132 protein-coding genes, 13 tRNA genes, 1 rRNA gene, 1 other RNA gene, 1 pseudogene and 2 riboswitches (1 of these 150 only partly in view) are annotated in these 162,664 nt (G+C 54.9%); of the genes and pseudogenes, 112 read left to right on the top strand and 36 right to left on the bottom strand.

The annotated features are described in order from the left end of the window. Positions 1–117 (top strand): 5S ribosomal RNA (gene rrf, locus JJB07_RS12730). Positions 118–155: 38 nt separating this feature from the next. Here the strand turns inward: rrf and JJB07_RS12725 are convergent. Genes JJB07_RS12725 through JJB07_RS12715 form a run of 3 tightly spaced genes read right to left on the bottom strand, consistent with a single transcriptional unit; the run spans position 156 to position 3,490 of the window. Then, positions 156–1,439, bottom strand: coding sequence for an ABC transporter permease (locus JJB07_RS12725; protein ID WP_201635549.1), 1,284 nt, complete (start codon positions 1,437–1,439; stop codon positions 156–158). Beyond that, positions 1,436–2,173, bottom strand: coding sequence for an ATP-binding cassette domain-containing protein (locus tag JJB07_RS12720; RefSeq protein ID WP_201635547.1), 738 nt, complete (start codon positions 2,171–2,173; stop codon positions 1,436–1,438). Before JJB07_RS12720 ends, JJB07_RS12725 begins: the two co-directional genes overlap by 4 nt. 33 nt (positions 2,174–2,206) lie before the next feature. Continuing rightward, a complete protein-coding gene (locus tag JJB07_RS12715; RefSeq protein WP_201635545.1) occupies positions 2,207–3,490 on the bottom strand; it encodes an acetyl-CoA hydrolase/transferase family protein in 1,284 nt (427 codons plus the stop codon). A gap of 289 nt (positions 3,491–3,779) precedes the next feature. On the opposite strand from JJB07_RS12715, the gene JJB07_RS12710 reads away from it, so the two are divergent. From JJB07_RS12710 to JJB07_RS12650, 13 genes are all read left to right on the top strand, one after another. Further along, positions 3,780–3,863 (top strand) — tRNA-Tyr (locus JJB07_RS12710). Positions 3,864–3,872: 9 nt separating this feature from the next. After that, positions 3,873–3,948: transfer RNA gene (locus JJB07_RS12705), tRNA-His, on the top strand. Positions 3,949–3,985: 37 nt separating this feature from the next. Next, positions 3,986–4,060: transfer RNA gene (locus JJB07_RS12700), tRNA-Gln, on the top strand. Positions 4,061–4,065: 5 nt separating this feature from the next. Next, positions 4,066–4,141 (top strand) — tRNA-Lys (locus JJB07_RS12695). A 14-nt stretch (positions 4,142–4,155) separates the two neighbouring features. Beyond that, positions 4,156–4,232 (top strand) — tRNA-Arg (locus tag JJB07_RS12690). A gap of 9 nt (positions 4,233–4,241) precedes the next feature. Further along, a tRNA-Ala gene (locus tag JJB07_RS12685) sits at positions 4,242–4,317 on the top strand. 3 nt (positions 4,318–4,320) lie between these two features. Then, positions 4,321–4,396 (top strand) — tRNA-Thr (locus tag JJB07_RS12680). A gap of 8 nt (positions 4,397–4,404) precedes the next feature. Next, positions 4,405–4,481, top strand: a tRNA-Glu gene (locus JJB07_RS12675). Between the two features lie 4 nt (positions 4,482–4,485). Then, positions 4,486–4,561 (top strand) — tRNA-Val (locus tag JJB07_RS12670). A 9-nt stretch (positions 4,562–4,570) separates the two neighbouring features. After that, a tRNA-Asp gene (locus JJB07_RS12665) sits at positions 4,571–4,647 on the top strand. A 24-nt stretch (positions 4,648–4,671) separates the two neighbouring features. Next, positions 4,672–4,745, top strand: a tRNA-Gly gene (locus JJB07_RS12660). 7 nt (positions 4,746–4,752) lie between these two features. Beyond that, a tRNA-Ile gene (locus tag JJB07_RS12655) sits at positions 4,753–4,829 on the top strand. Positions 4,830–4,933: 104 nt separating this feature from the next. Then, positions 4,934–5,749 carry a hypothetical protein gene (locus JJB07_RS12650; RefSeq protein ID WP_201635543.1) on the top strand — a complete coding sequence of 272 codons (816 nt, stop codon included), beginning with the start codon at positions 4,934–4,936 and terminating at the stop codon, positions 5,747–5,749. 132 nt (positions 5,750–5,881) lie between these two features. On the opposite strand, the gene JJB07_RS12645 is transcribed toward JJB07_RS12650, so the two are convergent. Next, on the bottom strand, positions 5,882–8,071 hold the full coding sequence (locus JJB07_RS12645; protein WP_201635541.1) for a beta strand repeat-containing protein: 2,190 nt from the start codon (positions 8,069–8,071) through the stop codon (positions 5,882–5,884). A 204-nt stretch (positions 8,072–8,275) separates the two neighbouring features. After that, positions 8,276–8,398, top strand: a riboswitch (SAM riboswitch). A gap of 86 nt (positions 8,399–8,484) precedes the next feature. Between JJB07_RS12645 and JJB07_RS12640 the strand changes: the two genes are divergently transcribed. The 7 genes from JJB07_RS12640 to JJB07_RS12610 all read left to right on the top strand — a co-directional run bounded on the left by JJB07_RS12640 (position 8,485) and on the right by JJB07_RS12610 (position 16,333). After that, positions 8,485–9,516 (top strand): methionine ABC transporter ATP-binding protein, encoded by a 1,032-nt coding sequence (locus JJB07_RS12640; RefSeq protein WP_347338346.1) that lies wholly within the window; start codon positions 8,485–8,487, stop codon positions 9,514–9,516. Continuing rightward, positions 9,516–10,187: a methionine ABC transporter permease gene (locus JJB07_RS12635; RefSeq protein WP_201635537.1), complete on the top strand. Its 672-nt coding sequence runs from the start codon at positions 9,516–9,518 to the stop codon at positions 10,185–10,187. The genes JJB07_RS12640 and JJB07_RS12635 overlap by 1 nt, the downstream gene beginning before the upstream one ends. 34 nt (positions 10,188–10,221) lie before the next feature. Next, positions 10,222–11,055, top strand: a complete 834-nt coding sequence (locus JJB07_RS12630) for a MetQ/NlpA family ABC transporter substrate-binding protein (RefSeq protein WP_201635535.1) — start codon at positions 10,222–10,224, stop codon at positions 11,053–11,055. A 128-nt stretch (positions 11,056–11,183) separates the two neighbouring features. Then, positions 11,184–12,056, top strand: a complete 873-nt coding sequence (locus JJB07_RS12625) for a DUF4097 family beta strand repeat-containing protein (RefSeq protein WP_201635533.1) — start codon at positions 11,184–11,186, stop codon at positions 12,054–12,056. Positions 12,057–12,126: 70 nt separating this feature from the next. After that, entirely contained in the window at positions 12,127–14,799 is a 2,673-nt protein-coding gene (locus JJB07_RS12620; RefSeq protein ID WP_201635531.1) for a DUF4855 domain-containing protein, read from the top strand. A gap of 92 nt (positions 14,800–14,891) precedes the next feature. Continuing rightward, positions 14,892–15,680, top strand: coding sequence for an SDR family oxidoreductase (locus JJB07_RS12615; RefSeq protein ID WP_201635529.1), 789 nt, complete (start codon positions 14,892–14,894; stop codon positions 15,678–15,680). Beyond that, positions 15,680–16,333, top strand: coding sequence for a VTT domain-containing protein (locus tag JJB07_RS12610; RefSeq protein ID WP_201635527.1), 654 nt, complete (start codon positions 15,680–15,682; stop codon positions 16,331–16,333). Before JJB07_RS12615 ends, JJB07_RS12610 begins: the two co-directional genes overlap by 1 nt. On the opposite strand, the gene JJB07_RS12605 is transcribed toward JJB07_RS12610, so the two are convergent. Further along, positions 16,326–17,588, bottom strand: coding sequence for an MDR family MFS transporter (locus JJB07_RS12605; RefSeq protein ID WP_201635525.1), 1,263 nt, complete (start codon positions 17,586–17,588; stop codon positions 16,326–16,328). The two genes, JJB07_RS12610 and JJB07_RS12605, sit on opposite strands and share 8 nt — an antisense overlap. Positions 17,589–17,751: 163 nt before the next feature. Between JJB07_RS12605 and JJB07_RS12600 the strand changes: the two genes are divergently transcribed. Beyond that, positions 17,752–18,768: a LysM peptidoglycan-binding domain-containing protein gene (locus JJB07_RS12600; RefSeq protein ID WP_201635523.1), complete on the top strand. Its 1,017-nt coding sequence runs from the start codon at positions 17,752–17,754 to the stop codon at positions 18,766–18,768. Between the two features lie 78 nt (positions 18,769–18,846). Further along, entirely contained in the window at positions 18,847–19,776 is a 930-nt protein-coding gene (locus JJB07_RS12595) for a phosphotransferase (RefSeq protein WP_201635521.1), read from the top strand. Positions 19,777–20,053: 277 nt separating this feature from the next. Here the strand turns inward: JJB07_RS12595 and JJB07_RS12590 are convergent, their stop codons facing one another. Continuing rightward, positions 20,054–20,230, bottom strand: coding sequence for a hypothetical protein (locus JJB07_RS12590; RefSeq protein WP_201635519.1), 177 nt, complete (start codon positions 20,228–20,230; stop codon positions 20,054–20,056). A gap of 104 nt (positions 20,231–20,334) precedes the next feature. On the opposite strand from JJB07_RS12590, the gene JJB07_RS12585 reads away from it, so the two are divergent. The 7 genes from JJB07_RS12585 (at position 20,335) to JJB07_RS12555 (ending at position 28,283) form a co-directional block, all read left to right on the top strand. Beyond that, positions 20,335–21,372, top strand: coding sequence for a CobW family GTP-binding protein (locus JJB07_RS12585; protein WP_201635517.1), 1,038 nt, complete (start codon positions 20,335–20,337; stop codon positions 21,370–21,372). A gap of 148 nt (positions 21,373–21,520) precedes the next feature. Continuing rightward, positions 21,521–22,024, top strand: a complete 504-nt coding sequence (gene ruvC / locus JJB07_RS12580; protein WP_201635515.1) for a crossover junction endodeoxyribonuclease RuvC — start codon at positions 21,521–21,523, stop codon at positions 22,022–22,024. After that, positions 22,021–22,638 (top strand): Holliday junction branch migration protein RuvA, encoded by a 618-nt coding sequence (gene ruvA / locus JJB07_RS12575; protein ID WP_201635513.1) that lies wholly within the window; start codon positions 22,021–22,023, stop codon positions 22,636–22,638. Before ruvC ends, ruvA begins: the two co-directional genes overlap by 4 nt. Before the next feature lie 14 nt (positions 22,639–22,652). Continuing rightward, the gene (gene ruvB / locus JJB07_RS12570; protein ID WP_201635511.1) at positions 22,653–23,651 is read left to right on the top strand and encodes a Holliday junction branch migration DNA helicase RuvB; all 999 of its coding nucleotides are present in this window, start codon (positions 22,653–22,655) and stop codon (positions 23,649–23,651) included. Positions 23,652–23,737: 86 nt separating this feature from the next. Beyond that, complete coding sequence (gene sigI, locus JJB07_RS12565; RefSeq protein ID WP_201635509.1) at positions 23,738–24,481, top strand: RNA polymerase sigma factor SigI; 744 nt, start codon at positions 23,738–23,740, stop codon at positions 24,479–24,481. Between the two features lie 32 nt (positions 24,482–24,513). Beyond that, the gene (locus JJB07_RS12560; protein ID WP_201635507.1) at positions 24,514–25,842 is read left to right on the top strand and encodes an anti-sigma factor domain-containing protein; all 1,329 of its coding nucleotides are present in this window, start codon (positions 24,514–24,516) and stop codon (positions 25,840–25,842) included. A gap of 134 nt (positions 25,843–25,976) precedes the next feature. Then, on the top strand, positions 25,977–28,283 hold the full coding sequence (locus tag JJB07_RS12555; RefSeq protein WP_236588025.1) for an extracellular catalytic domain type 1 short-chain-length polyhydroxyalkanoate depolymerase: 2,307 nt from the start codon (positions 25,977–25,979) through the stop codon (positions 28,281–28,283). A gap of 51 nt (positions 28,284–28,334) precedes the next feature. Here JJB07_RS12555 and JJB07_RS12550 read toward each other — a convergent pair whose 3' ends face one another. Continuing rightward, positions 28,335–29,420, bottom strand: coding sequence for an HD-GYP domain-containing protein (locus tag JJB07_RS12550; RefSeq protein ID WP_201635505.1), 1,086 nt, complete (start codon positions 29,418–29,420; stop codon positions 28,335–28,337). Between the two features lie 218 nt (positions 29,421–29,638). On the opposite strand from JJB07_RS12550, the gene JJB07_RS12545 reads away from it, so the two are divergent. From JJB07_RS12545 to yajC, 4 genes are read left to right on the top strand one after another with little or no spacing between them, the layout of a single operon-like run. Next, positions 29,639–31,747 carry a SpoIID/LytB domain-containing protein gene (locus JJB07_RS12545; RefSeq protein WP_201635503.1) on the top strand — a complete coding sequence of 703 codons (2,109 nt, stop codon included), beginning with the start codon at positions 29,639–29,641 and terminating at the stop codon, positions 31,745–31,747. A 30-nt stretch (positions 31,748–31,777) separates the two neighbouring features. Continuing rightward, a complete protein-coding gene (gene queA, locus JJB07_RS12540) occupies positions 31,778–32,800 on the top strand; it encodes a tRNA preQ1(34) S-adenosylmethionine ribosyltransferase-isomerase QueA (protein WP_201635501.1) in 1,023 nt (340 codons plus the stop codon). 18 nt (positions 32,801–32,818) lie between these two features. Next, positions 32,819–33,937 (top strand): tRNA guanosine(34) transglycosylase Tgt, encoded by a 1,119-nt coding sequence (tgt, locus tag JJB07_RS12535; protein ID WP_201635499.1) that lies wholly within the window; start codon positions 32,819–32,821, stop codon positions 33,935–33,937. 30 nt (positions 33,938–33,967) lie between these two features. Next, the gene (gene yajC / locus JJB07_RS12530; protein ID WP_201635497.1) at positions 33,968–34,228 is read left to right on the top strand and encodes a preprotein translocase subunit YajC; all 261 of its coding nucleotides are present in this window, start codon (positions 33,968–33,970) and stop codon (positions 34,226–34,228) included. Positions 34,229–34,296: 68 nt separating this feature from the next. Here the strand turns inward: yajC and JJB07_RS12525 are convergent, their stop codons facing one another. Next, positions 34,297–34,695, bottom strand: a complete 399-nt coding sequence (locus tag JJB07_RS12525) for a TIGR04086 family membrane protein (protein WP_201635495.1) — start codon at positions 34,693–34,695, stop codon at positions 34,297–34,299. A gap of 311 nt (positions 34,696–35,006) precedes the next feature. Between JJB07_RS12525 and JJB07_RS12520 the strand changes: the two genes are divergently transcribed. Continuing rightward, positions 35,007–37,205 carry a diguanylate cyclase gene (locus tag JJB07_RS12520; protein WP_201635493.1) on the top strand — a complete coding sequence of 733 codons (2,199 nt, stop codon included), beginning with the start codon at positions 35,007–35,009 and terminating at the stop codon, positions 37,203–37,205. A 65-nt stretch (positions 37,206–37,270) separates the two neighbouring features. Continuing rightward, positions 37,271–37,957, top strand: coding sequence for a DUF421 domain-containing protein (locus JJB07_RS12515; protein WP_236588024.1), 687 nt, complete (start codon positions 37,271–37,273; stop codon positions 37,955–37,957). 26 nt (positions 37,958–37,983) lie between these two features. On the opposite strand, the gene spoVB is transcribed toward JJB07_RS12515, so the two are convergent. After that, positions 37,984–39,570: a stage V sporulation protein B gene (gene spoVB, locus JJB07_RS12510; RefSeq protein WP_201635491.1), complete on the bottom strand. Its 1,587-nt coding sequence runs from the start codon at positions 39,568–39,570 to the stop codon at positions 37,984–37,986. Between the two features lie 176 nt (positions 39,571–39,746). On the opposite strand from spoVB, the gene JJB07_RS12505 reads away from it, so the two are divergent. The 16 genes from JJB07_RS12505 (at position 39,747) to JJB07_RS12430 (ending at position 54,004) form a co-directional block, all read left to right on the top strand. Continuing rightward, positions 39,747–40,088 carry a post-transcriptional regulator gene (locus tag JJB07_RS12505; protein WP_347338345.1) on the top strand — a complete coding sequence of 114 codons (342 nt, stop codon included), beginning with the start codon at positions 39,747–39,749 and terminating at the stop codon, positions 40,086–40,088. Positions 40,089–40,172: 84 nt separating this feature from the next. Next, positions 40,173–40,856: an HD domain-containing protein gene (locus JJB07_RS12500; RefSeq protein WP_201635489.1), complete on the top strand. Its 684-nt coding sequence runs from the start codon at positions 40,173–40,175 to the stop codon at positions 40,854–40,856. A gap of 92 nt (positions 40,857–40,948) precedes the next feature. Further along, entirely contained in the window at positions 40,949–42,205 is a 1,257-nt protein-coding gene (secD, locus tag JJB07_RS12495; RefSeq protein ID WP_201635487.1) for a protein translocase subunit SecD, read from the top strand. Next, entirely contained in the window at positions 42,202–43,089 is an 888-nt protein-coding gene (secF, locus tag JJB07_RS12490; RefSeq protein WP_201635485.1) for a protein translocase subunit SecF, read from the top strand. The genes secD and secF overlap by 4 nt, the downstream gene beginning before the upstream one ends. 128 nt (positions 43,090–43,217) lie before the next feature. Continuing rightward, a complete protein-coding gene (gene recJ / locus JJB07_RS12485) occupies positions 43,218–45,608 on the top strand; it encodes a single-stranded-DNA-specific exonuclease RecJ (RefSeq protein ID WP_201635483.1) in 2,391 nt (796 codons plus the stop codon). A gap of 13 nt (positions 45,609–45,621) precedes the next feature. Further along, positions 45,622–46,134 (top strand): adenine phosphoribosyltransferase, encoded by a 513-nt coding sequence (locus tag JJB07_RS12480; protein ID WP_201635481.1) that lies wholly within the window; start codon positions 45,622–45,624, stop codon positions 46,132–46,134. Positions 46,135–46,168: 34 nt separating this feature from the next. Continuing rightward, positions 46,169–48,409 carry a RelA/SpoT family protein gene (locus JJB07_RS12475; RefSeq protein ID WP_201635582.1) on the top strand — a complete coding sequence of 747 codons (2,241 nt, stop codon included), beginning with the start codon at positions 46,169–46,171 and terminating at the stop codon, positions 48,407–48,409. Between the two features lie 13 nt (positions 48,410–48,422). Then, the gene (gene dtd, locus JJB07_RS12470; RefSeq protein WP_201635478.1) at positions 48,423–48,872 is read left to right on the top strand and encodes a D-aminoacyl-tRNA deacylase; all 450 of its coding nucleotides are present in this window, start codon (positions 48,423–48,425) and stop codon (positions 48,870–48,872) included. Between the two features lie 78 nt (positions 48,873–48,950). Next, positions 48,951–49,196 (top strand): hypothetical protein, encoded by a 246-nt coding sequence (locus JJB07_RS12465; protein WP_201635476.1) that lies wholly within the window; start codon positions 48,951–48,953, stop codon positions 49,194–49,196. Positions 49,197–49,412: 216 nt separating this feature from the next. Further along, positions 49,413–49,838 (top strand): 3-hydroxyacyl-ACP dehydratase FabZ, encoded by a 426-nt coding sequence (gene fabZ, locus JJB07_RS12460; RefSeq protein WP_201635474.1) that lies wholly within the window; start codon positions 49,413–49,415, stop codon positions 49,836–49,838. Then, the gene (locus JJB07_RS12455; protein ID WP_201635472.1) at positions 49,835–50,971 is read left to right on the top strand and encodes a beta-ketoacyl-[acyl-carrier-protein] synthase family protein; all 1,137 of its coding nucleotides are present in this window, start codon (positions 49,835–49,837) and stop codon (positions 50,969–50,971) included. Before fabZ ends, JJB07_RS12455 begins: the two co-directional genes overlap by 4 nt. Before the next feature lie 13 nt (positions 50,972–50,984). Next, complete coding sequence (locus JJB07_RS12450; RefSeq protein ID WP_201635470.1) at positions 50,985–51,731, top strand: 3-oxoacyl-ACP reductase FabG; 747 nt, start codon at positions 50,985–50,987, stop codon at positions 51,729–51,731. Positions 51,732–51,762: 31 nt separating this feature from the next. Further along, on the top strand, positions 51,763–52,023 hold the full coding sequence (locus JJB07_RS12445) for a phosphopantetheine-binding protein (RefSeq protein WP_201635468.1): 261 nt from the start codon (positions 51,763–51,765) through the stop codon (positions 52,021–52,023). A 14-nt stretch (positions 52,024–52,037) separates the two neighbouring features. Next, a complete protein-coding gene (locus JJB07_RS12440) occupies positions 52,038–52,295 on the top strand; it encodes a phosphopantetheine-binding protein (RefSeq protein ID WP_201635466.1) in 258 nt (85 codons plus the stop codon). A gap of 18 nt (positions 52,296–52,313) precedes the next feature. Then, on the top strand, positions 52,314–53,522 hold the full coding sequence (locus JJB07_RS12435; protein ID WP_201635464.1) for a beta-ketoacyl-ACP synthase II: 1,209 nt from the start codon (positions 52,314–52,316) through the stop codon (positions 53,520–53,522). Beyond that, positions 53,522–54,004 (top strand): acyl-CoA thioesterase, encoded by a 483-nt coding sequence (locus JJB07_RS12430; RefSeq protein ID WP_201635462.1) that lies wholly within the window; start codon positions 53,522–53,524, stop codon positions 54,002–54,004. The genes JJB07_RS12435 and JJB07_RS12430 overlap by 1 nt, the downstream gene beginning before the upstream one ends. Before the next feature lie 62 nt (positions 54,005–54,066). Here the strand turns inward: JJB07_RS12430 and JJB07_RS12425 are convergent, their stop codons facing one another. Genes JJB07_RS12425 through phnD form a run of 3 tightly spaced genes read right to left on the bottom strand, consistent with a single transcriptional unit; the run spans position 54,067 to position 56,174 of the window. Next, positions 54,067–54,465: a DUF2203 domain-containing protein gene (locus tag JJB07_RS12425; protein WP_201635460.1), complete on the bottom strand. Its 399-nt coding sequence runs from the start codon at positions 54,463–54,465 to the stop codon at positions 54,067–54,069. 15 nt (positions 54,466–54,480) lie between these two features. After that, complete coding sequence (gene phnE / locus JJB07_RS12420; RefSeq protein WP_201635458.1) at positions 54,481–55,251, bottom strand: phosphonate ABC transporter, permease protein PhnE; 771 nt, start codon at positions 55,249–55,251, stop codon at positions 54,481–54,483. A gap of 11 nt (positions 55,252–55,262) precedes the next feature. Next, positions 55,263–56,174: a phosphate/phosphite/phosphonate ABC transporter substrate-binding protein gene (gene phnD / locus JJB07_RS12415; RefSeq protein WP_201635456.1), complete on the bottom strand. Its 912-nt coding sequence runs from the start codon at positions 56,172–56,174 to the stop codon at positions 55,263–55,265. A 102-nt stretch (positions 56,175–56,276) separates the two neighbouring features. On the opposite strand from phnD, the gene JJB07_RS12410 reads away from it, so the two are divergent. Both JJB07_RS12410 and JJB07_RS12405 read left to right on the top strand, forming a co-directional pair. Continuing rightward, entirely contained in the window at positions 56,277–56,459 is a 183-nt protein-coding gene (locus JJB07_RS12410) for a hypothetical protein (protein WP_201635454.1), read from the top strand. A 111-nt stretch (positions 56,460–56,570) separates the two neighbouring features. Beyond that, positions 56,571–57,260: a TerC family protein gene (locus tag JJB07_RS12405; RefSeq protein ID WP_201635452.1), complete on the top strand. Its 690-nt coding sequence runs from the start codon at positions 56,571–56,573 to the stop codon at positions 57,258–57,260. Between the two features lie 82 nt (positions 57,261–57,342). On the opposite strand, the gene JJB07_RS12400 is transcribed toward JJB07_RS12405, so the two are convergent. After that, entirely contained in the window at positions 57,343–57,681 is a 339-nt protein-coding gene (locus tag JJB07_RS12400; protein ID WP_201635450.1) for a hypothetical protein, read from the bottom strand. A gap of 159 nt (positions 57,682–57,840) precedes the next feature. Between JJB07_RS12400 and JJB07_RS12395 the strand changes: the two genes are divergently transcribed. Further along, positions 57,841–57,937 (top strand) — tRNA-Sec (locus JJB07_RS12395). A 118-nt stretch (positions 57,938–58,055) separates the two neighbouring features. On the opposite strand, the gene JJB07_RS24235 is transcribed toward JJB07_RS12395, so the two are convergent. Beyond that, the gene (locus JJB07_RS24235) at positions 58,056–58,187 is read right to left on the bottom strand and encodes a hypothetical protein (RefSeq protein WP_283809111.1); all 132 of its coding nucleotides are present in this window, start codon (positions 58,185–58,187) and stop codon (positions 58,056–58,058) included. A gap of 384 nt (positions 58,188–58,571) precedes the next feature. On the opposite strand from JJB07_RS24235, the gene JJB07_RS12390 reads away from it, so the two are divergent. The 3 genes from JJB07_RS12390 to JJB07_RS12380 all read left to right on the top strand — a co-directional run bounded on the left by JJB07_RS12390 (position 58,572) and on the right by JJB07_RS12380 (position 61,741). Beyond that, the gene (locus tag JJB07_RS12390) at positions 58,572–59,747 is read left to right on the top strand and encodes an FAD-dependent oxidoreductase (RefSeq protein ID WP_201635448.1); all 1,176 of its coding nucleotides are present in this window, start codon (positions 58,572–58,574) and stop codon (positions 59,745–59,747) included. 9 nt (positions 59,748–59,756) lie between these two features. Next, entirely contained in the window at positions 59,757–60,440 is a 684-nt protein-coding gene (locus tag JJB07_RS12385; RefSeq protein WP_201635446.1) for a TetR/AcrR family transcriptional regulator, read from the top strand. 290 nt (positions 60,441–60,730) lie between these two features. Next, entirely contained in the window at positions 60,731–61,741 is a 1,011-nt protein-coding gene (locus JJB07_RS12380; RefSeq protein ID WP_201635444.1) for a catalase family protein, read from the top strand. A 117-nt stretch (positions 61,742–61,858) separates the two neighbouring features. Here JJB07_RS12380 and JJB07_RS12375 read toward each other — a convergent pair whose 3' ends face one another. Beyond that, complete coding sequence (locus JJB07_RS12375; protein WP_201635442.1) at positions 61,859–62,290, bottom strand: YybH family protein; 432 nt, start codon at positions 62,288–62,290, stop codon at positions 61,859–61,861. A 262-nt stretch (positions 62,291–62,552) separates the two neighbouring features. Here JJB07_RS12375 and JJB07_RS12370 point away from each other — a divergent pair, with 262 nt between their 5' ends. Both JJB07_RS12370 and JJB07_RS12365 read left to right on the top strand, forming a co-directional pair. Then, positions 62,553–63,647, top strand: coding sequence for a hypothetical protein (locus tag JJB07_RS12370; protein WP_201635440.1), 1,095 nt, complete (start codon positions 62,553–62,555; stop codon positions 63,645–63,647). A 39-nt stretch (positions 63,648–63,686) separates the two neighbouring features. Further along, a complete protein-coding gene (locus tag JJB07_RS12365; RefSeq protein WP_201635438.1) occupies positions 63,687–65,090 on the top strand; it encodes a DUF4832 domain-containing protein in 1,404 nt (467 codons plus the stop codon). 49 nt (positions 65,091–65,139) lie between these two features. On the opposite strand, the gene JJB07_RS12360 is transcribed toward JJB07_RS12365, so the two are convergent. Next, on the bottom strand, positions 65,140–65,592 hold the full coding sequence (locus tag JJB07_RS12360) for a CBO0543 family protein (protein WP_201635436.1): 453 nt from the start codon (positions 65,590–65,592) through the stop codon (positions 65,140–65,142). 158 nt (positions 65,593–65,750) lie between these two features. Here JJB07_RS12360 and JJB07_RS12355 point away from each other — a divergent pair, with 158 nt between their 5' ends. From JJB07_RS12355 to JJB07_RS12340, 4 genes are all read left to right on the top strand, one after another. Further along, positions 65,751–66,221, top strand: coding sequence for a hypothetical protein (locus tag JJB07_RS12355; RefSeq protein WP_201635434.1), 471 nt, complete (start codon positions 65,751–65,753; stop codon positions 66,219–66,221). Then, positions 66,221–66,736, top strand: coding sequence for a hypothetical protein (locus tag JJB07_RS12350; RefSeq protein WP_201635432.1), 516 nt, complete (start codon positions 66,221–66,223; stop codon positions 66,734–66,736). Before JJB07_RS12355 ends, JJB07_RS12350 begins: the two co-directional genes overlap by 1 nt. A 23-nt stretch (positions 66,737–66,759) precedes the next feature. Beyond that, a complete protein-coding gene (gene rarD, locus JJB07_RS12345; protein WP_201635430.1) occupies positions 66,760–67,644 on the top strand; it encodes an EamA family transporter RarD in 885 nt (294 codons plus the stop codon). 269 nt (positions 67,645–67,913) lie between these two features. After that, complete coding sequence (locus JJB07_RS12340) at positions 67,914–68,684, top strand: GIY-YIG nuclease family protein (protein WP_201635428.1); 771 nt, start codon at positions 67,914–67,916, stop codon at positions 68,682–68,684. Positions 68,685–68,721: 37 nt separating this feature from the next. Here the strand turns inward: JJB07_RS12340 and JJB07_RS12335 are convergent, their stop codons facing one another. Then, positions 68,722–69,912 carry an MFS transporter gene (locus JJB07_RS12335; protein WP_201635427.1) on the bottom strand — a complete coding sequence of 397 codons (1,191 nt, stop codon included), beginning with the start codon at positions 69,910–69,912 and terminating at the stop codon, positions 68,722–68,724. A gap of 192 nt (positions 69,913–70,104) precedes the next feature. Between JJB07_RS12335 and JJB07_RS12330 the strand changes: the two genes are divergently transcribed. Then, complete coding sequence (locus tag JJB07_RS12330; protein ID WP_236588023.1) at positions 70,105–70,878, top strand: M23 family metallopeptidase; 774 nt, start codon at positions 70,105–70,107, stop codon at positions 70,876–70,878. A gap of 50 nt (positions 70,879–70,928) precedes the next feature. On the opposite strand, the gene JJB07_RS24230 is transcribed toward JJB07_RS12330, so the two are convergent. Both JJB07_RS24230 and JJB07_RS12320 read right to left on the bottom strand, forming a co-directional pair. Then, the gene (locus JJB07_RS24230) at positions 70,929–71,756 is read right to left on the bottom strand and encodes a methyl-accepting chemotaxis protein (RefSeq protein WP_283809110.1); all 828 of its coding nucleotides are present in this window, start codon (positions 71,754–71,756) and stop codon (positions 70,929–70,931) included. A gap of 72 nt (positions 71,757–71,828) precedes the next feature. After that, positions 71,829–72,371 (bottom strand): class I SAM-dependent methyltransferase, encoded by a 543-nt coding sequence (locus JJB07_RS12320; RefSeq protein WP_201635423.1) that lies wholly within the window; start codon positions 72,369–72,371, stop codon positions 71,829–71,831. 404 nt (positions 72,372–72,775) lie between these two features. On the opposite strand from JJB07_RS12320, the gene proC reads away from it, so the two are divergent. Together proC and JJB07_RS12310 are read left to right on the top strand one after the other, a co-directional pair. Next, on the top strand, positions 72,776–73,630 hold the full coding sequence (proC, locus tag JJB07_RS12315) for a pyrroline-5-carboxylate reductase (protein ID WP_201635422.1): 855 nt from the start codon (positions 72,776–72,778) through the stop codon (positions 73,628–73,630). A gap of 72 nt (positions 73,631–73,702) precedes the next feature. Next, on the top strand, positions 73,703–74,335 hold the full coding sequence (locus tag JJB07_RS12310) for a DUF4004 family protein (RefSeq protein ID WP_201635420.1): 633 nt from the start codon (positions 73,703–73,705) through the stop codon (positions 74,333–74,335). A 40-nt stretch (positions 74,336–74,375) separates the two neighbouring features. Here JJB07_RS12310 and JJB07_RS12305 read toward each other — a convergent pair whose 3' ends face one another. From JJB07_RS12305 to JJB07_RS12295, 3 genes are all read right to left on the bottom strand, one after another. Next, positions 74,376–74,990 carry a Yip1 family protein gene (locus tag JJB07_RS12305; protein ID WP_201635418.1) on the bottom strand — a complete coding sequence of 205 codons (615 nt, stop codon included), beginning with the start codon at positions 74,988–74,990 and terminating at the stop codon, positions 74,376–74,378. Positions 74,991–75,024: 34 nt separating this feature from the next. After that, positions 75,025–76,479, bottom strand: a complete 1,455-nt coding sequence (locus JJB07_RS12300) for an amidase (protein ID WP_201635416.1) — start codon at positions 76,477–76,479, stop codon at positions 75,025–75,027. Positions 76,480–76,671: 192 nt separating this feature from the next. Next, positions 76,672–77,763, bottom strand: coding sequence for a GGDEF domain-containing protein (locus tag JJB07_RS12295; RefSeq protein WP_201635414.1), 1,092 nt, complete (start codon positions 77,761–77,763; stop codon positions 76,672–76,674). A 153-nt stretch (positions 77,764–77,916) separates the two neighbouring features. Between JJB07_RS12295 and JJB07_RS12290 the strand changes: the two genes are divergently transcribed. From JJB07_RS12290 to JJB07_RS12235, 12 genes are all read left to right on the top strand, one after another. Further along, entirely contained in the window at positions 77,917–79,218 is a 1,302-nt protein-coding gene (locus tag JJB07_RS12290; protein ID WP_201635412.1) for a globin-coupled sensor protein, read from the top strand. Positions 79,219–79,296: 78 nt separating this feature from the next. Then, positions 79,297–79,773 (top strand): DUF6884 domain-containing protein, encoded by a 477-nt coding sequence (locus JJB07_RS12285; RefSeq protein ID WP_201635410.1) that lies wholly within the window; start codon positions 79,297–79,299, stop codon positions 79,771–79,773. Between the two features lie 101 nt (positions 79,774–79,874). Then, positions 79,875–81,200, top strand: coding sequence for an ATP-binding protein (locus JJB07_RS12280; protein ID WP_201635408.1), 1,326 nt, complete (start codon positions 79,875–79,877; stop codon positions 81,198–81,200). Next, complete coding sequence (locus JJB07_RS12275) at positions 81,169–81,699, top strand: GNAT family N-acetyltransferase (RefSeq protein WP_201635406.1); 531 nt, start codon at positions 81,169–81,171, stop codon at positions 81,697–81,699. The genes JJB07_RS12280 and JJB07_RS12275 overlap by 32 nt, the downstream gene beginning before the upstream one ends. Before the next feature lie 82 nt (positions 81,700–81,781). Beyond that, a complete protein-coding gene (locus JJB07_RS12270) occupies positions 81,782–82,300 on the top strand; it encodes an RNA polymerase sigma factor (RefSeq protein WP_201635404.1) in 519 nt (172 codons plus the stop codon). Continuing rightward, on the top strand, positions 82,281–83,123 hold the full coding sequence (locus JJB07_RS12265) for a SecDF P1 head subdomain-containing protein (protein ID WP_201635402.1): 843 nt from the start codon (positions 82,281–82,283) through the stop codon (positions 83,121–83,123). Before JJB07_RS12270 ends, JJB07_RS12265 begins: the two co-directional genes overlap by 20 nt. Positions 83,124–83,224: 101 nt before the next feature. After that, positions 83,225–84,655 (top strand): GntT/GntP/DsdX family permease, encoded by a 1,431-nt coding sequence (locus JJB07_RS12260; protein WP_201635400.1) that lies wholly within the window; start codon positions 83,225–83,227, stop codon positions 84,653–84,655. 126 nt (positions 84,656–84,781) lie between these two features. Continuing rightward, positions 84,782–87,100, top strand: coding sequence for a molybdopterin cofactor-binding domain-containing protein (locus tag JJB07_RS12255; protein WP_201635398.1), 2,319 nt, complete (start codon positions 84,782–84,784; stop codon positions 87,098–87,100). Next, positions 87,097–87,924 (top strand): FAD binding domain-containing protein, encoded by an 828-nt coding sequence (locus tag JJB07_RS12250; protein ID WP_201635396.1) that lies wholly within the window; start codon positions 87,097–87,099, stop codon positions 87,922–87,924. Before JJB07_RS12255 ends, JJB07_RS12250 begins: the two co-directional genes overlap by 4 nt. Continuing rightward, positions 87,921–88,394 carry a (2Fe-2S)-binding protein gene (locus JJB07_RS12245; protein ID WP_201635394.1) on the top strand — a complete coding sequence of 158 codons (474 nt, stop codon included), beginning with the start codon at positions 87,921–87,923 and terminating at the stop codon, positions 88,392–88,394. Before JJB07_RS12250 ends, JJB07_RS12245 begins: the two co-directional genes overlap by 4 nt. Position 88,395: 1 nt before the next feature. Continuing rightward, positions 88,396–89,280, top strand: coding sequence for an XdhC family protein (locus tag JJB07_RS12240; RefSeq protein ID WP_201635392.1), 885 nt, complete (start codon positions 88,396–88,398; stop codon positions 89,278–89,280). Next, positions 89,277–89,894 (top strand): nucleotidyltransferase family protein, encoded by a 618-nt coding sequence (locus JJB07_RS12235; RefSeq protein WP_201635390.1) that lies wholly within the window; start codon positions 89,277–89,279, stop codon positions 89,892–89,894. The genes JJB07_RS12240 and JJB07_RS12235 overlap by 4 nt, the downstream gene beginning before the upstream one ends. A 29-nt stretch (positions 89,895–89,923) precedes the next feature. On the opposite strand, the gene JJB07_RS12230 is transcribed toward JJB07_RS12235, so the two are convergent. The 5 genes from JJB07_RS12230 to glgB form a co-directional block, all read right to left on the bottom strand. Beyond that, complete coding sequence (locus JJB07_RS12230) at positions 89,924–90,922, bottom strand: glycoside hydrolase family 15 protein (protein ID WP_201635388.1); 999 nt, start codon at positions 90,920–90,922, stop codon at positions 89,924–89,926. Positions 90,923–91,067: 145 nt separating this feature from the next. Continuing rightward, positions 91,068–92,513: a glycogen synthase GlgA gene (glgA, locus tag JJB07_RS12225; protein ID WP_201635386.1), complete on the bottom strand. Its 1,446-nt coding sequence runs from the start codon at positions 92,511–92,513 to the stop codon at positions 91,068–91,070. Between the two features lie 16 nt (positions 92,514–92,529). Further along, entirely contained in the window at positions 92,530–93,636 is a 1,107-nt protein-coding gene (gene glgD / locus JJB07_RS12220; protein ID WP_201635383.1) for a glucose-1-phosphate adenylyltransferase subunit GlgD, read from the bottom strand. 26 nt (positions 93,637–93,662) lie between these two features. Then, positions 93,663–94,820 carry a glucose-1-phosphate adenylyltransferase gene (locus JJB07_RS12215; protein WP_201635381.1) on the bottom strand — a complete coding sequence of 386 codons (1,158 nt, stop codon included), beginning with the start codon at positions 94,818–94,820 and terminating at the stop codon, positions 93,663–93,665. Then, the gene (gene glgB / locus JJB07_RS12210; RefSeq protein ID WP_201635380.1) at positions 94,820–96,742 is read right to left on the bottom strand and encodes a 1,4-alpha-glucan branching protein GlgB; all 1,923 of its coding nucleotides are present in this window, start codon (positions 96,740–96,742) and stop codon (positions 94,820–94,822) included. Before glgB ends, JJB07_RS12215 begins: the two co-directional genes overlap by 1 nt. A 243-nt stretch (positions 96,743–96,985) precedes the next feature. On the opposite strand from glgB, the gene JJB07_RS12205 reads away from it, so the two are divergent. The 4 genes from JJB07_RS12205 (at position 96,986) to JJB07_RS12190 (ending at position 109,297) form a co-directional block, all read left to right on the top strand. After that, a complete protein-coding gene (locus tag JJB07_RS12205; protein ID WP_201635378.1) occupies positions 96,986–97,513 on the top strand; it encodes a sigma-70 family RNA polymerase sigma factor in 528 nt (175 codons plus the stop codon). Further along, positions 97,492–98,148 (top strand): hypothetical protein, encoded by a 657-nt coding sequence (locus tag JJB07_RS12200; protein WP_201635375.1) that lies wholly within the window; start codon positions 97,492–97,494, stop codon positions 98,146–98,148. Before JJB07_RS12205 ends, JJB07_RS12200 begins: the two co-directional genes overlap by 22 nt. A gap of 353 nt (positions 98,149–98,501) precedes the next feature. Next, on the top strand, positions 98,502–108,899 hold the full coding sequence (locus JJB07_RS12195) for an S-layer homology domain-containing protein (RefSeq protein ID WP_201635373.1): 10,398 nt from the start codon (positions 98,502–98,504) through the stop codon (positions 108,897–108,899). A gap of 74 nt (positions 108,900–108,973) precedes the next feature. After that, complete coding sequence (locus tag JJB07_RS12190) at positions 108,974–109,297, top strand: rhodanese-like domain-containing protein (RefSeq protein WP_201635371.1); 324 nt, start codon at positions 108,974–108,976, stop codon at positions 109,295–109,297. A gap of 189 nt (positions 109,298–109,486) precedes the next feature. Here JJB07_RS12190 and dat read toward each other — a convergent pair whose 3' ends face one another. Then, the gene (gene dat / locus JJB07_RS12185) at positions 109,487–110,320 is read right to left on the bottom strand and encodes a D-amino-acid transaminase (protein WP_201635369.1); all 834 of its coding nucleotides are present in this window, start codon (positions 110,318–110,320) and stop codon (positions 109,487–109,489) included. 119 nt (positions 110,321–110,439) lie between these two features. Here dat and JJB07_RS12180 point away from each other — a divergent pair, with 119 nt between their 5' ends. The 4 genes from JJB07_RS12180 to JJB07_RS12165 all read left to right on the top strand — a co-directional run bounded on the left by JJB07_RS12180 (position 110,440) and on the right by JJB07_RS12165 (position 114,544). After that, a complete protein-coding gene (locus JJB07_RS12180) occupies positions 110,440–111,423 on the top strand; it encodes a Gfo/Idh/MocA family protein (protein WP_236588021.1) in 984 nt (327 codons plus the stop codon). Between the two features lie 94 nt (positions 111,424–111,517). Next, positions 111,518–111,727 carry a hypothetical protein gene (locus tag JJB07_RS12175; protein WP_201635367.1) on the top strand — a complete coding sequence of 70 codons (210 nt, stop codon included), beginning with the start codon at positions 111,518–111,520 and terminating at the stop codon, positions 111,725–111,727. Between the two features lie 153 nt (positions 111,728–111,880). Then, positions 111,881–113,308, top strand: a complete 1,428-nt coding sequence (locus JJB07_RS12170; protein ID WP_201635365.1) for an amino acid permease — start codon at positions 111,881–111,883, stop codon at positions 113,306–113,308. A 99-nt stretch (positions 113,309–113,407) separates the two neighbouring features. After that, the gene (locus JJB07_RS12165; RefSeq protein WP_201635363.1) at positions 113,408–114,544 is read left to right on the top strand and encodes a zinc-dependent alcohol dehydrogenase; all 1,137 of its coding nucleotides are present in this window, start codon (positions 113,408–113,410) and stop codon (positions 114,542–114,544) included. A 42-nt stretch (positions 114,545–114,586) separates the two neighbouring features. Here JJB07_RS12165 and JJB07_RS12160 read toward each other — a convergent pair whose 3' ends face one another. Together JJB07_RS12160 and JJB07_RS12155 are read right to left on the bottom strand one after the other, a co-directional pair. After that, on the bottom strand, positions 114,587–115,153 hold the full coding sequence (locus JJB07_RS12160; protein WP_201635361.1) for a CBO0543 family protein: 567 nt from the start codon (positions 115,151–115,153) through the stop codon (positions 114,587–114,589). Then, complete coding sequence (locus tag JJB07_RS12155; RefSeq protein WP_201635359.1) at positions 115,107–115,610, bottom strand: hypothetical protein; 504 nt, start codon at positions 115,608–115,610, stop codon at positions 115,107–115,109. Before JJB07_RS12155 ends, JJB07_RS12160 begins: the two co-directional genes overlap by 47 nt. Positions 115,611–115,683: 73 nt before the next feature. Here JJB07_RS12155 and JJB07_RS12150 point away from each other — a divergent pair, with 73 nt between their 5' ends. The 5 genes and pseudogenes from JJB07_RS12150 to JJB07_RS12130 all read left to right on the top strand — a co-directional run bounded on the left by JJB07_RS12150 (position 115,684) and on the right by JJB07_RS12130 (position 119,693). Beyond that, the gene (locus JJB07_RS12150) at positions 115,684–116,136 is read left to right on the top strand and encodes a CBO0543 family protein (protein ID WP_201635357.1); all 453 of its coding nucleotides are present in this window, start codon (positions 115,684–115,686) and stop codon (positions 116,134–116,136) included. Between the two features lie 90 nt (positions 116,137–116,226). Further along, positions 116,227–116,436, top strand: a pseudogene (locus tag JJB07_RS12145) (hypothetical protein); the annotation flags it as partial. Next, positions 116,412–117,038 carry a zinc dependent phospholipase C family protein gene (locus tag JJB07_RS12140; RefSeq protein WP_201635353.1) on the top strand — a complete coding sequence of 209 codons (627 nt, stop codon included), beginning with the start codon at positions 116,412–116,414 and terminating at the stop codon, positions 117,036–117,038. The pseudogene JJB07_RS12145 and the gene JJB07_RS12140, both read left to right, overlap by 25 nt. Before the next feature lie 46 nt (positions 117,039–117,084). Further along, positions 117,085–118,893, top strand: coding sequence for a M3 family oligoendopeptidase (locus tag JJB07_RS12135; protein ID WP_201635351.1), 1,809 nt, complete (start codon positions 117,085–117,087; stop codon positions 118,891–118,893). A 131-nt stretch (positions 118,894–119,024) separates the two neighbouring features. Continuing rightward, positions 119,025–119,693, top strand: coding sequence for a spore coat protein (locus JJB07_RS12130; RefSeq protein ID WP_236588020.1), 669 nt, complete (start codon positions 119,025–119,027; stop codon positions 119,691–119,693). Between the two features lie 61 nt (positions 119,694–119,754). Here JJB07_RS12130 and metH read toward each other — a convergent pair whose 3' ends face one another. Continuing rightward, the gene (metH, locus tag JJB07_RS12125) at positions 119,755–123,195 is read right to left on the bottom strand and encodes a methionine synthase (protein ID WP_201635349.1); all 3,441 of its coding nucleotides are present in this window, start codon (positions 123,193–123,195) and stop codon (positions 119,755–119,757) included. Between the two features lie 99 nt (positions 123,196–123,294). Next, positions 123,295–123,393, bottom strand: a riboswitch (SAM riboswitch). A 116-nt stretch (positions 123,394–123,509) separates the two neighbouring features. Between metH and yunB the strand changes: the two genes are divergently transcribed. From yunB to trxA, 4 genes are all read left to right on the top strand, one after another. Further along, entirely contained in the window at positions 123,510–124,226 is a 717-nt protein-coding gene (yunB, locus tag JJB07_RS12120; protein ID WP_201635347.1) for a sporulation protein YunB, read from the top strand. 65 nt (positions 124,227–124,291) lie between these two features. Continuing rightward, positions 124,292–124,939, top strand: a complete 648-nt coding sequence (locus JJB07_RS12115; RefSeq protein WP_201635345.1) for an HD domain-containing protein — start codon at positions 124,292–124,294, stop codon at positions 124,937–124,939. 157 nt (positions 124,940–125,096) lie between these two features. Further along, positions 125,097–125,330, top strand: a complete 234-nt coding sequence (locus tag JJB07_RS12110; RefSeq protein WP_038083523.1) for a NifU family protein — start codon at positions 125,097–125,099, stop codon at positions 125,328–125,330. 29 nt (positions 125,331–125,359) lie between these two features. After that, a complete protein-coding gene (trxA, locus tag JJB07_RS12105; protein WP_201635343.1) occupies positions 125,360–125,686 on the top strand; it encodes a thioredoxin in 327 nt (108 codons plus the stop codon). 115 nt (positions 125,687–125,801) lie between these two features. Here the strand turns inward: trxA and JJB07_RS12100 are convergent, their stop codons facing one another. Further along, positions 125,802–127,157 (bottom strand): glutamate-1-semialdehyde 2,1-aminomutase, encoded by a 1,356-nt coding sequence (locus tag JJB07_RS12100; protein WP_201635341.1) that lies wholly within the window; start codon positions 127,155–127,157, stop codon positions 125,802–125,804. A 62-nt stretch (positions 127,158–127,219) separates the two neighbouring features. Here JJB07_RS12100 and JJB07_RS12095 point away from each other — a divergent pair, with 62 nt between their 5' ends. The 3 genes from JJB07_RS12095 to selD all read left to right on the top strand — a co-directional run bounded on the left by JJB07_RS12095 (position 127,220) and on the right by selD (position 130,899). Beyond that, a complete protein-coding gene (locus tag JJB07_RS12095; RefSeq protein ID WP_201635339.1) occupies positions 127,220–128,035 on the top strand; it encodes a RodZ family helix-turn-helix domain-containing protein in 816 nt (271 codons plus the stop codon). 400 nt (positions 128,036–128,435) lie between these two features. After that, positions 128,436–129,839, top strand: a complete 1,404-nt coding sequence (gene selA, locus JJB07_RS12090) for an L-seryl-tRNA(Sec) selenium transferase (RefSeq protein WP_201635337.1) — start codon at positions 128,436–128,438, stop codon at positions 129,837–129,839. Between the two features lie 7 nt (positions 129,840–129,846). Beyond that, on the top strand, positions 129,847–130,899 hold the full coding sequence (selD, locus tag JJB07_RS12085; RefSeq protein WP_236588062.1) for a selenide, water dikinase SelD: 1,053 nt from the start codon (positions 129,847–129,849) through the stop codon (positions 130,897–130,899). Between the two features lie 47 nt (positions 130,900–130,946). Here selD and JJB07_RS12080 read toward each other — a convergent pair whose 3' ends face one another. Beyond that, the gene (locus JJB07_RS12080) at positions 130,947–131,693 is read right to left on the bottom strand and encodes a hypothetical protein (RefSeq protein ID WP_201635333.1); all 747 of its coding nucleotides are present in this window, start codon (positions 131,691–131,693) and stop codon (positions 130,947–130,949) included. Positions 131,694–131,745: 52 nt separating this feature from the next. Beyond that, positions 131,746–132,474, bottom strand: a complete 729-nt coding sequence (locus JJB07_RS12075) for a CPBP family intramembrane glutamic endopeptidase (RefSeq protein WP_201635331.1) — start codon at positions 132,472–132,474, stop codon at positions 131,746–131,748. Between the two features lie 455 nt (positions 132,475–132,929). On the opposite strand from JJB07_RS12075, the gene codY reads away from it, so the two are divergent. Further along, on the top strand, positions 132,930–133,709 hold the full coding sequence (gene codY, locus JJB07_RS12070) for a GTP-sensing pleiotropic transcriptional regulator CodY (protein ID WP_201635329.1): 780 nt from the start codon (positions 132,930–132,932) through the stop codon (positions 133,707–133,709). A gap of 62 nt (positions 133,710–133,771) precedes the next feature. On the opposite strand, the gene JJB07_RS12065 is transcribed toward codY, so the two are convergent. Then, on the bottom strand, positions 133,772–135,301 hold the full coding sequence (locus JJB07_RS12065) for an SH3 domain-containing protein (RefSeq protein WP_201635327.1): 1,530 nt from the start codon (positions 135,299–135,301) through the stop codon (positions 133,772–133,774). Positions 135,302–135,455: 154 nt separating this feature from the next. On the opposite strand from JJB07_RS12065, the gene JJB07_RS12060 reads away from it, so the two are divergent. From JJB07_RS12060 to JJB07_RS12015, 10 genes are all read left to right on the top strand, one after another. Continuing rightward, positions 135,456–135,629 carry a hypothetical protein gene (locus JJB07_RS12060; protein ID WP_201635326.1) on the top strand — a complete coding sequence of 58 codons (174 nt, stop codon included), beginning with the start codon at positions 135,456–135,458 and terminating at the stop codon, positions 135,627–135,629. A gap of 49 nt (positions 135,630–135,678) precedes the next feature. Further along, positions 135,679–137,184: a coproporphyrinogen dehydrogenase HemZ gene (hemZ, locus tag JJB07_RS12055; protein WP_201635324.1), complete on the top strand. Its 1,506-nt coding sequence runs from the start codon at positions 135,679–135,681 to the stop codon at positions 137,182–137,184. Between the two features lie 103 nt (positions 137,185–137,287). Beyond that, the gene (locus tag JJB07_RS12050; RefSeq protein ID WP_201635322.1) at positions 137,288–138,871 is read left to right on the top strand and encodes a putative polysaccharide biosynthesis protein; all 1,584 of its coding nucleotides are present in this window, start codon (positions 137,288–137,290) and stop codon (positions 138,869–138,871) included. 19 nt (positions 138,872–138,890) lie between these two features. Next, positions 138,891–140,144, top strand: coding sequence for an MFS transporter (locus tag JJB07_RS12045; RefSeq protein ID WP_201635320.1), 1,254 nt, complete (start codon positions 138,891–138,893; stop codon positions 140,142–140,144). 321 nt (positions 140,145–140,465) lie between these two features. Continuing rightward, the gene (gene hisS, locus JJB07_RS12040) at positions 140,466–141,713 is read left to right on the top strand and encodes a histidine--tRNA ligase (RefSeq protein ID WP_201635318.1); all 1,248 of its coding nucleotides are present in this window, start codon (positions 140,466–140,468) and stop codon (positions 141,711–141,713) included. A gap of 27 nt (positions 141,714–141,740) precedes the next feature. After that, entirely contained in the window at positions 141,741–143,588 is a 1,848-nt protein-coding gene (aspS, locus tag JJB07_RS12035; RefSeq protein ID WP_201635316.1) for an aspartate--tRNA ligase, read from the top strand. A gap of 76 nt (positions 143,589–143,664) precedes the next feature. Then, positions 143,665–143,849: non-coding RNA, 6S RNA (ssrS, locus tag JJB07_RS12030), on the top strand. 221 nt (positions 143,850–144,070) lie between these two features. After that, positions 144,071–151,402 carry an immunoglobulin-like domain-containing protein gene (locus tag JJB07_RS12025; protein ID WP_201635314.1) on the top strand — a complete coding sequence of 2,444 codons (7,332 nt, stop codon included), beginning with the start codon at positions 144,071–144,073 and terminating at the stop codon, positions 151,400–151,402. 194 nt (positions 151,403–151,596) lie between these two features. After that, positions 151,597–155,721 (top strand): S8 family peptidase, encoded by a 4,125-nt coding sequence (locus JJB07_RS12020; protein WP_201635312.1) that lies wholly within the window; start codon positions 151,597–151,599, stop codon positions 155,719–155,721. Positions 155,722–155,754: 33 nt separating this feature from the next. Beyond that, on the top strand, positions 155,755–160,731 hold the full coding sequence (locus JJB07_RS12015; RefSeq protein WP_201635310.1) for an RHS repeat protein: 4,977 nt from the start codon (positions 155,755–155,757) through the stop codon (positions 160,729–160,731). Between the two features lie 252 nt (positions 160,732–160,983). Here JJB07_RS12015 and JJB07_RS12010 read toward each other — a convergent pair whose 3' ends face one another. Further along, a complete protein-coding gene (locus tag JJB07_RS12010; RefSeq protein ID WP_201635308.1) occupies positions 160,984–161,151 on the bottom strand; it encodes a hypothetical protein in 168 nt (55 codons plus the stop codon). Positions 161,152–161,262: 111 nt separating this feature from the next. On the opposite strand from JJB07_RS12010, the gene map reads away from it, so the two are divergent. Together map and ltaE are read left to right on the top strand one after the other, a co-directional pair. Further along, positions 161,263–162,009: a type I methionyl aminopeptidase gene (gene map / locus JJB07_RS12005; protein WP_201635306.1), complete on the top strand. Its 747-nt coding sequence runs from the start codon at positions 161,263–161,265 to the stop codon at positions 162,007–162,009. 123 nt (positions 162,010–162,132) lie between these two features. Further along, positions 162,133–162,664, top strand: partial view of a low-specificity L-threonine aldolase gene (gene ltaE / locus JJB07_RS12000; RefSeq protein WP_201635576.1) — the 5' portion only. It continues 503 nt past the right edge of the window; only the first 532 of its 1,035 coding nucleotides appear in the window; the start codon lies at positions 162,133–162,135; its stop codon lies off the right edge, out of view.

Genomic DNA, 162,664 nt, shown 5'->3' with positions numbered 1-162,664 from the left:
TCTCGTGATGATGGCGGAAAGGTCACACCTGTTCCCATCCCGAACACAGAAGTTAAGCTTTCCAGCGCCGATGGTACTTGGACCGCAGGGTCCCGGGAGAGTAGGACGTCGCGAGGCAACATGTTAAATAGAAGAAAGACCTGATCCCGTGCGGATCAGGTCTTTTTTTCTTCCTCGATGAAGCGGTTGGGGAGATAGTAGAACGCGATGTACAGACTAAACAGAAGCCCTGCCAAAGGCATCCACGCAATATGTTGAAGCGGCACGCGACCGGAGATCAACAGCAACAAACTGAGCAAGAGGCTCTCGGCCACCAACAGCTGCAACGCAAGCCACGAAATGCCGCGTTTCTTGTCCTGATCCGTAAGCGGGTAGATCCGCACCAGTTCTGAATACCGCTGTTCAGACGCGAGATTTGGCAATTGGAAGCCCATCAAGAACAGCCCGAGCAGAAACACAACCAAAGCAACCCAGACATTCGGGATGAAATACAAAATCACCCCAACAAAAGCCATCAACCGCAAGTAAATGCCAAAATACTCGCTGTACCGGAAGAACGTCCGAATATACAGGTAGAGGTACGGCAACTTCTGGTTGATCGGAATCCGCCGAACGAGGGCCATAATCCAAGCCCGGCGTTTGACACGGTTTTTCAATTTCGGAACTTCAACGAAGAAACTCGCAATCGTGTAGTACGTCGAGAGCGTCTGCTGTTCGAGATCGAGCAACTCATTCCACGGCAAACTCCGTACCCGGCGGCTTCGAGCGAGCAAGACCGTCACCAACCCCAGCACCAACACCCCGCCAAGCATTGCGACCCACTCCAAAGCCACGATCCCGTACACAAACAGCGCATTCCCCAAAAATCGCACGACGATGGTCGCCTCAAATCGTTTCACCGATACCATCTGCCGCCAAGACATCCACAAATTCCACAGCTTCAGAACCAAAACCCCAACGGCACAAAGCAACGCCACCCCAAGCCCGATCCTCGCCTGAAAGAGCGGCACAAACAACCCGACCCACACAAGCGCCTGCAAGCCTTGGAAAAAAGCGCTATACCGCCCTGCGTGCCGGTAATAAGCGCCCATCCGCTCCTCCGCAGGCAACAGGAACACCAAGTCCGGTTCCTGCAAAAACGTCCGTACCCGCCCTCGGCAGGCGACGAACGCTGTGAGGATGGCGATGAACCAGGCGGTGGGAAACGAAGCCGGCAATCGATCCAACCCCGCCTTGTACCCAAACGCAGAGCCGATCACCACCGTAATGGCGGCGAGCAAAACGCCCTGATTGCGCAAGATCGACATCATCAAAAAGACCCCTTGCAACCAAGCCCGCTTCGCACGCGCTCCATACAAATCCCCGATATCATGGAACTTCCTGACACCGTAAGGAGCGGCCGCAGCCGCGCTTTTTCCAGCCTTCCCTGCCTCGCTCATCTTGAGGAACCTCCGCTCACCACATGGTTGAACATCTCCTCAAGCGTGGCCCCCGCAAGCCCGGACTGCGCTTGCATCTCGTCAACCGTGCCATGCAACGCCACCTGTCCGGCATTGACCATCACAAACCGGTCACAATACCGCTCCGCCGTCGCCAAAATGTGCGTCGAGAGCAAAATTCCATGCCCCTCCCGCTTCATTTCGATCAACAGATCCAACAGCGACTGAATCGCCAACGGGTCCAGCCCGACGAACGGCTCGTCCACGATCAAAAGATCCGGTGCCGCCACAAACGCGCAGAGGATCATCACTTTTTGCTGCATGCCTTTCGAGAACGTATTGGGAAACTCGTTCACTTTGTCCGTCAAACGGAACACATCCAGCAACCGCTTCGTCCGCTCTGCAAAAACCGACTCTTCCAGTCGGTACACCAACTTCGTCAACTCCAAGTGCTCCCACAAAGTCAACTCTTCATACAACCTCGGTTGCTCCGGTATGTAGGAAATCCGCGAACGGAATTTCAACGGGTCGGCACTCAAGGACCCGCCCTCCAGCATAATCTCGCCCGTAAAAGGCTCCAGCAGGCCGAGGACGTGCTTCAGGATCGTACTCTTGCCCGCGCCGTTCATCCCGATCAACCCAACGATCTCATGCGCATCTACGTGCAGAGAAACGTCGCGAATCACAGGAGTTTCGGGGGCATAGCCGCCTGTGATGTTGCGTACTTCGAGCACAACAAAACCTCCTTACAAAGTCATGCTCTCATTTTACAGCAGATACCCCATTTTGCGAGCGTCAAACTCCAATTCCTCGCGAAACTTCGGGTGTGCGATCTCGATCAGCGCACGCGTGCGGTCGCGGATCGTTTTTCCCTTGAGCTTGGCGACTCCGTATTCGGTGACGATCAGATCGACGTCGTTCTTGGACGTGGAGACCACCGAACCGGGGAAGAGCGTGGGCACGATCTTCGAAATGGTGTCTCCCTTGGTTGTGGCGTGCAAACAGATGATGCCGCGCCAGTTTTTTGAAAGCCGAGCTCCCCGTGCAAAGTCGGTTTGACCGCCCGTCGAAGAGTAGTAGCGACCCTGGACCGTTTCCGAATTGCACTGTCCGAGAAAATCCACTTCCACCGTCGAGTTGATCGACACCAAGTTCGGAATCTGCGCAATCACCCGCACATCGTTCGACTCATCCACCGGAAGCATCCTCAAATGAGGGCACTCGTTCATAAAGGAATACAATCGCTCCGACCCCAAGGCAAACGTCGTCGTCATCTGCCCCGTATACAGCGGCTTTTTCTGATTCGTAATCACGCCCGACAAAAAAAGATCAATCACTTTATCCGGCAACATCTCTGTAAAAACGCCCAAATCCCGATGCCCCGCCAAAAAATCCATCACCGCATTCGGGATCGCCCCAAACCCGATCTGCAGCGTATCTCCATCTTGAATCAGATCCGCGATCAGACGCCCGATCTTCGCGTCCTTTTCCGTAATTTGCGGCTCGCCGAGGGTAGGGAGGGGGACATGGTTCTCCACCAGCGCCGCAACTTGCGAGATGTGAATCTGGTTATGCCCGAACGTGCGCGGCATGTTCCCATTGACTTCAAGCAAGATCAACTTCGCGTCATCCAGCAACGTGGCCGTGTAATCGCAATTCGTACCCAGCGAAAAGTAACCGCGCCCATCCATCGGGGAAACGGTCGCCATGATCACACGATTGGAAGTAACCTCCCGCAACAACCCCGGCAAGTCGGAGAAGTGATTCGGCAACAAATCCAAGTGCCCGCTCCCAAAACCCGGACGATCACCGGCCCCCAGAAACATCGACACCAACCGAATCCGCTCCTCCGGCACGACCAATGCAGGGCGCAGAGAGAGCATCTGAAAAAGTCGGTTGCCCCGCAATCTCATCTGCCCGGGCAACGCATCGAGCAACGCCGGGGGTTCGCCCGCCGACAGAGGCACGATGATGTCGTCCTGAGGCTCGATCAAAAGCACCGCTTCTTCGGCGGTGCGCAGCTTCTCTTGGTACAAGACGTGGTGGTTCATCTCCATCGCTCCTTTGCACTTTAGTATTGTAGAAAAACAGCAGAATACCCGCGCTGGGACGAGCCTTGTGGAGCGGAATGCTTCCATTGTGCAAATTTGTTCGAGAAAAGCCGTTGAGCAGGAGAGGAAGACGTGCTAAGATAAGTCCTGTCGCCGCGAGAGACACACACGCGAACGACGCTTGAAAAAAGGTTTTTGAAAAAAGTATTGACTTCTCGCAAGACGATGTGTTATCTTAATAAACGTCGCCGCAAGAGAGCGATACGAAAACGAAATACTTCTTATACGTGGAGAGGTACCAAAGTGGCCAAATGGGGCGGACTGTAAATCCGTTGCGTAAGCTTCGAAGGTTCGAATCCTTCTCTCTCCACCATTACATGTGGCGGTCGTGGCGAAGTGGTTAACGCACCAGATTGTGGCTCTGGCATTCGGGGGTTCGATTCCCCTCGATCGCCCCACTATGTAACAAGTATGGAAACATCCAATAGCATTCGTTGGGGAGTCGCCAAGCGGTAAGGCAACGGACTTTGACTCCGTCATGCGAAGGTTCGATCCCTTCCTCCCCAGCCATTTGCGAGCCATTAGCTCAGTTGGTAGAGCACCTGACTTTTAATCAGGGTGTCGAAGGTTCAAGTCCTTCATGGCTCACCATTTTCACCCAATATGCGCCCTTAGCTCAGCCGGATAGAGCGTTTGACTACGAATCAAAAGGCCGGGAGTTCGAATCTCTCAGGGCGCGCCATTTTTTCACGGGGGATTAGCTCAGTTGGTAGAGCACCTGCCTTGCAAGCAGGGGGTCAGCGGTTCGAATCCGCTATTCTCCACCAGATGCCTTTTTAGCTCAGTAGGTAGAGCGCATCCATGGTAAGGATGAGGTCATCGGTTCGATTCCGGTAAAAGGCACCATGTATCTTGGCCCGTTGGAGAAGCGGCTTAACTCACCGCCCTTTCAAGGCGGCATTCACGGGTTCGAATCCCGTACGGGTCACCAAGATGGAGGTTTAGCTCAGCTGGGAGAGCATCTGCCTTACAAGCAGAGGGTCGGCGGTTCGATCCCGTCAACCTCCACCATTTTTATACGGAGCTGTGGTGTAGTGGCCTAACATGTCCGCCTGTCACGCGGAAGACCGCGGGTTCGAATCCCGTCAGCTCCGCCACTTTTTACAAGCAATACCTCTTTTGCGGGTGTAGTTCAATGGTAGAACTCCAGCCTTCCAAGCTGGTCGCGTGGGTTCGATTCCCATCACCCGCTCCATTAATACGGGCCCATAGCTCAGTTGGCTAGAGCGCACGACTGATAATCGTGAGGTCGGAAGTTCGAATCTTCTTGGGCCCACCAACTTGTAACAGGAAAAGACCCCTTCTCAAGCAGAAGGGGTCTTTTTTTCTTGCGCACACGGGCAATACTAAAGGAGACTCTATGTGCAAAGGGGGAACTCCGAGATGAAACAAGTGGTACTGAAGCCTGAATTGCGTACGCCGGGTGGAGAAACGGTCAGCATCTACCTCAACGACAACTGGGCAGGAGATGTGTACCTCGTCTACCGTGAAGGGGATGTGCTGACAGGCACGATCCAGATCGACACCAAATCGGTGTCAGAGGACGACATGGAACTCGTCACCGAGGAGGTCCGCACCTACATCGAGCATTTGAACGCAGCGCTTGGCGTAGAAGACAGCTCGGTGGTCATGGTCTACGGAGACATCTCGTCGATGATTGAGATGGAGCCGTTCGAAGTTCTTTCGGTGGAGACGGTCCAAGAGGACGACGAGATCGACGCCTACGAGGAGAACTTGGAGTTCGTCGATGCGTTTGATGAGGACGAGGAGGAAGACTGCGAAGACGAAGACTGCGAAGACGAAGACGTGATGGAATTCGACGATCTGGATATCGGCAGCAGCATCGAGTTTGCTGACGATGACGAAGACGACGAGATCTTCTACGAAACGGACGCAGATGAAGATGACGAAGCGTTCCACCTCTCCGTCGCGTATCGCAAGGGGGAGCATACGAAATACCACTTGCATGACGACGAACATTATACGCTGGGCCTCGTGTCGGTCGATGAGATTGGCGACAACATTTCCGGCCGCGTGGAATTCTGGGAGCGTCCGGATGACGAGGAAGCCAACGAAGTCGCCAAGATGTTGGCGCGGACGTTCGGGGAGTTGGGCGATGCGGAGAACATCTCGTTCACGATGAACCATGCCGACTACCACATCGGAGACATGCACTTGGAGCGCCGAGATTTCCTGTAAGGCTTTTTGAAAAAAACGCCACTTGCTCCCCGCGAGCAAGTGGCGTTTTTTCGGACGTCAGCGGGGAAAAAAAGACCTCGTCCGCGAGGGGACGAGGTCTTTTTCACTTGGTGCAATTGGTGCAGATCCTGGTTAGCGGTTCATCCAAGTACCGTTGTTGGACGGAACGCCTGCCCCGTTGCCGGTGGTCGAACCGCTCGGCGTGGTGCCGAATCCTGCAGAACCGGTATTGGAGCCACCCATCGGTGTGCCTTGGGTGCCCAAGGTGCCGGATTGAGAGGAACCATTGGTGGTCATGCCGCCACGAGACATCGTGCCTGCTCCGGACGTTTGGCCGGTGCCTGCGCCGGAGGTCGTGCCCATGTTGTAGTTCGTGGTATGGCCTGTTACACGGTTGGTGATGTTCGAAGTCACGTTGCGGAACCCGGTGCGGATGTCGTTGAAGAAGTTTTGGCCGGTGTACGCAGCAGTGCCTGCGAAGTTACGAACGGCGTTCGTCGTGGCACCGCCTGCGTTGCGCACCGCGTTGGTGCCGGCGTTTTTGGTGCCGCTCAGGTATTGATTGAAGCGATTCATGAGAGACGGCGAAGCGGTGACGTAGACGTTTTTGATCGACGGATTTGCTTGGCGAACAGCTTGGACGATCTGAGCGCGGAGGTCGTCGGACATGGTGTTGTCCGACCAGACGTTCAGGTTGCCGGCTCCCGTGGAGGAGCTGTACAGGCCGTAGGTGTTGTTGGAGCCATTGCCGGACGAAGCCCCGTTGGAGCCATAGATGCCGGCGTTGGAACCTGCAACCCCCGCAGTACCTGCCGTGCCGCCGCCGGTCATCCCGTACGCGCGAGCCCCTGACTTGGAACCGCTGTACGTCGAGCCCATATTGGCCCCCGAGGTACGAGTCCCCGTACCGGTGGTGCCGTACGTGCCGGAAGTCGTCCCAGTCCCCGTACCATAGGTGCCCGAGTAATTCGAGGGAGTACCTGCACCGTACGTACCGTAATTCGTACCGGCCCCCGTACCATAGGTGCCGTAATTGTTGCTAGAGCCCGTACCATAAGTTCCGTAATTCGTACCGGCCCCCGTACCATAGGTGCCGTAATTGTTGCTAGACCCCGCCCCAGAAGTTCCGGAGTTCGTGCCTGTTCCCGTGCCATAGGTGCCGTAATTCGTACCGGTCCCTGCACGATTGCCGCGCATTTCGTCACGCCCATAAGTCGTGCCGTAGTTCGTCCCGGCCCCGTACGTGCCGTAGTTGCTGGAACCATAGGTTCCCGAATTGTTGCCTGTGGTATTCGTCCCGTTTGCGTACCCGTTCAGATACCCAACCGTCCCCGGATTGCCGGTTCCGGAAACTTTCCCGGTGCCGCCGACAGTTCCATACGTACCTGCATTGGACCCCGCACCGTAAGTGCCGGCCGTACCAGAGGTCCCATACGTCGAAGCACCGTACGGATTGCTGTAGGAATTCGCATACCCATTCCCGTTAAACACAGAACCTTGCCCGTTCACAGCATTCCCCGTGTTCAACGAGTTGTAGTTCGACGTATTGGTGCCTGTCGCCGTGCCCGAGTTGCCGTAGCCGCTCATGCCCGTATTGGCACCACCGCCATACACGCCATAGCCCGTCTGGTTGTTGCTCTTGATCGACGGAGAATTCGTCCCCCCGACGTTGGCAATCGGCGGCGAAACCAATGCGTACGGCATCGACAAACCGGTCCCGCGCATGATCCCGGTGTTGTTGTTGCTCGCCGCCGTATTCGTCCCCGACTTGCCAACTTGCACCGGAGTGCCTGCACCCTTCGTGGTCGAAGTGCCCACCGGCCCTTGCACACGATGGTCATTCAGCGAAGTCGTCCCCGTATCGCGGCTGCCCGTGATACTTTTCGTCGTGACCCCTTGCTTCGTAATCGCATGACGGTTGGTCGGAGAATTCACAGCCACATACGCCGTGTTGCCGTTCACAATGACACGCGCACTCGACACACCGGGAATCGACGCGATCCGATTCGCCAATTGCGGGTCGGCATGAGCGTTCAGATCGCCCGTTGCAGTCCCGCGATTCCCCGTCGTCAATCCGTTCATACGCCCGCCGCGATCTGCCGCACTGTACCCGCGAATGTTCATGTTGTTCGCACGATCAGGCGTCAGATTGCGCGGAGTATACCGCGGATCACGAGTGTCGAGAACTTTGCCGCCGCGAGAGGTGTCATACGTCTCGTTCTTTCCATCCGGCGACCCGTTCGGTGCCGCCTGATTCGTACAGCCTGCAAGCAGAGATGAGGACAGGAGAAAAACGCCAGCTAGAGTCGTTACCTTTTTCAAAGTGTCTACCTCCTCGGGGCGTTCTATAGTGTGGACGGGCTCGCCACCAATCCGAACTTAGCATCACCGCACACCGACTCTCTCACACGCTGAAAGATTTGGAGGAGAAAAAAACGCTTGACGGTCTTTTTCTCAGGATGGTATACTCCAACCTGTAGTCAAGAGTCAAAACCATTAATTCCGACCGAATAACTTAATATTGTTCTCTTATCCAGAGAGGTGGAGGGGCTGGCCCGATGAAACCTCGGCAACCGTCATGACAACCGTACAAGGTTGAGTGAAATGGTGCCAATTCCTGTAAGACTGTACAGTCTTGACAGATGAGAGACGCGAATCCGCCATGTGCATTTGTGTCCTTCACTGTTGAAGGGCACTTTTTTATTATCCCGGACCATAACGAAGGAGGGACCACGGTGATCATCTTGCAAAATCTTCGCAAAGATTACATCGTAGACAAAAAATCGATCACCGCGCTGAAAAAAATCGATCTCACCATCGAACGCGGCGAAATTTTTGGAATCATCGGCCATTCCGGCGCGGGGAAGTCCACGCTGATCCGCTGTATCAACTTGCTGGAGAAACCGACATCCGGCTCGGTCATCGTGAACGGCCAAGATCTGACACAACTGACCTCGTCCGAATTGCAAACGGCGCGCCGCGAGATCGGGATGATCTTCCAACATTTCAACTTGCTCTCGTCCGCAACCATCTACGAAAACATCGCCTTCCCACTGCGCCTCACCAAGCGTTCGAAGAGCGACGTCGATAAAAAAGTCCGTGAACTGCTCGACCTCGTCGGCCTCACGGACCACGCGAAAAAATACCCGGCGCAACTCTCCGGCGGACAAAAACAACGCGTCGGCATCGCCCGCGCACTCGCCAACGACCCGAAAGTCTTGCTCTGCGACGAAGCCACGTCAGCACTCGACCCGATGACCACCCAGTCGATCTTGAAACTGCTGGGCGACATCAACAAAAAACTTCACCTCACCATCGTGTTGATCACGCACGAAATGCACGTCATCCGCGAAATTTGCGACCGAGTCGGCGTCATCGACGACGGCGAGATCGTGGAACTCGGCCCCGTTGCAGACGTGTTCCTCAACCCGAAGCAGCGCATCACGGAGGAGTTCGTCGAGCAAGTCAGCGATTTCGACTTCCCGTTGGAGCTCTTGGAGCAATACCGCGTCATGCCGGAGTCAGAGCGCAATCGCCACCAAGTCGTGCAAGTCTCGTTCCTCGGCGACACCACGTTCCAGCCGGTGATGTTCCAAGTTTTGCAGTCGCTCCCCGTTCAGTTCAACATCTTGCATGGCACGATCAACCGCATCAAGGACACCCCGTTCGGGCGCTTGGTGTTGGAGATCACGGGGGAACCGGCCGACGCACGGGATGCGGTGCAACAACTGCGAGCACGAGGCTTGCAAGTGGAGGTGCTGCTGTAATGGATTTCAAGGAACTGTTCGTCAACGTCGATTGGACGGATATCTGGAAAGCGCTCGGCGAGACGATGTACATGGTTTCGCTCTCGACGCTGTTCACCGCACTGATCGGTTTGCCGCTTGGCATCTTGGTTGTCTTGACCTCACCGGGTCACTTGTTGCAAAACCGCGGGGTCTACGCCGTCCTGAGTTTTATCATCAACATCTTCCGCTCCATTCCGTTCATCATCTTGATGATCATGCTGATTCCGTTCACGCAGATTCTCGTCGGGACCTCCATCGGGGTGACGGCGGCGATTCCACCGCTGGTGATCGGCAGCGCGCCGTTTTTCGCCCGCTTGGTGGAAGTTTCACTTCGGGAGGTTGACAAAGGCGTCATCGAAATGTCGCAATCGATGGGAGCCACGACTTGGCAGATCATCGCACGGGTCTTGCTTCCCGAAGCTCGCTCCGGCATCGTCGCCGGCATCACGATTACGCTCGTCGCACTCGTGGGCTACACCGCGATGGCGGGTGTCATCGGCGGCGGCGGTCTGGGCGACCTCGCGATTCGCTACGGGTACCAACGATTCCAAACGGACGTTATGATCGTCACCACCGTCATCATGATCGTTCTGGTCCAAGTGTTCCAAAGTGTCGGCGACAAACTCGTCCGTCGCTTCAACCGCAAATAAAAGAAACCCTACTCCTGAAAGGATGATTCCACCCATGAAAAAATTGATCCTCGGCGCTGTCTCTCTGTTGCTCTCCGCTTCCCTCGTCGGCTGCGGCACTTCTGCGAAAAACGATACGGCAGGCTCCACCACCGACGGCGGCAACAAAGTCGTCACCCTGAAAGTCGGCGCTTCTCCGGTTCCGCACGAAGAAATCCTCAAAGCGATCGCACCGCAACTGGAGAAGGAAGGCGTGAAGCTCGACATCGTCACCTTCAACGACTACGTGCAACCGAACTTGAAATTGGCAGACGGGACGCTCGATGCGAACTTCTTCCAACACGTTCCGTACCAAGATTCCTTCGCGAAGGAACACAAACTTGACCTCACCGCGCTGACCCCGGTTCACGTTGAACCGATCGGCGGCTACTCCAAGAAGTACAAAAACGTAAACGATCTGCCGGACGGCGCAAGCATCGCGCTCCCGAACGACGTCACCAACGAAGGCCGCGTCCTCGCCCTGCTCGATAAAAAAGGCTTGATCAAGCTCAAAGACGGCGTCGGCATCTCCGGCACCCTCAAAGACATCACCGAAAACAAGAAAAACTTCAAGTTCAAAGAACTCGAAGCTGCCATGCTCCCGCGTGTTCTGCCGGAAGTGGACCTCGCGATGATCAACACCAACTACGCGCTGGAAGCGAAACTCGTCCCGACCAAAGACGCCCTTATCATTGAAGACAAAGATTCCCCGTACGCAAACGTTCTGACCGTCAACACCAAGGACAAGGACAACGAAGCGCTGAAAAAACTCGCCAAAGCTCTGAACTCTCCGGAAGCGAAGAAGTTCATCGAAGACAAATACCAAGGCTCGATCATCCCGGCGTTCTAAGTCTATAGTAGAAACAGACTCCCCTCGCAGGGAGGAGGAGAGGTTCCGTCTGCAGACGGAGCCTTTTTTTTTCGCCGGGCGGTACAATGAGGACAACAAGAACAGGACCCCCGAAGGAGGAAACAAACATGTTGAAAGCACTGCTCGGACTCACGTTGACCAAAGACGAAACCAAAACGGTGGAGCTGACCCCGGTCGCCGGCACGACCCGCTTGAACGTTCATATCCACAACGGCGAAATCGCCGTGCGTACCTGGGATCAACCGCATGTCCAAGCGGAGATTCGCGTGCGCATTCGCGGCGACGAAAAAGCTCCGATGGAGAACTTCTGGAAGCTGCGTCAATTCGGTTCCGAAGTGAAGTTCGAGCAGGAGCACACACACAGTTGGTTCCTCGGCCCGCATGTACGAATCGATGTCACGCTGAACGTCCCGGCCGCTCTCACGTCCGCCTACTTGAAAACGCACAACGGCTTCATTGAAGTCGAGATGTTCAACGGCGACGTCGATGCCCACACGTCGAACGGTGCGCTGCGCATCGTCGATGTCGAAGGAAAAGTCGAAGCGCACACCCACAACGGCCACGTCGAGATCTTGCGCATCGACGGCCCGGTGGACGTCACCTCGCACAACGGCATGCTCGATCTCGACAAAGTCACGGAGAAAATCAACGCCCATACGCACAACGGCCAAGTTCTCCTGCGCGACTGCGGGCAAAGCGTGACGGTCAGCACGCACAACGGCCAGATCAAAGTCAACCAGCAGGTACAACTCCAAGGCACATGGTCGCTCAATACGAGCAACGGAAGCGTCGAGATGCGCGTTCCGACAAACACCGATGCGATGTACAAACTGCATACCAGCGCCGGCCGCATCACCGGCAACGCCCTGCCGGTGCAAACGTCCGGCTTCTCGCAAAAACTCACCGTCACCACAGGTCAAGGCACGAATCTGATCGACATCCATACCTCGGCGGGCGGGATTGAAGTCAACCATTCCTAAGAGCAGGAAAGCGTGCGAAAAACGTCGAAATCACCCCCATGACATTTTGCAGAATCGCGGGGGATCGAACATGAACGTGAAAATCAAAGCATTATTGCCGCTCTTCTTATCCACCGCTCTCCTCGGGCCGACGTTAATGGCGTCGGCCTCTGGTGCGTTTACCATCACGGGACTCGACATCGTCACAACCCAGGGGAACGGTTTCTACCATCCGCAGCAAGTGGCTCTCGAACGCTCGTTAGCTCCGGGGGAGAAGCGAGCGGAATGGATTCGCTATACAGATTTGTCGGCGAAAAACGTATTCGGCATGGCTCCCGTCACGGGCACCCATCGCGTGTACGTCACCGCCCGCGAGGACGGCTCGATCTGGGAGGTCGACCCGGATTCCGGACGTGAAGTTCGTCATTTCTCCCCGTCAACGAAGCCGTCGAACAACATCCAAGGCATCGCCACCGGCAAGGGCGACGATTTGTTTGTCTACTACAACGGAGACGGCAAGATTCAGCGTTTGCACAAGGACGGAACGGTCGTGGATGCCTGGGACGCCCCGACTCCTTACGGGCACAACATGACGTATGTGGACGGCTACCTCTATCTCTTGACTGACCGTGGCGACATCTACGTGATCAACGCCGCCACACACGGAATTGCCCGCAAAATTGCGTTGCAAAAACCGGACGGCAGCGCATTCGGCGTGAACGATACGTTCGGAATCATGTTCGACGGCACGTATTGGAACATCGTCGCCCCCAACGACAACTCGCAAATCTACCGCTATGACGGTGACTGGAAGTTCCACGACAAAGTCAACCTCAAGATGTGGTCGATGACCGGGCTCGTCTGGAACGGTCGCGAATACTACGCCTTGAACTTTGACAAGCGCGCCATCTTCACGATTCGCGTGCAGGACGACGACATCTCGTCGGTGGACCAAGAAGTGACAGATCATTACCAATATATCGGCAACGTCATGACGACCAAGCGCGCAACTGATGCGTACCCGCAGTATGACGAACGCAACGTCTTGCTCGTCTACAACGACCCGACGAAGATCACGCACGACTTATTAAAACCGTACGCGTCCTACCTCGACAAATCGGGCAAACGAGTCGGCAACATGTTTGACACGTTCTTGTTCTTGCCGAGCGCTCCCCGTGCAGAGGAACTGACCACGAAGACCGAACAGTGGAGCGACTACCTCAGCCGATCGGTGACAGATATGAAAGCACTCGACACCGAGTGGGGCACTCACAACACCGATTTGAAGCAGACGGGCACAGCCAAAGTCTGGTTGTCCGTCCCGTACCCGAGTGACAAACTCGATCTTGCAACCCGCGAGAAAACCGTTCACACCTACATGGACCAAGCCTACCAAAAAATTCATGACGCCGGGTTCAAAAACATCGAATTCCGCGGCTTCTACTGGCACAACGAAGCGGCAGGACACGGCGATGAACTCGTCCTCGACTTCAACCAATACGCACACGCCAAAGGGCTTTTGACGATGTGGATTCCGTACCAATCGGCAGTGGAAGCGAACAACTACATGCAGTTCGGCTTTGACGAAGTGTTCCATCAGCCGAACTACTACCCGTTCAAAGGGAACAACCTCGCCGCCAACCTCAACCGTTTTTACAACCTCGCATGGACGGGAGCACGCTACGGGTTAGGAGTTGAGCTCGAACTCGACCCGGACATCCTCGGGTCGGACTCGTCCTATCGGGATCGCTTCAAGGACTATCTGCACTACGGGTTGGAACAGGGCTGGCTGAACGCATCCAAGGCGTTTTACGAAAACGGCGCGATCAAGTCGCTCTACGACCGCCACGATCCGCTCTATGACACGATCTCGCAAGCGTTGAACGGCAAGTACACCGATTCGACGCTCAACATCTTGACCCCAACGTCCGGAATCTTGAGTTCCGGCAAGACCCTCAACGTGCCGGGAACGGCGAAACTCCGTCTCGACGTGCTCTCCGACCAACCGACTTTCATCCAAAAAGTCCTCGTCCACACCGACGACAGCGAGTCCGCACCGATGACGTTCGTGGGGACCCTGCGTGCGGACGAAGAGCTGGCGGTTCATGACGGTCATCTGGTCAAGCAAGACCTCGGCGGGGATTCCGAATCTCTGCAATTGGGCTTCAACATCCCGCTGAACCAGCAAGTGCAAGTCAGCGTCGTGCCGAATGGAAAAACGCCGTTCGCCGACGTCGCGCAGGACAACTCGGCTCTCAAGCCGATCCTCGACCTCTCGAACCGGGGCATCTTGAACGGAATGCTGGAGGACGGGCAACTCAAGTTCGTGCCGGACGGGCCGATTACCCGTGCGCAATTCGCCGTGATGCTGACCAACGCCTACGGGTTGAAAGCGAACGATCCGGTCGCGTTCGGCGACTCCACAGACTCTTGGTTCTCGCCGTATGTGGCGGCAGTGGCGGAGAGCGGATTCATGCAAGGCTATGACGGGAACACGTTCGGCCCGGAAGACCCGATTACCCAAGAGCAAGTCGCCGCGATCTTGGTTCGCGTCCTGCATCAGCAAAACCAATCGGGCAGCACCGACGGCGTCACCATCGTCAACCAAGACAGCATCTCCGACTGGGCTTTGCAAGGAGTTCTCGAAGGCAAGCAACTCGGCTTGTACACCGACTCCTTCGGCTACACCGGTTTCCAGCCGCAGACACCCGCGAAACGAGCAGACGTCGCCGACGTGCTCTACCGCGCCCTTGGCGGGAAGTAACCCAGATTACGTAAAAAAAGCGCCCGGTACGCCACGGGTGCTTTTTTTGTTACAATTAGACTATCTACATACCAACAGGAGGGATTGGGCAGATGGATCTCGGGTTGAAAGATAAAGTGGTACTGGTTTCAGCAGGCAGCAAAGGTCTCGGTCGTGCCGTGGCAACCGAATACGCACGCGAAGGGGCCAAGGTCATGCTTGCCTCGCGCAGTGAGGAAGATTTGGCGAAAACCGCGCGTGAAATCACCGCAGAAACGGGCGCAGAGGTTGATTTCTGTGTGACGAACCTGTCCAAACGTGCAGACATCGACGCGCTGTATGCGAAAACTGTGGAGCGTTTCGGGCGACTCGATGTGCTCGTCACCAACGCCGGCGGTCCTCCGGCGGGCACGTTTGAAAACTTCGAAGACGATGTGTGGGAGCAAGCGTTCCAAGCGAATCTCATGAACGTGGTGCGACTCGTGCGCGGAGCCTTGCCGCACTTCCGGGCTGTGGGCGGCGGACGGATCGTCAACATCACCTCGACGTCGATCAAGCAACCGATTGAAGGTCTCATCCTCTCGAACACCTATCGTGCCGGCATCAACGCACTGGCGAAGTCGCTGTCTGTAGAACTCGCTCCGGAGAGCATCCTCGTCAACACCATCGCACCGGGTCGCATCGCGACCGACCGTATCACGGAACTGGACGGGCTGCGGGCTTCTGCTACCGGCCTCTCCCAAGAAGAAGTTCGCATCGGCAACGAACGCCTCATCCCGATGGGTCGTTACGGCACCCCCGATGAATTCGCCCGCACGGCGGTGTTCCTCGGTTCTTACGCGAATACCTACGTCACGGGTCAATCGGTCCTCATCGACGGCGGCATGGTACGCGCGCTGTAGTGCCGAAGCCTCGCAAGGGTCGTTTTTCAAAATGGTGGTTGCTTGTCGTCTACGTCCTCATCGCAGCGACTGCGTTTACCTACAAAAGCCCGCTGCTCGCTTGGATTCAAGGAGGCGGGAGCGAGCACATTTTTTTCCTCTACTTAATGGGGACGTTCTTCGCTCTCGTGCCGGTCGTTCCGTTTGGCGTAATCGGTGGAGTGATGGGGGCGACGTATGGCGTCTGGGCGGGTGGTGCTTTTAACTGGTCGGTGTCTCTGACCGGCTCGTTGCTGATGTTTCTCGCGTTTCGCTATCTGTTCGCCGAACGCGGACGTCGGGCACTGGAAAAGTTCTCCGTCGTGGAGCGCTTCAATGAACGCTTGGAGCAAGATGCGTTTCTCGCGATCCTCTTCACCCGCATGATCCCGATCGTGCCCGCCTATGTCGTCAACGTCTACGCCGCGCTGGTCGGAGTGCCGTTTCGCACGTTCGTGCTCGCCAGCGCCCTCGGCAAGATTCCGCTCAACTTCCTGTTCGCCTACCTCGGAGAACAACTGTTCACGTCGTGGCGCAACATCGGAGTGGTCGTCATCGCCTATGCGCTTTTTCTCAGCCTCGTCTACTGGCTGTACCGCCGTTGGACGGGCATAAAAAAAGGATCTATCAGCTGAGAGCTGGTAGATCCTTTTTTTCTTGCACCACGGCAGCCGTTTTCGTTCCCGTCAGCGCGCGCTTGGCGTTGCGGGACTGCAGGATCGCCGCCAAAACCAGCAGCACGGAGATGATCGTATACCACCAATTGCCCCCGAGATGTTGGAACGCAAACGCCCCGATCAACGGCCCGACCGCCCCGCAGATGCCCCAGTTGGCACCGAACACCGCAAAGTAGCGGCCCATCAATTCCGGCGGGGCCATGACGGAGATCGCTTTTTGCATCTGCGGTCCGTTCATCATCTCGCCGAACGTGAACAGAATTTCCGCGACGACGAACAGCAGGAACGCATTGGACCACGCATACCCGATGGCGGTACACGCCAGCAACAGATACGCGATGAGAATGACGCGCTGGATCGGAAACTTCTCCGAGAAGCGGGCGATCACGATCTGGCAGAGCACGACCATCGCGCCGTTGATCGTCATCAGCGTTGCGAACACATCGAGATAATCGGTCGAGAACATCGTCTTCAGATGCTGCGGGAAAATCGACTCGACCTGCGTGTAGAGCAGAGACACCGGCAACGTCGCCGCCGTCATGTAGAACAGCAACTTGTGTTCGCGAATTTTCAGACGCGGAGTTTTCACCGCCGGGTTGCGCTTCGCTTCCAGAGCTTTTGCGCGAACTTCCGGCGGCAGAGTTTCCGGTATCTGCCACATGATGAGCAATGCGTTCAGCAGAAACGCGCAGGCGCAGATCGTAAACGCAATCCCCGGATTGACTTTGTAAATCGCCACCCCGATCAACGGCCCGCATGCCGCGCCGACATTCAGCGCGGTGTGCAGCAGGGCAAAAACTTCGGCGCGCTTCTCTTCCGGCACAACGTCCGCCACCTGCGCACTTGCCGCCGGGAAGAACAACGACCCGCACAACCCGTTCAAGATCGTAAGCAGAGCAAACGCCAGAATCGAATCGGCCCAGATGAAGCCGAAGATCGAAATTGCTTCAATCAACGCCGCCGCCACCATCACAGGCTTGCGTCCGTATCGGTCGGCAAGTCCCCCCGCATAGAGGCCGGCGATCAGACCTGTCGCGGGCTGCAACCCGATGATCAACGCGGTAATCAGCAGATCCCCGTTCATCTTGTCAAACAAATACAAGGACAAAAACGGTCGAATCATAAACCCGGCAACCGTCGTCAAGACCGTGCCGAGCACGCGAATCCAGACCGTTCGGTCGTATCGGTACCAAAGCCTTCGAACACCACTCATGAAGTAATCCGTCCTCTCAGAAGAGACAACCATTCTGTTTGTTTTCAGACAGTATACAAGATTGTGAACAAACCTGTCTAGAGCCCAATTTTCACTAGACAAGCGCACATGGACGCAGGGCGCATATACTGCCAGTGACATATGACGAAGGAGGTCGAGCGGGTTGAAAGTCTACAGCGTCCAGAAAGGCGATTCCATGTGGAAGATCTCCAAGATGTGGAGTATTCCCTTGGATCAACTGATCGCCGCCAATCCCCAGATTGCAAACCCCGATCAAATAGACGTCGGTATGCAAATCAACATCCCGGGCACGGGCATGTCGCCGGGTGAACCTGAGGTCACCCCAACTCCTGATGCAACCGATGAAGGCGGAGCAGTACCGGCTCCGACGGCAGAACTCCCTGAACCGGCCCCCGCGCCGACACCAGCCCCTGCCGAACCGCAAGCGTACCCGTCCGTTCCAAAATGGGAAGGGCTTTGGAAGTACGTGGTCAAACATGGTGACGATGTGCTGAAAATCGCCAAGCAAGTCGGCGTCACCATCGAGATGTTGAAAGCTGCCAACCCGCAGTTGGCGCACACGCTGCACTTGGATAAGATCTATCCCGGCCAAGTGCTGAACATCCCCTCGTCCGGGATGAAACCCAAAACCAGCAATCCCGGCATGACCAAAGAGCAAATGACCGCCCCGGTCGCTCCGGTTTCGCCGTTCACTACCCAAGAACAACTTACCACGCCGAAGGAGATGGTCACGATGGAAAAACCGATCAACATCACCCCGCCGCCGATGCCCGTAGAAATGCCGATGCCTGCTCCGGCCCCGATGACCCCGCACATCGATTTGAACCTGCAATACGCGCCGCACAAAGACAGCCATAACAACACCAACATCAACTGGCAGCTGCAAAACCTCAAACCGCAAGTTCAGGCGCCGGTGGTCATGCCGCAAGAGCATCACTACATGCACCATCACCCGATGGTGATGATGTACATCCCGGTCTCCACCAAGAAAAAGCACAAAAAGAAATGCCACAAAAAAGTCAAAAAATGCGGATGCCATCAACAACACCACCATCACCCGCACGCAGAACACATGCACCATCAAATGCTGATGGCGTCCATGATCAACCAGCAACACATCGGCATGATGCCGAAGACGTTCTACCGCGACGAAGACTAAGCAATGCCGATGCCGGATAGGGGGCCGCACAGGCTCCCTTTTTTCATAGAGAAGGGAGGGAGTTCCGATGGGGGAGAGTTGATCGCGAAGTTGGAACAGGGCTTCGGACTCCGCATCCACCGCCGTGTGAAACTGCGCACCGTCACGGGCATGCAGACATCCGGCGGCGCGATGATCCTGAAACGCTATGACGGGGACGGGATGCGCAGACGTTTGGAAGCGCTGTCGGACGCCTTGGATCGCGTGTTGTTGGCAGGCGTCGAAGTGGCACCCTACTTGCGCACAAACCAAGGAGTTCCCTATATGGCCGATCGCGGTGGGCTCTACACGATCCAACCGTGGCTTCAAGGCCGGCATCTGTCGCTCAAATCAGCGGATGAACGCAAGGCAGCCGCCCGTGCGTTGGCTCAGTTGCATGCCGTTCCGGCGGGCAAGGGCAGCAAAAAAGCGTTCTATCTGCGCGTCCCGCCCTTGTCGGAAAAGTACCGCCATCGTCTCGAACGGGCACAGGTTGCCACGTTCAAAGACCCGGATTTGCGCGACATGTGGCGTCCGTTTCAAGAACAGGCTCGTGAATCGGTCGTTCAGCTCCAAGGCATGGCGTTGGAACGGGCACTCGACCGCGACTTGCGCCACGGTTCGCTTTGTCACCGCGACCCGGCCCCGCATAATTTTATGTGGCACGGGGAGGGCGCGGCGCTGATTGATTTCGATCTGGCGGGGTACGACGTGCGGGCGCACGATCTCTACCAACTGATGAACCATTCTCTGTATCTGAACGGGTGGGAGCCGGGCTTGTTCTCCGAAATGATCGAGGCGTATGAGCGGGTCTTGCCGCTGGACGTTGACAACCGCCGTGTTCTGCAAGCGCTGATGCTCTATCCCTCGCTTGTCATCCGCGAATGGTACGACTTTGGCAAGACGGGCAAACGCGACTCGCTGCGGGTTCGGCTCGCTTGGGCACAGATCCAAGAAGAGAAACGACGGTCTCAAGTCTGCTTTCTATAAAAAAAGGCACATCGCGCGCGGGCGGTGTGCCTTTTTCATTTGAAAGGGGGTCGTTCAGGAGCCAAGCGTCTGTGAGGACTTCGGCTCCTCCTGTTGATCTCCCCGCGCGATCATGATCAAACCTGTACTTACGACTGCCAACAACAGTATGAGGGCCACGATACTCGACAGCACACCGCTCACCTTCCCTTTTCCTTACAAATTTGTTCATCATCTCTATAGACGATGGACGAACCCATTTGGTTTCAGGGAAAATTGCGGGAAATCTGAAATATTTTTAAGCGCTTTCGAGTTTGCGGCGGGAGAAGCCTTCCATGAGGAGCAATCCGGCGATCCAACCGCCGAGGAAGGGGTAGAGTTTATGCCCGTTGACCGCGTAGAGGATCACCCCGGCACAGTACGCCGCCGCACCGGCGATGAAGTAGAGGCGGGCTGTTTTTTTCAGTCGAACCACCTCGCTTTTCGAAATGTTTACTTCTACTTTATTGGGGTTTGATTGTCCAATATGTGTGGTTTCGGTATACTGAGGGAAGTTGAATGGGAACGGAGTGAAGCGAGATGGACGTGATGGATACGCGCATGCCGGTGACATTGTTGACCGGAGCTTTGGGAAGTGGCAAGACGACGTTGCTCAACCGGATTCTTTCGGAGCAGCACGGAATCAAATTTGGGGTGATCGTCAACGAGTTTGGGGAGTTGTCGATCGACCATCATCTGGTGGTCGGAACGGACGAGCAGGTGGTGGAATTGGCGAACGGCTGTGTTTGTTGCACGGTGCGGGAAGATTTGTTGGATGCGATCTCGCGGATTTTGAAGAAGCAAAGCGGGATTGAGTATCTAGTGGTGGAGACGACGGGGCTGGCCGACCCTCGGCCGGTGGCGCAGACGTTTTTGCATGAAGAGCTGTGTGAAGAGGTGCGGTTGGATGCGATCTTGACGGTGCTGGATGCGGCGAACTTCCATGAGAACCTCATCCGTTCGGGGACCACAATCGACCAAATTCTTGCGGGAGATATCTTGCTGTTGAACAAAGTCGATTTGGTGAGCGACGCGATGCGACATGAAATTAAGGAAGAGATCGGCGACCTCAACCCCGCCGCCCGACTCCTCGAGACGGTAAACGGCGAGGTGGACCTCCGCCTGATCATCGACGTAGACGTGCATCGCGGGGGCGTTGAATCAGAGAACGCGGCAGACTTTGCTGGTGCGGCTGACCTTGGCAGTGCGTCTGACGATGCCTTGGGCGGCGACTTTGTTTCGTTTGCGAAGTTGTCGGCGACGGCGAAGACGGGGTCTCATCTGAGTCGTGAGGAAATTTCCTCTGTGTCGTTCACGACGAAGTATGCGTTTGACTACGAACGCCTCGGGGAATTTCTGGAGTCTCTGCCCAAGAATATCTTCCGTGGCAAAGGCTTGATCTGGATCGAAGGCTACGACGCACAACTGCTGTTCCACTTGGTCGGCGACCGCTCCACGGCAACCCTGCACACCCCGTGGCCGGAGGGTCCGCGCGAGTCCAAACTGGTCTTGATCGGCCAACAACTCGACCGCGAGGACCTGCTCGCCCGACTCGACGCCTGCCTGTTGAAAAACTGATCAAAAAGCGCCATTCCCTGCGCGGAATTGGCGCTTTTTGATTTATTTACCATCGTTTTTTTTTCGTATCTATGATAAAAAAGGAAATGTATGTTCGGCTATGGAATACATTTATCCTCAGGCTGTCTTTTTTTTGAGGAGGTAGTACATGCGAATCTTAGGAATTGACCCCGGCTACGGGCGCACGGGTTACGGTGTCGTGGACTCGATTGGCAACCGGATCAAGTCGGTCGAATATGGCTGTATCGAAACCAAACCACATACCCCGCTCCCCGATCGCCTCGTAGACATCTACGGTGCCGTCCGAGAAGTGATCGCCCGCCTGCAACCGGAAGCGGTCGCCGTGGAGCAGATTTTCTTCTCCAAATCTGTCACCACCGCCATCGACGTCGCCCAAGCGCGCGGCGTCGTCTTGCTCGCAGCTCGCGAAGCAGGGCTTCCGCTCGCCGAATATACCCCGATGCAAGTCAAGCAATCGGTCGCCGGCTACGGCAAAGCTGACAAAAAACAAATGCAGGAAATGGTGCGGATGTTCCTCGGCCTCGCAAACATCCCGAAGCCGGACGACGCCGCCGATGCGCTCGCCGTTGCGATTACACACGCGCACAACGCCCCCTTCCTGAATCGGGTGGAAAGGATGAAGCTCAAGTGATCGCATTCGTCGAAGGCCCTGTCGAAATTCAAGAGCTCGACCACGTCGTGCTCAACGTAAACGGCGTCGGGTACCGCGTGTTCACCACGGGAACCACCGCGTACCAAAGCAACCTCGGAGACAAACTTCGTCTCTACACGCATCATCACATTCGCGAGGACGCCCACCTGCTGTTCGGGTTCAACACACGGGAGGAGTGCGAACTGTTCGGTCGTTTGAACAACGTCTCCGGAATTGGGCCCAAAGTCGCGATGGCGATCATCGGCGCCGGGTCTCCCGGTCAAGTGGTGTTTGCCGTGCGCAACGAGGACGTGGATTTTTTGACAAAGTTGCCGGGAGTCGGAAAAAAAACCGCCCAGCGCCTGATTCTCGACCTCAAAGACAAGCTGGACGACCTGGCGTCCGTTTTCCCGACCACACCTTTGTCTCAGACACAAAAAGCGCCGTCTAAGTCTAAAGGTCTAGGAACAGAGCTATTTGAGGCACTTTTGGCCCTCGGGTATAATGAGAAGGAAGCGCACGGGGCTGTCCGCGACATCGCGGGCGAAGTAGAGCCGGGCATGAAGCTGGAAGACCAGATCAAGCTCGCACTCAAACAGCTGATGCGTATGTAGAGGAGAGTTCAGCCTTGGAAGAGCGAGTTCTGTCATCCGATTACCAGAACGAAGATGGAGACCAAGAGACGTTGCGCCCACGGTTTTTGCACGAGATGATCGGGCAACGCCAGGTGCGCGACAATCTGAAAGTGTATATCGAAGCTGCCAAGATGCGTCGGGAAGCGCTCGACCATGTCTTGTTCTACGGCCCGCCGGGCCTTGGCAAGACCACGCTGTCGAACGTCATCGCCAACGAAATGGGTGTCAGCATACGCACCACCTCGGGGCCGGCGATTGAACGCCCCGGCGACTTGGCTGCTCTGCTCACGAACCTCTCTGAGGGGGATGTGCTGTTCATTGACGAAATACACCGGATTAACCGAAGTGTCGAAGAAGTGTTGTACCCGGCGATGGAAGACTTCGCCTTGGATATTATCATCGGCAAAGGACCGGGCGCACGCTCGGTTCGGCTGGACCTGCCGCCCTTCACGTTGATCGGGGCGACGACGAGAGCGGGGATGCTCTCGTTGCCGTTGCGTGATCGTTTTGGAGTGGTCAGCCATTTGGAATACTATGACGTTGCAGATTTGCAAAAAATCATCGTGCGATCGGCGGAGATTTTTCAAGTGCCGATCTTGCCGGACGGCGCGTTGGAGATGGCGAAGCGATCTCGGGGAACCCCGCGGATTGCCATTCGTCTGCTCAAACGCGTGCGAGACTTTGCGATGGTGCAGGGCGACGGCGTGATCTCACAGGAATTGGCGGACCACGCGCTCAAGTTGATTCAGATCGACTCGCTCGGTCTCGATTCGGTTGACCACAAGCTGTTGCTCACCATCATCGACAAGTTCGGAGGGGGTCCGGTCGGACTCGATACGATCGCGGCGACGATTGGCGAAGAGTCCGACACGATCGAAGACGTGTATGAGCCGTATCTCTTGCAAATCGGATTTTTACAGCGGACCCCGCGTGGTCGCATCGTCACCCCACATGGGTACAAACACTTCGGACGGACGCCGAAAACCACGTAATCGACAAAAATTTTTGGCGAACCCCGTTGAATGCCCCACAAAGGAAACAACGTATGCGAAATCCTATAGCAAGCGAGGTGGAATGGGTGGGTATCTTACCGTTCCGACGCAAAAAAGCGGACGAAACGACTGACCTCCATCAGTTGCTGACCCGCACACGAAGCGGAGATGAGGAAGCACGCAACCAGATCCTGAGAGACTACATTCCGTTTGTGGCCAAAAGCGCCTCCCAAGCTACGGGACGGTACATTCGCCGGGGGCAGGACGACGAGTTCAGTGTTGCACTCACCGCCTTTAACGAAGCGATTGAACGCTATGATTTGGACCGCGGCACGAGTTTCTTGGCGTTTGCCGACACGGTGATCAAGCGTCGCCTGATCGACTATTTCCGTTCGAAACAGGCGAAGGGACGCGATCTGCCGTTCTCGGACTTTGAAGTCGAAGATGAGGAAGACAACATCATCAACTACGTCGAAGTGCAGAAGTCGGTCGAACAACATCAAAAGCAACTGGAAACAGATGCGCGACGTGAGGAGATCATGCGGTTCACCACGATGCTGATGGACTTTGAGATCTCCATGGACGAATTGGTCGACATCTCGCCCAAGCACCAAGATGCGCGCGAAAACGCAATTGAAGTGGCAAAGGCTTTGGTCGCACAGCCCGAACTTCGGGATTATCTCATCACGAAAAAGTCACTACCCCTGAAGGCACTGATGAATCATGTGGCAGTTTCCCGCAAGACGATCGAACGACAGCGCAAATACATCATTGCGGTTTCGTTGATCCTGATCGGAGACTTCGACATGCTGCAAGATTACATCATGTAGCAACATGGCACGAGAGGAGAGGGGGGTTGTCGATGCAAAACAAAGGGATCGTCATGCAGATCGCCAACGAACAGGCGATCGTCATGACCAAAGACTGTCAATTTCGTAAAATACCTTTCCTCGACGGGATGGCCGTCGGACTGGAAGTTGAACTTCCGGGAGAACTCCGATCGGTTCCCTCCACGAACAAAACCAAGAAGTCTTGGTACGCCAAACCTTGGCGCAAGACTTCCTTGGTCGCAGCATCCGTTCTGTTGGCGGTTGGCTTATGGGGAAGCCAATCGTTCCTCGGAGAGACGCCGGCGTACGCGTACGTCACGGTGGATATCAACCCGAGTGTAGAACTGTCGATTGACAAGAATCAGGAAGTGCTTGCAGCTGTAGCGCTCAACGAAGAAGCTGAAGATGTTGTACGCGACTTGAAACTCAAGGGCTTGTCGGTGAACCAAGCAGTAGAATCGTTGGCGCAAGCGGCGCAGAGCAAGGGCTTTTTCCAAGACAAGACCGAAGTGATCATCACCGCTTCGGCTGCGGTTGACGAGGAGAAGTTGAAGCAAGAGAACGTCGACCTCGTCAAATTGGAAGACGACTTGGTTTCCAAAGTCAAAACCCTGGCGGTCCAGCAGAACCCGGGCGTGGAGGTTGAAGGACTCCTCGTTTCCAAGGAAGTACGCGAAGCTGCCAAGCAAGAAGGAGTGTCGCCGGGCAAGTATGCACTGTACTTGAACGCGACGTCCAACGGAATTGATGTCAGCCTCGATGACCTCAAGAAACAGCCGATCCACAAAGTGGTCGACCAACAGCCGCAGATGGCGGAAGTCGTTCACCAGATGCAAGGCGGGCAAGAGCTCGACTCGCTGCTGAAGACCCTCAAGGAGGAGGGCAAACCCAAGCTCTTGAACCAAGGCAAAGCCAAGGGCATCCTCCCGTCCGGTGAAACCAAGCAGTCCGATGAGGGTCAAAAGATTCCGCCGGGCCAAGCGAAGAAGGACGACAACACCAGCAACAAGCAAGACGATTCGAAAAAAGTCGAACCCCCAAGCCAATCGAAATCGAACGACCGGGAACAAAATTCGAAATCGAACAACGGCAACAATGGCAAGGGGTCGTCCAAGAAGGACGACGATGGCCATTCTACGGGCAAGGACAACGGCAAGAACGACAAGTCCAAAGCTCAACAACAGTCCAACTCGTCGAGCAAAAACAACGACAAAAACGACAAGCAATCCGGCTACAAGAAGGACGACTCGCGCTCGAACAGCAACAAAAACGATCACAACGACAAGAAAAGTGATCCCAAGTACCAAAGCCAAAGCAGAGGTTATTATGATCTCCACATCAAGATGCCATCCTTGCACTAATCTTCGTACAACCTCTGCGAAAAACACCCGATCCGCCGCCGTGCGGACCGGGTGTTTTTTTGTTACTCGCTTGTAACCGCTTTCCTCTAGATTGTAGTTGTAAGAATTTTTTTATAAAAAGGGAGGACAAAAGCATGAAAGTGCGCAACAAGTGGTTGCTTTGGAGCTTCGTTTGCATGATGCTCCTGACCCTGGTGGCACCGGGTTTGCTCGTGCAGCCGGCATCCGCTGCGGCCGGGACGTTTGACCAGTTCACGTACAGCGGCTCGGCAGGGTCGCGTCCGTACTTTGTGTACACACCGGCGAATTACTCGACGGCGACGGCAGTGCCGTTGATCGTCATGTTGCACGGCTGTACCCAGACTCCGGCCGATTTCGCAGCCGGGACGCAGATGAATGCGCTGGCGGACACCAACCAGTTCGTGGTCGTGTATCCGCAGCAGACCAGCACGTACAACCAGAACCAATGCTGGAACTGGTACGACCCGTCTCATCAATCTCGTGGGAGCGGGGAGCCGGCGATCATCGCCGAAATCACCAAGACCGTTCTGAACAACACCTCGAAGTGGAAGATCGACCCGTCTCGCATCTACGTCGCCGGGATGTCGGCCGGTGCCGCGATGTCGGACATTATGGGGGCGACCTATCCGGATCTGTTTGCGGCAGTCGGTGTGCATTCCGGTCTTGAGTACAAGTCGGCAACCAACCAGACGGATGCGTTGACCGCGATGCGTCAGGGCGGGCCGAACCCGACGACGCAAGGGCAAGCGGCGTACAACGCGATGGGCTCCTATGCTCGGGTTGTACCGACCATCGTCTTCCAAGGCACGGGAGACTACACGGTCTATCCGGTCAACGGAGACCAAGTGATTCAGCAGTACATGCAAACCAACAAACTCGCGTCGAACTCCGCGTACAACGCGAGCTTCAATTCTCCGTCCAAGACGACGAGCGGCACCGTCGCCGGGACCAGCGGGAAGTCGTACACGACCTACCAATGGAACGACAACAACGGCAACGTGGTCGAGGAATACTGGAAAGTCACGTCGATGGGCCACGCTTGGTCGGGTGGCAGCACCAGCGGTTCGTACACCGACAACACCGGACCAAATGCCTCGCAAGCGATGTACACGTTCTTCATGAACCATCCGCAGGGGCCGAGCGTCAGCGCGAGCCCGGCAGGCGGGACGTACAACAACTCCGTGCAGGTCACGCTGACGGCCAATCCGTCGAATGCGTCGATCTACTACACGACGGACGGCAGCACGCCGACCACCGCTTCTACGAAATACACGGCACCGTTCACGCTTGCGCAATCCACGACGCTCAAGTACTTCGCGGTGGACAGTGGCGGCAAGAAAAGCGCGGTGCAGACGCAAAGTTACACCGTGAACACACCGGCTCCGGTCCTCACACCGTCTCTTGAAGGCAACACGTTCGGCGGGGCGGTAACGGTAACGCTGACGCCGAACGACCCGACGACGACGATCTACTACACGACCAACGGCACGACGCCGACCACTTCGTCCGCGCGCTACAGCGGGGCGTTGACGTTCTCGGCGACGACGACGCTCAAGTATTACGGCGTGAACGGGGCGGGGTACGCAAGCCAAGTGCAGACCCAGACGTACACGATCTCTCCGTTCTCATTGACCGCCAATCCGGCGGGTGGCACCTACGCGGGTGCGCAGAGCGTGTCGCTGGCGATGAACATGCCGGGCTCGATCTACTACACGACGGACGGCACGACACCGAGCACCACCTCCACGCTGTACAGTGGACCGATCCAAGTGGCGACTTCGAAAACGGTGAAGTACATCGGCGTTGACGGGGCGGGGAACCAAAGCGCCGTCCAATCGCAAACGTACACGATCACCACACCGCCGCCCGTACAGACGCTGACGTTGAGTTCGATCGCAGCAGAGGACGGGTATGCGTATCAATTCTCGACGGACGGGATTCCGAACTCCACGAATCCGTACATTGAGGTGGGTTCGACCAGTTTGAACCACGGCGAAGCGGGGATTGTCTCGTTTGACACGTCGTCGGTTCCGGCAGGAGCTACGATCGTTTCGGCAACGCTCACGTTGTATCGCTATGACAACACCGTGTTCAACTACGATCTCGGACCGTTGACGGCAGATGTCGCGCAGACGACCGGTTTCAACGGCAACTATGCGCTGGAGAGTGCCGACTACGGAGCGACGGCCGCCGTGACGAACATCGGCAACTTTGACGCTCTGCCGACGGCGCAGTACCAAGCGATTTCCGACTCGATTTCCACGAGTGCGCTCGCCTACGTCAACCGAAGCGGCAAAACTCAATTCCGTCTGCACTTCCAAAAGGCAACCAACAACGCCTACATGATCGACGTGCTCCGCTTCGTATCCAGCAACGGAACGGCTGCCTACGTCCCGAAACTCGTGATCAACTACCAGTAGTACAATTGCTACGCAAAAAAAGCCTCGGCCGTTTCCGGTCCGAGGCTCTTTTTATTCGCTGTACGAGACGATCATCATCGTCAGTTCCTTGGTCAAGTCGATGTCATACGGCATGTCGAGACGGTTGCCGCGTTCATCGGTGAGCAAGCGAACGATGGGACGTTGCGGATATTCCGGATTGAGCGAGACGACGACGGCTGTCTCGTTGGTGTTCAAACGCACGGTCATCCCCACCGGGTAGATCGCGACGTTCTTGGCAAACAGACGCACCAAATTCAGATCGAACATCGACGTGCCGCCGCCCATGATGAACTCCAACGCTTCATGCGGCAGATGAGCATCACGATGCAGACGCTTGGAAGTCAAGGCTTCGTAGACATCGCAAATTGCGACAATGCGCGCATATTCGGAAATCTCCAAGCCCTTCAAATTGCGCGGATATCCGGTGCCGTTCATGCGCTCATGATGTTGAAGCGCCACATGAGCCGAATGCAACGAGATCCCGTCTTGCGTGCGCAAAATGTCATACCCGTGCTCACAGTGTTTCTTGACGATCTCAAACTCCAGATCGCTGTACACACCCGGCTTGTTCATGATCTCCGGCGGGACTTTCGTGCAACCGATGTCGTGCAACAAAGCCCCGATGCCCAGTTCGGTGATTTCCTTCTGCCCGTAGCCCTTCGCCAAACCAAGTGCCGTCGCCAACACGGCGACGTTGACCGAGTGATGGTAGAGGTACCCGTCGACGGTGAAGATGCTCGCCAGCGAAATCAACCCGCTTTTGTTTCCTTTGAGGTCGGCGAGGATGTCTTGGAAGACCTTCGAAAGTTCGCGTCCGATCTGCGGACGGGAGGCACGGCGGGAACCGCGCTCCGTTTCGATCATTTGTAGCATGGAATTGTACACGGTGTTGACCGCCGAACGGCGGGTTTCGTCGGAAATTGCATCGACGATCACGATGTCTTCGGTTCGTTTATCTTCGATATAAAGGCTGGAGACACCGAGTTGTTTGAGGCGTGTGATCATCCGCTCTGACAGTTTGACGCCGGAACCGACCAGCACCATACCTTTCTCATCGAGAACGGGACGCGCCAGAATCGTATCAACCAGACTGAGTGTTACAGGGACTAATCTCATGTAGTACCGCTCCCAGTTTCTAATAAGGAATATCTTCCTATTATTATAGACCTATATGAGGGGACGTGTCCATCATCTAATAGGAAAATGTAACTATCCTAATAGCTGGTATTATCAGGTATTTGATTCGACATCGATCTGCTAATTGGAAGGATTACAAGGAATTTTGTCGAAAGGGTAGGTTCTGGACGATACCAAAACGACAAAAGGAGATTCCCATGCGCAACTCCAACCTGCGGTGGCGGACGTTGTCTGTCAATTGTTTGGCTTTGACGTTGTTTGCCGGTCTGATCCCGGCGGCATACACTTCGGCGGCCTCTGCGGCAGTGTCTGTAAGCGGGTCCACCCCCGTTCGCATCGGCCTGATGCTCAACGCAAACTCCATCCAGACGGCTGTTGATACGGTCACTCTGCAAGGTCGCGGGGGTCTGAACATCGGCTTCTACCAAAACGGTGCTTTTCATGGGGAGCAAAGTTCGGCCACTCCCGTGCAATCGTCGCTGGACAACTATTTTGTAGTCGTCGGCGAATATGACACGTTGGATCAAGCACAGGCGACGGCCGACCGCATCGATCAACTCGGCCTGTCATACGATATCTACGTGGAATCAAGAAATGGCAAGACGCTGTACCAAGTTGTCAACGGCTACTACGAATATCGTGCCGAGGCAGACGCGGCGAAGTCTCGTCTGCAAGCCTCGCTTGGAGCGGCAACCGTACGCGGGTACAACCGTTTATCTACGGGAGCCCTGCCGTCGAAGGAAGCGGCAGACCAGAAAGTCGCGGGATTCCGAAGCAAGGGCTTTGACGCCTATGCGGTCGTGCGCAAAAACGGCGCGTGGGAAGTGTGGGTCGGCAACGAGGGATCGGTTGCAGAACTGGACGCTCTGAATCAGAAGATTGCAGCCGTTTGGGGCGCTCCCTTGGCCAAAGCGGACTACAACCCGGCCGACTATTTGATTTTCAAAACAGCGGCCTTCGGCACCACCTCAATTCCGCATGTCATCTTGAACTCGACTGTCGAAGAAGCGGCGTTCGTTCCGCTCGGCTCGCCTGCTGTAACCAAAGTGTTCGAGAAAAGCAACCGCGAGTACCGCGGGGCGATCCTCGTCCAAGGCTACAACAAAAAATTGAACGTGATCAATTATGTAGGGCTGGATGATTATTTATATGGTGTACTTCCTCAAGAGATGTCGACCGGCTGGCCCTTGGAATCTCTGAAGGCGCAAGCGGTTGCGGCCCGTACGTACGCGGCTCGCCGCATCGGAGGCAACAAGTGGGGCGTCGCCGATTTGTCGGACGATGTCTGGGACCAAGCGTACCGGGGCTTTTCGCGCGAGGCGGACGATACCAATGCGGCGGTCGACGGCACCCAGGGACAAGTGCTTACGTACAACGGCAAATTGATCGAAGCTCTGTTCTCTTCGAACAACGGCGGACACAACGGGGACGTCAAGGAAATCTGGGGCAGCGACGGATATCCGTATCTCACCGCCGTCTCCGGCGAGTTTGACAGCGCAGCGGCTGCCAAGGAACCTCTCTACTATCGCGTGCAGCTCCCGTCCGGCATGATTGGCTGGATGAAAGCCGCCTACGTCTCCAAAGCTGGGAAAAACGCCGCCGGCCTTGAAACCGGCACCGTCAACGAATCCGGACAACCGATTCGCATCATTCCCGATGCGTACGCCGATGTCCTGATCAACTCGACGTCCGGGTCCCGAGTTGTGATTCTCGATCAAGAGAAGGAATACAACCCGTACAACTGGCAACGCGGTCCTTACACGCCGCAGCAAGTTGCCGATATGATCAACCAAAACCAGATCAACGGATATCCGACCGTCGGGGGTCCCGTGTACGACCTGCGAGTCTCCAAAGTTGTGCAGGGCGAACGCATGGGCGAAATCTCCGCGGACGGCAAAGCGATCACCGTCCAGAACCCGGACTACTACCGCGCCATTTTTAACGACATGTGGTCGACTCGCGCCACGATTGAACAGCAAGGTACCTATACGGTGCTCGGAGCAAACGGCGCGAAGTCCCAGTACCCCGATGCCAAATTGCAAGGCCAGACGTTGAACGTGATTTCCGGCAACGGCACGGTAAGCCAAGGCATCAACGGGAACAACTCGTCGTTTGTCGTCGTGGACGCTGCCGGTCAGAACCGCGTGGTGAGCAAAGACCAGTCCTACATCATCCACGGCAACGGCTACGGTCACGGCCTCGGAATGTCGCAGTGGGGTGCGCGCGGCATGGCGGAGAACGGGTATACCTATGACCAGATTCTGGCACACTACTACACAGGGGTTACGTTAACCTCGAAGCAGTAGACGTTTCTGTTGAAAGAAGGAACTCACATCATGCGTTTGGACCAATTTGATTTCGAACTTCCGGAAGAACTGATCGCCCAACATCCGCTCGTGGATCGGACAGCTTCGCGTCTGATGACGCTGAACAAGCGTACCGGCGAGACGGGCAATCATACGTTTGCAAACTTGATCGAGTATCTGAATGAAGGAGATGCTCTGATCCTCAACGATACGCGCGTCATTCCGGCCCGCCTCTATGGGGTGAAGCCTGAAACGGGCGCGAAAGTGGAATTTTTGCTGTTGAAGGAATCGGCACCCGACACGTGGGAAGTGCTCGTCCGTCCGGGGAAAAAAGTCCGCCCCGGCATGACCGTGTCGTTTGGCGACGGCTTGCTCACAGCAGAAGTCCTCGACAGCACGGAGGAGGGCGGACGCATCGTCCGCTTTTCCTATGACGGGATCTTCTACGAGGTGCTCGACCGCCTCGGCGAGATGCCGCTTCCTCCGTACATAACGGAGCAACTCGATGATGACGAGCGCTACCAGACCGTTTTTTCCAAACATCGCGGTTCGGTGGCGGCTCCAACGGCAGGGTTGCACTTCACGCAAGACTACTTGGAGAAAATCCAAGCCAAGGGAATTCGCATCGGCTTCGTGACGCTGCATGTCGGACTCGGCACGTTCCGTCCGGTTTCGGCGGAAGTGATCGACGAGCACAAGATGCACTCCGAATACTACGAAATGCCTCAAGAAACGGCCGATCTCATTCGGGAAACCAAAGCGAATGGGAACCGTGTCATCTGCGTGGGCACCACCGCCTGCCGCACCGTCGAAACGGTCGGACAAAAGGGGGAACCTACGGCGTCGAGCGGTTGGACCGACATCTTCATCCATCCGGGTTACGAGTTTAAGCTCGTAGACGCACTGTTGACCAACTTCCACTTGCCGAAGTCGTCGCTGATGATGTTGATCTCGGCGTTGGCCGGTCTTGAGAACGTGATGCAGGCGTATGACGAAGCGGTGCGTGAGCGCTACCGGTTCTTCTCGTTTGGCGACGCGATGTTTATCTACTAATAGGAGGCTTCATCCTGCATGGCTGTACGCTACGAATTGCTTCATACTGACAAACAAACCGGGGCCCGCCGCGGCCGCTTGCATACACCGCACGGCACGATCGAAACGCCGGTCTTCATGCCGGTCGGGACGCTTGCAACCGTCAAGACGCTGTCTCCCGAAGAGCTCAAAGACAACGGGGCTCAGATTATCCTCTCGAACACCTACCATCTCTGGCTTCGTCCGGGGCATGACATCGTCAAGGAAGCCGGCGGTCTGCACAAGTTTATGAACTGGGATCGTCCGATCCTGACAGACTCCGGCGGTTTTCAAGTGTTCTCGCTCTCCGATCTGCGCAAGATCACCGAAGAGGGTGTTCACTTCCGCAACCATTTGAACGGGGAGAAGCTGTTCCTCTCGCCGGAGAAAGCCATCGAGATCGAAAACGACCTCGGCGCCGACATCATCATGGCGTTTGACGAATGCCCGCCGTACCCGGCAGACCGTCAATATCTGAAAGACTCGCTGGAGCGCACCACCCGTTGGGCGAAGCGATGCAAGGAAGCTCATGCCCGTCCGCACGACCAAGCGTTGTTCGGGATCATCCAAGGCGGGATGGACCGGGAATTGCGCAAACAAAGTGCCGAGGAACTGCTCGAGCTCGACTTCCCGGGCTACGCGGTCGGCGGTCTCTCGGTCGGCGAACCCAAGGACATCATGAACGAAGTCTTGGAATTCACCACTCCGCTGATGCCCAAGGACAAGCCGCGCTACCTCATGGGGGTCGGTTCGCCGGACGATTTGTTCGAAGGCGTCATTCGCGGGATCGACATGTTCGACTGCGTGTTGCCGACCCGCATCGCCCGCAACGGCACTTGCTTGACGTCTGTCGGCAAAGTCGTCGTGCGCAACGCAACCTACCAACGCGACTTCGGACCGCTCGACCCCAATTGCGACTGCTACACCTGCAAAAATTACTCCCGTGCCTACATTCGCCATCTGATCAAATGCGACGAAGTGTTCGGCATCCGCCTGACCTCGATCCATAATGTTCATTTTTTGATCAAAATGATGGAGGATATTAGGAAAGCAATTGAGGAAGATCGCTTGCTTGACCTAAAAAAATCATTTTATGAATCGTATGGGTATACGCTATAATAGACAAGTAGTTAGGAGGGATTCTAAACAATGAACATGCTTTATCAGATCGGCCCGTTTCTTCTCGTGTTCGTCGTGTTCTATTTCCTGCTGATCCGCCCGCAACAAAAGCGTCAGAAGGATCGCCTCGGCATGCTGAACGAACTGAAATCCGGCGACAAGATCGTCACCATCGGCGGTTTGCACGGCACGATTGACAGCATCGACGACAAGACTGTGGTTCTGAAAGTCTCGGAAACCACGAAGCTTACGTTCGAGCGCTCGGCAATCAGCACTGTGAAGAAAGACTAGATACATAGCGCAGAAAAAGACCCGACTCTTCGAGAGCCGGGTCTTTTTTTTGTTCATGTTCCTTCACGTTACTTGCGGAGGTTGACGCCGATCATCCCGCCGAACGCGCCGATCAGACCCATGAGGACGGTCTGGAACAGGTTGTTCAAGTTGAACAGCGGGCCGTCGACCATCAGCAGGCCGAGCAGCGTGATCAACACCGCATAGCTGAGACCGGTCAGTGCGCCGTAGTACCAGCCTCTGGTCCCGGCTTGACGTGCGGCAAACAGGGAACCGACAACGACCGCCACCATGTTCAAGACGTAGGTGATGCCGGACAACCGCGCTTCGGCGATTGAGGTCCAACCCATCAGCAACGTCGTGATCAATATGGAAATGATTGCTGTACCAAAAGCCGCCACCAGCCCGTACAGGACGGGGGTGCCGCCGAAATTCGGCGCGTAGTCGGACAACGGATTGTTCTTCACCCTTTTGTGACACCTCCATTGCGAATTGTCGTTCTATGTATATTCGCTTGTACCAGCGGACATGATGATTGTGCCGGGGTCATAGCAGACAACTTGCAGACATCGTCGCAAACTTCGCAGCAACCGGCCGAACTTTTTCAAAAAAGACCTTTTCGCCCTCTGGCGGAAAGGTCTTTTTTCAGATATCATGTGAATGATTTGTAAGTATCTTTTATTGTGCCATAATGTTGCAAGAAGGAATTGAGTACCGAAAGTGGAAGTATAGAAGACCGCCTAGTTTGAAACTATTTGAGGAAATGAGGTGATAGGGTGTGATTCAGTCGAAGGACAGAGTGTATATCTATGCTGTCATTGCCATCGCTTGCTATTACCTTAGCGGCATCTATCATCATCTCGGCTCCTACACCCAGTTTGCCATCATTCCTCTGTTCTTGCTTGGGATCTTGGTGGAGATTATTCAGATCCCCATCGGCAGCGCGTACGGGACGCTGACAGTCGGTGTAGTGCTGGGCACGATGATTCTCTTCGGACCCTACGTGGCAGCCCCGCTCGTTGCCTGTGCCGTGCTGTTCCAAGCGGTTCTGAACAATAAAATTCTCAAGAAAAACCAAAAGGGAATGCTCACGGCGTACTTCAACGCCGCTCAATATGCACTGTGCGTGTTTGCGGCCTACGGAGTGTTCACGTGGCTTGGCGGACGCGATATCCCGGTGACACAACTGTTGACCTCCGTCCGGCTCTTGATCCTCATCCCGGTCGCGGCGACGTATATGATCATGAACCACATGTTCATCTATACGCTGATCTACTTGCGCAACGACCAATTGCTGGCGTCGAACTTTCGGGAGTTGTTCCTGTCCGACGCGATGAATTATTTGATATCCACGCCGTTTGCGGTGTTCATGCTCGTGTTCAACAACTACTTGCCGTTTATCTTCCTGACCTTCCTGCCGCTGCTTCTGTTCGGGCAGGTGATGAAGCTCTATCAGAAGATCTCACGCCTCAACGAAGTACACCAAGTCAACGCCCAGTTGCAAAGCGAGTTCGATCTGGACAAAATCTACAACTCCATCGTGGAAGCTGCAGGTCGTTTGACCAACTGTGCGGCGGGCGTCCTGTGGGTCCTGCGCGGAGATCGCATCTATCCGGTGTGTTCCAGCGACGAAAGCGTGGCCGCGCAATTGCCGCAAGAGGGGATGTCGCTCGAACAGACCGGCATCGTCGTCAACTGTGTCAAAAACAAGCGCGTCGAGCGCGTCGACGATGTCTGGAAGGACCGCCGCGTCAAATCGATCAAGGGCAAAGCCCATTTTGAATCGGTGTTGGTCGTGCCGCTGCTCTCCCGTGACAAGGTCGTCGGCGTCATCACCTGCTACGGCACGCGACCCTATGTGTTTACCGCCGAGCAGACCGAGTGGGTTACGGTGCTCGCGACTCAAGTCGGCGTCATCATCGAGAACGCGAACTTGTACCAAGAGTTGCAGGAAGCCACGTTGCGCGACCCGGGAACGGGCTTGTACAACTACCGCTATTTCTACCAAGAACTCAAGCGCCGCATGCAGATGGCCAAGGAGCAGAAACGCGCACTTTCCATCGTGATCATCGACATCGACCATTTCAAAAAATACAACGATACGTACGGCCATGTCGTCGGCGACGAAGTGTTGCGCCAGACAGGGCAAGTGATTCAGAAGACGGTCGGCAACCGCGGCGTCGTCGCCCGGTACGGTGGGGAAGAATTCGCCGTGATCCTCGACGAACCGTTGGAGGAAGCGAAGCTTTCCGTCGAGCACTTGCGTCGCGCCGTTGCGCACAACAAATTCGAATACCAAGGGTATGTCGTGCAGGGCGTCACCATCTCGGTGGGCTTGGCGACCTATCCCGACCACGACCAAGATGAAAAAGAATTGCTCGAAAAAGCAGACCAAGCGATGTACTGGGGAGCCAAGCAACGCGGGCGCAACAAAGTCGCCGTCTACACGCCGGACTTCGACGCGCATCTGTTCGTGGATCAACTCACCGGTTTGTACACCTACCATTATCTGCACATGAAGATGATGGACGAATACACGTCTGTCTCGAAGGAGAGCGGGTCGCAGTTCGGCTTGATCTTCTTCAACGTGATTGAGTTTGACAACATCAACCGTACGTTTGGCTTCGAGATCGGGAACCATGTGTTGCGTGAAATCTCGGTGCTGATCAAACAAAGTGTACGCCACGGCGAGATCGCCTCTCGTTACGGCGGCGACGAGTTCTTGTTGCTCGTGCCTTCTGTAGATCGTGTGGAAGCGGATCGCATCCGCGAACGAATCGTCAAAGCGATTACGCAGCATCCGTTCCGCGTGCGGGACAACGTCATCGTGCGCGTGATGATGCGCTCCGACATCATGATCTACCCGGACGAAGTGGCCGAAGAACCGCAGTTGATCTCGATGATCCCGGAAACGTTCCTGCATCTGTCGAGCGAATGGACGGAAAAAGAAACCGAACGCGTAGACACCTCCTCATAAAGGGGGTGTTTTTTTTCCATACTAACAAGCAAAGTCTTGTCGAGTACGGAAGGAGCGAGAAACGCTTGTTTGGTGAGGATTTGTTGTTGTTGGTCATGCGCGTGGTGTTGTTCTACTTCGTGATACTCGCTTCGATGCGGTTGATGGGCAAGCGGGAGATCGGACAGTTGTCGGTGTTCGACCTCGTCGTCTCCGTGATGATCGCCGAAGTCGCGGCGATGTCGCTGGAGAGTGAGACGATGCCGATCATGCGCGGTGTTGTCATCGTCTCCCTGTTGGTCGTGTTGCAGATCTCCATGTCATGGTTGACGTTGAAGTCGGTGACGCTTCGTTCCATCGTCGAGGGCAAACCGACGCTGTTGATTTCCAACGGCAAGATCCGTGACGACGAGATGCGCCGCACGCGCTACAGTTTGAGCGATCTCATGACGCAATTGCGGGAGAAGGACATCGCCGCCGTCAGCGACGTGGAGTTTGCCGTCCTGGAGACGACGGGCAAACTCAGTGTGTTTCCCAAAGCGGAGAAACGTCCGGTAACGCCTGAGGACTTAGGACTGCAAGTGCCGCGCACGGGTCTTCCCTTGCCGTTGATCGTAGACGGAATGGTCATGGATGAGAATTTGGAGAAGATCGGACAGACCCGTTTTTGGTTGAAAGGTGAAATGAAAAAGTACGGGTACTCGGAGTTTAAGAAGATCTTCTACTGCTCGATTGACAACCAAGGGTCGTTGTTCGTCGATCCCAAAGAATAAAGCGCGGCTCGAGGGCCGCGCTTTTTTTAGCGAACGAAGGGAATGAAGCGCAGGAATCCGGCGACGGTCGGTCCGATTCGCGGGATACGGCGGACGGAGGTCAGCGGGATGATGCGCAGGAGGTTCAAGATGAAGAAGTAGACGGCGAACCCGCAGAGCGAGCACAGTGTGACCAGCCATGCGTCTGAGACGGGCCCCAGCATGTGCTGGACTTGCATCATCCCGGCGCACATGATGACGGTGGTCGCGATGATCTTCGACAACTCCGGGATGTTGAGGTAGAAGCCCAAGTGACGGGAGACGGAGAGGAAGTGCAAGACCGTTGTAAGCGAAGCGGAGATGACCACCGACCACGCCACGCCGTAGATGCCGAACTCCGGTTTGGCGACGAGGTAGTAGATGACGCCGAGCTTGATGATGCTGCCGACGATCGAGTTGAACATCGCTTCTCCGGCGCGGTTCATCCCTTGCAAGATGCCGGCGAGCGGCGCTTGGAGATAGAGCAGGAATCCACACGGTGCCATCAAGGCGAGAATCGGACCGACGGCGGGGTCGTTGAACACGGCGTTGCTCAGTTCGTTGGCAAACAGGGTGAGGATCGCCGAGGTGGGGAATCCGACCAAGGCGGTCATGCGAAACGCTTGGTAGAGACGGCGTTGGACGAGTTTGTGTTCCTTGGCGGCGACCGCTTCGGAGATCGCCGGAACGAGAGTCGTTTGAAGCGACCAGGTGAAGACGGTCGGCAACAGCAACAGAGAGATCGCCATCCCGGAGTATTGTCCGTACAGTGTGGTGGCCATGGCGGCCGTGACGCCCGTTGCAACGAGGCAGCGGGTGACGAGGATCGGTTCGATGGCGTACGTCACAGACGAGACGATGCGGGAGAGTGTGACCGGCACGGCGATTTCAAGAAGCGAGCGCAGGGTGTGCCGGAACGGTTCCTGCGCCTTTTTCAACTCTTGTTGTTGGAAACGGCGCAGCGGGTACTTGCTGTAATAGGTGTAGACGAGATAGGACAAGCCGATCAATTCGCCGGCGACCATCCCAAGCATGGCGCCTGCAGCCGCGTATTGCAGACCGTAGGGGAGCAGATAGGACGCGAACAGCAGTACGGTGACGATGCGGGCCGACTGTTCGAGGATCGAAGCGATGGCGTTCGGAGACATGTTCTGCATGCCTTGGAAGTAGCCGCGCAAGATCGAGGAAATCGCGATGATGATGACAATCGGTGTCATCGCCAGCAGCGTTTGGTACGCACGGGGGTCTGTCAGAACATGTGTCGTCAGCCACGGGGCGAGCACGAGCATCAGACCGGTGAATACGATGGAGAGGGAGAGCACCGCCGTGAACGAGACGGTCATGATCCGGCGCACACGGCGATAGTCCTCTTGGACCAGCGCTTCGGCGATCAGTTTAGAGAGGGCGACCGGAAGCCCGGCGGTGGTGATCGTCATGACGAACATGAGAATCGGAAAGACAGTTTGAAACAGACCGATGCCTTCGGCACCGATCATTCGGGAGAGAAAAATTTTGTAGACAAAACCGAGGACACGGGTGACGAGACTCGCCGCGACGAGAATCACAGCGCCTTTTAGAAAGGATTGCTTGCTCACAAGCGGTTCTCCTCCTTTTTCCGAGACCGAGTACTTTCTGTCCCCATGTTATGCGGGACGGGCGGAGGTTAGTCCCGTTCGTTCTGCCAAGAATCGACAGAGAATAGCAGGAGAACTCTGTAGGAAAAGCGAATTCACCAGAGTAGGAAGCAAGAATGGAAGGCAGGGGAGTTTGAATGATCGAAGAGCATATGTCCGAGGAACCGGCAGAGGAGTCGACGGAACCCGAACCTGATGATGCGTTGCACTCGGAGGCGGCGTTGACGGCAGCGATTGAAGAAGTCTGCCAGAGCAAGGCGGAGGAGTTTCACTTGCTCGGGTATGAGCAGGTGACGGCTGTGGAGATTTGGAAGTGCGTCTCGCAAAAGTACAAGGAAATCCCGCCTCTGCACCGCGTAATCAACGACGTGTTGACTTTGAAAACCAACGTTTTTATGAACTGGCTGATGATTCGTGCGTATACCGAAGCCGGCCCGGACGACGATCAACTCCCCTCGTCGAAACCCCATCGGTCGTAAAGCCTACGTCGCGCCAAACGCATAACGCCTCCCGAGCTGTGAGATACTATTTCAGGAATCTCATAGCGAAGGGGGCGTTTTTTCATGGCCATCACGACGTTGAAAAAACCGATTACCTTGGCGGACATCAAGGATCTGCCGCAGGTGTATCAGTATATCGTATCGGCTGACATGCACCTCAAAGCGATGGGATTTACCGAGCATGGCTTCCGACATGTGACGGTGGTGAAGGATCGCGCCGAGATGGTGATGCGCAAACTGGGGTACTCGAAGCGGGAGCAGGAACTGGCGGAAATCGCCGGGTACATCCATGACATCGGCAACATCACCGGGCGTCACGACCACGGCAAAGCGGGCGCGATCATCTGCCTGCGCATCCTCGAAGATTTGGGGATGGACTATGACGAGGTCGCGAAGATCGTCGGCGCCATCGGCAACCATGAGGAGCAATACGGCGAAGCGGTCAACAACATCTCCGCCGCCTTGATCCTCGCCGACAAGTCGGACGTGCACCGCACGCGGGTCAGACGCCGTGACGTTTCGACGTTTGACATTCATGACCGCGTCAACTACTCGGCGACGTGTTCCAATCTGGACATCGATCCGGATACGCGATTGGCGACGCTTGAGTTGACGATCGACACAGAAGTTTCGTCGGTTATGGAGTACTTTGAAATCTTCATGGAGCGCATGTTGATGTGCCAGCGCGCCGCGAAGATGCTCAGTTTGGAGTTTGCAATGAAGATTAACGGGGCCAAGATTTTGTAAGGCCCCCTTTTTTGTTGGCAACGGGTTCTCAATTGACCGTTTAATAGAGTTGACGATATACTAAGAACATTGAATTCGCGAGGAGGATTGTCATGAAGGTAAGTCGTTTTTTGGCCTTCCTGATGATCGTCGCCTTGTTTTTTGCGCTCGCCATCCCAACCTACACGAAAATTTGGAATGGTATCACGCTAGGCCTCGATCTCAAGGGTGGCTTTGACGTCTTGTACCAGGTGAAGGACACACCTGAAGAAAAAGTAACATCGGAAGGCATGATCGCAGTCAAGAACGCGATCGAGAAACGCGTTGACTCGGCGGGTATCACCGAGCCGGTCATTCAAATTGAGGAAGGCAACCGCATTCGTGTCCAAATCGCGGGTCTGTTCTCTCAAGAGGAAGCGAAAAAGTTGCTTGTGCAATCTGCGAAGCTGGAATTCAAAGCTCCGGACGGCACCGTTCTGGCAACGGGCAAGGACATCAAGTCCAACGCCAAGTACGTCCTCGACCAACAAACCAACGCGGCCGAAGTTTCCATCGAATTCAAGGACGCGAAACTCTTCCAAAGCATCACGGAAAAGTATGTCGGCCAGAACGTTTCGATCTGGCTCGATGAGCAACAATTGCAAAACCCGCGCATTCAAACCGTCATCTATGACGGCAAAGCTGTCATCAACGGGCAAGAGAGTGCAGAAGCGGCAACGAACATGGCGAACTACTTGAACGCCGGTGCGCTTCCGTATCCGTTGGACGAGCTCTCCTCGTTCTCCGTTTCTCCGACGCTCGGTGACGAAGCTCTGCACGATACCCTGTACGCAGGTGTGGTCGCGTTCGGGCTGATTTTTGTCTTCATGGTTGTCTACTACCGTCTGCCGGGTCTGGTCGCGATGATCGCCCTGCTGATGTATGCGTATCTGCTGTTTGCCGTCTTCCGTTACATGCACATCACGCTCACCTTGCCGGGCCTCGCAGCTCTGGTACTGGGGATCGGGATGGCCGTTGACGTAAACATCATCGCAGCGGAGCGGATCAAGGACGAATTCCGTCATGGCAAGTCTCTGCTGTCCGCGATGATTATGGGTCAGAAGCGCTCGATGCCGACGATCATCGACGCCAACATCACCTCGATCATCGCAGGTTTCCTGATGTATTGGTTCGGGACCGGTGCGATCAAGAGCTTCGCGGTTGCACACATCATCTCCGTCCTCGCCACGTTCTTGACGGCGGTGTTGATCTCGCGCCTGATGCTTCAACTGCTCGTCCGCTCCAACATCGTTCGCAACACTTGGTGGTACGGCGCACCGCGCGCGATCGCGACCAAGGGTGTCGTCCGCAAGGGAGGGGCTAAGAAATGAAGTTCGAAATCGTCAAGAACCGTAAATGGTACTTCATCATCTCCGTCCTGATCGCCATCGCCGGGATCGTAATTATGTCGACGATGGGTCTGAACCTCGGCACCGACTTTGAAGCCGGTTCCCGCGTGCAGTTCACCGTCGGTCATACCTTCACGCCGGAAGACATCGAAAGCGAATTCAACAAGCAGTTCACCGAGTTCAAGGTCGCCCAAGTACAGGGCATAGCGAACAACGGGGTCGTCGTCCGCATCGACAAAAAGTTCACGCCGGACCAAGAAGCTGCTGTGAAGTCGTATCTCGACAAGCAATATCCGAATTCGGCTCCGCAGATTTCTTCGGTTGACCCGGTCGTCGCGCGCGAACTTGCGCAAAAAGCGATCTACGCGATCCTCTACGCTTCCGTCGGGATCATCCTCTACATGGCGATTCGATTTGAATACCGCTTCGCGATCTCGGGGGTTATCTCGGTTTTGCAGGTCGTACTCGTCGTCGTCTCGCTGTTCGCACTGTTCCGCTTGGAGATCGACATCAACTTCATCGCGGCGATCCTGACGATTGTCGGGTACTCGATCCACGATACGATCGTTATCTTCGACCGGATTCGCGACAACTTGAAACACACCAAGATCAAAACGACCGCCGACCTCGAAGCGATGGTCAACGAGTCGATCTGGGCCACGATGGCGCGTTCTCTCAACACCGTCCTGACCGTCGTCATCTCCGCCGGCTGCTTGTACCTGCTCGGCGGCACCCCGATCAAGCACTTCGCACTCGCGCTCTTGCTCGGTCTGGTCACCGGTGCGTACTCCTCGATTTTCATCGCGTCCCAGATTTGGGTCTCGTGGAAATCCCGCGAGTTGAAGAAACCAAAAGCCACCGCGTAAAGGCAAGAAACCGCCGGGATTGTCTCCGGCGGTTTTTTTCATGGCATGGGCTTTTGTTGCGTATTGATCCTGTCAAGAAGTATAATGAAATTATTCTATGTTATTTATCGTAGAGAGGATTTTTCGATATGCAAAAACCCAAGCGTTGGGTCGTCCTCGAAGCCGATGAACTGCAAGTCCACGCCTTGGCGGATGAAGTGGGAGTCTCTCCGATCTTGGCCCGCCTGTTGTGGCGTAGAGGCTTGCGCACGGCGGAAGATGCTCAGCGTTTTCTGTACCCTGGGCGGGAGGGCATTTCCGACCCGTTTCTGATGCGTGATATGGACAAAGCGGTTGCGCGGATTCGATCTGCGATCGACCGACGTGAACGGATCATGATCTATGGCGACTATGACGCGGACGGCGCCACCTCTACAGCGTTGCTGTATCTGGCGTTGCAAGCGATTGATGCAGATGTCGAGTACTACATCCCAGATCGCTTCTCCGAGGGCTACGGCCTGAACGGACCGGCACTGCAACAAGCCAAGGAGCGCGGCTTCGACCTCGTGATCACCGTCGACAACGGGATCAGTGCCGTCGAAGAAGCGCGATTGGCCGCCAGCATCGGGCTTGATCTGATCGTCACCGATCATCACACCCCGCCTGACGTGTTGCCGGATGCCTATGCGATCCTCAACCCCAAGCAACCCGGCTGTCTCTATCCGGAAAAAATGCTCGCCGGCGTCGGCGTTGCATGGAAGCTGGTACAAGCGCTCTATGAGCGTGTACCGGATGAATTTCTGGACCTCGCAGCCATCGGGACGGTCGCCGACTTGGCACCGTTGCAAGGGGAGAACCGGCTGATCACGATGTTTGGCTTGGACGCGATGAATGTGGTACCGCGTCCCGGTGTACGAGCGTTGATTGAAGTGGCAGGTTTGACAGGCAAGAAAGTCACCGCCGGGCACATCGGGTTTTCATTTGGCCCGCGGATCAATGCCGCCGGTCGTTTGGATTCGGCGACGTATGCGGTCGAGTTGTTGACCACGACCGACTCGGACAAAGCACGAGAGCTGGCCGAATTCTTGGATGCCCGCAACCGGGAGCGCCAAGAGATCGGCGAGAGCATCTTCGAGCAAGCGGTTGCGCTCGTGGATGCGAACCCGCAGTGGTTGGAAGGCCGCGTGTTGGTCGTCCCTTCTGCGGGCTGGAACGAGGGCGTCATCGGCATCGTGGCTTCCCGACTCGTGGAGCGCTACTACCGCCCGACGCTGATGATTGCACTCAACGGCGAAGGCGGCGGCAAGTCGTCTGCGCGAAGCATCCACGGTTTCGACCTCTACACCGCACTTTCGAAATGCGCCGATCTGCTCGGTCATTATGGCGGGCACAAGATGGCAGCAGGCTTCTCCATTGCCGAGGAGCAGATTGACGAGTTGCGGAGCAGGATGAACGACATCGCCCAAGAGATGCTGACCGAAGAGGACATGCAACCGAAAATCGATGTGGACATGGTGCTCGATCTGAACTCTGTCAACCTCGACCTCGTGGAACAGATGGAGCGTCTCGCCCCGTATGGCTTCGGCAACCCGAGCCCGCGTTTTTCGTTCCAAGGACTTGATCTGGAGCAAACTCGCGTCGTCGGCAAGGACGCCTCGCATTTGCAGATTCGAGTGAAGCAAGCGAATCGGACGTTGGATTGCATCGCGTTTCGTCGAAGCGCGGACCAGCCCATGCTGGAAAGCCTCGCTTCGATTGACATCGTCGGCGAACTCTCCGTCAACGAATGGAACGGACGCCGCAGTTTGCAGATGCAGTTGGGCGACTGGCGAGCGAATGCGGTGCAGTGTTTTGACAAGCGCGGCTGTGGAGACAAAGCCGTGTGGCTCGAAACGCGCAAAGAACCGCTGACCGTGCTTTTTTTCCAAGAAGCGAACTTGCGGGAGATCGAAAAGCGCCTGTTTGGGTATCCTTGGAATGAAGGCAAGTACCGTCTGGTGCTTGCAGATGACGAAGGTCGCACGTCTGTCGTTGCAGGGGCGGAGGAGCCGGCTGAACACCTCGTGCTCTTTGATCTCCCTGCGACACTTGCACAGTTTGAAGGGGCTCTGCAAAGCATGGAGCCCTTTGAAAAGGTATACGTGATCTACGGCGAGGCAGACGAGAATCTCTGCCGCCACGCCGCTGTGAACTGGTTGCCGGAGCGAAATGCATTTACCTATGCGTATCGCTATCTGCAACGGATGGGCACGGTGAGCTACGAACAGATGCTTGCCGAGATGCGCCCCTTGACCCACGAGGGAGTTCATACGATCCTCGCGGTGTTCACAGAATTGGAATTTGCGTTGCCCCAAGGAACGGAGGGCAACGAGTTTGCAAGCAACCCGAACGCGGCGCGCCGTGAGCTCACAGAAGCTCCGACGTATCAGCAACAAGCAAAGCGCTTCCAACAATTGAAGGAAGTGCGTGCGAAACTGCTGACCGCGTCAACCGATACACTACGAGAATGGCTTGTCCCGCAACTTATGCGGCGGGCGTAGGAGGACTTCACACATGAACTTCAAAGACAAAATCCGCGTAATCCCTGACTTCCCGTCTCCGGGTATTCGTTTCAAAGACATCACCACCCTGCTCAAGGACGGCCCGGCTTTCCGTGCCGCCATCGAGCAATTCAAAGACTTCGCCGTCGAGCGCAACGCAGACATCATCGCAGGTCCGGAATCCCGCGGCTTCTTGCTCGCAGCTCCGATGGCGTACGCGATGGAAGCGGGCTTCGTGCCGATTCGCAAGCCGGGCAAGCTCCCGCATGAAACGATCTCCCAAGACTACTCGCTGGAATACGGCAAGGACTCTCTGGAAATCCACACCGACGCGATCCAACCGGGTCAGCGCGTGATCATCGCCGACGACCTGCTCGCGACAGGGGGGACGATCGGTTCCACGATTCAGCTCGTTGAGAAGCTCGGCGGTATTGTCGTCGGGGTTTGCTTCTTGATCGAACTGACCTACCTCAACGGTCGGGAGAAGATCGAAGGGTATGATGTCTTCTCACTCATTCAGTACTGATAAACCGGAGACGTCCGGCACCCCGGAACCTGACATGGTGGAGAAAAAAGACCCGGTGGGCATTGAGCGCCTGATTGAAAAAGTGAGCCGGTACGGCACCCCGGACGATGTGGCGATGCTTCGCCGCGCGTACGAGGTAGCCGAACTGGCACATCGGGGCCAGACCCGCCGTTCCGGGGAACCGTACATCATGCATCCGGTTGCTGTCGCCGAGATCCTTTCAGGTCTCGAACTGGATGCGGTTACGCTGTCTGCAGCACTTCTGCACGACGTCGTCGAAGATTGCGACATGACCTCCCAACAGATGGCCGAGAAATTTGGGCCTGAGGTGGCCGCACTCGTCGATGGAGTGACGAAGCTCGAACGGATCAAGTTTGAAACCAAGGAAGAGGCGCAAGCGGAAAATCTCCGCAAGATGTTCATGGCCATGGCCAAGGACATCCGCGTCATCCTCATCAAACTGGCGGACCGCCTGCACAACATGCGGACGCTGAAACACCAACCGACGGAGAAGCAAGTTCGCATCGCGACCGAGACCTTGGAGATCTATGCGCCGCTGGCGCACCGTCTGGGGATCTCCACGATCAAGTGGGAGCTTGAGGACATTTCGCTTCGCTATATGAACCCGCAGCAGTACTACCGCATCGTCAACCTCATGGCGAAAAAACGCCGTGAGCGCGAAGATTACGTGCAAGAAGTCATCGACGCCGTCAAGGAAAAAATGGGCGAGCTCGACATCAAAGCCGATCTCTCCGGGCGTGCGAAACATCTCTACTCGATCTACCGCAAGATGACGAACTACAACAAGCAGTTCAACGAAATCTACGACCTGCTTGCGGTGCGCATCATCGTCAACAACATCAAGGACTGCTATGCGATCCTCGGCATCGTCCACACGATGTGGAAACCGATGCCGGGCCGCTTCAAGGACTACATCGCCATGCCCAAGGCGAACATGTACCAGTCTCTGCACACCACCGTCGTCGGCCCGCGCGGCGAACCCTTGGAGATTCAGATTCGCACCTGGGAGATGCACCGCACCGCCGAGTACGGCATCGCGGCGCACTGGCTCTACAAGGAAGGCGCTGAGAAAGCCAACGGCAAGGACACCAAGGACAAGGAAGGCTCTGCCTCCGCTCAACCCGGAGTCAAGGACGCCTCGTTCACGCAGAAACTGGCTTGGTTCCGCGAAATTCTCGAATGGCAACAGGACTTCAAGGACGCGCAAGAGTTCATGGAGACCCTGAAATTCGACTTGTTCGCCGACGAGGTCTTCGTCTTCACGCCCAAGGGCGACGTCATCAACTTGCCCGCCGGCTCCGTGCCGATCGACTTCTCGTACCGCATCCATACCGACATCGGCAACCGGACGATCGGAGCCAAAGTCAACGGCAAGATCGTTCCGCTCGACTACAAGCTCAAAACGGGCGACATCGTAGAAGTGATGACGTCCAAGCACTCCTACGGCCCGTCGCAGGACTGGATCAAAGTCGTCAAGTCCTCGCAAGCGAAGTCGAAGATCCGCCAATGGTTCAAACGCGAGAAACGCGAAGAGAACGTCTCCAAAGGCCGCGAGTCGATTGAACGTGAAGTCAAAAAGCACGGCATCGACACCTCGTACATGTCTGACAAGAACTTGGAGGAGATCGCGCTCAAGTTCAACTTCACCAAGATCGACGACATGATGGCAGCGGTCGGCTACGGAGGTTTCTCCGCCCACCAAGTCATCACCCGCTTGGTCGACAAGATCAAAAAGGATGCACCGCCCGTCGATTTGGTGAAGCTTCCCGAAGTCAAGCAGGAACCCAAGAAGCAGAAAAAAAGCAAGCTCGGCGTCCGCGTCAAGGGCATCGACAACATGCTGGTCCGCTTCTCCCGTTGCTGCAACCCGGTTCCCGGTGATGACATCAAGGGCTTTGTCACGCGTGGGCGCGGTGTGTCGATTCACCGCAACAACTGCCCGAACCTCGAAGCGGTGATGGCGGACGAAGAGAACCGCTTGATCGAAGTCGAGTGGGACATGGACAACACCGCGCAGTACAACGTCGAGATCGAGGTCACCGGCCTCGACCGCCGAGGTCTGATGACCGAAGTCATGATGTCGGTCTCCGATACCAAGACCGACATCACCGCCGTGTCCGCCCGTGCCGACAAGCGCAAGATGGCGACCATTCTGCTCTCGATCAACATCCGCAACGTCGACCATCTGCACACGGTCGTCGAGAAGATCAAGCGCGTGAAGGACATCTACGCCGTTCGTCGGATCATGCAATAAGGAGCAACACAGGATGAGAATCGTAGTACAACGAGCCCGTTCCGGCCGCGTCACGGTTGACGGAGTTGTAACCGGCGAGATCAAACACGGCTTCGTGCTCCTCGTTGGCGTTACCCACGAAGACACCCGTGAGGACGCCGACTATCTCGTGGACAAGGTGCTCAACCTCCGCGTCTTCGAAGACGAGTCGGGCAAGATGAACCACTCCTTGCTCGATGTCGGCGGAGAGTTGCTCTCCGTTTCGCAGTTCACCCTCTACGGAGACTGCCGCAAGGGCCGCCGCCCGAACTTCATGGACGCCGCCAAGCCCGACGCAGCGAAAGAACTGTACGAATACTTCAACGAGCGCGCACGAAGCCTTGGAGTACGTGTCGAGACCGGCGTATTCGGCGCCATGATGGACGTCGAACTGATCAACGACGGCCCGGTGACGCTGCTGCTGGAATCCAAACGCACGTTTTAGAAAAGAAGACCGCGACTTCCACGCGGTCTTTTTTTTGTCCCCTCGGAGTAGGAGTAACAAGAGAGGGAGGTGCGGCGAATGGCGGAAGGTGTGGGCAAGACCCGGATTCGAGAAGTCAAACTGGAACTGTTCCTCGACGACGAGATTCGCGCCGCCCTACTGGAGATCGTGGAGGGCCGAAAAGACACGCTTGAACTCAACTTCGTGTACTTCCGACACCTGTATGTTGAAGAACTCAAACACGAAGGCTACCGAGTTTCTCAGATCAAGATCCCCTTGGGACGCATCACCAAGGTCAAACTGAAAGCCATCCAAGGCTCCTGATTTTTACCCGACACCTCGTTCGCAATTGCGAACGAGGTGTTTTTTAGTTTCTTTCTCATTACCAAGTTAGTCTAGTTAATGTTTAATCCATCTGCATTGACATTGGTTGATAATCCTCGGATAATTGTATTCAGCAGTCATGTAAATTAAATGTAGTTTGCGTTTGGTATACTCAAATGTAAAGTACATAGCTCTACTTGGGGGAAGGGTGAAACGATGGACATCTTGGAAATTCAAGAGCGCATCAACCAACGATATCCGTTCCTGTTGGTGGACCGCGTGTTGGAAGTGGAACCGTTGCAACGTGCGGTTGCGTACAAAAACGTGACGATCAACGAAGCGTTTTTCATGGGCCATTTTCCGAACAACCCGGTCATGCCGGGGGTGTTGATCATCGAAGCCATGTCACAAGCAGGGGCGATGATGTATCCGAAGGCGAAAAACGGCTACATCGCCGGCATCGACAAAGTGAAATTCCTCGGGTTTGTGCGCCCCGGCGACCAGTTGGTTACCGAGGCGATCAATCTCCAAAAAGCAGGAGCTTTCGCAAAAGTGCAGGTCACCGCACGCGTTGACGGCAAAGAAGTCGCTCGTGCGCAGATCACGTATTACATGGAATTTGAGGAGGCGTTAGCAGAATGAGCAAGCGGGTTGTTCTCACCGGCCTCGGAGTGGTCTCTTCCATCGGGACGGGCAAGGAAGCATTCCTCGATGGCCTCAACACCGGTTCCAGCGGGATTTCGAAAGTTACTCGTTTCACCACCGAAGAAGGCGAAGACGTGTATGCAGGGGAAGTGGCCGACGAAGCGTTCACCGGAGTTTTGGAAAAAAGCGCCGTTCGACGCATGGACCGCTTTACCAAGTTAAACATTGCAGGTGTGCAATTGGTCGTCGAGGACGCAGGCTTGACCCGCGAGCAATTGGCGGAAGTCGGCGAGAGCGTCGGCCTGATCTTGAATACGTCGTTTGGCTCGTGGCATTCCACGAACGTGTTCACGCAACAGATCATCGATGTCGGCCCGGCGGAAGCATCTCCGCTCGTGTTCCCGAACACCGTCCTGAACGCGGCTCAAGGTCAAGTTGCGATTCGCTTCCAGACCAAAGGCCCGACCACGACGTTGACCGGGATTCCGGGCATCACGTACGGCCTCGACCTGATCCGTTCCGGTCGTGTTGAGCAATTGATCGCAGGCGGCGTGGACGAAATGCACGCGAACGCGGCCAAAGCATACGCCGTCGCGGACATGGCGGTGATCGACGAGCATGGAGTTGGCATGCGTCTCGGCGAAGGCATCGGCGGCATGTTCATGGAGACGTTGGAATCGGCACAAGCTCGCGGCGCGCACCTCTACGCAGAAGTGCTCTCCTACGGCATCGCTTGTGATCCGAACTTGAGCCAAGAATTTACCAAAGCGGACACCTCCGGCGAATCGTTCGCCTACGCGATGAACCAAGCGCTGACCGAAGCGGGCCTCGCGCCGTCCGACATCGACTTGATCCTCGTCGCAGCGAATGGCAACCAATCGTTCGACACGGCGGAAGCAACCGCGATCCAGACGGTCTTCGGAGAGGCGGCGGCGAACATCCCGCAGTTGAACCTGAAAGACCAGATCGGCGAAACGTTCGGCGCTTCCCACGCGATTGCAACGGTTGCAGGGGCTCTGTTCTTGGACAAGCAATCCCTCCCGAGCGGGGAAAAAGCGTTGACCCACGTACTGGTCAACGGCGTGGAAATCGGCGGGAACCAAGTCTCCGTCGTGTTGAAGAGAGCATAGAGGAGGCGTACACATGTTGCTTCAAGGCAAAACGGCGATCATCACCGGATCGTCCCGCGGCATCGGGCGGCAAATCGCCATCTCGATGGCGGAAGCGGGCGCCAACGTGGTCATCAACTACCGCAGCGGCACCGAAGCGGCGGAAGAAGTCAAAGAGTTGCTTGCATCCAAAGGCTTGACCAACGTCCTGCTCTTCCAAGCGTCTGTCGATGACAGAGAAGCGATGGAAGCGATGGCGAAGGCAACGGTCGAACGCTTCGGCGGCATCGACATCCTCGTCAACAACGCCGGCATCCTGTTGCCGAAATTCTTGATGATGACCAAACCGGACGAGTGGGAGCAGTCGCTCAACGTCAACTTGACGGGCGTCTACAACTGCATCAAAGCGTCCCTGCGTCCGATGATTGAGAAAAAATGCGGCCGCATCGTCAACATCTCCTCCGTCGCCTCGCTCTCCGGCATTCCCGGCCAAGCGGCGTACGCGACCACCAAAGCGGGCCTGAACGGTCTGACCCGCGTCCTCTCCAAAGAACTTGCCGGGTTTGGCATCACCGTCAACGCCTTGGCACCGGGCTTCATCGAAACGGATATGACGGCGATCTTCTCCGAGAAGAAAACCAAAGAATACTACGACATGATCCCGCTGAAAAAATTCGGCAAGCCGGAAGACATCGCCAACATGGCGGTATTCCTCGCATCGGATCAAGGCCAGTACATCACCGGCCAAATCATCGCCATCGACGGCGGCCTGTCCGTCTAAACTTTGCATCTCCCAAGGAGGCACTACCACAATGGAAACGACGAAAACCCTCGAACAACAAGTCAAGCAATGCATCATCGACCGCTTGGACCTTGACGTCACCGTGGAAGAGATCGAAGACGCAGCCCCGCTGTTCGGCGAAGGTCTGGGCCTCGACTCCATCGACGCACTGGAACTGGTCATCGCGATCGGCAAGCAATTCGAAGTAACCATCGGCGACGATGACATGGACATTTTCCAATCGGTAAACCGCATCTGCGAATTCATCCGTTCCGCTCGCCCGGAACTGTAAGGGAGGCACCAACCATGACGACGGCAACCCTCGAAACGCAAGTCAAAGAATGCATCATCGCGCGTCTGGACCTCGACGTGACGGCCGACGAGATCGAAAACGCAGCCCCGCTGTTCGGCGAAGGTCTGGGCCTCGACTCCATCGACGCGCTGGAATTGGTCATCGCGATCGGCAAGCAATTTGAAGTGACCATCGGCGACGACGACATGGACATTTTCCAATCGGTCGACCGCATTTGCGAGTTCATCCGAGCGAACCGTTCGGAACAGTAAAACCAGGGGGTGCAGAGAGTGAGACGAATTGTGATCACCGGGATCGGCGTCCTGTCCGCCATCGGCAACGGCAAGGAAGAGTTCCTCGACGGCCTCCTGACCGGCCGTTGCGGTACCGCGCCGCTCAAGTCCCTCGTGGAGATCGAGCGTTATCCGTTCCAATCGGGGGCTGAAATCAAAGGCTTCTCACCGGAGAAGTTTGACGTGACGGAGTGGAGTTCGTACGACGAAACCACCCAAACGGCAGTCGCCGCTGCGAAAATGGCGGTGGAAGATGCAGGCTTGTCGTCTGCGCAACTGAACCGTTTCCGCACGGGCGTCTCCATCGCGACGTCGCTTGGCGGCGTCAACGCCCGCGAGCGTTTTTATCGGGAGAAAAAAGCGACCGGCGTCGCTCGTCACGAATACATCCTCAACGTCCCGACGTCGGCGATCGCCGGCAACGTGGCGAAGGAATTCGATGTGCGCGGTCCGCTGTCCACAGTCGTAACGGCGTGTGCAGCAGGCGGGAACGCCATCGGTTGCGCGACCGACTATATCCGTGACGGCAAAGCGGACGTGATGATCGCAGGCGGCGTCGACCCGTACTCGGCGATTTCGTTCAGCGGTTTCACCGTTCTGAAATCTCTGTCCAAATCGACCTGCCGTCCGTTCAACGAAGACCGCGACGGTCTGACGCTGGGCGAAGCATCGGCGATCGTCATCGTCGAAGAACTGGAACACGCGCTGGCTCGCGGCGCTCGCATCTACGCTGAAGTGCTCGGCTACGGCATCTCCAACGATGCGTACCATGCCACTTCGCCGGACCCGAAGGGCGGCGGCGCGATTCGTTCGATGCTGGCAGCTCTGCGCGATGCAGGGTTGAGCCCGGAAGACATCGACTACATCAACGCACACGGCACCGGTACGCCGTACAACGATTCGATGGAGTTGCATGCGATCCAAGAAGTGTTCGGGGAGCGCGCGAAGCAAGTGCCGATCTCTTCGTCCAAATCCCAGCTCGGCCACACGCTTGGCACGGCGGGTGCGGTTGAATTCGTGACCTCGGTTCTCGCGCTGTACCACCACTTCCTCCCGGCGACGATCAACTCGTCGAAACCGCTCGAGGAAGGCTTTGACTTCGTCCCGAACGAAGTCCGTCACCAAGCGGTCAAGACGATTCTCTCCAACTCGTTCGCATTCGGCGGCAACACGGCGTCCGTCGTGGTCGGAGCGTACGAAGCCTAATGAGTCAAAAGCCCGTTGAGAGCGGGTTCCATCATCCCTTGGTCGTTCGCTTTCATGAAGTGGATTCGATGCAAGTCGTCCACCACAGCATGTACCTGCAATGGCTGGAGGCGTGCCGCTGGGCGTTTGCCCGCGATGTGCTCGACCTCACGCCGACAGGGTTCAACGAACTGGGTTTCGCGCTCCCCGTCGTGCGGGCGCAACTGGATTATGTGGAACCTGCAACGCTTGAGTCGGACATTTTGATCGTCATGCATTACATCTTGCAAGAAAAAGTGATGGTCTCGTTCAAGTACCGCGTGTACGACCGGACCACGGGCAAACTGATCATGCGCGCCCGCACCGACCATGCGGTGATGTCTGTCGAGACCCGACGGTTGCAGATCCAATGGCCGGACGCCTGGCTTGCCAAAACGGGCCGCGCCGTCGAGCAGTATCCGCACTACTTTGCGCCGGATGAGAAAAAACCGTCACGCCGATAGCGGGACGGTCCTCTTTCAAAAAAAAACACCCTGTTCTCCGTAGAGAGCAGGGTGTTTTTTTGTTAGTCCAATTTCTTGCGCCCGATGAAGCCTTCGTAGATGCCGTGCCAATGTGTGATCTCAGGTTCGCCCTGCCGCCAGCAGAGGTAGATCTCCTGACCGCCTTGGTACGAGTAGAAATCACAGAGCCCGGTGTCGATGTCCTTGACTTCCACGCCGGTGTCCAAAATTTGTTGAAGCATCGAATTGGCGCTCCACATGAGGAATTCCAACTCGGCTTCTTCTTGGAAAAAGTAGTCGGCTGCAAGAGCGGTGGCATTGGTGAGGGCGTTTTTGGTCTCTTGCAGTTTTTGGTATTTGATTTGCAGGTCACGTTTTTGCGTTTGCAGTTGGTTGAGCATATGTTCCAAACGCGGCACGAGGGCATTGGCCTCGGCCAAGGTGAAGTATTTCTTCCCCAAGGTTCTCGCCTCCCGTCAGATGGTACGTTTTCGGACATACCCGCCGAGCGTGTCGATGATGATGACCAGCAACATGATGACGAGCACTTCCACCGCGACGGCTTGGTAGTCGAACACTTTAAAATCGAGAAACAGCATGTTCCCAAGACCGCCCGCGCCGATGAACCCGAGCACCAGCGACGTGCGGATTGCGACTTCCAATCGATAAAAATACTGCGAGTAGATGTTCGGCAAGATATCGGGCAACACTGCGAACCGCAACACATGAAGTCGGTTGCCGCCCGTCGCGATGATCGCTTCTTGCGGACCTTTGTCCGACGCTTCGATCAGCTCGGCGATCAACTTCCCGAGCACGCCGATATTGTGCAACCATATCGCGGCGACCCCCGCAAACGGCCCGAGCCCGAATGTCGGGACGAACAGCAAGCCCCAGACGATCTCCGGCACCGATCGGATGAAGCTGAGAAGCGTCCGCAACCCGGTGTGGACGAAGCGTGGTACCGGCGTCGTGCGTGCGGCGATGAAACTGAGCAGCAGCCCGATCAACAAGCCGAACGTGGTGCCGACGAACGCAATCTGAAGCGTAAGCCAAGAATTGGACAGTGCTTTGCCCAATACCGACCAGTTCGGAGGCAACCAGTTCTCGCGGATGAAGGAAAACGTGCTCCCGAGGTTCAGCAACTGGGAGAGGTCGGTTCCCGTCGCGATCATGCTCCAGATCAGCAACGCGAGCAGGGCGGGCCAGAGCAACCAGCGCCAACCTCGCGAGGAGGGTTTAGAAGACATGCGGAGTCACCTTACTTCAAACGACCGTCTGCTTCCGCAACGGAGCGAATGGCAGCGTAGTCCTTGTCTTCTGCTTTGACGAAACCGTCGGCTGCGAACGCGTCGAGAATTTCCTTGTCCTTCATGTTGACGAGCGCGTCTTGGAGCTTTTGCGCAGTCGCGTCGTTGACCGATTTGGAGACGGCAAACGGGTATTGGAACAGCTTGTCCGATTGCCAGATCTTCTTGAATTGCGTTTCGTCGACTTTTTTCTGCTCGACCAGTTTGTCGTAGTACGCAGAGTCGATGGCACCGGCGGTGACTTTTTTGTTCTGGATCGAGAGGGCGGTGACGTCGTGGGCGCCGGTGTAGACGACGCTCTTGAAGTCGGAGTCGTCCTTGGAGCGGAAGACGCCGCGTTTTTTCAATTCGACGCCCGGCACCAAGGAACCGGAGGTGGAGTTGATGTCGCCGAATGCGAAATCGACGCTTTTCGGGTCTTTCAAGAGATCGTCGAGCGTGTTGTACGGAGCATCCTTGTGAACGAGGATGTAGGAGTAGTAGTACGGAACTCCCTTGGCGGTTTTGGCCGCGATGGCGCGTGCGCCGCCTTTGTGGTTGGCGATGACGTAGGTCAGCGGACCGAGGAACGCCATGTCCAATTTGCCGGCGTTCATCGCTTCCACGACGCCGTTGTAGTCCGGGTAGGTGCCCATCTTGATCGTGGACCCGGTTTGTTGCGCGAGGTATGTACGGAACTTCTCCATCGCTTGGTCTGAGACCTTCGCTTCAGCCGGAATGAGCCCGACGGAAATTTCCTTGGCGACACCCTCAGAAGTAGATGGTGCGGGTGTGGGAGCGTTGGATTGGCCGCAACCTGCCGTGATGAGTGACAGGGTGAGTGTGAGCAAGAGAGCGAGCATCCCGCGTTTTTTGAGTTTCATGTTGTCGTTGTGCCTCCTCTATGTATACCTAAACCAGATTATACCGAATAACTAATTGGTGGAGCAAATAGAATAGCTAGTACTACCAAAGGAGGAATTCCCATGGAGAACTACACACGCCGCGACGACCCGAATTTCATCGGTGACGATGAAGCCGTACCGTACGACATGACGACAGCGGGCGACGAAGACACCACGTTGTGGGACAATATGGTACAAGCTTTCAAACCTGACCTGCTTCGTCCGAAGAAGCACCATAACATCAAGACCAAAGGCAACGAATAGCGTTGAGAGAAGCCGACCCCCGCGAGGAGGGTCGGCTTTTTTTTGCCCGCCTGTCACGCATATAGGGTATGCCAAGCCCCATAGTATTATAGCGGACAGGAGGTGCAACGCATGGCGACCACTCTCTATGCGATCATTCTCTTCAAGATTATCTTGATCAACTTGGTGCTCTCCGGAGACAACGCGGTGGTTATTGCGTTGGCTTGCCGCAACTTGCCGGACAAACAGCGTCGCACGGCGTTTCTGTGGGGAAGTCTCGGGGCTGTGGTTTGTATGATCTTGCTGACGTTCGTGGCGATTCGGTTGTTGGAAGTGCCGCTGCTGCAGGCGGTCGGCGGTTTTCTGTTGATCTGGATTGCGCTGAAACTTCTCCAAGGGGAGGACGAGGGCGGCGGAATTCGTCAGCACGACAACCTCTGGCGGGCGGTGTGGACGATCATCGTGGCGGACGTGGTGATGAGTTTGGACAACACGGTCGCCGTAGCTGCGACGGCGCAGGGAAATTTGCCGCTGATCGGGATCGGGCTTGCCATTTCGATTCCGCTGATCATCTGGGGGGCGAATGTGCTCGCGAAGCTGATGCACAAGTTCCCGCTGATCGTATGGGCCGGCGCGATGTTGCTCGGGTACACGGCAGGGGAGATGATTCTGCAAGATCGGGTGCTGGGGGACTTTTTCAAGGTGTTTTTCCCCGGCACGAGTTGGCTGTTCCCGTGGTTGGTTTCGGGGTTTGTGTTGTTGGTTGGACGGATTCGGGCAAGTCGGGAGATCAAGGTCATCCGCAAATTGGGGCGGGTGTAGGGAAAAGAGCCACTTGCCCGGAGGGGGCAGTGGCTTTTTTTCGTTGGGATGCTCGGGGTTATGGAATGTGATGCGGGATGCTTTAGTGGATGATCGCGTCTGTGACGGAATTGGGTTGGGTTTGCTGTTGTTGCTTCCAAGCGGCGTCGGCGACGGTGTCTCCGAGACCGTCGTTTGGCATGGGAAGGTGCTCGGGTTGGTGGTTGGAATTTTGGTTGTGTTGGTGGTGAGATGTTGTGACCGATTTACTGCGGCTGGTTGTGGAATGCGATTTCGTCATACCGGCGCTGAGCAGAGATGCCGTGCCCTTGAACATCAGTCGGCGAGCGGCTTGGCGCGTTGCAGGAGAGAGTGCCAACATGACCCCTGCGACCGCCAACGCGAGGCCGACGGGGGAGTTGAGACGAGATTTGCGTTTCATGAGCCCGACCTCCTTTTTGATTGAGTTTGCTTTCGGGTAGTATGCCACTTGGGTTTTTCTGTACACGTCGGGGCGATTTGTTGGTATTTCCAGAGGCGAAAGGTTTGCAGTGAGGAGGAACTTGGGTATAATGAGGGTACTGAATTTTTTCTCCTACATGGGGGTGGATGGGGTACTGGTGTCCTTCCCGGTCTTCAAAACCGAGTGCGGGCTATGGTGTAGCCTGGGTGGGTTCGATTCCCACGCACTCCCGCCAAATAGCAAGGGCTCGCGAGGTTTCGCGGGCTCTTTTTTGTTGCATTGTGGGTTCAGCAAACTGGTTTTACGCAAAAAAGAGACCACTTCGAGTGGTCTCTTCTCGTACCGCATCCAAATTATTCGCAACCGTGATACTGATTGTTATAAGGACATTCCTCCGACTTGGACGTGATCGTTGCAGAGGCTACACCAACAATCAAAACGGAAAGAATCGTGACAAGACCCATCAAAACGAGAGCTTTTTTCATACGACAACCTCCTTTGAACTTGGGTGTGAAGTGATTATATAATAATTATTGTATTTGTAAATTATAAAAATGCTTATGAAAACGAACGTATGTAACAAATTGTGGTTTTGAATCAAGGTAAATTCTACGGTGAACAAAAGCATCTTCTTCGCTTCCCGGTCTTCAAAACCGAGTGCGGGCTATGGTGTAGTCTGGGTGGGTTCGATTCCCACGCACTCCCGCCAAAGTGAAATGCAGCAAGGGCTCACGAACATTTCGTGGGCTCTTTTTTTATGGGTCAAGCCAAAGAATACCAATAACGAACACTGTACTTTACGAACGGTGTTCGTTATGATATCCTTCAATCAAGCAAGATCAAAAATCCCCTACCGAGGTGATGATCCTATGTCAACTTCATTTGATAAAAACCAACCGCGCATCGCCATCGTCGGAGCAGGTCCCGGCGGGCTCACGTTGGCCCTGATCCTCCAACGCCACGGCGTTAAACCGGTCGTCTACGAAAGCGAACCCTCCCGTACCAGCCGCGATCAGGGCGGTTCCCTAGACCTCCATCCCGAATCTGGACAGAAAGCCTTGCAAGCGGCCGGTTTGTACGACCAATTCCAAGCCATCGCTCGTTACGAGGGAGAGGACTTCCGTCTCTTCGATAAAAACGGCTGCCTTTACATGGACGAAAAAGCAGAAGACGAGCAGGGCGGTCGTCCCGAGATCGACCGCGGAACTTTGCGCGACCTGCTGTTAAACGCCCTTGACCCCGCGTGCATCCGTTGGGGGCACAAGTTGCACCAAGCGATCCCCCGAGAAGACGGTCGGCATGAACTTCATTTTGAAAACGGGCACACAGACACCGTCGATCTGGTCGTCGGCGCCGACGGGGCTTTCTCCCGGATCCGTCCGTTGCTCACAGATGCTGTGCCTGCGTATACTGGACTTAGCATGGTGGAACTCAACGTCCGGGACGCCGCCGTCTCGCATCCTGATCTCGCCGCTTTCAACGGTCGTGGCAAATTGTTCGCACTTGGTGACCACAAAGGGATCCTCGCGCAGTTGAATGGAGACGGCGGCATTCGGGTGTATGCGAGTTTTGAAGCAGAGCGGGACTGGTTGGATACATGCGGCATTCCGTTCGATCAACCGGAAGAGGCGCAACGGCAACTGCTCATGATGTTCAGCGATTGGGACGAGTCGTTGCGAGAATACATCCGCCAAGCGGACGGGGCGATCTTGCCGAGACGCATCTACATGTTGCCCGTCGGTCTTACGTGGGAGCACAAACCGGGTGTCACGCTGATCGGCGATGCCGCGCATCTAATGTCTCCCTTTGCGGGAGAAGGCGCAAACTTGGCGATGTTGGATGCTGCGGAGCTGGCGTTGTCCATTGTGGGGCATGCCGATCTCAACAAAGCGGTCCAGGCCTACGAAGAGAAGATGTACTCTTATTCCAAGCCATCCGCCGAAGACTCGTACGACAATCTCAAACTGTGCTTCTCCGACAACGCCGCATCCAACTTGAAAGAACTGATGCACCAATTGCATGAGCATCCTGAAATTGAAGGATAGAGGAAACGAATGAACAAACCAACCGATCCAACCCGAACCATCGTTAGCCGTCGTTCACGACCCGCCAAAGAACCTTTGAGCAGAGAACAGATCGTCAAAACTGCCTTGGACTTGCTCAAACAGGAAGGAACGCCCGGGATGAGCATGCGCAAAATCGCCAAAGCTCTGGACACCGGCCCCTCTTCCCTCTATGTCTACGTCGCCAACTTGCAAGAGCTAAGCGCCGCTGTGCTGGACGAGGGGCTTTGCGAAGTTGTCTTGCCGGAAGCGCAAAAAGATTCTTGGAAAAAACCGCTGATCGACGCACTGCTCTCGTATGCAAAGGTACTCTATGAATCTCCCGGTCTAGCGGAGCTCTCTCTTTCGACGATTCCGATCGGACCGAATTCTCTTGCGCTCTCGGAGTATCTCCTGCAACGGTTGCATGAAGGGGGAATCACTTCCACGCAAGCGGCGTGGGGAGTCGATCTGCTGCTTTTTTACGGTGCGTCCGTGGCATTCGAACAGGCTTCTCGCAACCAACAGGGGACCACGCTTCAAGCGGCCCAGACTTTCTACCAATCATTGGATGCCAAGCGTTATCCGATGCTTGTCGGGGTACAAGCAGAGATGTTCTCCGGCGGTCCGGAACGGTTTCGTTGGGGGCTGGAAGTGATTTTGCAAGGCATGTTGCAGACCGACACGCGATCTTAACGGCCAATCATGGCGAATAAGAAACCCCTGACTCTGCAAGGAAGAATCAGGGGAGATGGGGTTCTGATGTGTTCGTAACTCTCTATGACAATCATAGGGGGTTATTTTCATATATGGAGCCAAAACGAGGCGTAAGGCAGCAAGAACGACGACAAACCACAACATCCGTTCACTGATCGAAAGTCCCTATTTTTTAGACTGACAAGTACGAAAATAACTTGACGCAGAGTTATTTTATTAGTTATATTATTATCGATATTTGATTTTATTTAAAAGGAGCGAGTCCCTGCATGAACCACCCTCTAACTCCCTTCGAGACGACCCTACCCCGCGATGACTACTACAAAGACCGAATCATCGCCGCCTTGCAAAAGAAAATGAAAAAAGACTATGCATCCGGCTCTGTCAAACGCGACGCTCATCCTAAAAACCTCGGCCTGCTCCAAGCAGAATTCACCGTGGAAAACAACCTCCCCGATCACCTGCGCGTCGGGATCTTCAAGGAAGTCCGCACTTACCAAGCCTGGATTCGGTTCTCCAATTCCAACGGCAACGTGCAGAGCGATGTCAAAAAGGACATTCGTGGAATCGCGATCAAAGTCTTGGGCGTTGAAGGCGAGAAGTTTTTGCCACAGGGGGAGATGCAGACACAGGACTTTTTGATGGTCAGTTGCCCGACGATGCCGTTGGGGACGGTCAAGATGTTTCATGAGGCGATCTACTACAGCATCGAGTGGTCTCCGCTCGTGTTTCTCTTCCGCATGTTGGTCTCCGGCAACCTGAGTGTTCTAAAAGTCGCAAGCCAGGCAAAACTCAACCACACCTCGCCGTTGGACATTCGCTACTGGAGCACCACGCCGTATCTGTTTGGCGATGACGCCGCAGTCAAGTATTCGCTTGTTCCCACATCGCAGTACCAAAGTGAACTGCCTGCGGTATTATCCGACTCCTATCTGACTGAACAGATGGAAGCGCACTTGTCGAAGCAAGAGGCGAGTTTTGATCTCCTTGTGCAGAAATTCAAGGACCAGCACAGCACCCCGATTGAAGATGCATCCGTGGAATGGAAGGAAGCCGATGCTCCGTTCGTCAAAGTGGCAACGTTGCGCATCCCCATGCAAGTATTCCGCACAGCCGAACGCGAAGCTCTGTCCGAGGATTTCTCGTTCTCACCCGGTCATTGCTTAACCGAGCACAGACCGATCGGGGGCATCAATCGAGCGCGGATGGAAATTTACAACCGCTTGTCGCAATTCCGTCACCAAGAGAACCACCGACCGCTCGTCGAACCAGCCGAGTAAAAAACGAGCACGATTCAAAAGTGGGACTGTCGAATCTGCTGTCGATCGTCGCATTCGAAACTGTATAAAAAAAAGGCTCCCTTTTCTCATGAAAAGGGGGCCTTTGTGGAACCGTACTTACTTCAAGTTAAAAATACCCTTCCCAGTCTCCATACTGATCGGCAGGGAAGAATGTTGGTGTACAATGCTCCAAGATTCCGCATCTTTTCGCAGACCGAACGTGAATCGATTCGTCATGTGACGAAGTTTCTCGTCGGATTCGTTATACGCAGCAAACGTCACATTGCAATGAACGAAAGCGAGATTTGAGTTCTCCTGCACGACCACATCATCAAACTCCGTTTTGAGGGTAACGCCCTCCTCTTGCAAACCACCAAACCAGTCCTTTACAATTTCCTCCCACTGAGAAAGGCCGACGCACTCCCAATCTCCCCAACAATCAAACATATGGATGTCGCCAGCGTAGATCGAGAGATACCGCGCAACATCTTTCTCATAAACGGCAGACTTGAAGGTTTCCAAAACGTCCTGAACGGTACTATATCTCATGAATGCATCTCCTTTATTTTATGAATCTATAATTTTTACAAATTACTATACTCCATGTAACGATATCCTACTGTGTGAAAATTTGGTTGTCAATAGCACTACTACTGTAGTAGCCCCGATGAGCACGATTCCACCGCACACCCGTCAATTGGACTTCTATCACGCAAGAGGGCCCCAACCGAAACCGGCTGGGGTCCTTTTTTTACTCACCGCTTATGCTATATTTATCAAAAGAAATCCTACTCGTCAGGAGTTGAGTATCATGACCAAGAGTTCAACTACCCGCTCTCCACATACATCAACTTCCAAACCCAACCGGCCCACAACCTCCAAATCACCCGTCCCATCTCCGTCCAAGATCCTGCAATTGCAGAAGACCCTGGGGAACCAAGCCGTCATGCAAATGATGCGTGGCAAAGCCAATAAACCCCATCACGCCAAGACAAACATCTCCTCGCAAACCAAACCCATCCAACGAGACCTCGAAAACGAAACCTACAACAGCATGGATGGCGATCTCATCAAACAAGCGAAGCAATTTTTCGCCTCCTACAACAAAGCGGTCAAAGCCGCCTACGATTTCGTCGTTTCCGTCCCGAGTTTAGGCGCATACAAAGCCCTAGACGGTCACACCAAAAAATGGGCGGAGGATTGGCAGAAGGTTCTCGATGGCGAACCGGCCAGTCTCTTGAGCGCCTCCTTCGGGTACGTCATTGAATCCCTGGTCAGCCACGGCAGCTCCGACTTCCGCCCCTCAGACCCGTCGGGATGTACGGTTCTGACCCAGGTCGTCCACGGGGGCACGAGACCTGACTTGGTACTCTGGAATGACGATCTCGAAGATGAAATTGCATGGCTGGATGTCACCGCTTCCAACAGCGCGGACCACATCTTGAAAAAAGACAATTGGGAAGAGCGAATCGCGATCTTCGCAGAAGTGACGTATGACTCTCTGACAGAAGGAACCTTGGGCGTCATGAAGTCGAACAAAAACAACACCTCCGTACTCTCGGAAAAGGATCTCAAAGAACGGATCAAACAAGAGCAAGAGATCTACGACCACAAAAAACACATCTGGACCTTGATCGGCAAAGAATTCACCGTAAAATCGCTCAGCAAAGAGATCGGGAGGTCCAAGGACGAACAAAATTTGGACCCGTCCATTCGACAAGATTTTATCCACAGTGAATTGGAAAGCTTCTTTGGAACGACAATCAACATGAAGTTAGTGCCGAGCATTCTCGTCGCAATGGGGGTGAATGCGACCAGTTGGTTTTTCTACTCCGGCTTCTCTGTGAATGAACGCACGGGGGATACGTGGCTCAATAAGCATGTCCCGAGCTTCTACTACGATTGATTGTCAAAAAAAAACGGCCCGGAGGAGGCACTCACCCCCATGCGCAAACTCATACTTCTCATCCGCCTCACACTCATCCTCCTGCTCGCCACCGAACTCATCGCCTCCAAGCCGCTGCACCATACCGAACTACCGACCCTACTACAAGTTCACCCCCCAGAATCCCAATCCGTCCTCAACAACCCTTACATGGGACTAGCCCCCTCTGCCGACCACGGCCCTTACGAGCAGCCCATCCGTCTCGTCTACGGCGTCGTCACCTGGGCAGAACTTGAACCATCCAAAAACCACTACAACTTCGAAGCCATGGAAAAACGCTTGCACTTCGACGAGTGGCAATCCCGCGGAGTCCAAGTCATCCTCCGCCTCGTTCTCGACTACAGCTCGTCCGACCAACACAAGGACATCCCCGACTGGCTCTACAACGAAATCCAAGGCGACGGCATCTGGTATGACGAAGACATCGGCAAGGGCTTCTCCCCAAACTACAGCAACCCGACCCTGATCGAAAACCACCGCCTCCTCCTGAAAAAACTCGGAGAGCGCTACGACCACGACCCGCGCATCGCGTTTCTCGCGTTGGGGAGCATCGGGCATTGGGGAGAATGGCACACCTTCCAAGACGACCACCTCGTCATCCCGTTTCCCAAACTCGCCGTCTCCGATCTCTACGTCCACCACTACCTAGACGCGTTTCCCGATAAAAAACTCCTCATGCGCCGCCCGCACCCTGTCGTCAGCCAGTATGGAATGGGTCTCTACAACGACATGTTCGGAGTCGCCCGCTCCACCTACGACTTCAAAGACTGGTACGAAAAAGGCTACACCTCCTCCCTCGCCGGCACCGACATCCCGCCCATGCCCGACTTCTGGAAATACGGCCCCAGCGGCGGCGAATTTGGCAATGCAGACACGGTGCTCGAGCAATTGAAATCCGATCACATGGAGGCTGTGCTTCAACAGACCCGAGACACGCACGTCTCCTGGATGGGCGCGACGACGATCGCCGAGCAGAAGTTCCCCGCCGAGGAACAGGCCAATCTCGATGAATTTCTCAAAACGATGGGCTACCGCTTCACAATCCCCGACGCCACCTACCCCGAGAAGATTCGCCAAGGCGGGCTGCTTTCGCTCCACATGACCATCGCCAACCACGGAGTCGCGCCTTTTTACGATCCGTGGCCGTTTGAGCTCTCCTTGGTCGACGCTTCAGGACGAGTCGCCACCCAACTGAACACGCAGCAGGACATCCGCAGTTGGCTCCCCGGCGAACATTCCCTACAGGAATTCTTGCCCGTTCCACAAAACCTCCCGGCGGGAACCTATTCGCTGTGCGTTGCGTTGCTCGACCCGGAAACGAAGCAACCGGGCATCGACTTTGCCATGGAGGGGAGACGTACGGACGGTCGCTATGAACTTGGCAAGCTAGAGATTTTGCAGTAAAAAAAGAGAAAAAAAAGCACGAGGACCGCATGGGCTCCTCGTGCTTTCCTCATTCCATCCGTACTCTCCATCGATGATGATAATAAAAAATCAAATACAACCCCACATCCGACACATACGAAAACCCTAAATTCCACCACAGTCTATGTTTCAAATTTCCGGTCTTCAAAGCCAAAAACTCCAACCCAAATGCAAGAACCGACCAATAAAAAATGTGCAACACCATGTTCCAAAAGTTCGGCTGCTTCGGCAGCGTCTGCAAAAACAAATACGTCACGACAAAGTAAATCCCGAAATCATCTAGGATATGCCGCCAAAAAGATTGCAGACCGGTAGTAGCCGGATATTCCCACAGACCATACGCATCGATCATCACATCGGTGGACAGCCCCAAAATCATTGCAACATAGCAGGTAGGAGAGAGCACGTAGAACTTTTTTTTCTTACCCAAGAACAAAAAGAAAAGCCAGGAACCAACAAACAAAACGATGGAAAACACCATACACGTCCATATCCTTTCGCCAAAAAAAAGTGGGGACCGAACTACCGAATAGTTTACCCCGATACCATTTCTTTCTTGCATTGAGAATACAGGGGAGACGCGAAGGGAAAGTAAAGGAAGGAAGCATCCACCGTTCGAGAGAGGAGGAGTGGTACTCTGTGATCTTGTCATGCATCTTGGTCTTCAACTTGCTCGTCCTCTACAGCTTCCTCGTCTCCAAAAAACATCTTCATCTCTTTGAAATTCTCGTCTATTTTTTCACCTTCTCCTTTCTGCTACAGGACTTCGTGGCGATCATCTGGGTCAATCTCGGATTGGTGGAGGTCACAGAAAAAATAGACCTGTATTGGGGCGTCGTTTTTAATCGAATGATCCTGTTTCCGATCCTGCAAGTCTGGTTTTTGAACCTCTATGCGAACGCCGAGTCTTGGGTGCGCAAACTCTTTCTCTTTGTCATCTATGATGCGGTGCTCGTCGTGGTCATTGGCCTGACAGCACGACTCGGCCTGATCAAGCTCATCCACTGGAACTTAGGGGGAGCGGCCATCTACTGGACGGTGAGTTTGCTGCTCGGGATCTGGATGAGAAAAGGATTTCTCAAATTACTCTACGCCGAGGTAAAGTGCTGATGTTCCCACTGCCGCATACATTCGATTTGAACGAATGGTTCGTCCTCGCCTCAAGCGCGATCTTGCTTGCGTTGTTCTTCCTGTTGCCACGACGATTTCCACGTTATTTTACCGTCATGAATTTTCTGTTCTTGGTATTTCTCGTCATGAGTGTAGACGACGTGCTCGCTCTCAAGCCGTACGATTACTACGATTGGATGGATGATGAGAGATTTGAATTGTTTGATGCGCTGACGTACTTCCTCTTGTACCCGCAGATGGGCTACTTTTTTCTCTATTTTTACGACCGTTGGAACCTCCGGGGCCCTAAACTTGTGCTGTACATGTTGGGATGGACGTGCATTTCCATCGGGTATGAATGGTTGTCCGTGAAGGCGCACGTCCTGATCTACAAAGGCTGGTCGCTTTGGTACTCCATCCCGGTCTATCTCGTGGTCTTCGGACTTCAGCTCGGCTTTTTTCACATCTACAAAAAAGAGGCAGTCCACCTCCTGCGCCGAATACATAAAGATTGACACAAACGCAGGAGTGAACTCACATGAACATCGGTACCGTCTGCGCAGCCCTGTCCTATATCATCTGGGGCCTGCTGCCGATCTATTGGAAGACGTACACAGAAGTAGGAGCTTGGGAGATTTTATCACATCGCATCATCTGGTCGGTCGTGTTCGTCCTGTTGCTCGTCACCGTCACGAAAAAATGGAAGCTGCTACGAGAGTCGCTTCCCGACTGGAAAAGCAAACTGGCGATCACCTTCTCATCGTTGCTCATCAGTGCGAATTGGGTTTTGTACATCTGGGCGGTCAACAACAATCATATGGTCGAAGCAAGCCTCGGGTATTACATCAACCCGCTGGTCAACGTGTTTCTCGGGGTGTTCTTCCTCGGGGAGCGACTGACGAAACTGCAATGGGGCTCGATTTCGCTTGCGATCATCGGGGTGTTGATCATGACGATCTCCTACGGCCAGTTCCCGTGGGTGTCGATTTCGCTCGCGCTCTCGTTCGGACTGTACGGTCTGTCCAAGAAGAAGGTCAAAATCGACACCATCGCCGGACTTTCCTTGGAGACGTTGATCGTCTTGCCGTTTGCCCTGATCTATCTGCTTGGGTTTGAGCACGGCGGAACCGCGTTTGCGATCTTGCCGGGCTGGAAGATCGCCGTCCTGCTGCTCGCCGGTGTTGCCACGGCTCTGCCGCTTTTGTTGTTTGCAGAAGGGGCGAAACGCTTGCCGCTGTCGGTCATGGGGTTTTTCCAATACATCTCGCCGACCCTGACGCTGATCTTGGGTTTGGTGCTGTACCATGAATCGTTTACCACCATGGACCTGATTTCATTTGCCTTCATCTGGAGCGCCCTGCTCCTCTACACCGTTCAAATCCTGAAAAAGCAGAAGATCCAAAGCGTTACCTATAAAATGTAACCGTGACCGCTCTGTTGGCTGTTTCGTATAGCAGGAACAAACCAAAACGCAAGTCGTGATATGAAAAAACCCCCTCGTTGTGGAAGTGACGACGAGGGGGTTTTTTGCATGCTATAATTTAATCTGTGCAAGCATTTGGAAATGAGGGTGAACGGAGGTTACCGGACAAGCTCATGACTTTCACAGATTTAAATTGGTGTCGGCTCTCTTGGACAGATTGGGTCCCTTTTTCTGAGGGCAAGGACGGGAACGTCCCGCGAGCGCCTGGTTTGTACCGTATCAAACCCGTTGGGCATGACAAATTGTACTACATTGGGCAGACCGGACGGAATCTGAAAGAGCGGGTTGTCGGTGCTTTGGTAAAACACACGCAGAGTGAGGACATGCCTTTTAATGATCCGCACACCGCTGCGCCTTCGTTATGGGCTTGGCAAGATGCAGAGGGTCTCGCGTTCGAGTTTTCTGTGGCCCCTATGGATCTTTCCACTCCGACACGTAAGGGGCTTGAAAGTTACTTACTGTGGCGGTATCGAATTGAGTTCGGAGAATCGGCCATGTGCAATTTCGGTCGATTCCATCCTGAGTACGTAAAATCAAAGGAACGTAAAAAGCAAATTCGAGGTCACCGCCTCCCAACGGGTATATACAATCCGGCTGGGGGACGAAGCACAGAACCTTTGCATCGTCAGGGAAAAGCGACCGATCTGGATTGGATGGGTCTCGATTGGAGCCCGGTGGAGGAATTACGTTGTCCAGAGGCACTCAAAAGTTCGCCTCGTACAACCGGCTTGTACAAGCTGGTGGATCTCAATTCGAACGAAATCATATACCTTGGAGAATCATTTACAATACGTGATCGACTCAAATCCCATTCGAAAAAAGAATGGCAATCCTTGCAGATTGGCTTTTCCTATGTGGATTTGTCGGAGCAAGAGATACGTGAAGCCTACATGTTGAAAGAACTGGAGAACGACCTCATCGGCGCTTTCTGGGAGGAGAATCAGAGAAGTCCGCGTTTTCAATTTCGTAATGAGAAGTAGCAAAAAGGAGACTGCGCGTGAGCAGTCTCCTTTTTTCCTATGCACTGAGCGTGGGGTTGATCTTGCGGAATTTACGATACTTCCCAATCGCCCCCAACGTACTCACAATCACCACACCGTGAAGCACCCAGACCATTTTCGCAAGTCCCAATCCGTCCACGAGCAGAGGAGCGACCACGAACCCGATCCCGAATCCAAACTGCCCCAAGAACGTCGCAACACCGACGACCCGCCCACGTACGTGGTTCTCCACACTCTGCACGATCATCCCGTTTGCCGTCACCGATCCGGCGTCGAAGATGCCTGTGAGAAACGCGAACACCAACACCGGCACAAGCGAAGAGCTGCTTAACGTCAAAATAAACCCGGTCGACATCAACACCGTACACCCCAAGTAAAACGGAATCAACCGCTCCTGCAACCTTGGAATTTTCGGCATCAGCACCGTCATCAACACATTCCCGACACCCCAAATGCCCCAGATACAGCCGTACACAAACGCCTGGTTGCCCGCATCCAACAACTCCGCCAGCAGAGGGAACCCGAGATTGTGCGACGCAGAACCGAACGTATCGATCAAACCGACCACCAGCACGGTGAGCAACACAGAATTCCCGCGCAAATACTCCCACGCCCCGGCGAAACTCCGCCCCAAAGACTCCTTCTGCTTGCTCTGCCCTTGCCCGGCCTCTCGTTCCCACTTCATCGCAAGCAAAGCCGCCGCCGACAGCAGAAACGACAGCGTATCCAAGACCAACACCCAACGATACCCGAGCAAGACGGCAAACGTCCCGCCGCACAGGAACCCGAGCACCATCGAAACCGAGCGGTATCGGGCAATTCGCGAGTTCACAACGACCAGACGATCTTCACCGAACATGCGCGGAATCTCGCTTTGAAACCCGATTTGGAACAGTGAGCTCAAACACCCGTTCACGAACCGCACCGCCAAGATCACCACCGGCGTCGGCCATATCAAGAGCAGCAGCAGGCACAACCCCCGCAACACATCACTCCAGATCATCAGCGTTCGTCGGTTGTACCGATCGGCCAACACGCCGGACAGCAACGCCGACGCACTCCCGCCGGCGACACCCATCAGCAACAATCCCGACAGCCAATACGGGCTGTTCGTAAGCGTTAAAATCAATGAACTCAGCACGATCGTATCCATCATACTCCCAAAATCAGAGAACGCTTTCACATACAAATACAAAGCCCGCTTCATACGACATCCCCCTTTTTCTGGAACAAATCCCAAATACTTGTTCCCTCTACTATGCGTGAAAAGTGCGAAAACAGCAAGCAGATAAACGTTTATCAAAAAAACGAGGGAATCTACAAAAATATGTTCAAAAATAAAGAAATATCATATATAATAAACATGTACTCAAATTAGAAATAGAGGAGGCCAAAGCTTATGAAATCGTGGAAGAAACTGTTTCTCCCGATCCTCGTCGTTGCGACGGTGGTCATCGGCATGATTCCGATGGCAGCCAACGCGGCGCCGAACTTCCAGATGCCGTTCCCGTGTGGACAATCTTGGGAAGGCCAAACTCGCTCGGACCACAGCCCGGCAAATGCAGTTGACTTGAACCGCACCAATGACGTGGACGATCCGGTCGTCGCGGCAGCAGGCGGTACGGTTGTCACCGTTAGAAACTTGGGTGACACCTCCTACGGCAAGTACATCGTCATCGATCATGGTGGCGGTTGGACGACGCTCTACGCTCACTTGAACTCCCAACTCGTTTCCGTTGGTCAAACGGTCTCGATGGGCAAGAAGATCGGCACTGTCGGTTCCACCGGCGGCTCGACCGGCCCGCACTTGCACTTCGAAGAGCGCTACAACGGCACCGCTCAAAAAGTCGTTTGGAACGGCAACCAGATCCTCTACTGGGGCACGGGTACCTATACTTCGAAAAACTCTTGCGGCAGCCACCCGACCGGCACCGTCAACACCGCAGGTGCCAGCGTGAACGTTCGTTCCGGCCCGGGTACTTCTTACAGCATCGTAGGTTCGGTCAATGACGGCCAAACCGTCACCATTTACTGCCAAGAAAAAGGCACCAGCGTAACCGGCACGTACGGAACCTCCGTCTGGTGGGATAAAATTGCGACGACCAACGAGTACATCTCGGATGCGTACGTCTACACAGGATCAGACGGACAAGTCGCACCCACCTGTCCCTAGTTCTTGAAAAAAAGACCACATCTCCCCGCGGAGGTGTGGTCTTTTTTCGATCAGATCAGGTCGGCGTACTGCTTCAAGCGGATGGAGAGTTCGTGAATTTCGTCGACGAATTTGGAGATGTCTTTGGTGGAAGTGGCTTGTGCTTCGCCGTTGTCGACGACTTGTTGGATGGAGTTGTGAATGGACGACGTGGAGCTTTTGATCGTGGTGAGGATGTTTTGAATCGCTTCGACGGAGTTGCGCGTTTCATTGGAGAGCTTGCGAATCTCCTCGGCGACGACGCCGAATCCACGACCGAATTCGGCGGCACGAGCCGCTTCAATCGCGGCGTTGAGACCCAGCAAGTTGGTCTGGTTGGCGACTTTGTGGATCATCCGCAGGACGTCGGACGTTTTTCCAACTTCGGTGGCGGCGATTTCCGATTGGGTGGACATCAGTTTGGTCAGCGTTTCGAGCGCAGAGGCGCTTTTTTGAATGTTGGAGACGCTTTGGGAAACTTCCTCCAGCGACTGCACCATTTCATCTGCCATCTCGCGCAGACGGTCCTCGTTCTGACGGAGGATGCCCATCGACATGACGCCGACGACTTCGCCTCGATCACCCCGGATCGGGATCAGGGAAGCGGTGAATTCAATGCCGAACAGGGTCGCCGGCACTTGGGTCATGGTCGGTTGCTCCGATTGCAAAACTTCGTAAGCGGGAGTACCCGGTGTGAGCGGGGTGCCGATTTTGATCTTCAGGTCGATTTTGCGACCTTTGAAATACGCGAGAATCTCCTTGGTGTCGGCAATGGCGATGGAGAGGTCGGTGGGAAACGCCTGCTGAAACAGCGGGGCGACGTCGATGAGTCGTTGCACGTTCGGATGACGAAGGGTCATGGGGGTAAGAACCACCTTATCGATTGATAATTCCATTTTAGGTGGTAATTGAAATTCGTGCTAGACTTACTTTTATTTTTTCACAGCGTCCACAATCAGTGAAACGACGCGCAGGACACCGTCTTGGTTTCGGTGATCATACCGCCGCGAGCGATAGATGACTCCATCTGCCGGCTCCCAGTCGTTTTCGTGAAACACGCCCTGCTCATCGCAATACTCCAACAGGCGAACTTCAAACCCGGCCGCTTCAAACATTTGAGAGAGAGTCTCATAGGAGTAAAACATTTTATGCGACGCGGCCGGATGGTTGAGGTCGCCCGGTCCGCCTACTTGGCACATCTGGCGGTACTCTTCATTTGGGAAGTTGCAATCGGGCACCGCACATCGAATGTGCCCTCCATCCCGCAAGAACTCCCGACAGAGCACCGCCGCCTCCACCGCTTCTTCATACGTGAGGTGCTCCCACACATGTTCCGCCAGAATGGCATCCAGCGACCCGGCCTCAAATCGAGCGTCCCAATCTTCCCGGCGCAACAGGCTCAATTCCTCCTCCTGCGTATACTCCCAGCTAGGGTTGTTGCGGTACATGCCTGCTCCGACGACGACTTTGGTCATGGTAGCAAATCCTCCCGGTCAAAAGTTTGTCTCATCATACACCCGAATGTTCTGAAAAACAATTCCTTGACAACCACCTCGTCCCGGTGGCAAACTATTGCAAAACACACCATCCATCGCAATGACGGAGTGAGTACGTCTAGGAACCGTGCAGAGAGTGGGAGCCAGCGGCTGAGAGCTTCCACCGGACGAACAGACTGAACCCGCCTCCGGAGCGGCCTGTGAAAAGCAGGACGGGTGCCGACCGTTACATCGGCTTTTAAGCGGGGAGGTCTGCCGGTGCACAGGCAGTCATCCCAATGAAGGTGGTACCGCGAGAGAACATTCAAACCCTCTCGTCCTTCAAGTTCGACGGAACTTGAGGGACGGGAGGGTTTTTTTATTTGACTGGAGGAGTGGAGATCATGACAGAGAGACTCTTGAAAGACTGCAACATCCTCCTCATCGGAGCAGGCTCCATCGCCAAAGCGATGATCCGCGGCTTGGTCGCAGGTCACGCGGTGGAGCGGGAGAGAATTTTCGTCACCAATCGCAGCCGACGTGAGCAGTTGTTGGTTCTGCGTGAAATGTATGGCGTCCAGACGGTCGAGGACATCTGGTCCGAACCGCACGTGATCCAAGCGGCGCAGGTCGTCGTGTTGGCTGTGAAGCCGCACGATCTGCTGTCCGTTGCAGCAAAGCTGCGTCCGCACTTGCAGGAGGGAACGGTGTTGTTGTCGCTGGCGGCAGGCATTGGGACTCAATCGATGGAAGCTCAAGTCGGCCCGCACATCGCCGTCGTGCGAGCGATGCCGAACACCGCGTGTGCCGTGCTTGCATCTGCGACGGCGGTCTGTTACGGTCGCCATTGCACCGAGAGTTCGAAAGATTTGGCCTCTCAGGTCTTGTCGCAACTCGGCGAGGTCAGCGTGGTGGATGAACAGGAGATGGACGCCGTAACGGGCGTGTCGGGCAGTGGACCGGCGTACTTTTATTACATGGTGGAAGCGATGCAACTTGCGGCAGAAGGGCAAGGGTTGTCGTCGGAAGTGGCGCGGCGCTTGATTTTGCAGACGCTGTTCGGGGCGGGCAAGATGATGCAGGAAACCGGACTGGATGCCTGTGAACTGCGCCGCCAAGTCACATCGCCCAACGGCACGACGATGGCGGGACTGCAAGTTTTTGAAAAAGCGGGTTTTCAGAACGTCATGCACGATGTGGTCAACGCCGCCACCTGCCGCAGCCGCGAGATGGGGTTGGAGCTTTCTCGCACGGAATAAGTTGACAAGTTTGCCAACTCACTTTAACATCGAACTTGTAACAATGTTACATGAGAAAGTGAGTGGAGCAAGATGAGCGAGTCCAACATTTGGATTTCCAAGAAGGAACTGCTGACCCTCACCGGGATCTCATATGGGCAATTGTACAGATGGAAACGACAGAACTTAATCCCGGAGTCGTGGTTTCACAAGCAATCGGCGAGCACGGGTCAAGAGACTTTTTTTGACCGGGAGAAAATCCTGGAGCGTATTCGGCTGATCGTCGAGTTGAAGGATCAGTATTCGCTGGAGGAGTTGGCGGGCATTCTCTCCCCGGATGTGACAGCAAGGACGTTTCGATCCCGCCACGTCAAACACCTGTGGGAATCGGGTCGGCAGTTGGTACGCCGTTATCGGCGCATCGTGGAGAAGCGGGAGTTTTCCTTCTTCGAACTGTTGTTGCTCGACGCCGTTTCCCGCGTGAGCCCGATCGAGGAGGAGTTTCTCGATGACTTGTTGCACAGCATCGCCGCTTGGCGGGAACTGGGCAAGGGCACGAGTTACCACCTGATCGTCACACAGAAGGGTGGACAGATGTCCGCGTGGTTGGTGGAGTCGGGCACAGGATTCTGGGCCGACCGTGCCACCGAATTGCTTCACAAGTTCGATCTTGAGGAGCTCTCGCAAGACTTGAGCTTGCGTCTGAAAACCATCGAGGACTCGTGAAAAAGCTCTCGGCCACAGAGGTGGTCGAGAGCTTTTTTTATCAGAACACGAGGGCAATGAGGAGGACGAAGACCAAGACGACGCCGGCGATGAGGAGCCCGGAATAGATCGTGGTGGCCAATGCTTTCCCGGCCGAGAAGCGGTGGGCTTCCCCCAAACACTTTAGCCAGACCACGATCCCCCAGATGGCGACGACCAGTTGCACGATGGTGATGAGAATCGTGAGGATGAGCGTGAAGAGGTTGTCGTAGATGAGCTGCGGGTTTTTGGTGAACATCGAGTCGCCGTACAGGGCAATCTCCACGAACATCAAGGGAATCGTCCAGACGGCCGGAATCGTGGACCACGCCCACGCGCGTCGCACGTCTTCTTGCGTACCGTGACCGCCGTTCCAACGACCGACCATTGTCAGCAACCAACCTGCGAAGTAGAGCATGAAATAGCCGCCGATCGCACCGCCGATGAGGATCGGCAACCACGTCCAGCCGTTCAGGTTTTCTCCCATGTTGCGGGTACTGGCATTGTTGTAAGCATCGTGAATCCCGGCAAATATCGCAAGCAACGCGACCATGCCGGCTTGTCGCGGCCCGTCCAGCAGTTCCCGCATCGTCGCGCGCGGTTGAGTCCACATCGTAATCCAAGGAGACATGTTCATGAAAGCACCTGCCTGTCCAATAGCCTCATTTTGCTTACACGTGCAGGGCGGAGTCGAGCTGCGGACGGCGTTGTGTCTCGCCTTGGGCACGCTCGAATGCGCGGGCTGCACGGTAGATCGTTTGTTCACCGAGACGTCGTCCGATCAATTGCAGACCGATGGGGAGGCCTTCTTGGTCGAAGCCGACCGGGATGGAGGCTGCCGGGTGACCGGTTTGGTTGATCATCGGGGTCAGCGCCCAACCAAGGAACGGGTCGATTGCCTGACCGTCAATATCCGACGGGCCGCCTTGGGGGAGGTCGTACGGGAACGCGGTGACCGCCGTGGTCGGGGTCAGCAGGAGGTCATAGCGCTCGTGGATGGCGTTGAGGCGGTTGAAGATCATCTCACGCGCGTAGGAGGCGAGCGTCAGTTCAACACCGCCGAGGTTGTTGCCTAGCTCAATCATGTGAACCACGTTCGGGTCGAGGAGGTCGAGTGTTTCCTTGGGAGCACCGGCAAAGATCGTGGCGATCATCGAATACCAGAGTTTGGCCCACGCTTCGTCGATGTTTTTCAGAGGATCGACGAGGCCGAGATCGACTTCCTCCACTGTGGCGCCGAGGTCGCGGTAGACTTGCAGGGAGGCTTCGAAAGCAGCACGGACTTGCGGGTCGAGCGGTTTGTAACCGAGGTTTGCAGAATAGGCGATGCGCAGACCTTGGACGCCGTTCTCAAGGCCGTGGCGAACGTCTTCGTGCGGGTGGGTTTCAAACGAGATCGGGTCTTTCATGCTGTAGCCCACCATCGCTTGGTACATGAGAGCGGAGTCTTCCACCGAACGGGTCAACGTGCCAAAACGCAGGAACGGCGAAGTGCCTGCAAACGGGTTCAAGATGTCGGACGGGAGACGGCCGGAAGTCGGGATGAAGCCATAGAGACCGCAGAACGCGGCCGGGATTCGCACAGAACCGCCACCGTCGCCGCCTTCTGCGAGCGGGACAAGACCTGCCGCGACTGCAGAAGCCGACCCGCCGGAGGAGCCTCCCGATGTGCGGGCGAGGTTCCACGGGTTGCGAGTGGCGGGGAACAGCAAATTGTCGGTCGTGCCCTTGTGACCGAATTCCGGCGTGTTGGTTTTGCCGACGATGATCGTGCCCGCCGCTTTCAGACGCCGGACGATGATCGCGTCTTCGGTGGGGACGTTGTCTGCGAACAGCTTTGAGCCCATCGTCGTGCGAATGCCGGCGGTGGGGGTGAGGTCTTTGATCGCGATGGGGACGCCGTGCAGGTCGCCAAGCGGCAGACCGCGCATCACGGCGTCTTCGGCGGCGCGGGCGTTGGAGAGTGCTTGTTCCGGGACGAGGGTGACGAAAGCGTTGATTTGCGGGTTGATCTCTTCGATGCGCGCAAGAGTTGCTTGCATCACTTCCACAGGCGAAACGCGGCGTGTACGGATCAAATGAGCGAGTTCAGCGGCAGACATCCATGCAAATTCATGTTTAGACATCAAGATTCACACTCCTCAATCTAATTTTTATATTATTATAATACTAACTTCCAAAACTTTCTAGATTTAGAGACGAAAAAAGAACCTCACCCCGGAGCGGGATGAGGTCCTACCTAGTAAGTAAATGGAAGCTCTCCAAGCAAGCGAAGTCGGAGCGAACTCTAAGGTGATGTCATCCGGCTTGACTTGTTGTCATTCAAGTACTTCTTGTGTGGATGGGCTTGTGCCGACCACTTTGTTTTTGCCGGTACGTTTGGCTTCGTAAAGCCTCGCATCGGCGATTTTGAAGAGGTTTTCTTTGCGCATGTCGGGAACGCGTTCGGCGAACCCGATGGAGACGGTGACGGAACGTCCGGCCAACTCATCGTGTGGAACTTGCGAGATCTTCTCACGGATGAAGTCGAGCGTGCGGAAGGCTTGCTTGGAGTCTGCATCTGTCAGAATCAACGCAAATTCCTCGCCGCCATACCGCGCCACAAAATCATTGGGCGTAACATACTCGCGAATCATCAGCGCGATCCGCTTGAGCACGAGATCGCCCACCCAGTGCCCGTAGGTGTCGTTGATGCTTTTAAAATTGTCGATGTCTAGCACGGCCACTTGCAAAGACAATTGCTCGGCTTCCACGTTCAACAGGCTGTCCAAGTATTCATGGAAGGTTTTGTGATTGTAGAGTCCGGTCAGAGCGTCCGTCTTGGTCATCGTATCATACATGATGTTGTCGACGAGCAGGTCGCGCTCCGACTCCATCGCTTTTGTCAATTGATTCAAAATCTGTTCGCCGCGCGAGATGACACCGAGACCCAGCAGATAGGCACCGCTTAGCGTGGCGATCATCGCGATCAATTCGTAGAGAGTCATGGAGGCATGAATCGCCGGGTCCAACTGCAACAAAAGCAACGTGACAATGCCAAGCAGACAGGAAAACAACGTCAACTTGCGATCAAAGTACATGAGCGATGTCAAAGTGGAGAGGGCGAACAGGGCATACATGCCATGCAAATTCGGGTTGAACAGCACGATCGTCGCTGCAAGCGTCGTGGCTGTGAGGATGAACCAAGGCTCCATGCTGCCCTTTCGCTTGCGAAACGCCAGCTCCAAAGCCCCCACTTCTGCCGACATGAGCAACAAGGGCAACAGCAATTGGTGAAAGAGATAGTAGTCAACCCACCACGCATACTGCACGAGGGTCAACACCAACCCCGCAAGCCCGGCCAACAGATACAACAATACAACCGTCCAATAACCGGTCAAGATCTTGCGGTTCCAAGGGGTTTGGTTCATGAGATCACCTTCGGGAAACGATAGTACTTCTACTATATCATAAAGCAAGATTCACAGAACCAAGAAAATGAATTCAACTTTTTTCCTGTTGACACCGTCTTGCACAGGGGGAGGGTACGCAGGTATGATGTTTAGTGAGGGGGAGTTCTGGTCATGGCATTATTTAAAAAAGCAACCCAACAACAACAGGTGTTAACTGAATTGGAACGTTTGTTGCCGGACGTCCGGATCTCCGTTGAGAAAGGCTCCGATTTGGAAAAGCAATTGAACATGATCAATCTGACGCTGCACGATCTGGCAGCGATTCGTTATTTGCAACCCTATGTGTCGGAGAATTTGGGCGAAATTGTCGACCAGTTTTACAGAAATTTAGGACAAGAAGCGTCTCTGATGGCAATCATCAACGACCACAGCACCATCGAACGATTGAAAGGCACGCTGCGCAGGCACATCTCCGAGATGTTCGCCGGAGTCATCGACCGCAAATTCATTGAACAGCGCAAGATCATCGCGCACGTCCACGTCCGTGTCGGCCTCCAACCGAAATGGTACATGTGCGCGTTCCAAGACCTCCTCCTGTCGCTCGCAGGCGTTCTCTATGAACACACGACGACCAAGGAAGACTACAGCCGCTTGCTGCTCGCCGTCACCAAGATGCTCAATTTGGAGCAGATGTTGGTGCTCGAAGCGTACGAAGCCGAATTGCAACGCCTACGCATGGCAGAAGAAGAGAAAAAAGAAACCCTGCGCCGCAAAGTCCGCGAAACGTCCGAAGAACTGGCGGCGATTACCGAACAGACCGCTTCGGCTCTGCAACAGATCACCGCTCAATCGAGCGAGATCGTCCGTTCCGCCCAACAAGGGGCGGCGACGGCCACGCAGACAGAGGAAGGCACGCAGTCCGGCAAGACCCAATTGGGTCGCCAGCGCAACACGATGCACAACATGGAATCCCGCATGCGCAAAGTCGAGAGCGAGATGCTCACCCTGCGCAACGCGTCCGACAAAATCCAAGAGATCGTCGAAATCGTCGCCGGCATTGCCGACCAGACGAACTTGCTCGCCCTCAACGCCGCCATCGAAGCGGCGCGTGCCGGGGAGCAGGGCCGTGGATTTGCGATCGTCGCGGACGAAGTGCGCAAACTCTCGGAGCAGACCAAAGAGTCTGTCACCGGCGTCACCGGCTTGATTGCAGAAACCAAGCAAGGCATCTTGCACATGGCCGATTCGCTTCAATCGGTGAAGGAACTGGTGGAACAGAGCGTTCGGGAAATCGATGTCGTGAACCATTCATTCGACCACATCTTCACCTCCATGACCGAGTTGAAGGGGCAGACCAACGCCATCGACGCTGAATTGCACAGTTTCGCAAACGTGATCGAAGAAATCAACATGGCGGTCTCCACCGTGGCGTCCTCGGCGGATGAACTCGCGGAGATCGCGGCAACCATCTAAAACAGAAAGTACGCCAGTGTGAAAAAGCGGCCCATGCACGTGGGGGCCGCTTTTTTAGCGGAGAGGGAGTCGGAGAGGATGAAACGGTTGTGCATCACGCCATGTGGGGCGAAAAAGATCTGGGACAAGCAACCCGACGCGGGAGACACGCGGGCGGAGGATGTGTACATCGGTGCGTTTGCCAAGGCGTGCCAAGCGTATGCGGGCACTTTTTTTGAGCAGTGGGTGGTCTTGTCGGCGAAACACGGGGTGTTGTTGCCGGACGACATGCTGCGAGAGAATTATGATGTTTCGTTCACGTCAGACTCCGCTCTGGTGATTTCGGTGGAGATGTTACGGGAACAGTGGTTGGCGCGCGGATTTGGTGATGTCGAGGAAGTTGTCGTGCTCGGTGGCAAGAAATACGCACGCGCCGTGGAGAGATACTTCCGAGATTGGCACTTGCAACCGCGTATCGTGTTGCCCCTTCAAGGGTATCGCGGGATTGGTTATATGTTGCAAGCGTTGAACGCTTCCGTGCTTGAAGGACGGGAATTGGACACGCTCCCCACATAGTCAGGCTCTTAATCGCATAATTATTTACAATTGGTCATGACAACCCAGAGTTTACCTGTCATAATGGGCAATGGAGTATGTGTTCTCGTGGAGGAATTGCTGTGTCCAAGGATTTGCTTTTGAACTTGTTGCTGATCCTGACGCCGATTTTCGTGTATCAGGTGTTTCAGATGGAACGTGTTTCAACGAAAAAGCCTCATTTGGATCAATGGTTGATCGGCCTGTTGTACGGGATTGCTTGTGACCTGTGTATGGTATTTCCGATTGCCTTCGGAGAAGATTTCTTGTGGGACTTGCGCTGGGTGCCTTTCTTGATTGCGGTTCTCTATGGAGGATGGCGCAGCGGGTTGGTGGCCGCGCTGCTCTTGCTCGGATATCGATTGTATCTGGGGGGCGGGATCTCCTTTTATTCGGTCGTGGTGTGTTTGCTCATCGTCTTCACTTGCACGATGTTGATTCGCAGGCGTTATCTTAGTTACAATCGCAGTCAGAAAGTCTTGTGCTCCCTCGGACTGTCGTTGACGACGTTTTTATTTATGATGGCGTCGATTTGGTATGTGTTTGACGCGAAGAGCCAAGTGGAGTATCTGGTTGGACGAGGCTGTGCGTTTTATTGGATGTACGCGGGTCTTTATATGTTTGCGATGACCTTCTCTGTGCTGTTGATCGAGAATCTTATGGAAAGCGCCCGGATGCGTGAAGAAATTCGCAAGTCGGAGAAATTGAACATCATCTCCGATCTCGCGGCGTCGATCGCACATGAAGTGCGCAATCCGTTGACCGTTGTGCGCGGCTTCATCCAACTCGCCCAGTCGACGATGGACGAAGACAACCGCCGCTACATGCGGACGGCCATCTCGGAGCTCGATCGTGCCGAGTTCATCATTTCGGATTACTTGAATTTCGCCAAGCCGGAGCTTGAACATCTCGAACGGGTGAACATCGCCGTCGAAGTGCGGAACATCGTGACGTTCATGACGTCGTACGCTACGATGCAAGCGGTGGAATTGACTCTCGATGTAGAAGATACGCTCTACGTGTTCGTGGACAAGGTCAAGTTCAAGCAAGTGATTATCAACCTCGTCAAAAACTCCGTCGAAGCGATTCGCCAAGGCGGACGCATCGAAGTGCGGGCCCACCGCAACGGAGATTGCGTGCAAGTGACGGTGATCGACAACGGCGAAGGGATGACCGCGGAACAAGTGGAGCGTCTCGGCAAACCGTTCTATTCCACGAAGGAAAAAGGAACCGGACTCGGCCTCATGGTGACGTTTCGCATCGTCGAAGCGATGTCGGGCACACTGACATTCGAGTCGGAAAAAGGGCGTGGCACGCAAGCGACGATCACCGTCCCGTTCGCCACCAAGAAGGACAATTTCAAGAGGAGGAATCACGATGCCGGAGATGAGAGCAGCCACGACGAATGACCTAGACGCTCTCTTGGAGATCTACAGAGCTGTGATTCGCCGCATGCAGGCGGGCGGCAACGACCAATGGGACGATACATATCCGAATCGCACCGTATTGGAAGCAGACCTCGCAGCGGGCACCCTGTTTGTATGTGTGGACGAGGACGAGAAGTTGCTCGGTGCCGTCGTGCTCAACGAATCGATCGATGAGCCGTACTCGCAGATTCAATGGGACGATGCGCAAGGCAAGTGGCTGGTCGTTCACCGCTTGGCCGTCCATCCCGACACGCAGGGACGAGGCATCGGGCGCGATCTGATGGGATTCGCCGAACAGTGGGGCCTCGAGAACGGATACAGCTCGATTCGTCTCGACACCTACTCCCGCAACAAAGCGGCGGTGGCCTTGTACTTGCGTCTGGGCTATGTGTGGAAGGGCGAGATTCACTTCCAGGATCGTCGAGCAGAGCCGTATGTGTGTTTTGAGAAGGAATTGGGAAAAGCTGACGTCGCGCGCTGACGTCAGTTTTTTTTTGTAACCAATTTAAATTTCGGTCGTCTAATCTGCGAAATCAGGAAGAAGAGAAACGGGGTGCTTCATTATGCAAGAGGAGTGGGAAGACGTATACGCGAACCACGTGGAGGCTGTGTTTCGCTATCTCATGTGCTTCCTTGGCCATCGAGAGGACGCTTTGGATTTGTCACAAGAGACGTTCGTAAAAGCGTTTGGGAGATGGAAGAGTTTCACGGGGAGTTCCTCTCTGCGCACGTGGCTGATCGCCATCGCGCACAATCTCGCCGTCGACCGCGTGCGCAAAGCGGAACGCCAGAGACTTTTGCAAAAACTCCTGCGCCAGCAACCGACGCAGGGAGTCGAGATGCCGGAGGAGATCGCACAAATGAACGAAGCGCGCCAAGAACTCTACCTGCACATCCGGCACTTGAAGGCGGATCATCGGGCCGTGGTTGCCTTACGCGGGTTGCAGGAGTTTTCGGTGCAAGAGGCGGCAGACATCCTCGGCTGGACGGAAAGCAAAGTCAAAGTCACGTACCACAGGGCGATCAAGTCGCTGAGCGGACACTACAAGGAGGGTGAACAGAATGTCTATGAGGTGGTCTGATCAAGAGCCGAAAGTCGTCGAGGACCTGCAAGAACTGTCTCCGTTCCACCTGTCGCAAGAGGAGCGCCACGAGATGTGGCAGAACATCCGCCGCCGCGTGCCCAAGCAAAAATCGAGGCAGCGCAATCGACGATTCACCGCAGCGGGAGTGGTCGCAGCCGCCTGTGCCGTTCTGGTCGTGGGGGCTGTACAGAGCGATTGGCTGCCGGTGGGAAATCAGGCGAGTTTGCCAAAACATGCAACGGGGCAACCTGTCGACTTCCAAGTGGGGTTCGATGCCTTGTATGAAGTACAAGGAGCGCCCACGACAGAAGGTTTGCAAGCAACGGTGGCCACTCTCCAGAATCGCTTGGATCAAACCGGTGTGAAGCGCGGCGTCGTGACCATCGTCGATCCCTCGCATGTCCGTGTGCAAACAACGGGAGAGGTGGACGCGGAGGCGTTACGCGCTCTGCTGACCCAGACGGCGAAGGTGGAGTTTAAGTCGGAGGACGGTACGGTGCTTGCGACGGGAACCGACTTGCAATCAAATGCGACTGCGATGATCGACCCGCAAACCAAACTGCCTCAAGTGCAGATTGAGTTCAAAAACCCGGCCCTGTTCAAAACGATCACGGAAAAAAACATCGGCCATCGTCTCTCGATCTGGCTGGACAATCACATGGTCGCCAATCCGATGATTCAAACCTCAATTGCAGACGGAAAAGCGGTGATCAACGGGTTCAAAGACGAGGCGGATGCGAAAAAGAGTACCGCCCTTATCAACAACGCCGTTCTGCCCTACCCGCTTCTCGAACAGAGCGTCACGACCACGGGAAACTAAAAAGCGGGAGTGCCGCAGCGGCACTCCCGCTTTTTCGCTAGTTGTGCAACTCTTCTGTAACTTCTGTGTGATACGCTTCAGGTAGAAAGGGGGACTATTACGTGTTTTTAGACATCTTAGCTATTCTGGTCTCGTTGGGGTTGCTGATGTTCGTTGCCTACCGCGGGTATCCGGTCATCATCTTCGCCCCGATCTTCGCACTGTTGGCGGCAGGGCTTTCGGGCCTCGCTCTCATGCCAAGCTACAGTGAATCGTTTATGACGCAAGCTGCGAACTATGTGAAATCTTATTTTCCTATCTTTCTCTTGGGAGCAATCTTTGGCAAGGTGATGGAGATGAACGGGGCGGCGGCCTCCATTGCGCACAACGTCGTCAAGGCGATCGGCTCGAAGCGGGCCATCCTTGCCGTTGTGCTCGCGTGCGGCATCCTCACCTACGGCGGCGTCTCGCTGTTCGTCGTTGCATTTGCCGTGTATCCGTTTGCAGCGGCGCTGTTCCGCGAAGCTGACATCCCGAAACGCCTGTTGCCGGGCACGATTGCCCTCGGAGCGTTCACTTTCACGATGGACGCACTGCCGGGCACTCCGCAAATTCAGAACATCATCCCGACCGCAGTGTTTGGCACCGATGCGTATGCCGCACCGGTTGTGGGGATCATCGGAGGTCTGCTGGTCTTCACCTGCGGCTTGCTCTGGCTGGAACGTCGTCGTCGACAAGCGGCGGCTGCCGGAGAGGGCTACGGCACCGGGCATCGCAACGAGCCGGAGGTAGTTCAAGCTCAACTCGAAGCGGCTGCCACAGGAGTAAGCAAGGGTGTTGTTGAGCAGCCGAAGTACATGAGCATCTGGTTGGCGTTGTTGCCGCTGGTCGTCGTCCTTGTGCTGAACTATGTGTTCTCCCGCACGGGTTTGGGTGCCGACAAGTGGTATGACGCTGGGATGTTGAAACAGACGTTCAAGATCGAAAACGTGAAAAACATCGTGTCGTCTTGGGCTCTGATCGGCGCACTGACGACCGGAGTTGTGGTCGCTCTGCTGATCAATGCACGCGAAGTAAAAGGCAAGCTCGCCGGCGGGCTGACCGCTGCGGCGGCGGGGGCACTCCTCGCGATCTTCAACACTGCATCCGAAGTAGGTTTTGGCAACGTCATCAAAACTCTGCCGGGCTTCAGCGGCATTCGTGACGCAATCCTCGGCGGTGGCAGCCATCCGTTGCTTTCCGAAGCGCTGGCGGTGAACGTGTTGGCAGGGATCACCGGTTCGGCATCGGGCGGTCTCTCGATTGCACTCGATGTCATGGGCAAGCAGTATCTCGCCCTCGCCAATGCAACCGGCCTCTCGCCGGAACTGTTGCATCGGATCGCTTCGATGGCTTCCGGCGGTATGGACACTCTGCCGCACAACGGCGCGGTTATCACGCTGTTGGCGATCACCGGGTTGACCCACCGTCAGTCGTACAAGGACATTTTTGCCATTACCGTGGTGAAAACGCTTACCGTCTTCCTGTTGGCAGGCGTGCTGTCGATCTTCTAAAAGTTGTAGGAGCAAGACCGGTTCCCGGAGAGGGGGCCGGTCTTTTTTTCATTTCCACATAGGACGAAACGTGCGCCGCATACAAACCTTTTGAAGAAGAAGTCTGTCGGAAGGGGTTGGTGTGCAGTGGGTGCGGTTGGACGGAGCGTCCCGCGCAAGGAGTCGTATGACAAAGTGGAAGGGCGGGCGAGGTATGTACGGGATCGCCCGCTGGTCGGGCTGTTGCATGGCAAGATCGTGAAAAGTCCACATGCTCATGCGAAAATTCTCTCTTATGATCTGCGGGAAGCATTGAACACGCCGGGGGTGCGGGCGGTGCTGACGGGGCAGGACTGTCACGTGTTGACGGGAGATTTGCTGGCCGACCGTCCGGTGCTCGCGTATCAGAAAGTGCGCTATCACGGGGAGCCCGTGGCGGTCGTGATCGCCGACAGCGAGCAAACGGCGTGGAAAGCGGCACAATTGGTGCATGTGGAGTATGAGGCGTTGCCCGTGGTGAACTCGCCGAGCAGTGCGTTGATGCCGGGAGCACCGTTGGTGCATGAGAAAGTGGGCGAGTACAAGCGGTACGGGGACGTCTACCCGGTTCAGGGGATGAACATCGCCCATCATCTCAAGATTCGCAAAGGGGACTATAAGCGTGGATGGGCCGAAGCGGATGTGACGGTCGAGGGCTTCACTTCGTTTCGTCCGTCTGACCACATTCCATTGGAACCAAGAGCCGCCCGAGCGGAGATCATGCCGGACGGTGAGATTCACATCCATGCCTCTACACAAGCTCCGTTTATCATAAAAAAGTTTTTTGCACGGTACTTTGACATCGATCCGGGACACTTGGTGGTGCATGTTCCCTTTGTCGGCGGCGGGTTTGGCGGCAAGGGTGCGGTGCAGTTGGAGTTCATCGCCTATTGCGCGTCCCTTGCGGTCGGCGGGCGGATGGTGGAAGTTTCGAACACACGGGAGGAAGACATGATCTCCTCGCCGTGCCACATCGGATTGGAAGCCCAGGTGAAACTGGCAGCGACGAGTGACGGACGCTTGACGGCGGCGCAGATCACCTATCTGTGGGACGGCGGGGCGTATGGCGACATGGCGGCGGTTATGGCGAAGGCGGGCGGAACGGATTGCACGGGACCGTATCGCATTCCGAATTTGTGGGCGGACTCGCTTTGTGTGTACACCAACCATACGTATGCGACGTCGTTTCGGGGATTTGCTCATCCGGAGCTTACGTTTGCCATCGAGCGGACGATGGATTTGCTGGCGAAGAAGCTCGGCATGGACCCGTTGGCTTTACGGGAGTTGAACGCCATCGGACCGGGGGATACGACGCCGACACAAGTCGAGCTGGATCACAGCAACATCGGGAATTTGCCTGCCTGCATTGATCGTCTGCGGGAGTTGATGGACTGGGAGAGCGGACAGATGCAAGTGTTGCCAAACGGGCGTGTACGGACGAAAGGAATTGCAACTTTGTGGAAAACGTCTTCGACGCCGACCGACGCCGGAGCGGGTGCCGTGTTGATTTTCAACAGTGACGGCAGCGTGAACCTCATGAATGGCGTGGTGGAGATCGGACAGGGCACCAAGACAGGGCTGGCGCAGATTGCGGCCGAGCGTTTGACGATCGATGTCAGCCACGTGCATGTGTCGTATGAAGTGAACACCAAGACGAACCCAACCCACTGGAAGACGGTCGCTTCCTCCTCCACGATGTTGGCGGGACGTGCGGTGATCGATGCGGCAGACGATGCGATTCGGCAGTTGAAATACAACGCCTCGCTGGTGCTGAACGTGCCGCCCGAAGCGTTGGATCTCGCCCAGGGGCGTGTGTTCGTTCGGGAGAATCCGAAGCAAGGCTTGGAGTTCAAAGAGATTGCGATGGGCTATCAATTTCCAAACGGGCTGACGATCGGCAAGCAGGTGATCGGACGGGGCAGCTACATCGTCCAATTGACGAATCTCGATCCGGAGACAGGTGCCGGAAAACCGGGCCCGCAATGGGCGGTGGCGGCGCAAGGCGTGGAGGTGGAGTTTGATCCGGTCGAGTGCCGATACCAAGTGCTTCGTGCGTACACGGTGCTCGACGGGGGTGTGATCATCAACCACCAAGCAGCTGTGACCCAGATGACGGGCGGCATGTCGATGGGCTTGAGCTGGGCTACGCGCGAATCTTTTCTCTATGACGAAAAAGCGAGGGTGCTGAACCCGCAGCTGCGTTTTTATAAAATTACACACTTTGGCGAGAATCCGGAGTTTGTCGTCGACTTCGTGCAGACGCCCTATGAAGAGGGACCGTATGGAGCACGCGGGATCGGAGAGTACGGAGTGATCGGGATGGCGGGAGCTCTCTCCAATGCCCTGTCACTGGCGGCGGGCGTGGAATTGCTTCATCTGCCGTTGACGCCGGAGTCGATTTGGCGGGCGAGAGGAGGAGGCTCATGATCCCGTTTGACTTTGAGTACTATCGTCCGCACAGCATTCAAGAAGCGGTGGAGAAGTTTCATGCTCTGAGAGCGGAGGGGCGTCAACCGATCTACTTTTCCGGGGGTACGGAAATCATTACGTTTGGACGGATTGGACATTTGGTTACAGACGCAGTTTTGGATATCAAGAGCATCCCGGAGTGCAACGCGTTGGGGTGGTCGGGAGATCAGTTGGTGCTCGGGGCGGCGTTGACGTTGAATCGGGTGACGGAGTCGGGCGTTTTTCCCCTGCTGGGTGAGGTGTTGCGGCATACGGCGGACCACACGACGCGCAACAAAATAACGCTCGGCGGCAACCTCTGTGCGGCGATTCCATATCGAGAAGCGGTGTTGCCGTTTTTGTTGGGAGACAGTTATGCGGTGGTGGCGGGGTGGCAAGGCAATCGGGTTGTGCCTATGCACGACTTGCAGGTGGAACCGGGGGAGCTGTTGGTGCAAGTCTGGACGGAGCGACAGGCGACACGCTGGCAGTCTGTGACGATCAAGAAAACCAAGCAGGAGGAAGTCGATTACCCACTCGTTCGTCTCGCGCTCGTTCACGACGGGCAAGGGGTGCGAGCGGCGTTCAGCGGGGTGTGTGAAGCGCCGTTTCGATCTTGGGAGATGGAAGCGGTGTTGAATCAGTCGGGAGTTTCGTTGGAGGCGCGAATCTCCGAAGCGATCCGCCATTTGCCCGGGCCGGTGGTCAACGACTATCTCGGATCGGCTGACTATCGGGTGTTTGTGTTGCACAACACCTTGCGTGAAGCGTTGATGAAGTTGGAAGGAGGACAGTACCGATGAAGGAGGTTACGGGGCGATACGGGTTGCGCGTACATGTGAACGAAGAAACCTACAACCTCCATGTACGGGCGGCCGATACGCTGCTCTACGTGTTGCGGGAGCAGTTGGGGCTGACGGGGACGAAATCCGGTTGTGAAAACGGGGACTGCGGTTCCTGCACGGTGTTGGTGGACGGGACACCGCTCAATTCCTGCCTGACGTTGGCGGTGGAGGTGCATGAGCGCAAGGTTACGACAGTGGAGGGACTTCGAGGCTCCTCTGTGCAAGATGCCTTCGTCAAACACTGGGCGTTTCAGTGCGGATTCTGCACACCGGGGTTTCTCTGCAACGCGCAAGGGTTGATCAACCAACATCCTCGTGCGGATGAGGCGACGATCAAGGAATGGTTGCAGTCCAACTTGTGCCGTTGCACCTCCTACCACGAAATTCACGAAGCGGTGAAGTCGGTGGTGCGCGAGGAGGAGTCGTAAGATGACAGATGTGCCACGCTTGTTGCAGGTGGTCGCCGAATGCGAGACACCGGGTCTTCTGGCAACGATCGTGCATGTGGAGGGCTCGGCGTATCGCAAGGCGGGGGCGGTGATGGTGTTTTTTGCCGACGGCACGACGTGCGGGGTGTTGAGTGCGGGCTGTTTGGAGCAGGACGTGGCCGAACGCGTGGCGTCGGTTTGGAGTCGCGGAGTGGCGCAGACGGTGGTGTTCGATCTACGAGCGGAAGACGATCTGTCGTGGGGCCAGGGGCCGGGCTGCAACGGCCAAGTGACGGTGTTGTTGGAGCCGTTGGATGGGCGGTTGCGTGCGGAGTTGGAATTCGTGCGAGAAAAATTGGAGCGCGGCGAGGAGGTGGAAGTTTGCAAGCGGTATGACGGGGGCGAGTTTGTACAGCGCTATGAGCCTCGTCCCCGTCTGGTGTTGTTGGGAGCCGGTCCGGATGCCCGACCGGTGGCAACGATGGCGACACAGGCGGGATTCTCCGTCACGGTGGCAGACTGGCGGGAGGGATTTTGTAAAAAAGAGTGGTTTCCGAAAGCGGAGAGTTTGGTTGTGGACCGGGCAGAGTTGTTGCTCAGTCGGGTGGAGCTGACGGCAAGAGATTATGTGGTGTTGATGACACACCACTATCAACATGACCGCTTGCTGTTGCGAGGGCTTCTCGCGCACGACCTGCGCTATCTCGGTGTTCTCGGTCCACGCAGACGGACGGCACGACTGCTTGGTGGCCAAGAAGTGGAAGTGCCGGAGATCGTGCATTCCCCCGTCGGTCTCGCCATCGGTGCAGAAGGGCCGGAGGAGATTGCGGTGAGCATCGTCGCAGAGTTGGTTCAAGCTCGCAGGTGCAGGGGGGCGCGGTCATGATCGTTTGCCTGTATCTCGCCGCCGGTTTGAGCAGCCGTTTGCAAGGTCACAAACTTTCACTACCACTAGGAGGGCGACCTCTCGGGAGTTGGGCCTTGGAGGCGGCGATGGAATCGCGGATAGAGGAGGTCTTGGCGGTGACGCGGGAGGCAGGTCGTCCGGAGTGGTTGCCGACAGATGTAGAGCCTGAGGTTGGCACCCGTCTCTCGCTCCTTCACTGTCCAGTCTCTTGGCGGGGGCAGTCGCGGTCGATCATCAGCGGTGTGCGAGCGGCGCAAGAGCGGGGGGCGGAGGGTGTTTTGATCTTGCTCGCCGACCAGCCCTTGGTGACGTCGGAGATGATCAACTCCCTGATTGATCGTTTCCAAACCACCGACCCGCCCCCCGCGTTCGTCGCCGCCTCTCTCGACGGTGTCGCCCGCCCGCCGGTACTTCTCTCCAAGTCACTTTTTCCCGATTTGCTGTCTCTTCAAGGGGACCAAGGCGCACGAAACATCTTGCGAGGTCGTCACGCCGACGGTGTCCTCGTTCCGTTTTCCGACACCCTGCTGTTCGCAGACGTGGATACTGAAGAGGACTACCAAACCCTGCTTCAACGAAAAAAAGGAGTCTGATCCGCGGCGCGGGCCAGACTCCCTTTTTTTCAGATCGGAATGTCTTCCTTGGTAATTTGGCGCTTCAAGAGCATCGTCATGGCGACCGCCCACGCCAGCGGGGTGTTGCCGTTCGGTGTCTTGCCGCCGGTGTAGAGCTCTGGGACTTGGCCGTCTTCGGGGATGATGCGCTGGGTCTTCACCCAATACGCGCGTGCCATCTCGTCTTCGCCAAGCACGGCGTAACACATGCCAAGCCACGGAAACCCGAAACACCACTCCGCTTCTTGCTCGTCTTTGTAGTAGAGGTCGTGCTTGTAGCGAATCACGCCGTAGGTGCGCTCCAATTGTCCGGTGACCATCGCGAGGATGCGTTTCGCCATGTTGCGGTCGACCAGTTGGTAGGGGTAGATCAGGGAAAGCAGGGCGAGGTCGGTTTCCTTGGTGGCACTTTCGCGGGGCAGGAGGTGGCGCAGGGTGCGCTCGCCGTTCTCGATCAACCAATCCGGCACATACGCGAGCATCTTGACCGCCCGCAGTCCGGCAACACAGGCTCCGATCGAAGAAGCATGCACTTCCATGTTCTCCTCCCACATGCCGTTGTCGTGCGCTTCCCAGTATTCAAGAGTCTGCAAGTAGTTGACCAACTTCTGCAGAATTGCTCGGTCCATCGTGTCGCGGAACATGCGCTTGCCCACGCGCACGCCCTCGCCGACGCCCCAGAGGAACAGGCCGATGGAGTCGTTCTGGGCATGTCCCCAGGGTTCCATGCGCTCGGTGAGGTCTTTGTTGTAGCGGGCGTGGATGTGTTCGTAGAGGTAGGCAGGCTTCTGCTGGGTATGGATGTCCAGCTTCCACTCGTAGCGGCGGAACAGGTCGAACAACGCATAGAACGCGGTCGTGTACCGCTCGCAGTCGGTCTGCAAGTATGGCAGCACACAGTAGACAACGTCGCGAATCCACACGTAGCTGTAATCGGAAGAGGTGGATGCGGTGTACGCGCCGTTCTCAAGTCTCATCGTCTCCAACACGGAATGAAGAGTATTCATAAGTTCGTTCTCACCCCTCGTTTCAATCTCTTGTCTCTTAATTTACCACGAAATTCGGAAAAATAAAATCACCTTAACATGTAATCGCTTACACGGAGGTGAAAAAAAGAACCACTGCCGCGAGCGCGGCGGTGGTTCTCTTTTTCTAGACATGTTGGTAGAGGTCGCGGTACTGTTTCGCCGATTCTGACCAGGAGAAGTCGCGTTGGCGGCCGTTCTCGATGATCTGCTCCCAGGTGTGGCGGTCGTGCCAGAGCGAGACGGCACGTTGGATGGTGTGGAGCATGTCGTGGGCGTTGTAGTTCGCAAACGAGAAGCCGTTGCCAACGTGAGTCTCTTCGTTGTAGGACTGCACAGTGTCCACCAAACCGCCCGTCTCGCGGACGATGGGGACAGAGCCATAGCGCAGGGCGAGCAGCTGAGAGAGGCCGCACGGTTCAAACTTCGAGGGCATCAAGAACAGGTCGGAAGCTGCGTAGATACGGCGGGCAAATCCTTCGTCGAATTTGATCTGCGTGGAGACAAGATGCGGGTGCTGCCGCGCCGCATCGAGGAAAGCTTGCTCGTAATGCGCGTCTCCGGTGCCGAGGATGATCAGTTGGGCATCGTGTTGCAGGAGTTCCGGCAACACGTGGAGGATCAGGTCGAAGCCTTTTTGCTCGACGAAACGGGAGATGATCGCGATCATCGGGACGTCAACGCGTATGGGGAGACCCAGTTCCTCTTGCAAGTGGACTTTGTTCTGCTCCTTGGCTTTGAGAACTTCCTCAATCGACCCGTCGTTTGAAAAATGCACGGGGAGGTTGCCGTCCGTCGCAGGGTTGTAGCTGTCATAGTCGATTCCGTTCACGATGCCTACGAGGTCTTCGCGACGCTTGCGCAAGAGACCGTCGAGGGTGGCACCGTAAAAGTCGGTTTGGACCTCGCGGGCGTAGGTAACGGATACGGTCGTGACTTTGTCTGCGAAGTTCAACCCGCCCTTCATATAGTTGAGGGAGTCGTAGTAGCCGATCCCGTCGTCTGCGAGGTGTTCGTTGCCAAGTCCGATCAGGTCGCCGAGCACGGAGCTTGGGAACACGCCTTGGTAGAGCAGGTTGTGGATGGTGTAGACCGTCTTGATTTCGTGGTAGAAGGGGTCGTGCTGGAAGTCCACTTTCAAGAGAAACGGCACCAGTCCGGCTTGCCAATCGTGGCAGTGCAGCACATCTGGGCGGAATCCTTCGAGGTGCGGCAGGGCCATCAACACCGCTCGGGAGAAGAAAGCGAATCGCTCCGCTTCATCCGCGTGCCCGTAGATGGCGCCGTCGCGCTTGAAATAGTATTCGTTGTCGAGGAAGTAGTAGGTGATCCCGTTGTCTTTGAGGACTTCAATTCCGCAGTATTGGTTGCGCCAGCCGACCGGCACATGGAGAACATACTGCAATTCCATACGGTTGCGGAAGTGTTCCGGGATTTTGGAATACTTTGGAAGTATTACCCGCACGTCCAGTTCTTGACGGGCAAGTTCTTGCGGCAGAGCCCCGATCACATCGGCCAGCCCGCCTGTTTTGATAAAAGGCGCTCCTTCCGAAGCGACATGCAAGATCTTCATCTCGTCCCCTCCTGCATCAGATGGTGCTGCGTTTGTTGATCACGACCGGTTCTGTGGCATTGCCGATCAGAGATTGACCGCGCTTGATGCAGACTTCCTTGTCGAGGATCATGTTTTCGACCACGGCGTCTGCGCCGATTTCGCACTCCTGCATGATGATCGAGTTGCGAATGACGGCGCCCTTGGCGACTTTGACTCCGCGGAAGAGAATCGAGTTCTCCACTTGACCTTGAACGATGCATCCGTTGGCGATCAACGAGTTGCGCACATCTGCCGTTTCGATGTATTTGGTCGGCGGCTCGTCTTTGATCTTGGTGTAGACCAATCCCGGTTGGAAGAACAAACCTTTCCAAACTTCCGGGTCCAAGAGGCGCATGCTTTGGTTGTAGTAGGAAGTCGTGCAGTTGATGATCGAGAGGTGACCTTGGTGCTGGAAGGCGTGGACGGAGACGTTGTTGATGTTTTGGATGAGCAAGCTCTCCGTCAAGTCGTATTGTTCATTCTCTGCACATTGCTCGATCAATTCAACGAGCAGGGATTTGTTGATGATGAACGTTTCCATGTAGACGTTGCCGGTGTCGAAGTCTGAAGACATGCCGCGCACGCGTTGGTGTTCGTCTACCTCTACTTGGTAGCAGTTCGAGAGGTCTACGGTGTCCGGGTCCACACGGTTGTAGAGCATGGTGATGTCAGCTTCCGAGTCGATGTGGAATTGCAGGGCCTCTGCATAGTTGACGTTGCAGATCATGTGGCTGCGGCAGACGATGACATACTCTTCCTTGGAGCGGTTGAAGTAGTCGATGTGGCCGTGGAAGTTTTGCAGGTCGCCTTTGTATTCTTGGGTCGGGAATTCGATGGCGGGCGGGAGCACGAACAAGCCGCCGATCTTGCGGTCCAATTGCCACTCCTTGCCGGAGCCCAAGTGGTCCATCAGCGAACGGGATTTGTTGAGCGTGAACACGGCGACTTTGGAGATGCCGGTGTTCGCCATGTTGGAGAGGGTGAAGTCGATCAAGCGGTAACGTCCGCCAAACGGCACAGAAGCGATGGAGCGGTTGCGGGTCAAGTCGTCGAGCATGGAGTGCGGCTTGCCGAGGTTGATGACACCGATCACGTTTTTCATGAAATGGTTCCTCCTGGTCCTCAGTCCTAGTTCTTGATCTTCGCGTTGGCCGGGATGAACGAGTCTTCCCCAATCAACGTGATCGGCGCATGTTCTCCTTCGACGCCGATGGTGCAGTTGTCTCCGATCACAGTGCCTTCTGCGATGATCGTTTTGTAGATTTTCACGTTCTGGCCGATGCGGACGTTTGGCATGATGATCGAATCCTTGATCATCGACTTCTCTCCGACGTGTACGCCGTAGAACAGGACAGAGTGGTCGACGTTGCCAAACACCATGCAGCCTTCGTTGACCAAGGATTGCTTGACCGAAGCGTAAGGTGCAATGTATTGCGGCGGTTGATTCGGGTTGACGGAGTAGATGCGCCATTCGTTGTCATGCAAGTTGAGTGTCGGGTACGCTTCGAGCAAGTCCATGTTCGCTTCCCAGAGCGACTCGATGGTGCCGACGTCCTTCCAGTATCCTTGGAAGCGGTGTGCGTAGAGGTCTCGTTCTTCTTGCAACATACGCGGGATGATGTCTTTGCCGAAGTCGTTGGAGGAGTAGGGATTCTCGTCATCGCGCACGAGGTAGCTTTTCAACACGTCCCAGTTAAAAATGTAGATCCCCATCGAAGCGAGGTTGGTTTTGGGGTTTTTCGGTTTTTCCTCGAATTCGGTGATGCGGTCCGCTCCGTCGACGTTCATGACGCCAAAACGGCTTGCTTCTTGCCAGGGTACTTCGATCAATGCGATGGTCGCTTCCGCGCCGCGCTTTTTGTGCTCATCGAGCATCTTGTCGTAGTCCATTTTGTAGATGTGGTCGCCGGAGATGACGAGCACGTACTGTGGGTTGTAACGCTCGATGTAGAACATGTTTTGGAAAATGGCGTTGGCGGTGCCTTTGTACCAGTTGCCGCCCTTTTGCTGGACATAGGGCGGGAGGACCGTCACACCGCCGTTGGCGCGGTCGAGGTCCCATGAGGTGCCGATGCCGAGATAGGAGTTCAAGATCAGCGGTTGGTATTGGGTCAGCACGCCGACCGTGTCGATGCCGGAGTTTGAGCAGTTGCTAAGGGTGAAATCGATAATGCGGTACTTCCCGCCAAAGGGAACAGCTGGCTTGGCCAGTTTTTGCGTGAGCGCGCCGAGACGACGACCTTCGCCACCTGCGAGCAGCATTGCGATGATTTCCTTGCGTTGCATTACGATTTCCCCTTTCGTTGTGCTTTCTGCTTCTTGAGCATCACGATCCCAAGTGGGGGGACGGTGATGCGGAGGCTGTACGGTTGGTTGTGCATCCCGTGTTTCAGTGTGGACAGAACGCCGGGGTTGAGTTTTCCGGAGCCGCCGTAGCGCGGATCGTCGCTGTTCAACACCTCGACGTACTTGCCGGATTTGGGCACGCCCAATCGGAAGTCGCGGTGCTCCATCGTGTGGAAGTTGCAAAGCACGATGACTTGGTCAGAAGGTTTTTTCCCGATCCGGCGGTAGAGGGCGATGCTTTGGTGTTTGTTGTCGGCATCGATCCATTGGTATCCGCTCGGTTCGTGGTCTAGTTCCCAGAGGGCGGGTTCCTCACGGTACAGGTGGTTCAGGTCTCTGACGAATGTGCGCATCTGGTGGTGTTTCTCGTAGTCCAGCAAGCCCCAGTCCAGTTCGGTCTCGTCTTTCCATTCATCATATTGACCGAACTCGCCGCCCATGAAGAGCAGTTTTTTGCCCGGATGGGTGTACATATAGCCGTATAAAACCCGAAGATTGGCAAACTTCTGCCAATAGTCGCCCGGCATTTTGTTTAAGAGCGACTTCTTGCCATGCACGACTTCGTCATGCGAGAGCGGGAGCAGGAAGTTCTCGGAGTACGCATAGAGGATGGAAAATGTCAGCAGGTCGTGGTGGTGTTGGCGGCGGGTCGGTTGTGTTTCCATGTACTTGAGGATGTCGTTCATCCAACCCATGTTCCATTTGAAGTTAAAGCCGAGTCCCCCGAGGTAGGTCGGGCGTGAGACCAGCGGCCATTCGGTCGAGTCCTCCGCCATCATCAATGCGTGTGGATAGGATTCGAACATCACTTCATTGAGTTTTCGCAGGAACTCCACCGCTTCCAAATTCTCTGTACCCCCGTGGATGTTGGGAGACCATTCGCCGTTCGGTTTGCAGAAGTTCAAGTAGAGCATCGAAGCGACGGCGTCGATGCGCAGGCCGTCGAGATGGTAGACGTCCATCCAGAACAACGCGTTGGAGATCAAGAAGGAGATCACTTCCGGACGACCGAAGTCAAACGACAGCGTGCCCCACTGCGGCTTCTCCGCTTTGCGCCAATCGGCGTACTCGTAACACGGAGTCCCGTCGAAGCGGCGCAGACCGTGTGCGTCCTTGGTAAAGTGGCCGGGCACCCAATCGAGGATGACGCCGAGACCACGCTGGTGCGCTTGGTCGACGAAATACATAAAGTCGTGCGGGGTGCCGAATCGGGACGTCACCGCGAAGTAGCCGGTAATCTGGTAGCCCCATGAACGGTCGTAAGGATGCTCGGCGAGCGGCATCAGTTCGAGATGGGTATAGCCGAGGTCGCACACATAATCGAGAAGTTCGTCGGCCAGTTCGCGGTAGGTGTAGAACTCACCGTTTTGTTTTTTCTTCCAAGAGCCAAGGTGGACTTCGTAGATGTTGACGGGACGGTTGTAGACCGGCTTTTTCTGCAGCTGCTTCTGTTTGCGTTGCCAAGTTTGGTCTCCCCACGAATAGCCGTTCAAGTCGTACACGCGCGAGGCGGTGTTCGGTCGAACTTCGGCGTGAAACGCGTAGGGGTCTGATTTCAGCAAGACCTCACCGGTTTGGGTGAGCAATTCGTACTTGTAGAGGGTGCCGATGGGCAAGTCCGGGATGAAGCCGGACCAGACGCCGGGGTCGGTCACTCGTGTTAATTCGTGCTGATCTCCAGACCAATCGTTAAAGTCTCCCACGACCCGCACGGCACGGGCATTGGGGGCCCAGACTGTGAAGCGTACACCCTCCACGCCTTGCAGCACAGCGGGGTGTGCGCCCATCGTTCGGTAGCTCTGTGTCAAGTTGCCTTGGTGAAACAGAAACAGATCATACTCACTTGGCATACAGACCGACATGCACTTTCCACCTGCTTTTAACAAGGATAATAATTACATATAAAGAAAAGGTAAATTATACTTCTATCTAGTTTACCACATCTAAACGCTATGCCATAGCGTTCAGGAGGCATGTTTTTTTAATACAAGACACTCACTTCAAATCCCTTTGTCGAGATTTGACACGTGAGAAATTTTACATAAGGGTGCAATTGATGGAATCTTCAAGCGTCTAACGTAGCAAGAACGAGGAGGTGAGGAACGGTGGAACAGGATTGGAGCCTACTTTACTCTCTGTATGCGAACGATGTGTATCGGTTTCTGCTCTACTACATCGGAAACCGGGAAGAAGCGGAGGATTTGACGCAAGAGACATTTTTGAAAGTCGTCGCCAACTTGTCGAAGTTTGAGGCGCGCTCCGAACTGAAGACATGGATCATCAGCATCGCCCGCCATCTCGCGCTCGACCATCTTCGCAAGCGTAACCGCTCTGTCAAACTCGCGAGGCTTCTCGGTCGTCAACCCGTGGAGGTACAGGACCTGCCGGAAGATCTCGTACACAAAAACGAACGCAGCCGAAAGTTACACCAAGCCATAGGGTCGCTCAAAGATGAGTACCGAGCGGTGGTGATCTTGCGAGGCATGCAAGAATTGACTCCGGGAGAGACGGCGTCGGTGTTGGGCTGGAATCAAAACAAAGTCAATCTGGTCTATCATCGGGCGATGAAATCCCTGCACAAAAAATTGGAACAAACGGAGGAGGACTATCAATGGATTGGACGAACGAACTGAAACAATTGGAGAATGAAGTTCGCACCTTGCCGGCTGAGGCGATGTCGATGGAGAAGCACCAAGAAATCTACCGAGTGCTCCAAGGATCGGCCGCCAATACCTCGATGCGCGGTCGCAAGCGTCGAATCCGGAAGATCGGGTTGAGTGCCGCTTGCGTGGCGGCCGTCGCGGTTCTGGCAGTAGGAGGGTACGACATGATGAAGCAGTCCGGGGGCTCCTTGAACTCGGTCGTTACCGGGGCGTCGGAGAAAGCGAATACCGCCCCGAAGGCTGCGATCTACACGTTGCCGGCTGTCGGCAATTCGGAGCATTGGGCGATGGAGTTGCAACCAAGTTTTGCAGACCAACCGGCTTCGACCCCGTCTCGTCCACGCTATGACTATATCCTTACGTACAAAGGTCAAGGAGCGAATGCGGAACATGTTGTAGTGGAAGAGCATGGAGTCGGCATATGGAAACCGGACGGCACGATCATTCTGACGGAGACGAGACCGGTTGGTACGCTTTCGAATGGCCGCCACAATTTGTATGAAAATTTCACCGCGCTCGATGCAGTGCCGAATCTCTTTTTCAAAATCACATGGACGGAGAGCGGCAAGACCCAAACGGAGGAGATTACGATCCCGCGCAAGTAAACTGTAGGAGGATGTTGCCCCCATAGCTCGCGGAGTTTGCGCAAATTTGGAATTTAATTCCTTATGTAAGAAAAATTGCCCTGTTCATTGAACGGGGTATTTTGTTTGTACTGAATTGCCGATAACGTAGTGTAATGTTACAATTATGAAGCGTATAATCAACAACGGAGATTTTTACTTGGGGTTTTTTCAGAGTAATAAAGGAGTTTCCTGTTTGTGGCGAACAAACTGAACTTGAAAATAGCCTTGTCCCTTGCTGCTTGTTGACGTCTTCTCGTAGAGGAGGGGGAACTTTGCGAGACATCTTTTTGGACCGAAAGCAGGAAGAACTTCAACTAACAGGAGCAAAAGTTATGAAGAGTATACAACGGTTCTTAGCAGTTACGTTGGTCTTGACGGCCACGTTTTCTCCATCTTCGTTGGGAGCAACCGTTCAACCTTCAAGCGAACCGAGCCCGTGGGCCCAAACCCCGGTGCGGATCGTCAAAGGGTTGCAGGTGATGCAAGGGGATCCGGATGGGGATTTCCGTCCCTTAGAAGAGTTGACGAGGCAGGAGTTTGCGACGGTGTTGAGCCGCGTTTTGGAATTGGATACCACGGGCACGTCCGGCTCTTCTTTCCAAGATGTCAGCACTGCTGATTGGGGAATTCGTCAGATTGAAGCTGTTCGTGCGGCGGGTCTGATGATGGGGGATTCGTCCGGTCATTTTTATCCGAATGACAATATTACGCGCGAAGAGATTGCGGTGGTGCTGATTCGAGCTGCGCGCTACAACCCGGTGGGGGCTGGTATGCGCTTGAAGACAGCCGACCAAAACAAAGTTAGCGATTGGGCTCGTGATTCGGTGCAGGCTGCAATTGAACTTGGGCTGATGCGTGGCGACGGGACGCATTTTTTCCCGCAAGACACGGCCACGCGTGAGGAAGTCGCGGTCGTGGCGCTCGATCTCTACAGGAGAACACAAGAGGCGGACACGTCTGTCGTTGAGGACCTTACCGGCAATACGGTGCAGATCAACGGGCATACTTACCAATTGTCAGACCGCGTGAAAGGTCTGTTCCAAGTGGGCAATGCTCCTCTGCTCGTGGGTTCGAAGGTCAAGTTTGAGTTGTCCGGAAATACAATCTCCAAAGTGACGTACTTGGATGTGCGCAAGGGCAGTGGTCAGTTCGAAGCTGGAAACGCTTTCCTGGATGGAGATCTGATTCTGCGCGGCCATGATGTCCAAGTGAACAACTTGACCCTTACCGGCGTGTTGAAAGCGGAAGGCACAGGCGCACAGCATGTGATGCTGGGTCATGTGACGGCCGCTTGGGGAGAAGTGAGCCAGGACGGCGTGCAACTAGAAGTAAGCAAAGATTCGCAAGTCTCGGGCTTGCGTCTGTTCGCGGATGCCACGATTTCCACGGGAGGGGCGGTTTTGCCGCAACTCGTGGTGGAAGATGGGGCTCGCAACGTGCGGTTTGACGGCAGCTTAGGCAAGGTCATGTTCAAGTCGAATGAAAGCACCGAACTGACGGGCAAGGGCGATGTGGAACAACTCACCTTTGACGGAACGGGCAAGTTCACGCTGAACTTCGACGGGAAGATCAATGTCGCTGAGGTGGACAACCTCAATGCGCAGTGTGTATTGACTTCTCCTGACACGATCATTGAAAAATTAATACTGAACTACGGTCAAACCGCGACAGGCGTCGTGAACAACTTCCCTGAAGCGAAGGGGCAGATTCTGAAGATTGAATACAAGGGCCAGACGACGGACCCGAATTCAAACAACGGAGGGAACAACGGTGGGGGTGGCGGCAATGTGCCGAATCCACCGGTTCCTCCGACACCGCCGGTCAATCATGTGCCGGTGCCGAAACCTAACTTGGACCGCATCGTGGTCGCCGGCGCTTCACCGCTCCTGTTGGCACCGTCCGACGTGGCGACTGATGGGGACGGAGACGCCTTGGCTTTTTCGGGAGCGCCCGGAGTGAGCGACCCGAGCAAAGCGACTCTCTCGGTGAACGCGCAGGGGAAACTCTCGATTGTACCGCTTCAGTCGGGTAAAGTGACGATCTCCGCTACGGTCACCGATGGCAAGCAAACCACGGGGATTGTGCTCCATCTCGACATCAAGCCGAGCGACCAAACCCCGCCTGTGATCCTCGGCATTGCGGACAATCAGACGTATTACAACATGGTGACGCCGACGAGTCCCGACTCTGACATCCAAACAGTCGTTTTGAAGAGAGATGGTATTGCGGTCAACGGCTACAAATTGGGCACCTCGTTGTTCCAAAACGGTACCTACCTGTTGACGGTGACAGACAGAGCCGGAAACTCCACGGTCATGCATTTTGTGTTGAATATCGGCATGCCGGCTCCCGATATGACGCCACCGACCGTTTCCGGTGTTGCGGACAACCAAACGTATGCCACTGCGGTGACCCCGACGACCGGCGACTCTGACATTCGAAGTGTCGTGCTGACCCGAGACGGAGCCCCGGTAAGCGGATATGCGCTGGGGACGCCCATTTCCCAGAACGGAACTTATGTCTTGAAGGTGACCGACTTCGCGATGAACACCACGACGGTACGCTTTGTGGTGAACATCAACACGGGAGGTCCCGCTGTTACAGGTGTGGCGGACCAACAAGTTTATTCGAGTGCCGTCATCCCCGTCAGTTCTGCAGCTGATATCCAAACGGTCGAATTGACGCAAAACGGAGTGCCTGTATCGGGGTATACGTTGAACACTCCTGTCACGGCAGACGGGGTCTATGTGTTGACCGTGACAAATCTCGCGGGCAACGCTACCGTGATTCATTTCACCATCGACACAGTGGCTCCGGTCGTTACGGGAGTCACTGACAACCAGAATACTTCGGGAGCGGTAACTCCTGTCTCTACGGACACTGATATTCAGACGGTCGTCCTGACGATGGATGGAACGCCGGTTGCCGGGTATGCACTTGGCACAGAGATCAACCAGCCTGGTGCTTATGTGTTGACCGTGACAGATGTGGCGGGGAACAGCACCGTGTTGCATTTCCTGCTCGACACCCTCAATCCGGTACTGACAGGTGTGAGTGACAACGGGATCTATTCGAACGCGGTTACGCCAAATTCCACGGACACCGACATTCAGACTGTCATTTTGTCGAAGGACGGTCTTGATGTTGTGGGCTACACGCTCGGCACGCAGCTCTACCAAGACGGCGTGTACATGTTGACCGTAATCGATACGACCGGACATACCACGGTGGTGCATTTTACAATCGACACGGCAGCTCCGGTGGTAATCGGCCTCGACGACAATCAGAACTACACATCGTCGGTGACGCCGACCAGTGCGGACACCGACATCCAGAATGTCTCCTTGACGCGTAACGGGGCAACCGTTGACGGCTATACCCTTGGGACGACGATTGCGCAAGACGGTACGTATGTGTTGACGGTCACCGATTTGGCGGGCAACTCCAAAGTCCTGCATTTCACCTTGGACACGATGCCTCCTGTGATTACCGGCGTGGCTGACAACCAGTTCTATACGTCTGCCGTGATTCCGGAAAGCACCGACTCCGACATCCAGACGGTGACGCTGACTCAAGACGGTACTCTGGTTGCAGGCTATACGCTTGGCACACCGATTACACAGGACGGCGAGTACGTGCTGACCGTCACCGATTTCAGCGGGTTCAGCACTGTGGTTCACTTTACGCTCGACACTGTCTCCCCGGTGATTTCGGGAGTTTCGGAGAACGGTTTCTACAACACGGCTGTCACACCGACCTGTACAGATTCTGATGTACAAGGAGTCACTTTGATTCAGAACGGCACGATGGTGGCCGGGTACACGCTGGGGACGACGCTCACGAGCGACGGTCAGTACGTGTTGACGGTGACCGACACAGCAGGAAACAGCACGATGGTGGCATTCTCCATCGACACAATCGCTCCGGTCGTGACGGGCGTGTCTGACAACCAAGTCAGCACCTCTGCGGTCACACCGGTTTCCGGGGACACCGACATCCAGACGGTTCAATTGACGAAAAACGGCGCCCTCGTCGCCGGCTATACGCTTGGCACGCCGGTCACGAGCGACGGAACTTACGTGCTGACCGTAACCGACCGTACAGGAAACAGCACCGTGCTGCATTTCAGCCTTGATGTTACGCCTCCGCAAGTCAGCGGAGTGCTCGACAACCATGCGTACAAATCGGCCGTTACGCCAACAAGCGCAGACACCGACATCCAGTCGGTGACATTGTCCATGGATGGCACGATTGTTGCGGGCTATGCACTTGGCACACCGATTACACAGGACGGCACCTACGAACTGACCGTATCGGACGTTTCGGGGAACATCACGACGATTCACTTTACCGTGGATACCGTGGCTCCGATTCTCATCGGCGTGGCTGACAACCAAGTCAGTACGACCTCCGTAACGCCGACGAGTTCTGACACCGACATCCAAACGGTGAACTTGACGAAAAACGGCTCCTCCGTCGCCGGCTATACACTCGGCTCAGCGATCACGCAAGACGGAACCTACGTGCTGACGGCGACCGACTTTGCAGGCAACACGACCGTTGTTCATTTCAGCATCGATGCAACGGCGCCGCTTGTAACAGGCGTTCTCGACAACCACATCTACACCACGGGCGTCACCCCGGACAGCGGGGACAGTGACATCCAGACTGTCGTGTTGACCCAAGACGGTTCAACGGTAGCCGGCTATATCCTCGGCACGCCGATCTCGCAAGACGGCACTTACGTTTTGACTGTAACCGACTTTGCAGGAAACACTTCGCAGGTCCATTTCAGTATCGACAGTGTGGCACCGGTTGTGACCGGAGTGTCTGACAACCAAGCCTACACCACGGTCGTCACCCCAATAAGCAGCGACAGCGACATCCAAAGTGTCCTGCTTACCAACAACGGCGCTCCCGTCGCCGAGTACACGCTTGGCTCGCCGATATCGCAAGATGGCAGCTATGTGCTGACGCTGACCGACTTTGCGGGGAACACGACCGTTCTGCATTTTAGTCTCGATAGGACGGCGCCGCTTTTAACAGGCGTTCTCGACAACCACTACTATACGGCGGGTGTCATCCCGTCCAGCAACGATGGCGACATCCAGTCGGTCGAACTGACTCGAAACGGCACGGACGTGGCGGGCTATACGCTTGGCTCGGCGATTACGCAAGATGGCACTTATATGTTGAAAGTGACCGACTTGGCGGGGAACGCGAGAATTCTGCACTTCACCATCGACCAAGTGGCCCCGCAGGTCACAGGGGTTCTTGACAGCCATCTCTACAACACAGCGGTCCTCCCGTCCAGCATCGACAGCGACATCCAGACGGTGACCCTGACCCAAAACGGCACGGCGGTTGTGGGGTACACGCTCGGTTCGACCCTCACGTCAGACGGTATGTATGTCCTGACGGTGACCGACTTTGCAGGCAACTCGACGGTCCTGCACTTCCAAATCGACGCGACGGCCCCGGTGGTAACGGGGGTTGCAGACAACCAACTCTATGCTTCCACGGTCACACCGGCCAGCGCGGACAGCGATATCCAAACGGTCGTTTTGACTCAGGATGGTATCTCTGTTTCGGGCTACACGCTTGGCACCCCGATCTCGCAAAGCGGGGCGTATGTACTAACGGTGACGGACCAAGCTGGCAACACTTCGGTGATGCACTTCAACATCGACACCGTGGCTCCGGTTGTCTCCGGCGTTCTCGACAACCACATCTATACATCAAGTCTCACACCGACCAGCGGAGACACCGACATCCAGAGTGTCACGTTGACGAGGGACGGCTCTGCTGTCGTTGGTTACACGCTGGGCACAGCGATTACACAGGACGGCGCGTATGTGTTGACCGTGACCGACCTCGCAGGAAACTCTACAGTGACGCACTTCACACTTGACACGACGGCGCCGTTGGTGAGCGGGATCCTTGACAACCACATCTACAACACGTCTGTGACGCCAACCAGTGGGGACACCGACATCCAAACCGTAACGCTGACGAAAAACGGCTCTGCCGTTGCGGGATACACCCTCGGCAACGCGATCACACAGGACGGAACCTATGTCTTGACGGTGGTAGACCAGGCGGGCAATTCCACGGTGTTGCACTTTGCACTCGACAGCGTTGCTCCGACGATCGCAGGTGTGCTTGACAATCACATCTACGCAGGGTCCGTTACGCCGACAAGCGGAGACACCGACATCCAAAGCATAACGCTGACACATGACGGCACCGTCGTGAATGGATATTCGCTCGGAACTACGATCACCCAAGACGGAACGTACGAACTGACTGTGATCGACCAAGCGGGCAACTCCACCGTGCGTCACTTCACGATCGACACGTTGGCTCCGGTTATCGCGTGGGTGACAGACAATCATCTTTACAACTTTGGAGTCACCCCGACGTCTCCTGACACCGACATCCAGTCGGTGCAATTGACGAAAAACGGCACTGTCGTCGCCGACTACACACTCGGCGCGGCGATTACCCAAAACGGCAGCTACGTGCTGACTCTCACGGACTTCGCGGGCAATACCAGCGTGATGCACTTTGCAATCGACACGACCTCCCCGACAGTCAACGGGGTGCTCGACAACCATTTCTATCAAACGGCTGTCACACCGACCTCTTCGGATGGAGACATTCAAACAGTCGCCTTGACTCAGAACGGTTCACCCATCGCGGGATACACGCTTGGCACCACCATTACGCAGGATGGCGCGTATGTCCTGACCGTCACCGACCAAGCGGGCAACGACACGGTCTATCATTTCAACATCGACCAGACTCCACCGACAATCGTAGACGTAATCGACAACCATCTCTACAACTCGACGGTAACTCCGAACAGTGCGGACACCGACATCCAGACGGTGCAATTGACGAAAAACGGCTCCACGGTCGGCGGGTACACGTTGGGCACAACGTTGACCGAAGATGGCAGTTATGTGCTGACCGTGACCGACCTCTCCGGGAACACCACAGTGTGCCATTTCAGCATTGACATGATGGCACCGACGGTCTCCGGTGTGTTGAACCATCACATCTACAACACCACGGTGACCCCGACCAACTCCGACAGTGACATCCAATCTGTCACGCTGACCAAGGACGGCTCGACGGTTGCAGGCTATACATTTGGCACCACACTCACGCAAAACGGTGACTACACGCTGACCGTCACCGATCATGCCGGGAACACCGTCGTCCTGACCTTCACCATCGACACCGTCGCTCCAAACGTTGCCGGGGTTGTTGAAAACCAGCTCTATAACACCACGGTCACACCGACCAGCGCGGACTCGGACATCCAATCGGTCACACTGACTCAGGACGGCACCGGAGTTGCGGGGTACTCTCTTGGTACGACTCTTACGCAGAACGGAAGCTACGTTTTGACGGTGACAGACGTTGCAGGCAACACCACCGTCCGCCACTTTAGCATTGATATGGCGGCACCGCTCGTCACAGGCGTGTTGGATAACCAGCTCTACAACACCGCCGTTACCCCGACGAGCCTCGACACCGACATCCAATCGACGACGCTGACCAAGAACGGAGTTGCAACTCCCTACTCGATGGGGTCTGCGATCTCCCAAGACGGTACCTACGTCCTGACCGTGACAGACCTCGCGGGGAACTCTACGGTGCTTCATTTCAGCGTAGACAGCTCAGCGCCGGTCGTTACCGGTGTCGCCGACAACCAGATGTACGTCGCGTCCGTAACCCCGAACAGCGCTGACACCGACATCCAAACGGTCACGTTGACGAAGCAGGGGACCCCGGTTTCGGGCTATGCGCTTGGCACGTTGATCACAGAGGACGGCACGTACGTTTTGACCGTAACCGACTTTGCCGGCAATTCCACGACGTTGCACTTTAGCGTCGACACCGTTGCTCCGACGATCTCCGGTGCTGTAGACAACCACCTGTACAACACGTCTGTCACGCCGACGACCAGCGACACCGACATCCAAACGGTCACGTTGACGCAGAACGGCTTCACGGTTCCGGGCTACATGTTGGGCGGGACTTTGACGCAGGACGGCAACTACGTGCTGACGGTCACCGACCAAGCGGGCAACACCACGGTTCGCCACTTTGGCATCGACACAACCGCTCCGGTGGTAACAGGTGTGATCGAGAACCAGCTCTACAACACAACGGTCACTCCGACCAGCGCAGACACCGACATCCAAACGGTAACCCTGACCCGCAACGGCCTCAGCGTCCCGGGTTATACGCTCGGCTCGGCAATCCCGTTAGACGGTGCGTATGTTCTGACTGTTACCGACTTGGCGGGCAACATCACGCAGACTCAATTCAACATCGACAAGTCTGCGCCGGTCGTAACAGGCTTGGTGGAAAACCATCTCTACAACACAAGCGTAATCCCATCGTCTGCTGACACCGACATTCAGTCGGTCCTCTTGACGAAAAACGGCTCTGCCGTCGTCGGTTACACGCTTGGCACAGCGATCAACCAAGACGGCAGCTACGAATTGACGGTGACAGACTTCGCGGGCAACGCGACGGTATACCATTTCAGCCTCGACACCACGGCACCGACCGTCTCGGGCGTTCTGAACACGCACATCTACAACACCACGGTGACTCCGGCTTCCGTCGACACCGATATCCAAACGGTGACATTGACGCGCAACGGTTCCGCCGTCGCGGGCTACACGTTGGGTACGACCCTTACTTTGGACGGTGCCTATGTCCTGACCGTCACCGACCTCGCGGGTAACACCACAGCGCTGAACTTCACGGTGGATACCACCGCACCGACCGTCACCGGGGTGATCGACAACCACCTGTACAACACGACGGTCACGCCGTCGAGCGCAGACACCGACATCCAGACGGTTACGTTGACGAAGGACGGCTCCGCAGTTGCAGGGTACACGCTAGGAACGACCCTGAGCCAGAACGGCAGCTACGTGCTGACCTTAATCGACCAAGCGGGCAATACCACGGTGCGTCATTTCAGCATTGACACCACAGCCCCTGTGCTGTCCGGCCTGATCGACAACCACCTGTACAACACGTCAGTGACTCCGGCAAGCACCGACATCGACATCCAGTCGGTCACCTTGACGAAAAACGGCTCCACCGTCGCCGGTTACAACCTCGGCACGGCCATCACACAGGATGGAACCTACGTGCTGACCGTCACCGACCAATCGGGCAATGCAACGGTCTACCACTTTGGCATCGATCAAGTGGCACCGGTCATCTCGGGCTTGATCGACAACCATCTCTACAACACCTCGGTGAACCCGACTTCTGCGGACACCGACATCCAGACGGTTCAATTGACGAAAAACGGCTCGACGGTCGCTGGATACACGCTTGGGGATCCGATCGTGCAGAACGGAACCTATGTGCTGACGGTCACCGACCTTTCCGGCAACACCACGGTGTTCCATTTCACACTCGATGTCACCGCGCCGGTGATCGCGGGGATCACCGACAACCAAACGTACACGAATTCGCTGACTCCGACCAGCAGCGATACGGACATCCAGACTGTCGCGCTGACTCGCAACGGCTCCACCGTTGGAGGCTATGCGCTCGGCACGTCGCTCACGCAAAACGGAACCTACGTGCTGAGCGTGTCAGACGTGGCGGGCAACGTCACGACCTTGCACTTCACGATCAACGATACGACGGCACCATCGGTCTCGGGTGTACTCGACAACAAAAGCTACAACACAGCGGTAACGCCAACATCGGGCGACGTTGACATCCAGTCGGTGACGTTGACCCAGAACGGCTCCACCGTGGCGGGGTATACGTTGGGCACAGCGATCACCCAAGCCGGCGTGTATGCACTGACGCTGAGTGACCTCAACGGCAACACGTCGGTCACCCACTTCACGCTCGACATGACCGCTCCGGTCGTCTCCGGGGTAAGCGACAACCAAACGTACACGGCGGCGGTGACGCCGACTTCTAGCGACAGCGACATCGGAACGGTTGCTCTGACACGAAACGGTACTGCGGTTGTCGGCTATACGCTGGGCACGGCGATCATGAGAAACGGCACGTATGTGCTGACCGTCACCGACGTGGCGGGCAATGCGACGGTCGTTCACTTCACAATGAACGACACGACGCCGCCGGTGATCAGTGGCGTAACGGAAGGACAGAATTCCACCACGCCGCTTACACCGACCAGCACCTCCAACGACATCCAAACGGTCACGCTGACCCGCTATGGTACGACAGTCAACGGATACACGCTCGGCACGGCGATCGGTTACGGCTCCTACACGTTGACCGTGACGGACGTCAACGGCAACAGCACCGTCGTCCACTTCAACATCAAACAAAGTTTCGAGGAGACAGATGCATCGGTCCTGACGTACAATGGAACATGGAGCTTTACCGGGAACACCAGTAACAACGGTGGCAACGCGAAATTTTCTTCCACGGCAGGAGCTTCCTACACGATTACGTTCAGCGGGACTTTCATCCAGATCTTTGGTTACAAAGCGTCGAATTGCGGAATCGTCGATATCTACGTTGACGGTGTGAAGCAATCCACTTTCGACTTATATGCAAACCCCAACCAGTACAAAGTACAAGTGTATTACAACAACGCACTGCCTGCGGGGACGCACACGGTTCAGGTCGTGTCCACGGGGACCAAGAACGCTTCGTCCTCGAACACGATCATCAACCTCGACTACTTCACGATCCAGTAAGTCGCATACCAAAAAACGCCCCGGTCACTCGACCGGGGCGTTCATCCGTTTGAAACAAGGGAGGACTTCGCATCATGGCAAAACCGGGCGTCACCAACGCCGACGAGATCTGGGCACGCATCCAGAGCGGAGAGGACTTGCAAGTCGTCGACGTGCGCGAGAACGAAGAAGTAGCCACACACGGCATCATCCCCGGTGCACGGCACATTCGCGTCGCCGACATGGAGACCCGCTGGAACGAACTCGATCCGTCTTGCGAGACCATCGTTGTCTGTCGCAGCGGTCGACGCAGCAAAGCGGTCTGCAATTTTCTTCAAAAGCAAGGCTTTGGCAATCTGAAAAATATGGTCGACGGCATGCTCGCTTGGAAGGGTGAACGAGAGGAATATTACCCGTAATTTGACATCTGTAAGCGATTAGGAGAATTCCTACTTGTTAGCTGTTGATAGAAAATTAAGACGAATGTATAATACATTCTATTGTGTTGCATGTGTGTTAGAGATAGAGAGAGGCCAATGCAAAATGTACGTAAAAAAGAGTGGACAGCCCAACGGCTTTCCACTCTTTTTATGTATTTCTCTTCGCGATTAGACGATCAGTTCGCGGAACTTGGCGTGCAATTGATTGACGACAGGACCCGGTCGACCTGTGCCGATCACCGTATCGTCCACTTGCGTAATCGCCAGTACTTCCGAGGTGGTGCTGGTAATGAACGCTTCATCGGCGCTCAACAGGAACTCCGGAGTGAAAGCTTCTTCGCGAACTTCGATGCCGGCTTCTGCCGCAACTTGCAGAACGGCTGCACGAGTGATGCCGTGCAAGATGCGCTTGTTCGCCGGGTGGGTGTAGACCACGCCGTCCTTGACCGCGTAGGCGTTGGTGCTGGAGCCTTCGGTTACATAACCGTCGCGAACGAGCACCGCTTCAAAGCAACCGCGGTCGCTCGCTGTTTGTTTCGCCAAGATGTTCGCCAGGAGGTTCAAGGATTTTATGTAGCAATTCAGCCAGCGCTCGTCTTCAAGCAGTGTGACTTTCACACCCGTGTTGAACGTCTCTTCGGATAGGCTCTTCGCGGGGCGCAACGTCATCGAGATCGACGGCGAAGCGTCCGGGAAGGCGTGCAGACGGACCGCGATGCCACGGGTGATCTGCACATACACTTGAGCGTCGCGCAGGTCGGCGCGGGTGAGACCTTCGCCGATCAACTCCTCCAATTGTTCGACCGTATACGGCATCTCCAATCGGATCGCCTTGGCACTGTTTTCCAAGCGCACGAGGTGTTCGCGCATGAGGAACGGCTTGCCATCATAAACCTTGATCACTTCATAGACACCGTCACCAAACTGGTGACCGCGCTCGTCAATCGGAATCACCAAAGAATCGATGGGAAGAAATTCACCGTTAAAAAAAGCAAGAGTCATGTTTTCCTGACCTCCCGAAAAGTTAATGTCACTACTAGTAGGGTTCGCGTCCCCGACTTGTATTCCTGCCATTTCATGCTAGACTAGTAGTAGTTTCCAATGTTTGGAGGAATGAACGGATGAAAACAGAGAGATTGACCCCGATTCGCGTTGGCGTGATTGGGATTGGCGGCGTCGGCGGTCGCGTGTTGGAAGGTTTCGGTATGCACGAACAGACGCAGGTAACGGCTGTTTGCGACCTCAACCCGGATCTGGCAAAGCGTGTTGCAGAAGAACACGGAGCTGCTGCATGGTACACCGATTATCGGGAGATGTTGCGCGGCAGTGAGCTCGATCTCGTTTACATCGCCGTACCGCCGAAGTTGCACCACCGCATGGCGATGGATGTGCTGGAACGCGGGTTGCACCTGTTCTGTGAGAAACCGCTGGCAAATTCGGTGGAAGAAGCGCAGGAGATGTGGGAAGCAGCTGAACGAGCGGGAGTTGTCCACGCGATGAACTTCCCGACCCCGTACCGTTCGGTTTGGTCGGAGTTCAGCCGGTTGGTGGAGGAGGGACATCTCGGGGAGTTGCGCCGTCTCGACGTGACCTTGCAGTTCCATACTTGGCCGCGCAAATGGCAACAGAACCCGTGGATTGCGGGTCGTGAGCAGGGCGGATTCGTTCGTGAAGTATTGCCGCACTATATCCAATTGATCCAACACCGCTTCGGCCGCATTGCGCGCGTTCATAGTGAAATGACGTACGGAGACGACCCGAACCTGTGCGAAACGGCTGTTCTGGCGACGTTTGAGCTCGACAACGGCGTGCGGGTATTGGTAGACGGGCAAAGCAACATCGCGCAAAAGGAACGCATCGCGTTCACCGCATACGGTACAGAGGGTACTATGCAGTTGGCGGACTGGTCGATCCTTCGTACCGGCGGTGTGGACGAAGCGCTGGAGACCGTACCGGTTCCGGAGAACAACCGCCACCTCGGCTTGATCGAGGACTTGGTACAAGCGATTGACGGCAAACCGGCGATGCTGTTCGACTTCCGTATCGGCTACGAAGTCCAGCGTGTGTTGGAAGCGGTCTTGAGCGGCGGGACGCACGAGCTATAAGAAAAAAACATCCAAAAAAATCCATCGGAGCGTAACCGATGGATTTTTTTGTGGTCTATATAGACGGAATGATCTGAAAAAAGAGGTGAGTTGCATGTGGTCCGTTTATCTGATTTTGTTCGCCGGGGTTGGGCTGTTCCTGTTCCTTGATGTACTGGGGGCTGCGATGTGGGAAGTGTTCAGCGGGTGCCGTGCGTACGACATGCTGAGTCAAGTGGATATGAAAAAAGGTCTGATGGCGCGCGCACCGAACTCGCGTGCCGGGGAACGCCGGAACAAAGAGCGCATCCTCGAAAATCATTAATCCAACCAAGGAATGGGAGTCAAGAACTTCCATTCCTTTTTTTGTGCCAAATAACTTGAATCCTTTAGTGCTTTAGCAGTATACTGTGAAACGTTGTGTCACTTGACTATCAACTTTTATTCTTTAGCACTACTAGGAGGAACTCCATTCATCATGTCCAATCGAAATTTAGGTTTTTGGGTACTGACGGCGTTGGTCGTTGGCAATATGGTCGGCTCCGGCATCTTTATGTTGCCGCGTTCGCTGGCAGAAGTGGCAAGTCCGGGCGGCGTCTTGCTGGCGTGGCTGTTTACAGGCGCGGGGGTGTTGATGACGGCGTTGGTGTTCGGCAACCTCGCTGTGCGCAAGCCGAACTTGACCGGCGGTCCGCAGATGTATGCCAAGGCGTTGTTCAAGGACGGAACGGAAGCGTCCACGCTCTCCGGCTACATCGTCGCCTGGGGATACTGGGTGGCAAACTTTGCGGGGAACGTCGCGATCATCACCACTTTCGCTTCTTACCTTTCGACTTTTTTCCCGATTCTTTCGTCGGAGGCTACGCTGTTCACCGTTGGTTCGCTTGACGTTTCTGTCGGTCATTTCCTGACCTTCCTCGTCTGCTCGGTACTGCTGTGGGGCATGCACTCGTTGATCCTGCGCGGGATCGAAGGTGCGGGCAAAATCAATTTGGTCGCCACCGCGACCAAAGTGTTGGGCTTTGCGTTTTTCATCATCGTCGCTCTGTTTGCGTTCCAGAAAAGCAACATGGTTCCGCTCATCGTGGACCGCACAAGCGACGCAGGGGGATCGATCGGGTTGCTTGGCCAAATTTCGCACGCCGCTGTGACAACGCTTTGGGCGTTTGTCGGTGTGGAGTCGGCCGTCGTCCTCTCCTCGCGAGCCCGCAAGCAAACCGATGTCAAAAAAGCGACCATCGTCGGTCTTTTGACTGCGGTCGTCATCTACATGGGCATTTCGGTGCTCGTCATGGGCACGCTCTCGCAAGACGCGCTGGTCAAAGCGGACAAGCCGCTGGTCGATTCGCTGTCTGCTGTGATTGGAAACTCCGGCTCGTACCTCATGGCAGGGCTTGGTTTGATCTCTCTGCTTGGCTCCACCATCGGCTGGATTCTCATGTCGTCGGAAGTCCCGTATCAAGCGGCGAAAATCGGTTTGTTCCCCAAGCTGTTCCTCAAAGAAAACGGCAAGGGCGCTCCGGTTCGTTCTCTGACGATCACGAATCTCATGTCTCAGCTCTTCATCTTCTCGACGATTTCGCAGTCCGTTTCCAAAGCGTTTGATTTCGTCATCCTCGTCGCAACGCTCGCCTACCTCGTGCCCTACGTGGTCGCTTCGATCTACCAGTTAAAACTGGTATGTACCGGGGAAGCTTACACCAACATCGAAGGCAAACAACGCGTCGTGGACGGGATCGTCGCACTGCTTTCCACGCTGTACTCGTTGTGGGTCGTCAAAGCGGGGAGCGGAGATATGAAAACGTTCCTGCTCGGCGTCGGGATGCTGGTGATCGGGTTGGTGTTCTACCCGTTCTTGAGACATGCGCGGAACCGCAAACCTGTCGAAATGTCCAATCGCATCTAATTGAATCCATACCAGGCACGCTCTCCGACGAGGGCGTGCTTTTTGGATGCAAAAGGTATTTTTGGGGGATTCTAGCGGCGAGAGAAAGGGGTGTGTCTCATGAAAGCCGTAACGTTCCAAGGCATCAAAGATGTAAAAGTCAAGGATGTTCCCGATCCGGAAATTCGTGCGTCGGATGATGTGCTCGTGCGCATCACCTCAACGGCAATCTGTGGGTCCGACTTGCATCTCGTTCATGGTTTTGTCCCGAACTTCCACAAAGACTACATCATCGGTCATGAACCGATGGGCGTCGTGGAAGAAGTCGGCCCGGAAGTAAGGAACTTGAAAAAAGGAGACCGTGTGGTCGTGCCGTTCAACATCGCATGCGGCCAATGTTGGTTCTGTACGCACGAGTTGGAAAGCCAGTGTGACAACTCCAACGAGCACGGCGACGCCGGCGCCTACTTCGGATACAGCGAAACATACGGCGGCTACCCAGGTGGGCAGGCCGAACTCTTGCGCGTGCCGTACGGGAACTTCACACCGTTTAAGGTCCCGGAGAACTGCGAACTCGAAGATGAAAAATTGCTGTTCCTCTCCGACATCATCCCCACGGCATACTGGGGTGTGGACAACGCCGGTGTGAAACCGGGCGACACGGTCATCGTGCTCGGATGTGGTCCGGTCGGTTTGCTCGCTCAAAAATTCGCGCTGCTAAAAGGAGCAAAGCGCGTAATCGCCGTCGACTATATCGGATACCGTTTGAACCATGCTCGCACGGTAAACAAAGTGGAAGTGTTCGACTTCACCTCCATCCACGACCCCGGGATGCACCTCAAGGAGATCACCGGCGGCGGTGCAGACGTGGTCATCGACTGTGTCGGCATGGACGGCAAGATGACGGTGGTGGAAGTGATCGAGAGCGCCTTGAAACTGCAAGGGGGTGCCATGGGAGCGATCGTCCTGGCGGCGCAATGCGTGCGTAAGGGCGGCACGGTGCAGATGGTCGGCGTCTACGGGGCTCGGTACAACCAGTTCCCGTTGGGGGACTTTTTTGCCCGTAACATTACCCTTAAAATGGGGCAAGCCCCCGTCATCCACTACATCCCCGAGCTCTACAAAAAGATCGTGGACGGTGTGTTCGACCCGACCGACATCATCACCCACCGCCTCCCGTTGGAACAAGCGGAGTACGGCTACTCCGTATTTGACGAGAAAGAGGACGGGTGTATCAAGGTCGTATTGAAGCCGTAGAAAAAAGTCTCACCGAAGCGCATGCGCAGAGGTGAGACTTTTTTAGGGAAAAGGGGACTTTTGATGCCGGAGAACTTTATGAACGAATTGACGCATGAGGAACGACAGGATGATGTAGATCGGGAACGAATAGAAGAACGTCCAGGTGACGGTGTGGTAAATGCCGAGCCTAATCAAAATCGGTTCTACGACAAATGACATGACGGCCGACAAAATCGTGGTGGCGACCAAAAAATTGCGGGTATTTTGGCCGTAGCGTTGATAGATCAGCGTGTACAACACGGGCATCATCACCAAGTCGCCGGGGATGAGTGCCGGCGTTAGCGGTTCCAGTCGAGATTTGTATCCCCACAACACCAAATTCACACCCGCGATGTCGAGCACGACAGATGCGATGACGACCATGGCTCCGTAGAAGCAGATTTCCAAAAGCCGTTTGCGGTCGACGAGTTTGAACCAAACCAACCAGAATACAATCGTCAGCACCAGCGATAGCCACCAGTTGAAAGTGAACAGATCATGCTGTAGCCAATCTTGCAATTCAAGATCGCGCAAGGTACGCCTAATCTCGAGGACTTTTTGGAAGTTCTGGGTTTTGTCTTCGGTCATCTTTCGTGCCTCCTCTCGCGCCTTCGGGAGACAACCAGCGCCAGAATCCGTAGAGGATGGAGTAGAAGAAAGACTGCACGCATAAGCCAATCCCGAAATTCCATGGCGGTTTGGTTGTGACAATTTGAAGAGCTGCCAGCAGTTTCAGATACAACACGGACCCCAGAACAAAGGCCATCGAATACCACATTCGCCATTTTTTTTGCGGCATGGCTTGAAGATAAAACAAGGTAAGCACGGGCCAGATGGTGAGATCGGCGGAGATGGGTGCCCACAACTGCGCCCATGGAGGCCCGGGGATCACCCAGATTCCCATCCAGTCGATTAAAAAAAACTGATACAAAAACCGCAAGAAAACTCCGGTGAGCACCAGGGGGAACCATTCGCGTAGTCGGTTTTTATCGATAAAGCGCCAGAAAAGCAGGATTGCAACACCTTCCATGAAAATCAGTGCCATGTTGCATGACCTCCTGCACATACTATGCCCGACAGGAACTCGCGTCATTAGTATGGGTTAAGGAGGTAAGCATATGTACTTCATGGGTGTCTTCTTTCTTTGTTGGATTTGGTTTCTGTGGAAAGCGGACAAGGGTCGTGTCAAAGAGTTGTACGGAGCTGTCATCTACACGAGTTTCTTGGGTCTCTTGACAGACTTGATCATGGTGCATTACAAGTTGTGGTCGTACTCGGGCTTGCCTCAGGCTTTGTATACCGTCCCGTTAACTCTAGACTTTGGCATCTATCCGGTTGTGGCCTATCTGTTTGCACAGACTTTGCCGCCGACTTGGGGGAAGATCTTGCGCAAGACGCTTTTGTGCGCATTGCCGTCGATTTTGTTTGAGTTTATCACGCTTCGAACGGGTAATATGGAACATCATGAGTGGTGGAACCTCTGGTGTTCGTTTGGCTCGGACATTCTCATCTACATGTCCATCGCGGCGGTGTATCGCTTTTACAGATCAGCCTATGTTGGAAATTACTAGGGGATATGGTAGAATGGCTCCTATCGACAGGGGGCGAGGTAGATGCAAGATACGTGCTATTGGCAAGGAGAGCGGGTGATCGTCAACCTCGACATCGTGCGTGTGGGGATCTCGACATGCTCGGGCAACGTGCGCATGATGCGTCTCGCCGCCAAGTGGGGCATAATCGAGGAAGCGCGGATTCGCAAGGTGAGGATCGTGGCGGGGGAGTATTATGACTCGATCAAGATGGGCATCCTTCGCGAAGACTGGGAAGCACGGGAAGGAGTTGCAGGATGGGATCTCGCGTCATGCATTTGATCATCGCCCACCGTGTGGCCGAAGAGGTGGGCGTGGAAGACTTGCCGCGCTTTTTGCTGGGCGGAGTGGCACCGGATGCCCACTACCGCATGAACGCCCCCAAGGATGAATCGCACTTTCTCGCGTGGAAACCGGAACGCGGACGCAAGGAAGTCGAGTATGAGCGTTTCGCAGAACAGTATCGTCACCTCTCAGGGGATGCTTACGTAAAAGGCTATCTGACCCACTTGATCGCCGACTTTGTTTGGTTGGAGGGCTTGTGGACGAAACATATTTTTTCTCAGCCTAAGGAATTGCACGCGGACATCTTGCCCGGCTACTATCGAGACTTCCAACGACTCAACGGAAAATTGGCGACGTGGTACGGGCGTGACGAGATGCTGGGCACGTTGCTGGGGGCAGACGGTGACTTGCCCGTCCTCGAAGTGGAATCGCGCGCGGTACTCGATCTGAAAGCCGATCTCGTAGACGATCTGACGGTTGAAGTTTCTCGTGCGGACGAACCTTTAGAAGTCTTCACTCTCGATGAAATACTTGAATATATTGACGTTTCTGTTCGGCTGTCAAAAGGATATCTGCAGAAGGTACCGAATATCAGTTAGATGTAGCCTTGAAACGATTGAAACGATTACATACTGAAAGGAAGTTATGATACCTGTGAAGACACCTTTGAATCCAGCTTGGGACTTGGATATCATTTTCTCGGGCGGCAGTGCATCTCCGGAATTCGTTGCACACCTGACCACAATTACCGCAGATATTCAATCTCTGAACACCCTCGTCACCGACATTTCCGCGACCTCCGGGGCTGAGCAATGGGCGGGCTTGTTTGAATCCATTCAAGCACTCTACGGCCATCTGCGCACCGCATCGGCCTTTATCTCTTGCCTGAACGCACAAGACGTGAAAGACACCAAAGCGAAACTGTTGCAAGGCTCGTTTGCACAGATGAACGCAGCGTACCTCTCCGTTATGACCCAATTGGATGCGAAGATCTTGGAAGTTCAAGAGGAAGCTTGGAACGCATTGCTCCAAGAGGAGCGTCTCGCTCCGATTGCGTTCTCGTTGGAAGAGCGCCGCCGCCGCGCTGCGGAAAAGCTCTCCCCGGAAGCGGAGTCGCTCGTCAACGACCTGTCTGTTGACGGCTACCATGCATGGTCGTCGCTCTACAACGCGATCATCGGTCGCATGTCGATCACCGTGGACAAAGACGGACAACCGACCCAACTCTCGATCGGTCAAGCGCAAAACCGCTACCAAGGTCACGAAGACCGTGCAGTTCGCCAAGATGCGTTTAAGAAGTGGGAAGAGGCGTTCACCGAACAGGAAGAACTGATCTCCTCGGCGCTCAACCATCTCGGCGGGTTCCGTCTGCAAGTTTACAAACACCGTGGCTGGGAGTCTGTTCACCAAGAGCCGCTCGAAATCAACCGCATGTCGCAAGCGACGCTCGACGTCATGTGGAATACGATCAACGAATACCGCGAACCGTTCGTGAAATACCTCAACCGCAAAGCCAACCTGATCGGCTTGGAACGTCTGGCTTGGTCTGACATCCATGCACCGATTGGGGAATCGACTTCGACGTTGAGCTACGACGAAGGCGCGGCGTTCATCGTCGAGCAGTTCAACAAGTTCTCGCCGCAGATGGCGAAGTTTGCCGAGATGGCGTTCGAAGAGCGCTGGATTGAGGCGGAAGACCGCCCCGGCAAGCGTCCGGGCGGTTTCTGCACCGGCTTCCCGAAAAACGGTCAATCCCGTATCTTCATGACCTACGACGGCTCGACCGGCGCGGTGGCAACCCTCGCGCATGAACTCGGCCATGCTTACCATTCGCACGTCTTGAACGACCTGCCGCCGTTCGTACAGTCCTACTCCATGAACGTGGCGGAGACGGCGTCGACGTTTGCTGAAATGATCGTTGCCGATGCAGCGCTCAAAAACGCAAAGACCGAAGACGAGCGCATCGCTTTGCTGGACAACAAGCTGGGCAACGCGATCTCGTTCTTCATGGACATCCAATGCCGCTTTATCTTCGAGACCAACTTCTACGAAGAGCGTCGCAAAGGACTCGTGTCCTCGGAGCGTCTGAACGAATTGATGACCAACGCGCAGAAGGAAGCATTCTCGGACGCTCTCTCCGAATACCACCCGCACTTCTGGGCGTCGAAGCTGCACTTCTACGCAACGGGCGTGCCGTTCTACAACTTCCCGTACACCTTCGGTTACCTGTTCTCCTACGGCGTGTACGCACGGGCACTTGCAGAGGGCGAGACGTTTGCCGACAAGTACGTGGCGTTGCTGCGTGACACCGGCCGTATGCGCGTCGAAGAACTTGCCCAGAAGCATCTCGGCGTTGACTTGACCCAGCCGGACTTCTGGCGCAGCGCCGTGGAGTTGGCTGTCAAGGATGCAGAGGAGTTCCTGCGCCTGACCGAGAACAAAGTCCACGCGTAAGGAAAGTAAAAAAGCCCACGGTGCCTTCGCGGCCCTGTGGGCTTTTTTCGTATAATCAGCAGAGGGTGGGCAATTCTAGTGAAGGGTCCTCAGGGACACAAATTCACGGAACAGAGGAGTTGCTTGTAACGATGTACCGTAATGCAAACCAAACGATGAACAACCAGCAAGTTCGCTACCAAGTACAAGGCCAAACCGGAGGTCAGCAAGGTCTGCGCTTCGGGGCACACGAGTTCCTCGAAACGCAAGAAGCGCTCCGCTGCAAGGCTGCCGATCTCGAACTCTACGGCGTGCTGATTTCGCAAGCGCAAGATCCGCATCTGCGCGACATCCTCGCAAACCAACAAAACCGTATGGTTCAAAGCTATCAACAATGCCTCGCACTGGCGAACATGGGCAACGCCAACGCAGGTGTTGCGACGATGGCACACACGCCGCAAACCAACGTCTACGAGAACATCCAAGTAGGCTTGCATAACCCGATGCAACCGGCTCCGAACGTCAACGCGAAAACGCTGTCGGATCGCACGATCGCAACGGTCGCTCTGAACCTTCATAAAGCAGGCGCGATTTTTGGTATGCAATGGGCGCTGGAATGCACGATTCCGCAACTGCGCGGCTTCCATGCAACCTGTGCGAACGTTTGCCAAGAGATGGCGTATGAACTCTTCCAATACCTCAATTACACCGGTGTTTACCAAGTGCCGCAACTGGCAGACCATACGATGAACACGATGTTGCAAGCGTTCCAAGGCCAAGGCAACACGATGATGACCTACACCCAGAACGCAAACTACTAAGCAAGAAAAAAGACCCTTACACGCAGAGAAGCGCGTAAGGGTCTTTTTTTCTGTACAACTCTTATTCGACGTTGAAATAGCGGCCTTGCGGGTGGGAGAAGACCATGGCGGAGACGGAGGCTTCCGGGAACATCATGAAGCCCTCCGTCAGTTCGACACCGATGTCATGAGGTTGCAAGAGACGGAACAGCGGTGCTTGGTCTTCGAGGTTCGGGCACGCCGGATAGCCAAACGAAACGCGGACGCCTTGGTAACGGGCACCGAAGCGCTCTTGCATCGTCATCTCCGCCGGGTCCGGGATGCCCCAAGCGTCGCGCATGATGTGATGCACGCGCTCGGCAAACGCTTCGGCAAGTTCCAGGGCGAGCGATTGCAGGACGTGCGAGTTCAGGTACTGACCTGCGTCTTTCCATTGGCTTGCCAACTCATGGATGCCGCGACCCGCCGTGACGACGAAGAAGCCGACATAGTCCATTTCACCGCTCTCGACCGGACGGATGAAGTCGCTTAGGCAGAGGTGCAAGTCTTTGGGTTGACGCGGGAAGTCGAACGTCTCCAAGATGACGGAGGTGTCCGCCGGGTCGTAGATGTGAATTTTGTTGCCTTCGGACTGCGCCGGGAAGAAACGGTACATGCCTTGCGGGCGAATCAGTCCGTCGCGCTTTGCTTGCCCGAGGAGGTCTTCGACGACGGAGTAGAGCTCCGTCGCTTTGGCGTCTCCGTCTGCCAACAGTTGCTCGACGTTGCCTTTGAGTCCAAGGTGTTTGCCCAGCAACATCCGCAAGTTCAGGTACGGTTGCAAGTGATCCACCGGGTAGTCGCGCAGGACGTGACGGTCGGTGTCAGGAGGGAGCAACACCGGGTGGGTCTGTTGGATGTGCGGCGAGCGATCCGGGATCTCAACGGCGACGGCGACTTCTTGGGCGACTGTCTTGTTCTCGAAATTCGCTCGGTCGCGGCGCTGGGTTTCGATGAGCGCCGGGAGTTCCTTCGGGTTGGTCAGTTTGTTGGCGAGGTCGAGACCGTCCATCGCGTCCTTGGCGTAGAGCACGAGGCCGTCGTACTCCGCTTGGATGCGGGTATAGGTGAATTTGCGGGTCAGTGCGGCACCGCCGACGAGCAGCGGCGCGTCGATGCCGGCCGCTTTCAAGTCCTGCGCCGTTGTGACCATCTGTTGCGCCGATTTGACGAGCAATCCGGAGAGTCCGATGGCGTCGGGCTTGTGTTCGCGAGCGGCGGCGATCAGGGTTTCCGGGCCGACTTTGATCCCGAGGTTGATGACTTCAAAGCCGTTGTTCGAGAGGATGATCTCGACTAGGTTTTTGCCGATGTCGTGGACGTCGCCTTTGACCGTGGCGAGCAGGATCTTGCCTTTGACCGCGCTGTCGGTCTTCTCCATGTGCGGCTCCAAGTGGGCGACGGCTGCTTTCATCGCTTCGGCCGATTGGAGAACTTCGGCGACGATCAACTCGTTGTTGTTGAAGAGACGGCCGACTTCTTCCATCCCGGTCATGAGGGGGCCGTTGATGATCTCCAAGGGTCTGTACTTGGTCAGCGCTTCGTCGAGGTCGGGGTAGAGGCCTTCCTTGGTGCCTTCGACGATGTAGGAGGCGAGACGTTCTTCCAACGTCAGCGTGGAAGCGTTGATGACCACTTTGACTTTTTTCTCACGGTAGAAGTCGGTGAAGGTGGCGAGCGTTGCGTCGTTGGTGTTGAAGAGCAACTCTTCGGACAGGCGGCGTTCTTCCTCCGGGATCGACGCATAGCGCTCCAATTTCTCGGAGTTGACGATGGCGTAGTCGAGGCCCGCTTTGGTGCAATGGTAGAGGAACACGGCGTTGAGCACTTCGCGACCGGCGCCCGGCAGACCGAACGAGATGTTGGAGACGCCGAGGATCGTTTGGCATTCGGGGAAGTGGTCTTTGATCAAACGAATTCCTTCTACCGTTTCCCGTGCCGAACCGATGTACTGCTCATCGCCGGTGCCGCACGGGAAGACCAGCGGGTCGAAGATCAGGTCGCGGGGGTCGAGTCCGTGATGGTTCACGAGCAAGTCGTAAGAGCGCTTGGCGACTTCCAGCTTGCGTTCGCGGGTGACGGCCATGCCTTGCTCGTCGATGGTGCCGACGACGATGGCAGCTCCGTACTTTTTGACGATGGGAACGATCGCGTCGAACTTTTCGGGGCCGTCCTCCAAGTTGACAGAGTTGAGCAGTGCTTTGCCTTGCGAGTATTTCAGCGCCATCTCGAACACGTCGAGGTTGGTGGAGTCGATCATGAGCGGCACTTTGACTTTTTTGGTGACGTACTTGAGGAATTCTTCAACGTCTCGGGCTTCGTCGCGGTCCGGATCGGCGAGGCAGATGTCGATGACGTGTGCGCCTTTTTTGACTTGGGCGCGGGCGATCTCGGACGCTTCCTCGTACTTGCCATCGACGATCAAGTTGCGGAACTTGCGGGAACCCAGCACGTTGGTGCGCTCGCCGACGATCAGCGGGCGGTTGTCCGGCTCCACGAAGACGGTTTCGATCCCGGAGACGGCCGGGCGGTGCGGTTCGGCGCTGGTGCGCGGTTTGAAATCTTGCAACGCTTCGTGGATGGCACGGATGTGATCCGGTGTGGTGCCGCAGCAACCGCCCGCGATGTTCAGCCAGCCTTTCTCTGCGAATCCGGCGAGTTTTTTGGCGAGGCTTTGCGGGGTCTCGTGGTAGTGACCGTTCTCGTCGGGGAGCCCGGCGTTCGGGTAGACGGAGACAGAGCAGGTCGCGAGTTCGGACAGTGTACGCAGATGGTCGCGCATGAATTCCGGGCCTGTTGCGCAGTTCAGGCCGACGGAGATCGGCTTCAAGTGTTCAAGCGAAATGTAGAACGACTCGATATTCTGACCTGCAAGCGTCGTCCCCATCGGTTCAATGGTGCCGGAGAGCATGACGGGGATCTCGATGCCGGTGTCTTGGAAAGCGCGTTGGATGGCAATGGCGCCCGCTTTGACGTTGAGGGTGTCTTGCACCGTTTCCAGGAGAAGCACGTCTGCGCCGGCGATCAACAGGGCGCGTGCTTGTTCATAGTAGGAGTCGGTCAAATCTTCGAACGTAATCCCGCCGGTGACCGAGAGGGTCTTGGTGGTCGGGCCCATCGCACCGGCGACGTAGCGCGGCCATTCCGGTGTGGAGTAGGAGTCTACCGCTTCTTTGGCGAGACGCACGGCTTCGATGTTGATCTCATGCGCGAGGTGTTGAAGATCGTATTCAGCGAGGACGACAGACGTAGCACCGAACGTGTTAGTTTCGATGATGTCGGCACCGGCCTCGAGGTAGGCTTCGTGAATGTTGCGAATGACGTCCGGGCGGGTGAGGACGAGGTTCTCGTTGCAACCGTCGAGCTCTTCACCGCCGAAGTCGTCCGGGGTCAAGTTTTCTCGTTGGAGCATCGTGCCCATCGCGCCGTCGAGGATGAGAATTTTTTGTTGCAATTGCTGTTGGATCGGGGTTTTGCTTGACATGTCGAATTCCTCCTCGGAGTAGCGGGCATAGAAAAAGCCCTCTTCGGTCTTGGGAGACGAGAAGAGGGCAGAAGTTGCAAAAAGGGGTGGATACCGCCACTCTTATCTTCCAAAGCGTACGCTTTGCTGGAATTAGCACCTGATCAATCGGTTGCCGAGGTATCAAAGGGCCAGTCCCTCCACCTCTCTGGATAAGAGAAAATAAATATTCAATTCGAAACACTTCACCAACAGTACCATTTCGATGACGCGTTTGTCAATCTTCTACCAACGGTGCGCGGGACATACACATGGAGGAGAAGGAGGGACGTCCGATGGCGATGAAGGTGGGCAGGAGGAAGCGTCTGAACTGGCGGCTCGTCCTGTTTCTTGTCTTGGTCATGATCGTGTTCTCCAGCGTGCAGACGATCTACTATTACGAAACGTCGATGCGTCCGCATCTGGAGCTCGCGGCTGAGAAATACGCCGAGCAGTATGCGGTCAAGGCGATCAACGATTCGATTTCCAAAAAAATTGCCAGCGTTGCCGACTACAATTTGCTGATGAACTTCCGGGAGGGGCCAAACGGCAAAGTCAGCGCCGGGTATTTCAACATGCAAGAAGCCACGCGTTTGCAGGCGCAAGTCACCGACTATATTCAAGGCGAGTTGTCGCATTCCAAGGAAGAGGAGATCTCCCTGCCGCTCGGAGTGGTGTATGAGAGTTCGATTCTGGCGGCGCTCGGGCCGGATATTCCCATCAAGATCCGCCCGATTACAATTGCCAAATCACAAGTGGGATATGAGACGCGCAATGCCGGCATCAACCAGACGGTGCATGTGCTGTATCTGGATCTCACGGTGGAAGAGACGATTGTCGTGCCGTTTTCCACGCATCCAAATGCAGTCAGCACGCGGGTACCGATCGCCTATCTGGTTATGGTCGGCGACGTGCCGCAGATGGTGTACAACGCGCAGGGGTCTGCCGTGGGGCAGACGAGTTCGCCGTTGCCGCCGCTTGAGTTGCCAAACCTCAACGAGCCAGCGAAGTAAAAAGCGCTCGCCTTGCTCGCTGTACCTTCTATTGGTAAGATGGGGAGCGGGAGGGAAGCATTTTTATGGAACGTACATGGATTTTGCAAGAGGCTGAAGCCTTCGTTCGTCAGGAATTGGGCGGAGACTCTTCCGGTCATGATGTCTGGCACATCGAGCGTGTGCGGCGCATGGCTGAACGGATCGCGCGCGTTGAGGGTGCGGACGTTTTTGTCTGCTCGCTTGCAGCACTGTTACACGACATCCCCGACGAGAAATTGAACGAAAGCCCCGAAGCCGGGATGAAAAAACTCACGAACTGGCTGGATGCGCACGACCTTGATGCGGACACACGCGCGCATCTCTTGGAGATCATCACGACGATGTCGTTCAAGGGCGGCAACCGCCCCCCGGTGCGGACGCTGGAAGGCCGAATCGTTCAAGATGCCGACCGTCTCGACGCCATCGGTGCGCTGGGCATCGCCCGCACGTTTGCGTATTCCGGTGCCAAGGGGCAACTCAGCCACGACCCGACCCTGCCGCTGCGCACCGACATGACGGCAGACGAGTATCGCAAGGGCAAGAGCACCGCTGTCAATCATTTCTATGAAAAACTGCTTTTGCTCAAAGCCCTCATGAACACCGACGCCGCCAAACAAATCGCCGAAGAGCGGCATCGTTATATGGAAGAGTTTTTGGAGCGGTTCCATGCGGAGTGGGAAGGACAGATGTAACGGAAGTCACAGACTTTCCAGTTCATTTTTCCTACAATACAAATACAATATGTTGAAGGCTTGCAACAGAATGGCCTTCACAAGTTCCGCCTATACTAGATGTGTATGGGCGTCAACCAACCGATAAAATGAACGATACCGATAGGAGGAATACATGATGGAAGATCTTCGCGCACGCGTACAGGAAGCACTTGATAAAATTCGCCCGGGTCTGCAATCCGATGGCGGCGACGCTGAATTGGTGGACGTTGATGCTGAAACCGGCATCGCTTCGATCCGCATGACCGGCGCTTGCGGCGGTTGCCCGATGAGCACCATGACCCTGAAAATGGGCATCGAGCGCACCGTTCGCGCAGCAGTACCGGAAATCAAAGAAGTCGTGGCTGTCTAAGCCAGACGACGAATTGGAGGGAATCAATCATGGCATCTGATCTCATTCAAACTGTAACCGACGCGAACTTTAACGAAGCAATTCAAGGCGACAAGCCGGTTCTCGTCGACTTCTGGGCTGCATGGTGCGGTCCGTGCAAAATGCTCGCTCCGGTCCTCGACGATCTCGCAGGCGAAGTTTCCGATAAGCTGACCATCGGCAAACTCAACGTCGACGAAAACCCGGCGACTTCGCAAAAGTTCGGCGTTATGTCCATCCCGACTCTGCTCGTTTTCAAAAACGGCGAAGTTGTGAAGACCCTCGTCGGCTACCAAAACAAAGCTCAACTGCTCGACAAACTGGCTGACGTTCTGTAAGCCGCGTTTGTTTGGGAAGAGAAGACCTGTCAGGCTGCGGCCTTGGCAGGTCTTTTTTATTATGAAAAAAGACCCTTCGACCCGCTTGTTTCCGGGCAGGTGAAGGGTCTTTTGTTTAGAGTTGGGCGAAGACTCGGTTGATCACGTCGATGGTGAAGTCGATGTCCGCTTGGGTGTGGGCGGTGGAAACGAACCACGCTTCGTACTTGGACGGTGCGAGCAGGACGCCTTCGTCGAGCAGGAGGTGGAAGAAGCGGGCGAATTTCTCGCCGTCAGCCGCTTGGGCATCGTCGTAGTTGCGCACCTCATGGTCGAGGAAGTACAGCGCGAACGCTCCGCCTACGCGGTTGAGGGTGACGGTGTGCCCGTGACGGGCTGCCGCTTGCAGGAGGGCCGCTTCCAGTTGAGCTCCGTAGTTGTCGAGGCGTTCGTAGGTTCCCTCATGTTGCAGTTCTTGGATGCAGGCGATCCCTGCCGCGATGGAAGCCGGGTTGCCTGCCATCGTGCCCGCTTGGTAGGCCGGGCCGAGCGGTGCGACTTTTTCCATGATGTCGATACGGCCGCCGTATGCGCCGATCGGGAGGCCGCCGCCGATGATTTTGCCAAGCGCGGTCATGTCCGGTTTGACGCCGAGCAGGTCTTGCGCACCGCCATAATGGAAACGGAACGCGGTGATGACTTCGTCGTAGATAACCAGCGCGCCGTAGCGATGAGCCAGTTCGTTGACGCCTTCGAGGAAGCCGGGGTCCGGGCGGACGATGCCGAAGTTGCCGACAATCGGTTCAACGAGGATGGCGGCGGTTTCAGCGCCCCATTTTTTCAGTGCGTCTTCGAATGCGGTGAGGTCGTTGAAGGGAATCGTGATCATGTCGTTGGCGATCGCTTGCGGGATCCCTGCCGAGTCCGGGATGCCGAGGGTCGAAGGACCGGAGCCAGCTGCGACCAGCACGAGGTCGGAGTGTCCGTGGTAACAGCCGGCGAACTTCATGATTTTGTTGCGGCCTGTGTAGGCGCGGGCGACGCGGATCGTCGTCATGACTGCTTCGGTGCCGGAGTTGACGAAGCGGACTTTTTCTAAGGAAGGAATCGCATCGCGAAGCATCGTGGCGAAGTCGATTTCCAGTTTGGTCGGAGTGCCGTAGAGGACACCGCTCTGGGCCGCTTGGGTGATCGCATCAGCGATGTGTTTGTTGCCGTGGCCGTGGATGAGCGGACCGTATGCGGCGAGATAGTCGATGTATCGGTTGCCGTCCACATCATAGAAGTGTGCGCCTTCGCCGCGTTCCATGAACACGGGAGCGCCGCCGCCGACCGCTTTGAACGAGCGGGACGGGGAGTTGACGCCGCCGACGATGACGTCTTGAGCTTTTTCGTAGAGGTGTTTGGATGTTTCTCTATTCAAGGGGTGTGCCACCTTTCGTGAATCATGTTGCCATTGTCCTATCGTACCAAAATGTGTGGCGACCGTCATTCCTGAAATGGCAGTTCCGAATCTATAAGCAACAAGAGGTGAAGTGAAACGGAGGAATTGTCATGAAGGTTTCGTGGAAAAAAGTTGTACTGGTCGCAGCACCGTTGGCCCTGGTGGTCGGAGGGGTGGGGTATGCGGTGACCGGAAGCACGACGACTTCGGCGAATGCAGATCAAGCTACAAACGCGAGCAACGTCTCTGCGCAAATTGTAAGTTCCGTCCCGTTGACGGCAGAAGAAGCGGCTCAATTGGGCAATGCGAAACCGGTCGCGGTGGCCGATGCGAGTGCTGTGACGCAGACTTCGACGGCGGGCGCATCGAGTGCAAGCCAAGCGGACAGTGTGGACCAAGAGACGCTGGATGCGAACAATCCGTTTGTTGTGCAACAGCCAACTGCTTCGGCAGCTCCGGTGACTGCTACCACGGCTTCCTCGGCCGGGGATGCCGTGGTGGCAAGCACGTTCCAATTGAATGCAGTGCGTAATCTGCACTTTGAAACGAACACGACGCAAGGCAGTTTGAAAGTGGAGTTCAAGCAAGAGGGCGGTACGTATAAGCTCGAAGGAGACCTCGGCGGTCGCAAGGTGGAGTTGCAGGGGGATCAAGCGGTGCAGATCATGAACAAATTGATGAGTGGTTTCCAGTTGCAAGACGCGCTGACGGCAACTCTGCAAGGCAAGCAAGTGCAACTCAACTCTCAAGTTCTCAATTCGATCCAGACGCTCGACATCGAAATGAACGACGGGCGCAAGATCGAATCCAAAGGCAAGCCGTCCAAAGGCAACAGTCCCAAAGACGAAGGCAAGCACGATAACGGAAAACACAAAGGCTGGGAAAAGCAAGAAGACAAAGGCAAGGGCAAGAAGCACGACGACTAAGGTAGGGCAATAGCACGAAGACTAAAGCAGGGTATATGGGCACGAAGTGAAGCAGTGTTTGTAGGCACTTTGAAAGACGGTGCATGTAGGTACTTTTTTTACAGTGCATTATAGGTGCTTGAATGACAGTGCTCGTTGGCAGTAGGTCTGACGATGTTTGGGGCACTTGCTTAGTGAAGGTAGTGTTATGAATGTATGGGTTGTGTGTTGGTGAACGTGCTGGATGGCGTGCGAGTTGTTCGTTGACCCCGCAGCCGTTTCCGGTTGCGTTGATCATAGATGTTTGAGCCACTTTTTTGCGATCTTTTCCCCCCTTTTTGAACTGCCACCGATTGCGGTGGCAGTTTTTTTGCTAGAATAGGGAGTGGGAGCGGTACAGAACTAAGGAGTGTTACTGTCTATGGGAATGGAACTACTGCGCAGATTGCCCGCTGTGCATCGACTGCTCGATCACCCGGTCTGTAGGGACTTGATCGAGGAGCATTCGCACCCGTTGGTTTCCCGTCTGGCAGGCGACGTGATCGGAGACCTGCGCACTGCGATTCTCGCAGGAGAAGACCGTGAAGCCGACTTGATGCCGGACAGACTGGCGGCGGAAGTCGCAAAACGGGTACACGCGCAATTCCAACCGCATTACCGTCCGGTGATCAACGCCACCGGAGTCGTTTTACATACCAATTTGGGTCGAGCCCCATTGGCTGACGCGGCGGTGGAAGCGATCGTACGCACCGCACGGGGCTACACCAACCTCGAACTCAACCTCGCCACCGGAGAGCGAGGTTCCCGCTATGACCACGTGGAGAGCTTGATCTGCGAGTTAACAGGTGCCGAAGCGGCGCTTGTCGTCAACAACAATGCCGCCGCCGTGTTCCTCGTGTTAGGCGAGATGGCGAAGGGTAAAAAAGTCATCATCTCACGCGGTCAACTTGTCGAGATTGGCGGCTCGTTCCGCGTTTCAGAAGTCATGCGAGCCAGCGGTGCCGAGCTGGTGGAAGTCGGCACCACGAACAAAACGCACGAGTACGACTACGAACGTGCCATCGACGAAGACACCGGTTTGATTCTGCGCGTACACACCAGCAACTTCCGCGTGGTCGGGTTCACGCATCAGCCTCCACTCTCCGATCTCGTCGCCCTTGCACACGAACGCAATGTGCCTGTCTACGAGGACCTCGGCAGCGGGTCACTGATCGATCTGCGCGCGTACGGCATCGGTGATGAACCGACCATCGGCGAGAGCGTGCGGGCAGGTGTGGACATCGTATCTTTTAGTGGAGACAAGTTGCTCGGCAGCGCACAAGCCGGAATCATCGTTGGCAAGCAGGAATACATCAAGCGAATCAAGAAAAACCAACTTACACGCGCCCTTCGCGTTGACAAATTCACGTTGGCCGCGCTCGAAGCGACTCTCATGCTCTACCGTGACGAGGAAAAAGCCAAGCGCGACGTGCCGACGATTGGGATGCTGTTGCGCACCCAGGAGTCGCTTGCCCCGGAAGCACAACGCCTGCGGAACCTGCTTGCCGATGTGTTTGGCGAGCGGGCTGAGGTGCAGGTAGAGGCAGGATTGTCACAGGTAGGCGGCGGGTCGTTGCCGACGGAGGAGTTGCCGACGTGGCATGTGACGGTGCGAACCCGTCTCTTTTCGTTGAACGAGTTGGAACATCATCTGAGACACGTGGACATGCCGGTCATGACCACGATGCAAAAGGAGGCTCTACACTTCGATGTCAGAACGATCTTCCCAAGAGAAATCGAAGTTGTTGCCGCGAGCGTCCGTGACGCCTACGGGCGAATCGGGTGACGCGGTGTTGCCGAGCGAGTCGGTTCGACTCACTCTGCTGACCGAAAAAGCTGGCTGAGGATGCAAAATCGGCCCAGCCGACCTGGCGCAAGTTTTGCGCCATCTACCGAAAGATGAAGTACCGAATGCAAACTTGATCGTCGGCATCGACACCTCGGATGATGCGGGCGTCTATAAATTGAACGATGACGTGGCAATGGTCCAGACGGTCGACTACTTCACGCCGGTCGTGGACGATCCGTACATGTTCGGTGCCATCGCTGCAGCGAACGCGTTGTCGGATGTGTACGCGATGGGCGGCACGCCGCTTACCGTGTTGAACATCGTCGGGTTCCCAATCTCCAAGCTGGACAAAAAAATTCTCGCCGACATCCTGCGCGGCGGAGCGGACAAAGTCCGTGAAGCGGGCGCTGTGATCCTCGGCGGGCATTCGATCGACGATGTCGATCCGAAGTTTGGCATGGCGGTCACCGGTACGGTGCATCCGCAGAAGGTGTGGACGAACGCCGGTGCGAAACCGGGGGACAAGTTGGTGTTGACGAAGCCGATTGGGGTGGGGATTCTCACCACGGCGATCAAGCGCGGCAAGGCAACAGAGGAAGGAATTGCTCTCGTGACGCAGACGATGGCGGAGTTGAACAAAGTGGCGGCCGAAGTGGCGCATGGATTTACCGTTCATGCGTGTACGGACGTGACGGGATTTGGCTTGGCGGGACATGCGCTGGAGATGGCGCGTGGCGCTGATGTTGGGATTGTGTTGCACGTGTCTCAAGTACCGACGCTCCCGGAGACACGGGCGCTTGTGGAACAGAAGGTCTACCCGGGTGGTACGGTTCGCAATATGGAATGGGTGAGTGAGGATGTGTTGTTCGAAGGTGTGGACGACGCATCCAAGATCATCCTCTGTGATGCCGTGACTTCGGGTGGCCTGCTGATCTCTGTCCCGGCAGAAGAAGCGGACGCGATGGTTTCACAGATGAATGAACGCGGGATTGCGTATGCGTCCGTGGTGGGTGAAGTGACACACGACCATCCATCCAAGATCGCAGTACGACCGTAAGGAAAAAAGGGACTCACTCTCGGGAGTGGGTCCCTTTTTGTTGTGTATTACTCGGTTGGGAAGTCGAGGTCTTGGCGATTTGCTTGGAGCGTGGCGAGAGCGGACGGTTTACGGGATGAGGATTTAGGGGTCAAGAGGTGGTCGCGGACTTGCTCGACCTTAAGCAGAACAAATTCAGTTCGGTGTGAGTATTCCATCACTTCCAGATTCAGTTCGCGCATTGCTTGTTCGATGCTCTCCGTGCGTTCAAGGAGGGTATCGGCTTTTACTTCAAGGTTGTCCACCCGAACGAGAATCGCGTCTACGGTGCCTTTCAGTTCTTGGAATTGAGAATCCCACTTCTCCTCGAAAGCGTCAAATCGAGCGTTGAAACGTTGCTCCTGCTCTTGAAGAAGCTTGGTGAACTTCCTGTCTTGCTCTTGAATGAGCTTGGTGAACTTCCTGTCTTGCTCTTGAATGAGCTTGGTGAATTTCACGTCTTGCTCTTGAAGAAGTTTGGTAAACTTCTCGTCTTGCTCTTGAATGAGCTTGGTGAATTTCACGTCTTGCTCTTCGAAACGTTGATTCATTTCGCGGCGCAATTGCTCGTGATTGTTTGCCAGTTGTACTTGATTGGCGGCTAGTTGCTGCATGCCTTCCATGAGGAGCTTTTGGCCGTGGGCAAGTTGGTCATATCGATCGGAGAGCAATGTTTGCCCTTCAAACAGCTGCTTCTGCCCTTCGAACAACCGTTGCTGTCCCTCGGTGAGTTGTTGGAGGTGGGACAGGATTTGGGCTTCTGTAGTCGGGATCATGAGTGGGGTCCTCCTTTCGGGGTATGGGGACAGTGTAAGGCTGTTTTTTCATTCAAGCAAGAATAATTTCACTAATAAGTACGACTGCTGCATTGTAGAATCCGTGCGCAATTACTGTGGGAAACAACCCAAATCTCCGATAAAACCCAAACGACAACGGCCCCACAATCAATCCTAACTCCACCAACCGCAGATACCACGGCGACACATCACCCGTCCCGTGCGTACACGCCCACAGGAACGACGACACCAAAACAACCGCCCATCCAGGCATCCAACGACTCAACCATACATCCGCCAGTTTCCGATACACCAGCTCTTCATAGACCCCCGCAGCCACACCGACCGCCACAGGGATCAACCACGGCCACGGACTTTGCTCCACGATCTCGCGAACAGACCCCTCGTCCACCGAGCCGCCCAACCTCTGCACAACATACGAAAACAACAGCCCAATCCCCAATTGAACCCCGCCAAACAACACACCGAACCCAATTCCCCGCCACATCCGAAGCGAAACCCACTTCCGGATCGAAACACGCACCTGCCAGCCATAAGCGGCCACCGCCGCACCAAACGTCGCCAGTCCAAACAGCAATCCTTGCATGGCCCCGACCATCGTCCCGGTCTGCGCCCAACTTCCCAACCCCACTGCCACCCCGAGCATCGCTGGGATTCGAACTCCTCTTTCGGAGTTCGAAAAAAGCTGTATTATATAGAAAGCCCCCAACAACGGAAGCAACCATTCATGCATTTGCACCAGTTCAACAAACTCTCTCATCTTGCATCCCTCCATCGCCAGTGTATCACAATCGTATAATTTTTGGTTGACAAGCCAGTAGTATGCTCCTATACTAGTAGTTGCTATGAACGACATAGTACAATGGGGATGAACACTCCATTCATTCAAAAGGGCGATGACCTACGGGTTCATCGCTTTTTTCATGGTTGCAATTCGGTGAGAATCTTGCTATAGTAAGACCGTCCTTGAATTATCAGAATTGTTCCAAGTGAATTTTCCGTCTTTTCTGGGTAGACAGGTATAGAAGTAGGCCGACCCTGTCAATATTGTTGAGGTAGCGCTGGTACAGAATTTCAAAGGTTATGTTACAGTTTCGTGTTTTTTGCTAGTTTTGGTTGTCCAACGCTTGAAAACAACTCTCACTTGGCATAATGTATATGTGATTGCTTAGTTAGAATAAATCAAACCAAAAATCATAGATAGCAGGTGACCTCATGGCTTTGTTGGAAAAAATACAGCGATTTAACCGACTCTTGCAAAAATCGGCGGCGAACGGTGTGGACTTCATGGAGTTGGCCAAGCTCCTGAGCGACATGGTCGATTCGAACGTATACGTAGTCAGCAAGACAGGCAAGATTCTCGGCTTCGGTCTCGCCGAGTACGAATTGACGCTTGAGTGGAACCAGATCATGACCGTTGATCAAAAGTTCCCGGGCGAATTCAACGAAAACCTGTTGAAGCACACCGAAACGGAGAAAAACGTTGAGAACAAATCCCCGTTCTACGTCTTCTCTCCGGAAGAAAACGAAGTCTTTAAAAAGAAAAACATCACGATCGTCCCGATTATCGGCGGCGGTACTCGTCTGGGGACGCTCGTCCTCGCTCGTCTGAACAAGGAGTTCAGCGACGATGATCTCATCCTCTCCGAGTACGGCGCAACCGTGGTCGGCATGGAGATCATCCGTTCCGAGCAAGAAGAGATTCATGAAAAAGCTCGTCAACGCGCAATGGTGATGATGGCGCTCGAATCTCTGTCCTTCTCCGAACAAGAAGCGATCCAGCACATCTTCAAAGAGCTCGAGGGCTCCGAAGGTCTGCTCGTCGCTTCCAAAATCGCAGACCGCGTCGGCATTACCCGTTCGGTTATCGTCAACGCGATCCGCAAGCTGGAATCTGCAGGTGTTATCGAATCCCGTTCGCTCGGGATGAAAGGGACGTACATCAAAGTCCTCAACCCGCTGTTCCTCGATCAACTCGAAGCCATCGACAAGTAAGATCATAGGTTGCAAAAAAAGAACCCGACCTCTCACGAGGCCGGGTTCTTTTTTTCGTTTCACTACTTGAGATAGTCAACCAGCGCTTGAAAAACAGCTTCTGCTGCCTTGTCTTGGACGTTCGGGTCTTTCGCTTTTTGCTCATCTCCGGAATTGGTGAGAAAGTCGGTCTCGATCAGTACGGCGGGTCGCGGGTTTTCGCGCAGGACATAATAGTCCCCGAAACGCGTGCCGAGATCGGGGAGGCCGAGGTTCTTCACGAGTTGTGTCTGAATTCGGTTGGCGAGGTCGTGATCCTTGCCGTCCTCGTTGTAATAGAAGGTCATCGTGCCTGAGAGATTCGGGTTGGCGTTGGTGTTGAAATGCAAGGAGACGAAGATGTCGCAGTCTTCTCGCTTGGAGATCTGCACGCGGTCATCGAGCGTCACGAACGTATCGTCGGAACGTGTGAGTACCACGCGTGCGCCGGTGGAAGTTAGTTTGTTGGCGAGAAGCGTGGTGAGGGAGAGTGTGAGGTCTTTTTCATAGACGCCGGTATCTCGCCCGACCGCACCGACATCATACCCGCCGTGTCCAGCGTCCAGGACGATGGTTTTGCCGTGCAACACCCCGTCCAACGACTGTCCGCGCTCCGGCAGTTTGGAGAGGTCGCCGCTCACGTTTGGCAACCATCCGGCGATCCACGCTGTATGTCCGTTTTTCATCGTAACTTCCAGCCAATTGCCCGACTTGCCCGTCACGGGGTACGAAGCGCCCGCAGCCCCTGTTTCCAACAGAGCGAAGTTCGTTCCCGGCCCGCTGCGCAAGTTCGTGGCGTCTTGCAACGTGAGCGTCACGTCTGATTGTTCATTTGACGGTGGCAACGTGTCTTTGACAGGGGAGGGCTTGCCCGGCAATTTGAGATACTGAGCTTTGACGTACGCTTCCTTGCCTTGCCAATCGATCTTCGTCCAATCCGCACCCTCTTCGATCACTTGCACGAGGTCACCGAGTTTGAGGGTGCCGAGGATCGGGGCAGACTGGGAGTTGTCAGCACGGATGTTCACGGAGTCGCTGAGCACGGTGGCACGCTCTTGCTCCGCTTGGGCGTTCGGTTTGGCCTTGCCCTCTGACATCGTGACATATTGCTTCGACACCCAGCCTGTCCGGTCATCGGGCAGACGGATTTGAACCCAATCTGCGTTTTGTTGCAACACGGGATAGGTCGTACCCGGTTGGATCGTTGTGACGATTTCAAATGACGTGGACGCGCCACCGCGCACGTTCAAACTCTCGACTTTCGATTGCGCCACATCAATCACAGGATTGGACGTGGCAAATCGCCCGCCCTCTTTGACCAACGAGGCGTGAATCCACCCGCTCTGTCCCTTGCCGAGCTGCACCTGATACCAACCGTTTTCCGATGTGACCACTTCGAATTGGTCGCCGTAGTCAGCGTGCCCGATCACGCCCTCCTCGGTGGAAGCTCCGGAGCGGATGTTCACATCGTAGGCAATCACTTTCACGAAACGGCCTTCAGCGGCCGCCGCGATCATGGAGGACAACAGGGAGAAACAGATCACCAAGATCAGAATCCAACGTTTGCGAGTCACGGTACAGGTACCTCCTGACACAGGGTTTTGAACCCCCTATTCGTCCCGTCAAATCGGGATTCCTGCCCTTCGACACCGATTGTTTCCTTTCCGACAGGGAAGGCTAGAAGCAGACAAAACTCGCAGTCTCACAGCCGCCAAGGAGGTCTCCCACATGCGCAAAACCATCCACCAACAAGTGTCCGCCTTCACGAACAAACGACTTCTCAACGTGGATTTCCACGACTTTTTGCAAAAGCAGGCATACCTCGAAGACGTCGAACTCGCCACGGAATTCGCCCTGACCTCTCGCGAAGTGCAACAACTGCGCACGAAGTTGCAAAGATAGTAGACGATCCGGTCGTGGAACGTTACACTGGTGACTGGAGGTGAAGCCCATGCGGATCGCCATCGAGCTTGGCAACCCGAAGTACCAAAGCGAAACGGAACGCTTGGTCCACCTGTTCTTCGAGGAAGAGGAAGTGGTATTCGATGAACAGGCAGACGCGGCGCTTTTCATAAGAACTTGGACAGAGGAGGGAGCAGCCTCTGTTACTGCACGAACCGAATTGCACGACCGTCGCGACGGTCGCAGCTACCGGAGCTTTTTCACCAAACAGGTGGAAGCGAACGCAACTCCTAACATCATGCAAAAACGCGGCAAGTCCGCCACGTTGCGCGCGCTTCACGACGTGTTGGAGAAGTTGACCGGTGAGCACCAACCGTGGGGCATCTTGTTTGGCGTGCGCCCGTTGAAGCTCGTTCACAACATGCGCGAACAGGGCCACAACAACGCCTCGATTCGGGAAAAGCTCCGCACGGAGCATGCGATTTCAGAGGAGCGAATTGAACTCTTGCTGGAGATCGCCGATGCGCAGATCCAGACGATGCCCGACCTGTATGAGATCGACCGAGAAGTTTCCATCTACGTCGGCATCCCGTTCTGCCCGACCCATTGCGCGTATTGCACGTTCCCGGCGTACTCGATGGAGGACAAAGCCACGTATGCGCCGTCGTTTCTCGATGCGTTGGATCGTGAATTCGCGGCGATTGGCGCGTTTTTGCACGAGCACAGCATTCCGGTGACGTCTGTCTATCTGGGGGGCGGTACACCGACATCGCTGAAAGCGCCGGAGATGGAGCGCGTCATGAAGGCGATCTATGCTCACATCCCGAATGCAAAACCGTGGCGAGAATTTACGGTGGAAGCTGGCCGCCCGGATACGATTACCCCGGAGCGAATCGAAGTGATGCGTCGCTACGGCGTTAACCGCATCTCGGTCAACCCGCAGACGTTCAAGGCGGAGACGCTCAAAACGATCGGTCGCGGCCACACGCCGGACATCGTGGACAAGCGCTTCCATCTCGTCAAAGAAGCGGGCTTTGAGAACATCAACATGGACATGATTCTCGGCCTGCCGGGGGAAGATCTCGACGACGTCCGCCATACGCGTGCGCGTATCGAAGCGCTGAACCCGGACTCGGTGACGGTCCATACGATGTCGTTCAAACGGACCGCCGTGGTCAACAAAGAGCGTGAGCAATATGAGATTCCGCACACGCGCATCGTGCGCCGGATGATGGCGGAAACCGCTGAGTGGGCGAGGGGAATGGGCTACCATCCCTACTACGTCTATCGTCAGAAGGACATCCTCGGCAACTTGGAAAACGTCGGCTACGCAAAGCCCGGCATGGACTCGATCTACAACATCGCGATCATGGAGGAGCGTCAGACGATCATCGGCCTTGGCGGAGGTGCGTCGTCGAAACTCTACCGCAAAGGCGAGTTCCTAAGCCATGTCTACAACGCCAAGGAACCGAAAGCGTACGTTGATTCGGTCGACAGCGTGATCGAGAAAAAACTCAAAGCCCTGCGTGAAGTGTTCGTTCCCCATTCCGTCTAAACGGAGTGGGGCTTTTTTGTGAACAGGAGGACTAGGGGAGGTTGGATGTGGTAGACTGGAATTTAGGCAATCAAATCGCTACATAGACTGGGGAAAACCATACATGTCTTCAACTGCAAAAAAAGGATTGGTCGCCGGAGCCTTCTCGTTGGCTTTGGCCGGGATGATCTCCAAGGTGTTGGGCATCGTCTACATCGTGCCGCTGCAGAACATGGCGCACGACTATGTCATGGCGTTGTATCAGCACGCCTATGCGATCTACGTCATCATCTTGACGGTGACGACGGCAGGCATCCCGCTTGCGATCTCCAAACTGATTGCGGAGCGCAACGCCATGCGGGATTATGCGGCCGCCGATCAAATCTACCGCGTGGGGGCGCGGTACATGACATTGGCGGGGGTCGTCATGTGGGCGATCATGTTCGCACTGGGCGGTGTCATTGCGCTCATCGTCGGCAACTACGCGGCATCCACCGCGATCCGGGCGTTGTCGTTTGCGCTGCTGGTCGTGCCGTTGCTCGCCGCGATGCGCGGGTATTTGCAAGGGCACCAAGAGATGGGGGTCTCCGGCTCTTCGCAAGTATTAGAGCAGTTGGTGCGTTCACTCGCGATCCTTGGCGGTGTCTACGCGTTTAAACAAATGAACGCTCCGGACAATTGGACGGCGGCGGTCGCAACGTTCTCCGGCGTCCTCGGTGCTGCGGTCAGCGTGTTTTACCTCGCCCGTCATGTCGTTCGCATTCGCCGGGCGAACAAAGCCAAGATCACCAAGCCTTCGGGCATGAGCAACAAGCAGATTTTCCGAAAAATCGCAGTGGTGGCACTGCCGATCTCGCTGTCATCGCTCGTCTTGCCACTGTCTCAAAACGTAGACAACTTGACGATCACCAACATGTTGATGTGGGGGATGAACCTCTCGCAACATGCTGCCGACTCGGAGTTTGGGATCTTCACGGCGCGGGCGTTGCGTTTGATTGCGATGCCGTTGTCGCTTGCGACTGCCATCGGTTTGTCTCTGATGCCTGCCATCACCCAAGCGATTGCAGAAAAAAACACACAGCTGCGCAATGAGCGCGTGTTGATGTCCTACCGTTTGACCTCGTTCTTCTCGTTCCCTGTCGCGGCGGGCATCCTGTTGCTGGCAGGTCCTATCGACATCACGTTGTTCAAAGACACGGCAGGTTCGGATACGATTGCCATGGTTTCGCTGATGGCGATCTTCTCGTCGTTTGAGCTGGTCACAGCCTATATTTTGCAAGCGCTCGGACACATGTACCTGCCGATCCGCTATATGTTTGCAGGTTTGATTTTGAAGACTGTGTTGAACTTGGCGCTGGTGCCGTTCTACGGGATTTTCGGTGCGGCGATTGCCAGTGTACTCGGCTATTTGCTGTCGTCGATTTTGAACTTCCGCTCGGTGCAGAAGATCGGCAAAGTCCCGCTGGCGTTCAACGATATTTTTGGCAAACCGGTGCTGGCGTCTGTGTTGATGGGAATCGTGGTCTGGATCATCACCAAGATTCCGTTTGACGTCATCATCTCGAACGAGCGGATCGCCAATCTGATTTTGGTGATCCTCTGCGGCGGGATCGGGGCGGTGGTGTTCTTCGCGGTGATGGTGGCCATCAAGGGCATCACGCGCGAAGAAATCAAGCGAATCCCCGTTTTGAACCGTTTGATTCGCTAAGTGGAGAGGAGTGGTCGTCATGTCGTATCGGGAATTGTTACGCCATCGCGGCTACTCCCTTTTGTTTTCGGGGCAGGTCTTGTCGCAGGTGGGCGACGCTGTCTATGAAGTTGGCATCGTTTGGTTGGTCTATCGGCTGACAGGGAGTGCTGCGGCGCTCGGGTGGTTGGCGTTCTGCCAGAGCGTGCCGTATCTGGTCTGCGGGTTGCTGGCAGGTGCCTTGGCCGATCGTTGGAACCGCCGAACGACGATGTTGGTTTCCGATCTCGTCCGGGCCGCCGCCGTGGCGTATCTGGCGGTGCGCTATGCTACCGGAAATTTGACGGCGGTGGAAGTGTGCGCCGTTGCAGTCGTGCTGACAACTGCGAGGTCGTTTTTTCATCCGGCGATGCGGGCGTTGTACCCGGAGATGCTCGGGCAAGAGCAACTCTTGCTCGCCAACTCGCTGAGTGAGGGTTCCAAACGCATTTGCAAAGTCGGCGGGATGATGCTTGGCGGTGTTTTGATGGCACAAGCGCAGGCGGACGTGGTCTTGTGGGGCAATGCCGCCTCGTTCCTGCTCTCGTTTGTCACCCTGCTCGCTTTGAAAAAAACGGCGCAGCAGACAGAGTCTGTGAAGCCGGGGAACTCTCGCGGAACAGGCTCGCTTTTTCAAGAGATTCGTTCTGCATTCGGAGAAGTCTATCGCCGACGCCAAGTCTTGTTCGCGATCGCGATGTCCTCGTTCGGATTGGTGGTCTCCGCGGGTTTGATCAAAGTCGGTTTGCCTTTGCTTGCGGGGAACGTCCTGCACGGTGAGGGCGACGTGTACGGTCTGCTGATGGCGTGTTTCTCCATAGGGATGTTCCTCTCCACCGCATCGATGAAAAAACTCGCGGCCCGACTCTCGCTCGTACAGCTCGTCGCTGTAGGGTGGTTGCTCTACGGGGCCATGTTCGTCGCCCTCTCGTTCGCACCGCCGCTTACTCTGGCGTGCGTGTTGGTAGGCGCGACGGGGTTTGCGCATTTTTTGACAGACATTCCGGTGACGACGCTGATCCAGCAGACGATGCCTTTGCATCGCATGTCCGCGTGTCAAAGCATCTGGGCGACGGCGTCGTTTGGCTCCGAGTCGCTCGGAGTCATCCTCGGCGGGGCGGTGCTTGGCGTTGCGACAGTTGGCTTGACATTTGCCGCTGCGGGGGCTCTGTTGTTGAGTTTGGGCGTGGTGTCTGTGCGTAAACTTCGTGGATTTGGGCAGAATGTACTTGACAGACAATCTTTGTCTGAGTAATATTACACTTAATTTCAACTTGATCGAGATCTGAAGACGGGAAAAAGTAACGAAGCCACCGCCTAGTCAGAGAGGAGACACCCTTGGCTGTAAGTGTCTCTCTACGCGCCTTCGCGAAAGACATCTCCGAGGACTCGCCGCGAACCCTTTTCGAAGGTGTAGCGGTTGGGCGTAACCGGGCGTTAACCGGCCAAGAGGAAGCGGTTTTTCATGCACCGTTTCAATCAGGGTGGTACCACGGGAACTACAAAGCTCTCGTCCCTAGCGCATTTGTGCTAGTGACGAGAGCTTTTTTTCGTAAAACGAAGGAGGAATAGAATCATGTTGACCAATCGTCCTCGCGGGGTGAACGACATTCTCCCCGGCGATGTGGAGAAATGGCAGTTTATCGAGCGCACGGCGCGCGATGTGTGCCGCCGCTTTAACGTTTCGGAGATTCGCACGCCGATTTTTGAACACACGGAACTCTTCCAACGCGGCGTCGGCGAAACGACCGACATCGTGGAGAAGGAGATGTACACGTTCCAAGACCGTGGGGATCGCTCGCTGACCCTGCGTCCGGAAGGCACGGCGTCTGCTGTCCGTTCGTTCGTGGAGAACAAACTTTATGCACAACCGCAACCGACCAAGTTGTTCTACATCGGTCCGATGTTCCGCTACGAGCGTCCGCAGTCCGGTCGCTACCGCCAGTTCCACCAGTTCGGCGCCGAAGTGCTCGGCGTGAACGAGCCGAGCGTCGATGCGGAGGTCCTCGCGTTGGTGATGACTTTTTTCAACGAACTCGGTTTGAAAAACATCACGCTTGAGATCAACTCCGTCGGCTCGCCGGCCTCACGGGAAGCATACCGCGGGGCCCTGCGCGAACATCTCGCACCGGTCAAGGATCAGCTTTGCAAGGACTGCCAGAGCCGCTTCGACCGCAATCCGATGCGCATCTTGGATTGCAAGATCGACGCGTCGAACGAAACTGTATCCAGCTCGCCGTTCATGCTCGACTACCTGACGGACGAAGACAAGACACACTTCGAACAAGTCAAGAGCTACCTCGATTCGTTCGGCATCAACTATGTCGTCAACCCGCGCATGGTGCGCGGCCTCGACTACTACACGCAGACCGCGTTTGAGTTCATCGAGTCGGGGTCCACGATCTCCGGGGGCGGTCGTTACAACGGCATGGTCGAACAATTTGGCGGTCCGGATATGCCGGGGTTCGGGTTTGGAGTGGGCATCGAGCGCGTGTTGATCGCACTGCAGAACCAAGAGGTGGAATTGCCGATCGAGAAGGGCATCGATGTGTTCCTCGTCGCGCTCGGTGAGGAAGCGCAGAAGCGGACCGTCACCCTTTTACAAGAACTGCGCACGGCTGGACTCGTGGCTGACAAAGACTATCTCGGCAAGAGCATGAAAGCGCAGATGAAAGCGGCTGACCGTCTAAAAGCCAAGCAAGTTGTCATCCTCGGAGACGACGAACTGGCGCAGGGCGTTGCGAACGTCAAGGATATGGAAAGCGGCGAGCAGGTGTCTGTACCGCTCTCCGAACTGGTTGAGAAAATCCAACAGAAACTGTAAAGAGATAATTCTGGGGAGGAAACAAACATGAGCGAACAGTTCCAAGGACAAACACTGCACCGCACGCACAACGCGGGCGAGTTGAGCAAAGCACAGGTAGGGCAACAGGTTACTTTGACCGGCTGGGTACAACGCCGCCGCGACCTCGGCGGACTGATCTTCATCGACCTGCGCGACCGTTCGGGCTACGTGCAAGCGGTCTTCGAACCGAACCGCAACGGCGAAGAACTGATGGCGCTCGGCGACAAACTCCGCAACGAGTACGTCGTCGCTCTGCGCGGCACCGTCGTAGCTCGTGATGAAAAAGCGGTTAACACCAAGATCTCGACCGGCGAGATTGAAATCTATGTTGACGCTGTGGAGATCTTGAACGCGGCGAAAATGACGCCGTTCTTCATCCAAGACAACGTGGATGTCGATGAAAACTTGCGCCTGAAGTACCGCTACCTCGACCTGCGCCGTCCGGAGATGCAGAAGATCTTCCTCTTGCGCTCCAAAGCTGTGAAGTTTTTCCGTGACTACCTGGACACCAACGGGTTCCTGGAAGTGGAAACGCCGATGCTGACCAAGTCCACTCCGGAAGGCGCGCGCGACTATCTCGTGCCGTCCCGCGTACATCCGGGCGAGTTCTACGCACTGCCGCAATCTCCGCAGTTGTTCAAACAATTGCTGATGGTTTCCGGCTTTGAGCGCTACTACCAAGTTGCGCGTTGCTTCCGCGACGAAGACCTTCGTGCAGACCGTCAACCGGAATTCACCCAGCTCGACATCGAGCAATCGTTCATTCCGCTTGACAAGTTCCACGAGATGATCGAAGAGATGATGGTAGGTCTGTTCAAGACCACTCTCGACTTGGAAATTCCGAAACCGTTCCCGCGCATGACCTACGCAGAAGCGATGGCGCGCTACGGCTCCGACAAGCCGGACATTCGCTACGGCGTGGAACTGCAAGACCTGACGGAACAAGTTCGCGGGTGCGGCTTCAAGGTGTTCAACGCAGCGGTTGAATCCGGCGGCCAAGTCAAAGCGGTCGTCGCACCGGGTTGCGCAGGCTACTCCCGCAAGCAGATCGACGAGCTCGAAGCGTTCGTCAAGCGCTACGGTGCAAAGGGTCTCGCGTGGATGGCTGTTCAAGACGAAGGCGTGAAGTCTCCGATTGCGAAGTTCTTCTCCGAAGAAGAAGTGCAAGCGCTGATTGCAAGCGTCGGCGCCTCCACCGGCGACCTGATTCTGTTCGTCGCGGACAGCAAAAAAGTCGTCGCCGACGCTCTGGGCAACCTGCGTCAAAAACTCGCTCGCGAACTGAACTTGATCGACGAATCGCAGTTCAAATTCCTCTGGGTCACGGAGTTCCCGCTGCTTGAGCATGACGAGGAATCCAACCGCTACGTGGCGGCGCACCATCCGTTCACCATGCCGATGGAAGAAGACCTGCACTTGCTGGAAACCGATCCGGCGAGCGTCCGCGCTCAGGCGTACGATCTCGCGCTGAACGGCTTTGAGATCGGTGGCGGCTCCATGCGGATCTTCCGCCGTGAAATCCAAGAGCGTATGTTCAAGGCGCTTGGCTTCACGCTCGAAGAGGCGTGGGAGCAATTCGGCTTCCTGCTCGAAGCGTTCGAGTACGGCACCCCGCCGCATGGTGGCATCGCGTTTGGCCTCGACCGGATCATCATGATCATGGCACAGCGCCAATCTCTGCGCGACACCATCGCGTTCCCGAAAACCTCTTCGGCAACCGACCTGTTGACCAACGCGCCTTCCCCGGTCACGACGACGCAGTTGGATACGTTGCACATCGCCCGCCACGGCAAAGCACTGCTTGAGGCCGATGAAACTTCCGAAGGAGAGACCAACGACCCAGTCGCAAAATAGGGCTCTCGCACTATTTGAATTTTCTCTTAATTCAAGTACGATTAGGTCAAGGCAAAACTTCGTAAGCGAATTTCAAAGAACCCTTCTATGTTGGTGATTGTCTTATGTTTTGATCCAACAGATTAGTTTCGGGAGGTCCACGTCGAACGGATGAGTGGAGGCCGCTGAGCTTGCTCGTGGCGGAACCACAGAGGCCGAAGCAGACCACCCACCTGCGCGAGCAGGTTCAAAACTTTGGTGACACGGCGGTGCGGGGTTTTTGAACTAGCGAACAAGCAAAGCCCGATTCTCGGACACGAGAATCGGGCTTTTTCGTGTGGAATCGACAAAATTGACAAAATGATTACAATACTAGACTATTTTTGTGATAATATAGAATCTGTGTTATGAAAAAATAGGGCTCCAACACACATCAGTTTTTACTAAAGTTTGTAATAGGGGATAGGGAAACTTTACATTTCTACGAAAACGGGGGAAATTCAGTGAAGAACAGCACGAAAAAACTTCTCGTGTCGGCGTTGGTGCTGACGACCGCGCTCAGTCCGGTCTCGTCCACCTTTGCAGCAACGGGTACGACTACTGCAAGTTCTGTGTCTGTCAATGGGTATCTGGACCTGGCATTAGCCGATTCTTGGGCACAAGACGCCATCTTGCAAGCGAAAACGCTTGGGTTGATGAGCGGCGACCCGTCGGGTAACTTCCGCCCGTTGGACACGATCACCCGCCAAGAGCTGGCTGTCATCTTGACCAACCTGATGAACTTGAAGCGAGATCCCGAGTCTGTTTCTTCTTATAAAGACGTCACCTCGGCACAATGGGGTGTCTCATACATTGAAGCGGTAAAAAATGCCGGCTTCATGACCGGCGACGGCAACGATACGTTCCGTCCGGACGACATGATCACCCGCGAAGAACTTGCCATCGTTCTGGCGCGCGCGGCGAAACTCGACGTCCAAGGCAAAGGCTCCAACCTCTCGGTTGCGGACAAAAACGCTGTCAGCGAGTGGGCGAAAGACCACGTGCAAGCGGCGATTGACGCAGGCCTGATGCAGGGCGACGGCACCAACTTCAACCCGGGCAATCACGCACAGCGCCAAGAAGTGGCGATGGTGGCGGTCAACTTCGTCAACAACGTCAACAAACCGCAAGTGCTTGCGGCTGTCACCGATGATGAAGTGACGATCAACGGAACTCACTATGCGGTGGCTTCCAACTTGAAAGGTCTGTTGAACGCGAAAAACGCAGACGTTCTCAAAGGCGCGAAACTGCGTTTCCAAGCAGCGGGTGGCACGATTTCGAGCGTCACCTACCTCGAACTGACCAACTCCGGCACAGCTGCAACAACCGGTGCAGGTGAGTTCAGTGGCAACCTCGTGCTTGATGGCCAAAACACCACGATCGACGGCAACGTGAAAGTGGCGGGGGACTACATCTCCCTGAACAACCTCAACGTAGCGGGCGACTTGGAAGTCGGAGCAGAGTTGAAGAACGACTTCTATAGCAAGAATTTGCAAGTTTCTGGCAAGACCCTTGTCAACGGTGGCGACAACAACACCGTTGTGTTTGAAGACGCCAAATTGAAGGCAGTCGATGTGAACAAGCAAGACGTTCGCGTTGAGCCGAAGGGTCAGACCCAAGTGGAGGAAGTGACCGTGAACGCCAATGCGTCGATCCAATCGGACGCAAGTGTTACGATCCCGAAACTGACCGTGCAAGAGGGCGCTCAACAAGTTGACCTGGGCGGCAACGTCGGCACGGTGGAAGTCAAAGGTTCCAAGGACACCACGATCACCGGTACCGCAAACATCTCCAACGTCACGGCAGCAGGCTCCGGCGTGCTCACTCTGTCGACGAGCGGCAAGATCGACAAAGTAGAAGTAGCGAACGGCACACTGTCGCTTGGTGAGCATGTCAAAATCGACAACCTCGTGTTGCCGGATGGCAAAACCGCGAAGGACGTCGTCAAGGACTATGACAACCACGGAAGTCAAGTCAGCAACGTCAATGGTCAATCGCAGAACCAGAACTCCAATGGAAACGGCAACGGCGGCACGCATGTCACCACCAATGAGGAACGCGTTGCGTACGACAAAGCAGCACTCACCGAAACGAGCCTGCTTGGTTCAAACGTTTCGCTCTCCCAAGTTACGAGCAACCTGACTCTGCCGGACAAAGGTGCCAAAGAATCGAAAATCGATTGGGCATCGAGCAATTCTGCAGTCATGAGCAACACCGGGGTTGTCACCCGTCCGGCTTATCTCACCGGAGATGTAAAAGTCACCCTGACGGCGACGATCAGCAAAGGAACCGCTCAAGCTGTCAAGTCGTTTGACATCACGGTAACGAAACAAAACGAAACCGACACAGAAGCGGTCTCCGTTGCACAAACCGCGTTGACGGATGCTACACTTCTGGGCACCAACACCGCGAAGGATCAAATCACGGACAACTTGACCCTCCCGACGACCGGAGCAGATGGAACCACCATCCAGTGGTCTTCCGATGTTCCGAGTGTGGTCTCTGCAGACGGTACCGTAACCCGTCCGGAGTTCTCCGCGGGTGATGCTTCCGTCGTTCTGACCGCCACGATCTCCAAAGGTGATCAGAGCCTCGAGAAGAAATTCACCGTAACCGTCTTGAAGCAAGCAGACCCATCGATCCAAGACGTCCAAGCGGCGAAAGACGCTTTGCAAGAAAGCAACCTGCTGAACGGCAATGAATCGTTGAGCAATGTAAAAGGGGATCTGAGCCTCCCGACCGTAGGGACGCAAGGCACCACCATCGAGTGGACGACCAGTGACAGCAATCTGGTCACGACGGCAGGTGTTGTCACTCGTCCGGAGCGTGAACCGGCTGCCAACAAAGCAACCCTGACGGCAACCATCCGCAAGGGCAACGTAACGGACACCAAGACGTTCGACGTCACTGTCGGGTACAAGATCATCAAAGTCCAATTCTTAGCACTCAACGATTTGCACGGCAAACTCGACCAAACGTACAAACTGACCGGCAAAGACCTGAACTTTGACGGAGTTGCAGATACGGTAAACGCAGCAGGTCGTCTCGACTACCTCTCGACCTACCTGAAACAACGCGAAGCTCAAAACCCGAACACCCTCGTCGTTCACACCGGTGACGCAACGGGCGGTTCCTCTCCGGTTTCGGCCCTTGAGAACGATGAGCCGACAATTGAAGCGCTCAATGAAATGAACTTCTCCCTCGGTACGGTAGGGAACCATGAGTTCGACCGTGGTACGACAGAACTGAAGCGACTCCTGAGCGCTTCTTCGACACGCCCGTCCAACCCGGATTACAAAGGCGCGAACTTCCCGCTGATCGCGGCGAACGTCGAATACACCGACGGCACTCCGGTCTTCAAATCGTATGAAATCAAAGAAGTTGCAGGCGAGAAGATCGGCTTCATCGGCGTCGTCACCCGCGGTGCCGCTTCGATGATCATGCAGTCGATGATCCAAGACATCCGCTTCACCGACGAAACGACCGCTGTAAACAAAGCAGTGGCTGAACTCCATGCGCAAGGCGTTCACTCCATCGTCGTTCTGGCTCACATGGACCTGACTCAGAATGGCACCGCTGTAACCGGCCCGGCTGCGAACTTGGCGGGTGCGATTGACCCGGATGTCGACGTGGTCTTCGCTGCACACAACCACGAGATTGCGAAGGGAACCGTCGGCAACAAACTGCTCGTTCAAGCTTACGAGTACGGCAAAGCGTTTGCAGACGTTGACGTGGAGATCGACACCACCACCCACGACATCGTTTCCAAAAACGCCGAAGTCGTCATCAACGACCAGTCCAAAGTCGCACCGGACCCGGCAGTTACTGCGATCATTGACAAATACACCGTGAAAGCTGGCCCGACCATCAAGTCGGTCGTTGGCACCTCGACTACTGAGATGCTTGGAGGCTACACCGGCACGGGTGACAACCCGCTCGGCAACTTGATCGCGGACGGCATGCGCGTCAAAATGAACGCAGACTTCGCCATGATGAACGGCGGCGGCATCCGTACGAACTTGAAAGCAGGTCCGATACTTTGGGAAGACCTGTTCAACATCCAACCGTTTAACAATGTACTCACAAAAGTCACCGTCAAAGGTGCCGACATTACCAAGATCCTCGAAGCGCAGTTATCCGTTGCATTCGGCTCGGACTACAGCATCGCGGGCATGAAATACACCTACAACTACTCCACGCAAAAAGTGGACAGCATCACCACGATGGACGGTACGCCGATCGACCCGAACAAGGAATACACGATCGTCGTGAACAACTTCATGGCGACTGGCACCAACAAATACGCTCCGATCCCGGCGGCAACAATCGCATCGGAAACTGGACCGGAAGATCTTCCGGCTCTGATGGACTATGTGAAGTCGTTCCCGAACAGCACCGTCACTGCACCGGAACTCGGTCGCATCAAGATTTCCAATCAGATGATTGTGACAAACAACACCGGTATTTCTGACAGTGTCACCGTCACAAACCTGACGCCGGGCGACACTATCAAAGTCTACTCGCAAGCATCGGCAGGCAATTTGCTCGGTTCGGCAACAGTGGCGTCTGGACAAACGTCAGTCACCATCCCGATGAACAACCTCGCACCGAACGGTGGTACGGTCTACGTCTCGATCACTGCGTGGGATCTGTTCCACAAAGTCCAAGCGGATTACACCGAAGGCGTCCGTTTCCCGGTACCGTACGTAGCAGAACCGGCTCCGACTCCGGGTGTTCCGACGCTCACCGCAGCGACTTCTGTTTTTAACGAAGCTGCTTCGAACGACGGCACCGTGACGGGTACGGAAGTTCTGACGCTCGCAAACGGCACGTTCGATGCGAACATCACCAAGTCTGATGTCACCCTGAACAATCTGCCCGCAGGTTTGGACTACAGCGTCACCCGTGACAGCGATACCCAACTGACGATCAACCTGTCCGGCAAAGCAACGAACCATTCGTCGGCCAACAACGCTTACGTGACCGCGACGATCCCGCAAGCGAAAGTCATTGGAGCACAAGCGAACGTCATTTCGAGCGCGTTTGCCATCAACTTCCAAGACCCGGCGATCCAGACGATGGCGATTGCCAATGCCCGCCAAGTGACGGACAAAACGCAAAAAGTCACCATCCAAGGGATCGTGACCGCCAACAACTCGTCCTTCAATTCGAGTGCCAAGCTTTCCACGTATATCCAAGACAGTTCGGGCGGAATCAACCTGTACAAGAGCACGGCTCCGGTCGGCTTCGATTTCCAAGAAGGTGACGAGTTGCTCATGACGGGCACCATCACTTCGTATGCGAATTTGACAGAGTTTACTCCGGACGCAAACGGCATCACCTTGATCGGCAAGGGTCGCACCCTGCCGACACCGGAAGTGAAGACGATCGCTGATCTCACGACGCCGGCAACCGCTGAACTGTCGGAGAGCAAGTTGATCAAAGTGTCGGGCTACCTCGCAGACAAAACGGATACCCCGGACACCGCGGGCGGTTACAACCTGACGCTGGTGGATGCTGATTTCAATTCGCTGATCGTCCGCGTCTACGCCAACACCGGCGCGATCAACTCTCTGCAAGTGGGCAAATGGTATGATCTGACCGGGATCTTGAACCAGTACAACGCTGACTACCAATTGATGCCGCGCAAAGCAGGCGACGTCGTTGAGCAAGCAACCCAAGCTCCGGCGCCGAGCACCAACGGTGTCATCAAGCAGGCGACCGTTCTGCGTGGTGTCGACGGAGACACAGTGAAATTGGCAACGGCTGTCTATGGCGCGACCAACGTCCGCTTCCTGTCCATTGACACCCCGGAGACCGTGTACAACAACATGTCCCAGGGCCCGCACGGTGATGCAGCGCACAACGCACTGGATCAACTCTTGCCGCCGAACACCCCGGTTGAACTCCACTTCGGATCGGAACCGAAGGACAAGTACGGCCGACTGCTCGCACACGTCTACAAAAACGGTGAAGACATGAACCTCCGTCAAGTTCGTGACGGCATGGCGGCCACCTATCAGATTTACCCGAACCTCGACGGTTTCGAAACCTACGCCGACGCACTGAAACTGGCGAAGCAAGAGAAATTGGGCATCTGGAACCCGGCTGATCCGCTGTTGGAGCAACCGTTCGTCTTCCGCGCTCGTCTGGATAACAACACTCCTCTCTCCAAGCCGGTTGGCGATTACTACACGAAGAAATACGTAGATCCGAACCTCTGGTTCACCATCCCGGCTGAAAACCGCGTGTACTTCTGGAATGTTGCGGACGCAACGACGGCGGGCTTCACGAAGTTCGACTACGAGACGAACGACACCACGCTGTTCTCCGATGTCTACCAAGTAGACACCACGAGCGGCACTGTCAGCGGCTTCCCGTACGGGGTCAGCCTTGAAACTGTCAATGCAGTTGTAAAACCGCTGGCAACCGCATCTGTGAAGTACTACCAAGCTGACGGCATCACCGAAATCACCTCGGGCACGCTGGCAACGGGGAACAAGATCGTGGTTACCGCGGCAGATGGTACCACCACGAAAGTCTACACCGTCAACACCGATGCGATCCCGCTTCCGGTGGCGGTCACGAACGTCACTGTTACCACGGCGGATAACGCAATTTCGGCAGTCGGCGGCGTCGTGAACACCATCCGTTGGAACGACTCCAAATACGGTGTAGCATACGCAATCTACCGTAGCACAACCGCTAACTTTGAGGATGCAACAAGCGTTGGGCTTGTTCAGTCCGGTGCACAACTCTACACCGACGCAACGGCTGAACCGGGTACTGCATACACCTACTTTGTAGTCGCTCGAAATGACTCGGGAGACACGCCGTCGACCGGTGTGCAAGTTACCACCTCGGATGATTCCACGACAGCTCCGGAGTACATTGCACCGAGTAATGTCGCTGCAGCATCTTCTGATACCTCGAAAGCACTTGTCGGCGGTGTGAAAAACATCGTGACTTGGACGGACTCGCCGGATGCACAGGGTGCTACCTACGACATCTTGCGCGCTACAACGAATGACGCAGGTTTGGCGACCAAAATCGGTACGGTCAATGCGGGCGTGGGCAGGTACGAAGATACCAACGCGACAGCAGGTACGACGTACTACTACTTCGTTAGCCTGAATGCAAACGGTGTGTCTTTGAACTCGACCAGCGCAACGGTTTTGACAGCTGTAGATAATCATTTGATGATCTCGCAAGTCTATGGCGGTGGTGGGGCTACTTCCGGTACCCCGAGCTACAAATACGACTTCATCGAACTGTTTAACCCTTCGAACGAAGATCTGTCGCTGGCTGGTTACTCGTTACAGTATGGATCTGGCACAGGCACAAGCGCGTTTAACGTGTTGAAGTTGAATGGTGGCGTCGTTCCTGCTGGTGGATACTATCTCGTAAAGCTTGCCGGCTCTCAGGCCAACACGGGTTCCGACCTGCCGATCGCGGCAGACTTGGACACGACCCCGTTGAACCCGCCGACTCCACCTCTGGATACCTTGACCTTGGCAGCGACAAGTGGCAAAGTGGCTTTGGTTTCCAACCAAACTGGGATCTCGATCCACACGGCTCCTACTGTTATTGACTTTGTCGGCTACGGCACGACGAACGACGCGGAAGGGAATACTGCAGTATCGGGCAACAGCAATGCATCGGTTTCCACACTGAGCAACATCACGGCTGCCATTCGTAAATTTGTGGCAGGCTTCTTCCAAGACACAGACAACAACAAGAACGATTTCACCGCAAGTACTCCGAATCCGCATAACTCGACTTCCACGAAGCCGTAGGAACTGCTAGTAAACTAAAAAGCTGACTCCCCTTCACAAGGGGAGTCAGCTTTTTGAATTTATAGGGTTGAAATATTTTCATATCGAGTAGTTAGTATCATTGGATAAATGTTATTTTGTGCACTTTACATTTGTGGTAAGTGCGATTAAGATTAGACTTGAAATAGGGTATTTTTACGTTAGGAGGGAAACTTTTGAAAAAGACAAGCTGTGTCGTTGTTGGGGCGCTCGTGTTTGGTTTACTTTCGCCCGCAACAGCCACCGTGTCACATGCGAAAGAGCCGGATAAGAGCATCCAAGGTGGAAACTATCTGGTGCAATTCAAGGATGTGAAAAAAGGCAAGCAGGGATTGGAAGACCGTCATAAGAAAATTGGCAAGAGCTTTACGCACAATTCCTTTGTCTCCGTACAAGATCTAAACAGTGAGGATGTCGCGGCACTTCGGTCTGACGCTAACGTTGTCCTCGTCGAGCCGGACCAAGCGATTCACACAGACGCTGACACCATGACCCCGAGTCTGGAACAAATCCACATACCTCAGGCCCAGAAATTGAACGTGTATGGGGAAGGGGTAAAAGTAGCGGTCCTCGATACTGGCGTTGACTCCACTTCGAAAGACTTGAAAGTGGCTGGAGGGACGAGCTTCGTACCTGAGGAAGACACCGTTCAGGATTTGAACGGTCACGGAACACACGTTTCGGGCATCCTTGCCGCTTTGCAAAATGATCAAGGGCTGATCGGTGTCGCGCCGAAAGCAGATTTGTATGCGGTCAAAGTCATGAACGCGCAGGGAGAAGGAACGTACAGTCAATTGATTCAAGGTATCGAATGGGCGATCGACAATCACATGGATGTGATCTCCATGAGCCTATCGGGGTCGGAGGATTCGAAAGCCTTGCATCAAGCCATACAGGAAGCGGCAGATCAGAACATCGTGCTCGTCGCAGCGGCTGGTAACGATGGGAGAGCCACCGTTTCGTATCCGGCCAAGTATGACGAAGTGTTGGCGGTCGGCGCAGTCGATGAGAACAACCAACATGCTGCTTTTTCCAACACAGGTCAAGAACTCGACCTCGTAGCACCTGGGGTAAATGTTCAAAGTTTGTGGCTGGGTGATGCCTACCAAACCAAAAGCGGCACCTCGATGGCCACACCGCAAGTTGCAGGGGTCGCTGCACTGCTCAAGTCAAAAACTCCTACGCTCACTGCGAAACAAGTTCGCCGCCAATTGGAGGACACAGCCACGCCGCTGGGCGAAGTAACTCAATTCGGCAAAGGCTTGGTGAACGCCGAAGCTGTGTTGACGCAGTCTGTACCACAAGATACGGGGAACGATCAGCATCCGAATCCGAAGGATCCCGGCACCGATCCGTTGGGTCATAAAATAGACCCGACTGTGACTGTTTCCTCCGCCGTTAACAATAGCCCATCCACTGCGATTCCCCTTACGAACGGTCAGGATATCCAAGGGAATCTAAACCCGATTTGGTGGGAGGATCAGTATTTTTCCTTCACCACAGACGACGTGAACACGCGCATTACGGTTGGTTTTTTTGGAAACAATCCTGACGCCTATTTCCATTATGAGATTCACGATGTGAACAATCAAATCGTGTTCACCGACGAATCCTATAATGGAGGTAGCGTCAATCTTCTGCCAAATTCCAAATATTATCTAACCTTACGCGGAACATACACGCCTTGGGATGTAGATTGGTATTACTCGCTTGGTGTAAATGCGTCCGAAGCTTACGAGCCCAATGACACGGAATCGGCTGCAGCCACGATCACACCCCATTCGACTATCACAGGCCAAGCGGTCTCCACGACTGGGTTGCCAGATGAAGACTACTACACTTTCACGCCGACTCAAAGTGGGTTCATTACCTTCGACCTGCCTTTGCCGGGCCCTTCTGTCGAAATCTATTCCGTAACAAACGGAGTGAAAATATCGGTAGCTGACAATGGCATTGGCGAATTGCCTGAAGATCGGCAGCCGTTAATCTTCGCGCAAGTACAAGCAAACACGAAGTACTATATGCATGTCTCGCAATTAAGTGATACGTATACAATTCAGATCAGCGACGTCATTCCAGATGTCCATGAACCGGATGATACTATGCTGCAAGCCTATCCGCTGAAAGTAGGGTCTCCGGAAACTTCCTACCTTGGATATCCGGGGGACAGTGACTCCTATACATTGAAAGCCAGTTCAACCGGTGGGCAATCTCTACTGTTCAAGGCTCCGGCGAATACGGACTACGATATGCACGTATATAAATGTTCCGGCGGCACTTGCACGTACTTGCCCATCCAAGTAGGAGCAGATGGCGAGAAATATCTGTATTTTCCTAAAGACCCGAACAGTCAGACCTATTACGTCAACATCTTCTCACCAACTTACTCATACGGTACTTCTCTATACACGTTGTCACTTAGTAACGCAAACGAGAACTACGAACCGAACGACAGCGACACCACTGCGGTTCGCATTGGCAACAATGCAACGACCAATTCCGCCCTGTCGTATTCAACGGACGTAGATACGTATACATTCGTGCCTACCTCGACCGGCCTGCAATCGCTTCAGTTGTCTGGAAGCGCTGACAGCTTGTCCGTGTATACCAAAGATGCCAACGGACAGGTCAAACTGTTGACCAACGACCCGAACAATCCGAAGTCTACAGGTCTTGATATCAAAGTGCCGGTTATTAGTAACACGGTCTACTACCTCAAAGTGAACTCGACGACCCACGCGATTGGAGACTACGCACTTACCGTCGGAAACGTCATTCCCGACTCGCACGAACCCGACAACAACTACGGGGTGTCCAAGACGATTTCGTTGGGAAGTCCTGAAACTTCTCTGCTTTCCTACGATGGTGATATTGACTGGTATTCATTTACCTCCAGTTCCACTTCCAACATACTCGTAACCTTGGATAGTTTGGACAGCCTGGACTACGGAATTGAAGTCTACAACAACAGCAATGCATCTACACTCGTCTATAAATCCCCGGCGGGCTCTACAGGGGTGAGACACTTCTATATCGCCAAAGGAACGCCGAAAACGTATTGGGTGAAAGTTGTGTCCAACTCGGGTAAAAGCTCGAGCAGTGACTATTACAGACTGACTGTGGACAATACAACCGACACCTATGAGCCTAATGATACGGAAGCTACAGCCTACACTGCGTATGCGAATAATAGCGTCTACAGCTCTATGATCTCTTACACGGGAGATGTTGATTATTTCCAAGCAACCCCTACAGCATCAGGAGTAGTAAAAGTAACGCTATCGGCAGGGTTCGATCTGAAGTCCTACTCAAGGAACACGACCACCAACGTGGTAGAGGATACCCCGATCCTGAAGACAATTGGAAATGACAGGTACATGCAAGTTACTGCATCCAAGAAACTCTACTTTGTCATTACAAAATCGACGGGTGCATCTCCTACTACAGGTTCCTACTTGCTCCAATTCAGTAGTTTGATCCCGGATGTCCATGAACCGGATAATACAACGTCCAATGCGAAGACCGTAACTCCGGGAACACAAGAAGTTTCCTACCTTTCGTACCCGGGAGACGAAGACTACTACTCGTTCCCCATCTCCTCCACGAATGACCAAGCCATTACTTTGGACATTCCTGATGGATCTGACATCCAAATGGAGGTACTAAAAGCAGATGGGACGGTCTATAGCCCGGTGCAAACCCTATCAAGCACTTATAAACGGACTTTTACCACCAAAGATCCGAGCCAAAGCAAACTGTTCGTTCGTGTCTTCAGCGACACCTCGATCAATGTCAGATATACCTTGACCGTTAAAGACTTAATAGAAAGCTATGAACCGAACTCTTCAATTTCGACTGCGTACGCCATTCAAGAGACGATCCCGTATAGTACGATCTTGGGTTCAGCTTCCGATGTGGATACCTTCAAGTTCACGGCAACGAAAACGTCCCGTTACCATCTGTCTGTGTTTACTCCTAAATACAACCAGTTGTCGGTTCAAATCTACGACCAGGCGGGAAGAGTTGTTTCCGTTGGGAACGCGGGTATAGGCATCCAGCATGAAATCGAAGTTCCTGTAACCGCTGGCTCCATCTACTACATTCAAATCAAGGATGTGAATGGAGCGCGAACGCTTGATCCATATCAATTTGAAATCACAGAGTCTACCATGACTTACAGCTATGATTATGCAAATCGTTTGATGAAGTATGAAGTCCTACGCGGTTTGAACCATTATCGGATTGACTATACCTACGACCTCAACGGTTCGCTGTTGAAGCAGGTAAAAACTCAACTCTAACCAAGATTCTAATTAGATTAAGAGGGTGAACGAATGAAACGAAATAAGAAACTGGCATCGGTTGTTACCGCGGCTTTGATCGTGTCGACCGTATACTCCCCGGTCGCAGGTGCTGCTCAATCACAAGACATTGCCATGCAAACGGCGCTCTCGCCGAAAGATCAGGTGAGCAAGGAGTTTGGGATCCCGGCTGACGCCGTCCAAGAAGCACTCTACCAAGGATTTTCGATCGTAGATGTTCGCAAGGCTGCAGAGATTTCCAAGAAGCACAGCGCTCCTTTGCTTGACATTCTCAAGGAGAGCCACCCCACTGTCACCAGTGGGGCGGTTGCTACTACGACCCAACCGCAATCGATCACTTCCACTGTGGTCAGTTCGCAAGACCTCGCAGCTGCCAAAACACGAGCTTCTACCGCATATGCAACTGGAACTACATCCACTTCTCCAGACATTACGGCCAGGTTTGACCAAGCCCCTTATGTAGTCTCGGATGGAAAGGGGACTGTTTCTCCTCCGACAGGGAGTTCAATCCTCAGCAACGGTGATATAACATTGGCGGGAAGAAACGGTCTTAACTTCGTGCTGACACGTTCTTATGACAGCAACTCAGCACAGTTGTACAAACCGGACTTTGATTCGAGTGTGGCAGGAACCCAGAATTATGAGGATAAACTTTTTAAAGTAGGGACGGGCTGGATGTGGAGTGTCCCCTCGATTGAAAACCAAAACGGGTACACCACACTTCATCTGGGCAATGGTGCAAGCTATGCCATCGACTCTTCGACATACAAACCAAAAGGCTATGCATGGTCGGATATCACAGTCCAACCCGGGTATTACACAGAAATAGGAAATGTGTATGGGTATTGCTATCAATCGACCAGGGACAATGTCAAGTATTTCTTCAATAGCTCGGGTCAATTGTTGCTGATGAAAGATATGATCGGGAACACGATCAACTTCACATGGTCTTCGGTAACCTTGCGTGGTGCAACTTCCAGCATGCTGACGAAAGTTAAGACATCCGCAGGAAACACGCTTGATGTCACCTACTCGGACCTTCAGTATACGTTGACGACCAGCAACACGAGCAGCCAGAGCAGGCAGACGGTGAAGTACAACTTTGACAAGAACACGTACGACATTTTGTCGAAGTCGACAGATACGACGACAAAGACGGTCACGTATTACACGCTGAAAGAAGTAGTGGATCCGGCCGGACGCTCTACAAAGTATTACTACTCGCTGAATCATGCTTGGACCGCAAAGAGTTCGGATCTTACAATCATGAGTGAAGACCCGTACGTCATGTTGTCTAATATTGACTATCCGACAATGGCTAGAACGTCGTATACGTATGAAACCGCAATCGCTCATGTCTCGACGCAAGGAACCAATGATGCGTATAAGGTTACAGACGTTTATACTTCTGTCCCGAATGATGCCACGACGAAATACAATCACTACCAATTTACCTACGATGGAGATATGTACCATGTGCGTACAGCGGATAAGATTTATACCCGTACAATCACGGACGATCTTGGCAATAAAACGGACTTAACTTTTGCTGTCGACACGGAGCCGAAATATAATCTCCCTTTCAATAAGTTGACGACGCAGGCAGTTAAGCAAGGGAATTACACGACAACCACTGAGAACAAATACACGGATTCGAGAAAACTCCCGGTACCAGACAGTGTTGTAAAGACGGTTACGGACAATACGAATCCCACAAATAGCGTTTCTTCCACTGTTACCAGTACGTACGATAACTGGGGGAACGTGTTGACTAGCATCGACTCAGAAGGTGCCAACACGTTGAATAAGTTTGACAGTACAAAACACTGGCCAACTGAAACGAAGACCTACCTCTCTGGGACTCCTAATACGGCCGGGTCACGCTTTAAACTTGTCACTTTCAACCACACTTCACCCTCTGGAACTGTCTCTCCGTTGATCTACAGTACGGAGGTCTTTGACGGAACGGATACCGGAAGCACAACTTCCACGACACAATCTCTCAGAAAGACTTCATACACGTATGATTCGTTTGGGAATGTCGTGAAGCAAGATGTTTCCAATGCAGGGAAGATAAACTCTACTTCATACACCTATGACAGTCAAAGCTTGTTCATGGCAACGAAGAATCAATTAAACTCAAGCGGTGCGATAACCAATACTGTGAAGTACAACTACGATGACTTGCTTGGGCAGCCTCTCACCATTACAGATGGAAAAAATAATGTTACAACTTTCATCTACGATGCGTTGGGGCGGGTTACCAAAACATTGCTCCCGAATGGAAGTAGCACCAGCTTGGCTTATGATGACGTGAATAACACGATCACCAAGACAGAAACTGACGAAGGAACCAAGAGCGTACTGTTGGTATCGAGTAACAAGTTCGATGCATTGGGCAACAAGATCCAAGCCGTGCTCGATGGTAAGGTTCAACAAAAATACTACTACGATGCGTACGGTAGAAACACGAGAGTTGAGGATTCCCTCGGCAATGCGGTGGAATACGCGTACGATGCAGTCGGGCGAAAGACGTTATCGACGATAGGAAAGACTTCTGATTTCGAGGGATATAAAACCACTACAACATACGATGATGTAGCCCGTACTGAACTTACTGTAAACCCTGACGGTAACACCACAAAAACCACGTATGACGTCATGGGTCGCGTTGCAAGCACGATGACAGGGGATCAAAAGCTTCTTGAAAAAGATACCTATGATTTCGCCGGGAATGTTTTGACCAAAACGAACCCGAATAGTCAAGTGACCAACTACACGTATGATGCACTCAACCATCTCTTATCCGTTCAAGATGCGAATGGTGGAAAAACGCAGTATTCGTACGATATGAATGGCAACGTAACATCCGTTACAAACCCCGACACCACAAAAGAGAGCAGCACGTACGATGAATCCGGAAAGCTTTTGACTTTCACGGACGCTGTTGGCAAAGTCGAGCAATACACGTACGATTCCAACGGCAACTTGGCCAAAAAAGTTGATCGGAACGGGAATACACTTTTATTCACGTATGACACCATGAACTTGTTGACAATGAAGACTGCAACGCTCCCGGGAGCTTCGGGCGTTACGGATACGATCTCTTATGAATATGACTTGTTGGGACATAAAACAAAAATGACAGATTCTACAGGTCCCACGTCGTATAAATACCAAAAAGACGGCTCTCTAACGTTGGTTACACTTCCAGACGGAAAGTCGTTCTCCTATTCGTACAATGACAACGGCTCCCGTAGCAAGATGACAGACCCGACGGGTAAGGATACGTACTATACGTACAACAACCTCAATCAGTTAACCTCTGTCACTCTGGACAGTCCTACTAATCAACCGGAAGCTTCGTATACGTACACTCCTGGTGGCAAACCGAACACGATTACACAAGGCAACAACATGGTCACCCAATACAACTACAACACGATGGGCCGCGTTGATACGATCAATCAAAACAACGGTGCGGCAAATGTTAATGCCTTCAGCTACGGATACGATATGATCGGAAATGTAACGAGTACCGGTCAAAACGGTGTCGCAAAAACTTATTCTTTTGATAAGGTAAACCGACTTTCAGGTACGAGTGACTATAATGAATCATACCAGTACGACAATCGTGGGAACCGCATGACTCTCGCATCTGATCGAGATTTGGGAGCAAATGTACAGAATCGATCTTACCAATATGATGTATGGGGTCGACTCGCAAAAGTATTGGATGGTTCAGGCAGTGTGTTAGTTTCCTATAAATACAATGGGAATGATATGCTTTACGAGAGAACTGAATTGGGAAAAACGACACGTTATTATTACGACAATCAAAACTTGGTTGCTGAAGCCAATGTCGTGAGCGGGACGGTTGTTTTCACAGCGCGTTATGTACGCGGAGCAGGTCTTCTCACTCGTATTGATGTCAGTACAACGAGCAAATCTTATTATTCGACCGATTTGCAAGGAAATGTCGTTGATTTGCGTGATTCGAGCGGGAATTTACTGAATCATTACAGCTACGATGCATGGGGATTGCCGACGCAGTCGACTGGTGATGTGAAGAACCCACTTCAGTATTCGTCTGAGTTCTGGGACAATACGGCAGGGCTTCAGTTCTTGCGTGCGCGATGGTACGATCCTGCTCAAGGTCGCTTTATTTCGGAGGACTCGGAACATGGTGCTTTAACAAATCCTCAAACACTGAATCGCTATGTATATGCGCTGAACAATCCGCTCGTAGCATCCGATTCTTCTGGCCATTGGTGTGAGTCCAAAGACCATCTGTGGGCGCACTATGGTGGTTGCGTAGGTGAAGGTAGTACCTACTCCAGTGATGCAGGACATACCGACAAAGATTTGCGCAATGGCCAACCTTCCCAAATCATCATCCAGTTGGAAGGCATCAATACCGGTGGTGTAAACACGTTAGACCCTCTTGGAGCGAAATTCGCGGACCAATACAAGGCTGCTGTCTTTAACTTCAATGTTTTTGAGGGAGACATCGGTGATGGAATCGCAGCGGTCGCCAAGATGAAAGCCAATATTGATTCTGGAAAAGCTGATTATGTTGCAACACAAATCGAATATATTCATCAGCAATTTCCTAATGTCCCTCTCTATATCATTGCTCATAGCGGGGGAGCAGAGGTCGCGGTAGTCGCTACAGACCAACTCGTAAGTCAAGGGAAGCACTATGTGACAGGAATAGCGACAATCGGTGGGGCAAACTCATCGAATGCCAAAAATACGAATACTTATAATATAATGGGCATAGAGCCGGGTTCTGACGGGGAAGCTGGGTACAAGGACCCAGTGCCTCATCTCTTCCAATTGGGAATCACTAATGAAATTATTACTTTGCAAAATGGAGAAGGATTCCTGGGCGTACACACGCATTACTGTGACCCGGAAAACATCAACATCGTTTATTCTGCGATGCTTAGAGGGCTCGGTTTAACTTCTCCGGATGATATGTGGTAATATGCAGAATGAATGGAGAGTAACAAGGTGATTCAAAGAACGATGAATCAAATCGTAAAACTTCGTTGGGTCTTGATTTTTGTAACAGCTTTGGGTTGCTATCTATTGAATTACTGGACGATGGAGAACAGTAATTTCTTGATTCTCTCGATGGTCTTGTGTGTTCTGACGGTTGTGAACATTGCGAGTTACAAAAAAGCTCCGATCTGGATGCGGGCGATACTATTTGTTTGTCTAGGAATCTTCTCCTATTCAAACGGAGAGATACTTTTCGCTGCAACCTATGGGATCGGTGAGGAAGCGCTTCGGGTATTCGGTTTTCTGTTTGTTGAGTTTATACTCGCTCTCGTCTACATTCGGAGAGTTGAGATCGGAATACCGCTCTTGCTCGGAATGTTCATCCGGTTCTTCATGTAACATCCAAAACGAAACTGCCTGACACCACGTCGGCAGTTTCGTTTTTTGTCACTGTTTGGCACACTATGGTATAGTACTATGTAGACATCAGACTGTAGAAGGAAGTGTACTGCATTGATCGAAATCAAAACCGCCTCTGAAATCGCCGTGATGCGTGAAGCAGGCCGCATCATCGCGGAAATCCACCGCGAGATCGCCAAGATGATGCGTCCGGGACTGACCACGATGGAGATTAACGAATTCGCGGAGACCTATATGCGCGAGCGCAATGCCATCCCGGCGCAGATTGGCTACCACGGATATCCGTACGCCACCTGTGCTTCTGTAAACGACGTCGTCTGCCACGGCATGCCGGGCAAGTACGTACTCAAGGAGGGCGACATCGTCACCATCGACATGGTCGCCACCCTCGACGGCATGAACGCCGACTCCGCTTGGAGCTATGCGGTGGGCGAGATCTCCCCGCAAGCGAAGCGCCTCATGGAAGTCACCCATGACTCGTTGTTCAAGGGCATCGAGAAAGCAGTCGTCGGCAACCGCATCGGTGACGTTTCCAACGCCATCCAAGTGTTCGCCGAAGGAGAAGGCTTCTCCGTCGTCCGCGACTTCATCGGGCACGGCATCGGCCGCTCGATGCACGAAGGTCCGGAAGTCCCGCACTACGGTCCGGCCGGCCGCGGCCCGCGCATTCGCGAAGGCATGGTCTTCACCATCGAGCCGATGATCAACACCGGCAAGTACCACTGCAAAGTCGACGAGGACGGGTGGACCGCCCGCACGGTCGACGGCGGCTTGTCTTGCCAGTACGAGCACACGCTCGCGATCACGGCGGACGGCCCGCAACTTCTGACCGTCCTGTAAGCACAACGAGAAGTCAACCAGAGAACACGGAGGCGATGAACTTTTCATCGCCTTTTTCCATGGCTTCGTCTATAATGATTCTAATGACGAGTGAATTTATCGGAAATGAGGAACGTACCCATGATCATCGACCTGCGAAGCGATACTGTCACCAAACCCTCTGATGAAATGCGCAAAGCGATGTACAACGCCGAAGTCGGCGACGACGTATATGGGGAAGACCCGACCGTACAACGTCTTGAGGAGACGGCTGCAGAGATGCTCGGCAAAGAAGCAGGCCTGTTCGTGACTTCGGGCACGATGGGCAACCAAATCGCCGTGCTTTCCCAAGCTCGCAGCGGCGAAGAGATCATTTTGGAGGAGCAATCGCACATCTTCCTCTATGAAGGAGCGACGGCATCCGCATTCGGCGGCGTGCAAACCCGCACGATCAAAGGCCATCGCGGCGCGATGAATCCGAACGATGTACGCAACGCGATTCGTCCTGTCGATATCCACCAACCGGTCACTTCGCTGATCTGCGTGGAGAACACACACAACAAAGCGGGCGGCGCTGTGGTGCCGACCGAGAACATGCGCGAAATTTACGAGATCGCCCGCGAGCACGACATCCGTGTCCATCTCGACGGAGCCCGTTTGTTCAACGCTGTCGTGG

The sequence above is a fragment of the Tumebacillus amylolyticus genome (genome assembly GCF_016722965.1).
Classification (GTDB): Bacteria; Bacillota; Bacilli; order Tumebacillales; family Tumebacillaceae; genus Tumebacillus; species Tumebacillus amylolyticus.
Note: the sequence above shows the minus strand (reverse complement) of the source record. Positions and strands in the feature narration are given on the sequence as shown.

Coding starts and splice junctions, on each gene's coding strand:
- JJB07_RS12630 (WP_201635535.1), top strand. CDS start 10,222: ATGAAAAAATTGATCCTCGGCGCTGTCTCTCTGTTGCTCTCCGCTTCC.
- JJB07_RS12450 (WP_201635470.1), top strand. CDS start 50,985: ATGTTGCTTCAAGGCAAAACGGCGATCATCACCGGATCGTCCCGCGGC.
- recJ (WP_201635483.1), top strand. CDS start 43,218: ATGCAAAAACCCAAGCGTTGGGTCGTCCTCGAAGCCGATGAACTGCAA.
- JJB07_RS12350 (WP_201635432.1), top strand. CDS start 66,221: ATGTTCCCACTGCCGCATACATTCGATTTGAACGAATGGTTCGTCCTC.
- JJB07_RS12410 (WP_201635454.1), top strand. CDS start 56,277: ATGGAGAACTACACACGCCGCGACGACCCGAATTTCATCGGTGACGAT.
- JJB07_RS12635 (WP_201635537.1), top strand. CDS start 9,516: ATGGATTTCAAGGAACTGTTCGTCAACGTCGATTGGACGGATATCTGG.
- JJB07_RS12505 (WP_347338345.1), top strand. CDS start 39,747: ATGATCGAAGAGCATATGTCCGAGGAACCGGCAGAGGAGTCGACGGAA.
- JJB07_RS12075 (WP_201635331.1), bottom strand. CDS start 132,474: ATGAGAGAGTTTGTTGAACTGGTGCAAATGCATGAATGGTTGCTTCCG.
- JJB07_RS12365 (WP_201635438.1), top strand. CDS start 63,687: ATGCGCAAACTCATACTTCTCATCCGCCTCACACTCATCCTCCTGCTC.
- JJB07_RS12130 (WP_236588020.1), top strand. CDS start 119,025: ATGTACCGTAATGCAAACCAAACGATGAACAACCAGCAAGTTCGCTAC.
- JJB07_RS12200 (WP_201635375.1), top strand. CDS start 97,492: ATGGATTGGACGAACGAACTGAAACAATTGGAGAATGAAGTTCGCACC.
- JJB07_RS12150 (WP_201635357.1), top strand. CDS start 115,684: ATGTACTTCATGGGTGTCTTCTTTCTTTGTTGGATTTGGTTTCTGTGG.
- JJB07_RS12165 (WP_201635363.1), top strand. CDS start 113,408: ATGAAAGCCGTAACGTTCCAAGGCATCAAAGATGTAAAAGTCAAGGAT.
- glgB (WP_201635380.1), bottom strand. CDS start 96,742: ATGTCGGTCTGTATGCCAAGTGAGTATGATCTGTTTCTGTTTCACCAA.
- JJB07_RS12250 (WP_201635396.1), top strand. CDS start 87,097: ATGATCCCGTTTGACTTTGAGTACTATCGTCCGCACAGCATTCAAGAA.
- JJB07_RS12650 (WP_201635543.1), top strand. CDS start 4,934: ATGAAACAAGTGGTACTGAAGCCTGAATTGCGTACGCCGGGTGGAGAA.
- JJB07_RS12180 (WP_236588021.1), top strand. CDS start 110,440: ATGAAAACAGAGAGATTGACCCCGATTCGCGTTGGCGTGATTGGGATT.
- dat (WP_201635369.1), bottom strand. CDS start 110,320: ATGACTCTTGCTTTTTTTAACGGTGAATTTCTTCCCATCGATTCTTTG.
- glgA (WP_201635386.1), bottom strand. CDS start 92,513: ATGAAGATCTTGCATGTCGCTTCGGAAGGAGCGCCTTTTATCAAAACA.
- JJB07_RS12385 (WP_201635446.1), top strand. CDS start 59,757: ATGAACAAACCAACCGATCCAACCCGAACCATCGTTAGCCGTCGTTCA.
- hemZ (WP_201635324.1), top strand. CDS start 135,679: ATGCGGATCGCCATCGAGCTTGGCAACCCGAAGTACCAAAGCGAAACG.
- JJB07_RS12310 (WP_201635420.1), top strand. CDS start 73,703: ATGAGCGAGTCCAACATTTGGATTTCCAAGAAGGAACTGCTGACCCTC.
- phnD (WP_201635456.1), bottom strand. CDS start 56,174: ATGAAACTCAAAAAACGCGGGATGCTCGCTCTCTTGCTCACACTCACC.
- JJB07_RS12585 (WP_201635517.1), top strand. CDS start 20,335: ATGGACGTGATGGATACGCGCATGCCGGTGACATTGTTGACCGGAGCT.
- JJB07_RS12560 (WP_201635507.1), top strand. CDS start 24,514: ATGCAAAACAAAGGGATCGTCATGCAGATCGCCAACGAACAGGCGATC.
- JJB07_RS12605 (WP_201635525.1), bottom strand. CDS start 17,588: ATGAGTGGTGTTCGAAGGCTTTGGTACCGATACGACCGAACGGTCTGG.
- fabZ (WP_201635474.1), top strand. CDS start 49,413: ATGGACATCTTGGAAATTCAAGAGCGCATCAACCAACGATATCCGTTC.
- JJB07_RS12380 (WP_201635444.1), top strand. CDS start 60,731: ATGAACCACCCTCTAACTCCCTTCGAGACGACCCTACCCCGCGATGAC.
- secF (WP_201635485.1), top strand. CDS start 42,202: ATGAAGTTCGAAATCGTCAAGAACCGTAAATGGTACTTCATCATCTCC.
- JJB07_RS12465 (WP_201635476.1), top strand. CDS start 48,951: ATGGCGGAAGGTGTGGGCAAGACCCGGATTCGAGAAGTCAAACTGGAA.
- aspS (WP_201635316.1), top strand. CDS start 141,741: ATGAGCGAACAGTTCCAAGGACAAACACTGCACCGCACGCACAACGCG.
- JJB07_RS12440 (WP_201635466.1), top strand. CDS start 52,038: ATGACGACGGCAACCCTCGAAACGCAAGTCAAAGAATGCATCATCGCG.
- yajC (WP_201635497.1), top strand. CDS start 33,968: ATGAACATGCTTTATCAGATCGGCCCGTTTCTTCTCGTGTTCGTCGTG.
- proC (WP_201635422.1), top strand. CDS start 72,776: ATGACAGAGAGACTCTTGAAAGACTGCAACATCCTCCTCATCGGAGCA.
- JJB07_RS12475 (WP_201635582.1), top strand. CDS start 46,169: ATGGTGGAGAAAAAAGACCCGGTGGGCATTGAGCGCCTGATTGAAAAA.
- glgD (WP_201635383.1), bottom strand. CDS start 93,636: ATGAAAAACGTGATCGGTGTCATCAACCTCGGCAAGCCGCACTCCATG.
- JJB07_RS12135 (WP_201635351.1), top strand. CDS start 117,085: ATGATACCTGTGAAGACACCTTTGAATCCAGCTTGGGACTTGGATATC.
- JJB07_RS12060 (WP_201635326.1), top strand. CDS start 135,456: ATGCGCAAAACCATCCACCAACAAGTGTCCGCCTTCACGAACAAACGA.
- JJB07_RS12445 (WP_201635468.1), top strand. CDS start 51,763: ATGGAAACGACGAAAACCCTCGAACAACAAGTCAAGCAATGCATCATC.
- JJB07_RS12500 (WP_201635489.1), top strand. CDS start 40,173: ATGGCCATCACGACGTTGAAAAAACCGATTACCTTGGCGGACATCAAG.
- JJB07_RS12550 (WP_201635505.1), bottom strand. CDS start 29,420: ATGAGATTAGTCCCTGTAACACTCAGTCTGGTTGATACGATTCTGGCG.
- JJB07_RS12140 (WP_201635353.1), top strand. CDS start 116,412: ATGGGATCTCGCGTCATGCATTTGATCATCGCCCACCGTGTGGCCGAA.
- ruvC (WP_201635515.1), top strand. CDS start 21,521: ATGCGAATCTTAGGAATTGACCCCGGCTACGGGCGCACGGGTTACGGT.
- JJB07_RS12390 (WP_201635448.1), top strand. CDS start 58,572: ATGTCAACTTCATTTGATAAAAACCAACCGCGCATCGCCATCGTCGGA.
- JJB07_RS12305 (WP_201635418.1), bottom strand. CDS start 74,990: ATGAACATGTCTCCTTGGATTACGATGTGGACTCAACCGCGCGCGACG.
- JJB07_RS12095 (WP_201635339.1), top strand. CDS start 127,220: ATGAAGGTTTCGTGGAAAAAAGTTGTACTGGTCGCAGCACCGTTGGCC.
- JJB07_RS12175 (WP_201635367.1), top strand. CDS start 111,518: ATGTGGTCCGTTTATCTGATTTTGTTCGCCGGGGTTGGGCTGTTCCTG.
- JJB07_RS12110 (WP_038083523.1), top strand. CDS start 125,097: ATGGAAGATCTTCGCGCACGCGTACAGGAAGCACTTGATAAAATTCGC.
- JJB07_RS12170 (WP_201635365.1), top strand. CDS start 111,881: ATGTCCAATCGAAATTTAGGTTTTTGGGTACTGACGGCGTTGGTCGTT.
- JJB07_RS12045 (WP_201635320.1), top strand. CDS start 138,891: ATGTCGTATCGGGAATTGTTACGCCATCGCGGCTACTCCCTTTTGTTT.
- JJB07_RS12270 (WP_201635404.1), top strand. CDS start 81,782: ATGCAAGAGGAGTGGGAAGACGTATACGCGAACCACGTGGAGGCTGTG.
- JJB07_RS12320 (WP_201635423.1), bottom strand. CDS start 72,371: ATGACCAAAGTCGTCGTCGGAGCAGGCATGTACCGCAACAACCCTAGC.
- JJB07_RS12455 (WP_201635472.1), top strand. CDS start 49,835: ATGAGCAAGCGGGTTGTTCTCACCGGCCTCGGAGTGGTCTCTTCCATC.
- JJB07_RS12265 (WP_201635402.1), top strand. CDS start 82,281: ATGTCTATGAGGTGGTCTGATCAAGAGCCGAAAGTCGTCGAGGACCTG.
- JJB07_RS12430 (WP_201635462.1), top strand. CDS start 53,522: ATGAGTCAAAAGCCCGTTGAGAGCGGGTTCCATCATCCCTTGGTCGTT.
- JJB07_RS12375 (WP_201635442.1), bottom strand. CDS start 62,290: ATGAGATATAGTACCGTTCAGGACGTTTTGGAAACCTTCAAGTCTGCC.
- JJB07_RS12160 (WP_201635361.1), bottom strand. CDS start 115,153: ATGACCGAAGACAAAACCCAGAACTTCCAAAAAGTCCTCGAGATTAGG.
- JJB07_RS12195 (WP_201635373.1), top strand. CDS start 98,502: ATGAAGAGTATACAACGGTTCTTAGCAGTTACGTTGGTCTTGACGGCC.
- JJB07_RS12335 (WP_201635427.1), bottom strand. CDS start 69,912: ATGAAGCGGGCTTTGTATTTGTATGTGAAAGCGTTCTCTGATTTTGGG.
- JJB07_RS12370 (WP_201635440.1), top strand. CDS start 62,553: ATGACCAAGAGTTCAACTACCCGCTCTCCACATACATCAACTTCCAAA.
- queA (WP_201635501.1), top strand. CDS start 31,778: ATGCGTTTGGACCAATTTGATTTCGAACTTCCGGAAGAACTGATCGCC.
- phnE (WP_201635458.1), bottom strand. CDS start 55,251: ATGTCTTCTAAACCCTCCTCGCGAGGTTGGCGCTGGTTGCTCTGGCCC.
- JJB07_RS24230 (WP_283809110.1), bottom strand. CDS start 71,756: ATGACCCTTCGTCATCCGAACGTGCAACGACTCATCGACGTCGCCCCG.
- rarD (WP_201635430.1), top strand. CDS start 66,760: ATGAACATCGGTACCGTCTGCGCAGCCCTGTCCTATATCATCTGGGGC.
- JJB07_RS12285 (WP_201635410.1), top strand. CDS start 79,297: ATGAAACGGTTGTGCATCACGCCATGTGGGGCGAAAAAGATCTGGGAC.
- selA (WP_201635337.1), top strand. CDS start 128,436: ATGGGAATGGAACTACTGCGCAGATTGCCCGCTGTGCATCGACTGCTC.
- JJB07_RS24235 (WP_283809111.1), bottom strand. CDS start 58,187: ATGAAAAAAGCTCTCGTTTTGATGGGTCTTGTCACGATTCTTTCCGTT.
- JJB07_RS12295 (WP_201635414.1), bottom strand. CDS start 77,763: ATGAACCAAACCCCTTGGAACCGCAAGATCTTGACCGGTTATTGGACG.
- metH (WP_201635349.1), bottom strand. CDS start 123,195: ATGTCAAGCAAAACCCCGATCCAACAGCAATTGCAACAAAAAATTCTC.
- JJB07_RS12010 (WP_201635308.1), bottom strand. CDS start 161,151: ATGTTACATGAAGAACCGGATGAACATTCCGAGCAAGAGCGGTATTCC.
- JJB07_RS12155 (WP_201635359.1), bottom strand. CDS start 115,610: ATGGCACTGATTTTCATGGAAGGTGTTGCAATCCTGCTTTTCTGGCGC.
- JJB07_RS12615 (WP_201635529.1), top strand. CDS start 14,892: ATGGATCTCGGGTTGAAAGATAAAGTGGTACTGGTTTCAGCAGGCAGC.
- JJB07_RS12100 (WP_201635341.1), bottom strand. CDS start 127,157: ATGACGGTCGCCACACATTTTGGTACGATAGGACAATGGCAACATGAT.
- JJB07_RS12190 (WP_201635371.1), top strand. CDS start 108,974: ATGGCAAAACCGGGCGTCACCAACGCCGACGAGATCTGGGCACGCATC.
- JJB07_RS12405 (WP_201635452.1), top strand. CDS start 56,571: ATGGCGACCACTCTCTATGCGATCATTCTCTTCAAGATTATCTTGATC.
- dtd (WP_201635478.1), top strand. CDS start 48,423: ATGAGAATCGTAGTACAACGAGCCCGTTCCGGCCGCGTCACGGTTGAC.
- secD (WP_201635487.1), top strand. CDS start 40,949: ATGAAGGTAAGTCGTTTTTTGGCCTTCCTGATGATCGTCGCCTTGTTT.
- JJB07_RS12080 (WP_201635333.1), bottom strand. CDS start 131,693: ATGATCCCGACTACAGAAGCCCAAATCCTGTCCCACCTCCAACAACTC.
- JJB07_RS12620 (WP_201635531.1), top strand. CDS start 12,127: ATGAACGTGAAAATCAAAGCATTATTGCCGCTCTTCTTATCCACCGCT.
- JJB07_RS12715 (WP_201635545.1), bottom strand. CDS start 3,490: ATGAACCACCACGTCTTGTACCAAGAGAAGCTGCGCACCGCCGAAGAA.
- JJB07_RS12300 (WP_201635416.1), bottom strand. CDS start 76,479: ATGTCTAAACATGAATTTGCATGGATGTCTGCCGCTGAACTCGCTCAT.
- JJB07_RS12290 (WP_201635412.1), top strand. CDS start 77,917: ATGGCATTATTTAAAAAAGCAACCCAACAACAACAGGTGTTAACTGAA.
- JJB07_RS12480 (WP_201635481.1), top strand. CDS start 45,622: ATGAACTTCAAAGACAAAATCCGCGTAATCCCTGACTTCCCGTCTCCG.
- JJB07_RS12015 (WP_201635310.1), top strand. CDS start 155,755: ATGAAACGAAATAAGAAACTGGCATCGGTTGTTACCGCGGCTTTGATC.
- tgt (WP_201635499.1), top strand. CDS start 32,819: ATGGCTGTACGCTACGAATTGCTTCATACTGACAAACAAACCGGGGCC.
- JJB07_RS12725 (WP_201635549.1), bottom strand. CDS start 1,439: ATGAGCGAGGCAGGGAAGGCTGGAAAAAGCGCGGCTGCGGCCGCTCCT.
- JJB07_RS12360 (WP_201635436.1), bottom strand. CDS start 65,592: ATGGTGTTTTCCATCGTTTTGTTTGTTGGTTCCTGGCTTTTCTTTTTG.
- JJB07_RS12235 (WP_201635390.1), top strand. CDS start 89,277: ATGATCGTTTGCCTGTATCTCGCCGCCGGTTTGAGCAGCCGTTTGCAA.
- JJB07_RS12230 (WP_201635388.1), bottom strand. CDS start 90,922: ATGAATACTCTTCATTCCGTGTTGGAGACGATGAGACTTGAGAACGGC.
- codY (WP_201635329.1), top strand. CDS start 132,930: ATGGCTTTGTTGGAAAAAATACAGCGATTTAACCGACTCTTGCAAAAA.
- JJB07_RS12555 (WP_236588025.1), top strand. CDS start 25,977: ATGAAAGTGCGCAACAAGTGGTTGCTTTGGAGCTTCGTTTGCATGATG.
- JJB07_RS12240 (WP_201635392.1), top strand. CDS start 88,396: ATGACAGATGTGCCACGCTTGTTGCAGGTGGTCGCCGAATGCGAGACA.
- yunB (WP_201635347.1), top strand. CDS start 123,510: ATGGCGATGAAGGTGGGCAGGAGGAAGCGTCTGAACTGGCGGCTCGTC.
- JJB07_RS12050 (WP_201635322.1), top strand. CDS start 137,288: ATGTCTTCAACTGCAAAAAAAGGATTGGTCGCCGGAGCCTTCTCGTTG.
- JJB07_RS12115 (WP_201635345.1), top strand. CDS start 124,292: ATGGAACGTACATGGATTTTGCAAGAGGCTGAAGCCTTCGTTCGTCAG.
- hisS (WP_201635318.1), top strand. CDS start 140,466: ATGTTGACCAATCGTCCTCGCGGGGTGAACGACATTCTCCCCGGCGAT.
- JJB07_RS12400 (WP_201635450.1), bottom strand. CDS start 57,681: ATGAAACGCAAATCTCGTCTCAACTCCCCCGTCGGCCTCGCGTTGGCG.
- JJB07_RS12245 (WP_201635394.1), top strand. CDS start 87,921: ATGAAGGAGGTTACGGGGCGATACGGGTTGCGCGTACATGTGAACGAA.
- JJB07_RS12625 (WP_201635533.1), top strand. CDS start 11,184: ATGTTGAAAGCACTGCTCGGACTCACGTTGACCAAAGACGAAACCAAA.
- JJB07_RS12330 (WP_236588023.1), top strand. CDS start 70,105: ATGAAATCGTGGAAGAAACTGTTTCTCCCGATCCTCGTCGTTGCGACG.
- trxA (WP_201635343.1), top strand. CDS start 125,360: ATGGCATCTGATCTCATTCAAACTGTAACCGACGCGAACTTTAACGAA.
- JJB07_RS12275 (WP_201635406.1), top strand. CDS start 81,169: ATGCCGGAGATGAGAGCAGCCACGACGAATGACCTAGACGCTCTCTTG.
- JJB07_RS12545 (WP_201635503.1), top strand. CDS start 29,639: ATGCGCAACTCCAACCTGCGGTGGCGGACGTTGTCTGTCAATTGTTTG.
- JJB07_RS12215 (WP_201635381.1), bottom strand. CDS start 94,820: ATGCAACGCAAGGAAATCATCGCAATGCTGCTCGCAGGTGGCGAAGGT.